The 227,450-nt window shown below is 41.4% G+C and carries 258 protein-coding genes, 1 tRNA gene, 2 pseudogenes, 2 riboswitches and 1 other annotated feature (2 of these 264 cut by a window edge); of the genes and pseudogenes, 48 read left to right on the forward strand and 213 right to left on the reverse strand.

Translation table 11 applies throughout. From position 1 onward, the window contains the following. From ccsB to MHH31_RS10650, 10 genes are all read right to left on the reverse strand, one after another. Positions 1-264, reverse strand: partial view of a c-type cytochrome biogenesis protein CcsB gene (gene ccsB, locus MHH31_RS10605; protein WP_216894639.1) — the start only. The gene continues 915 nt to the left of window position 1, outside the view; only the first 264 of its 1,179 coding nucleotides appear in the window; the start codon lies at positions 262-264; its stop codon lies beyond the left edge, outside the window. Further along, positions 248-1,927 (reverse strand): cytochrome c biogenesis protein ResB, encoded by a 1,680-nt coding sequence (locus MHH31_RS10610; RefSeq protein WP_045034330.1) that lies wholly within the window; start codon positions 1,925-1,927, stop codon positions 248-250. Before MHH31_RS10610 ends, ccsB begins: the two co-directional genes overlap by 17 nt. Before the next feature lies 1 nt (position 1,928). Beyond that, positions 1,929-2,459, reverse strand: a complete 531-nt coding sequence (locus tag MHH31_RS10615) for a thiol-disulfide oxidoreductase ResA (protein ID WP_017359780.1) — start codon at positions 2,457-2,459, stop codon at positions 1,929-1,931. A 90-nt stretch (positions 2,460-2,549) separates the two neighbouring features. Then, positions 2,550-3,284 carry a 23S rRNA pseudouridine(2605) synthase RluB gene (gene rluB / locus MHH31_RS10620; RefSeq protein ID WP_008344472.1) on the reverse strand — a complete coding sequence of 245 codons (735 nt, stop codon included), beginning with the start codon at positions 3,282-3,284 and terminating at the stop codon, positions 2,550-2,552. Between the two features lie 134 nt (positions 3,285-3,418). Then, a complete protein-coding gene (locus MHH31_RS10625) occupies positions 3,419-3,955 on the reverse strand; it encodes a spore maturation protein (protein WP_039165799.1) in 537 nt (178 codons plus the stop codon). A gap of 4 nt (positions 3,956-3,959) precedes the next feature. Further along, positions 3,960-4,547 (reverse strand): nucleoside recognition domain-containing protein, encoded by a 588-nt coding sequence (locus MHH31_RS10630; RefSeq protein ID WP_008344468.1) that lies wholly within the window; start codon positions 4,545-4,547, stop codon positions 3,960-3,962. Then, entirely contained in the window at positions 4,535-5,686 is a 1,152-nt protein-coding gene (locus tag MHH31_RS10635; RefSeq protein WP_017367523.1) for a D-alanyl-D-alanine carboxypeptidase family protein, read from the reverse strand. Before MHH31_RS10635 ends, MHH31_RS10630 begins: the two co-directional genes overlap by 13 nt. Before the next feature lie 111 nt (positions 5,687-5,797). Then, a complete protein-coding gene (locus MHH31_RS10640) occupies positions 5,798-6,277 on the reverse strand; it encodes a DUF3907 family protein (RefSeq protein ID WP_338335279.1) in 480 nt (159 codons plus the stop codon). Between the two features lie 113 nt (positions 6,278-6,390). Continuing rightward, a complete protein-coding gene (scpB, locus tag MHH31_RS10645) occupies positions 6,391-6,984 on the reverse strand; it encodes an SMC-Scp complex subunit ScpB (protein ID WP_008344462.1) in 594 nt (197 codons plus the stop codon). Continuing rightward, positions 6,974-7,732 carry a segregation/condensation protein A gene (locus MHH31_RS10650; RefSeq protein ID WP_007501021.1) on the reverse strand — a complete coding sequence of 253 codons (759 nt, stop codon included), beginning with the start codon at positions 7,730-7,732 and terminating at the stop codon, positions 6,974-6,976. Before MHH31_RS10650 ends, scpB begins: the two co-directional genes overlap by 11 nt. A gap of 210 nt (positions 7,733-7,942) precedes the next feature. Here MHH31_RS10650 and MHH31_RS10655 point away from each other — a divergent pair, with 210 nt between their 5' ends. Together MHH31_RS10655 and MHH31_RS10660 are read left to right on the forward strand one after the other, a co-directional pair. Continuing rightward, positions 7,943-8,035 carry a YjcZ family sporulation protein gene (locus MHH31_RS10655; RefSeq protein ID WP_008359694.1) on the forward strand — a complete coding sequence of 31 codons (93 nt, stop codon included), beginning with the start codon at positions 7,943-7,945 and terminating at the stop codon, positions 8,033-8,035. Positions 8,036-8,122: 87 nt separating this feature from the next. Further along, positions 8,123-8,647 (forward strand): DUF309 domain-containing protein, encoded by a 525-nt coding sequence (locus MHH31_RS10660; protein WP_039165804.1) that lies wholly within the window; start codon positions 8,123-8,125, stop codon positions 8,645-8,647. Positions 8,648-8,671: 24 nt separating this feature from the next. Here the strand turns inward: MHH31_RS10660 and MHH31_RS10665 are convergent, their stop codons facing one another. From MHH31_RS10665 to MHH31_RS10695, 7 genes are all read right to left on the reverse strand, one after another. Continuing rightward, positions 8,672-9,025 carry a GNAT family N-acetyltransferase gene (locus MHH31_RS10665; protein ID WP_017359785.1) on the reverse strand — a complete coding sequence of 118 codons (354 nt, stop codon included), beginning with the start codon at positions 9,023-9,025 and terminating at the stop codon, positions 8,672-8,674. 113 nt (positions 9,026-9,138) lie between these two features. Beyond that, positions 9,139-9,603: a 6,7-dimethyl-8-ribityllumazine synthase gene (ribE, locus tag MHH31_RS10670; RefSeq protein WP_007501031.1), complete on the reverse strand. Its 465-nt coding sequence runs from the start codon at positions 9,601-9,603 to the stop codon at positions 9,139-9,141. Positions 9,604-9,629: 26 nt separating this feature from the next. After that, a complete protein-coding gene (gene ribB, locus MHH31_RS10675; RefSeq protein ID WP_017359786.1) occupies positions 9,630-10,253 on the reverse strand; it encodes a 3,4-dihydroxy-2-butanone-4-phosphate synthase in 624 nt (207 codons plus the stop codon). Between the two features lie 11 nt (positions 10,254-10,264). Continuing rightward, the gene (ribE, locus tag MHH31_RS10680) at positions 10,265-10,915 is read right to left on the reverse strand and encodes a riboflavin synthase (protein ID WP_138278694.1); all 651 of its coding nucleotides are present in this window, start codon (positions 10,913-10,915) and stop codon (positions 10,265-10,267) included. Between the two features lie 252 nt (positions 10,916-11,167). Next, positions 11,168-11,309, reverse strand: a riboswitch (FMN riboswitch). 113 nt (positions 11,310-11,422) lie between these two features. Then, positions 11,423-11,767 carry a hypothetical protein gene (locus tag MHH31_RS10685; protein WP_008344451.1) on the reverse strand — a complete coding sequence of 115 codons (345 nt, stop codon included), beginning with the start codon at positions 11,765-11,767 and terminating at the stop codon, positions 11,423-11,425. Positions 11,768-12,001: 234 nt separating this feature from the next. After that, on the reverse strand, positions 12,002-12,238 hold the full coding sequence (locus MHH31_RS10690) for a DUF2164 domain-containing protein (RefSeq protein WP_342494797.1): 237 nt from the start codon (positions 12,236-12,238) through the stop codon (positions 12,002-12,004). A gap of 200 nt (positions 12,239-12,438) precedes the next feature. Beyond that, positions 12,439-13,020 carry a TetR/AcrR family transcriptional regulator gene (locus MHH31_RS10695; RefSeq protein ID WP_017359789.1) on the reverse strand — a complete coding sequence of 194 codons (582 nt, stop codon included), beginning with the start codon at positions 13,018-13,020 and terminating at the stop codon, positions 12,439-12,441. Positions 13,021-13,270: 250 nt separating this feature from the next. Here MHH31_RS10695 and MHH31_RS10700 point away from each other — a divergent pair. Next, positions 13,271-14,498, forward strand: a pseudogene (locus tag MHH31_RS10700) (MFS transporter). A gap of 30 nt (positions 14,499-14,528) precedes the next feature. Here the strand turns inward: MHH31_RS10700 and MHH31_RS10705 are convergent. Further along, on the reverse strand, positions 14,529-14,966 hold the full coding sequence (locus tag MHH31_RS10705) for a peptidylprolyl isomerase (RefSeq protein ID WP_007501040.1): 438 nt from the start codon (positions 14,964-14,966) through the stop codon (positions 14,529-14,531). A gap of 321 nt (positions 14,967-15,287) precedes the next feature. Here MHH31_RS10705 and MHH31_RS10710 point away from each other — a divergent pair, with 321 nt between their 5' ends. Further along, the gene (locus MHH31_RS10710) at positions 15,288-16,172 is read left to right on the forward strand and encodes a DUF1002 domain-containing protein (RefSeq protein WP_342494798.1); all 885 of its coding nucleotides are present in this window, start codon (positions 15,288-15,290) and stop codon (positions 16,170-16,172) included. A 40-nt stretch (positions 16,173-16,212) separates the two neighbouring features. Here the strand turns inward: MHH31_RS10710 and lysA are convergent, their stop codons facing one another. The 23 genes from lysA to MHH31_RS10825 all read right to left on the reverse strand — a co-directional run bounded on the left by lysA (position 16,213) and on the right by MHH31_RS10825 (position 34,174). After that, a complete protein-coding gene (gene lysA / locus MHH31_RS10715) occupies positions 16,213-17,538 on the reverse strand; it encodes a diaminopimelate decarboxylase (RefSeq protein WP_025207565.1) in 1,326 nt (441 codons plus the stop codon). Positions 17,539-17,653: 115 nt separating this feature from the next. Next, positions 17,654-19,126, reverse strand: a complete 1,473-nt coding sequence (locus MHH31_RS10720; RefSeq protein ID WP_007501043.1) for a spore germination protein — start codon at positions 19,124-19,126, stop codon at positions 17,654-17,656. After that, positions 19,080-19,688 carry a stage V sporulation protein AE gene (locus tag MHH31_RS10725; RefSeq protein WP_342494799.1) on the reverse strand — a complete coding sequence of 203 codons (609 nt, stop codon included), beginning with the start codon at positions 19,686-19,688 and terminating at the stop codon, positions 19,080-19,082. Before MHH31_RS10725 ends, MHH31_RS10720 begins: the two co-directional genes overlap by 47 nt. Positions 19,689-19,694: 6 nt before the next feature. Then, entirely contained in the window at positions 19,695-20,045 is a 351-nt protein-coding gene (spoVAE, locus tag MHH31_RS10730) for a stage V sporulation protein AE (protein WP_007501045.1), read from the reverse strand. Further along, positions 20,045-21,061 carry a stage V sporulation protein AD gene (gene spoVAD, locus MHH31_RS10735; protein ID WP_024718928.1) on the reverse strand — a complete coding sequence of 339 codons (1,017 nt, stop codon included), beginning with the start codon at positions 21,059-21,061 and terminating at the stop codon, positions 20,045-20,047. Before spoVAD ends, spoVAE begins: the two co-directional genes overlap by 1 nt. A gap of 12 nt (positions 21,062-21,073) precedes the next feature. Next, positions 21,074-21,526 (reverse strand): stage V sporulation protein AC, encoded by a 453-nt coding sequence (spoVAC, locus tag MHH31_RS10740; RefSeq protein ID WP_024718929.1) that lies wholly within the window; start codon positions 21,524-21,526, stop codon positions 21,074-21,076. 20 nt (positions 21,527-21,546) lie between these two features. Next, entirely contained in the window at positions 21,547-21,963 is a 417-nt protein-coding gene (locus MHH31_RS10745; RefSeq protein ID WP_024718930.1) for a stage V sporulation protein AB, read from the reverse strand. Continuing rightward, positions 21,953-22,573 carry a stage V sporulation protein AA gene (locus MHH31_RS10750; protein ID WP_024718931.1) on the reverse strand — a complete coding sequence of 207 codons (621 nt, stop codon included), beginning with the start codon at positions 22,571-22,573 and terminating at the stop codon, positions 21,953-21,955. Before MHH31_RS10750 ends, MHH31_RS10745 begins: the two co-directional genes overlap by 11 nt. Before the next feature lie 114 nt (positions 22,574-22,687). Further along, entirely contained in the window at positions 22,688-23,455 is a 768-nt protein-coding gene (sigF, locus tag MHH31_RS10755; RefSeq protein WP_342494800.1) for an RNA polymerase sporulation sigma factor SigF, read from the reverse strand. A gap of 12 nt (positions 23,456-23,467) precedes the next feature. Next, positions 23,468-23,908, reverse strand: coding sequence for an anti-sigma F factor (gene spoIIAB, locus MHH31_RS10760; RefSeq protein WP_007501052.1), 441 nt, complete (start codon positions 23,906-23,908; stop codon positions 23,468-23,470). Further along, positions 23,905-24,258, reverse strand: coding sequence for an anti-sigma F factor antagonist (gene spoIIAA / locus MHH31_RS10765; RefSeq protein ID WP_008344431.1), 354 nt, complete (start codon positions 24,256-24,258; stop codon positions 23,905-23,907). The genes spoIIAB and spoIIAA overlap by 4 nt, the downstream gene beginning before the upstream one ends. Before the next feature lie 157 nt (positions 24,259-24,415). Beyond that, positions 24,416-25,618: a D-alanyl-D-alanine carboxypeptidase family protein gene (locus MHH31_RS10770; protein WP_007501054.1), complete on the reverse strand. Its 1,203-nt coding sequence runs from the start codon at positions 25,616-25,618 to the stop codon at positions 24,416-24,418. Between the two features lie 111 nt (positions 25,619-25,729). Further along, positions 25,730-26,542 carry a purine-nucleoside phosphorylase gene (locus MHH31_RS10775; protein ID WP_008344425.1) on the reverse strand — a complete coding sequence of 271 codons (813 nt, stop codon included), beginning with the start codon at positions 26,540-26,542 and terminating at the stop codon, positions 25,730-25,732. Between the two features lie 11 nt (positions 26,543-26,553). Then, a complete protein-coding gene (gene deoB, locus MHH31_RS10780) occupies positions 26,554-27,738 on the reverse strand; it encodes a phosphopentomutase (RefSeq protein ID WP_342494801.1) in 1,185 nt (394 codons plus the stop codon). Between the two features lie 153 nt (positions 27,739-27,891). Continuing rightward, positions 27,892-28,782 (reverse strand): site-specific tyrosine recombinase XerD, encoded by an 891-nt coding sequence (gene xerD, locus MHH31_RS10785; protein ID WP_007501057.1) that lies wholly within the window; start codon positions 28,780-28,782, stop codon positions 27,892-27,894. Between the two features lie 6 nt (positions 28,783-28,788). Continuing rightward, complete coding sequence (locus MHH31_RS10790; RefSeq protein ID WP_008344420.1) at positions 28,789-29,016, reverse strand: YqzK family protein; 228 nt, start codon at positions 29,014-29,016, stop codon at positions 28,789-28,791. A 117-nt stretch (positions 29,017-29,133) separates the two neighbouring features. Further along, entirely contained in the window at positions 29,134-29,586 is a 453-nt protein-coding gene (gene fur / locus MHH31_RS10795) for a ferric iron uptake transcriptional regulator (RefSeq protein ID WP_003215577.1), read from the reverse strand. A 121-nt stretch (positions 29,587-29,707) separates the two neighbouring features. After that, positions 29,708-30,352: a stage II sporulation protein M gene (gene spoIIM, locus MHH31_RS10800; RefSeq protein WP_017367532.1), complete on the reverse strand. Its 645-nt coding sequence runs from the start codon at positions 30,350-30,352 to the stop codon at positions 29,708-29,710. Positions 30,353-30,467: 115 nt separating this feature from the next. Next, on the reverse strand, positions 30,468-31,598 hold the full coding sequence (locus MHH31_RS10805) for a S8 family peptidase (RefSeq protein ID WP_017367533.1): 1,131 nt from the start codon (positions 31,596-31,598) through the stop codon (positions 30,468-30,470). Between the two features lie 111 nt (positions 31,599-31,709). After that, positions 31,710-31,931 carry a hypothetical protein gene (locus tag MHH31_RS10810; RefSeq protein ID WP_008344413.1) on the reverse strand — a complete coding sequence of 74 codons (222 nt, stop codon included), beginning with the start codon at positions 31,929-31,931 and terminating at the stop codon, positions 31,710-31,712. A gap of 68 nt (positions 31,932-31,999) precedes the next feature. Next, positions 32,000-32,452, reverse strand: coding sequence for a GNAT family N-acetyltransferase (locus MHH31_RS10815; protein ID WP_272511678.1), 453 nt, complete (start codon positions 32,450-32,452; stop codon positions 32,000-32,002). Further along, a complete protein-coding gene (locus MHH31_RS10820) occupies positions 32,439-33,620 on the reverse strand; it encodes a TIGR00375 family protein (protein WP_050827375.1) in 1,182 nt (393 codons plus the stop codon). The genes MHH31_RS10815 and MHH31_RS10820 overlap by 14 nt, the downstream gene beginning before the upstream one ends. Continuing rightward, positions 33,617-34,174 (reverse strand): NUDIX hydrolase, encoded by a 558-nt coding sequence (locus MHH31_RS10825; protein WP_272511680.1) that lies wholly within the window; start codon positions 34,172-34,174, stop codon positions 33,617-33,619. The genes MHH31_RS10820 and MHH31_RS10825 overlap by 4 nt, the downstream gene beginning before the upstream one ends. A 168-nt stretch (positions 34,175-34,342) precedes the next feature. On the opposite strand from MHH31_RS10825, the gene MHH31_RS10830 reads away from it, so the two are divergent. Further along, on the forward strand, positions 34,343-35,269 hold the full coding sequence (locus MHH31_RS10830) for an aldo/keto reductase (protein ID WP_324657372.1): 927 nt from the start codon (positions 34,343-34,345) through the stop codon (positions 35,267-35,269). A gap of 175 nt (positions 35,270-35,444) precedes the next feature. Here the strand turns inward: MHH31_RS10830 and MHH31_RS10835 are convergent, their stop codons facing one another. Further along, positions 35,445-35,669 (reverse strand): YqkE family protein, encoded by a 225-nt coding sequence (locus MHH31_RS10835; RefSeq protein ID WP_008343840.1) that lies wholly within the window; start codon positions 35,667-35,669, stop codon positions 35,445-35,447. 119 nt (positions 35,670-35,788) lie between these two features. On the opposite strand from MHH31_RS10835, the gene MHH31_RS10840 reads away from it, so the two are divergent. After that, complete coding sequence (locus MHH31_RS10840; RefSeq protein ID WP_342494802.1) at positions 35,789-36,718, forward strand: alpha/beta fold hydrolase; 930 nt, start codon at positions 35,789-35,791, stop codon at positions 36,716-36,718. A gap of 24 nt (positions 36,719-36,742) precedes the next feature. On the opposite strand, the gene MHH31_RS10845 is transcribed toward MHH31_RS10840, so the two are convergent. The 3 genes from MHH31_RS10845 to MHH31_RS10855 form a co-directional block, all read right to left on the reverse strand. Continuing rightward, positions 36,743-38,005 (reverse strand): tetratricopeptide repeat protein, encoded by a 1,263-nt coding sequence (locus MHH31_RS10845; protein ID WP_277518703.1) that lies wholly within the window; start codon positions 38,003-38,005, stop codon positions 36,743-36,745. A gap of 300 nt (positions 38,006-38,305) precedes the next feature. After that, positions 38,306-38,545: a YqkC family protein gene (locus MHH31_RS10850; RefSeq protein WP_008343836.1), complete on the reverse strand. Its 240-nt coding sequence runs from the start codon at positions 38,543-38,545 to the stop codon at positions 38,306-38,308. 12 nt (positions 38,546-38,557) lie between these two features. After that, positions 38,558-38,884, reverse strand: coding sequence for an iron-sulfur cluster biosynthesis family protein (locus MHH31_RS10855; RefSeq protein WP_039165847.1), 327 nt, complete (start codon positions 38,882-38,884; stop codon positions 38,558-38,560). Positions 38,885-39,096: 212 nt separating this feature from the next. Here MHH31_RS10855 and MHH31_RS10860 point away from each other — a divergent pair, with 212 nt between their 5' ends. Further along, positions 39,097-39,804: an expansin EXLX1 family cellulose-binding protein gene (locus MHH31_RS10860; protein WP_342494803.1), complete on the forward strand. Its 708-nt coding sequence runs from the start codon at positions 39,097-39,099 to the stop codon at positions 39,802-39,804. A gap of 17 nt (positions 39,805-39,821) precedes the next feature. Here the strand turns inward: MHH31_RS10860 and MHH31_RS10865 are convergent, their stop codons facing one another. Continuing rightward, positions 39,822-40,796, reverse strand: coding sequence for a GNAT family N-acetyltransferase (locus MHH31_RS10865; protein ID WP_342494804.1), 975 nt, complete (start codon positions 40,794-40,796; stop codon positions 39,822-39,824). Continuing rightward, the gene (locus MHH31_RS10870; RefSeq protein WP_007501073.1) at positions 40,793-41,272 is read right to left on the reverse strand and encodes a GNAT family N-acetyltransferase; all 480 of its coding nucleotides are present in this window, start codon (positions 41,270-41,272) and stop codon (positions 40,793-40,795) included. The genes MHH31_RS10865 and MHH31_RS10870 overlap by 4 nt, the downstream gene beginning before the upstream one ends. A gap of 282 nt (positions 41,273-41,554) precedes the next feature. On the opposite strand from MHH31_RS10870, the gene MHH31_RS10875 reads away from it, so the two are divergent. From MHH31_RS10875 to MHH31_RS10890, 4 genes are all read left to right on the forward strand, one after another. After that, a complete protein-coding gene (locus MHH31_RS10875; RefSeq protein ID WP_024718948.1) occupies positions 41,555-42,004 on the forward strand; it encodes a YfmQ family protein in 450 nt (149 codons plus the stop codon). A gap of 141 nt (positions 42,005-42,145) precedes the next feature. Next, positions 42,146-43,378: a DNA polymerase IV gene (locus MHH31_RS10880; protein WP_073414018.1), complete on the forward strand. Its 1,233-nt coding sequence runs from the start codon at positions 42,146-42,148 to the stop codon at positions 43,376-43,378. A gap of 15 nt (positions 43,379-43,393) precedes the next feature. Beyond that, on the forward strand, positions 43,394-43,738 hold the full coding sequence (locus MHH31_RS10885) for a YolD-like family protein (protein ID WP_017367544.1): 345 nt from the start codon (positions 43,394-43,396) through the stop codon (positions 43,736-43,738). Positions 43,739-43,969: 231 nt separating this feature from the next. Continuing rightward, positions 43,970-45,205 (forward strand): MFS transporter, encoded by a 1,236-nt coding sequence (locus MHH31_RS10890; RefSeq protein ID WP_008343828.1) that lies wholly within the window; start codon positions 43,970-43,972, stop codon positions 45,203-45,205. Positions 45,206-45,235: 30 nt separating this feature from the next. Here the strand turns inward: MHH31_RS10890 and coaA are convergent, their stop codons facing one another. Then, on the reverse strand, positions 45,236-46,195 hold the full coding sequence (coaA, locus tag MHH31_RS10895) for a type I pantothenate kinase (protein WP_008342294.1): 960 nt from the start codon (positions 46,193-46,195) through the stop codon (positions 45,236-45,238). Between the two features lie 188 nt (positions 46,196-46,383). Here coaA and MHH31_RS10900 point away from each other — a divergent pair, with 188 nt between their 5' ends. Together MHH31_RS10900 and MHH31_RS10905 are read left to right on the forward strand one after the other, a co-directional pair. Beyond that, on the forward strand, positions 46,384-47,712 hold the full coding sequence (locus MHH31_RS10900) for a CoA-disulfide reductase (protein ID WP_342494805.1): 1,329 nt from the start codon (positions 46,384-46,386) through the stop codon (positions 47,710-47,712). An 8-nt stretch (positions 47,713-47,720) separates the two neighbouring features. After that, positions 47,721-48,143, forward strand: coding sequence for a VOC family protein (locus MHH31_RS10905; protein WP_231947209.1), 423 nt, complete (start codon positions 47,721-47,723; stop codon positions 48,141-48,143). A 17-nt stretch (positions 48,144-48,160) separates the two neighbouring features. On the opposite strand, the gene MHH31_RS10910 is transcribed toward MHH31_RS10905, so the two are convergent. Both MHH31_RS10910 and MHH31_RS10915 read right to left on the reverse strand, forming a co-directional pair. Then, complete coding sequence (locus tag MHH31_RS10910; protein ID WP_144665762.1) at positions 48,161-48,937, reverse strand: SDR family oxidoreductase; 777 nt, start codon at positions 48,935-48,937, stop codon at positions 48,161-48,163. Continuing rightward, a complete protein-coding gene (locus MHH31_RS10915) occupies positions 48,938-49,900 on the reverse strand; it encodes an MBL fold metallo-hydrolase (RefSeq protein WP_249855929.1) in 963 nt (320 codons plus the stop codon). 169 nt (positions 49,901-50,069) lie between these two features. Then, positions 50,070-50,281, forward strand: a binding site (T-box leader). Positions 50,282-50,322: 41 nt separating this feature from the next. On the opposite strand from MHH31_RS10915, the gene proC reads away from it, so the two are divergent. Further along, positions 50,323-51,150 (forward strand): pyrroline-5-carboxylate reductase, encoded by an 828-nt coding sequence (proC, locus tag MHH31_RS10920; protein WP_024718913.1) that lies wholly within the window; start codon positions 50,323-50,325, stop codon positions 51,148-51,150. A gap of 35 nt (positions 51,151-51,185) precedes the next feature. Here proC and MHH31_RS10925 read toward each other — a convergent pair whose 3' ends face one another. Together MHH31_RS10925 and MHH31_RS10930 are read right to left on the reverse strand one after the other, a co-directional pair. Then, positions 51,186-51,677, reverse strand: a complete 492-nt coding sequence (locus tag MHH31_RS10925; RefSeq protein WP_039165869.1) for a DinB family protein — start codon at positions 51,675-51,677, stop codon at positions 51,186-51,188. A gap of 117 nt (positions 51,678-51,794) precedes the next feature. Next, positions 51,795-53,408 carry a M20/M25/M40 family metallo-hydrolase gene (locus MHH31_RS10930; protein ID WP_144668114.1) on the reverse strand — a complete coding sequence of 538 codons (1,614 nt, stop codon included), beginning with the start codon at positions 53,406-53,408 and terminating at the stop codon, positions 51,795-51,797. A 140-nt stretch (positions 53,409-53,548) separates the two neighbouring features. On the opposite strand from MHH31_RS10930, the gene namA reads away from it, so the two are divergent. Then, positions 53,549-54,565, forward strand: coding sequence for an NADPH dehydrogenase NamA (gene namA, locus MHH31_RS10935; RefSeq protein ID WP_342461780.1), 1,017 nt, complete (start codon positions 53,549-53,551; stop codon positions 54,563-54,565). Between the two features lie 119 nt (positions 54,566-54,684). Further along, the gene (locus MHH31_RS10940) at positions 54,685-55,449 is read left to right on the forward strand and encodes an alpha/beta hydrolase (protein ID WP_342461781.1); all 765 of its coding nucleotides are present in this window, start codon (positions 54,685-54,687) and stop codon (positions 55,447-55,449) included. A gap of 44 nt (positions 55,450-55,493) precedes the next feature. Here the strand turns inward: MHH31_RS10940 and MHH31_RS10945 are convergent, their stop codons facing one another. Together MHH31_RS10945 and rnz are read right to left on the reverse strand one after the other, a co-directional pair. Further along, positions 55,494-56,801 carry an aminotransferase class I/II-fold pyridoxal phosphate-dependent enzyme gene (locus tag MHH31_RS10945; RefSeq protein WP_342461782.1) on the reverse strand — a complete coding sequence of 436 codons (1,308 nt, stop codon included), beginning with the start codon at positions 56,799-56,801 and terminating at the stop codon, positions 55,494-55,496. A gap of 139 nt (positions 56,802-56,940) precedes the next feature. Next, positions 56,941-57,870 (reverse strand): ribonuclease Z, encoded by a 930-nt coding sequence (gene rnz / locus MHH31_RS10950; protein ID WP_047945440.1) that lies wholly within the window; start codon positions 57,868-57,870, stop codon positions 56,941-56,943. Positions 57,871-58,092: 222 nt separating this feature from the next. Here rnz and zwf point away from each other — a divergent pair, with 222 nt between their 5' ends. Then, entirely contained in the window at positions 58,093-59,568 is a 1,476-nt protein-coding gene (gene zwf, locus MHH31_RS10955) for a glucose-6-phosphate dehydrogenase (protein WP_008342269.1), read from the forward strand. Positions 59,569-59,618: 50 nt separating this feature from the next. Here zwf and MHH31_RS10960 read toward each other — a convergent pair whose 3' ends face one another. The 9 genes from MHH31_RS10960 to MHH31_RS11000 form a co-directional block, all read right to left on the reverse strand. Then, positions 59,619-60,341: a GntR family transcriptional regulator gene (locus tag MHH31_RS10960; protein WP_008342268.1), complete on the reverse strand. Its 723-nt coding sequence runs from the start codon at positions 60,339-60,341 to the stop codon at positions 59,619-59,621. A gap of 175 nt (positions 60,342-60,516) precedes the next feature. Then, on the reverse strand, positions 60,517-61,923 hold the full coding sequence (locus MHH31_RS10965; protein ID WP_144668112.1) for a glycoside hydrolase family 1 protein: 1,407 nt from the start codon (positions 61,921-61,923) through the stop codon (positions 60,517-60,519). Next, a complete protein-coding gene (gene celB, locus MHH31_RS10970) occupies positions 61,907-63,253 on the reverse strand; it encodes a PTS cellobiose transporter subunit IIC (protein WP_007501108.1) in 1,347 nt (448 codons plus the stop codon). Before celB ends, MHH31_RS10965 begins: the two co-directional genes overlap by 17 nt. A 25-nt stretch (positions 63,254-63,278) precedes the next feature. Beyond that, positions 63,279-63,611: a PTS lactose/cellobiose transporter subunit IIA gene (locus MHH31_RS10975; protein WP_342461783.1), complete on the reverse strand. Its 333-nt coding sequence runs from the start codon at positions 63,609-63,611 to the stop codon at positions 63,279-63,281. A gap of 3 nt (positions 63,612-63,614) precedes the next feature. Beyond that, positions 63,615-63,926: a PTS sugar transporter subunit IIB gene (locus MHH31_RS10980; RefSeq protein ID WP_017367558.1), complete on the reverse strand. Its 312-nt coding sequence runs from the start codon at positions 63,924-63,926 to the stop codon at positions 63,615-63,617. 578 nt (positions 63,927-64,504) lie between these two features. Next, positions 64,505-65,290, reverse strand: coding sequence for an SDR family oxidoreductase (locus MHH31_RS10985; protein WP_008342255.1), 786 nt, complete (start codon positions 65,288-65,290; stop codon positions 64,505-64,507). A gap of 13 nt (positions 65,291-65,303) precedes the next feature. Beyond that, the gene (locus tag MHH31_RS10990; RefSeq protein WP_024718904.1) at positions 65,304-66,149 is read right to left on the reverse strand and encodes a GRP family sugar transporter; all 846 of its coding nucleotides are present in this window, start codon (positions 66,147-66,149) and stop codon (positions 65,304-65,306) included. 315 nt (positions 66,150-66,464) lie between these two features. Beyond that, positions 66,465-67,874 carry an NADP-dependent phosphogluconate dehydrogenase gene (gndA, locus tag MHH31_RS10995; RefSeq protein WP_099496597.1) on the reverse strand — a complete coding sequence of 470 codons (1,410 nt, stop codon included), beginning with the start codon at positions 67,872-67,874 and terminating at the stop codon, positions 66,465-66,467. 98 nt (positions 67,875-67,972) lie between these two features. Further along, positions 67,973-69,229: a DNA polymerase IV gene (locus tag MHH31_RS11000; RefSeq protein ID WP_007501120.1), complete on the reverse strand. Its 1,257-nt coding sequence runs from the start codon at positions 69,227-69,229 to the stop codon at positions 67,973-67,975. A 120-nt stretch (positions 69,230-69,349) separates the two neighbouring features. Between MHH31_RS11000 and MHH31_RS11005 the strand changes: the two genes are divergently transcribed. Next, entirely contained in the window at positions 69,350-69,631 is a 282-nt protein-coding gene (locus tag MHH31_RS11005) for a hypothetical protein (protein WP_008342247.1), read from the forward strand. A 25-nt stretch (positions 69,632-69,656) separates the two neighbouring features. After that, positions 69,657-70,475: a membrane protein insertase YidC gene (locus tag MHH31_RS11010; protein ID WP_007501121.1), complete on the forward strand. Its 819-nt coding sequence runs from the start codon at positions 69,657-69,659 to the stop codon at positions 70,473-70,475. Positions 70,476-70,601: 126 nt separating this feature from the next. On the opposite strand, the gene MHH31_RS11015 is transcribed toward MHH31_RS11010, so the two are convergent. From MHH31_RS11015 to mce, 4 genes are read right to left on the reverse strand one after another with little or no spacing between them, the layout of a single operon-like run. Then, positions 70,602-71,066 (reverse strand): chemotaxis protein CheW, encoded by a 465-nt coding sequence (locus tag MHH31_RS11015; protein WP_249855931.1) that lies wholly within the window; start codon positions 71,064-71,066, stop codon positions 70,602-70,604. A 14-nt stretch (positions 71,067-71,080) separates the two neighbouring features. Continuing rightward, positions 71,081-72,202, reverse strand: a complete 1,122-nt coding sequence (locus tag MHH31_RS11020) for a tripeptidase T (protein ID WP_035390776.1) — start codon at positions 72,200-72,202, stop codon at positions 71,081-71,083. Positions 72,203-72,218: 16 nt separating this feature from the next. Next, entirely contained in the window at positions 72,219-73,682 is a 1,464-nt protein-coding gene (locus MHH31_RS11025; RefSeq protein WP_342494806.1) for an acyl-CoA carboxylase subunit beta, read from the reverse strand. Beyond that, entirely contained in the window at positions 73,675-74,097 is a 423-nt protein-coding gene (gene mce, locus MHH31_RS11030) for a methylmalonyl-CoA epimerase (RefSeq protein WP_144679368.1), read from the reverse strand. Before mce ends, MHH31_RS11025 begins: the two co-directional genes overlap by 8 nt. Positions 74,098-74,198: 101 nt before the next feature. On the opposite strand from mce, the gene prli42 reads away from it, so the two are divergent. Then, on the forward strand, positions 74,199-74,291 hold the full coding sequence (gene prli42 / locus MHH31_RS11035; RefSeq protein WP_017357951.1) for a stressosome-associated protein Prli42: 93 nt from the start codon (positions 74,199-74,201) through the stop codon (positions 74,289-74,291). 39 nt (positions 74,292-74,330) lie between these two features. On the opposite strand, the gene MHH31_RS11040 is transcribed toward prli42, so the two are convergent. The 6 genes from MHH31_RS11040 to MHH31_RS11065 form a co-directional block, all read right to left on the reverse strand. Further along, positions 74,331-74,840: a L,D-transpeptidase gene (locus MHH31_RS11040; protein WP_008342241.1), complete on the reverse strand. Its 510-nt coding sequence runs from the start codon at positions 74,838-74,840 to the stop codon at positions 74,331-74,333. Positions 74,841-74,892: 52 nt separating this feature from the next. Then, a complete protein-coding gene (locus MHH31_RS11045) occupies positions 74,893-75,846 on the reverse strand; it encodes an aromatic acid exporter family protein (RefSeq protein ID WP_007501130.1) in 954 nt (317 codons plus the stop codon). A gap of 110 nt (positions 75,847-75,956) precedes the next feature. Continuing rightward, positions 75,957-76,679 carry an amino acid ABC transporter ATP-binding protein gene (locus MHH31_RS11050; protein WP_008342240.1) on the reverse strand — a complete coding sequence of 241 codons (723 nt, stop codon included), beginning with the start codon at positions 76,677-76,679 and terminating at the stop codon, positions 75,957-75,959. Continuing rightward, on the reverse strand, positions 76,672-77,331 hold the full coding sequence (locus MHH31_RS11055; protein WP_342495495.1) for an amino acid ABC transporter permease: 660 nt from the start codon (positions 77,329-77,331) through the stop codon (positions 76,672-76,674). The genes MHH31_RS11050 and MHH31_RS11055 overlap by 8 nt, the downstream gene beginning before the upstream one ends. A 119-nt stretch (positions 77,332-77,450) precedes the next feature. After that, a complete protein-coding gene (locus MHH31_RS11060) occupies positions 77,451-78,215 on the reverse strand; it encodes a transporter substrate-binding domain-containing protein (RefSeq protein ID WP_008342238.1) in 765 nt (254 codons plus the stop codon). 196 nt (positions 78,216-78,411) lie between these two features. Continuing rightward, on the reverse strand, positions 78,412-78,849 hold the full coding sequence (locus tag MHH31_RS11065; protein ID WP_007501138.1) for a BrxA/BrxB family bacilliredoxin: 438 nt from the start codon (positions 78,847-78,849) through the stop codon (positions 78,412-78,414). 167 nt (positions 78,850-79,016) lie between these two features. On the opposite strand from MHH31_RS11065, the gene MHH31_RS11070 reads away from it, so the two are divergent. Further along, the gene (locus tag MHH31_RS11070) at positions 79,017-79,910 is read left to right on the forward strand and encodes a YegS/Rv2252/BmrU family lipid kinase (protein ID WP_342494807.1); all 894 of its coding nucleotides are present in this window, start codon (positions 79,017-79,019) and stop codon (positions 79,908-79,910) included. Between the two features lie 13 nt (positions 79,911-79,923). Here the strand turns inward: MHH31_RS11070 and MHH31_RS11075 are convergent, their stop codons facing one another. From MHH31_RS11075 to MHH31_RS11115, 9 genes are all read right to left on the reverse strand, one after another. Then, positions 79,924-80,217 carry a YesK-like family protein gene (locus tag MHH31_RS11075; protein WP_008342236.1) on the reverse strand — a complete coding sequence of 98 codons (294 nt, stop codon included), beginning with the start codon at positions 80,215-80,217 and terminating at the stop codon, positions 79,924-79,926. A gap of 68 nt (positions 80,218-80,285) precedes the next feature. Then, positions 80,286-81,542, reverse strand: a complete 1,257-nt coding sequence (locus tag MHH31_RS11080) for a dihydrolipoamide acetyltransferase family protein (RefSeq protein ID WP_041506978.1) — start codon at positions 81,540-81,542, stop codon at positions 80,286-80,288. Positions 81,543-81,561: 19 nt separating this feature from the next. After that, positions 81,562-82,545 carry an alpha-ketoacid dehydrogenase subunit beta gene (locus tag MHH31_RS11085; protein WP_007501148.1) on the reverse strand — a complete coding sequence of 328 codons (984 nt, stop codon included), beginning with the start codon at positions 82,543-82,545 and terminating at the stop codon, positions 81,562-81,564. A gap of 12 nt (positions 82,546-82,557) precedes the next feature. After that, positions 82,558-83,550, reverse strand: coding sequence for a thiamine pyrophosphate-dependent dehydrogenase E1 component subunit alpha (locus MHH31_RS11090; RefSeq protein WP_342494808.1), 993 nt, complete (start codon positions 83,548-83,550; stop codon positions 82,558-82,560). A gap of 17 nt (positions 83,551-83,567) precedes the next feature. Beyond that, positions 83,568-84,992 (reverse strand): dihydrolipoyl dehydrogenase, encoded by a 1,425-nt coding sequence (gene lpdA, locus MHH31_RS11095; RefSeq protein ID WP_342494809.1) that lies wholly within the window; start codon positions 84,990-84,992, stop codon positions 83,568-83,570. Next, positions 84,982-86,109: a butyrate kinase gene (gene buk / locus MHH31_RS11100; protein ID WP_026050108.1), complete on the reverse strand. Its 1,128-nt coding sequence runs from the start codon at positions 86,107-86,109 to the stop codon at positions 84,982-84,984. Before buk ends, lpdA begins: the two co-directional genes overlap by 11 nt. 27 nt (positions 86,110-86,136) lie before the next feature. After that, entirely contained in the window at positions 86,137-87,231 is a 1,095-nt protein-coding gene (gene bcd / locus MHH31_RS11105) for a branched-chain amino acid dehydrogenase (RefSeq protein WP_024718888.1), read from the reverse strand. Positions 87,232-87,256: 25 nt separating this feature from the next. Then, positions 87,257-88,150 (reverse strand): phosphate butyryltransferase, encoded by an 894-nt coding sequence (gene yqiS, locus MHH31_RS11110; RefSeq protein ID WP_342494810.1) that lies wholly within the window; start codon positions 88,148-88,150, stop codon positions 87,257-87,259. Between the two features lie 125 nt (positions 88,151-88,275). After that, entirely contained in the window at positions 88,276-90,348 is a 2,073-nt protein-coding gene (locus tag MHH31_RS11115; protein ID WP_041506974.1) for a sigma-54-dependent Fis family transcriptional regulator, read from the reverse strand. 149 nt (positions 90,349-90,497) lie between these two features. Here MHH31_RS11115 and MHH31_RS11120 point away from each other — a divergent pair, with 149 nt between their 5' ends. Further along, on the forward strand, positions 90,498-90,734 hold the full coding sequence (locus MHH31_RS11120; protein WP_017357960.1) for a DUF2627 domain-containing protein: 237 nt from the start codon (positions 90,498-90,500) through the stop codon (positions 90,732-90,734). 33 nt (positions 90,735-90,767) lie between these two features. Here MHH31_RS11120 and MHH31_RS11125 read toward each other — a convergent pair whose 3' ends face one another. The 29 genes from MHH31_RS11125 to MHH31_RS11265 all read right to left on the reverse strand — a co-directional run bounded on the left by MHH31_RS11125 (position 90,768) and on the right by MHH31_RS11265 (position 116,286). Continuing rightward, the gene (locus MHH31_RS11125; protein ID WP_024718886.1) at positions 90,768-91,505 is read right to left on the reverse strand and encodes a glycerophosphodiester phosphodiesterase; all 738 of its coding nucleotides are present in this window, start codon (positions 91,503-91,505) and stop codon (positions 90,768-90,770) included. Between the two features lie 226 nt (positions 91,506-91,731). Next, the gene (locus MHH31_RS11130; protein WP_024718885.1) at positions 91,732-92,832 is read right to left on the reverse strand and encodes a Rap family tetratricopeptide repeat protein; all 1,101 of its coding nucleotides are present in this window, start codon (positions 92,830-92,832) and stop codon (positions 91,732-91,734) included. A 449-nt stretch (positions 92,833-93,281) separates the two neighbouring features. After that, entirely contained in the window at positions 93,282-94,085 is an 804-nt protein-coding gene (gene spo0A / locus MHH31_RS11135; protein ID WP_008342226.1) for a sporulation transcription factor Spo0A, read from the reverse strand. A gap of 282 nt (positions 94,086-94,367) precedes the next feature. Beyond that, positions 94,368-95,645: a SpoIVB peptidase gene (spoIVB, locus tag MHH31_RS11140; protein ID WP_342494811.1), complete on the reverse strand. Its 1,278-nt coding sequence runs from the start codon at positions 95,643-95,645 to the stop codon at positions 94,368-94,370. A gap of 198 nt (positions 95,646-95,843) precedes the next feature. Further along, positions 95,844-97,577, reverse strand: coding sequence for a DNA repair protein RecN (recN, locus tag MHH31_RS11145; RefSeq protein WP_008342224.1), 1,734 nt, complete (start codon positions 97,575-97,577; stop codon positions 95,844-95,846). A 34-nt stretch (positions 97,578-97,611) separates the two neighbouring features. Beyond that, positions 97,612-98,061 (reverse strand): transcriptional regulator ArgR, encoded by a 450-nt coding sequence (argR, locus tag MHH31_RS11150; RefSeq protein WP_007501163.1) that lies wholly within the window; start codon positions 98,059-98,061, stop codon positions 97,612-97,614. 161 nt (positions 98,062-98,222) lie between these two features. Next, a complete protein-coding gene (locus MHH31_RS11155) occupies positions 98,223-99,077 on the reverse strand; it encodes a TlyA family RNA methyltransferase (RefSeq protein WP_007501164.1) in 855 nt (284 codons plus the stop codon). After that, entirely contained in the window at positions 99,074-100,975 is a 1,902-nt protein-coding gene (gene dxs / locus MHH31_RS11160) for a 1-deoxy-D-xylulose-5-phosphate synthase (RefSeq protein WP_007501165.1), read from the reverse strand. Before dxs ends, MHH31_RS11155 begins: the two co-directional genes overlap by 4 nt. A gap of 151 nt (positions 100,976-101,126) precedes the next feature. Beyond that, on the reverse strand, positions 101,127-102,017 hold the full coding sequence (locus tag MHH31_RS11165) for a polyprenyl synthetase family protein (RefSeq protein ID WP_041091760.1): 891 nt from the start codon (positions 102,015-102,017) through the stop codon (positions 101,127-101,129). Further along, positions 102,007-102,267, reverse strand: a complete 261-nt coding sequence (locus MHH31_RS11170) for an exodeoxyribonuclease VII small subunit (protein WP_003215880.1) — start codon at positions 102,265-102,267, stop codon at positions 102,007-102,009. The genes MHH31_RS11165 and MHH31_RS11170 overlap by 11 nt, the downstream gene beginning before the upstream one ends. After that, positions 102,251-103,609, reverse strand: coding sequence for an exodeoxyribonuclease VII large subunit (gene xseA, locus MHH31_RS11175; RefSeq protein WP_024718864.1), 1,359 nt, complete (start codon positions 103,607-103,609; stop codon positions 102,251-102,253). Before xseA ends, MHH31_RS11170 begins: the two co-directional genes overlap by 17 nt. Before the next feature lie 70 nt (positions 103,610-103,679). After that, positions 103,680-104,531 (reverse strand): bifunctional methylenetetrahydrofolate dehydrogenase/methenyltetrahydrofolate cyclohydrolase FolD, encoded by an 852-nt coding sequence (gene folD / locus MHH31_RS11180; protein ID WP_335357754.1) that lies wholly within the window; start codon positions 104,529-104,531, stop codon positions 103,680-103,682. Positions 104,532-104,542: 11 nt separating this feature from the next. Beyond that, positions 104,543-104,938: a transcription antitermination factor NusB gene (gene nusB / locus MHH31_RS11185; RefSeq protein ID WP_012010530.1), complete on the reverse strand. Its 396-nt coding sequence runs from the start codon at positions 104,936-104,938 to the stop codon at positions 104,543-104,545. Positions 104,939-105,147: 209 nt separating this feature from the next. Next, positions 105,148-105,555, reverse strand: coding sequence for an Asp23/Gls24 family envelope stress response protein (locus MHH31_RS11190; RefSeq protein ID WP_017357965.1), 408 nt, complete (start codon positions 105,553-105,555; stop codon positions 105,148-105,150). Positions 105,556-105,580: 25 nt separating this feature from the next. Beyond that, the gene (accC, locus tag MHH31_RS11195) at positions 105,581-106,930 is read right to left on the reverse strand and encodes an acetyl-CoA carboxylase biotin carboxylase subunit (protein ID WP_286068076.1); all 1,350 of its coding nucleotides are present in this window, start codon (positions 106,928-106,930) and stop codon (positions 105,581-105,583) included. A gap of 11 nt (positions 106,931-106,941) precedes the next feature. Continuing rightward, complete coding sequence (gene accB, locus MHH31_RS11200) at positions 106,942-107,424, reverse strand: acetyl-CoA carboxylase biotin carboxyl carrier protein (protein WP_024718862.1); 483 nt, start codon at positions 107,422-107,424, stop codon at positions 106,942-106,944. Positions 107,425-107,618: 194 nt separating this feature from the next. Next, a complete protein-coding gene (locus tag MHH31_RS11205) occupies positions 107,619-108,251 on the reverse strand; it encodes a SpoIIIAH-like family protein (protein ID WP_024718861.1) in 633 nt (210 codons plus the stop codon). Next, positions 108,251-108,922 (reverse strand): stage III sporulation protein AG, encoded by a 672-nt coding sequence (spoIIIAG, locus tag MHH31_RS11210; RefSeq protein ID WP_035390787.1) that lies wholly within the window; start codon positions 108,920-108,922, stop codon positions 108,251-108,253. The genes MHH31_RS11205 and spoIIIAG overlap by 1 nt, the downstream gene beginning before the upstream one ends. Beyond that, complete coding sequence (gene spoIIIAF / locus MHH31_RS11215) at positions 108,915-109,544, reverse strand: stage III sporulation protein AF (RefSeq protein WP_342494812.1); 630 nt, start codon at positions 109,542-109,544, stop codon at positions 108,915-108,917. Before spoIIIAF ends, spoIIIAG begins: the two co-directional genes overlap by 8 nt. A 14-nt stretch (positions 109,545-109,558) precedes the next feature. Beyond that, positions 109,559-110,752 (reverse strand): stage III sporulation protein AE, encoded by a 1,194-nt coding sequence (spoIIIAE, locus tag MHH31_RS11220; RefSeq protein ID WP_017357967.1) that lies wholly within the window; start codon positions 110,750-110,752, stop codon positions 109,559-109,561. Between the two features lie 19 nt (positions 110,753-110,771). Further along, positions 110,772-111,185 carry a stage III sporulation protein AD gene (gene spoIIIAD, locus MHH31_RS11225; protein WP_087978339.1) on the reverse strand — a complete coding sequence of 138 codons (414 nt, stop codon included), beginning with the start codon at positions 111,183-111,185 and terminating at the stop codon, positions 110,772-110,774. Then, positions 111,182-111,388, reverse strand: a complete 207-nt coding sequence (spoIIIAC, locus tag MHH31_RS11230; protein ID WP_003153142.1) for a stage III sporulation protein AC — start codon at positions 111,386-111,388, stop codon at positions 111,182-111,184. Before spoIIIAC ends, spoIIIAD begins: the two co-directional genes overlap by 4 nt. A gap of 19 nt (positions 111,389-111,407) precedes the next feature. Further along, positions 111,408-111,923, reverse strand: a complete 516-nt coding sequence (spoIIIAB, locus tag MHH31_RS11235; RefSeq protein WP_007501189.1) for a stage III sporulation protein SpoIIIAB — start codon at positions 111,921-111,923, stop codon at positions 111,408-111,410. Then, positions 111,917-112,840 (reverse strand): stage III sporulation protein AA, encoded by a 924-nt coding sequence (gene spoIIIAA, locus MHH31_RS11240; protein ID WP_024718857.1) that lies wholly within the window; start codon positions 112,838-112,840, stop codon positions 111,917-111,919. Before spoIIIAA ends, spoIIIAB begins: the two co-directional genes overlap by 7 nt. A 66-nt stretch (positions 112,841-112,906) precedes the next feature. Next, positions 112,907-113,188 carry a YqhV family protein gene (locus MHH31_RS11245; RefSeq protein ID WP_039165991.1) on the reverse strand — a complete coding sequence of 94 codons (282 nt, stop codon included), beginning with the start codon at positions 113,186-113,188 and terminating at the stop codon, positions 112,907-112,909. A gap of 376 nt (positions 113,189-113,564) precedes the next feature. After that, positions 113,565-114,122 (reverse strand): elongation factor P, encoded by a 558-nt coding sequence (gene efp / locus MHH31_RS11250; RefSeq protein ID WP_007501192.1) that lies wholly within the window; start codon positions 114,120-114,122, stop codon positions 113,565-113,567. A 25-nt stretch (positions 114,123-114,147) separates the two neighbouring features. Beyond that, positions 114,148-115,209 (reverse strand): Xaa-Pro peptidase family protein, encoded by a 1,062-nt coding sequence (locus MHH31_RS11255; RefSeq protein WP_007501193.1) that lies wholly within the window; start codon positions 115,207-115,209, stop codon positions 114,148-114,150. After that, a complete protein-coding gene (gene aroQ / locus MHH31_RS11260) occupies positions 115,206-115,649 on the reverse strand; it encodes a type II 3-dehydroquinate dehydratase (protein WP_007501195.1) in 444 nt (147 codons plus the stop codon). The genes MHH31_RS11255 and aroQ overlap by 4 nt, the downstream gene beginning before the upstream one ends. Positions 115,650-115,758: 109 nt before the next feature. Beyond that, positions 115,759-116,286, reverse strand: coding sequence for a YqhR family membrane protein (locus MHH31_RS11265; RefSeq protein WP_017367582.1), 528 nt, complete (start codon positions 116,284-116,286; stop codon positions 115,759-115,761). 221 nt (positions 116,287-116,507) lie between these two features. Here MHH31_RS11265 and MHH31_RS11270 point away from each other — a divergent pair, with 221 nt between their 5' ends. Together MHH31_RS11270 and MHH31_RS11275 are read left to right on the forward strand one after the other, a co-directional pair. Beyond that, on the forward strand, positions 116,508-117,464 hold the full coding sequence (locus MHH31_RS11270) for a DUF1385 domain-containing protein (RefSeq protein WP_039165998.1): 957 nt from the start codon (positions 116,508-116,510) through the stop codon (positions 117,462-117,464). 38 nt (positions 117,465-117,502) lie between these two features. Further along, entirely contained in the window at positions 117,503-117,898 is a 396-nt protein-coding gene (locus tag MHH31_RS11275) for an SA1362 family protein (RefSeq protein ID WP_096881615.1), read from the forward strand. On the opposite strand, the gene MHH31_RS11280 is transcribed toward MHH31_RS11275, so the two are convergent. The 3 genes from MHH31_RS11280 to MHH31_RS11290 form a co-directional block, all read right to left on the reverse strand. Further along, positions 117,895-118,770 carry a patatin-like phospholipase family protein gene (locus tag MHH31_RS11280; protein WP_008342205.1) on the reverse strand — a complete coding sequence of 292 codons (876 nt, stop codon included), beginning with the start codon at positions 118,768-118,770 and terminating at the stop codon, positions 117,895-117,897. The two genes, MHH31_RS11275 and MHH31_RS11280, sit on opposite strands and share 4 nt — an antisense overlap. A 294-nt stretch (positions 118,771-119,064) precedes the next feature. Then, a complete protein-coding gene (gene mntR / locus MHH31_RS11285; RefSeq protein ID WP_003215946.1) occupies positions 119,065-119,499 on the reverse strand; it encodes a transcriptional regulator MntR in 435 nt (144 codons plus the stop codon). Between the two features lie 85 nt (positions 119,500-119,584). Next, positions 119,585-120,421: a biotin/lipoate A/B protein ligase family protein gene (locus MHH31_RS11290; protein WP_017357972.1), complete on the reverse strand. Its 837-nt coding sequence runs from the start codon at positions 120,419-120,421 to the stop codon at positions 119,585-119,587. A 219-nt stretch (positions 120,422-120,640) separates the two neighbouring features. On the opposite strand from MHH31_RS11290, the gene MHH31_RS11295 reads away from it, so the two are divergent. Continuing rightward, a complete protein-coding gene (locus MHH31_RS11295; protein WP_110487391.1) occupies positions 120,641-121,021 on the forward strand; it encodes a rhodanese-like domain-containing protein in 381 nt (126 codons plus the stop codon). Positions 121,022-121,060: 39 nt separating this feature from the next. Here MHH31_RS11295 and gcvPB read toward each other — a convergent pair whose 3' ends face one another. The 3 genes from gcvPB to gcvT are packed head-to-tail and all read right to left on the reverse strand — an operon-like array spanning position 121,061 to position 124,974. Continuing rightward, on the reverse strand, positions 121,061-122,521 hold the full coding sequence (gene gcvPB / locus MHH31_RS11300; protein WP_039166001.1) for an aminomethyl-transferring glycine dehydrogenase subunit GcvPB: 1,461 nt from the start codon (positions 122,519-122,521) through the stop codon (positions 121,061-121,063). Further along, positions 122,514-123,860 (reverse strand): aminomethyl-transferring glycine dehydrogenase subunit GcvPA, encoded by a 1,347-nt coding sequence (gene gcvPA / locus MHH31_RS11305; protein ID WP_251211214.1) that lies wholly within the window; start codon positions 123,858-123,860, stop codon positions 122,514-122,516. The genes gcvPB and gcvPA overlap by 8 nt, the downstream gene beginning before the upstream one ends. A gap of 16 nt (positions 123,861-123,876) precedes the next feature. Then, positions 123,877-124,974: a glycine cleavage system aminomethyltransferase GcvT gene (gene gcvT, locus MHH31_RS11310; RefSeq protein WP_342494813.1), complete on the reverse strand. Its 1,098-nt coding sequence runs from the start codon at positions 124,972-124,974 to the stop codon at positions 123,877-123,879. Between the two features lie 203 nt (positions 124,975-125,177). Continuing rightward, positions 125,178-125,285, reverse strand: a riboswitch (glycine riboswitch). Positions 125,286-125,535: 250 nt separating this feature from the next. Here gcvT and MHH31_RS11315 point away from each other — a divergent pair. The 4 genes from MHH31_RS11315 to MHH31_RS11330 all read left to right on the forward strand — a co-directional run bounded on the left by MHH31_RS11315 (position 125,536) and on the right by MHH31_RS11330 (position 128,735). Continuing rightward, positions 125,536-127,206: an SNF2-related protein gene (locus MHH31_RS11315; protein ID WP_342494814.1), complete on the forward strand. Its 1,671-nt coding sequence runs from the start codon at positions 125,536-125,538 to the stop codon at positions 127,204-127,206. 14 nt (positions 127,207-127,220) lie between these two features. Then, positions 127,221-128,018, forward strand: a complete 798-nt coding sequence (locus tag MHH31_RS11320) for a YqhG family protein (protein ID WP_342494815.1) — start codon at positions 127,221-127,223, stop codon at positions 128,016-128,018. A 183-nt stretch (positions 128,019-128,201) separates the two neighbouring features. Further along, entirely contained in the window at positions 128,202-128,366 is a 165-nt protein-coding gene (locus MHH31_RS11325) for an anti-repressor SinI family protein (protein WP_008342197.1), read from the forward strand. A gap of 33 nt (positions 128,367-128,399) precedes the next feature. Continuing rightward, positions 128,400-128,735 (forward strand): helix-turn-helix domain-containing protein, encoded by a 336-nt coding sequence (locus MHH31_RS11330; RefSeq protein ID WP_017357978.1) that lies wholly within the window; start codon positions 128,400-128,402, stop codon positions 128,733-128,735. A 67-nt stretch (positions 128,736-128,802) separates the two neighbouring features. Here the strand turns inward: MHH31_RS11330 and MHH31_RS11335 are convergent, their stop codons facing one another. Genes MHH31_RS11335 through tapA form a run of 3 tightly spaced genes read right to left on the reverse strand, consistent with a single transcriptional unit; the run spans position 128,803 to position 130,811 of the window. Further along, positions 128,803-129,603: a TasA family protein gene (locus MHH31_RS11335; protein WP_008342195.1), complete on the reverse strand. Its 801-nt coding sequence runs from the start codon at positions 129,601-129,603 to the stop codon at positions 128,803-128,805. Between the two features lie 58 nt (positions 129,604-129,661). Next, complete coding sequence (locus MHH31_RS11340) at positions 129,662-130,234, reverse strand: signal peptidase I (protein ID WP_017357979.1); 573 nt, start codon at positions 130,232-130,234, stop codon at positions 129,662-129,664. A gap of 49 nt (positions 130,235-130,283) precedes the next feature. Beyond that, positions 130,284-130,811, reverse strand: coding sequence for an amyloid fiber anchoring/assembly protein TapA (tapA, locus tag MHH31_RS11345; RefSeq protein WP_056705241.1), 528 nt, complete (start codon positions 130,809-130,811; stop codon positions 130,284-130,286). A 252-nt stretch (positions 130,812-131,063) separates the two neighbouring features. On the opposite strand from tapA, the gene MHH31_RS11350 reads away from it, so the two are divergent. Then, a complete protein-coding gene (locus MHH31_RS11350; RefSeq protein ID WP_058336653.1) occupies positions 131,064-131,390 on the forward strand; it encodes a DUF3889 domain-containing protein in 327 nt (108 codons plus the stop codon). Positions 131,391-131,424: 34 nt separating this feature from the next. On the opposite strand, the gene MHH31_RS11355 is transcribed toward MHH31_RS11350, so the two are convergent. The 9 genes from MHH31_RS11355 to MHH31_RS11395 form a co-directional block, all read right to left on the reverse strand. Beyond that, positions 131,425-131,619, reverse strand: coding sequence for a YqzE family protein (locus MHH31_RS11355; RefSeq protein WP_024718846.1), 195 nt, complete (start codon positions 131,617-131,619; stop codon positions 131,425-131,427). A gap of 60 nt (positions 131,620-131,679) precedes the next feature. Then, entirely contained in the window at positions 131,680-132,063 is a 384-nt protein-coding gene (gene comGG / locus MHH31_RS11360; protein WP_342494816.1) for a competence type IV pilus minor pilin ComGG, read from the reverse strand. Next, the gene (gene comGF, locus MHH31_RS11365; protein ID WP_216894677.1) at positions 132,060-132,557 is read right to left on the reverse strand and encodes a competence type IV pilus minor pilin ComGF; all 498 of its coding nucleotides are present in this window, start codon (positions 132,555-132,557) and stop codon (positions 132,060-132,062) included. Before comGF ends, comGG begins: the two co-directional genes overlap by 4 nt. Then, complete coding sequence (comGE, locus tag MHH31_RS11370) at positions 132,499-132,813, reverse strand: competence type IV pilus minor pilin ComGE (protein ID WP_039166034.1); 315 nt, start codon at positions 132,811-132,813, stop codon at positions 132,499-132,501. Before comGE ends, comGF begins: the two co-directional genes overlap by 59 nt. Beyond that, a complete protein-coding gene (gene comGD, locus MHH31_RS11375) occupies positions 132,797-133,243 on the reverse strand; it encodes a competence type IV pilus minor pilin ComGD (protein WP_096881621.1) in 447 nt (148 codons plus the stop codon). Before comGD ends, comGE begins: the two co-directional genes overlap by 17 nt. After that, complete coding sequence (gene comGC, locus MHH31_RS11380; protein WP_008342186.1) at positions 133,236-133,529, reverse strand: competence type IV pilus major pilin ComGC; 294 nt, start codon at positions 133,527-133,529, stop codon at positions 133,236-133,238. Before comGC ends, comGD begins: the two co-directional genes overlap by 8 nt. A 16-nt stretch (positions 133,530-133,545) precedes the next feature. Then, the gene (comGB, locus tag MHH31_RS11385; RefSeq protein ID WP_024718840.1) at positions 133,546-134,586 is read right to left on the reverse strand and encodes a competence type IV pilus assembly protein ComGB; all 1,041 of its coding nucleotides are present in this window, start codon (positions 134,584-134,586) and stop codon (positions 133,546-133,548) included. Further along, on the reverse strand, positions 134,567-135,637 hold the full coding sequence (gene comGA / locus MHH31_RS11390; RefSeq protein WP_024718839.1) for a competence type IV pilus ATPase ComGA: 1,071 nt from the start codon (positions 135,635-135,637) through the stop codon (positions 134,567-134,569). Before comGA ends, comGB begins: the two co-directional genes overlap by 20 nt. Before the next feature lie 457 nt (positions 135,638-136,094). After that, on the reverse strand, positions 136,095-136,967 hold the full coding sequence (locus tag MHH31_RS11395; protein WP_035390819.1) for an STAS domain-containing protein: 873 nt from the start codon (positions 136,965-136,967) through the stop codon (positions 136,095-136,097). A 99-nt stretch (positions 136,968-137,066) separates the two neighbouring features. On the opposite strand from MHH31_RS11395, the gene MHH31_RS11400 reads away from it, so the two are divergent. Continuing rightward, positions 137,067-137,137: transfer RNA gene (locus tag MHH31_RS11400), tRNA-Gln, on the forward strand. Between the two features lie 55 nt (positions 137,138-137,192). On the opposite strand, the gene MHH31_RS11405 is transcribed toward MHH31_RS11400, so the two are convergent. Next, positions 137,193-137,573, reverse strand: coding sequence for a Spx/MgsR family RNA polymerase-binding regulatory protein (locus MHH31_RS11405; protein WP_007501232.1), 381 nt, complete (start codon positions 137,571-137,573; stop codon positions 137,193-137,195). A gap of 212 nt (positions 137,574-137,785) precedes the next feature. On the opposite strand from MHH31_RS11405, the gene MHH31_RS11410 reads away from it, so the two are divergent. Further along, positions 137,786-138,028: a DUF2626 domain-containing protein gene (locus MHH31_RS11410; protein ID WP_003217440.1), complete on the forward strand. Its 243-nt coding sequence runs from the start codon at positions 137,786-137,788 to the stop codon at positions 138,026-138,028. 48 nt (positions 138,029-138,076) lie between these two features. Here MHH31_RS11410 and MHH31_RS11415 read toward each other — a convergent pair whose 3' ends face one another. Then, on the reverse strand, positions 138,077-138,715 hold the full coding sequence (locus tag MHH31_RS11415; protein WP_017357989.1) for an MBL fold metallo-hydrolase: 639 nt from the start codon (positions 138,713-138,715) through the stop codon (positions 138,077-138,079). A 160-nt stretch (positions 138,716-138,875) separates the two neighbouring features. On the opposite strand from MHH31_RS11415, the gene MHH31_RS11420 reads away from it, so the two are divergent. Beyond that, positions 138,876-139,049: a DUF2759 domain-containing protein gene (locus tag MHH31_RS11420; RefSeq protein WP_003217333.1), complete on the forward strand. Its 174-nt coding sequence runs from the start codon at positions 138,876-138,878 to the stop codon at positions 139,047-139,049. Between the two features lie 24 nt (positions 139,050-139,073). Here the strand turns inward: MHH31_RS11420 and MHH31_RS11425 are convergent, their stop codons facing one another. From MHH31_RS11425 to rpmG, 11 genes and pseudogenes are all read right to left on the reverse strand, one after another. Next, complete coding sequence (locus MHH31_RS11425; protein WP_056705254.1) at positions 139,074-139,388, reverse strand: MTH1187 family thiamine-binding protein; 315 nt, start codon at positions 139,386-139,388, stop codon at positions 139,074-139,076. 77 nt (positions 139,389-139,465) lie between these two features. Beyond that, positions 139,466-140,719 (reverse strand): MFS transporter, encoded by a 1,254-nt coding sequence (locus tag MHH31_RS11430; RefSeq protein ID WP_025207623.1) that lies wholly within the window; start codon positions 140,717-140,719, stop codon positions 139,466-139,468. Positions 140,720-141,048: 329 nt separating this feature from the next. Then, positions 141,049-142,170, reverse strand: a complete 1,122-nt coding sequence (locus MHH31_RS11435; protein WP_342494817.1) for a M14 family metallocarboxypeptidase — start codon at positions 142,168-142,170, stop codon at positions 141,049-141,051. An 84-nt stretch (positions 142,171-142,254) separates the two neighbouring features. Further along, positions 142,255-144,174, reverse strand: coding sequence for an LTA synthase family protein (locus MHH31_RS11440; RefSeq protein WP_342461799.1), 1,920 nt, complete (start codon positions 144,172-144,174; stop codon positions 142,255-142,257). A 212-nt stretch (positions 144,175-144,386) separates the two neighbouring features. After that, positions 144,387-145,340 (reverse strand): ROK family glucokinase, encoded by a 954-nt coding sequence (locus MHH31_RS11445; protein WP_008342319.1) that lies wholly within the window; start codon positions 145,338-145,340, stop codon positions 144,387-144,389. A gap of 13 nt (positions 145,341-145,353) precedes the next feature. Then, the gene (locus tag MHH31_RS11450) at positions 145,354-145,557 is read right to left on the reverse strand and encodes a YqgQ family protein (RefSeq protein ID WP_008342322.1); all 204 of its coding nucleotides are present in this window, start codon (positions 145,555-145,557) and stop codon (positions 145,354-145,356) included. Positions 145,558-145,627: 70 nt separating this feature from the next. After that, complete coding sequence (locus tag MHH31_RS11455; RefSeq protein WP_045034375.1) at positions 145,628-147,166, reverse strand: rhomboid family intramembrane serine protease; 1,539 nt, start codon at positions 147,164-147,166, stop codon at positions 145,628-145,630. An 87-nt stretch (positions 147,167-147,253) separates the two neighbouring features. Beyond that, positions 147,254-147,427, reverse strand: coding sequence for a hypothetical protein (locus MHH31_RS11460; protein ID WP_017367602.1), 174 nt, complete (start codon positions 147,425-147,427; stop codon positions 147,254-147,256). Positions 147,428-147,573: 146 nt separating this feature from the next. Then, positions 147,574-147,781 (reverse strand): annotated as a pseudogene (locus MHH31_RS11465) (hypothetical protein). Between the two features lie 84 nt (positions 147,782-147,865). Beyond that, on the reverse strand, positions 147,866-148,426 hold the full coding sequence (locus MHH31_RS11470) for a 5-formyltetrahydrofolate cyclo-ligase (protein WP_282833855.1): 561 nt from the start codon (positions 148,424-148,426) through the stop codon (positions 147,866-147,868). 49 nt (positions 148,427-148,475) lie between these two features. Further along, a complete protein-coding gene (gene rpmG, locus MHH31_RS11475) occupies positions 148,476-148,625 on the reverse strand; it encodes a 50S ribosomal protein L33 (RefSeq protein ID WP_008360061.1) in 150 nt (49 codons plus the stop codon). A gap of 451 nt (positions 148,626-149,076) precedes the next feature. Here rpmG and MHH31_RS11480 point away from each other — a divergent pair, with 451 nt between their 5' ends. Beyond that, on the forward strand, positions 149,077-149,424 hold the full coding sequence (locus MHH31_RS11480) for a hypothetical protein (protein ID WP_003217285.1): 348 nt from the start codon (positions 149,077-149,079) through the stop codon (positions 149,422-149,424). Continuing rightward, a complete protein-coding gene (locus MHH31_RS11485; RefSeq protein WP_008342335.1) occupies positions 149,421-149,921 on the forward strand; it encodes an endolytic transglycosylase MltG in 501 nt (166 codons plus the stop codon). Before MHH31_RS11480 ends, MHH31_RS11485 begins: the two co-directional genes overlap by 4 nt. A 44-nt stretch (positions 149,922-149,965) precedes the next feature. Here MHH31_RS11485 and pstB (MHH31_RS11490) read toward each other — a convergent pair whose 3' ends face one another. The 9 genes from pstB (MHH31_RS11490) to MHH31_RS11530 form a co-directional block, all read right to left on the reverse strand. Beyond that, positions 149,966-150,748 (reverse strand): phosphate ABC transporter ATP-binding protein PstB, encoded by a 783-nt coding sequence (pstB, locus tag MHH31_RS11490; protein ID WP_342494818.1) that lies wholly within the window; start codon positions 150,746-150,748, stop codon positions 149,966-149,968. Between the two features lie 15 nt (positions 150,749-150,763). Continuing rightward, on the reverse strand, positions 150,764-151,567 hold the full coding sequence (pstB, locus tag MHH31_RS11495) for a phosphate ABC transporter ATP-binding protein PstB (protein WP_186365908.1): 804 nt from the start codon (positions 151,565-151,567) through the stop codon (positions 150,764-150,766). A 32-nt stretch (positions 151,568-151,599) separates the two neighbouring features. Next, positions 151,600-152,484: a phosphate ABC transporter permease PstA gene (gene pstA, locus MHH31_RS11500; RefSeq protein ID WP_007501259.1), complete on the reverse strand. Its 885-nt coding sequence runs from the start codon at positions 152,482-152,484 to the stop codon at positions 151,600-151,602. Further along, a complete protein-coding gene (gene pstC, locus MHH31_RS11505; RefSeq protein WP_017357999.1) occupies positions 152,484-153,410 on the reverse strand; it encodes a phosphate ABC transporter permease subunit PstC in 927 nt (308 codons plus the stop codon). Before pstC ends, pstA begins: the two co-directional genes overlap by 1 nt. A 79-nt stretch (positions 153,411-153,489) precedes the next feature. Beyond that, entirely contained in the window at positions 153,490-154,407 is a 918-nt protein-coding gene (locus MHH31_RS11510) for a phosphate ABC transporter substrate-binding protein (protein ID WP_342494819.1), read from the reverse strand. A 214-nt stretch (positions 154,408-154,621) separates the two neighbouring features. Beyond that, the gene (locus tag MHH31_RS11515; protein ID WP_017358000.1) at positions 154,622-156,757 is read right to left on the reverse strand and encodes a penicillin-binding protein 2; all 2,136 of its coding nucleotides are present in this window, start codon (positions 156,755-156,757) and stop codon (positions 154,622-154,624) included. A gap of 122 nt (positions 156,758-156,879) precedes the next feature. After that, entirely contained in the window at positions 156,880-158,166 is a 1,287-nt protein-coding gene (locus MHH31_RS11520) for an MFS transporter (RefSeq protein ID WP_008342348.1), read from the reverse strand. Positions 158,167-158,289: 123 nt separating this feature from the next. Continuing rightward, entirely contained in the window at positions 158,290-158,898 is a 609-nt protein-coding gene (gene sodA / locus MHH31_RS11525; protein ID WP_007501264.1) for a superoxide dismutase SodA, read from the reverse strand. A gap of 183 nt (positions 158,899-159,081) precedes the next feature. Continuing rightward, the gene (locus MHH31_RS11530; RefSeq protein WP_342494820.1) at positions 159,082-159,567 is read right to left on the reverse strand and encodes a DUF456 domain-containing protein; all 486 of its coding nucleotides are present in this window, start codon (positions 159,565-159,567) and stop codon (positions 159,082-159,084) included. A 143-nt stretch (positions 159,568-159,710) separates the two neighbouring features. Here MHH31_RS11530 and MHH31_RS11535 point away from each other — a divergent pair, with 143 nt between their 5' ends. Beyond that, entirely contained in the window at positions 159,711-160,463 is a 753-nt protein-coding gene (locus MHH31_RS11535; protein ID WP_212359974.1) for a DUF1189 domain-containing protein, read from the forward strand. A gap of 39 nt (positions 160,464-160,502) precedes the next feature. On the opposite strand, the gene MHH31_RS11540 is transcribed toward MHH31_RS11535, so the two are convergent. Then, the gene (locus MHH31_RS11540; protein ID WP_342494821.1) at positions 160,503-161,048 is read right to left on the reverse strand and encodes a GNAT family protein; all 546 of its coding nucleotides are present in this window, start codon (positions 161,046-161,048) and stop codon (positions 160,503-160,505) included. A 190-nt stretch (positions 161,049-161,238) separates the two neighbouring features. Here MHH31_RS11540 and MHH31_RS11545 point away from each other — a divergent pair, with 190 nt between their 5' ends. Next, the gene (locus tag MHH31_RS11545) at positions 161,239-161,541 is read left to right on the forward strand and encodes a hypothetical protein (RefSeq protein WP_024718827.1); all 303 of its coding nucleotides are present in this window, start codon (positions 161,239-161,241) and stop codon (positions 161,539-161,541) included. A 106-nt stretch (positions 161,542-161,647) separates the two neighbouring features. Continuing rightward, positions 161,648-162,763 (forward strand): flavodoxin-dependent (E)-4-hydroxy-3-methylbut-2-enyl-diphosphate synthase, encoded by a 1,116-nt coding sequence (ispG, locus tag MHH31_RS11550; protein ID WP_008342357.1) that lies wholly within the window; start codon positions 161,648-161,650, stop codon positions 162,761-162,763. Between the two features lie 47 nt (positions 162,764-162,810). Here the strand turns inward: ispG and MHH31_RS11555 are convergent, their stop codons facing one another. After that, complete coding sequence (locus MHH31_RS11555; protein WP_008342359.1) at positions 162,811-163,173, reverse strand: DUF308 domain-containing protein; 363 nt, start codon at positions 163,171-163,173, stop codon at positions 162,811-162,813. 139 nt (positions 163,174-163,312) lie between these two features. On the opposite strand from MHH31_RS11555, the gene MHH31_RS11560 reads away from it, so the two are divergent. Continuing rightward, positions 163,313-163,891, forward strand: a complete 579-nt coding sequence (locus tag MHH31_RS11560; RefSeq protein WP_008342361.1) for a nucleotidase — start codon at positions 163,313-163,315, stop codon at positions 163,889-163,891. A 227-nt stretch (positions 163,892-164,118) separates the two neighbouring features. Here MHH31_RS11560 and MHH31_RS11565 read toward each other — a convergent pair whose 3' ends face one another. The 5 genes from MHH31_RS11565 to MHH31_RS11585 form a co-directional block, all read right to left on the reverse strand. After that, positions 164,119-165,036, reverse strand: a complete 918-nt coding sequence (locus MHH31_RS11565; protein WP_058336639.1) for an ROK family protein — start codon at positions 165,034-165,036, stop codon at positions 164,119-164,121. A 140-nt stretch (positions 165,037-165,176) separates the two neighbouring features. Then, entirely contained in the window at positions 165,177-165,605 is a 429-nt protein-coding gene (locus MHH31_RS11570; RefSeq protein WP_003217433.1) for a Fur family transcriptional regulator, read from the reverse strand. Then, positions 165,583-166,443 carry a metal ABC transporter permease gene (locus MHH31_RS11575; RefSeq protein ID WP_007501274.1) on the reverse strand — a complete coding sequence of 287 codons (861 nt, stop codon included), beginning with the start codon at positions 166,441-166,443 and terminating at the stop codon, positions 165,583-165,585. The genes MHH31_RS11570 and MHH31_RS11575 overlap by 23 nt, the downstream gene beginning before the upstream one ends. Beyond that, on the reverse strand, positions 166,443-167,219 hold the full coding sequence (locus MHH31_RS11580; RefSeq protein ID WP_008342368.1) for an ABC transporter ATP-binding protein: 777 nt from the start codon (positions 167,217-167,219) through the stop codon (positions 166,443-166,445). Before MHH31_RS11580 ends, MHH31_RS11575 begins: the two co-directional genes overlap by 1 nt. A gap of 135 nt (positions 167,220-167,354) precedes the next feature. After that, positions 167,355-168,236 (reverse strand): YitT family protein, encoded by an 882-nt coding sequence (locus MHH31_RS11585; RefSeq protein ID WP_007501276.1) that lies wholly within the window; start codon positions 168,234-168,236, stop codon positions 167,355-167,357. Positions 168,237-168,376: 140 nt separating this feature from the next. On the opposite strand from MHH31_RS11585, the gene MHH31_RS11590 reads away from it, so the two are divergent. After that, positions 168,377-168,631, forward strand: a complete 255-nt coding sequence (locus tag MHH31_RS11590; protein WP_008342377.1) for a DUF2624 domain-containing protein — start codon at positions 168,377-168,379, stop codon at positions 168,629-168,631. A gap of 49 nt (positions 168,632-168,680) precedes the next feature. Here the strand turns inward: MHH31_RS11590 and MHH31_RS11595 are convergent, their stop codons facing one another. Both MHH31_RS11595 and MHH31_RS11600 read right to left on the reverse strand, forming a co-directional pair. Further along, positions 168,681-169,574 carry a deoxyribonuclease IV gene (locus tag MHH31_RS11595; protein WP_342494822.1) on the reverse strand — a complete coding sequence of 298 codons (894 nt, stop codon included), beginning with the start codon at positions 169,572-169,574 and terminating at the stop codon, positions 168,681-168,683. A gap of 9 nt (positions 169,575-169,583) precedes the next feature. After that, positions 169,584-170,903 carry a DEAD/DEAH box helicase gene (locus tag MHH31_RS11600; protein WP_024718822.1) on the reverse strand — a complete coding sequence of 440 codons (1,320 nt, stop codon included), beginning with the start codon at positions 170,901-170,903 and terminating at the stop codon, positions 169,584-169,586. A gap of 155 nt (positions 170,904-171,058) precedes the next feature. On the opposite strand from MHH31_RS11600, the gene vrrA reads away from it, so the two are divergent. Beyond that, positions 171,059-171,781, forward strand: coding sequence for a VrrA/YqfQ family protein (gene vrrA / locus MHH31_RS11605; protein ID WP_342494823.1), 723 nt, complete (start codon positions 171,059-171,061; stop codon positions 171,779-171,781). Between the two features lie 156 nt (positions 171,782-171,937). Continuing rightward, a complete protein-coding gene (locus tag MHH31_RS11610; protein ID WP_007501283.1) occupies positions 171,938-172,882 on the forward strand; it encodes a 4-hydroxy-3-methylbut-2-enyl diphosphate reductase in 945 nt (314 codons plus the stop codon). A gap of 36 nt (positions 172,883-172,918) precedes the next feature. Here the strand turns inward: MHH31_RS11610 and MHH31_RS11615 are convergent, their stop codons facing one another. The 25 genes from MHH31_RS11615 to rpsU form a co-directional block, all read right to left on the reverse strand. Beyond that, on the reverse strand, positions 172,919-174,040 hold the full coding sequence (locus MHH31_RS11615; protein WP_017367619.1) for a Nif3-like dinuclear metal center hexameric protein: 1,122 nt from the start codon (positions 174,038-174,040) through the stop codon (positions 172,919-172,921). After that, positions 174,033-174,749 (reverse strand): tRNA (adenine(22)-N(1))-methyltransferase TrmK, encoded by a 717-nt coding sequence (locus MHH31_RS11620; protein WP_039169911.1) that lies wholly within the window; start codon positions 174,747-174,749, stop codon positions 174,033-174,035. The genes MHH31_RS11615 and MHH31_RS11620 overlap by 8 nt, the downstream gene beginning before the upstream one ends. A gap of 120 nt (positions 174,750-174,869) precedes the next feature. Next, positions 174,870-175,229, reverse strand: coding sequence for a cytochrome c550 (gene cccA, locus MHH31_RS11625; protein WP_008342390.1), 360 nt, complete (start codon positions 175,227-175,229; stop codon positions 174,870-174,872). Between the two features lie 301 nt (positions 175,230-175,530). Beyond that, positions 175,531-176,652, reverse strand: coding sequence for an RNA polymerase sigma factor RpoD (gene rpoD, locus MHH31_RS11630; protein WP_008342392.1), 1,122 nt, complete (start codon positions 176,650-176,652; stop codon positions 175,531-175,533). Positions 176,653-176,856: 204 nt separating this feature from the next. Then, positions 176,857-178,686, reverse strand: a complete 1,830-nt coding sequence (gene dnaG / locus MHH31_RS11635) for a DNA primase (RefSeq protein WP_008342393.1) — start codon at positions 178,684-178,686, stop codon at positions 176,857-176,859. Between the two features lie 33 nt (positions 178,687-178,719). Further along, positions 178,720-179,220 carry a YaiI/YqxD family protein gene (locus MHH31_RS11640; protein WP_039169913.1) on the reverse strand — a complete coding sequence of 167 codons (501 nt, stop codon included), beginning with the start codon at positions 179,218-179,220 and terminating at the stop codon, positions 178,720-178,722. 261 nt (positions 179,221-179,481) lie between these two features. Continuing rightward, a complete protein-coding gene (locus MHH31_RS11645) occupies positions 179,482-180,303 on the reverse strand; it encodes a pyruvate, water dikinase regulatory protein (RefSeq protein WP_008342399.1) in 822 nt (273 codons plus the stop codon). A gap of 25 nt (positions 180,304-180,328) precedes the next feature. Beyond that, entirely contained in the window at positions 180,329-180,967 is a 639-nt protein-coding gene (locus tag MHH31_RS11650) for a helix-turn-helix transcriptional regulator (RefSeq protein WP_024423017.1), read from the reverse strand. A 166-nt stretch (positions 180,968-181,133) separates the two neighbouring features. After that, positions 181,134-183,179, reverse strand: a complete 2,046-nt coding sequence (glyS, locus tag MHH31_RS11655; RefSeq protein ID WP_342494824.1) for a glycine--tRNA ligase subunit beta — start codon at positions 183,177-183,179, stop codon at positions 181,134-181,136. Continuing rightward, a complete protein-coding gene (gene glyQ, locus MHH31_RS11660; RefSeq protein WP_003217487.1) occupies positions 183,172-184,059 on the reverse strand; it encodes a glycine--tRNA ligase subunit alpha in 888 nt (295 codons plus the stop codon). Before glyQ ends, glyS begins: the two co-directional genes overlap by 8 nt. 329 nt (positions 184,060-184,388) lie before the next feature. Next, the gene (recO, locus tag MHH31_RS11665; RefSeq protein WP_342494825.1) at positions 184,389-185,159 is read right to left on the reverse strand and encodes a DNA repair protein RecO; all 771 of its coding nucleotides are present in this window, start codon (positions 185,157-185,159) and stop codon (positions 184,389-184,391) included. Positions 185,160-185,194: 35 nt separating this feature from the next. Beyond that, positions 185,195-185,338 carry a YqzL family protein gene (locus MHH31_RS11670; RefSeq protein WP_008342408.1) on the reverse strand — a complete coding sequence of 48 codons (144 nt, stop codon included), beginning with the start codon at positions 185,336-185,338 and terminating at the stop codon, positions 185,195-185,197. A gap of 147 nt (positions 185,339-185,485) precedes the next feature. Further along, the gene (gene era / locus MHH31_RS11675) at positions 185,486-186,391 is read right to left on the reverse strand and encodes a GTPase Era (protein WP_007501305.1); all 906 of its coding nucleotides are present in this window, start codon (positions 186,389-186,391) and stop codon (positions 185,486-185,488) included. Next, positions 186,384-186,782, reverse strand: a complete 399-nt coding sequence (locus MHH31_RS11680; RefSeq protein WP_008342410.1) for a cytidine deaminase — start codon at positions 186,780-186,782, stop codon at positions 186,384-186,386. Before MHH31_RS11680 ends, era begins: the two co-directional genes overlap by 8 nt. A gap of 112 nt (positions 186,783-186,894) precedes the next feature. After that, positions 186,895-187,281, reverse strand: a complete 387-nt coding sequence (locus tag MHH31_RS11685) for a diacylglycerol kinase family protein (protein WP_024718818.1) — start codon at positions 187,279-187,281, stop codon at positions 186,895-186,897. After that, positions 187,259-187,738, reverse strand: coding sequence for an rRNA maturation RNase YbeY (ybeY, locus tag MHH31_RS11690; RefSeq protein WP_007501310.1), 480 nt, complete (start codon positions 187,736-187,738; stop codon positions 187,259-187,261). Before ybeY ends, MHH31_RS11685 begins: the two co-directional genes overlap by 23 nt. Next, the gene (locus MHH31_RS11695; protein WP_205831371.1) at positions 187,739-189,826 is read right to left on the reverse strand and encodes an HD family phosphohydrolase; all 2,088 of its coding nucleotides are present in this window, start codon (positions 189,824-189,826) and stop codon (positions 187,739-187,741) included. It lies immediately after the preceding gene. A 138-nt stretch (positions 189,827-189,964) separates the two neighbouring features. Then, positions 189,965-190,924, reverse strand: a complete 960-nt coding sequence (locus MHH31_RS11700) for a PhoH family protein (protein ID WP_008342419.1) — start codon at positions 190,922-190,924, stop codon at positions 189,965-189,967. A 3-nt stretch (positions 190,925-190,927) separates the two neighbouring features. After that, the gene (gene yqfD, locus MHH31_RS11705) at positions 190,928-192,118 is read right to left on the reverse strand and encodes a sporulation protein YqfD (protein WP_041506935.1); all 1,191 of its coding nucleotides are present in this window, start codon (positions 192,116-192,118) and stop codon (positions 190,928-190,930) included. Between the two features lie 18 nt (positions 192,119-192,136). Beyond that, on the reverse strand, positions 192,137-192,418 hold the full coding sequence (yqfC, locus tag MHH31_RS11710; RefSeq protein ID WP_012010618.1) for a sporulation protein YqfC: 282 nt from the start codon (positions 192,416-192,418) through the stop codon (positions 192,137-192,139). Positions 192,419-192,624: 206 nt separating this feature from the next. After that, positions 192,625-193,122, reverse strand: a complete 498-nt coding sequence (locus tag MHH31_RS11715; protein ID WP_251185233.1) for a hypothetical protein — start codon at positions 193,120-193,122, stop codon at positions 192,625-192,627. Between the two features lie 31 nt (positions 193,123-193,153). Next, a complete protein-coding gene (floA, locus tag MHH31_RS11720; RefSeq protein ID WP_007501317.1) occupies positions 193,154-194,146 on the reverse strand; it encodes a flotillin-like protein FloA in 993 nt (330 codons plus the stop codon). A 27-nt stretch (positions 194,147-194,173) separates the two neighbouring features. Next, positions 194,174-195,487: a nodulation protein NfeD gene (locus MHH31_RS11725; RefSeq protein ID WP_058336632.1), complete on the reverse strand. Its 1,314-nt coding sequence runs from the start codon at positions 195,485-195,487 to the stop codon at positions 194,174-194,176. A 141-nt stretch (positions 195,488-195,628) separates the two neighbouring features. Beyond that, the gene (locus tag MHH31_RS11730; RefSeq protein WP_007501319.1) at positions 195,629-196,078 is read right to left on the reverse strand and encodes a GatB/YqeY domain-containing protein; all 450 of its coding nucleotides are present in this window, start codon (positions 196,076-196,078) and stop codon (positions 195,629-195,631) included. 14 nt (positions 196,079-196,092) lie between these two features. Continuing rightward, positions 196,093-196,266 (reverse strand): 30S ribosomal protein S21, encoded by a 174-nt coding sequence (gene rpsU / locus MHH31_RS11735; protein ID WP_003152957.1) that lies wholly within the window; start codon positions 196,264-196,266, stop codon positions 196,093-196,095. Positions 196,267-196,450: 184 nt separating this feature from the next. Between rpsU and MHH31_RS11740 the strand changes: the two genes are divergently transcribed. Next, positions 196,451-197,380 (forward strand): Na/Pi symporter, encoded by a 930-nt coding sequence (locus MHH31_RS11740; RefSeq protein WP_039167243.1) that lies wholly within the window; start codon positions 196,451-196,453, stop codon positions 197,378-197,380. Positions 197,381-197,420: 40 nt separating this feature from the next. Here the strand turns inward: MHH31_RS11740 and mtaB are convergent, their stop codons facing one another. The 12 genes from mtaB to gpr all read right to left on the reverse strand — a co-directional run bounded on the left by mtaB (position 197,421) and on the right by gpr (position 211,425). Continuing rightward, entirely contained in the window at positions 197,421-198,779 is a 1,359-nt protein-coding gene (gene mtaB / locus MHH31_RS11745; protein ID WP_017367626.1) for a tRNA (N(6)-L-threonylcarbamoyladenosine(37)-C(2))-methylthiotransferase MtaB, read from the reverse strand. Continuing rightward, positions 198,779-199,549 carry a 16S rRNA (uracil(1498)-N(3))-methyltransferase gene (locus MHH31_RS11750; protein ID WP_217966986.1) on the reverse strand — a complete coding sequence of 257 codons (771 nt, stop codon included), beginning with the start codon at positions 199,547-199,549 and terminating at the stop codon, positions 198,779-198,781. Before MHH31_RS11750 ends, mtaB begins: the two co-directional genes overlap by 1 nt. A gap of 23 nt (positions 199,550-199,572) precedes the next feature. Continuing rightward, positions 199,573-200,508, reverse strand: a complete 936-nt coding sequence (gene prmA, locus MHH31_RS11755) for a 50S ribosomal protein L11 methyltransferase (protein WP_017358022.1) — start codon at positions 200,506-200,508, stop codon at positions 199,573-199,575. A 22-nt stretch (positions 200,509-200,530) separates the two neighbouring features. Next, positions 200,531-201,664, reverse strand: a complete 1,134-nt coding sequence (gene dnaJ / locus MHH31_RS11760) for a molecular chaperone DnaJ (protein WP_008342467.1) — start codon at positions 201,662-201,664, stop codon at positions 200,531-200,533. Positions 201,665-201,829: 165 nt separating this feature from the next. Further along, on the reverse strand, positions 201,830-203,671 hold the full coding sequence (gene dnaK, locus MHH31_RS11765) for a molecular chaperone DnaK (protein ID WP_007501326.1): 1,842 nt from the start codon (positions 203,669-203,671) through the stop codon (positions 201,830-201,832). 24 nt (positions 203,672-203,695) lie between these two features. Next, on the reverse strand, positions 203,696-204,253 hold the full coding sequence (grpE, locus tag MHH31_RS11770; protein WP_008342471.1) for a nucleotide exchange factor GrpE: 558 nt from the start codon (positions 204,251-204,253) through the stop codon (positions 203,696-203,698). A gap of 64 nt (positions 204,254-204,317) precedes the next feature. After that, complete coding sequence (hrcA, locus tag MHH31_RS11775) at positions 204,318-205,349, reverse strand: heat-inducible transcriptional repressor HrcA (RefSeq protein WP_008342473.1); 1,032 nt, start codon at positions 205,347-205,349, stop codon at positions 204,318-204,320. An 81-nt stretch (positions 205,350-205,430) separates the two neighbouring features. Further along, on the reverse strand, positions 205,431-206,570 hold the full coding sequence (gene hemW / locus MHH31_RS11780; RefSeq protein WP_035702733.1) for a radical SAM family heme chaperone HemW: 1,140 nt from the start codon (positions 206,568-206,570) through the stop codon (positions 205,431-205,433). A gap of 114 nt (positions 206,571-206,684) precedes the next feature. Next, complete coding sequence (lepA, locus tag MHH31_RS11785) at positions 206,685-208,523, reverse strand: translation elongation factor 4 (RefSeq protein WP_008342476.1); 1,839 nt, start codon at positions 208,521-208,523, stop codon at positions 206,685-206,687. A gap of 165 nt (positions 208,524-208,688) precedes the next feature. Further along, positions 208,689-209,021 carry a YqxA family protein gene (locus MHH31_RS11790; protein WP_017358024.1) on the reverse strand — a complete coding sequence of 111 codons (333 nt, stop codon included), beginning with the start codon at positions 209,019-209,021 and terminating at the stop codon, positions 208,689-208,691. 13 nt (positions 209,022-209,034) lie between these two features. Then, positions 209,035-210,243, reverse strand: coding sequence for a stage II sporulation protein P (locus MHH31_RS11795; protein ID WP_007501337.1), 1,209 nt, complete (start codon positions 210,241-210,243; stop codon positions 209,035-209,037). Positions 210,244-210,309: 66 nt separating this feature from the next. After that, positions 210,310-211,425: a GPR endopeptidase gene (gene gpr, locus MHH31_RS11800; RefSeq protein ID WP_008342483.1), complete on the reverse strand. Its 1,116-nt coding sequence runs from the start codon at positions 211,423-211,425 to the stop codon at positions 210,310-210,312. Between the two features lie 198 nt (positions 211,426-211,623). Here gpr and rpsT point away from each other — a divergent pair, with 198 nt between their 5' ends. Continuing rightward, entirely contained in the window at positions 211,624-211,890 is a 267-nt protein-coding gene (gene rpsT / locus MHH31_RS11805) for a 30S ribosomal protein S20 (RefSeq protein ID WP_008342485.1), read from the forward strand. Between the two features lie 134 nt (positions 211,891-212,024). Here the strand turns inward: rpsT and holA are convergent, their stop codons facing one another. Further along, a complete protein-coding gene (gene holA, locus MHH31_RS11810) occupies positions 212,025-213,044 on the reverse strand; it encodes a DNA polymerase III subunit delta (protein ID WP_217966983.1) in 1,020 nt (339 codons plus the stop codon). Positions 213,045-213,282: 238 nt separating this feature from the next. Here holA and MHH31_RS11815 point away from each other — a divergent pair, with 238 nt between their 5' ends. Next, on the forward strand, positions 213,283-213,417 hold the full coding sequence (locus MHH31_RS11815; protein ID WP_008342491.1) for a YqzM family protein: 135 nt from the start codon (positions 213,283-213,285) through the stop codon (positions 213,415-213,417). 39 nt (positions 213,418-213,456) lie between these two features. Here the strand turns inward: MHH31_RS11815 and MHH31_RS11820 are convergent, their stop codons facing one another. The 3 genes from MHH31_RS11820 to MHH31_RS11830 form a co-directional block, all read right to left on the reverse strand. Further along, positions 213,457-215,784: a DNA internalization-related competence protein ComEC/Rec2 gene (locus MHH31_RS11820; RefSeq protein WP_342495496.1), complete on the reverse strand. Its 2,328-nt coding sequence runs from the start codon at positions 215,782-215,784 to the stop codon at positions 213,457-213,459. Continuing rightward, positions 215,777-216,346: a ComE operon protein 2 gene (locus MHH31_RS11825; protein WP_008342495.1), complete on the reverse strand. Its 570-nt coding sequence runs from the start codon at positions 216,344-216,346 to the stop codon at positions 215,777-215,779. Before MHH31_RS11825 ends, MHH31_RS11820 begins: the two co-directional genes overlap by 8 nt. A 65-nt stretch (positions 216,347-216,411) precedes the next feature. Next, on the reverse strand, positions 216,412-217,035 hold the full coding sequence (locus tag MHH31_RS11830) for a ComEA family DNA-binding protein (RefSeq protein WP_342494826.1): 624 nt from the start codon (positions 217,033-217,035) through the stop codon (positions 216,412-216,414). Between the two features lie 90 nt (positions 217,036-217,125). On the opposite strand from MHH31_RS11830, the gene comER reads away from it, so the two are divergent. Then, positions 217,126-217,974, forward strand: coding sequence for a late competence protein ComER (gene comER, locus MHH31_RS11835; protein ID WP_008342498.1), 849 nt, complete (start codon positions 217,126-217,128; stop codon positions 217,972-217,974). Positions 217,975-218,022: 48 nt separating this feature from the next. Here comER and MHH31_RS11840 read toward each other — a convergent pair whose 3' ends face one another. Genes MHH31_RS11840 through MHH31_RS11875 form a run of 8 tightly spaced genes read right to left on the reverse strand, consistent with a single transcriptional unit; the run spans position 218,023 to position 223,040 of the window. Then, positions 218,023-218,766 (reverse strand): class I SAM-dependent methyltransferase, encoded by a 744-nt coding sequence (locus MHH31_RS11840; RefSeq protein ID WP_342494827.1) that lies wholly within the window; start codon positions 218,764-218,766, stop codon positions 218,023-218,025. Continuing rightward, positions 218,763-219,119 (reverse strand): ribosome silencing factor, encoded by a 357-nt coding sequence (gene rsfS, locus MHH31_RS11845; protein WP_008342502.1) that lies wholly within the window; start codon positions 219,117-219,119, stop codon positions 218,763-218,765. Before rsfS ends, MHH31_RS11840 begins: the two co-directional genes overlap by 4 nt. A 12-nt stretch (positions 219,120-219,131) precedes the next feature. Beyond that, positions 219,132-219,695, reverse strand: coding sequence for a bis(5'-nucleosyl)-tetraphosphatase (symmetrical) YqeK (gene yqeK / locus MHH31_RS11850; protein WP_326242666.1), 564 nt, complete (start codon positions 219,693-219,695; stop codon positions 219,132-219,134). Continuing rightward, complete coding sequence (locus tag MHH31_RS11855; protein WP_024718805.1) at positions 219,685-220,254, reverse strand: nicotinate-nucleotide adenylyltransferase; 570 nt, start codon at positions 220,252-220,254, stop codon at positions 219,685-219,687. The genes yqeK and MHH31_RS11855 overlap by 11 nt, the downstream gene beginning before the upstream one ends. Positions 220,255-220,267: 13 nt before the next feature. Then, entirely contained in the window at positions 220,268-220,558 is a 291-nt protein-coding gene (gene yhbY / locus MHH31_RS11860; protein WP_008342507.1) for a ribosome assembly RNA-binding protein YhbY, read from the reverse strand. Next, positions 220,552-221,394 (reverse strand): shikimate dehydrogenase, encoded by an 843-nt coding sequence (aroE, locus tag MHH31_RS11865; RefSeq protein WP_342494828.1) that lies wholly within the window; start codon positions 221,392-221,394, stop codon positions 220,552-220,554. Before aroE ends, yhbY begins: the two co-directional genes overlap by 7 nt. Before the next feature lie 21 nt (positions 221,395-221,415). Continuing rightward, positions 221,416-222,516, reverse strand: coding sequence for a ribosome biogenesis GTPase YqeH (gene yqeH / locus MHH31_RS11870; RefSeq protein ID WP_007501357.1), 1,101 nt, complete (start codon positions 222,514-222,516; stop codon positions 221,416-221,418). A 2-nt stretch (positions 222,517-222,518) separates the two neighbouring features. Beyond that, positions 222,519-223,040 (reverse strand): YqeG family HAD IIIA-type phosphatase, encoded by a 522-nt coding sequence (locus tag MHH31_RS11875; protein WP_008356191.1) that lies wholly within the window; start codon positions 223,038-223,040, stop codon positions 222,519-222,521. 362 nt (positions 223,041-223,402) lie between these two features. Here MHH31_RS11875 and MHH31_RS11880 point away from each other — a divergent pair, with 362 nt between their 5' ends. Further along, positions 223,403-223,543, forward strand: a complete 141-nt coding sequence (locus tag MHH31_RS11880; protein WP_003217327.1) for a sporulation histidine kinase inhibitor Sda — start codon at positions 223,403-223,405, stop codon at positions 223,541-223,543. A gap of 136 nt (positions 223,544-223,679) precedes the next feature. Here the strand turns inward: MHH31_RS11880 and MHH31_RS11885 are convergent, their stop codons facing one another. The 4 genes from MHH31_RS11885 to MHH31_RS11900 form a co-directional block, all read right to left on the reverse strand. Beyond that, a complete protein-coding gene (locus tag MHH31_RS11885) occupies positions 223,680-223,829 on the reverse strand; it encodes a hypothetical protein (protein WP_003217499.1) in 150 nt (49 codons plus the stop codon). A 78-nt stretch (positions 223,830-223,907) separates the two neighbouring features. After that, positions 223,908-224,636, reverse strand: coding sequence for a GDSL-type esterase/lipase family protein (locus tag MHH31_RS11890; RefSeq protein WP_225310445.1), 729 nt, complete (start codon positions 224,634-224,636; stop codon positions 223,908-223,910). Between the two features lie 71 nt (positions 224,637-224,707). Beyond that, positions 224,708-225,448 carry a polysaccharide deacetylase family protein gene (locus MHH31_RS11895; protein WP_058336618.1) on the reverse strand — a complete coding sequence of 247 codons (741 nt, stop codon included), beginning with the start codon at positions 225,446-225,448 and terminating at the stop codon, positions 224,708-224,710. 166 nt (positions 225,449-225,614) lie between these two features. Further along, positions 225,615-226,736, reverse strand: coding sequence for a tetratricopeptide repeat protein (locus tag MHH31_RS11900; protein WP_024718801.1), 1,122 nt, complete (start codon positions 226,734-226,736; stop codon positions 225,615-225,617). Positions 226,737-226,967: 231 nt separating this feature from the next. Between MHH31_RS11900 and sigK the strand changes: the two genes are divergently transcribed. Continuing rightward, positions 226,968-227,450 carry the 5' portion of an RNA polymerase sporulation sigma factor SigK gene (sigK, locus tag MHH31_RS11905; protein ID WP_159145846.1) on the forward strand. 246 nt of this gene lie beyond the right edge of the window, so 483 of the gene's 729 nt are visible here — the first part of the coding sequence; its start codon is at positions 226,968-226,970; its stop codon lies beyond the right edge, outside the window.

A 227,450-nucleotide genomic window follows, 5' to 3' on the forward strand; every position in this document is an offset into this window, starting at 1 on the left:
GAGCACCAGCATCATGCCAAAGGCTGTGGTGAATTCAAACAGATTACTGACTGGTGCGTGACCAGACGCGATCCACCTTGAAATAAAATAGCCAAATTGACTCAAAAAACCGATGATGGTGAGCGTTATGCCGATAAGTGCCGCCTTGTTTTTGCGCGGACCATCTTCCTTCTTTTTTCCTTTAATGGCCCCTCCAAAAAAAGGAACTGCCGCTAAATACAATAGAAAAGCTGCAAATAACAGGTTTTCACTGACTGCCGCCATCTAATCCTTCCCCCTTGCTTTTGCTGATACTTGTTGTATCAGGCAGTTCTTTTTGATCCACTGGCTGTTTGATGCCACTGCCATGCAGTAACACCTTGAGATCAGACTTTAAGCCGAACCAGTTTTTGTTTGTATGTCCTGCCACAAACACTTTTCCATCCTTTGCCGACAGCCAGATTCTTCTATGCTGCCAGTACATCCCTTGTACGACACCAATCATAAAGATCATTCCGCCAACAATAAGTACCCAGAGTGTTAAGTCTTTTCGAACCGTTAAACCTGTCACGTTTTTTGTTTCAACCCGGTCAAATTTCATTTTATAAAGATTGTTATCAGAACCCTCTACTGTCTCTTGAATCGCGACAAAACTTTTTTCACCTTTTGGTTTTTCAGGAGAGATCATTTCAAATACGAACGCAGGATTATTCGGATTCCTCGTTTTCGTACTAGGTGTGCCATCTTCGTCAAAATAAAAATCAGGCAAATAACTCATCACCTTGACTTTGTAACCGCTACCAAGATCATATTCTGACTTAGGCTCCAGCAGATTAATCTTCACTGTTCCGAAAGATTTCTCAGTATCTTTTCGAATCAGCTGAAAGACCATTTGATCGAGTTCATTTTGTTTAAAATCCACTTGATATAATGAGAAATTGTCAAACTTAAGCGGTTCATTCACTTTAATATCGTGTTCTGTTACCTGCTTCAGCTTTGGCTTTTCACCAAAAACAACTTCCCCTTCACGTTTGTATAAAACGGCATCGGTTTTATAACTTTTGACGACTTGACCATCGCCAGCCTTTTCAATAGCATTTTCAAAGACTTCTTTTTCTTTTTCAGATTCATAGCGGTCAATTGAAAACGCATTATTCTTTAAGAAGTATTGGCCTCCCGTCCCTGGGATTGGTGCCGTTTCGCCTTCTCTTACCCATAATGTTTCATCCACGTACATTCCCGGGACAAACCGAAGCATGGATCCAATGAGAAATATAATCAATCCAATATGATTGACGTAAGGTCCCCAGCGGGAAAAGCGGCCTTTTTCAGCTAAAATATGTCCATCTTCTTCTCGTACGCGGTAACGCTTTTGTTTCATCTTACTAACGATGCCTTCATATGTATGTTGATCTAATGTTTGATTTGTTTCACTGAAAAGACGCTGCCTTCTCATAAAGCCTTCTTTTTTGACAACCCCTTGATTTTTGAGTGCACGATAAAGTGGAATCACTCGATCAAGGCTGCAAATCACAAGGGAAATTCCGATAGATGCGACAAGGGCTAAAAACCACCAAGAATTATAAAGATCATGGAATCCAAGGATGTAATATAACTTACCAAACGACCCATATTGCTCCTCATAATAAGTGGAAGCTGATGCACCTGGCGGAATAAACCGCTCCTGCGGAAAAATAGTTCCTAGCGAAGAAGCTAACAGTGTGATGACAATGAGCCACACACCCACTTTTACGGAAGAAAAAAAGTTCCATACTTTATCAACAATCGTTTTGTTGTATGTTTGCGAGCGTCTTGCACTGCCGTCATATCTCATATCAAGCAGTTTTGATGAATTTTTCTCTTTTACTGAAATGGGATTCCCGCATGATTCACATAGAACAGTACCGATTGGATTAATATGTCCACACTCGCACTTTACCTCTTTCATTCTATGACCCCTTTGGTTTAATCAAATTCATATATTCATAGACATTACGTTCTGTCATCGTCCCCTTTATGACTTTGATTACTTTGCCTTCAGGATTAATTAAAAATGTGGTTGGCAGCGGCGTAATATCATATGCCTCTGTCACTTGACGATCTTTGTCCATGGCAACAGGAAAATTCACGCCATAAGCATCCATAAAGTTCTTCACAGCAATATTGGATTCCCCCACATTTACGGCAACAATTTCGACACCGCGATCCTTGAACACTTCATACTGATTTGCCATATAAGGGAATTCCTGCTTACATGGACCGCACCATGTACCCCAAAAATTGAGAAAGACGCCTTTGCCTTTTAAGTCCTTTAATTCAATCCGTTCCCCATCTACCGATTGAAGGACAAAGTTCGGCGCAATAGATCCTTCTTTGATTTGATCCTGTTTGGCAAATACTGAGTTATACATCGTATAACACAGTGCAGCAAGCATCACGAGGAGAATGCCCGTCCGTATGAAAAATCGTCTTTTCTTCATCTGAAGTACCCCTTCCCCATAGACATTCAGGTAAATTATAGCATTCTCCTTCTTTTGATGCTTCTTCATTTTTTGAAGTTTATGTGAAAATTAAAAAGCGCTTTTCCCATGATCCGCAATCGCTCTCAGACGTTTCACTTCATGCGGCGTCAATTCTCTGCGATCTCCTGGTCTCATGCCTTCAATATGAAGGAAAGCATATTGCTCTCTTTTTAGTTTTAGAACGTCGTGGCCGATTGCTTCAAACATGCGACGAACCTGTCTATTTCTGCCTTCATGAATGGTTAATTGCACAATACATGTTTGCTTTCGTTTATCAATCGAGAGCATTTTGGCACGGGCAGGTGCTGTTTTTTTATGGTCTAACATGATTCCTTTTTCTAACTTTCTAAGCAATTCTTTTGAAGGGATGCCTTTTAGTTTCGCTGCATACGTTTTATCAATTTGATATTTCGGATGCATGAGCTTATGGGCAAATTCGCCATCATTTGTAATCAAAATTAAACCGCTCGTATCATAATCCAACCGGCCGATTGGATACAGACGCTGCGGAACATCATCAAAGAAGTCTGTCACGACTTTGCGTCCTTTATCATCCTCGGCAGCTGAAATGACGCCGCGCGGTTTATAAAGCATAAAGTAAACCGGTTCTTCTCTTTCAAGCTTTAAGCCATTGACTTCAATTTTATCTGAAGAGCCCACCTTTACTCCGAGCTCTGTCACTGTTTCACCATTAACGGTAACTCGTCCTTCTTTAATTAATTCTTCAGCCTTTCGTCTAGAAGCGACGCCGGCATGGGCAATTACTTTCTGTAAACGTTCCATTTGTCTTTCACCTCATGTACTATCTTACTTGCTTGGCTTGAAACAAACAAGCATTCGTGGAAAAATAAGCGTTTCATCTGTCTAATTTCAACAAAAAAGCTGTTTTCCATCCACGAAATAAAAAAAGCGCCTGATTAGGCGCCGCTAAATAACAAACTGACGATAATAATCGATGCAATGATCCCAATCAGGTCTGCAAGCAGCCCCACTTTCAGTGCATCTCCCATTTTTTTAATACCAACTGCTCCGAAATAGACGGTTAAAACATAAAGGGTCGTATCCGTTGACCCTTGCATAACGGCGGCAAGCTTGCCGATAAAAGAGTCTGGACCATAAGTCGCAATTAAGTCTGATGTCATACCAAGCGCCGCTGTTCCTGATATAGGACGAATAAGCGCAAGCGGCACCACTTCTGTAGGAACACCAATCGCTGTAAACACAGGTTTCAATAATTCCATGACAAAATCAAGGGCACCTGATGCTCGGAAAATCGTAATGGCGACAAGCATACCGACTAAATATGGAATGATTGAAAAGGCAATTTGAATGCCTTCTTTCCCGCCTTCTACAAATGTTTCGTACGTCGGTACTTTTTTAATCGTCCCTGCAATCAATATTCCTGCGATGATCAGTGGAATCAAAGCAAGTGACAGCCAGTTAATAAATGCCACAAGATCACCCCCGCCTGCTTCTGCGATAGTGGAAATAGCGATCAATCATAATCGCACCGATACCTGAAATAAGTGTCGCCAAAATGGTTGGGCCTACAATATCTGTTGGCTGATCTGCGCCATAGGTCATACGAATGGCAATGACAGTCGTTGGCACAAGTGTGATAGAAGATGTATTGACTGCTAAAAAAGTGATCATAGACCGGCTCGCCTCATTTTTTCCGCCATTTAATACTTTCATCTGCTCCATCGCCTTAATCCCAAGTGGAGTGGCGGCGTTCCCAAGGCCAAAGAAATTTGCCATGAGATTGGACAGAATATACCCCATCGCTGGATGATTCGCAGGAATCTCAGGAAATAGTTTTGAGATAAAGGGCCGGCATAATTTACTAAAGAAATGTAACAACCCCGCTTCTTCTGCGATCTTCATCAATCCTAGCCAGAATACAAGAACACTAATCAGCCCTATTGAAATGGTGACCGCTTCTTTTGATCCTTTAAAGACCGCTTCATTCACTTCATGCATCGTTCCGTTAAACATTGCATAGACAAGACCGATGACCGTGAGGAATACCCAAATCAGATTGACCATGAAGATCCGCCTATCGATGTCTGAAAGACAGACTTAAACATTTCTTGAAAGCTTTTTTGGGGCATTCGGTTGCGTTTGTTTTCATAAAAAATGGGGACTTGCTCAATTACCTGACCATCCAGTAAGAACGTCATTTTCCCTACTACATCTGGGATCGCTTCTTTGTTTTTCTCCCATTTCTTTTCAGGCGTCAGCATTTCCGTTTCGATTTCCACTAGTTTTTTCTCATCCTCATTTAGTAAATAGTCCACATCCCGCTTAATAAACGCTTTTTTTTCGTAAAAAGTCCCTTTTAACGAAGCGAGCCTGCCTTTTTCAGCAAGCACATACGTTTTATAGTGATCAAATGCATACTCAAACATTGAGATATGATCCTTCCAGTCATCCGGTGCATTAATCGTCACAGCAATGAGCGCAGCATCTCCTTTTGCAGCTGTGGAGACAAGTGTGCGTTTTGCAAGTTTTGTATATCCTGTCTTCCCTCCAGTCGAATATTGATACAAACCCGTGAGCAGCTTGTTTTTATTTTTCCAATAACCCTCGATTGTTTTTGCTTTATAAAAGGTGGTACCGGCAATTTTTTGATATTGCTGATGCTTCATGGCGTACTTCGTTAAGATCGCCATATCATAAGCTGATGAATAATGGTTTTTATGATCATCGAGTCCATGCGGATTTTGAAAATTCGTATTCTCCATGCCTAGTTCAGAGGCCTTTTGGTTCATCATAAAAATAAACCCTTCTAAGCTGCCGCCAACATGTTCTGCAATGGCAACAGCTGCATCATTTCCAGAGCGCAGCATGAGCCCGTATGTCAAGTCTTCTAAACTCACCTTCTGTCCTTCCTTTAAATAAATCGAAGAACCTTCCGCTTGAATCGCACGTTTTGACACTTTGACCATGTCGTTCATTTTTCCTGATTCAATGGCTAATACAGCCGTCATAATTTTTGTGATACTGGCGATTCTTCTTTTTTCGTGCTCGTCCTTTCCAAATAGGACCCTGCCTGACTGTCCATCTATTAAAATGGCGCTTCTCGCACTCACCGATAATGAGACGTCTGCTTGAGCGTGTGAGGAAAAAGGCAGTAAGAGTGTTAATAGAAGAAGGACTGCTGTTCCAATTTTTAAATAGGGCATGTTCATTCACGTCCTTGTCCGTTTTGTACAAGTGTATGCGCGGCTGAAAAAGTTATGATGCCTCGTCCATAAAAAAAAAGCAACTCTCATGTGAGAGTTGCTTTGTCTTCTTTATACCATTTTCATTTGCTGATGAGATGTTGTATATTCCAGCTCTTCTCTCATCGTTAAAAAATCTTTTTCTAATGAAGAAAACAAACGTTTGACCTCAGCCGATACTTCATAATGGAAAACAATGCAGCTTTTTCCTGTGTAGGCTGAACGGCTATTTTCATACCAAGTATCCTTTTTTGGTGTAAAAAATTCTTCAATACATTGATGATAAATACGATGAAGCGTCTGCTGTGCGGCTTGCAGCGGGAATGTCTGCTGCTGCCTGATTTTCCTACAAACCGCCGCGGCATCCTCGCTATAAACTGCAAGCTTCCGCAATGTACTTAATATGTCACAATAATAGGCTTCCGCTTCCGGGTTTAATCGTTTCAAGCTTGATAAGGTAGCTTCGTTCAGAAAATCATTCACTTCAACTGCAACCTTTGATAAAAAAACGCCTGCTTGATCAACTTGAGCCTTTACATTCATATGTGCCATTTGTTTCGTGTTTACCTTCCCCTCATGGCTTTGTCACCATTTTATCTTTCAAATAAAGATTTTAGACCTAAAATCTTTTTTATATTTTATCATACATTTTTCCTTATTTTGAACTATTTTATCTCTTCAAATGTTTGATTGAAGTTTTCAAAAAAGAGATCAGCCTCTTCTTGCACCCCATCTGCTTCCACATTCTCTGGAAGTGGCGGTAATTCATCTAAGGCTTTTAAACCAAATTGCTCTAAAAAGGTAGGTGTTGTCCCATAAAGGATCGCTCGTCCCGGTCCATCGGCACGTCCTACTTCACAGAGCAGTGCTTTGGCAACTAAACTATGCAGCACTCGTTCTGATTTAACGCCTCTGATCTCCTCGACTTCGCTGCGTGTAATCGGTTGTTTATACGAGACAATGGCGAGCACTTCTAGCGCTGCCTGTGACAAACCTTTCGATGGTGTCTCTACTAATTTTTTTAAATATACGCTGTATTCTTTTTTCGTCAGCAGCATGTATGAATCTGCATATTCAATGAGCTCAATTCCTCGTTCTTGTTTTTGATATTCTTCCTTTACGGCAGACATAATATCAAGCAACGCTGCCTCATCAACTTCAAGAACAGACATGAGCTGTTTTCTTGTTAAGCCTTCGTCACCTGCTGCATATAGCAGCGCTTCTAAGATGGCTTTCCAATTCACGATATCAAGCGTCATGAATCGTTTCACTCCCTATGATATAAATATCTTCAAAGTTTCCTTCCTGCTCCAGCATGATTTGATGGCTCTTCATCAATTCGAGAACAGCAAGAAACGTCACGACAAGGTGTTCCTTTTGATCATGTTGAAATAAAGTCATGAAATTGGTTCGCTTTTTTGTTTTTCTTAAATGGTTCATAATCTCATTCATTTTGTCTTCAATCGGGATTTCTTGTCTTGTAATCTTTGATGGTGCTGGTTTTGTTATTTTTTTGCGGTTCAATACCTTTTGGAACGCACCTAACATATCATACACCGTGACGTGTAAGTTTGTGTCCTTCGCTTCTGCTTCTTTTGCAAATTCACTTAAATCACTTGGTGGTTTTGTGAAGGCGTTTTGCCGCTCTTCTTCACGTTCCTTCAGTTCTTGCGCTGCATTTTTATACTTGCGGTATTCAATTAATTTGCCAATCAGCTCATCACGAGGGTCCTCTTCTTCTTCCATCAGGTCTTCATCAAACAGCTCTTCCTCTTGTTTTGGAAGAAGCATTCTGCTTTTAATGCTGAGGAGAGTTGCAGCCATCACCAAATACTCACTTGCAACATCCAGTTCAAGCTCCCTCATCGTGTGGACATATAATAAATACTGCTCCGTAATTTTAGCGACGGGAATATCATAAATATCAATTTCCAAACGGTTAATTAAATGTAAAAGCAAGTCCAAAGGACCCTCAAACGAATCTATTTTCACCTGATATTCCAGCATTCTTTTCTCACCATTTCTACTGTCTTCTAAGTACCGTTTTCATCGGCTAACCTTTAGTATAAGACACCATAAAGCTCTCGTCCAATATAATTTCGACCATGAGGCAGCAGGCAAAAAAAGAAAAACAGTGGATTCGCCCATACCAATGAGGGCATTTATACATAGAATACCATTGTAATCAGAACTGATGAAAAAGGAGGCCGTAACATTATGGGAGATGGTTATTACTTCGGCGGAGGATTTGCGCTCATTGTTGTGCTGTTCATCTTGCTGATCATCGTTGGCGCGGCTTGGGTTTATTAAAGAAACAGAGCGTCCTTTCATAAAGGGCGCTCTTTCTTCTTTTCTTTTCGGTATGTTAGACTGATAGTGGAAAAGGAGATGACCGCTGTGTATCCTAAAGCGTACGTGGCTTTTTTACATGAATTTCATACGACAAGAGATTATTTTGAGTGTCATGAAATTCTTGAAGAGTTTTGGAAAGAAGATCCTCCTCATCAGCGCAAAAAGTACTGGGTGGGTCTCATTCAGCTTGCTGTTGCTTTGTATCATCAAAGACGAGGAAATGGAAAAGGAGCAAAACGGCTGATTTCAAACAGCCTTCATATATTAGATTCGGACCGGAACGTACTAACAGAATTAGGTCTTGATGAAGAGGCATTTCTTTTACTGCTGAGAACACTGAAAAAGAAAATCGATGAAGACACGCCCTACGAAAGTGTGATGCTGCCAATCCGAGATGAAACGCTTCTTTCTTTATGCCAAGAGATGGCGGAAAAAGAAGGCTTAACCTTCGGACAGGAGAGCAACTTATCCCATACATTCTTAATTGAAAAGCATAGACTGCGTGATCGGACGGACGTATTGCTTGAACGTGAAAAACAGATGGAACGTAAAAAAAGCAGAGGCATATAACCTCTGCTTTTACATGTGTGATATTTAGTTTGTTTCATTGTGACACTTATGAAAGAAGCCTTGCGTTAATTCATTTGGAATGAGTGTTTTCGTTTTGAATACTTCTTCCACGGCTAATACCATTTCCTTGCCGATGCCTTGGTCACGATGGGACGGATTGACACTAATATGTTCGATTTGTACTTGGTCGTCTGTTTTCAGCACACCAATCGCACCGACGATATCCTCACCATCTTTCCAAAGGAACAGCTGCCGATCTTCATCCATTTCATACGACTTTATCGTCTGCTGAAGCTGTTTGACGTCTTTCTCACCCGGCATAAAGGACAGGAGTCCCATGGCAATTTTTTCAAAAGACCTCTTGTAACGAATTAACATATATACCCCTCAATATTAAAATTATCCTATTCTCCAGCAAATGTCTTATGAATCACTTGCTCATCACACATTATAAACACTTTTAGGTTGTTTTTAAACTCTTTTTCATCAAATTAACGAAACGTTCGATTTAGGTTGGCCATTTCAATAGCAGCTGCAGCCGATTCACTGCCTTTATTTCCAGCCTTTGTACCGGCTCTTTCAATGGCTTGTTCAATAGATTCTGTTGTCAGTACACCAAAGATAATCGGCACCCCTGTTGAGATGGCACTTTGTGCGATTCCTTTAGCCGCTTCATTACAAACATAATCGTAATGTGATGTTGCCCCGCGAATCACGGTTCCAAGTGTAATGACTGCATCATATTTTTTTGTTTCTGCTAGTTTTTTTGCCATATACGGAATTTCAAAAGCCCCCGGCACCCACACGACATCAATATCGTCACCGTTTGCTCCGTGTCTGAGCAATGTATCTTCTGCTCCATCTAGCAGTTTGCTTGTAATAAAATCATTAAATCTAGCGACGACGATTCCAAACTTTAATCCTTCTGCTACTACATTACCTTGTATTGTATTCATATGTTCATCATCCTTTTTTGTGATTTTTATTTTGTTTTCATTGTCGTTGTTTGCTTGTTTATATATGCCTGCAATGCTTCAATCGTCAGCATCTTTAAATCGTGTTCTTTTTGAATTTTTTGTAGTTCGGGTACGCGGGCCATGGTTCCATCTGCATTCATAATTTCACATATGACACCCGCTGGCACTGAACCCGCAAGTTTAGCAAGATCAACGGCCGCTTCTGTATGACCTGGTCTTTCTACTACGCCTCCCTCTTTTGCAATAAGAGGGAAAACATGACCTGGGCGGGCAAAATCTTCTGGTTTTGACTCTTTATTTAACATGGCCAATATGGTCGTTGAGCGCTCAAAAGCACTTATACCAGTTGTCGTTGACGTATGGTCGATGCTCACTGTAAATGCTGTATGATGTGCATCCGTATTTCGCTCGACCATGGGATGCAGATCCAAGTGTTTCGCAATCGAGGCATGAACTGGTGTGCAAATAAGGCCCCTTCCATGTAAAGCCATGAAGTTAATGACTTCTGGCGTTGCATGCTCAGCAAGTGCCACAAAGTCTCCTTCATTTTCTCTGTCTTCATCATCTACTACGATAATGATTTCTCCTCGTTTCAGGGCATTTACTGCCTCATCAACTGAATGATACATACAATCGCCTCCTAGAATCCGTGCTCTTTTAAAAATGATGGGGTTAATCGTGATGGCTGCTTTTCGTTTTGCTCTTTTGTTAAAAAGCGATAAATGTATTTACCGATCATGTCACATTCAATATTTACTACATCCCCCATAGTTTTAGTCGGGAAAATAGTTCCTTCAAGCGTATGTGGAATGATAGAAACTGTCACATGAGCATCTCGCAAATCGAAAATAGTCAAGCTGACGCCGTCTATTGCGATCGATCCCTTTTTTGTGAGCATATCTGTGAGGGTCTTGTCCATTTTCAAATCATAGTAAATGGCATTACTCTTCTTTTCTACACGGGTAATCACAGCCGTTCCATCAACATGGCCTGAAACAAAATGACCGCCGAATCGTCCATTTGATGACATCGCTCGCTCTAAATTCACTTGGCTACCTGGCGCAAGCTGATCAAGTGATGTCGCTTTGACCGTCTCAGGCATCACATCTGCCGCAAACTGTTCTTTTGTGAAGCTTGTGACAGTGAGACAAACGCCATTGATGGCGATACTATCGCCTAGGTGAACATCTTCTAGTACACGACTGCACTTGATGATAATTTCCATGGCATCTGCGGATCTTTTGCTCAATGACTGGACTGTACCCACTTCTTCAATAATCCCCGTAAACATGTGATCCTCCCTTTCTCTTTCTTTTGTATTTCTCACTTTATGAAAAAGCGATGTTCGGGACATGTGATCGATTGAACACCTTCGTCGCTTTTTATGGTCCATACAAGGTAAATGAGGGATCACCTAATAAACACTGCATGCGATGACTATATTGACATACAGAAAGCCCCGGAAAAATTCCGGGGCTGTGGTTTTTTTGCATTAGAAATAAAACTATGATCAACACATATTTTTTGTTCATACATAGCTCTCGTTATCCTTCTCCCATCCAGACTTTCACTGTCGGCTTCAGCTTCTCACTGAATCAACCGTTAATAAATTAACGGGTCACGGGCTGTAAAGCATTTGCTTTATTACCGTCGGTCGGGATTTTCACCCTGCCCCGAAGGATACAATCGATATTTAGCTGTCCTTAGGGGCTATTATAGCGATCCTTGTGGTCAAATGCAACAATCAAGATTTATCACCTGTTCATAAAAAAAGCCTCCCTATAGGAAAGGAGACTTGTTAATTGACGACTTTTACTACTTTTATAAGACCGTCTATTCTTTTTTCATTACTAAAGTATGCTTTAATACGATCGCCTTTTTTCAGATCGGCCACATCATCTTCAAATTTCTTCCCATTAAAAATGATTTTCGTGCCATTTTTGGCTTGACCGTAATACTCATCACCATCAATTTTTGTAATGGTATATTCATAGATGGTGTAATCTTTATCATTATTCGTTAAACTTTCGCCAATGGCTGTTGGCACATCTTCAATTTTCATGCCATTCATGTATAAATAACCTGCGCCTAAACAAAGCAGTAAAACAAATAAGATTGCGATTTTCAATTTAATTTTCCCCATATTTAGAACCTCCATCATCTGCACTTCGCCTATTTGTATGTTCTATTCCTTCTTTTGATGAAATAAAACCAAAAAAGCTGATTTTCATTAATGGTTACTTATATAACGATTCAAATGGACTTTTGGTTCCACCTTTTCATCATTACATATGATACGAATATGCGTTCTTTATTAAGGGGGTCTTTTTTCCTCTTTATCTGTTAGCAGGGTGAACAAGAAAGACGAGCTTTTTGATTATATTCTTTTCTCTAATGCGAATAGATCTTCCTCTAACAATTGAGATCTTTGAACAGCGATATTTCGGCTGTCACGAACCCCTTGATTATAATAGTAGCTTCCAAGATGCTTTGTGATAAATTCTAATATATTGATGGCTGCTAAATCACCAATCTCCTCTTCTCGTTCTTCAGCAAAGTAACGCTGAATGACAATCATCATCTGATTTTTTTCTTCTTTTGTTAATGGTTTCAAAGTATCTCCTGCTTTCTTACAGCATGATCACACGCTTTTTGGATTTGCACTTTCACTTATTTTTAGAGCTGCAAATGGTGACACTCACAAATACGAATGTTTGTTCTCTTATCATATCACAAAAACGTGTCCATAACACCCTAAAAGAAAAAGCGTGTTTTAATCAATTGATCAAAATACGCTTTCTTTATATAGACTATTTATTTCAATATGGATAGGATCGTCGCTACAGAATGATCTACAAATGAACGCTCTGGGCGAGATTTCATGAGGACTGTAAGTCCAATAAAAGAAACAACCAGCGCCTGTGCTAAGGCTTTGGCATTCAGACTGCTTTCGAGCTCACCCGAGCGAATACCTTGTACAATTTTTTCTTCAAAAATGACCGAAAGATACATCTGATGCTCTCTTGTGAGAATTTCAAATTTCTCTTCATGGGGGGCAAGCTCGACTATTGTATTGATGCAGAAGCACCCTTTACTCGGCCCATGTCCATATTCCTCTTCTACTAATTCAGCAAATAATGTATGAAATGCTTCCTTTACAGATAGATTGTTTTGAAGTTTTGTTCGAATGTGGGCAGCATGCTGAGTTGTATATTTGCGTAATGCCGCTTCAAACAATTCCTCTTTATCACCGAACGCTGAGTATAAGCTTGGCCGCTGTATTCCCATTTTTGCAGTTAAGTCGCTTAATGTAGTCGCTCTGTACCCCTTCTCCCAAAAAAGCAACAAGGCCTCATCTAACGCTTTTTCCTCATCAAATTCCCGTTGTCGAACCATTATCAACCCTCATTTCTATCATAAAAATCTCTTCACTAAATCAATCATCTATTTCTTATAAAGATTTTTTACTTATCGGTATATTATCATTTTATTTTATTGACATATCATTGTCAAACCGACTGCCTCTCTCAAGATCTTCACTACATCATCTTGACTTTAAAACGTTTCTCTGGTTATCCTTAACAGGAATCATTTTATACCAAACAGTATATTATACTATTTAGTACAAAAAGAGAGGATGACATACATGAAAAAAGAAAAAATGAATGCCGTTGAACATTCTGATCTGGAAACGACTCATTTACAAATAAACACCCGATCAACGATGACTCGCAATATGGCTCTACTGTTTTCGACAGCCTCAGGGATGGCAGTTGCAAACATATACTTTGCACAGCCATTATTAGACTCCCTCGCATCCGAGTTTGGTATCAGCTATTCATCCGTTGGTATGGTCATTACGATTACTCAGCTTTGTTATGCGCTAGGACTGCTACTGATCGTACCACTTGGTGATCTGTTCAACCAACGGCGGCTCATCGTAGCTCAAATGCTAGTATCCGTGTTATCTCTCATTCTAGTCGGTATCGCCCCTACCGCCACCGTCCTGTTCATAGGACTAGCTGCGGTGGGACTGCTCGCTGTAGTCACTCAGGTACTCGTAGCATTCGCAGCGACATGGGCCGCTCCTGAAGAACGTGGCCGCATAGTGGGCTTGGTTCAAAGTGGAATTGTGATTGGTATTCTTCTCGCACGAACGTTTGCTGGTGTACTAACCGATCTCGCCGGCTGGAGATCAGTCTATCTCGTTTCCGGCGTGATGATGCTGATCATAACTGGCGTGTTGTACCGGTATCTTCCGCGTGCTGACAGCAAGAGAGTCTCCATATCCTATGTGAACTTGCTCGCTTCAATGTTTATATTGTTCAGACAAGAACGAATTCTACGTATTCGTGGCGTACTGGGTTTTCTGATCTTTGTTGTGTTTGGCACGCTGTGGACTTCACTTGTGCTGCCTCTCAGCACTACGCCATACAATCTGTCACATACGGCAATTGGTGCATTTGGCCTTGCTGGAGTTGCCGGAGCATTAGGTGCCGCTCGAGCTGATCGAGGCTTAGGACAGTTAACAACATGCATCGCCCTTGTCCTATTACTCTTTTCATGGTGTTTTATTTTTTTCACTGAATATTCCCTCATTTTATTAATCGTTGGTATAGTCATTCTTGACCTATCTGTGCAGGCCGTTCATGTGACCAATCAAAGTATGATTTTCATGGTCCGGCCTGAGGCGAGAAGCCGGCTGACTGCTGCTTATATGATTTTTTATTCCCTCGGCAGTGCGCTCGGTTCTATTGTATCAACTAACATATACGCAAACGCTGGGAGCCTCTATCAGCGCCTTAGCCCTTTTATATTGGATGATCACCTACCGCTTCACGGCACAGATCACAGGAACATCAGATGTAAAATAAAAAAACACCGCAATTAAGCGGTGTTTTGGATTAAGCATCGATCACTTCGACTTTTTCCATGCCTTGTCCTTGTTCCATATCAAGAACAGCTTCGATACCAGATGTTACTTTACCAAAAACAGTGTGAACACCGTTTAAGTGCGGCTGTGGGTCATGTACGATAAAGAATTGGCTGCCGCCAGTGTCTTTACCAGCGTGTGCCATTGATAATGAACCTCTCTCGTGCTGATGAGGGTTTCCTTCTGTTTCACATTTAATTGTGTAACCAGGTCCTCCAGTTCCATTACCGTTTGGATCGCCGCCTTGGCTTACGAACCCTGGGATCACGCGGTGGAATTTCAATCCATCGTAGAAGCCTTCATTCGCTAATTTTTCAAAGTTTGCTACTGTACCTGGAGCAGCCTCTGGGTAAAGTTCAAACTCAATTTTCTTTCCATTCGTTAATTGTATGTATCCTTTTTTCGCCATTTTTCACATTCTCCTTTCAGGTTAAACAACGCTCATTATAGCACATTTTCGGTGATGTTAAACATCCCCTGCTTGTCGAATGTGATTTACCTCTTTTGCCATCATTGATAAAATAAAAGAGCTTGATCCTTTTCTCCTAAGGAAATGATCACAGACTGAGCAAATCACTTCATCATATTGGAGGTTTCAAACATCTTTAAAAGAAAATTGAAACGTCAGACTGATTTGTTACGTCTATATGATGGAGTACGATTCAAATCATGTACTCAAAAGATGAGTTTCTCACCATCGAGAAACGCTTTCGACTTGAAGGAGGTCAACATGTTTAAAAAAACAATGCTTAGTATGATGGCAGCGCTCCTTTTACTGATTGGTGCGCCAAAAGTCAGCTTAGCGGATGCAGCTGTCGGCGATGTCATCGTCACACTCGGGCAAGACTTAACACCGGCTGATCGCCAGAAGGTGCTTGACGAGTTGAATCCACCTGAAAATGCGACAAAAATTGAAGTAACCAATAAAGAAGAGCACGAATATTTAGGAAAGTATATCCCTCGTTCTTCTATCGGGACGAGAGCATTATCATCTTCATCCATCACCATTGAAAAATCAGGTACGGGTCTGACCGTGGATACACATAACATTAAGACCATTACAGATGAGATGTATTTAAATGCTTTAATGACCGCAGGCGTGAAAGATGCAAAGGTTGTCGTGACGGCGCCGTTTGAAGTATCTGGTACAGCAGCACTGACAGGTCTATTAAAAGCCTATGAAGTGTCAAGCGACAAAGCCATTCCTGAAGATGTGAAACAGGTAGCAAACGAAGAGCTTGTAACAACATCTAAACTGGGAGACTCTATTGGAAAAGACAATGCTTCTGCCCTAATTGCAAAAATCAAAGATGACATTGCCAAAAATGGAGTTCCTAAAACAACAAAAGAAGTGGAAGAAAAAGTAGATCAAGCCGCTTCTGATTTGAACTTAAATCTAACGCAAGACCAAAAAGATCAACTTGTCTCTCTCTTTGATAAGATGAAAAATATCAATATCGATTGGAAACAAGTCGGATCTCAAATTGATAAAGCAAAAGACAAGATTACAAAATTCATAGAATCAGATGAAGGGAAAAACCTTCTACAGAAGATTTGGGATTTCTTTGTCTCCATTTGGAACGCGATCGTCTCTGTATTTACTGGTGGAAAATAAATGTCATAGAAAAAGCTGCCTGAAGATCAGGCAGCTTTTTTTAAGTCGATGATTTCACTTTTGATTGATAAGGTAAATCCAATTTGACAATATCCTCATATGTCTCACGCTCAACGACAAGCTGCGCTTCCCCATCTTCTACAAATACTACAGCCGGGCGCGGGATGCGGTTATAGTTGTTTGACATGCTGTAGCCATAAGCTCCTGTACAAAAGACAGCTAACAAGTCTCCCTGTGATAACTCTGGCAGATCAATATCCCAAATGAGCATATCTCCACTTTCACAGCATTTTCCTGCAATGGACACAGTTTGATCATGCGTTTGACTCATTTTATTGGCGCTTGCTGCTTCATATTTTGCTTGATATAAAGCAGGTCGAATGTTATCACTCATTCCGCCGTCAATGGCTACATAATCGCGAATGCCAGGTACATGTTTGGATGAGCCGATCGTATAAAGAGTGGTTCCCGCATCTCCAACAAGTGAGCGGCCTGGCTCAATCCAAATTTCAGGCATCTCAAATTCATAGCGGGCTACATTTTCTTTCACCGCTTGAATAATTTTCTCCACGTATTCAGTTGCTGGAAGTGGTTCGTCCTCTTCTGTATAACGGATGCCAAAGCCTCCGCCTAAGTTCAGCACTGTGGAAATAAATCCAAACGATTCTCTCCATTCATCCAGCTTCAAGAAAATTTTATCTGCCGCAAGGACAAAACCAGCTGTATCAAAGATTTGAGAGCCGATATGGCAGTGGACACCTAAAAGCTCGATCACTTCTGATTCAAGTACTTGTTTGACCGCTTCGTCTGCTTGTCCATTATGAAGATCAAAACCGAATTTTGAATCTTCTTGACCTGTTGTAATATAGTCATGCGTATGTGCTTCAACGCCCGGCGTGATGCGGAGGAGTACTTTCACCTGTTTTGACAGCTCTTGCCCAAGCTGTTCAATGAGGTTGATTTCATAGAAATTATCAACAACAATACAGCCGATTCCATGCGCTAATGCCATCTTTAATTCTTCTCTGCTTTTGTTGTTACCATGGAAATGAATTTTTTCTACTGGAAACCCGGCACAAATGGCTGTGTGCAGCTCCCCGCCTGAAACGACATCAAGTGATAAGCCTTCTTCTTTTGCCAGCTGGAACATGGCAATAGAAGAAAACGCCTTACTCGCATATGCCACCTGAGCCTTTAGTTCTTCTTCAATAAATGCTTTCTGAAAGCTTTTTGCACGCTCCCGTATTAAAGCCACATCATATACATAAAGTGGTGTCCCATACGTTTCAGCTAAAGAAACGGCATCAACACCACCAATTTCTAAATGTCCGAGTTCATTTTGTCTGCAAGTGCCGTGTAAATACAATGTCATTCCCTCTTTCTCCGCCTCGGCTGAAAAAAGACAGCTGCACAAGCTGCCTTTTGCCGTTTCTCAAAGTTAAAAATACAATATCACAATCTTCAGCCACTTTCAACGAGCGTTAAGAATTTGGCGGAATTTTTGATCTGTTCTGAGGGTGAACGATGCTTGGCCTTACTTTTGAGCCAGGAACAGATGTCCGAATGAGCACTTGCCACAAAGCCTTTCCATTAAAAGGAATGAACGGCCACATATAAGGCGTCTGTAAGGAACGAATGGATGTTAAATAAATAAGTAACAGCGTAAAACCGATGATCAGTCCATTCAGCTTAAAGATCGCTACTAGTGCTAATATGATCAGTCGGATGATTTTATTAGCGACACTCAGTTCATAACTTGGAGTGGTGAATGTACCGATGGCTGCTAGCGAGACGTATAATATGACCTCTGGTGTAAATAAACCGACATCAATTGCAATTTGTCCAATTAAGACGGCTGCAATCAAACCCATAGCAGTCGACAAGGCGGTCGGCGTATGAATCGCCGCCATTCGTAAAAATTCCACCCCAAAATCAGCAAGGAATACTTGGAGAATGACAGGGATATGGGAGGGTTTGTTAAATCCAATATAGCTTAGATTGTCTGGCAGAAGATTCGGTTCTAGAATAAAAAGAAACCAGATCGGCAAAAGAAAAGTAGAACATAAGATGCCTAAAAAACGCACCCATCTTAAAAAAGTCCCAACCGCTGGCGCCTGGCGGTATTCTTCAGCATGTTGAACGTGATGAAAAATAGTGGTTGGTGTAATGATGACACTAGGGGATGTATCCGTAATGATGATGACATGCCCTTCTAATATATGGTTAGCGGCTACATCTGGGCGCTCGGTGTATCGCACAAGCGGGAAGGGATTATATCCTTGCTTAATGATAAATTCTTCTATTGTTTTATCAGACATCGTCAGTCCGTCAACTTTAATCCCAGACACTTCTTTTTCGATAATATCAACAAGATCAGGGTCAGCTATGTCTTCAATATAACAAACACAGACGTCTGCTTTAGAACGCTCGCCTACTTTAAGCATTTTGTATCGCAGTTTTTCATCCCGCACTCTTCTGCGAATGAGTGCTGTGTTCACAATGATGTTTTCAACAAAACCGTCTCTTGCACCTCTGACAACCTTTTCTGTATCCGGTTCCTCCGGCATTCTGCCAGGGTAGCTCCTGACGTCAATAATAAATGCGTAATTTTCACCTTCGACAACGACTGCCACAAGTCCAGACAACACTTGATCCACTGCTTCATCAAGCGTTTCAACTTTTGAGACTTGCTGATTGACAAGACGGTTTTCTACCACACGTGCAAGATCATCTGATTCAGGTTCGTTGTCATTGATTTCAATCAGTTCTTTTAATAAATAGATCACATATTGTGTATCACATAATCCATTTACATAGTAAAGCTGGATTTCCTGATCATGGACATAAATTTTCCGAACGCCAAGGTCAAAGCTGAGACCCATCCCGACATTGTCTTTGAAAAAATCTTCATTTTTCTTTGGATCCCGGTACACGTGCACCTTGTCTTTCTTCATGGAAACCGCTCCTTTCTAAAATTAATTCGACTGCCTTCATTGTGATGGGGGACCCTTTGCTTAGATCATCTTTCCGTCCCATCTTGCCAATATCTCCAATGCCGACAACAATCGGAAGCTGTAGTGAATCGAGACAATACACTGTATCTCCACTCATTTTGTGTGGTTCCATTTCTGGAAGTCCATGTTTGTCAACGCCGTATTCTGTCAGTTCACCTTCCCGGTCAATGGAGACATGTACCTTTGTCCATTCCGCTTGATGGGTTTTAGATGCCACTGCAATGGCGCCAATCACTTCAATTTCAGGGTGACGTGCTACGTGCTTCATAGCCGTCTCCCCTGTTCCTTCACCTGTTAGGCCAGAATCATCAAACATGACAAACACTGGGTCATACGGCGTTTTTAAAATCATCTGGACCAGTTCTGGTCCTGTTCGTTTGCTCGGATTCCCTTTTGAGCTGGAAATACATCTTCCGCCGACTTTCTTTGCGACAAGCTCAATCGTTTTGGCAGCATATATATCTCCGTCTGTCACTAAAATGACTTTGCGTCTTTGCCCCATATTAGGTTATCCTTTCGGTTTAAAGATAAGTGCAATGATAAATGAAAATAAAATTGCAGCTGATATTCCAGCAGAGGTTAACTCAAAAATCCCAATTCCGATTCCAATAAATCCGTGGACATCGGCCTGATGCATCGCCCCATGAAGCAAGCTATGACCAAAGCTTACGATAGGGACGGTAGCACCCGCTCCTGCAAATTCAATAAATTTGTCATAAATACCAAACCCGTCTAAAATCGTCCCCGCCACAACAAAGGTCGTCATGACATGTGCCGGTGTGAGTTTCAGTACATCAAGTAAAAGCTGGCCGATCACGCAAATCAGTCCGCCTGCAACAAAAGCAATCAAATAATCCATTAGCTTTCTCCTCCTGCACGCTCAAATACAACTCCGTGCGCAATGGTTGGAATGGTCTCTTTTTGCTGAACCATCATTGGGCTGAGAAGCGCCCCGGTTGCTACAACCAATACTCTTTGTAAATTCCCTGCTTTCATTTCTTGAAAGATGTGACTGAATGTCACGACAGCTGAGCAGGCACAGCCGCTGCCTCCAGCGAATACATTTTGATCAGGTGTGTATATGATTAATCCGCAATCATCATGCTTCCGTCCAAGCTGAATGCCATCTTCTTTCAGAAGATCCTTTAAAATAGGCGATCCAATTCCAGATAGATCTCCTGTTAGGATGAGATCATAATCATCTACTGTTCTTCCTAAGTCTTCTAAATGTTGTTTGATTGTGTCTGCCGCTGCAGGCGCCATAGCCGAACCCATATCGAATGGATCTGTAATCCCAAGATCCATCACCCGTCCGACGGTGGCACTTGTAATTTGAATTTGGGAAGGTTCTTGGCTGATGACGACAGCACCGCTCCCTGTCACTGTACTTGTGGCTGTATCTGGTTTTTGCCCGCCATATTCTGTTGGATTACGAAATTGCCGCTCTGCCGTCGCATTGTGACTGCTTGTCGCAGCAAGTGCTCTATTGGCAAACCCACCATCTATTAACGCTGAGGCAATGGCGACTGATTCCATAGATGTGGAGCAGGCACCAAATAAACAAAGAAACGGGATTTTGAGTTCTCTTGCCACATAGTTGGCTGTCACGTTTTGGTTTAGTAAATCTCCTGCCAGCAAAAGGTCAATATCACTTTTTTGCAAATTCGCTTTTGATAAGGCCATTGATATGGCATCATCCATGAGCTGCCTTTCAGCCATTTCCCAGTTCTTTTGATAACAGTGCATTTCATCATAGGTTTTATCAATGAGATGACCGATTGGGCCTTCTTTTTCTTTCGGTCCTGCAGCTGTTCCTTCCGCATTCACATAAAGCTTGTGTTCAAATACCCAAGATTGCTTACCTGTTAGTTTCACGTTTTATTCCTCCTACGAAAACATCTTTTCCAAGACGTATCGAATAATCCCTACGACATATGCCGAGACGACACCAAACACAATGACGTTCCCAGCCAGTTTAAACATGTTGGTCGCTACACCTAACACAAGCCCTTCACTTTTATGCTCAAGAGCCGCACTTGTCATGCTATTTGCAAATCCTGTCACCGGGACAGCTGATCCCGCTCCAGCAAACTGGCCGATTTTATCGTAAATACCAATACCAGTTAAAATAGAAGAAATTAAAATAAGGGTCGCCACCGTTGGATTCCCTGCTGTCTTCTCATTAAAATCAAAAAAAGTAATATAGAAATTTTGCAATCCCTCGCCTATCGCACAAATCAAACCGCCGACAAGAAAAGCCTTGATGCAGTTCAGTACATAAGGAGGTTTCGGCTGATACGTTTTCACTTTAGATGGATAGTTCTCTTTTAAACTTGACACGTGTTGTTCCCTCCACATTTTTAAATATAAATAAGCCAATGAAATAGCGAGCCAAACACCTTTCCTAAGACGATGGCCATGAGCAGCAGCACAATTTTCCCGTCCATTCCAATTCTTTTCGTTAAGATAGGAAGTACATTTAACACTTCAGTGAGTGCGGCAGCAAGCATGCCGACAAAAATGCCAGATAAAAGACCGATCGGTAGCGCCAGCCATTTGGATAAATGCAAATGGACTTGACTTAAAGTAGCCCAGCCGCCAACGATCGCTCCACTTATCACGGCAGCCTCATATCCTTGAATAAAACGCTGCGTTTTCGTTAATTGCATTAATCGAGGGATAATACCAAGCACTGTGAGAAACGCCACAAATCCTGCCCCTACCGTTAAACCGCCGCCGAGCCCAACAAGCACCACAAAAAGCCATTTACCGATCATGGATATCTTTCAATGTTTCTTTGTTTTCATTGAGTGCGACATAATGATCAAGATCGAGCTGATATTTAAACATTTCCACTTCAAGCGGGCTTGGCTCTTCGTTTAAACGCTTTTTAAACACATGATTGAAAAATAAAATCATGCCAAAACCGAGTCCAAAGCTATATGGAATTTGTAATAAATACGGATGCTCAACCGTGTTTCCAGTAATCATCTCGTAAAGGCGGATATGAACAAGTCGCATACTAACATCCTCATGGAAATTCATGATGGCAAGGGCCGCTCCGACAAATAAGAGGAGCCATACAAACACGAATAATACGGGGGACAGCTGGCGTTTGCCTGTGTCTATTTCAACAATGGCTTCTGAGCCTCCGACCGTTTGAATGTCAATGTCAGGCCATGTTTTTTTGATCGTTTTGACCACATGCATGATATCTAACACAACGATGTGACGATCCTTTTTGCTGACATGGTATATCGGCATTTTGCTCAGCTTTTGCACAGCACTGTCATCTCCAGTGATTTGGGCGATATCCTCTAAATAAATAAGCTGATCATTACCAGTCTTAATCCGATGACGCAGCCGAATAAAGATTTGTCCGTCCATCCAAGTCACTTCCTATACGATGGGTTAAAAATAGTATGTGGTGAAAAATGGTTCTCATACTGAAAGAACTTGATTTACCGGTAATTACCACACAAAAAAAGCCAGCCGAATTGGCTAGCTGTCTTTTTGATCCATTTGCATTTGGATTTGTTTTAAAATCTTCTTTTCAAGCCGTGAGACTTGCACTTGGGAAATTCCGAGTCTTTCTGCTACTTCTGATTGTGTTTGGTCTTTATAATACCTTAAATAGACAATCAGTTTCTCGCGCTCTTCTAATTCTTTAATCGCCTCTTTTAGCGCAATTTTATCAAACCATCTTTCTTCGGAATGATCGGCAATTTGATCGAGCAACGTAATCGGATCGCCGTCATTTTCATACACGGTTTCATGAATAGATGATGGTGAGCGGACCGCTTCTTGAGCAAGGACGACATCCTCAGGTGTGATGTCCAGATATTCAGCCATTTCCTGAACAGTCGGCATTCTTCCATGAGATTTAGACAATTCGTCCCTTGCCCGCCTGATTTTATTTCCAAGTTCCTTTAAAGACCTGCTGACTTTGACGGTTCCATCATCACGAATGAAACGCTGAATTTCACCAATGATCATTGGAACGGCATAGGTCGAAAACTTCACATCATAAGACAAATCAAATTTATCAACAGATTTCAGCAGGCCAATACAGCCTATTTGGAACAGATCATCTGGTTCATATCCTCTATTTAAAAAGCGCTGAACAACGGACCAAACAAGACGCATGTTTTTTTCTACGAGGAGGTCTCTTGCTTGTTGATCTCCGTCTTGGCTTTTTTTGATGAGCTGTTTCACTTCATCATTAGACAGCTGTGCTTTTTTTGCTTGCTTTTTTACCTCCACATCCATATGAGCAGCTCCTTAATTACAAAGCGCTTTGCTTTTTGATAGATGCTTTGTTAAGCGGATTGTTGTGCCCATTTCTGGAGATGAGTCCACCATGACATCATCCATAAAGTTCTCCATGATCGTAAAACCCATCCCGGAGCGCTCTAAGTCTGGTTTCGTCGTAAAAAGCGGCTGCCTTGCTTCCTCAAGATCTGAAATGCCCATACCTTCGTCTCGAATCGTCAGATACACAATATGGTCATCCAGCGTGACGCTAATGTGCACCTTGCCGTCTGGATTCCCGTCATACCCGTGAATGATCGAGTTCGTGACCGCCTCTGATACAACGGTTTTGATTTCTGTTAGCTCATCTAATGTTGGATCGAGCTGAGCGATGAATGCTGCCACCGTTACTCTCGCAAAGGATTCGTTTTGACTTAAAGCAGAAAAAGTCAGATTCATTTCATTTGTCATGATGCCACCCCCAATGTTTGCAGCGCAGTTTGCTCTGAAGGCTCCATACGAATAATTTTAAACAAGCCGGACATATCAAATAAACGGTTCACCGCTGGCGAGATCGCACAGACGACCATTTCACCGCCAAGTTGTTTAATTTCTTTGTATCTTCCTAAAATCACTCCGAGCCCAGAGCTGTCCATAAACGATAAATCAGCTAAATTCAGCACGATGTGGCGAATGTCCTCTGTTTCCAAATAATTCGTCACCTTTTGTCTCAATGTCTCTGCGGAGTGATGATCAAGCTCCCCTGTCAACCGAATGCAAAGTACGCTCTCTTTTATTTGAAAATCAATACCAAGGCTCATCTTTTCTTCCTCCTTGCTCTATTTTCGGATAAAGAATGTTTCTCTTTCTTCACATGCAAATCCTTCACCATGACAAAACTAGTGATCATTCGTCACATTTAGATGTTCTTTTCGTTCATAGCAAAAAAGACTGCCAGTTGCAGCAGTCTTTCACCTTTTACTTCCATTTAACAAATTCGGCCATAGCCCGTTTGAAGAACGTCCAAACACCGGCTTTTTCCATATCTTCTTTCGCTTCAACAGGACTTTCATGAAGCACTTTTCCATCTTTTTTCAAGATGATGGTGCCAAGTTTCGTTCCTTTTGAAAATGGGGCTGTGACATCTTGAGTTAATTTAATTTCTTTTTTGATCTGATCGACATTTTCGCCTTTTTTCGTTAGCAGAGAAATCGGTTCAGACGTGACAAGCTGAATTTTTTTCTTTTTCCCTTTGCTCACTTTGATCTCTGCTACATCTTGACCACGCTTGTACAGAGGATGCGTTGTATATTGACTAAAGGCGTAATCCAGCATTTTGACGACTTGAGCATTTCTGTCTTTTGGTGTACTTGCGCCGAATACAACAGCAATCACGCGCATGTTCCCTTTTTTAGCGGATGCAGTTAGACAGTATTTCGCCTCGCCTGTAAACCCTGTTTTCACCCCATCCACACCTGGATAAAATTTAATGAGACGGTTTGTATTCACAAGCCAGAATTTTTTATCCGTGTTCTGACGAAGATAGTCTTCGTATACACCTGTGAACTTGGTGATCTCTTCATATTTCAACAGCTCTTTCGCCATTTTTGCCATATCATGAGCCGTGCTGTAATGATCTTTTTCAGGAAGTCCTGTTGGATTTTGAAAGACCGTTGAGGTGAGTCCAAGCTCTTTTGCCTTTTTGTTCATTTGCTCAACAAACTGTTCTTCAGATCCAGCTATATGTTCTGCCATGGCAACTGAAGCATCGTTTCCTGACGCAATCGCAATGCCTTTTAGCATGTCTTTAACCGTCATTTCTTCTCCCGGTTCAAGGAAAATTTGTGAGCCTCCCATAGATGCTGCATGATCGCTCGTTCTTACTTTATCAGTCATTTTTAATTTTCCTTGATCCATCGCTTCCATGATGAGAAGCATCGTCATGATTTTGGTCATACTTGCAGGGGCAAGCTTTTCATCACTGTTTTTGTTGTAAAGCACTTTTCCCGTGTCACGTTCCATTAAAATCGCTGATTTGGCTTCATGCGCCAATTCTGATGTTTGTTTTTCTCCTGGCTTTTCAATCTTTTCTTTTGCCATCGCTGATGGTGAAACCATTGAGATAAGGATCATTAAAGTAAACAATGCACATATATGACGTTTCAAGTGGCAGACCTCCATTATCGTAATCCTTTCTATTTTTTCCTCATAAAGGCTGTTTTATTCAGAGATCGTTTGATTGCCATAAAAAAAAGCCCTCTGTTTCATGAACAGAAGGCTTTTTCACACGATCTATGAGAGCTGTTTGACAACATCTTTCACTAAATCAAGGAAACTTGCTTTCACTTTTTCCGTCACTTCGATCACTTCATCATGAGAAAGCGGCTGATCTAAAATACCTGAAGCCGCATTAGAGATGCATGAAATACCAAGTACTTTTATGCCTGCATGACGTGCTACAATCACTTCTGGCACAGTCGACATACCGACTGCATCAGCGCCAAGCGTTCTGAGGAAACGAACCTCTGCCGGTGTTTCATATGAAGGGCCTGTCATTCCTGCATAAACCCCTTGCTGCACAGATATACCTAAATGTTTAGCCGTTTTCTCTGCAAGTGCCAACAAATCTTTATCATACGGTGCAGACATATCAGGGAAACGAACCCCTTGACTGTCGTTTGGTCCAATTAACGGATTGGTTCCCATCATATTGATATGATCTGTAATCAACATGAGATCGCCAGGATGGAAGGATGTATTCACACCGCCCGCTGCATTTGTCACAATACATGTTTCAATGCCGATTTCTTTCATCACACGGACAGGAAATGTCACCTGCTTCATATCATACCCTTCATAGTAATGGAAACGTCCTTGCATGGCACAAACGACCGTGCCTTTCAGCGTTCCAATGACGAGCTGGCCTGCATGCCCTTCTACTGTTGAAACAGGGAATCCAGGAATATCTTCATATTTCAATTTGATTGGATTTTCAATCTCATCGGCTAAAATGCCAAGACCTGAACCTAAAATCAATCCAACTGTTGGTACATATGTCGATGCTTGTTTAATGTATGCCGCCGCTTCTGAAAACTGTGCTCCCACGTGATTTCCCCCTATTTGAGTTTAGATAAAAAGCTTGTTCCGTATTTTGGCAGCGTTGATTTAAAATTATCTGCTACCGTTGCCCCAAGATCAGCAAATGTTTTCGCTGTTGGTAGCTCATTCGCTTCTTGATGCTTTTTGCTGTAAGCAATAAGCGGAACGTATTCTCTTGTATGATCTGTTCCGTGATGAACCGGGTCATTTCCGTGATCTGCTGTGATCACAAGCAGATCATCCTCTTTTAATAGATCAAACACTTCAGGTAGACGTGCGTCAAATTCCTCTAGTGCCTTACCGTAGCCTTCTGGATCTCTTCTATGTCCATAAAGAGCGTCAAAATCGACCAGATTTAAGAAGCTAAGCCCAGTAAAGTCTGTTTTCAGCGTCTCCACTAGCTTGTCCATTCCATCCATGTTGGATTTCGTTCTGAGTGAAGAGGTGATTCCTTCACCATCATAAATATCAGAGATTTTTCCGATCGCAATGACATCAAGTCCATCATCTTTCAATTCATTCATGACGGTACGGTCGAATGGTTTTAATGCATAGTCATGACGATTTGGTGTTCTAACAAATGCCCCCGGCTCCCCGACAAATGGACGAGCGATGATGCGCCCTACCATATATTTTTCATCTAAAGTCAGTTCACGTGCAATTTCGCAAATGCGGTAAAGTTCGTCTAATGGCACAACTTCTTCGTGTGCAGCAATTTGCAGCACAGAATCTGCTGAAGTATAAACGATTAAATCGCCTGTTTTCATGTGCTCTTCGCCAAGCTCATCAAGAATTTCTGTACCAGACGCTGGTTTATTTCCAATGATGCCACGCCCTGTTTTTTCTTTTAATTCATTTAACAGTTCATCTGGAAAGCCGCCTGGAAAGACTTTAAATGGTGTGTCGATGTAAAGACCCATAATTTCCCAATGTCCTGTCATTGTGTCTTTCCCGTTGGATGCTTCTTGCATTTTCCCATAATACGCAAGCGGTTTTTCGTCCGCTGGAATTCCTTTAATTTCTTTAATATGACTTAGCCCAAGCTTCGCCATATTCGGCATATGAAGCCCGTTCATTTTTTCAGCAATATGTCCAAGTGTATCTGCACCTACATCATTAAAATCAGCAGCATCAGGTGCTTCCCCGATTCCTACTGAATCCATCACAATGAGGAAAATACGTTTATACTGATAATCAGGCATAAAAAAGCGCCTCCTTCAATATTCTTGTCCTTTCACCTTTCACAACTGGAGAGGTCAGACATCTCAAGTATAAACCGTTTTCAAGTCAATTGACAACCATAAACGGTCCAAACATAAAAAAGCATGATACACGTTCACCGTGCCATGCTTTACTTATGCCCTTGGATGGAATTTGTGATACACGTCTTTTAATCTTGTTTTTGTGACATGTGTGTAAATTTGTGTAGTAGAAATATCGGCATGTCCAAGCATTTCCTGTACGGCTCTAAGATCCGCACCGTTTTCAAGCAAATGTGTCGCAAATGAATGTCTGAGCGTATGAGGCGTCAATTCTTTTTGAATACCTGCTTCTATGGCTCGTTTCTTTAAGTTCTTCCAAAAGCCCTGCCGCGACATTTTTTTTCCGTGATGATTCAGAAATAAGGCATCGGCCGGCTGTTTTTTGAGCAGCTTGTTTCTTCCTTTTTCTATATACACTTCAATCGCACTTGCAGCAGCTTCACCAATAGGCACGATCCGCTCTTTTCTTCCTTTTCCAAAACAGCGGATAAACCCCATGGTCAGATGCACATCTGCAAGAGTCAGATCAAGCATTTCACTTACGCGAATACCTGTTGCATATAAAAGTTCGAGCATGGCTTTGTCACGGTAGTCAAATGGTGTTTGCTGCTTAGGTGTATCGAGCAGCTTTTCTACCTCATCTAATGATAGAACTTTCGGTAATTTCCGCTCTGTTTTTTGTGATTCAATGTTCCATGACGGGTCATCTGTTGTCACTTTTTCACGGAGCAAAAATTGATGAAAGGAGCGTATCGATGATAGATGACGGACGGACGTTTTACTCGATTTCCCCTCGTCTTTTAACTGTTTTAAATAATGAATAATATGAAGGCGTGTGACGTCTTTTACATCTGTCAATTGTTCATGCGTCATTAAAAAAGACAAATAGTTCTGTAAATCTCTTTTATAAGAGACAATGGTATTTTCAGAGAGTCCTCTCTCTACTGTCATAAAATGAATAAAGTCGGATAATTGATCCTTCAATGGTTTCTACTCCCCGTTTTGATAAAAATAAATCAATCGATCCTGCCAGCTGTCTTGTTTCGGCTGATCCATTTCCATCACTTTTATCGCTGCACCTTCTGGTTTATCATAACGATGATAGCTTTCATATTCTGAATTTATCCATATCATAGCATAATAGAACAGGACGGTAAAACCAGTGAACAAGATAAATACTTTCATTACTTCACCTGTTGTTTTGAGCCATTTTCGCATGTTCTTCATGTCCTTTCTCGTGTTCTCATTACTTCAGCATATGCCAGGTGGGACAAGGAATATACAGCGAACATGCAAAAAACCTTTTCATTTTGAATGAAAAGGTTCCAATTCGGATTATTTGCCGGATTCATCATCATGACACCGGTGGCAAATACCATGGAATGTCAATCTATGATCCTTAATTTTAAATTTCCAGTCGCGTTCAATAATCTCTTCAACATCTTCTAATAAATCATCTTCTATCTCATCGACTGTTCCGCATTCCATGCAGACAAGATGGTGATGGAAGTGAGCGGCTCCTTCTTTGCGAAGATCATATCGCGAAACGCCGTCTCCAAAGTTAATTTTATCAACAACTTTCAGTTCAGTAAGCAATTCTAACGTCCGATAAACAGTAGCAAGACCAATTTCAGGAGACTTCTCTTTTACGAGGAGGTATACATCTTCTGCACTTAAATGGTCTTCTTCATTCTCAAGCAGTACTCTTACTGTTGCTTCACGCTGTGGCGTGAGCTTATAGCTGGAAGAATGAAGCTGTTTCTTAATTCGATCAATCCGATTTTCCATTGACTTTCCCTCCTACGCCACATTACTTGATCATTATATCAAATGATGTGCAGAGAGCCAACTATAATCATTTTAAATTGATAAATAAATTGATTATTATTTAATAACGATTATAAAATCATCAAAACAGAACACCTGCCAGCTTTTTCATCAGCATGAATGATAAGTATGATTCAAAAAAGGACGAAAGAGCAGCGAGGGTTAAAATCATCAGTAGGACAGAAGCATACCGGCCAAACCAATGGATTGGCGCTTGACTGATGGTTTTTTTCATAAAAAGCTGACCAATTAAACGAATGGAGAACGCAATCGCACAAGTTCCGATCACTAAATACGCTGGAATGAGCAAGATATTTTGAGGAAGCACCGAGACAAAAGATAGAAAAAAACCGCTAAGCCCCATTTGATTGACCAAAAAACCGACAGTAAACCCAACTACAATCCCTTTTAAAAAAATCATAAGAAAAATAAGCGGCAGGCCAATGATGGAAATTCCGAGTATCCACATGAGGCCCAAATATTTCATATGATGCAAAAAGCTTTGCAAAAACATTTCTTTTGATTCTGCTGCTTTCTCATTCGTCAGTTGACCAAAAAATTGATTTAAATAATAGAATAAATCCTCTTTCTGACTCATTGTCATACTATTGACGATAATGGCTCCAAAAATGACGCCCATTAAAAATAGTACAGAAACAAACAAATAAATTGATAAATGATCTTTCACGTGCTGAAGAAGATGTTCTTTCCAAGACTTTTTTCGCATGCGCCTTCCTCCCAAATAGTAAAGGTTACTAGATTCTATGAGAGAGCAGACGAAACATGACAGTTTTATGAAAAGAAAAACGAGAAAGCAGCTGTACACTGCTTTCTCGTTTCCTTTATCGTGCAGCTTTTTGTACGTTCACAAGCCCAGCGCCATAATAAAAAGGTTCGCCAAGTTTTGTTGCCGTTTTTGTCAGCCTTTCACGCACTTCATCATTTGTCAGATTCGGATGTTTTGATAGAATGACTGCCGCAGCACCAGCTACATGAGGTGATGCCATAGACGTTCCACTCTTATATCCATATTCGTTATGAGGAATGGTACTTAATGTTGAAACGCCTGGTGCTGATACTTCCACTTCTTCCCCAACAGAGGAATCAAAGGCTCTTTGCTTTCGTTGATCCACAGATGCGACTGCCATGACAGAGCTGTATTTGGCCGGGTAATCTATCGTATTAAGTGACCCGTAGCTCCCAGCATTTCCTGCAGATGCGACAATGAGAATCCCGTTGTCATATGCTCGATCTACCGCTTCTTTCAGCGCCTCCGATTCACTTGCTCCCCCCATACTAATATTGATGACATCCATCTCATTCTCAATCGCCCATTCAATGCCTTTAATGATCCAGCTATAGTAGCCGTCACCATTTTCATCTGCCACTTTCACCGCATAGATTGAAGCTTTTGGTGCCACACCCACGACGCCTACCTTATTATCTAGTGCTGCGATCGTGCCCGCAACATGGGTTCCGTGTTCATGCGGGTCAACAAGCGGATCGGACTCTGTTGGAACAAAGCTGACACCACCAGTTACATGTAAATCTTCATGCTTGCCGTCGATTCCACTGTCAAGAACAGCTACTTTGACATTCTGTCCGGTATATCCTCGTTTATGTACCTTTTGTGCTTTGATGCTTTTAATGCCATAAGGGACGCTTTGACCGCTTGTTTTCGCTTTTTGGTCTTCCTCAATAAAAGTAACTTCTTTTGCTTGATGTAGTTTTTCTTTTGATGCTTCGTTCAACGAAACTTTCATCATATCTATTTTCTCTATTGATTCTTTCACATGACCGCCAGCTTTTTCAACAAGCTGTTTTTGTGTTTTATCTTGAACGGAAGAAGAAAAACCAATCATATACTCTTTTTTTGCTTGATCCTTTGCAGATACATCTGATGCGCCGAATGTCATCGATGCCAGTAGCATACTTGCCATACAAAGCCCTGCTCCAAATGATTTGACCTTCACGATACCCACTCTCCCTTTCATTTCTTTTTGTCATTTAACTACATTTTTAGACAAAAAGAAACGACCGTTTGTCCTATTTTTTAAAATTTTTCCAATTATTTGATCTACTTGTCACAAAAAAGCAAAATAAAAATGCTTATGATCCTGTTCATAGCGATCATAAGCATTCCTGCCTTTATGTTTTTTCATCATATGCTGCAAGGCTTCTTGTTTTGTTTTTGTCTTTCTTTCGTGTGTACTAAAATGCGGCATATTTCCTCTCGATTGTTCTGGATTTCGGCTGTGCTGCCTTTGAAGGTGTTCTCTCTTTTTCTTTGCTTTGCTTTTTCCCATTTCGCAAAACCCCTTTCGTTGTCGTTATGATACATGAACGCACCTAAAAAAGATAGACGTATTCACGCCTATCTTTCTTTTCTTACCATATCAAGATGCGGAATTCCATCCTCATCATAACAATCTGAGACAGCTACGAAGCCAAACGATTCGTAGAACGATTTCAAATAAGCCTGTGCTTGGATTTTAATCTTTGTTTCGCCTAATTCACTGAGCTTTTTTATCGCCTGATCGAGCAGGATCTTCCCGTAACCTTTTTTCCGGCCGGCCTTCGTCACAAGGACACGACCAATGGACGCCTCTTTGTACATGATCCCGCTTTGGAAAATGCGGCAATAAGCGACAATCGTGCCGTTCTCTTTGGCGATGACATGCAGCGCCTCTTGATCACGATGATCAATTTCAGGATAAGGACATGTTTGTTCTACAACAAACACATTCACTCTTTCCATTAAAATCAGGTAAAGGTCCTCTTTAGACAGTTGTTCAAATGTGTGACATGTCCATTTAAGTTGATTCATGATTGATATCCACCTTACCGTAGACTCCGCCTCCGCCAGCTATCAGTCCAACTTCACCTCTTCTTGCTTTGATGATGTAATCGGCTGTTTTCTCAGGCAGGACCGCTTTTAATTCTTGTTCTGTTGCTTGATGAAGAATATTCATCTCTGTATGAAAGACAGCTTTTAACTTTTCTAACGTTTTGGCTCCAACACCCGGAATAAAATGAAGGGGAAGCTGGTGAACATAAGGAGGCCTTATTCCTTTGTCACTTTCTTGGTCAGCAAGCTCCTTTAACCGCTCACTCACCCCTTTTGTCATTCGGGTATGGCCGCATGCTTGGCACTTTTCTTGATCCTGACTGTCAGGTCTTACCCCGCATTTCTCACAGGTCGTATGATAATACTTTCCGAGCCGCGGAGCGAGCCCATAATTTCCAGTGATATTTCTGCCATCTTTTCCTTGAAGCGCTAGCTCAAATTCAGCAAAGGAGGCATGATCCATTCGGATCTTAGTATATTCCCGCGCAATTTTCCCTAAAGAATGGGCATCTGAATTTGTTAAAAAAGGATAACGGTTTAGCTCACTTAGCTGGGAGGCCATAGACGTATCACAGCTAAGGCCAAGCTCAACAGCATCAATGAGTTCTGGATCGAATACTTCGGTTAAAGAAGTATTGACCCCTTTGCCGTATAAACTTTTATGCGGCGTAAAAATATGGGCAGGAATAAATAATCCCCCTAGTTCCTTCACCTTATGCTGAAGCGTTCTCCCATCCACATATAACCGCTGTGAACTCAAATGCACATTTTTCATATGAAGAGAAAGCCATGCGGAAAACTCAGACATTTTACGAAGCGTGGGCATAAAGGCAAGCACATGAATCGGACCTTTTGATTGGTCATCATTGATTTCTAGCTCACTGCCTAAAAGCAAAACGGTCTTTCCAAATGATAACCCGCCATCGCTTAGTTCCGTGTATATGCCTTCCTCTACACCTTCTATCAATTCTTCTAGTACTTCAGGAGATTGTGCATCAATCACACCAATCATCCCCATCCCTTTACTTTGAGACGCTTCAATGAGAATTTGGTCAATGGTCAGTGACCTTGCACCTGTAATTTTGACAGCCCTGCCTGTTCTTGTTCGACCAATATGAATATGGATATCTGCAAAGAATTCCCTCATTTTGTAGACTTAAGTACCTCTTGCAATTGTAAGTATTGAATGGCATAGGCTGTTTTCGCATCATAAATATGTTGTTTCTCAATGAGTTGCAGCGCTTCTTCTAGTGAAACTTCCATCACTTCAACAAATTCATCCTCATCCAACTCGCGTTTTTCTTCAAGCGGGACCAGCTGATCGGCAAGGTAGATATGAACAATTTCATCCGCAAACCCTGGTGATGTATAAAAGGCTGTCAGCTTTTGGAGCGCCTGAGTTGTATAACCTGTTTCTTCTTCTAATTCTCTCAGTGCTGTATGTGCCGGCTCTTCTCCTTTTTCTAATTTTCCAGCCGGAATTTCAACGATGGATCTCTCCAGTGCTTTACGGTATTGCTTGACCAAAATGATTTTATTCTCGTCTGTACGTGCAATGACTGCTACTGCACCTGGATGTTTAATGATTTCGCGTTTGCCTGGTTTTCCGTTCGGCAATGCTACATCTTCAAGAACCAAGTCAATGATTTTTCCGTTATATAATGTTTTTGACGATAATGTTTTTTCTTCAAAGTCCTTCAATTTTGTCAGCTCCTCGTTCTACTTTCACTTTTTACTTCATTCATTTTAACATAGATGTTTTAGGAGAAGCCAAAATGCGGATGCCCGCTTCAATGTGCCTTTTGAAATCACCTAGCTTGAATTCCAGAATTGTTTCACTTAATGTGAAAGGATAGGAGTGTGATTGAATTGAAAAAAAGACGAATTGGCACCTCTGATCTCTTGGTTAGTGAGGCGGCACTAGGATGTATGTCTCTCGGGACTGAAAAAGAAAAAGCGCTCTCTTTATTAGATGAAGCCATTGATCTTGGGATTAACTATTTGGATACAGCTGATTTATATGATTTTGGAACAAATGAGGAAATCGTCGGGGAAGCCATTAAGAACAGACGCCAAGATTTGATTTTGGCCACAAAAGGCGGAAACCGCTTTGAAAAAGGCAAACCTGGCTGGGACTGGGATCCTTCAAAAGCATATATAAAAGAGGCAGTGAAACAAAGTCTGAAACGACTTCAAACAGATTATATTGATTTATATCAATTGCATGGCGGCACAATTGACGATCCAATTGACGAAACCATCGAGGCATTTGAAGAATTGGTTGAAGAAGGTGTCATTCGCTATTACGGCATATCGTCGATCCGTCCAAATGTCATTAAAGAATACGCCAAAAAATCAAATATCGTGAGTGTGATGATGCAATATAGTTTACTCGATCGCCGCCCAGAAGAATGGTTTTCTCTTCTTAAAGAACAAAGCATTAGTGTCGTGGCAAGAGGTCCTTTAGCAAAAGGATTATTAACTGAAAAACCCCTTTCGCAAGCAAGTGCTGCGATTCAAAAGAACGGGTATCTTGAATATTCATTTGAAGAGCTCCAGCAAATCATTCCTTCGTTAAAGAAAGTCGCTTATGACCTATCACTGACAGAGCTGTCCATTCAATACTTGCTCAAGCATTCTGCAGTCAGCTCTGTTGTTTTTGGCGCAAGCTCGGTGAAACAGTTAAAAGAGAACGTGGCAGCGGCAAATGCGCGTTCATTAAGCGACCAAGAAGTTAAAGCTTTGTCATATTTCACAAAACAGTCTGTGTATGAGACGCATCGTTTGAATCAATAGAAGACAAATGGAAGAACAGCTTGCCACTTATGTTTTGTTTTAATGTACAACCCTATTGGTGCGATTCTGAAATGAAGTGATACGAGGGAGTTAGACGTGTTTTCTCTCAGGCTCATGTAGTATGTATTCATCTCAATGATATAACATAAAAAAGGGAGCATCATAGCTCCCTTTTTTAACTTTTATACTTTCTCCAGTCTAAATGACTTTCATCTAGCAGCTCTGAGAAGCTTTTATTTTTTTCTTTTTCTTTCTGTTGCCGAAGGAGGTCTTGTCGTTTTTGTTCTTCTCTTTTTTCTGTCTCGGCGGCCAGATTCTGCTTCATTTGAAGGAGCTGCTGTTTCACATCATCCTTTATGCCGTCCTTTAGCTTTGCTTGATCTTGATTGGTCTTTTTCACTTTGCCTCTCTCCTTTTGCTTTAGTGTATCATCCGTTTTATTTGCTCAGCAAGAGTCACGCCAAACTCCCAACATGTGGTATGATCTTCATAGAAACCCTTCGGAAAGGAAGAATCAGCTTGAAGAAGAAATGGCTCGCTATACTCGCCTTGGTATTATTTCCACTCGCTGCAATCGGCATTTTTTTTACCAATAAAATGATGTATATACGAAAATTAACGGATGAAGAGCTCATCAAACGAGAATCAGATGAAGGGCACTATCATCACGAGGAGTTTCAACAGCTGCAAAAAGAGAAAGTTTGTATTCCTTCAACATTTGGTTATGATCTTCATGGCTATTTTGTACCGACCCCTCATACAACACGCACCATCGTTCTTTGTCACGGGGTTACAGTCAGTTTGATCAATTCCGTGAAGTATATGAAATTATTCCAAAAGCTTGGATGGAATGTGCTGCTTTATGATCATAGAAGACATGGGATGAGCGGCGGAAAAACAACGAGCTATGGATATTATGAAAAAGAAGATTTGGCTCAAGTCGTCAAGTGGCTGAGAAAAAGGCTTGGGGAAAAAGCAATCATTGGGATACACGGAGAATCGATGGGCGCAGTCACAACTTTATTATATGCTGCAAAACCGGATGCAAACGCCAATTTTTACATCGCTGATTGTCCTTTTGCTTCCTTTGAGGATCAGCTTCTGTATCGATTAAAAACAGATTTTCGTCTTTCAGGACAGTGGATTCTTCCACTAAGTGATCAAGTGTTGAAATGGCGGGACGGTTACAGCATTCGGCAAGTTTCTCCACTTGATGTCATCGATCAGGTGAAAGAACCTATCCTTTTTATTCATAGCCTCCATGATGACTATATCCCTTGTGAGCAAAGCGAGCAGTTATACGCACGCAAAAAAGGTGATAAACGGCTATTTATTGCGCCACATGGTGCGCATGCGATGTCTTATAGTGACAATAAGGAAGTCTATGAACAAGAGGTCGAAGCATTTTTGGAAGCATTTCAATTCAATCAAAATGAAAGAGGAGAATGAACAGCCGTTCGTCTCCTCTTTTTGCTAACTTATACGATAGTCACCACTGTTGTATGGTGTCTGCCCGCAAGCTCCATATGGCTCTCTTCCGATTGCTGCTGACTCATGACCGATAACCCTGCAGTTGCTGCCAATAAAAGAACTATCAAACTCATTTTCATATAAATGACCTCCATTTTGAATTTTTGATATGGCTTGAATTTTCCTTTCGTAATACCGGGTAGAAACTTCAAATAATCCAAGCTCATTATAATAATGAGCCGCATCAAGTGCCAGTTCCTCAATATCTGGGTATAAACGCTTGTCCTCCAACAAATCTAATGTATCGTCTATGATTTTTATTTCTGCATCAACGTATAATGCTTTTAAAAACTGAAACTTGCAGATGTAAATTTCATCTTCTAATTCACAGGCTTTCATAATACCTTGTTGATAGAGGGTTAACGACTCTTCTATTTGTTTTTGTTTAAACAGGATTTGGGTCAGCATAAATAGTGGGTCTAGAGAGCGATTCAGATGGGTTAAATTCTCCTTTTCAAACACTTCAAGAGAGTCTTTGAGATAGCGACTTGCTGTAGCAAGATCGTTCATTTGGTAATAGCAGTTACCTAAGTTGAAAAGGGCCGAACCTATGACTCGAGGGTTTCCAATTGAGCGTGCTCGCTTTAGAGCATTTTTAAAGTAGGGCAATGCATGTTCATAGCATTTCAAATCATCATAGTTTGCACCTATGACAAATTCACAGTGGATGATTCTCAGCGTGTACGTTCTGTAGGCAGAGTACGTATCTAACGCTTGCAAAGCATAGTGCATCGAAAAGTGGGTTTGTTTCATGTGGTAGTATATTTCTGCTAATTTAAAATAAAATTCTGCTCTTTCTATATCATCTGATATGAGATTGAGCTTTTTTTCTGCGGAACGGTAATAAGCAATGGCGCTCAAATAGTTTCTCTGTTCAAATTCAAACATTCCTGTAAAAAAATGAACATAGTATTCAAGCATATCTGTTAATTTGGTCTGCGAATGTTCAATTGTTTCTAGAAGCTTCTTAATCTCCTCATCATTCGAGGCTTTTTTTGCCGGTTCAAAATATTCAAGCATGACCTTATGTCGAAAATCCATCAGCTGGTAAAAAAGCAGCAAGTTCTGATCTTGCTCCATCTCAAGGATTTCCTGCTCGATCTCGGCCTTTAGCTTCTCTGCTTTCATGACATGAAATCCGCAAATCTGCCTATACCATTCGTTTATTTTGATTCCAACCTGAGGCGATGACAGCTTGAGCTTCAATTCACCTTAGCACCTCCCTCCTCATGTACGATACATGTTGTATTCTATCATATTCCCTCGAATGGAAGAAATATGAAATGTCGTTTTTCGTAAAGTTTTCGGTATCCCGCAATAACCGCTTTCATTGCCGATTTTTCGGCATTTACAGTCTCTATTTTTCTCTTTCTATTTTTCTCATTTTGTCGAAATGTTTGTTAAAAATGACTTTTTATCGTTGAGAAATCTCATTTTTCAAATTAGACAGTTCTCCTGTTTGATGAGATGATGATGGCACAAAAAAAGCCCTCTTCAGCAAAGGGCTTATAACACATCTGTTACGTGTTCCATATTCTCTTTTATCCAACTGACTGCTAATTCAAGCGTTGGAAATTCTTCCGTTTCAAATGTGACTTCATCTTGGAGAAGCCAGACGTCCTTTTTTACTGAATCCATTCCACCGATTGACCAGTGCAAAAGGCTATATGGATGATTATTATTTAAAAACGACACCCACGTTTTATTTTGTGCCGTATTTTGTATCACTTTCAGCTTTTGATCCACTACGTTTCCACCTTACTTTACAAGTATACCCATTCTCGGGCTGAGTATTTGTTGAGGACTTTTCAACATAAGTGTATTGGCTTTTTCATTAAAATCAATCGTCATTTCCTCGTCAAAAAACACCTTTTGTGCTGTGTGTATATATAGTTTTAAATGTTGGCTATTTTTAAGTGGTTCCCATTCACCTGTTCTTTCACTTGTTAACCAAAGCATCGGTACGCCACTCACTGCACAGCCACAACCTTCTGAATCGTAGCGAAGCAGTAATTCCTTCGTTCCGTTTCCTGTTTGCTGTTTTTCTATATACGTTTTAGCCAGTTCTGTGATGTGAATATACATGGCGAACATCCTTTTTAAATTGATGCTTACATTGTAACACATAAAACACCATAAAACAGGACACACGACTAAATCCGAAAGTCATACTCTTTGAAATACACGCTCTTCTCACTAGGATTATATCTATCTATTGGCTCTTTCTGCATCCTGTTTTTTAGAATTATACTGATGACGCTATCAATTTTAAAAGAAGAAACAGGAGGTTTTAGATCGTGAAAAAAAGATTATCTCTCTGCTTTATCGGGGCGCTGATATTGATGTTGAGTTTCACTATGCCCAACATGAAAGCGGCATCTATCCTTGATGAAGTACGAGAAAGCTATGCGACTTATACGGGATCTGGTTACTCAGGGGGCGCCGCTTTATTAGATCCTATTCCCTCTGACATGAAAATTACGGCTTTAAATCCCCATGACTATAACTATAAAGGGGTAAATGCGGCACTTGCAGGGGCTTACCTTGAAGTAACGGGGCCAAAAGGAAAAACCGTTGTGTATGTAACCGATAAATATCCAGAAGGAGCAAAAGGAGCTCTTGATCTTTCTCCTAATGCCTTTGCCAAAATTGGCAATATGGCAGACGGAAAAATCCCAATTAGTTGGAAAATTATAAAAGCACCGATTAGCGGAAATGTAGCTTACAGAATAAAGGAAGGTAGCAGTGAGTGGTGGGCTGCGATTCAAGTGCGCAATCATAAATACCCGATTATGAAAATGGAATATTATAAAGATGGACAATGGGTGAACATGGAAAAGACCGACTACAACCATTTCCTTGGCTTTCAAATGGGGTCTACATCTCTTCCTGTTCGAATCACAGATATTCGCGGGGTCATAGTAAAGGATCAATTACCCGCTCTTCCATCTACTGCTGCTTCACAGGCCTATATTGTAAAAGGCAATGTTCAGCTTCCTAATTAACGAGGAGAAGAGGCAGCTTATTTAAGAGCTCCCTCTCTTCCTTCTTTATCCCAGCGATATGCCTCATTTTCTATTTCTTTTATGATTTCATTCTTTCCCGCCATATAGCTTTGTATATCTTCCGGATACTGTTTTGCTAATTGTTCCTTGACAGACGCATACGCTTCAGATCGTTCTGGGTGGAGTCTTAAGTAATCTCGAAACAATAAATGTCTTTTCACATCAGGATGATTCCTTTCATACACATGGACATGATGCGTACGATTCAAGCCACCCTTTTGAAAAAAACGTCTCCCTTTTATACCATTTTCACCGAGCGCTTCGTATCCAAGGTGTTCAAATCTCTCTTTTTTTCTATCAATCTCTTCTATATCGCTTACTTCTATTAATATATCTATAATTGGTTTGGCAACAAGTCCTGTAACTGACGTGCTGCCTATATGGTAGCCTTCTATCCAGCTTTTTTGAATGATTTGCTTGAGTCGCTGCTTTTCTTGACGGAATTCTTCATGCCATTCTTTTTTGAATTCGACAACCTCAACCTTGCGTCGCGGTGTCCATTTCATTTTTGATAGGGTGAGCTCTTTTGCCACATGAATGACATTTGTTTCAAAAAACCCTAATTTTTCATATAGCCTTTTTGCAGGGGTGTTTTCCTGCCCTGTGGTCAGTTCTATCGGAACATTCTTCTCTATGATTGTGGACATAAGTCTTGTTCCAATACCCTGCTTTAGCGCTTTTGGATGCACAGCCAATCGACTAATGATCAAACAATCTTTCAGCTCTTCATAAGAGACTACACCTAATAAGAGATCATGTTGCTGAAAACCAATAAATTGCTCTTTTGCTTTCATGACATCTTGAATGGTCTCTTTTAATGGCGGAAGATCAGCATAGCCAATTTGTTCAGCTTCTTGTTGGTATGCAGCTAGTTGAATATGTAAAATCTGCTTTGCTACATCACTTATTGTGTGATCTAAATAAACAATCATTTCATTGCCTCCAGCTTCTTCACAAATAACACACGGTCTTCATGAATGCCATCGTAATCTGAAAAGACTGAGATGCCATCTACTGTTTTATCTCCCTTTTCTATCTGAAACCCGAGTTTTGTATGGTAAGCAATGGAGACTTTATTGATAGGAGCTGTGACAGCTTTAATTGTTGTTCTTCCTTCCTTTTCAGCCGCTTCATAAAAAGCTTGATAGAGGATTTTACCTATCTTTAATTTACGGTGATCTGGGTGGACGCCAACAAAGTGAATATAGGCTTCATCCGAATGAGATTGCGATAAAAAACCAACCAAAAAGCCGATCAGCTCTCCCTTTTCAACGACAACGAAACTTGTTTGCTGGAAATGTTCAAAAAAGAGCTTTGGCAATTTTGCACGCAAATCTCTGCCTCCCCACCAGCTTTGAATGACGGATGTGACTGCGTAAAAATCTGACGGTTTCACTTGACGTATCATGATGGCCTCGCCCCTTTTTCCATTTTGGCTTTCCTTTGATTCGTTTTTTCTCAAAAATGCGATTGTTTCAATAGTCTACTGTCTGATCAAATGGTTGTAAAGACAGTATGCCCGTCTTTTTTCATGTTCACTTGTTGGTTCTTCGTCTTTCAGCCGTCATCTCCTTTTAAATCTTCACACTTATTTCAAAAAGTTCACTTTTTGTGCGAAAGTTTCATTCATTTGTTATGTTAAGATGGTTCATATAGGAAATGGTACAAATGTTTATTGGAGATGATGAGATTGGTTTGGGTTGTTATTTCGCTTGTTGTATTTAGTCTTTTAAAGCTGCTTGTCACCTCTTTGCCTTCTGGTGTTGTTGAGCGCCTTTTTAGCCGCTACGCCGTACATGCTAAAGTAACAAGTGAGCAAACAAATATTACTTTTCAAGGTCGTTCGCTTGATGAGCAGCGAGCATCTGAAATCATTCAACATTTTAATGATGCGATCTTTATTGAACGCTATTATATTTACCCTGGTGATGAAGAACGCTTTCTTCATCCGAATGAAGGGCCAGCGCCGCTTACTATGCAAACAAAGCATGGGAAACATGATGTCACCCTTTATCTGTTCCATTATGATGACCATGTGGATGTGGTTCGGCAGTTTACACATAAGCCAAAGAAAAAGCTGATGGCTTATCGTCTGCGTTCTGAACCGCTCCAAACATTCCACAACATGGCACATGCCTAACAATCGTTGCAGCAGACGAGACGAAGTGTTCACCACTTCGTCTTTTTTGTATGGACAGCTTTTGAATGATTTACCAGTATGAATTTCACCTCATGTTGTTTACAATAGATACAGAACATACGTTCTAAGAGGTGAAGTACAATGAATGAACGAGCCATTCTGCTTGTGGATATGCAGTCATTTTATGCATCAGTCGAGAAGGTGGAGGCGCCTCATTTGGAGAATGTACCGCTCATTGTCTCTGGAGATCCAGAACGAAGAAGCGGAGTCGTCCTGGCAGCCTGCCCTCTCGCGAAGAAACGTGGTGTACAAAATGCATCAAGGTTATGGGAAGCACAGGAGAAATGTCCTGAAGCAGTGGTTGTACGTCCACGTATGCAGCGCTATCTCGATGTCTCTGTCATGATTACAGAACTGCTTGAACAATACACAGACCTTGTCGAGCCATATTCCATTGATGAACAGTTTCTTGATATTACAGGCAGTCTTACACTATTCGGCTCTCCACATGAGATCGCTCAACATATACAAACAACGATTATGAATCAGACTGGCATTTACGCACGTGTGGGCATCGGCCCTAATAAAGTGCTCGCTAAAATGGCCTGTGACCATTTTGCCAAAAAAAACACATCCGGCATCTACGAACTGAGTGCCGACCGGGTTGCTGCTGATTTATGGCCGCTTCCAATTGGAAAATTATTTGGCGTCGGCAAACGAATGGAGCATCATTTGAAACGAATGGGCATCAGTACCATTGGCACACTTGCTACTTATCCGTTAGACCGATTAAAAAAACGCTGGGGAATCAATGGGGAGCTTCTGCAGCGAACAGCTTTAGGACACGATCCCTCCCCAGTCACTATTCACACACATGATCAACAAAAAGCCGTTGGGCATCATATGACCCTTCCCCGTGATTACGCATCTTTTGAGGAGATCAAAGTCGCTCTTCTTGAATTGAGTGAGGAAGTCGCTAGGCGGGCACGTTTTAAGCATTATCTCGGTCAAACGGTGTCTGTTGGTGTAAGAGGGGCTGATTTTTCACATCCAACAGGCTTTCATCGACAAATGAAGCTTCATTCACCGACACAGTATGGCTCAGATATTGCAGAGGCAGCGATTCAGCTATGCCAGCAGCACTGGGATGGCCAGCCCATTCGCAGTGTAGGCATTACCCTCTCACAGCTGCAGCCTGACAGCCACTATCAGCTGACTTTATTTGATCATCATTTGAAGAAAGATCAACTCAGCAAAGTATTTGATGAAATCCATCTGAAATATGGACCTGCGGCATTATTGCATGCTTCGTCACTGACAAGCGCAGGGCAGGTATATCACCGCGCCGAAAAAATTGGCGGGCATTACAAATAACGGAGGCGAACAAGCATGAATCCCAATAAATTAACACCTGGATACAACATCATGTGGGAATCAAGCCGAATGATGCTACCAGAGCACCGAGAGCAACTACTTGCTCAAAAACGAAAGAAAAAAGAATATACACCTCTACCGCTCAGCTCCGATCAACTAGAGGAAATGAATGTTTTGATCACACAGTCGATTACCGAGGATCAAGCGATTTGCGTGACATATGTCTCATCAGGCATGAAAGCACAGTTTTGGGGCTGGGTGAAAGCCATTCATTATGAAACACGCCAAATGAAAATCGTGAATGACGAAGATGTTCTAAACCTTTCCTTACATCAAATTATTGCCATCGATCTCAATTGATTTTCGCAAAACGAAAACATGATCATTGAAAAACCCGCTTCGTTTTTCCGAAAAAATTATGACCCATCAAGGCTTAAAACCTTGAAAACGAGGCATATGCTCTTCGAATGAACGGAACGGTTCAAGCTTCTCTGTCATTTGACGGATGACTCCTCCATCAAATTGTGTATTTAATTTGCACAATTTTTCATGTATGATTGGAACATCTTACAAACTCAGGGGAGACACAGCATGAAAAATAACTTACGCACTTTACATCCACTTAGTTGGACGATCATCATCGGCACGATATTTGGCCGAATGGCGACATCCATGAGCATTCCCTTTTTAGCCGTTTATTTGACACAAGTCAAAGGCGCCTCAGCCTCTTCAGCTGGATTGATCATTGCCGTCAGCTCTCTTATTGGGATTGTTGCGAGTTTTTACGGCGGCTATGTTTCCGACCGAATCGGCAGAAAAAAGGTCATGCTTTTATCCATCTTTGGCTGGACACTTGTCTTTGTTGGCTTCGCATTTGCAGATGCCATTTGGGTCTTCTTTTTTATGAATGCTTTAAATGGACTGTGCCGGGCGCTGTTTGAACCAACGTCTAAAGCACTCTTATCCGATGTCACCCCATCGAGCATTCGGTTGTTTGTCTTTAACTTACGGTATACGGCCATTAACATTGGTGTCATTTTCGGCCCGCTGCTTGGCTTATATCTCGGGTCATCAAAAACGACTTTTCCATTTCTCGTCGCTGCCCTCATTTACTTGTTGTACGGGTTAACGCTGGCATGGCAATTTCAAAAGCATCCAGTGGCTGCTCCAGAAAGCACCAAACAAATCGGCGTCAAAAAAGCTCTTTCCATTATTCAGAAAGATACGGTCTTTAGCATCATCCTCATTGGCGTTACTTTATGTTCATTTGGCTATTCACACCTAAGCTCAACACTGCCTCAATATTTATCGGCATCCCCTATGATTGAGGATGGCCCTAAACTGTTTGGGTATCTTTTATCCTTAAACGCAGTGGTTGTCATTGTCGTTCAGTACCCGCTGATTATGATCGCTAAGCGCTATTCAACGATTTTGTCATTAACGACTGGGAACGTGCTTCTAGCAGGCAGTTTATTTGCCATTGCTTTTTCACAAAGTCTCGGTACGCTTGCTTTCATCATTGTCGTGTTTACGATTGGTGAAGTGCTGCTCTTTGCGATGATGGATCTGTTTGTAGACAATATTGCAAAACCTGAAGTGAAAGGGTCATACTTCGGCGCAATGGGGTTTTCTCAGCTCGGCAGCGTCGTCGGACCGTTTGTCGGAGGATTGTGTATTGACTTATTTGGCGCAGCCCATCCCCTTTCTATTTTTTCAGTCTTGGCGATTGTCACCGCTGCAGGCGTTCCGTTTTTACTCATCGGATACTACCGCCTAAAAAAACGAACGGCGGCTGCCGTGGCTGTGAAAGTAAGTGGAGGTCATTAAAAAAAACCGCTCTCAATTGAGCGGTTTTCTTTATACCCTGCGGATGGCGATCTCTTCCACCTTATGCTGATCGCCTTTTTTTAAAATCAAATCGGCTCTATATTTTGTCGGCAAAATATTTTCATATAAATTAGGCCGGTTCACTGTATTCCAAATCGTGCTTGCCATCTGATCTGCTTCTTCATCCGTCAAATCTTTGTATTGATGAAAGAAGGATTCAGGATCTTGGAAGGCTGTTTCCCGCAGCAAACGGAACCGTTCTTTATACCAGCATTGAATTTGCGTCTCAGCGGCATCTACATAAATCGAAAAATCGAAGTAATCTGATACAAACACGCGCGGCTCATCCTTCAGATCATCCAGTGCCGGTGATTGCAACACGTTGATCCCTTCAATGATGACAATATCTGCATCTTCTACTGTTTCATACACCCCTTCAAGACGGTCATAGGTCAGATGTGAATATACAGGTGCATGCACAGTTTGTTTCCCTGATTTTAATTCATTTAAAAACGAAAGTAGCGCTTTAACATCATAGCTTTCCGGGAAGCCTTTCTTTTCCATCAGCCCCCGATCTTTTAACTCTTTTTGAGGATACAAAAAGCCGTCCGTTGTTACGAGACTCACCTTCAGCCCATCTCCAAGCCTTGATAAAAGTGTTTCAATAATACGTGCTGTCGTGCTTTTTCCGACGGCCACACTTCCTGCAATCCCAATTAAAAAAGGGATTTTCGCATGATGCGGATAGTTTAAAAAAGCATTGACATGCTGATTTTTTTGTTTTTCTGCAAAGACATGTAATGTCAGAAACCGAATAAGCGGTATGTAAATATCTCGAACTTCTTCTAGCGATAAGTAGTCGTTTAATCCTTGAAGTGCTCTCACTTCTTCTTCTGAAACAGATACCGGCATATATTCTCCAAGAGCGGCCCATGCCTCTCTCGTATGGCGTGTATATAGTGTATTAAAATCTAGTCGTTCGTCACCCAAAGTCTTTCCCACCAATCTAAACTAAACTCATAACCAAAAAGACGATAATCCGATTGTAGCTTAAAATGAAGGCGCTGTCTTTATTTTTCAACGAAAGTTTGCTTCTTTTGCGAAAAAAAAGCATTAAATAAAGGAAAATGAGGGTAAATAAGAGTATTCAGTTTGATAGATAGAAGGGAGCACACCAAATGAAATATGTGATGATTGGCGGAGATGCAGCAGGAATGAGCTGCGCTATGCAAATATATAGAGAGGATCCAGATGCGCAAATTGTAGCTTTTGAAAAAGGAGAGATTTTCTCATATGGACAGTGCGGACTCCCCTACTTGATCGGCGGTCTCATTGATCATCACAGAAAACTCATCGCACGTAGCGCTGACACTTTTCGTGACAAATACGGAATTGATGCCAGATGCTTACACGAAGTGACCTCAATTGACCCGGAGCAAAAAACAGTATCGGGTATTCATTCTAAAACAAAAGAGCCCTTTACAGAAACGTATGACCGCCTGTTAATTGCGACAGGAGCAAGCCCCGTCACACTTGATCTAGACAGTCATTCATTAGAAGGTGTCCACGTATTAAAAACAATCCCGCATGCGCTGTCTATTTTAGACAATCTAAAAAAAGACGTCACACATATCACGATCATCGGAGGAGGATATATCGGCTTAGAAATGGCAGAAAATTTAAAAGGGCTAGGCAAAGATGTTCATATCATTCAGCGGGGTGCAACACTTGGCCCAGGCTTTGATCCCGATATGGCAAAATATCTGAAAGAAGAAGCGGACAATCAAAGCATTCAAGTAGTACTTGGTGAAACAGTGCAAAAATTGAAGGGCAAGACACATGTAACAGCTGTTCAAACAGACAAACAGACAATTGAAACAGATATGGTCATCATTGCCGTTGGCGTCACTCCGCAAACATCCTTTTTAGACAGCACAGGAATTCAGCGTCTTCAAAATGGTGCAGTTGTTGTGAATGAATACATGCAGACGAATGTACAAGATATCTATGCGGCGGGTGACTGCGCAGCAACCTATCACCGTATCAAAAAGGAACTGGACTATATTCCGCTCGGCACGACAGCAAATAAACAAGGAAGAATCGCAGGCTTTCATATGACAGGAACAAACCGTGCGTTTCAAGGCGTAACCGGCACAGCGGTGATGAAATTTATGGACGTGACAGCAGGGCGAACGGGTTTATCAGAGAAAGAAGCAAAAGACGCGGGCCTTCCTTTCTCCACCATCACCATCGACAGCACTGACCACGCTGGATATTACCCAGATGCAGAGAAAATAAAAGTGAAACTGATTTACAGAAGCGATGATCACACCTTGCTTGGCGCACAAATCATCGGTAAAGAAGGTGTTGATAAACGAATTGATGTCATGGCAACTGCTCTTTATCAAGGGCTGACTGTGACAGACCTTGAAGATTTAGATATTAGCTATGCCCCTCCTTTTAACAGTGTATGGGATCCACTTCAGCAAGCGGCAAGACGAATATAGAAAAAGGAGTGAAGCCATTGACCATTCAACAAATTGCTACTATTGAAATTCCTGTGACTGATATCCCCCGGGCTGTCTCTTGGTATGAACAGATTTTAGAGATGATCGTTCTACATCAATCAGAAGAAGCAGCCATGCTCACTTTTACTCATGGCGAGGGACCTTCTTTTTATCTCGTCAAAACAAAACACGAGAAACGAATCTACTTTATGAACTCTTTTACAGGAGTTCGGCATAGTATGATTGATCTATTTGTGAAGGATTTAAAAAACTTTCACCAGTATTTAAGCGAGCATGAAGTGACTGTATCAGATATTCAAATATTAGCTGACCCAGACTTAGGCGGTTTTAGCTTCGAAGATGTTGATGGCAATGTCTTTGGCGTCACCAATATCAAGCCCCATCAAACAAAAAAAGAAACCAGCCTGTGACCGGTTTCTTTTTTTTGTTACTTTTTCATCATCGCTTTACGTGCTGCTTTTTCAAATAAAAACGGGAATAATTGATACAACTTACTGCCAGCATTCATCCATCCTGGTAAATTAATCTCTCTTTTTTTTGTCATCATGGCGGATACGACCTTCCCTGCTACCTTGTCAGCACTGAGCATCATAAAATCAACATTTTTCACATATTCACCACTGCGGTCTGCAATGGTAAAGAAGTCTGTGGCAATCGGTCCTGGATTGACGGTTGTGACATGAATTCCGCTGTCTGCCAGCTCCATTCTGAGGCTGTTTGAAAATCCGAGAACCGCATGTTTTGATGCGGAATAGATGGCGGATTTAGGGGTGGCAATTTTGCCTGCCTGTGACGCTATATTGATAATATGTCCCTTCCCTCTTTGTTTCATCTCAGGAAGGACCTTTTTTGTGCAGGCAATTAAACCAAAGACATTGACCTCAAACATCGACACCATTTCCTCAATGGATGCGTCCTCGACGAGATCGAACACACCAAAGCCGGCATTGTTCACCAAAATATCAACAGCACCCACTTGTTGATAGGCTTGATCAATGTCCTCAAGCTGACTGACATCAAGCTGAACGATGTGACATACGCCGCCAGCACTTATAATCTTTTCTTGTACACCTGCGAGCTTTTCAATTCGTCTTGCCGACACAATGATTTCTGCTCCTTCGGCTGCTGCCAAGTACGCCATCTTTTCACCAATACCGCCTGAAGCACCTGTAATCCATATTCTCTTTCCTGTTAGTCGCCCCATTTATTTCACTCCTTCATTTGCTCGATAGTAGAGGATTCCGTCTTTTTGCACTTCTTCAATATGTCCAGCCGCTAAAAGCACATCAAGCTGTCCGACTGTCTCAGACATTGTCAGAAATAATGCTTCTTCATACAGGCCCGGAAATAGGGTGCGACAAAGATGAAAGGCGGTCATTTCCTTTCGTTGAAGCAGCTGATACATCGTATTTGCCCGTTTTTCCTGTTTTTTAAATCTTTCTTCGATCAATTCGTGATGAGAGGTAATGAGCTGGCCATGCCCTGGATAAATCGCCTGAATGGGCAAATGCAATAAACGCTCGAGTGATGCTTTATATTGAAGCAGCGATTTTTGACGTTCTGTTCCTTTCATTGGCGCTTCCATTAACGGATTGGAAGAAATGGTCGTAAGCAGCAGATCACCGCCGATGAAATTCCCTGTTGTTTCATCTAAAAAAGAAAGATGAGATTGTGCATGTCCCGGGGTCTCTAGCACTTGGAAGTGCTCATGCCCCTTCAAACGATCGCCTTCTTTTATGACGTCATCGACATGTGCCGTACATGAATATGTATAGGACTGCCTCACAATTCTTTCACACTCACCTTGACGAAGCGGCACACCTAACTGCTGAAAAAAATCATTCATAAAATGGATTTGACGCTGTTTAAACGCTTCATCCTGACTAATATAGGGCTCATTCAACTCGTGTCCGATGACACGGACATGGGGTTTCATCAGATCTAAAAGACCGACATGATCTGCATGATGATGTGTCAAAACCACTTGATCAATATCATCTATTGTTAAATGATGTTCCTTTAATTGCGTGACAAAGGCATGCTGTGCCTCTTGTGTCATCGGTCCGCAATCGACTAAGGTCACGGCATCGCCTTTTAATACATATGCATGGACATCCCCCACCGCAAACGGTGTAGGGATGGATAATTGAATCATTTCTTCTTTCACTTTTATACGTCATCTCCTGATTTTTGACTCATAGATCATCTGAACTCACTCTTCTTTATTCATTGTATCTTGCAAAGGGCAGACTGTCATGCGGTTTAGATGGTCAATTTTTTTATCTCTCCCTATTGACACAAACTTGTCCATCGTTGCATAATGAACAACAAATATAAGATGCGCGATGACAAGGATTAGTAAGCAAAATAACGATGCAAGAGAGTGAGGTCCGCCGGCTGTAAGACTTCACCATCCTCTTATTTGCTGAACCTGCCCTTTGAGCTGTTAGGCAAACCTAAACGTTTCCCGCGTTAAGGGACTAGAGCTGAGTATGCAACATTGCATGCTAATTGAGGGTGGTACCGCGAAAAACCTTTCGTCCTTTGCAGACGAGAGGTTTTTTTATTTTCTACAAGGAGGAGCAGCTTATGAGTAAAATTGGATTTATTGGTGCAGGCTCAATGGCCGAGTCTATGATTAAAGGTCTTTTAAAGAGCGGCATTATGTCAAATGAAGATATCATTGTCACAAATAAAACAAATGAAAAACGATTAGAAGAATTAAATGCACGTTATGGAGTCAAAACAGATTTCGCTCGTTCCTTTATTTATGAAGAAGCCGATATGCTGGTGTTTGCTTTAAAACCAAAAGATGCGGAAAGTGGCATTTCTGAAGTAAGGCCCCATTTAAATGGACAGCTGATTATTTCTATTTTAGCGGGCATTTCTATTGAAACCATTCAGCATTATGCTGGCGCAAAAACGGCGGTGGTTCGTGCGATGCCAAATACATCAGCAGCCATACAACAATCAGCTACTGGCATTGCAGTCAGTGATGAAGTCACAGAGGCGCAAAAGGAAAAAGCAGTTCAGCTGTTTGAAACGATCGGTCATGTGACGGTTTTAGATGAATCACAGCTGAATGCGGTCACAGCCATTGCAGGCAGCGGTCCTGCCTTTATTTATCATTTGATTGAAGGAATGGAGCGAGGTGCATCGGAACTTGGGATGGACCAAGAGACAGCGAAATTGCTCATTTGTCAAATGATTGCAGGGGCTGCAAATATGCTGCAGGATAGCGGTAAGGAACCTGCTGAATTGCGCAAAGAAATTACGAGCGAAGGTGGAACGACAGAAGCAGGACTGAATACCCTTGCTTCCTATCAATTTGAAGAAGCGATTGTCGATTGTGTGAAAACAGCGACAAAACGCGCAGCAGAATTAAACGATATGTTTTCAGCGAGTACGTATAAGTAAGAGAGCAAAGCACCTGCCTTGATGACAGGTGCTTTTCATCTATCACTCGATGCTCTCATGGACATGATGGCTTTGATTTGATCGAGGTGATGAATTTCATGTAAAGCAATGGTTTCAGCTAATATTTGGACTGTCATCACCCCTTCTTCAGGATGGAGGCCAGAAAAATCCCATGTATCCTTTTCTAATAGTTGTAGTGTTTTGTTTCTGCTCTCTTTTAAGCGCTCGATCAATGCACTGACCTCTTGTGCGGTATACGTTTCATAAGCTCTTCCCTTCACATATATCTCTGGATCATATGATGCGAAAAGCGTGTGCTCATTTGATATTGCCTGCTCTATCCGCTCTGACCAGACTTCTTCTGTATCATACAAATGTCCAACAATTTGTTTAATCGACCACTTGCCTTCCCCAAAAGATTCATCTAATGTAGCCTCATCACATGTCCATAATAACTCCTCAAGCTTACGCAAACTCTCTTGAAGTGATGTCATGATCTCTGTTTTTGTTAGTACTCCTGTTTTCACTCTCACAATCCCCCTTCAAATATATGTAAGTATCATTCTATATCATACTCTATTTCTTTAGACAGAAGGTGATTAAAATCAAAAAGAAAAGCCCTATCATGACGATAGGGCTTTCACTTAATTCTTTTCTAATAAAGCATGAATTGTTGATTCTAAGAGCGACGGCAAAACGCCAAAAGAGAATGGGACATGCAGCCGTTCTGTCCATTTGTGCGCATCTTTTCCTAATGGACCAACGTTGATGACAGGAACGTTAAGAGCTTCTTTTTCTCCTTGTGGTAACGAGTAGCCTTTTTGGTATAGCGGCATGTTGGCTGTATAATCGTCTATATCTTGATTTTCAAGCTGTAAGTAGCTTAAATCAGATAAACCAGGAAAATATTTGACTTCTTCTACTTCGATTCCATAGATCTCTTTTGCTTCTCTTTGAATCTTCTTTAAGGTCGTTTGAATATGCAGATCGTTTGTTGAAGAAACAGATGGGTAAAATGGCGGACTATAAAACAACACAATCAGTGCTCCATCTTCCTTACAAAGGGTCGTCAGTTCTGATACAATTTTGGTTGAAAAATCACGATCCCCAAGCTCACCCCGGTTGGCAAAGGCGTAGTTGACAATTCGCTCGACCTCCTGCTTGCCGGATCGTTCAGCAGCTTTTTCGTACAGCTCATGATACGTTAACACCGTGATGTTTGTATCGATGGGTGTAAAATGTTTAAAGCGTTGAAATGCAGCGGTTTTCTGTTTGAGATTGGCTTCGATTTGGGCTGCTGCTTGTTTCGCAGTTTCATAGAGGAGCCCGTGAAGCTCTTCACTAGAGCGGTTCATCATCAGCACATTAAATAAAGAAACAGCCGTGTGAGGCGTTTGAACAGAGTAAGCTTCTTTCAAATCCTTTTGCATCAAATTGGTCGGAGGCGGTGTCACTTCACCATCTACTTCCTCACAATAATCACTATTCAGTTCTAACAGCCTGTTTAATTCAGATACCATAAAATTTGCATTTAATCCTGAGAAGGGCTCACCTACATGTGTTTCAATTCCTTTGCAGAAAAATCCCGCAAGTACCTTCCCTATACTACCTGTATAGATGTATTGGTGCGCATCCCCGGGATACTTTTCAAACATCGGCTCACTGTTTAAACACGCGGTATACTCAAGGTCATACGTCTCCTTGAGTTCCTTTAGTTTCGGAACAGCCTCCAGCATCCCCTGTGAATTCACTTCTTCATCTGGCACTGTGACGAGCAGAATATTTCCTTCAAACCTCCCCGCCATCGCTCTTTCCAGCATGGAAAGCTGGACAGTCAGGCCTGCTTTCATATCCATGGACCCTCGTCCAAACAGCCAGTCACCTGAAGCTAAATCCTCTCTTGCCCTTTTTGGAAGAAGTGCACTTTTTTGAGAAAAGGACGCCATTAACTCTTCGGGCTTACACGCCATATTTTGAAATTCTCCGTAATCCTCTGTATCGACGACATCAAAATGGCTGAGGAGTAAAACAGTACGTGGCAGCGTACTTCGTTTGACAAGTGCCGTTAAAAAATACCGGCCATCTTTCATTGGATGCAAAGCCAAGTGATCAGGATGCTGCTCAAAATATGGCCGCTCCCTCAGCAAGTAATATAAATATTCCGCTAATGCGACTTCTCCCGTTGTACCAGATATGCTTTCATACTGCATCAGAGCTGTGAGTAGCTCCTTTAGTTCACTTTCCGTTTGCCATTTCATCCGTTTATCCCCCTTTGATGTCCATATCTTTCATTATACAAAATCATGTTCAAAAGCTATATGGTTTGAGCACCTTTTATGACGAATGTTTGAATGACTGTTATAATCGGCTATACCATTCTATGAGGAGGCGAAGGTAATTGGAAACAAAGCTTTTTTCACCTTGGACATTAAAAGGTGTCACACTCAAAAACCGCATCGTCATGTCCCCGATGTGTATGTATTCATCCTATGACCGTGATGGAAAATTACAGCCTTTCCACTTTGCACATTATATTTCCCGTGCGCAAGGTCAAGCCGGATTAATTATGGTCGAGGCAAGTGCTGTTTCACCTGAGGGAAGAATTAGTGATCAGGACCTCGGAATTTGGGGTGATGAGCACATTGAAGGGTTTGCCTCATTAAACGAACAAATCAAAGCGTACGGAACAAAAACGGCCATCCAGCTAGCCCATGCAGGACGCAAGGCTGAGCTAGATGGTGACATTCTTGCTCCATCCAGCATTCCATTTGACGAGCAATCTAAAAGACCTCTTGAGATGTCTATCGATCAAATAAAAGACACAGTTCAGGCGTTTCAAGATGCCGCTGTCCGCGCCAAGAAAGCTGGATTTGACATCATTGAGATTCATGGTGCGCATGGCTATTTGATTAACGAATTTCTCTCACCGCTTGCCAATCACCGGACAGATGAATATGGCGGTTCACCAGAAAATCGTTATCGCTTCTTGAGAGAAGTTGTTGATGCAGTCAATGAAGTGTGGGATGGACCATTATTTGTCCGTGTATCCGCTTCTGATTACACAACAAAAGGACTAGATATTGCAGATTATATTGGCATTGCCGCATGGCTGAAAGAGCAAGGAGTCGATCTAATTGATGTGAGCTCAGGCGCTGTGGTGCAAGCCAGTATTAAAACATTCCCCGGCTACCAAGTCACCTTTGCTGAGAAAATAAGAGAAGGTGCCGGCATCCAAACAGCCGCTGTTGGTATGATCACATCTGGTGTACAGGCCGAAGAAATTTTACAAAATCAGCGTGCTGACTTGATCTTTATCGGCAGAGAATTTTTACGGGATCCGTATTTCCCAAAAACAGCCGCTAAAGAGCTTCGTACATCCATCGAAAGCCCGCGCCAATACGATCGCGCTTGGTAACATCTTTAAGCAAAAAGGTGTCTATTTTTTGAAATAGGCATCTTTTTTGTTTTTAAGAGAAACATCTTTGCCTTTTGTGCCGTCTTTTAGCTAAAGAACCACTTAGAGGAGATGGAAGAATGAACTCGGCATTGATTGAAAGAACGTATCATATAGATGGACATCACTTTTATACAAGGCATCGTCAAGGAAAAAAGCAAGCCACCATTATTTTTGAAGCAGGATATGGAATTTCAGGCGATACGTGGGCGAATATCGCTCGTGATATTGACCCAGAGCTTGGTGTTTTCTTATATGACCGTTTAGGTAATGGAAAAAGCAGTGAAAGCAAAGAAGGAAGAACTTTGCATAATCTTGCGGATGATTTAGATACACTCTTACATCAAGCCAATATTCAGCCGCCATTTCTCATTGTGGCGCACTCATTTGGCTCTCTTGTCAGCCGCTTATGGGCAAGCCGCAGAAAAGAAGATGTTATCGGTATGGTCCTTCTAGACCCAGCAAGTGAGGAGCAAGAGCAGGTCATTCTGCCGCTCTTATCAAAGGAAGAACGCACTTCATATATGGCGCAGTTCACAGCAGAATGTACACATGAGGACTTTGAGCAAATGCTGCGTACGATCAAAGAGGAGCAAACGCATTATGGGATGATGCCCCTTCTTGTCATTTCATCAGGCAAAAGCCGCTTGTTTCATCCAGCACATGAAGCTTGGCTCAGGCTTCATAAACGAATGCTCACATTGTCATCCCAAAGCGGATGGATTCAGGCGCAGAACAGCTCGCACTATATTCATCACGATGAACCACATATTGTGCAGCTTGCGATTTATGATGTGTGGTGTGCAGCAAAACAGCCTGTCTCTTATTATCAAACAGCTAACTAAAAACAAAAACTCCTTGACCGGACATCAGTCAAGGAGTTTTTTCATTATACCGTTGGTGCTGATTGACTTTTCTCAGACAGCAACTTTTCAATGCTGACAAGCTGAACGCATAACGTAAAGATGTCAATCGCCTGCTCTAGTTCTTCAAGTGTTGGGAACGTTGGCGCAATACGGATGTTACGATCAAGCGGATCGTTTCCATAAGGATATGTCGCCCCTGCACCTGTTAGTGTCACACCGGCTTCTTTCGCTTTTTGCACAACAGCTTTTGCACAATGATCGAGTGTATTTAAGCTGATAAAATATCCGCCATTTGGTTTGTGCCACTCAGCGATGCCTGTTCCACCAAGCTTTTCATCAAGGATCGAAAGAACGAGGTCAAATTTCGGCTTAATAATCGCTGCATGCTTTTTCATATGTTCCTTCAATCCTTCTGGATTCTTGAAGAAACGAAGGTGTCTTAATTGATTGATTTTATCTGGCCCAATGGTTTGAACTGATAGCTGTTTTTGAATAAAGCTGACGTTGTCCTGACTAGATGCCATCAGTGCAACACCCGAGCCTGGGAACGTAATTTTAGAAGTAGAGGCGAACATAAACACACGGTTTGCATGTCCTGCTTTGTCTACTGCTTGAAAAATATCTTTTAACGTATCAGGCGTATCTGTTAGATGGTGGACTGCATAGGCATCATCCCAAAAAATACGGAAGTCGTCTGCTTTTGTCTGCATAGAAGCAAGACGGTCAACAACCTCATCTGAATACGTAATGCCGTCAGGGTTACTATATTTCGGTACACACCAAATCCCTTTGATGGCTTCATCTTCTGCAACCAATTTTTCCACCTGATCCATGTCAGGTCCATCCGACTTCATATCTACCGTAATCATCTCTATGTTAAAATGCTCACAAATGGCAAAATGACGATCATATCCTGGGCTTGGTGCAAGGAATTTTACCTTTGGAAGCTCTCCCCAAGGTATTTTGCTGCCATATACGCCGTGAGTCATAGCACGTGCAATTGTGTCATGCATCATATTCAGACTAGAATTACCGCCAATGATGATTTGTTCTGGCTTCAGATTGAGCACACTTGCAAAAAATTTCTTTGTTTCAGGAAGGCCTGTCAAGCCGCCATAGTTTCGCACATCTGTACCATCCTCAGCTGTCATTGCATCCTTTGATGTCACGACATCGAGCATGCCCATAGATAAATCGAGCTGTTTTGGTGAAGGTTTCCCTCTAGACATGTCTAAGTGTAAGTTTTTACTTTTGTACGTTTCATATTCTTTTTGTCGTGCTGCATATAGGTCATTTAATTCTGCTTCACTTAACGCTGTAAAACCGCTCATCTTTGATTGTGCCTCCCGTATTCTTCATAGTGTAATTCGTCATTTGTTTTTTCTTCACCATTTTACCACTACCTGAAAAAGAGCGTCATCATAAATATCAAAAAAATCACACAACTTTTTTTGACGATTCATCCAATTTTTACAGGGTACGGTCAATAGGAAAAGAAAAGAAATCATGTGCAGCTTCAGTCAGCGGGAATATATCGCGGGCTTCTTTGAGTAATTGTTTCAGTGACTCTTCCCCTTGGTACCGTGCACTAATATGGGTCAAAATCAGTCTTTTTGCGCCTGCTTCCTGCGCTGTTTTTGCTGCCTGTTCTGTCGTACTGTGATAATAATTATAGGCTAGTTCTGCATCTTCTTTCCCAAATGTTGCTTCATGGACTAACACATCCGCATTCTTGGCAAGCCTTGTTATATTCTCGCACAAACGGGTATCTCCTGAAAATGCAACGATTCTCCCTTTTTTAGGGGGTTCCAAATAATCGGTTCCATCAATCATTCTTCCATCTTCGAGTGTAACGGTTTCCCCATTTTTCAACTTCTGATACAAAGGTCCAGGTTTTACACCGATTTTTTTTAGGTCTTCGGCTTTTAATGCGCCTGGTACATCTTTTTCCACGACCCGATAACCGAAAGCTGGGATCCCATGAGACACTCGTCTTGCTTCTACTTGAAAGGTCTCATCTTCAAAAACGATCCCTTCCTCTATTTCTATGATATGCAGCGGATAAGTCAAATGCGTTTGTGTCGCTGAAAGTGCCGCGTTTACAAAAGCTTTAATGCCGCTTGGACCATATATCGTCAATTCATCTTCTCCGCCTTGAAAGGACCTGCTGCCAAGCAGACCCGGGAGACCATATACATGATCACCGTGCATATGCGTGATAAAGATCTTCTCAATTTTTCTTGGTTTAATCGTTGTATGTAATATTTGATGCTGCGTCGCTTCTCCGCAATCAAAAAGCCACACGGCTTTTCTCTCTTCTAAAAGCTTCAGCGCAGTGCAAGTGACGTTTCTTGTTTTTGCAGGAATGCCTGCACCTGTTCCTAAAAAGAGCAGTTCCATTACGATTTCCTCCTACAGCCGGTATACAATCTCTTCATTCATATAGAATACATGAAGACAGGATAAATGTGAATTCAGCGGAATTTTTGAAAAAAGTCAAACTCGAGCAGAAAAAGTCGAATCAAATGTTTGCTTTACGAACAATGAACCTTTAAAATAAAGAAAATGTACATACATTCTCGGTTTTTACAACAATGCTACGAATAAAGTGAGGTACTTTTCGTGAATACAGAAACTAACTATCCAAAAGCAGTCATTGTCATTTTTGGCGCAACAGGAGACCTTGCAAAACGCAAGCTCTACCCTTCTATACATAGACTTTATCATAGCGGAAAGCTTGGAGATCAATTCGCCGTTGTAGGTGTTGGACGTCGTCCTTGGTCTCATGAAGACCTAAGAGCTGTGGTAAAAGAATCGGTCTCTTCTGATGATGCAGAAGCAAAAGCAGAGGAATTTATTTCTCATTTCTATTACCATGATTTTGATGTCTCAAGCCCTGCTTCCTATCAAGCACTGAACACACTTCTTTCTGGTCTTGAAGATACATACAGTATCCCGAATAACCGGATGTTCTATTTAGCGATGGCACCAGAATTCTTCGGAACGATTGCGAAGTTTTTAAAAAGTGAAGGCGTATCAGAAACGACTGGATGGTCTCGACTTGTTATTGAAAAACCGTTTGGTCATGACCTGCCTAGTGCCAAAACATTAAATGAAGAGATCCGAGATGCATTTACAGAGGATCAAATTTATCGTATTGACCACTACCTCGGTAAACAGATGGTGCAAAACATTGAGGTGATTCGTTTTGCGAATGCGATCTTTGAACCGCTTTGGACAAACCGCTATATTTCAAACATTCAAATCACATCGAGTGAATCATTAGGTGTCGAAGACCGTGCGAGATATTACGAGAGTTCTGGTGCACTGAGAGATATGGTACAAAACCATATGCTTCAAATGGTTGCACTACTAGCCATGGAGCCACCGATTAAGCTCAATACAGAGGAAATCCGTAGCGAAAAACGGAAAGCATTGCGTGCGCTTCGTCCATTCTCGAAAGATGAAGTGGATCAATTCTTTGTCCGCGGACAGTATGATGCAGGAACGATTGATGGCAATATGGTTCCTTCCTATCTTGAAGAGCAAAATGTGGACCCAAACTCCAACACAGAAACATTCGTTGCAGGAAAACTTCTCATCGATAACTTTAGATGGGCCGGGGTACCATTTTACATTCGTACAGGAAAACGTCTAGAAAAGAAATCCACTCAAATCGTGGTGCAATTTAAAGACATTCCGATGAACCTGTACTACGGAAACGGGAATTCCATGCATCCAAACTTACTGGTGATTCACATTCAGCCAGACGAAGGCATCACCCTTCACCTGAATGCTCGCAAGCTTGATGGCGGAACGTATGCTAAACCAATTAAGCTTGACTATCAAACAAATTACAACGACATCATGAATACACCAGAAGCGTATGAAAAGCTAATTCATGACTGTTTGCTAGGTGACGCAACAAACTTTGCCCACTGGGATGAAGTAGCACTGTCTTGGAACTTTGTTGATCCAATTTCAGAAAAATGGGCTGAAACCAAAACGTTAAAACCAAATTATCCTGCTGGTTCTATGGGACCAAAAGAAGCAGATCAGCTTCTTGAAAAAGATGGATATCACTGGTGGAATATATAAAATCAACAAAAAAAGAGCAGTCTCCCGATTGAGGGGGTTCTGCTCTTTTTTTAAAGTCGTGTTTTCGTAATTTCAACCGTTGAAAAATCAAATTTATCATAGCGATGATGGCTAAAGGAATATTCAAACGGACGGCCTGTGTTTAAATAAGCCACCTGCTCCACTTCTAGCACCGGATCCGTAGGGTCACAGCCTAAATATTGCTGATCAAGCTGATCTGATTTAGCCGCTCTAATTTTTTTGTGCGCTCCTGCTACTTTTAATTGCAGTGTGTTTGTAATGTAGCTATAGATGGAACCCAATAAAACCTCTTCATCTATTCCCTTAATGACATTGACAGGCATAAAGGTTTTTTCTAATACATATGGCTCTTCTTCTACCAAACGGAGCCGAATAATGTCATAGACAGGTGTGCTTGAGTCAATGGATAAATGAGCTGCCACCTCTTCACTTGGAAAATGCACATCAAAGCGAATGATTTGGCTCGTCACGTTTTTATCTGCCATCACTTTCGTGAACCCTTTATTTTCATGACCTGATACGTTGATCGCACCTTGATTTAGTGCTGCCTTCACAATAAATGTGCCATGACCTCTTTTTCTAAAGAGCAGACCTTCCGCCACTAAAAGATCGAGCGCACGCTTCATCGTCATTCTGCTGCATTTAAATTCAGCGGCAAGCGAGTTTTCATCTGGAATGGGTTGATCTTCTGGATAATATGCTGTTCCTATTCTTTTTCTAATTTCTTCTGAAATGAGTTCGTACTTTGTCATCTCACACCACCAACTGACTTGTTTTTTCATATCCTATTATAGCGCTTTCTAGCCTTCCTCTCATTCTACACTAAGCCTAGTGCGCTTAAAAGGTTCGAGCCACTTTCATTTCACCCCTTTCATCTTTACATAAGAAAAATACTTGCCCTTTTCAAGGAAAGAGCAAGTATCTTGATTAGAAACCATTATTCTCTGAAACCGATTGAAACCAATAGCCACTTTTTTTGATGGTACGTTTCCCGTCTTCCTCAAGGTCCACTGAGACAAATCCATAGCGATTTTTATAGGCATTCGACCATGACCAATTATCCATAAACGTCCACAGATGATAGCCTTTTACATGACTTCCTTCTTGAATGGCTTGATGCACCCATTTAAGATGCTCAGAAATAAAATCAATGCGGTAATCGTCATGAATCATTCCTTCTTCATCCTGAAACCGCTCTTCTCCTTCAACACCCATTCCATTTTCAGAAATAAAGCATTCAATATTCCCATAGTCTGTCTGGACTTTTTTCAATATATCGTAAATACCCTTTTCATAGATTTCCCAGCCGCGGTACACATTCATTTTTCTGCCCGGCATTTCAAAAGAATCAAAATAATGATCTGGCATAAATGGTGCATCAGGGTGAGGCATATGTTCCTTTGCTTTCACTCTTCTTGGCTGATAATAGTTGATGCCGAGAAGGTCGATCGTGTTCTCTTGAATGAGTTCAAGGTCTCCTTCCTCCATAGCCGGCATCAATCCTTCTTTCTTTAACACGTCCACTAGCTTCTCAGGGAAATGTCCTTTCACTGCTGGATCTAGGAAGGACCGGTTAAAGAAGGCGTCAGCCATCTCAGCTGCTTCGACATCCCGCGGATTCTGGCTTCGTGGATACGAAGGAGTAAGGTTCAGGATAATGCCTATTTTCCCATCCTGCTTCATCTCTTTATAAGCCGCAATGGCCTTAGCATTTGATAAAATCTCATGAAATCCAACTTGCACTGCCTTTTGGAAATCAACTTCGTTTGGATAATGGAAGCTATACATATATCCACCCTCTACAGGGACAATCGGCTCATTATGGGTAAACCATTTTTTCACTCGGTCGCCAAATAGCTGAAAACACAATGTCGCATAGCTGACATAATCGTCTACAACCTGCCTGTTTACCCATCCTCCCGTCTCCTGCAACGCCATTGGCATATCAAAATGATACAAGTTCACAAACGGTTCAATGTCACTCGCTATCAGTTCATTGATCACATCATTGTAAAAAGCCACAGCTTCTTCATTAATAGCCCCTTTTCCCTCAGGTAAAAGGCGTGACCATGAAATAGATAGACGAAACGAGTTGTGCCCAATCTCCTTCATGAGTCGGATATCCTCTTTGTATTTACGATAAAATTGTGAGGTTACACCTGGACCGACGCCCTGAAAAAAACGATTCGGCTCTTTTTCAAACCAGTGATCCCAAATGTTCGGTCCCTTTCCATCTCCTGGATAACTGCCTTCTGTTTGCGTAGCAGAGGCAGAAGATCCCCACCAGAAACCTTCTGGAAATGTATATGATTGACTGTTAGTTTCCATCGACATGTATTGAGTCTCCTTCACCTTTGATGTTTGTTTGTTTCGTTTTTTCTGTCGTGACTATTTTTTCATTTTTCACATTCATACGATCAATAAATTTTAGGAACGGGAACCAAATGACAAACACAATCATTAAATTAAACAGCTGAAGCAGACCGCCCGCTAATGAATTTGTTGCCATGACTCCGCTAATAAAGATCGGGACTGTCCAAGGAATATTCACGCCTGTCGGAGGCGGCACAATACCTGCGGCCATCGCAAAATAAGAAATACAAGTAATCACCATTGGCGCCAAAATCCACGGAATGAGAATAAGCGGGTTCATCACAATCGGTAAACCGAAGATAATGGGTTCATTGACGTTAAATAAACCTGGTCCTAAGCCGAGCTTTGCTACTTGTTTCAATTGCTTACTTTTAAGAAAAATTAAAATCGTAAACACAACAGCTAGCGTCATACCGGTTCCACCCATACCCACTGTATAGATTTCGATAAACTGCTTGCTGATGATGTTCGGAACCTCACCTGTTTTTGTGTAGCTTTCTAGATTTTGAATGGACAATGTATTCCAAATCGGGTCCATGACAGAGTTGATAATAATTTGGCCGTGGAGCCCAAAGAACCAAAGAATTTGTATAAAGAAAATAGCGATCAAGGTCGGAATGATACCGCTTCCAAGTCCGACAAGCGGCGCCTGAATCGCATTGTAAATCAAGTCATGCATGTTGGTTTTGAACCCTTGTGTAATGATGATATTGATCAGTAAAAAAGTTGTGAGTGTCAAAGTAGCCGGGATGAGTGCAGCAAAAGACTTAGAAACAGCTGGCGGAACCCCTTGCGGCATATTGATGACAAATTTCTTTTGGACAAAATAGCGATAAATTTCAGCCGACAAAAAGCCTGTGATCATTCCAAGGAACATTCCCTTTGCGCCTAAACGATCGACTGGGATGACGCCTGCAATGGATGCACCGCCCTCTTGTTCTAGTAAAAATGGCGTAAGGAGTAGAAAAGAGGCTAAAGCGATCACACCGCCAAAGACAGCTTCCACATCATAGCTTTTCGATAAATAGTAGCCAATCCCAAATACAACAAACACACTCATAATGCTGATGGTCGCACTCGGTGCGATATTCAGTGCAGACTGAACACCTTCCAGTGCTGTTTGACTCATGATCTTATCTAAAAATGGCAAATTCATTAATACGACCATGATGGAACCAAAAATTGTTAATGGGAACGCAAGCATAAAGGCATCCCTTAATACCCCTAGATAGCGATTGTTGTTCAATCTCCCAGCAATCGGAACCAAAATCGCACTTATTTTATCAAACATTGGTTTCCCCCCTTGTTTACACCCTTTATTGTTTCAGTGATTGCAATATCGGTAAGAGCTCTCCCACAAGCTCTTTTATTGTCAGCGTTGACATGAAATGATCTTCGGCATGCATGAGCAGCAAGGAGAATGAAATCGTTTCTCCGCTTGCCTCTTGCTGTACCATCTGAAAATGGATATCATGTGCATTCCGCAAGTCATCTTCCGCTTCTTTGAGAAGGTCAGATGCTACTGTTTCATGACCTTCTCTAAATTGTTTAAGAGATTGAAGCAATTTGCTTCGTGCATTTCCGCTGTGTAAGATCAATTGAAAACTGATTTGTTCTTCCGTGAGTCCTTCGAGTGTTTTCTTTTCCATCCTTTAAGATTCCCCCATCAATGAAACCGCTTGTTCATACGCTTTTTGTCCATCTGCTAGCCCATACGCCTGCATATCGATGACCTCTACTTCAATCCCATATTTTTGAGCTTCTTTTTGAAGATCCCCTTTTAAAAAGCTCATTTGCGGTCCAATTAATACAACATCGGCATGTGCCATTTCTTTTTTCGCTTGGTCTTGTCCGACTGCCCAAATCTCTGCTTCTTCCCCTATAGACTCAGCATGTGCCTTCATCTTTGTGACTAGTAAACTCGTAGACATACCTGAACTGCATGCTAATAAAATACGTTTCATTTCTCTCACCCCATTGTTGTAATAAAAGCGCTTCCAGTTAATATTATATATTTTTATTTTTAAATGTCTAGACATTTAATTTTATATGTATGTATTTTATTTTAAAAATGACCGTATCATTATTCATAACAAGCTTTCAGAACAAAAGAGATCTCATCCAGATATGAACGAGACCCCTTTTCTTTTAAAAAATACTCTCCGAATGAACCATAAAGTAGCTTCTTCTTCAGAAGACAGTCTTTGAGAACTTTGTTAAAATAAGTGCTAATGACTTAGCTCATTCAAAAATCCATAAATCATGAGAAGTAACTGCCCCGAGATGGAAACAGATGCTATTCCCACTCAATTTGATGGATAGGTAAACGTCTTTTGCTGCTACTTTTCGAATCTATTCATATCTTTGCAATCAAAATTTGTGTAAAGCCTGTAAAAGAAACGAGCATATTTGAATAGGGCGTATAAACGGATAAAAGCGTGTGAATGTTTATACACACGCTTTTCACTAGTCTTCACATGCACATACTAGATCATAATTTGATGTTGTGTTATCCTCTGGGCCCAGCCCGTGATCATCACGATTATCCTTTTCCTGCTTGGAATCCAGGGTACTTGGTCATACCGCCGTCTACATATAACGTCAATCCTGTCACATAGCTCGCCTCTTTTGATGCAAGCCAGACAGCACATGCTGCCACTTCTTCCGGTTTTCCGATATAACCAATCGGTATCAGCTCAATGACGCCCTTTTTCAATGCTGGATCATCAAATTTTTCGGCATTGATCGGGGTATCAATTGCGCCTGGTGCAATGCTGTTTACGCGAATTTTTTTAGGGGCATATTCTAGTGCCAGCGTTTCCGTCAAAAGCTTGGCGCCTCCTTTACTTGCTGCATAATGGACAAAATGAGGCCACGGAATTTGCTGATGGACCGACGACATGTTAATAATCGATCCTTCTATCCCGTGTTCCGTCATATACTTCAGTGCATCACGGCACCCTAAAAACATACCTGTTAAATTGGTGGACATCACTTTGTTCCAGTTATCTAGCGTCATTTCAGTTGAAGGAACTTCATTTTCAATTCCTGCATTATTGATCATGACATCAAGACTGCCATATGTATCGACAGCTTGATCAATCATCGCCTTCATATCCTCTTCTTTTGATACATCCCCTTGAATTTTGACAGCCTGTCCGCCACTTTTTTGAATCTCAGCAATCGTGTCGTCCGGGTTTTCTTTATCTGAGAAATAATTGATCACTACATTGGCTTTTTCTTGTCCAAACCGGCGTGCCATCGCCTGACCTATCCCTGTACCTGCTCCTGTGATGAGAACTGTTTTTCCTTCCAAATCTGGATACATTCGCTTAAACCTCCTATTTTGTAAAACCTAGCAACACACCGCCTGCGATAATCATCAAGCAGCCTGCAATGACAAAGCTTGTTTTTGATGCTTTCTCTTTTAATAAATAAATACCGCCTAAAGTCGAGATGACAATTCCTGTTTGAGACATGGAAAAACTTACTGCTACGCCAATGAGTGGAATCGCCAAAAGAAGTCCTAGATTTCCTGTCGACCACACAAGACCAGCAATGATATTTCTGAACGTATATTTGCTAAACGGGTCTTGCTTTAGACTAATCGCTAACGATGAAAGCAGCATGCCGACAGATTGCGGAACGAGCGCAGACCAGCCATCTATATGAAACCATCTTAAAATGACGACGTATCCGACGTAGCCTACGGTTGAGATGAGCAAAATGATGATTCCCTTTTTAAAATTGCCGCCTTCGTTCCCGCCACTCTTTTTTTGACCGAGGGATGTCATGACAACGCCAGCAATAATAAATAAAATGGCACAAGAACCAATAAGTATGACCGTCATGGTCTGCCATTCTTTGAAGACGATGACACCAAATAATGTCGTGCTCACAAGCTGCATACCCGTTGATAAAGGAACAGCCTTTGACACCCCTAGAAAGGCGACACTTGATAGCTGATTCATTTGCCCAATACTCCAAAAGATCCCAGAGATAACGGAAACCGCAAAAATAAGCGGTGTCAGTTCCGGCATTTTGATCAAATAGGCGCCGATTGAAAACAAAAAAGCGCCGAGGGTAATGCCGAGTGTTTGCTGATAGGCATTCCCGCCAAGTTTGACACTGATGAGAACAATACTTCCCCAAAATATCGCTGGGAGAAGTGCATATAAAATGCCCACTTCTATCCCTACTTTCTGTTCTTTTTTACTTAGCATCCCTCTTTTTCGGATTTTTAGCCGAATAGATATAAACACAAAAAAGACCTTACCAAAGGTAAGGTCACAGCGTGTAGACAAACCCTCGCATTCGTTGTCAGTCCTGCGTGCTGGTGCTCACGAATGTCAAATTCGCTTCGCTCCAGTACTCGGCCTTCCTAGCCCGCAAAGGTTTTCTATCACGCTAAAAAGAAGACAAAGGGCTAAAATCAAGTTCATTTTAGCCCTTTGTCAACAATCTAAGACCTTACCAAGGTAAGGTCTTTTGAGGTTTTATACTTATTTCATCCATTCAGTATGGAAGACGCCTTCTTTATCTGTACGCTCATACGTATGTGCGCCGAAGTAGTCACGCTGTGCTTGAATTAAGTTAGCTGGAAGGACAGCTGTACGATAGCTATCAAAGTAAGCAAGTGCACTTGAGAATGAAGGAACAGGAACACCTTGTTCTACTGCAAGTGAAATCACTTTACGAAGTGATGATTGATAGCTTTCTACGATATCCTTGAAGTAAGGATCAAGCAATAGGTTTTTCAATTCAGGGTTACGGTCATATGCTTCTTTGATTTGCTGCAGGAAGGCTGCACGAATGATACATCCACCACGGAAGATCATCGCAATTTCACCGTATTTCAAATCCCAGTTATACTCATCAGACGCTGCTTTCATTTGCGCAAAACCTTGTGCATATGAGCAGATTTTACTCATGAAGAGAGCTTTTCTAACAGCTTCGATTAATGCTTGTTTATCTTCAGCTGATTGAGTTGGCTCAGGCCCTTGAATTAATTGACTTGCTTCCACACGCTCATCTTTCATCGCAGAAATAAAACGAGCGAAAACAGACTCCGTAATGATTGGAAGCGGGACACCTAAATCAAGTGAGCTTTGGCTTGTCCATTTTCCAGTTCCTTTTTGGCCAGCTTTATCTAAGATGACATCTACTAGCGGCTGGTTCGTTTCCTCATCCACTTTTGTGAAAATGTCAGCTGTGATTTCGATTAAGTAGCTGTCAAGTTCGCCTTTATTCCACTCTGAGAATACTTCATGAAGCTCATCTGCTGATAAACCAGCGACATGCTTCAAGATAAAGTATGATTCAGAGATCAATTGCATATCTCCGTACTCGATACCGTTATGAACCATTTTGACATAATGTCCTGCTCCATCTGGACCGATATACGTTGTACAAGGCTCACCATCTACTTTCGCAGAGATGGCTTCTAAAATTGGTTTCACTAGCTCGTGCGCTTCTTTTTGACCGCCAGGCATGATAGAAGGACCTTTAAGTGCGCCTTCTTCACCGCCAGAAACACCTGTACCAATGAAGTGAATACCACTTTCCGCAAGCTCTTGGTTACGTCTTTGTGTATCCTTGTAATATGTATTTCCACCATCAATTAAAATGTCACCTTTCTCTAGGTGAGGAAGTAATGATTGAATGGTTGCATCTGTTGCTGCGCCTGCTTTTACCATTAAAAGAATTTTACGCGGCGTTTCAAGCGATTGAACAAATTCTTCAATGCTGTATGTGCCTACAACGTTTTTCCCTTGTGATTCTTGAAGAAACTCTTCTGTTTTGCTGCTAGATCTGTTATAAACGGACACGGAGAAACCGCGGCTTTCAATATTTAGGGCAAGGTTTTTCCCCATAACGGCTAGTCCAACGACACCGATTTGTTGTTTTGACATAATTCTGACGTCCCTTCTAACACACTATATTGATTACTGCTGAAATGATGTACCCTTTGAAATTACCACAACATCACCTCTTTTATCAAGTTTTCAGGCTAGTCATTTCCTCTTTCGTCCTGAAAAAAGTCTTTATTAAAACTTGTACCACTTGTTTTGCTCTCTTTTTCCTTAATGGTCACTCCTCTTTGAATGAGTGGTTTACCGTATTTTTCTTTCAGTCCGTCTAAAAGAGATTGGAGCGGTTCGTCTTTTGCATCTTCTGTATAAGAGAATAAATCAAGCTGCTTGACGGCTGATTTTCGTTCCACAAGATCGGTCCCCGTCACGCCTAAAAGTCTTACTGGCTGGTCATTCCAATGCTTTAGGAATAGCTGCTTTGCCGCCTCAAATAGATCTTCCTTTCGATCAGTAGGATTCGTGAGTGTGACGCTCCGTGTGATATTTTTCCAGCTTGCATACCGAATCATAATGAGCAGCCGGTTTGCCATCACTTCTTTTCTTCGTAATCTGGCACTCACCGATTGCGACAGTTTCTCTATTAATGAGACGAGTTCATCTGTATCATCAGAATCGTGAGGAAGAGTGGAAGAATTGCCGACAGATTTAAATTCGTATATTCTTTCTGGATCGACAATGCCGTCATGCTCTCCGTTTGCCTTTTGCTTTAACCTCGGTCCATTGATGCCTAATAACTCTTTCAGCGCATATTCATTCGCTTTCGCTAAATCTTCAATTGTATGAATTCCGATGGTTTTCAGCTTATCTGCCGTTTTCTGTCCAACCCCATGCATGTCACCTGCAGGGAGCGGCCAGAGCATTGTCGGGACATCTCGTTTACGCAAAATGGTAATGCCCATTGGCTTTTTCCAATTAGACGCCATCTTCGCTAGAAATTTATTTGGTGCAATGCCAATACTCGAAGGAAGCATGAGCTCTTCTACTAGCCTCGTTTGAATATCATGAGCGGTTTTCACGGCATGCTCAGCATAAGGTGTATCGGTTAAATCAATATAGCCTTCGTCAATTGAAACGGGTTCAACTAAGTCACTATATTCTCTTAATATGGTAAACATTTCTTGTGAGGAGCTGCGGTACCGGTCGAAGTTGGGTGTACGCACAATCAGTCCCGGACATAGCCGCTTCGCTTCCCAGAGTGGCATCGGCGGCTTCACCCCGAGTGCTCTTGCCTCGTAGCTGCAGGTCACAACAATCCCTTTGCGCTCTTTTGCATTTCCGCTAATGGCTAAAGGTTTCCCTCTCAAAGAAGGATCATACGCCATTTCTACCGATGCATAAAAACTATTCATATCAATATGAAAAATGATTCGCCCCTTCTTTTGAGAATCAGCCATTTGCTTGCCTCCTTAGGTGATCTACTTTCCTTCACTTCACCGTAATTTCACCTGTTTGTTCCATTAGACATTTCATATGGTGTATAGTACACTGTGAGTAATGAAATGGATGTGATAATCATGATTATTGATACATTCAATGAAGTCTTTTTCCTTGTTGAATTCTTTACGATTATTCTTCCAGCGCTGACCGCCATCGGTATTGCCTTCTTATTAAAAGACTGCCGAATGAACGAGCACCTCGGAGGACATCGTTTAGAAGAGTTGGATGCATCTTGTTTGAATCGAACAGACTTTCTGTTTATCATATATGATCGCATTACAACTTGGATTAGTAAAGTCATTCGAATGAAAAGATCATCAAATGATGATGAAGACCATTCGCTTCCTCTCTCTTATTAGATTTTATTATTGAGGAGGAAACGAATTGAAACGTTTATTGACTATTTGTACGACTTTATTTTTGATGATGGTAGCGTCACCGGCATTTGCTGCAAGTGCGCAAACAAATACAAGCTCTGATGGGTTTTTCCATCATTATTTTGTTCAGCCTTTTTCTGAGTTGATTATCTGGCTTGCGAACTTTTTCCATGATGACTACGGTTTATCTATTATGTTCGTGACATTGATTGTCCGGTTGCTTATTTTCCCGCTTTTTGCAAACCAATTTAAAAAGCAGAGAGTGATGCAAGAGAAAATGGCACTCGTTAAGCCTCAGATTGACCAAATACAAAGCAAATTGAAAAAAACGAAAGAACCTGAAAAACAAAAAGAACTGCAAATGGAAATGATGAAAGTATATAAAGACAACAATGTGAACCCGCTGGCAATGGGCTGTCTGCCGATGCTGATTCAAATCCCAATTGTTCTTGGCTTTTACTCGGCAATCCGCTCAACACCTGAGATTGCGACGCATTCGTTCTTATGGTTTAACTTAGGACAAACTGATCTTTTGGTGGCGATCTTTGCAGGGGCCATGTATTTCTTGCAATTTTACGTCACACAAAAATTCGCAAAGCAATCAGGTACCCAAACAGAAGCTGCACTGAAACAAGCAAAAATCATGGGCATGATTTTCCCAGTCATGATGCTGTTTCTATCAATTAATGCTCCCGCTGCACTTCCTTTATATTGGATGACAAGTGGACTTTTACTCACCATTCAAACGATTATTTTAAATGTGATGTACCAAAAATCAAAAACAAAAGCTGCGGCAAACGATTCAATTAACCCAGCAGCTGAATAAATGATAGCCCCCTTACCCGAACATGATAAGGGGGCTTTATTTATCTTCTGTAGAGCGCAACAAATAAAAGATGCGTGAGCTCCGGCACGCAAAATGGCCCCTTATCCATGGATAAGGGGCCTTTGTTTATGCCAATTCCTCTTTCAATCGCTCAGGCAATTGATCAAGATTCTCGATTTTCCCAAGAAACTTATTAGGGTCCACTTGTAAAATCATCTTGTTCTCTCTCTCAACGACGCCGAAGAAATATTCAGATGCTTTTGTGTTCATATGAAATGGCTTGATCTCACTTAGCTCGATATCAATGATATCTTTTGCATCAGAAACAAGGCAGCCAATCATTTGATCGTTTAATTCAAATAGTAGAACCTTAGACTGTTCGGTTACATCCAGAGGTTTTCCGTGCAGCATGACACCTGTGTCACTGACTGGAATGACCTCTCCTCTTAACGACATGAGTCCTTTAATCTCTTTTGGAAGGTTCGATACTTCTTGTAAATAAGGGACCTTCTCAATTGAGCGTATATGTTCTACGCTGATACCAAAATCCTCTTGTCCCACCTGGAAAATAATGATCTTTTGCGTGCTCACAGAGTCTCCTGCCTTTACGATGGATTTGTCGTTTCTTCGATAATGGCGAGAACCATTTCAGCTGTCTTGACTAATTCTTCAATCGGCATTTTCTCATTTTTCGTATGAATATCTTCATATCCAACAGCTAGGTTGACGGTCGGGATGCCGTTTCCAGCAATGACGTTTGCATCACTGCCTCCCCCGCTTGTCTGTAGTTCTGAAGGACGGCCAATTTTCGCAGCCGCTTTTTTCGCCACTTCAACGACTTGATCGCCGTGTGAGAATTTAAAGCCTGGATACATGATGTCAATTTGTACATCGGCACTTCCGCCCATTTCTTTAGCGGTTTTTTCAAAGGCTTCTTTCATTTTCGCTACTTGCGCTTCCATTTTTGCCGGTTCTAAAGAACGTGCCTCTGCCAAAATATCCACTTGATCACAGACAATATTCGTTTGTGTTCCGCCTTCAAAGCGGCCGATATTCGCCGTTGTTTCTTCATCAATGCGGCCAAGCGGCATGCTCGCGATCGCTTTTGATGCAATCGTAATCGCAGAGACGCCTTTTTCAGGTGCCACACCTGCGTGAGCTGTTTTTCCGTAAATGGTTGCACGTACTTTCGCCTGTGTTGGCGCAGCCACGATAATGGTACCGACCTTGCCATCTGAATCAAGGGCATAACCATATTTTGCTGTCATCAGTTTCGGATCTAACGCTTTTGCTCCTACAAGTCCTGATTCTTCACCAGCTGTAATGACAAATTCAATCTTGCCATGCGGTACATTTTTCTCTTTTAGGACACGGATCGCTTCAAACATCGCGGCAAGCCCTGTTTTATCGTCAGCACCAAGAATGGTTGTGCCATCTGTCTTGACATAGCCGTCTTCAATGACTGGCTTAACACCATTACCTGGTACAACTGTATCCATATGAGAAGTAAAATAAATCGTATCTGCCTCTTGATTCCCTTCAAGTGTGCAAATAAGATTGCCTGCTCCATGGCCGGTTGTCTCTTTTGAATCATCTTCAACTACATTAAGCCCTAAACCAGTAAATTTCTCTTTTAGGACTTCAACAATTTTTTCTTCATGTTTCGTTTCTGAATCGATTTGAACAAGTTCTAAAAATTCGTCTAATAAGCGTTTCTCATTGATCATGATGATGTTCCTCCTCTTATAGCGGCATGTTTCCATGCTTTTTTAACGGTCTATCTTCTACCTTACTGCGAAGCAGGTCAAATGAGCGAATGAGCCGCTCTCTCGTTTCATCTGGCATTAAAATATCGTCGATTAATCCTAATTGTGCTGCCTTCATGACACTAGGTTCATTGTCCACCTCACGCAAAGCAGGATGAACAATTTCGTCTGCAAACGATTTTCCCATGACATCAATTTCTGCCTCTGGCCATGCATACACAAAGTCAGCACCTAAGCCCTTACTATTCATCGCAACGTATGCACCGCCAAACGCCTTTCGCAAAATCACAGTGATCTTTGGAACGGTCGCCTCAGCGTACGCATACAGAAGCTTTGCGCCGTGGCGGATAATGCCTGCATGCTCAGCTTTCTCACCTGGCAAAAAACCAGGAACGTCCACAAGGGTTAAAATGGGAATATGAAATGCATCGCAAAATCGAATAAACCGAGCCGCTTTATCAGCAGCATCGAGGTCAAGGCTTCCTGCCAGCACCTTAGGCTGATTGGCTACAAGACCAATGGAAGACCCTTGTAATCTGGCAAAACCTGTGACGATATTTTTGGAGAAACAACGCTGCGTTTCAAAAAATGAGCCGTGGTCGGTGATCGCTGTCACCACTTGTTTGACATCATAAGTACGTGATGGCTCCTTCGGCAAGATGTTCCCAAGATCGCTCGCATCATGCTTTTGCACCTTACGATGAATGACAGGCCGTCGTTTCGTTGGTATGTACGTTAAAAGCGTTCGAACTGCTTTTAACACGTCTCTCTCATCTTTCCCTGTATAGTGCACATTCCCGCTTGTTTGATGCTGAACTGCTGCACCTCCAAGCCGGTCAGGACAGACCGTCTCTCCTGTTGCTTTTTCTATCACTTTCGGACCAGTTAAAAACATATGAGCTGTTTGCTCCGTCATGAATACAAAATCCGTCAATGCAGGTGAATATACTGCACCTCCCGCACAGGAGCCTAAAATAACGGATATTTGCGGAATTTGACCAGAGTACAGCACATTCCGTTTAAAAATCTGACCGTATCCCTCTAATGATACCACACCCTCTTGAATTCTCGCACCACCTGAGTCTTTTAGACCGATAACAGGCATTTGATTTTTAGCAGCCAAATCCATTAAAGCCGCTATTTTTTTCGCATGCATGTCCCCTAGCGAACCCCCGTACACGGTCGCATCTTGTGCATATACGCCTACTTGTCTCCCATGAATCAGTCCCGTCCCAGTGACAACGCCATCCCCTAAATGTTCTGAGCGGTAGCCTTTAGCAAATGACTGAATTTCCATAAAGCTGCCTTCATCAAGAAGTTCATGAAGCCGCTGCCGAACAGTCAGCTTTCCTTTGTTTCGGTGAGCCGCTGCTCGTTTTTCACCGCCGCCCCATAAAGCTTTCTGGCGCCATTCAGACAAGTCATTGAACGATTCATGCATCTTCCTGTTTCTCTCCTTTCAAAGGCTCACACAATTCAATTAGCACACCTGACGTTTCTTTTGGTGAAATAAACGCAATGCGCTTTCCGTTCGCACCATTTTGTGCGCCCTTTTGAATGAGCTGTACACCGAGCTCGTCAAGTTGACTGAGATCAGCCTGAATGTCACCTGACTTTAATGCAATATGATGAAGCCCCTCTCCTCTTTTTATTAAAAAGGTATGTAATGTGCTGTGATCCGACATCGGTTCAATCAACTCAATGTGCAGATCACCTAGGGAAGTAAAAGATACTTTGACCCCTTGATTCGGAAGTACTTCTATGTCTGAAAATTCCCAGTTAAACAGCTCGGAGAATGTACGTGCTGTTTTTTGAATAGAAAAAACGGCAATGGCTATATGATCGATTTGATTCATCCGTTCACTTCCTTTGTACATCACTTGTCGCCTGCGTAAAAACGAGCTAGAATAAAGAAAGGTGCGCTCGTCGCAAAAACATTTGATTATAGGGGTGCGATATGTCTCAGAAATTCATGAAATTTATGGTATTGCTCATGATTAGCTTACTGTTAATTTCTTCACTTTTAGCAGGAGCGGCAGCCTTTTTATAAAGTGTTGATAAAAAGCAGACAAGCAGGTGATTCGTTTATTTAACGAATGGCCTGTTTGTCTTTGGCCAGCTTTTCAAATGCATCGCTTGATGTCGTGATCCATACCTTTGTACCAACTGGAAGCTGATCAAATAGCCGTTCTACATCTTGATTATGAAGCCGTACACAGCCTGCCGTAATAAATTTCCCTATCGATGTCTCATCACTTGTTCCATGAATGCCATAGGTTCTCCCGTCGGTTCCTCGCGCATCAAATCCAATCCACCTTCGGCCGAGTGGGTTATTCTTCGCGCCGCCTTCAATATTTTTTCTTCTGTAATAAGGATCTTTCGCTTTGATCATAATCGTAAATTCACCTTCTGGCGTTAAATCAGCTGTTTTGCCAGTAGAAGCCGGGTAGACTTTTTGAATTTTCCCATGATCAATATACGCAAGCTCATTCGTTTGTTTATTAATAATGACATACGGGTCACCTGGAAGCGGGTTTTGCCCGAGCGGCCAGATGGGTGAAAGGGACATGGTCAGCACAGTATAAAATAAAAGACGCATAGGCTCCTCCTTTTTCATTAGATTGACCAATGAAGGAGGAACTCATGCGTCTTTATTCTTTCATCCCTTTAAAATAGCTTTTCAGTACCAAATATTGTTCCATTTCCCCGAGAAAATGAAAGAGTGCGGCTCTAGCCTCAAATTCTTCACGTGTTTGCGGAAGCGGCAGTGCATCGAACTCTTCTTTCATATCAATCAGGCGTCTTAAGAACTTATGCGCCGTGTTCCCTGGGTGAATATGTTCTCGTAAATCTCTAATATATTCTGCAATGATTTGCCCATGCTCCGTTGTAACAGAAATGGACGTAATTTTCGGAAGCACCCGCTCAATGATTTCAAATTGCTTTTGTCTCATGTTGAAATAATGATAATACAGATTTTCATGTCTTAAGACATGATTTTCAACATCACGGTATGCAAGAGCTTTCGCTTCTTTAATCAATTGATGCGTCTCCGGAATTTCTTTTCCTGTCCAGTCTTGTTTTCCGGTCATTAAATATTGCTCGATTTCTTCAAAGATTTTCGCAAAATTCGCTTCAATTTGTTCACTGTATTGTTTCAGCTTTTTATCAACGCTAGGCATATACAGGTTCATAATGAGTGCGACCCCTACACCAATGGTGATGAGTAAAAGCTCATTCCAGATGAGATGAAGCGTAATGCCTCCAGACATATACAAATGAAGGATAATCACTGAACTTGTGACAATCCCTTCTTTAATCCGAAGCAAGACCGTTGTTGGAATAAAGACGAGCAGCATCAGTCCAATGACGAAAGGATGATACCCAATTAGATCAAAAAACAAATAAGAAAATAAGATGGCAAGACTGCATGCGGCAAAGCGGGCCCCAGATGCGAGGAGTGACCTTTTTTTCGTCACCTGAATACAAAGGATCGTAATAATGCCGGCAGCTGAATAGTTTTGCAGACCGAGCATTTGTGCAATATAAATGGCTAGAGCTGTTCCTAATGCTGTTTTCAGCGTTCGGTAGCCGATTTTAAACATGATGTGATTCACTCTTTTCTGTCTACTTTTGTGAAATGATGAACTTTTTTTACTTTCCCCATTATAATCAAAAAAAGAAGGAGATGTTAAGTCTCCCCCTCGTTTTTTCATTATAATATTTTTTGCAAGAAATCTTGAGCACGCTGTGAAGACGGAGATTCAAAGAATTCTACAGGATTTGCATCCTCTACAATTTTCCCATCATCCATAAAGATCACACGGTCTGCTACTTCTTTTGCAAAGCCCATTTCATGTGTGACGATCATCAGCGTCATCCCAGATTGAGCGAGCTCTTTCATGACCTCTAATACTTCCTTTACCATTTCTGGATCAAGAGCAGACGTCGGCTCGTCAAAAAGCATGATGTCTGGTGTCATCGCAAGGGCACGTGCAATGGCGACACGCTGCTTTTGACCACCTGACAGCCGGTTCGGATAATCATCTTTTTTCTCTAAAAGTCCGACCTTTTTTAAAAGATCCTCTGCCTGCTTGATGCTGTCTTCCTTCGATTGGTTCTTCACATTCATTGGCGCATACGTAATATTTTCTAGCACTGTTTTGTGCGGGAATAAGTGAAAATGTTGAAACACCATACCAATATTTTCGCGCACTTTTAGTGCATTTGTTTTTGGATTGGTAATTTCCGTCCCCTGAATCGTAATCACTCCAGAAGTCGGTTTTTCAAGTAAGTTAATACAGCGAAGAAATGTTGATTTTCCTGAACCAGACGGCCCGATGACAGCTACCACTTCGCCTTCTTTAATCGTGGTATCAATCCCTTTCAACACTTCATTTTTACCGAAAGATTTTGTGAGTTTCTCTATTTTAATCATTTGATTTTAACTTCCTTTCCACCGATTTGCCGACGAAGGTAAGAATAAGCACGATGACATAATAGATGAGACCCGCAAAAATAAGCGGTTCAAGATAGTTATAGGTGACGGCACCTGCTTGATAGGCTCGTCTCATGACATCGCCCAGTCCAATGACTGTGACAATCGCGGATTCTTTTGTCAGTGTAATCGTTTCGTTCACTAGTGCTGGGGAAATATTTTTGAATGCTTGCGGAAGCAATAAGTCCTTCATCATTTTAGCATACGGGATACCTAAAGCAACGGCTGCTTCTTTTTGCCCTTTATCAATAGCATTGATTCCTGCACGAATGATCTCAGAAACGTACGCCGCCGAGTTTAGTGAAAAGGCGGCTACAGCAGCCCAGTATTGATCAATTTGAAAGCCGAGCAGCTGGGGAAGACCAAAATAAATAATCAAAAGCTGAAGCACAAGCGGTGTGCCTCGGAAGATTGACGTATAAAAATCGGCAAGCCAGATAAGCGGCTTAAATACACTAATTTTACAGAGCGTTAATAAGATCCCTAAAATAAAACCAAGGAACAGTGATACCACAACAATAGAAAGCGTTACTTTAAGACCTTCTAAAATAAAGGGCATCTGAGGTATTACATCTTTAAAATCCATCACGATATTCTCCTTTTTTCCTTCAGATAAAATCAAAGAATAAACAGGAAAAAAGTTCAACACATGTTGAACTTTTCAGCGCTTTCTACTTGATTTTCATGAATGACGCTGATCCTTTTCCTGACTTACTTTTCATCAGCAAACCATTTTTTAATGAGTTTATCAAGTTCGCCATTATCCTTCATTTCTTTTAATGATTTATTGAATTTCGCTGTTAAGTCGCTATTTTTTTTGAATGCAATGGCTGAACCTTCGTTTGAGCTATTCAATCCAAATGCTTGGAAATCTTTTTCCTTTTTCAAGTAGCCAGCCGCTACTTTATCTTCAATAATGGCTGCATCAAAACGGCCTGCTTTAATTTCTTGAATGATATCAGAGATTTTATTACGATCTTCAACCGTTAAGTTATATTTCTTTTGCAATCCGTTTGCTTCATCTTGCTGGATAGAACCTAATTGAACGCCAACCGTTTTGTCTTTTAAATCTTTCTCTGTTTTTATACCGCTAGATTTTTTTGATACAACCAAGTTTTCAGCATTGTAGTAAACATCTGAGAAATCAACTTGTTTTTTACGCTTTTCAGTAGGTGTCATGCCTGCAAGCACAATATCAGCTTTATTTGTTTTAAGAGCTGACACGAGGCTTGCAAAGTCCATATCTTGAATTTCTAGCTTGTAGCCGTTCTTTTTCGCTAGAGCTGTAGCAAGGTCGACATCAAAACCGATAATTTTATCACCGTCTTTTGATTCAAATGGTGGATAATCTGCTGAAGTCGCCATAATGAGTGTTTTGTCGTCTCCTGATGCGTTTGAATTATTAGAAGAAGTTCCGCATGCTGCTAGTGCAGCTGCAAGACCAGCTGTCATAAGTAATAATAACCACTTTTTCATATGATAATGCCTCCTAGTATTTAAAATCATGAGTAGATTTGAATATTTATTCACTATAATGTATTTTAAACACTTTCTTTTTGATATGCAATAGTATTTTGCTAAAATTATTTTGATTCGTATATCATATAAAACAAAAAAACAGACCGATCAAAAGACCGGACTGCCTCTAAATGATTCATTCAAAAGTAACATGTTACACTTCTTCGCAATACTCATCGAAAGCGGCTTGAAGTTTTGACACCACTTCCATCGGTTCATGTCCTTCGATTTCGTGACGTTCGACCATTTTAATGATTTTCCCGTCTTTTAATAGAGCAAATGATGGTGAAGATGGCGGGAAGCCTTCAAAGTATTCACGTGCTCTTGCGGTTGCTTCTTTGTCCTGTCCAGCAAACACTGTGAGCAATTGATCTGGACGCTTATCGTAATGAACAGAATAACCAGCCGCTGGTCTAGCAATACCGCCTGCACAGCCGCACACTGAATTCACCATGACAAGTGTCGTTCCTTTTTTCGTCAGTGCTTCATCGACTTCTTCAGCTGTAGTCAGTTCCGTATAACCTGCCTGTTTAATCTCTTCTCGTGCTTGTTTCACAATATCATTCATAAATAAATTAAAATCAATATTCATAACCGTCCACTCCTTCTACGTACCAAACCATTTTAACTACATCATATCAAGGAAAACGCCGGCGGGCAAATGTCTTGTTTCGCCCCCTTCACTTTTTTCAAACGTCGTTTATGACCTGTGGAATTGGGGAAAAGTGATAGTAAAGTGATGAAAGGGAGAACTGCGTGATGGCACAATTCAAAAAAGCGATACTCATTTATAACGGAAATGCTGGACAAAAAAACATGGAAAAAACACTAGGTCAAACAGTACCTCTTCTTTCTTTACATATTGATGAACTCATCCTTAAGCCTACAAAACAGCCGAATGATGCCTATCATTTCTGTCGTGAAATGGATGAGTCGGTTGAATTGCTGATTATACTTGGCGGAGACGGAACCGTCCATGAATGTATGAATGGAATTGGCGGTTTAGAAAAAAGGCCGACTGTAGCGATCTTACCTGGCGGGACGTGCAATGACTTTTCTAGAACGCTGGGCATCCCTCAGCAGATGCCAAAGGCCGCTCAAATGGTGATAGATGGCACTGAAAAAAAGGTCGATTTAATCAAAGCAGAGGATCGATACCTTTTAAATTTTTGGGGGATTGGTCTCATCGCAGATACCTCAAACAATATTAATGATAAAGAAAAAGCTGTCCTCGGAAAAATCAGCTACTTCACGAGCGCTCTTCGAACCCTTCAGCAGACAGAACCTTTCTACGTAAGCATTGAAACCGAAGAGGAAAACTGGGAAGAAGAAGCTGTGATTGTCCTTGTCATGAATGGGCACTTTATCGGTACAAATAAATTAGATCTGCCAAATGCTTCAATTGATGATGGAAAAGCCGAAATTTTAATTTGCAGAAATACGAGCTTCTCTGCTTTAAAAGAGATTTTTTCAATGAACCGTGAAGAGCTAGAGGATTTTAAAGGTGACCTGTCTCTTATTCAAGCATCCCGCATTCATATCCATACAAAAGAGGAAATGGATGCAGATACAGATGGTGAAGTATACATGACCGCTCCTTCTTCCCTTGAAGTATTAAAACAGCATTTGACCTTTATTGTTCCACCAGAATAAAAAAGCGCCTGCATCATTTCGATGCGGGCGTTTTTTTGATATAACGTCTGTATAAATATTCAAGTGCATACCCTAGCAGTGTACCTATCAGAAGGGAAATGCCTAATAAACTATTGGCGACTCCTTTAAATCCTCCTATCATCAACAAGCAATAGGCGATTTGAATGATTGAAACGATCGATATGATGAGCAGTAAGCGTTCAGGATGATTGCGTGATTTGGAAATATACCGAAGAAAAGCGAACGCAATGGCTGTGATAAACATCAGACCGATCGTAAGAAAAGCAAAAAAATCTAGTCCAGACATCTCATCGCTCCTTTCTGATTGATATGGAAATCCCCCTCTCATTGTGAGAAGGGGACATATAAATGAGCTTAATAGACGGACGTCTCTTCGTCAATGCCTTCAAGAATTTGTTTGATTCTTTGCAGGAATCTACCGCATACAAGACCATCGAGTACTCTATGATCTAATGAAAGACAAAGATTCACCATATCTCTTGCGGCAATCATTCCATTTACAATCATCGGGCGCTTTACAATAGATTCTACTTGTAAAATGGCTGCTTGCGGATAGTTAATAATCCCCATTGATTGAACCGAACCAAATGATCCTGTGTTGTTCACAGTGAAAGTGCCGCCTTCCATGTCACTTTGCTTCAGTTTGCCTTGTCTGACCTTGAAAGCAAGTTCATGTATTTCTTTAGCAATTCCCTTAATCGTTTTCTCATCCGCATCTTTGATCACTGGGACAAAAAGAGCATCATCTGTCGCAACAGCAATGGAGACATTGATCGCTTTCTTTTGAACAATTTTATCACCAGCCCACATGCTGTTCATTTCAGGGAATTCTTTTAAGGCCTGAGCCACTGCTTTGACAAAGAACGCAAAGAACGTCAAATTAAAGCCTTCTTTTGCTTTGAATTGATCTTTTAGCTGATTTCTTCTTGTCACAAGGTTTGTCACATCCACTTCCATCATCGTCCAGGCATGTGGAATTTCATGCTTGCTTCTTAGCATGTTTGCGGCAATCGCCTGTCTAATCGGAGTGACCGGCAGTTCAACATCTCCAGGCATTGAAGAGATGGAAGGAGCCGCTTTTGCTTGTGACGGCTTTGCAGGTTCTGTTTGACCCGTACCTTCACTCACAGGTGCTGCCGTTTCTTTTACGCCTCCACTTTCGATAAGCTTCAGCAAATCTTTTCTTGTGATTCTGCCGCCAGCTCCCGTTCCTTGAACAGCCGTTAAATCAATTCCGTGTTCATCTGCTAAACGCAGGACTGCCGGAGAGTATCGTTTCTTTTGACTCTGATCCACATTTGTTTGGTCAGGTTCTGGTGCTTCATCTTGCGCAGGCGCCTCTTCTATTTTCGCACTCTGCTGCGCACTGCCTTCTACTTCAATTTCACAAAACACTTCTCCTACTTGAAGTGTATCACCCTCTGCAGCCGCTAGTTTAGTGATTGTTCCTGTAAAGGATGACGGAACCTCTGCATTTACTTTATCTGTCATGACTTCCGCAATCGGATCGTATTTATTCACATGATCGCCAGGTGAAACGAGCCATTTGCTAATGGTTCCTTCTGTTACACTTTCACCAAGCTGAGGCATTTTCATTTGTTCAGTTGCCACTTTGAAACCCTCCTCTTTCTTAAAACGCCGCTAGTTCTCTCATTTCAGCTTCTACCTTATCCGGATTAACCATGAAGAATTTCTCCATTGTCGGTGCATAAGGCATTGCAGGGATATCAGGTCCTGCTAGACGTTTAATTGGCGCATCTAAATCAAACAAGCAGTGCTCTGAAATGATGGCAGCTACTTCACTCATGATGCTTCCTTCTTTTGTATCTTCTGTTAACAAGAGTACTTTCCCTGTTTTTGATGCCGCTTCAATAATCGCTTCTTGATCAAGCGGGTACACTGTACGTAAATCGAGAATATGAGCAGAAATTCCGTCCTTCGCAAGGCGCTCTGCTGCTTGGAGGGCAAAATGAACACAAAGGCCATATGTAATGACCGTAATGTCATCGCCTTCTCGTTTCACATCCGCTTTTCCAATAGGGAGCGTATAATCCTCTTCAGGCACTTCTCCTTTAATGAGACGGTATGCACGTTTGTGTTCAAAGAACAATACAGGATCTGGATCACGCACTGCGGCTTTTAACAACCCTTTGACATCATAAGGTGTAGAAGGCATCACAATCTTTAAGCCTGGCTGATTGGCAAAAATGGCTTCGACCGATTGTGAATGATAAAGCGCCCCGTGTACGCCGCCCCCGTAAGGAGCACGAATGACCATTGGGCAGCTCCAATCATTATTGGAACGATATCTAATTTTTGCAGCCTCTGAAATGATTTGGTTGATGGCTGGCATAATAAAATCCGCAAATTGCATCTCTGCGATCGGACGCATTCCATACATAGCAGCCCCAATACCTACACCTGCAATCGCTGATTCGGCAAGAGGTGTATCCATGACGCGCGCTTCTCCAAATTGCTCGTAAAGACCCGCTGTTGCTTTAAATACGCCGCCTTTTTTCCCGACATCCTCTCCGAGCACAAACACTTTCGGATCTCGCTCCATTTCTTCTTTCATCGCTAGTGTAATAGCGTCTATATATGACATAACAGGCATTTTTCTTCCCCCTTACTCCGCATACACGTAACGAAGTGCGCTTTCTGCATCGGCATAAGCTGCGTTTTCCGCTTCATCAGTGGCTTCGTTTACGATTTGCATGATTTCTTTTGTCATCTCTTCTTTCATTTCAGAAGTCATGACATTTCCTTCGATTAAGTACGTTTCATATTGAATGAGCGGATCTTTCTTTCTTGCTTCGAGCACTTCTTCTTTTTCTCTATAGCTAGAATCATCGTCATCACTTGAATGCGCAGTTAACCGGTAAGAAATGGTTTCGATCAATGTTGGGCCTTCGCCTCTTGCCGCACGGTCTCTCGCTTCTTTGACCGCTGCATACACTTCAAGCGGATCATTTCCATCAACCGTCACACCAGGCATTCCGTACCCTATTGCACGATCTGAAATACGCTCACATGCCACTTGTTTGTCATACGGGACAGAAATCGCATACTTATTGTTTTCACACATGAAAATAACAGGCAGCTTATGCACCGCAGCAAAGTTGGCGCCTTCGTGGAAGTCTCCTTGGTTTGAAGAGCCTTCACCGAACGTGACAAAGCTAACAAAATTCTTTTGCTCTAGACGCCCGGCAAGTGCGATACCAACCGCATGAGGAACCTGTGTTGTCACAGGTGATGATCCAGTCACAATTCGGTTTGATCTTTGCCCAAAATGACCTGGCATCTGTCTCCCGCCTGAGCTTGGATCGTCTTTTTTCGCAAAACCAGACATCATTATATCTTTCGCCGTCATCCCGAATGCAAGGACAACCCCCATATCACGGTAATAAGGTAAAACGTAATCCTCTTCCCTATTGAGGGCAAAAGCGGCACCGACTTGCTGCGCTTCCTGCCCTTGACAAGAAATGACGAATGGAATTTTACCTGAACGGTTTAAAAGCCACATCCGTTCATCAATTTTTCTTGCTAGAAGCATTGTTCTATATATATCAATTGCTTGTTCATCAGATAATCCTAATTCATGATGACGCATGTTACTCATCTTATTTCCCTCCTTGATTAAAAATGGATCGCTTTCCCGTCAACAGCAAGGGCAGCCTCGCCAATCGCCTCTGATAAGGTTGGGTGCGGGTGAATTGTTTGTCCGACTTCCCACGGCGTTGCATCAAGTACTTTGGCTAATCCAGCTTCAGATATCATATCTGTGACATGAGGACCAATCATATGAATCCCTAAAATATCATCTGTCTTTTGATCAGCAATGATTTTGACGAATCCGTCAGACTCTCCAAATACAAGCGCTTTTCCGATGGCCATGAAGGGAAACTTCCCAATCTTGACTTCGTAGCCTTGCTCTTTTGCCGCCTGTTCAGTCAGTCCAACACTAGCGGTTTCTGGGTGAGAGTAAACACATTTAGACACGAGCGTTTCATCAATTGGCTTTGGATCTTGACCAGCCATATGTTCCACTGCAATCATGCCTTCATGTGATGCGACATGCGCCAGCTGAAGACCGCCAATGACATCACCTATTGCGTAAATATGCGACTCTTTCGTTTGATAATGCTCATTCACGACAATGCCTTGCTTTTCTGTCTGGATGTCCGTGTTTTCAAGTCCTATGCCTTCCACGTTTGGCACTCGGCCAACTGAGAGAAGCAGTTTCTCTGCTTCAAACGACTGAGTGTCTCCACCTTGTTCCACTTGGATCTTGACGAGATTCTCGTGCTTTTCGGCAGTATCTGGCAGAACCTTCGCATTTGTCACTAAGGTGATGCCCTTTTTCGTTAAAAGCTTTTCCATTTCTTTAGAAATATCTTGATCCTCTGTTGGTAAAATGCGATCTGCAAATTCGATCACTGTGACTTTTACGCCAAAATCGTTAAGCATGGAAGCCCATTCGATCCCAATCACGCCTCCGCCGACAATCAGCATGGACTGAGGAAGTTCTTGCAGTTCAAGTGCTTCGTCTGATGTAAGGATGTGTGTTCCATCCGCTTCAAGCCCAGGCAGGACGCGCGGTCTTGACCCAGTCGCAATGATGACCTGCTTTGGAATCAGCATTTCATTTTCATCGCCATTCGCCATTTCTACCGAGATGGTGCCTGGCATTGGCGAAAAGATCGAAGGGCCTAGGATACGGCCTATTCCTTCGTATACATCAATTTTCCCTTGTTTCATTAAGTGTTTGACGCCGCCTGCTAATTTGTCGACAATCTCTGTTTTTCTTTTTTGTACGTTGGCAAATTGTAAGGCAATTCCATTTGCTTCAACACCAAAATCAGCGGCACGTTTGACCGTTTGATAGACTTCTGCACTTCTAAGAAGCGCTTTAGATGGGATACAGCCTTTATGAAGACATGTTCCACCGAGCTTTGATTTTTCTACGACTGCTGTTTTCAATCCAAGTTGAGAGGCACGAATGGCCGCTACATAGCCGCCTGTGCCTCCACCAAGAATGACGAGGTCATATTCAGTTGCCATGACTTGTCACTCCTTTCTCCGCCTTTTGATCATTTGGGTATTCTTTTGGTGATTCTTCTTCTTTTAAAATGCGAAGCGCCCCTTCTGCTAAGGATTGCAATTCATTTTCACCTGGGTACACAACAACATCTGAAATCCAGTCAATGTATCCTCTAATGCTTGACGTAATTTGTTTGCTGTACGCAAGGCCACCTGTTAACACAATGACGTCAACAGCTCCTTTTAAAACCGCACTAGCCGCACCGATTTCTTTGGCAATTTGATAGCACATCGCTTCATAAATAAGCGCCGCACGCTCATCGCCTGCTTCAATCATGCGCTCTACTTTTACTGCATCTGTCGTACCAAGATAGCCCGCAAGACCGCCTTCGCCAATAATGCGTTTGAGCATTTCCTCTTGCGAATATTCACCAGAAAAGCATAAATTAACAAGGTCACCTGTTGGAAGAGTACCTGCCCGCTCTGGGCTGAAAGGACCCTCGCCATGAAGACCGTTATTCACATCAATGACTTTTCCTTTTTGATGTACACCAATCGTAATTCCGCCGCCCATATGGGTAATGATCATGTTCAAATCTTCGTAACGCTTTCCAAACGAAGCAGCCGTTTTTCTTGCGACTGCTTTTTGATTTAACGCATGAAAAATGCTTTTCCGCTCAATTGTTGGCAGTCCTGAAATACGAGCAATTGGCTGTAGTTCATCTACGACTACGGGATCAACAATAAAAGCTGGAATGTTAAGGCCAAGTGCAATTTCTCGGGCAATAATTCCGCCTAGATTAGAGGCGTGCTGGCCAGCATACCCTTCTTTTAGATCTTCAACCATTTGCTCATTTACTTCATATGTGCCACCTTCAATCGGACGAAGAAGACCACCGCGTGCGCAAACTGCATCAAACTTTGAGATGTTCATCCCCTGTTCATGCAGTGTTTTCAAAATGGTTTCTTTGCGGAATGAAAATTGATCAATGATATGAGGAAACTGCTTGATTTCCTCATCTGTATGTCTTAATGTCGTTTCAAAAATAGATCGTTCATTATGAAACACACCGATTTTTGTTGAAGTAGAGCCAGGATTAATAGTGAGAATACGCCATTCTTTTGTCAGCAAAAACAAAACCTCCGTTTCAACTCATTCATCCATTTAGCGACGACTTAAAATATGTTGACCATTTTGCAGGAATTGGCTTCTTGATTTGCGCATTCTTTCAATTCGCTCTTCAGCCAATCGGTCTGCCGCTTTATAAGTTGGAATGGCATCACGGTTAGAGATTTCAATCACTCGCTCAATGTTTTGGTAAATGCCTTCTACTTTTTTCATTGCACGATCTGCATTATAGCCATAAAGCTCATCTGCAACGTTAATCACACCGCCTGCATTGATCACATAATCCGGTGCGTACACAATGCCCATTTCATGAATAAGATCTCCATGATGAGTTTCTCTCAGCTGGTTATTCGCTGCACCTGCGATGACTTTTGCCTTTAATTTAGGAATCGTCACATCGTTAATGGTTGCACCGAGTGCACATGGTGCGTAAATATCACATTCTTGATCATAAATATCATCAGGGTCTACCGCTTTTGCACCGAAGTCTTCTACAGCTCGCTGAACTGAGTCTTTGTTGATATCAGTGACGATGAGCTGTGCGCCTTCTTCATGCAGGTGTTTACATAGGTTGTAAGCCACGTTTCCAACACCTTGAACGGCAATTGTTTTTCCTTCTAATGAATCTGTACCGAATGCTGCTTTTGCAGCTGCTTTCATCCCTTTATATACACCGTAAGCAGTCACTGGAGATGGATTTCCTGAAGAACCAAATGCAGGAGAGATGCCTGTGACAAAGTCTGTTTCTTCATGGATAAGATCCATATCTTCTACCGTTGTACCGACATCTTCAGCGGTGATATAACGGCCATTTAATCCTTGAATGTAACGGCCAAAAGCACGGAACATTTCTTCATTTTTTTCTTTTCTCGGATCACCAATGATGACCGTTTTACCGCCGCCAAGGTTAAGCCCTGCCGCCGCATTTTTATAAGTCATACCTCTCGCAAGACGCAAGGCATCTTCGATAGCTGCTTCTTCATTTTCATATGTCCACATTCTTGTTCCGCCGAGTGCCGGCCCAAGTGTTGTATCATGAATGGCAATGATGGCTTTTAAACCAGACTGTTCATCCTGACAAAATACAAGCTGTTCATAATCGTATCGTTCCATATATTTAAAAAGTTCCATTTTCTATTCCTCCTAATACTTTCGCTTAATTAGATGTACAGATGGCAAGTGCAATTGAATAGAGCTTGCTTTCAGCTGAATCAGACCGGCTTGTTAAAGCAATCGGTGCTTTCGCTCCTGCCACCACAGCTCCCACTTTTGCATGAGCAAAGTAGATGAGAGATTTATAAAGAATGTTGCCTGCTTCAATGGTTGGCACAAGCAAAATATCTGCATGACCAGCCACATCACTCGTAATATTTTTATGAGAAGCTGCCGTTTGAGAAATGGCATTATCTAAAGCAAGCGGCCCATCAATCAGACAGCCAGAAATTTGACCTCTTCGATTCATTTGCGCAAGGCTTGCAGCTGTGAGCGTCGAATCCATCGCTGGGTTTACGACTTCTACCGCTGATAATACCGCCACTTTGGGCAGATGATTTCCGACAGCTTGTGCGACTTGAACGGAATTCACCGTAATTTCTTTCAGCATATTTAAATCAGGCGCAATGTTCATCGCAGAGTCCGTCACATAGATAAAACGGTCAAAGCCCGGTACTTCGAAGGCAGCAACATGTGAAAGGACACTCGCTGTCCGAAGTCCATATTCTTTATTTAGGACAGCTTTTAACAGTACGGCTGTCGGGACATGACCCTTCATGAGAATATCTGCATGATTTTCACTTACTGCCTGAACGGCAATTTTGGCAGATTCTTCGGGTGAATCTGAATGAATAATATCTATCCAGTCTTCGTTGATCTCATGCTGTTTGACTAGCTCCTTTAGGTTGCGTTTGTTTCCAACCAGCAGGAAGCGAGCGACTTTTCGTTCGATTGCCATTTTGATGGCATGAAGCACTTCTTCGTCTTCTGCATGAGCCACAGCCGCTGTTTTATTCTGCAGCTGCGAGGCTTTGATAATCAGATCGTCAAGCTTCATACTTGCCCACCTTTCCTTGTGCTCGGTTCCTCTTTTTATATGCAAGTTCCGTGCCAGCTTGAAATGTGTGAAAAATAAGCCTTTTTGCAAAGAAATTATGCAATTTCTTGCAGGTTACGTGCATGTTACTGCATGCTATCTTTTGCAAGCTGATACTTATCCATTTTATAGTAAAGATTTCGAATGCTGATCCCTAACGTTTTCGCTGTTTTTGTGCGATTGAATTGATGTTTTTCAAGGGTTTGTTTGATCAGCTGCGCTTCAAATGCTTCTACAGCATCCGAGAGCGTCTCCCCCTCAAATTGACTAACAGCCAGTTCCTGTTGCTCTTTTTCCTCATGCTCGTCTGACTCCATGAAGGCGATATGCGCTTCATCGATCCATTCTTCTTGCGGATTTAAAAAGATCATCGCTCGTCCAAGCACATTTTCAAGCTCTCTCACGTTGCCTGGCCAGCTATATGATCGAAGTCTATTAAGCGCACGATCTGTTAAGCCGCTGACGTTTCGCCCATAGTCTAAATTGATCTTCTGGATGAGGCGTTTACTTAATGATTCAATATCTTCAAGACGCTGTCTGAGCGGTGGAATCGATATCGGGTATCTGTTCATTCGATAATATAAATCCTCTCTGAACTTCCCTTCTGCCATCGCCTTTTCAATATTGACATTTGTCGCTGTGATCACACGCACATCGACCGGTATCGCTTTCGTTCCACCTACCCGAACAATTTCTTTTTCCTGCATGACACGCAGCAATTTCGCTTGTGTACTTGGCGTCATTTCACCGATTTCATCTAAAAAGATACTGCCGTGATTGGCTTCTTCAAACAGCCCTTTTTTCCCGCCACGCCTTGCACCAGAAAACGCTCCTTCCTCGTAGCCAAACAGTTCTGACTCTAAAAGAGTTTCTGATAAGGCAGCACAGTTGACACGGACAAAGCGATTGTACTTGCGATCACTTTCATTGTGAATGGCATGCGCAAACAGCTCTTTCCCAGTACCAGATTCTCCACGGAGTAAAATGGTTGCCGGCGTTTTTGCACCCAGCTTTGCCTGCTCAAGTGCGACAAGCATTTGTTCACTTTCTCCAATAATGTCTTCAAATGTGTACTTTGCTTCAAGTGTTCGGATGAGCTGTCTTGCTTTATTTAATTCATTCGTCAATGATTGAATTTCGGATACATCGTGAATGACCCCGACACTGCCTTTTAGAATGCCGTCAACAATAACAGGTGCTACATTGACGATGACATCTTTTTTGTTTGGACCGACCTTCATTCTGACGCCTCGAACAGGTCTTCTTGTTTCAAGCACCTTTAAGTGCATGCTTTCCCCTTCGGAAATATCAGCTCCTGCTGGTTTCCCCACGACCTCTTTATCCGTTAAACCGGTCATTTTCGTATAAGCACGGTTGATCAAAATACCTTTTCCCTGCTCATCGACAACCGATATGGCTTCATCTGATGATTGAATAATAGCCTCAAGCATCGTTCTCACTTCTTTGAGGTTCGTTACTTCCTCCGCTAGCTCCACCGCATCTGTTATGTCTTTAAAGATGGATAAAGCACCTAACATTCTCCCCGCGTCATCAATAATGGGCAGACGGGTGGTCACAATTTGAATTTGCTGATTCAAAAATTGCTTTTGGTTAAATTCCGGCTCCCTTGACCTTAATATATCGGGAAGTTTCGTGTTCGGAATCACTTCTCGAATGTGACGGCCAATCGCATCCTTTTGCGAACACCCCACCATTTTGGCAGCCGATCGATTAAACAGGACCACTTCTTCATCCATATTAATAAAAATCATGCCATCATTCGTTGCATTAAAAATGCGGTCATGTTTATAGGTTTGTTCCTTCAATATTTGAATAAGCTGTTGTTTCTCTGCCATTAATTCTGAAATGACGTATGCCATCGAGCTTGGCACAATCACAGCATGCTCTGGTTTTTGTTCAATTAATTCTTTCAGTACAGCAGAACTGCCTGTGGTTTCAATGATGATATCAATGTCATCTTTTATGTATTCTTTCCAATCCGTCGTCGTCTCAATTCCATTCTTTTTCGCTTCATCCATCCCCGGTGCCTCGAGATCAAGGTCGGCGATCGCAATGATTTGAACCGTATTTGTTTTCAGCAATGTTTCAAGCAGTGCTGATCCACCTTGTCCTGCACCGACAATCAAGACTCTCTGCATCCCGTTACCCCTTTATATGAAAAATTTTGCACACCATATTTTTCCGTTGCAAAAAATTGCACAACACCTATATTACCACGTTTTCCTTTCTTGACAAAATATTTTTTGAATTAGACAATGGAAGTAAATGACGTTTAAGGGGACATTTGATGGGGAGAATACTGGCATTAGTGATTATTTTAATACCTGGAGCCTTTGCAGCACTTGGCATTAAGCTGCTGCGTGACACTGTTTTCGGCATCATCATTGCACCATTTCCATATTTATGGCTGCAAGGAATTGCAGGGTTGTTATTTTTAGGGGGAGGTCTTTACGTTGTTGCAGGATTTATTTTATATAGGGACCGTAAACGAAATAAAGTAACAACTCGTTTTAAGCAAAGGTAATCATGAAAAAGACCCGCTGTTGATAGCGGGTCTTTATTTCATTTCTTCTCTTATTTTGACGGCTCGATCAGGAAAATCAGTAAAGATTCCATCAACACCCAATCTCAACATATTTTTTATTTGCTTCTCACTGTTTACAGTAAACGGTCTAATCACTTGTTGGTCCGCATGGAGAGCGGCTACTACTTCTTTTGTCACCCCAGCGCCCTTTATATTCGGATGGTAGCCCTTTGCCGGGATTGTTTTTAAATACATGTCCGGCTGATGAATCACATCCATTGTGAGGACCGCCAGTTCAATGTGCGGCATCAGCTTGTGAAAAAGAGCTAAGCTGCCGTGATGAAATGATGAGACAAGCACTCGATCCTCTATTTGAAAGTGCTCAATTTGCTCTTTTACTTTTTCTTCAATCCCTGGATATCGATAAATAGAGTTTTTTAATTCAATGTTGATCATAAAGGATGATCTCTGCGTCACTAGCTCTAATACTTCTTCTAAAAGAGGAATGGAGACCGCACCCGTTTCTTCATAGAAAGAATGACTGGCATCTCCTCTTTTTAACTCTTCATATGTATAGTCTTTCACTAACCCTTTCATATTGGTCGTTCGGTTCAGCTTTTCATCGTGAATGACAGCTAGTCTGCCGTCTTTGGTGAGCTGAACATCAAGCTCAATTCCATCCGCTCCAGAATGGAGTGCGTGCTCAAAGGCAATCATGGTGTTCTCTGGATAGTTTCCTTTAAACCCTCTATGTGCAAAAATTTTCGTCATATGCCACCTCTAAATATGATGATTACCTATATTATGACGTGTCTTTTTTTGTTTTGCCAGTTTGAGTACATAAAAAAACCTCTTCTGATAAGAGAGAAGAGGTTGACAGGTAAATTCGATCACGTAATCGCTCTGATGGCTTGCTCTGTCGTCTCTGCGTCAAGAGCAAAAAGGGAAGAAACAACTGCGACTGCTGTAACGATTGTTACACCTAACAACAACTTTTTCATAAGATAACCTCCACTTTCTTTTGAAGTATTTGTGCATCGAATTTCTTTTCAAGAAAACGAATGGCATTTTGATAATCATTTCGTTCCTTGAAGTATTTCGATATTTGTTCAGACAAATCCTCAAGCTCCACATATAATCTATTTTTTTCTATGTAGTCTAATTTTTCAGAGAATACGTCTGCTGCTCCACTATTTTCGCACATCAAATCCAAAATTTCAAATTTTACTATATATTCATTATTTTGGATATCACAGCTATATTGAATCCCCTCTTTAATATATTCTTTCGCCTCATGATCTCCTAAATGAACTAAGGCATTTGCGAGAACATATAAAGATTGGATGAAATAATGGCTATTGTCGCGATGAATTTGAATGCCCATCCCTTTTTTGGCGTATTGCGCGCTTTTTTCATAATCAGGTTTTGCGTAATAAAGAACCGCTAAATTGTGATAGCACTTCCCAATCAGCACTTCATTGTTAATGCGCTTACTTTTCTCAAGTGCCTCTTGGTACTTTTCCTCAGCTTCATCAAACTGTAGTAAATCAATACAGTTGCTCGCATGCAAAATCAAGCTGTCAATCGCCTGTGCGGTATATTCTTCATGCGCTTTAAACGTATCAATGGCTTTTTTAATATGATTAATGGAAATAAAATTTTGCTTCAGTTCGTAATAAATGGAAGCGACTTTATGATGAAAAGTTCCTACTTCAAGATCTTCATTCACACGTTTTAGCCGCTGCTCAGCAATCTTATAAAAACTAATCGCCTCATCATATTTTTTGACATAGGCAGCATATTGGCCTTTATAAAAGTAAAAATAAAAATTAATAATGTCATCTGCTTTTTCATCCAGCGTTCCGACACTTTTCATAATCTGATTGGCTTTTTCAATATTTCCAAGTAACATTTCATGTCTGCCGTCGACTAGCTGATAATAAAGAAGAACTTCTCGATCCTCATCTGTATTTTTTAGCAAATTCTGAATTTTCTCTTTATAGACAGCAGATTTTTCTAGGTCATTCTGAGAAATGACCCTCGTCCACTTGCTAATTTCGTTCGCAACCTCAGCAGAGTGGATTTTCAGCTTTCCCATAACCTCACCCTCTTCTTTTCATTATTATAGCATAGTAAAAGAATGTGAAAATTATTAAATTCGACAATGGGAATATTCAGTTCAAATGGCACAATCTCTAAGAAGCCAGTGACTTTAAAACGCCAACCAATCAGGTCAATAGAAATAGAACTTTCGATCTCATTTACTTTATTTACTAATTACATAAGACCTTTTCCTCTCATCCTTTTTCTTACGAATGAGCGTTTTCTTCTTCTATAAGCCAATTGATTAGCGTAGCTGATTACCACTATTTTATGTCCTATTCATTTTTTTCATGCTTTATTTTTCATTTTATTCTGAAAATAAAGCGACCCGTTTGTCCAATTTAAACATTAAAGATGATTTTATCAACATAACCATTTTTTAGCAATATTTTACAAAAATAAAAAAACGCCTCATTGAAGAAACGTTTTTTTATGGAAGGTGACTTAGCTTGCTCTATGCTCTAAACGCAGACGATCAGCCACCATGGCAATAAATTCGGAATTGGTCGGTTTGGCTTTTGACATGCTGACTGTGTAACCAAAGAGTGACGAAATGGAGTCAATATTCCCTCTGCTCCAAGCCACTTCAATAGCATGACGAATCGCTCGTTCTACCCTGCTGGCTGTCGTGTTAAATTTCTTTGCAATGTCTGGGTACAATACTTTTGTAATACTGCCGAGTAGTTCAATATCATTGTACACCATCGAAATGGCTTCTCTTAAGTATAAATAGCCTTTAATATGAGCTGGCACGCCAATCTCATGAATAATCGTCGTAATGCTCGCATCTAAGTTCTTACGTTTCGGTTCAGGTTTGCTGCGAAGGACACTGTTTTGGATAGATGAAGATCGATGGCTGACTTGTGTGCCGTTTCCACTGACTTGACGAATATGACCTACGAGGTTTTCCATATCGAATGGTTTCAAAATGAAATAGGATGCGCCCAAATCGACTGCTTTTTTCGTTACGTCTTCTTGTCCGAAAGCCGTCAGCATAATGACACTTGGCTGTTTGGTCATTTCATTGTTTTCACGGAGGCGTTCCAGTACAGCAAGACCGTCTAAATGAGGCATGATAATATCTAAGAGGAGAACGTCGGGCTCTTTATCTTTAAATAATGTCAGACATTCCTGACCATTATACGCCACGCCAAGTACTTCCATATCTTCCTGTCCCTCAATATACTCTGTCAAAAGGCCAACAAGTTCTCGATTGTCATCAGCTACACACACTTTAATTTTCTCCACGTTCTTTCCTCCCCAATGTCGATTCCTTAGTCTTTTGCATTTCTCTTCTGAGTGTTCAATTCGACAAAACCATGCTATCCCCTTTAAAAAAGTTTAATTTTCCGAATAATAGAGCATTATCTAGCTTTTTCTACGTTTTTCTTAATGAATCGACGATTATTGCAATTTGACAACACACTGTTTTTTATTTTGTCGAAAAATCTCTTTTTCCTTATTTTATAACATGATGGAAGAGAAAGAAAGGGTAGAAAAAAACTGCCGGAAGATTCGCGGCAGTTTTCATCAGCTTGCTTTTTTGTTTTTTTGATAAAGATCAATTCCTGCTTCTGACAGCATCCATTCAATGTGTACGCCGTATCCGCTTGTCGGGTCATTGACGAACACATGAGTGACCGCTCCAATGACTTTGCCATTTTGGATGATCGGACTTCCGCTCATTCCTTGAACGATTCCGCCCGTTTTGCTTAATAAGCGTTCATCTGTTACTTTAAGCACCATTCCTTTTGTTGCCGGGAATTTTTGCGGTGTTGTGCTGACGATTTTAATATCAAATTTCTCTACTTTATCATGGTCCACAACCGTTAATATTTCGGCTGGACCTTCTTTTACTTCATTTGATAATGCGACTGGAAGTGGTTTGTCTGCTACATGATTTTCAAGTTTTTCGGTTAACGTACCAAATATACCGAATGGACTGTTACGTGAAATATCACCTATCGTTTTTCTTTCGGAAGAAAACCTGGCCAATTTTTCTCCAGGGTTGCCTCCTGTCCCTTTTTCAATGGATGTGACAGTTGATCTGACAATTTCACCATTGTCGACCACGATTGGTTTTTTTGTATCCATGTCAGAAATCACATGCCCAAGGGCGCCATATTTTTTAGAAGATGGTTCAAAGAAGGTCATCGTCCCGATTCCTGCTGCGGAATCACGAATATAAAGACCGATTCGATAAGTACCTTCACTTGCATCTTTAGCGGGTGTTAATGTCGTTTGAAAGGTTTTATGGTCTCTTTTTATGAGTAAATGAAGGGTTTCCCCCGTTTTTCCTGCTTTCTGAATAAATGGGGTGAGGTCATTCATCTTCTCCATTTTCTGACCATTGATCTCAATGATCATATCCCCTGATTGAATGCCTGCAGCTTCACCTGGTGATTTTTTGCCGTCTGCTGTTGTGATTTGATGAAAACCGACAACGAGAACTCCGACAGAATGGAGTTTGACGCCAATGGATTGTCCTCCAGGAATGACTTTTAATTCGGGAAGAACATCGACTTTTGTTTTCTTAATAGGAAATCCTTTAAAATCATAAACAATTTCGGCTTTTCCCGCCTTTTGTCCCGTTACTTCAAGTTGATTCTTTTTCTCTGAAAGACTAAAGGCTGGTGAAGAAGCATTGGCTGACGCTTTAATGGATGTATCAATCGAATGCTTCTCGTGTTCAAATACTGCGACAGTTGTTGGAATGCTGATATATTCCTTCACTATGCTCATAAACCCTGTACTTATTAAAGAAACAAGGAGAATCACACCAATGGCTTTTCTCATCTTTTCGGGCATTCATTTTTCACTCTCCTCGCTCCTTACCCACACCAGAACATTAATGTTTTGGCTACATCTTTACTTTTGCCTTCTTAGCGAGGATTTATAACCGACACCTTTAGAAAATGATTGGATAAATTGATAAAAGAAAAAGACGATTTCATGCGTATATACGGCGAATATGAGACAATATAAAAAAGGCAGCTGTTGTTTCAGCTACCCTGTCGTTTTGACATCATTTGCTTGGTGCAGTAATTCTTTTGCATGCTGTTTTGTGAGCTCAGTGACTTCTACACCAGCAATCATTCGGCCAATTTCACTCACTTTTTCATCATCACTGAGTGGTTTGACGTTCGTCATTGTTCTACCAGCTTTAGCGCGTTTAGAAATAAAAAGATGTGTATCAGCCATTGCTGCGACTTGCGGCAGATGGGTAATACAGAGTACTTGTGAGCCTGCTGCTACTTTATAAATTTTTTCAGCAATGGCTTGTGCGACTCTGCCGCTAACGCCCGTATCCACTTCATCAAATATAATGGACGTCACTTCTTGTTTCGCTGAGAAAATACTTTTCACTGCCAGCATGACACGTGAAATTTCTCCTCCAGATGCTACTTTTGACAAAGATTTCATCGGTTCACCCGGATTTGTAGAAATGACAAATTGCGCTTGATCTATGCCATTTTTCCCGAGCTGTACGGGTTTTCCATCTAAAAGCGGGCAGTCCGTACTGCCAAAAGGTGCATATCGAATCGTAAAAGCGGTATCAAAAGAAGACTTCTCCATATATAAATCCTTCAATTCAGCTTGAATGTGCTTCGCCAGTTTTTTCGCCCATTTTTTACGGAGCTCTGACACGTTAAGCGCTTCAAGCAATGCATCCCGGCTTATCGCATCAAGTTTGTTTTTAAGTGTCTGCAAATGGCTGTCTCGATTTTGGATTTGGTCTATCTCCTCTTCAATCTTAGCCGCATATTCTAAAATTTCCTCAACGGTTGTGCCGTACTTTCGCTTCAGCTGCTTCATCTCATTTAGCCTAGACTCAATAAAATCAAGACGGGCTGGGTCAAATTCTAATTGATCAAGCATGCTGCGCATTTGAAAAGTAGAATCTTCTAATAAATAATAGGAGTTTGACACTTGCTCAGAGAGCTTTTTCAGATCGTCATTGATCTCAGAAACTTGCTCAAGCTCGCTTGAAGCCATCCCAACCCAATCAAGTCCTCCCTGCTCATTACGCAGAGCATTATACGCGTTTTGAAGCGAGGAAAAGATTTTTTCAAAATTGCTGATTTGATGACGTTCCTCTTGAAGTTTCTCATCTTCCCCAGGCTCTAATTGTGCCGCTTCAATCTCTTCCAGCTGAAATTGCAATAAGTCTAACCGGTGAACCATTTCTTGTTCATTTTCAGACAGCTGTTTGAGTTTTTGCGCCGTCTTCATATATTGATCATACGCTTCTTGATACTGCGAGAGAGCAGGTGCAATTTCTTCTGCTCCAAATTGATCAAGCAAATGCAAATGATTTTCATCCTCCATTAACAGCTGATTATCGTGCTGTCCATGTATATCAAGCAAAAGCCGGCCAACTTCTCTTAAAAGCGAGATGGTGACAAGCTTACCATTAATGCGGCAAATGCTTTTCCCGCTTTGATTGATATCACGGCGAAGAATCATCATTTCATCAGATGCATCAATTCCTTGCTCCTCGCAAAGGGCAAATACAGGATGATCTGCTGGTACAAGAAAAAGACCTTCCAGCTCTGCTTTTTTTTCGCCATAACGGACAAATTCGGATGATCCTCTTCCCCCTACGAGAAGTGAGACAGCGTCAATCATGATTGATTTTCCGGCACCTGTTTCCCCTGTTAGAACTGTGAGTCCTTTTTCAAACGAAACCGTTAACTCCTCAATGATTGCAAAGTTTTTAATGGTTAGTTCTGCTAACACTCATTTGACACCTCTTTTTGTAAACCTGATCTCTTTATAGAAGCTCTAAAATTTTGGACGAAACGGTATCCGTATCGTCTGGCGTGCGGCAAATGATTAAGATGGTATCATCCCCACAAATGGTTCCCATAATTTCTTCCCAATCTAAATTATCCATTAAAGCACCGATGGCTTGAGCGTTCCCAGGCATTGTTTTTAGAACGATTAAATGACTGGCAGCATCCATTTTAATAAATGCGTCCATTAAGGAACGCTTTAATTTTGATAACGGGTTAAACCGCTGATCTGCAGGAAGGCTGTATTTATATGTTCCGTTATTTGTTGGCACTTTGACTAAATGTAGTTCTTTGATATCTCTTGATACGGTCGCCTGTGTGATGTTATATCCATCCGCTTTCAAAATATCGACTAATTCGTCTTGTGTTTCGATTTCTTGGCTTGCGATAATTTCTCTAATCTTAATATGTCTTTGACCTTTGTTCATTTTGACCCCCCTAGGCGTTAGAATCTCAGTTTGTCTTTACGTTCTATGTTATATGATGCACACTTCAAAAAACAAGCATTACGTGAGAAACGGTCAATTCTGATCTTTTGACCATGTAAAAAGGAATAATAGCGAGCTATTATTCCTTTTGTTTCAATAATTCATGTGTCAGCCGGCTCAGGACTGTTTTTCTTTTCTTTCAATACGGCATGGGCTTCTTTGACGACTTTTTCAAGTTCAGATACTGGAAGTGCCGTATTCTCTTCTTGATCGGGATGCAGGACCAAGTGGAGGAGAAATTCGATATTTCCATCTCCGCCTGTAATCGGTGAAAACGAAACATCCTTTACATCATAGCCTTCTTTTGCAGCAAATTGATTCATTTCTTCTAGCACACCAAGATGTACAGAAGGTTCTCGCACAATGCCTTTTTTTCCAACAAGCTCTCTGCCCGCTTCAAACTGCGGCTTCACTAGCGCAATACAGTCGCCGCCTGGGATAAGAATATGCTTTAATGCGGGAAGAATAAGTTTGAGCGAGATAAATGATACATCAATAGATGCAACCTCTGGTAATCCTTCGGTGAAATCTGCCGGAACAGAATGGCGGAAGTTGGTGCGTTCCATGACGATCACCCGATCATCCTGTCGTAATTTCCACGCAAGCTGATTGTAGCCAACATCCACAGCATAGGATTTGACTGCTCCATTTTGGAGTGCGCAATCTGTAAATCCCCCTGTTGATGAGCCGATATCAATTAAAAGCTTTCCTTCAACGGTTAAATCAAATTCTTGAAGTGCCTTTTCGAGCTTTAGCCCACCTCGGCTGACATATTTCAGCGGATTCCCCTTCACAGTCAGCGGGGTATCACGAGCGATTTTTTCTCCTGGCTTATCCAAACGGTTTTCATTTGAGTAAACGATCCCTGCCATAATGGCGCGTTTTGCTTTCTCTCTCGTTTCCATTAGTCCTTGTTCGACTAATAAAACGTCAAGTCGTTCTTTCTTTGATGTCATGATCCAATTCCTTTTCTTGGTGCTGCGGGAAGCAGGTCACGTAATGTTTCAGCAACCTGTGTTTTCGTCAGTCCAATTTCCTCAAGTAGCGCATCGACACTTCCATGCTCAATAAATTCATCTGGAATGCCCATACGTTCTACTTTTATATGAGACGCTTTTTTGTCGTGAATATATTCTAATACGCTGCTGCCAAATCCACCCTGAAGCACCGCTTCTTCTATTGTTAAAATTGGCAAACCTTCAGACAGTATCTCATTTAACATACCTTCATCAAGAGGCTTAATGAAACGTGCATTGACAACACGGATTGATTTACCTTCTTTTTGCAGTTCTTCTGCTGCCTGCAGCGCCATTTTAATGGTTGTACCGAATGTTAAAATGACAGCATCTTTCCCGGGACGAAGAACTTCCCAAGAACCAATTGGGATGGTTTTCAGCTGTTCATCCATTTTGACGCCTAGTCCATTTCCACGCGGGAAGCGCATGGCGATTGGACCATCATCATATTGAATGGCTGTGTTGACCATATGCTGTCCTTCATTTTCATCCTTTGGCATCATGAGAACCATATTCGGCATATGACGCATGAAAGCAATGTCAAACACACCTTGATGTGTTTCTCCATCTGCACCGACAAGACCTGCACGGTCAATTCCAATGAACACATTGAGATTTTGACGGCAAATATCATGCAGCACTTGATCATAGGCTCTTTGAAGGAACGTTGAATAAATCGCTAAAAATGGCTTCATGTCCTGTGTAGCAAGTCCAGCTGCCATTGTTGCAGCGTGCTGCTCTGCAATTCCAACATCAAACATTCGCTCAGGGAATTCTTTTGCAAATCCTTCAAGCTTTGAGCCAACGGGCATTGCAGGTGTAATCGCGACAATCCGCTCATCTTCACGTGCAAGCTTTCTGACGGTTTCACTAACGAGACCACTCCACGACGGTGCAGCTGCTGTCGGTTTTACAAAGTCACCTGTGTCGATTTTGTATGGGCCTGTTCCGTGCCATGTGCCGATCTTATCAGATTCGGCCGGCTTATAGCCTTTTCCTTTTTTCGTGATGACATGAAGGAGAACCGGGCCTTTTGTTTTCTTTGCGTACTCAAGATTCTCGAACAAATCTTCATAGGAATGTCCGTCTACTGGTCCTAAGTAAGTAAAGCCCATTTCCTCAAAGAACATACCAGAGACAAGCAAATATTTCAGACTGTCCTTGATACGTTCTGCTGTTGCAGCAAGCTTCCCGCCTACTGCTGGGATACGCTTGAATAAGTATTCAAGCTCGTCCTTTACCCATTGGTATTTACCAGCTGTACGTAGTCTGCCAAGCATTGTATGGATCGCACCAACGTTTGGCGCAATACTCATTTCATTGTCGTTTAAGATCACAATCATGTCTTTTTTTTCATCCCCGATATGGTTCAGTGCTTCTAACGCCATACCGCCGGTTAGTGCACCATCGCCGATAATCGGGAGAATGTATTCATCTGTTCCTTTAATGTCACGCGCTGCCGCCATTCCCATTGCACCAGATAATGAGGTTGAACTGTGTCCAGTCTCCCAAACATCATGTTCACTTTCATTTCGTTTAGGGAAACCGCAGAGCCCTTTATATTGACGAAGCGTATCAAACTCGGCGCCTCTTCCAGTTAACAGCTTGTGAACGTAAGACTGATGTCCAACATCCCAAAGAAATTTGTCTTTCGGGCTGTCAAATACTTTGTGAAGTGCAACAGTAAGTTCAACGACACCAAGGTTTGGACCAATGTGCCCACCAGAGTTCGCTAACGACTCAATTAAAAACGTGCGAATGTCCGCACTCAGCTCCTCTAATTCTGCATTTGACATTCCTTTTAGAAACGTTGGATTTTTTATTGATAAAAGATCCAATCAGGATCAACTCGCTTTCAACAAAATTTCTATCTACATATATAATGCCTTATTCCTATGAAAACCAATTCAGGAATAAGAGTTGTCTCATCATGATAAACTGTTTACAGTTTACCACAATTGCTCGAGGACCCTCAAATCTAGGCTGTTTTTAGTGATCTCGTGAGGCAATCAGATCGCATAAATCATGCAGCAAGTTTTGCTCCAACTCAAGATTTGAGACAATTTCTTTCGCACGAGTGATATGTTCATCCAGCTTTTCTTTTGCTCCTGAAAGCGTTAATAAAGAAGGATATGTCGACTTTTCATTTGCTGTATCGGAGCCGATCCGCTTTCCTATTTTCTCTTCGCTGCCTTCAAGATCTAAAATATCGTCACGGATTTGAAAAGCAATGCCAATATGATAGCTGAATTCTCTCAGCTTTTCGATCTCATCATCAGATGCACCTGCCAGTATCGCACCTGCAACCACACTAAAGGTGAGTAGCTTTCCTGTTTTGCGGGCATGAATCGATTCTAATTCAGAAAGAGGGATTTGTTTCTGTTCTGCTTCCATATCATCAAATTGTCCGCCAACCATTCCGAGTGCACCTGCTGATGTAACAAGTTCATCGATGATTCGAAGCTTTTGATCAGCAGGTACATCGTCAGATAATTGCGATGTAATCAGACGGAAGCTTTCAGTGAGCAGCGCATCACCTGCAAGAACGGCTGTTGCCTCGCCGTATACTTTATGGTTGGTCGGCTTTCCTCGGCGCAGGTCATCATCATCCATACAAGGAAGATCATCATGTATCAAGGAATATGTATGAATCATTTCCACTGCACAGCCTACTGGTATACCCTCTTCTTCCCTTTTTCCATACGCATTTAAAAGAGCAAGAACAAGCACAGGACGCAGTCTTTTTCCGCCAGCTTTCAGAGAATAAAGCATAGAAGATTTCAGCTCTTCTGGAATAGACAATTCCTGCACATATGTAAATAAATAGTCTTCAATTGCTTGTTTTCGTGTTGTTAAAAATTCGTTTAAGTTACTTGTCACCAGCATCTGCCTCCTTCACAGAAAAAGGAGCCAGTTCACCGTCCTCTTTTAAAATGAAATCCATTTGCTTTTCAACATGCTGTAATTTTTCATGGCAAAGTTTTGAGAGCGTCATACCCTCTTGGAAATAGTGGATAGCTTGTTCTAGCGGTACATCGCCTTCTTCGAGCTTTCCCACAATCTCTTCAAGTCCTTTCATGGCCTCTTCAAATGTCATTTGTTCTTCTTTTTGTTTATTTGATTCTGTCATGATGATTGCCCTCCTTCTCAATAACCTCACAAATCAGACGTCCATCCTTCATTGTAATCGTTAGTTGATCCTTCGTTTCTACTTGATTCACACTTTTAATGAGCTCATCTTCTTTATAAGCTAAACTATAGCCTCTTTCCATGACTTGAAGCGGATTTAATGCATTTAGTTTACCAAGAACCGATTGGAACTGCGAATGAATTGTTTTCATTTGCACGTTCATGCTCCGAACGAGCTGTTCTGTTTCATTGGCATGGCGTTTTTTCGCCTGAAGAAGCTGCTCTTTTGGATGAAGCGGCTTCAGTCTATATGTTTGGCGGTCAAGTTGACTGCGTTTTTGTTCCATTTGTCTTGTCAGCTGTTTTTGAAAACGATCAAATACCATATCGAATTGCTGCTCTTTTTGCTCTTGTAATCGTTTTGGAAAACGGAAAGCATAAGAGGATTGAAGTGCCACAAGACGGTCTTTTGCTTGTGACGTTCGATTTTTTACTGCTCTTGTTAACCGAATGTCGATTGATTTGATTCGTTCAATTAAGTCAGCGGTGCTTGGAACAGCTAGTTCTGCTGCTCCTGTTGGTGTGGGTGCTCTCATGTCTGCAGTGAAATCACTAATGGTAAAGTCTGTTTCGTGCCCAACGGCAGAAATGATTGGAATGTCTGATGCGAAGATCGCTCTTGCGACTGCTTCTTCATTAAAGGCCCAAAGTTCTTCAATCGATCCTCCGCCTCTCCCGACAATCAAGACATCACAAAGCTGTTTTTCATTGGCTTCTTTAATCCGTTCCACAATCGAACGCGGGGCATTTTCTCCTTGGACTAATGCCGGAAGCACAATGATCTTGGCCTGCTGATAGCGCCGATTGATCGTGGTAATGACATCTCGAACAGCTGCTCCTGTTGGGGATGTAATGACACCAACAACCTCTGGATATTCAGGAATTGTTTTTTTATAGCGCTCATCAAATAAGCCTTCACTTGCTAGTTTCTTCTTCAGCTCTTCATAGGCAAGATGAAGAGCACCAACACCATCAGGCTGCATTTCTTTTGCATATAATTGATAGCTTCCGCTCGGTTCGTAGACTTGAATTCCGCCACGTACGAACACTTTCATTCCGCTCTTTGGTGAAAAAGGCAGCTTGGACGCGGAGCGCTGGAACATAACAGCTTGCATACGTGCATTTTCGTCCTTTAAGGTGAAATAAACATGACCTCTTGAATGAATCTTCACATTCGATAACTCACCTTTGATCCAAATATCTTCTAAATGAGGGTCAACATCAAATTTTCTTTTTATGTATTTTGTAAGGGCTGTGACCGTCACAAAGGCTTTTTCACTCATGACGTATTCCTCCTCTTCAAAAACGCACATTCATCCACCGGCAGCACGCAGGTGGATGAATGGATCAAGCTTATGATAATGTACGTTTTGCTGATTTAACCGTATTGTGTGCAAGCATCGTGATTGTCATTGGACCCACTCCGCCAGGGACTGGTGTGATGTAAGAAGCTTTTTCTTTTGCTGCTTCAAAGTCAACGTCGCCTACAAGTTTCCCTGTTTCTAGACGATTGACTCCTACATCAATGACAATAGCGCCTTCTTTAATTTGGTCAGCTTTAATAAAGTTTGCTCGACCGACGGCAACAACTAAAATGTCCGCTTTTAACGTATGTTCTGAAATGTTCGTCGTTCTTGAATGACAGTAGGTGACGGTTGCATTTTCGTTTAATAGCAATTGTCCAACTGGTTTGCCGACAATATTGCTTCGTCCTACAACGACCACTTCTTTGCCAGAGAGATCCACACCTGTTTTGTTCAATAATTCAACAATACCTGCTGGTGTGCAAGGGAGGAATGTGTCTTCCCCAAGTAGCATTTTCCCGATATTCAGCGGATGAAAACCATCTACGTCTTTCTCTGGTGAAATTCGTTCAATGACGGCTTTTTCAGAAATATGTTTTGGCAGTGGAAGCTGAACAAGAATTCCGTGGAATTGATCATTCGCATTGTACTGATCAATCATCTTTAGCAATTCCTCTTCTGTTAAAGAAGCATCTAAATGATCAAGCTGGAAATGCATGCCCATGGCTTCTGCTGCTTTTTTCTTCCCGCGTACGTAAGAAAGTGAAGCCGGATCATCACCGATTAGAATAACGGCAAGACCAGGTGTGACTCCTTTTTGTTTTAGCTCTTCTACTTCTTTTGCTAATTGTTCACGCTTTTCTTTTGCTGTTTCTTTCCCATCGATGATTGTTGCTGTCATGTCGAATCCTCCTATTGCTGCTTTAGGTCGTTTTTAATGTTTGAAAGTACACCATTTACAAATTTCGGCGCCTTATCGTCACCGAACAATTTAGCCAGTTCAATGGCTTCATTCATTGAAACACTCACCGGGATATCTTCTTGATATACCATTTCGTACACAGACAGCCTTAAAATGGCTCTGTCTACGTTCGCAATACGATCAAGTTTCCAATTCACAAGATGCTGTGAAATCATGTCATCGAGCTTGTCCTTTTGTTCGAGCACACCGAAAACCAGTTCCTCGAAAAAAGGATCTGATTCTTGTTCATCCAGCGCATGTGTAATGGCCTCTTTCGGATCAATATTGCTGACATCAATTTGAAATAATGTTTGTAGCGCCTTTTCTCTTGCAGTTCTTCTTTTCATTATTTACTCCTTTAACCACTTTATCCGCTTGTCGTTAAGCCATACAGAGATCATAACATATTTTGACCGCAGTCGCACCAAGATCCATGCGAGCTGTGACGAAAAACGAATCACTCCATGCGTGACGTAATCATCATGCGGAATTTTCCCAAAAATGGGCTTTAAAAAACCAAAGAGGCAATGCCTCCTTGGTTTCACTTCAACCCTTTTTACATTTCTTGATCAACTTCAGCTTCAGCTGTTTTTGTATCAAATTGAATGCCAACGACATGAATGTTAATTTCATTAATCGTTAAGGCCGTCATGTTTAAAAGGGTTTGACGGATATTTTCTTGAACAGCAGTGGATACCTTTGGAATGGATAGGCCAAATTCAACCACACAATACACATCAATTGTGATGCCTTCATCAGAGACATCTACTTTCACACCTTTACGGTGATTTTTCTTCCCAAAGCGTTCTGCCACATCAGCAGCGAAGTTGCCGCGCATTTCCGCAATTCCTTCGACCTCTGATGCAGCGATCCCAGCAATGACTTCAATCACTTCTGGCGCAATTTGCACTTTTCCCAATTGATCTTCATCAAGGTTCATTTCAAGCAAATTGTTTTCTGACACGATCATTCACCTCCGAAAGCTGTTATTATTTCATAATTTGATACGTTTCTAAAAACTTCGTATTAAAATTACCGCTCACAAATGTTTCGTGCTCTAGTAATCTGAGGTGGAATGGAATCGTTGTGTAGACTCCTTCAATGACGAATTCTTGCAGCGCACGTTTCATTCTTGCAATTGCTTCTTCTCTCGTTTTACCATATGTGATCACTTTCGCAATCATACTATCGTAATATGGCGGAATCACATAACCAGGATAAGCGGCAGAATCAACACGTACTCCTAAACCGCCTGGCGGAAGGTACATTTTAATTTCACCAGCAGAAGGCATGAAATTTTTCTCAGGGTTCTCTGCGTTAATACGACATTCAATCGCCCAGCCTTCGTATACGACATCCTCTTGCGTAAGGGAAAGCTTTTCACCTGAAGCTACTTTGATCTGTTCTTTGATCAAATCAACACCAGTGACCATTTCCGTTACAGGATGCTCTACTTGGATACGTGTATTCATTTCCATGAAGTAAAACTTCTCTTCATTATAATCGTAAATGAATTCAACCGTTCCAGCACCTGTGTATTCAACAGCTTCGGCTGCTTTTACGGCAGCTTCACCCATTTGCTCACGAATATCTGCATTTAGTGCAGGTGATGGCGTTTCTTCCAGTAGCTTTTGCATTCTTCTTTGGATAGAACAATCACGTTCACCTAAGTGAATGGTATTCCCATGCTGATCAGCAAGGACTTGAATTTCAACGTGTCTAAAGTCTTCAATGAATTTCTCCAAATAGACACCTGGGTTCCCGAAGTTTTGTGCTGCTTCCTGCTGCGTAATGGTGACACCGTTAATGAGCTCTTCTTCTGTGCGAGCCACACGGATACCTTTACCACCGCCGCCTGCAGTTGCTTTAATAATGACAGGATACCCAATATCAGCTGCTGTTGAAACAGCATCATCAAGATCTTTTACAATTCCTTGAGAACCAGGGACAATTGGAACACCAGCTTGCTTCATTGTTTCTCTTGCCACATCTTTCGTTCCCATTTTGGAAATTGCTGACGCAGTTGGTCCAACAAAGATGACATTACATTCCTCGCAAAGCTCTGCAAAGTCTGCATTTTCAGCAAGGAAACCATATCCTGGATGGATGGCATCTGTACCTGTTAGCTTTGCCACACTGACAATATTTGTCACATTTAAATAACTATCTTTTGAAGCAGTCGGTCCGATGCAATATGCTTCATCAGCCATTTGAACATGCAGCGCATCACGATCCGCTTCAGAAAATACCGCAACTGTTTCAATTCCAAGCTCTTTACAAGCACGGATGATTCTAACTGCGATTTCTCCTCTGTTTGCAATTAATAGCTTTTTAATCATGATCGTACTCCTTACTCTGCTTTCACTAGAAAGAGGGGTTGTCCGAATTCTACAAGCTGACCGTTTTCAGCTAATACTTCGACGATTTCGCCTTTTACTTCTGCTTCGATTTCATTAAACAGTTTCATCGCTTCAACGATACATACAACTGAGTTTTCCTTCACTTTAGAACCTGTTGTCACATATGGATCTGCTTCTGGTGAAGAAGAAGCGTAAAATGTGCCAACCATTGGGGATGTGATTTTATGCAGGTTTTCAGACGCGGCTCCCTCTTGTGCAGGGGCTTCGGTCTGAGCTGGAGCTTGTGCTTTAGGAGCTTGTTGAGCTGGAGCTGCTTGGACAGGAGCCACTGGTGCTTGTGCCGCAACTTGCTGAACGACTTCTTTATTTTTCTTTAACTTGATTTTTGCACCTTCATTTTCGTACGTAAATTCATCAATTGTTGATTCGTCAATTAATTTAATCAGTTCATGAATCTCTTCAATTTTTAACATGGATTTGCACCCCTATGTATGGATTTATCTTTTTTTATAGGCTAGTACTAAAAGTACATACTATAACCATCTTACAGGAGGATTTCGTTGAATTCAACTATTAATGTGATGAGACACCTCGCGCAAGCACCTGAAAAAGGGCGTCAACCCGCATGAAAAAACGCCCTTTTCAGAAAAGGGCGCTTGTGCATTTTTTATTGATTCGATGGCTCAAAAGTGACGGCTACGTTATCAAGCCCTCTCATTTCTTTTGTGACCAAATCAATAATATCTGCTGCTTGGGACTTTGATTTTTTATCAGAACGAACCGTGATGTTCACTTTATCTCCTTCTGCACTGACGAGCGCATCTTTATATCCTTTTGTTTTAATTAATGTCTCCAGCTGGCGCTCTGTTCCTTCTGCCTCACTAAGCGCTGTCATTTGATCATAAGCTTCACTTTTTTCTTGCGCTGTTGCATCATCGCTAGACACGATTTCGTTATACTCTTCACGCTGCTTGCTGCGCTTATCTTCCAGTTCAAGTCTGTAGGTTGTGAAAAGTTCATCGTCGGTCTGCTCTGAAACAGCCTTTCCTTCTTCTCCACTTGTTTCAACATCTTCTTGTTTCGCATTGGTTTCTTTGTCAGTTGATTTCTCTTCTGCATTCTTTTCGGTTCCTTTATCAGTCCCTTTTTCTGGCTCAGCCTTTTTCTCTTCCATTCCTTTTGATTTTGTATCTTCTACTGTCACAGCATTCTCACCTTGTGGGGACATGATATAGTACACACTTAATACGACAACTAAACTTAGCATCGTTAATAGCCAAACCGTTTGTTTTTTTAACATCATTCCGAATCCTCCTTGATTTTTTTAGGGGCAACAGCCACTCTATGGCTCGGTACATCAAGCACTCGTGTAACCGCTTCAATGATGGTTTTCTTTATTTGAACGTTGTCTACTCCTTGAGCAACAACGAGGACACCTCGAATGTCTGGCTTTTTCGTTTGGACAACAACAGGTGTTTCTTCATTGCCATTTTTAATAATGACAATCTCTTCTTCTTTTGTTTGATCCGTGACACTTCGCACGCCGCCTTCTTTGTCTGTTTCCTCGGTCGTAGTGCTTTTATTGGATTTGTTTTTTTCAAACACTTTTAAAGAAGTTGCGTCTACATTTACCACGATGGAAACATCCTCAACACCAATGATCGTTTCTAAAATCTCTTTCAGCTGATTTTCGTATTCTTGTTCAACATCCTCTATCGAGTTGTTTGACTTACCTGAAGAGGATGGTTTGAACACCGCCTGCTCTTCTGAGGATGTTTTTTTAGACGCAGGAACAGCAGCCTCTTGTTTGCTTGATGGCGGTGACAGAATTTGACTGACTAACATGAATGACACGCCGATGATGAAGACAAGCAGTAAGTAATGGTGCTTCGTTAATTTTGGTTTCCCTTCACCTTTTTCAGGTGCTTGGAACATTGATTTCAGCTTTTGTCTCCAGTCCTTGTTATTCATGATCTGCTACGTCACCTCCCTCAATGTTGAGCGCAATGTGTTCAGGCCGTGTATTCCAAACATCTGCAAGCGTCTCTTTCACCCTCATCTCTTTTGCTGACGTCTCGGCGCTTTCCTCCTTTTGCCTGGAGAGATCAATGTCGACCTTTGCCACCGTTTCTACAGCATCACCTGTGAGCGGGACAAGGACTGCTTTGATGCGAAATTGATCTGCCTCCATATTCTGATCAAGGTGCTCCTCATCTGCCAACACTTCTACGTGTTTCATTTCATAGCTCTCCTTCTCCAGTGGCTCCTTTGCGCTTTTTTCTAGTTGGACAGCCATTTGCTTTAAAATATATGCACGCTGTGAAGCTTGTATTTCTTTTTTTTCTAAATTCATCTGATTTTTTATTTCTTCTGATTGCGCTTGGTCCTTCCCTTTCATGATTTCTGAGAAAATTTGGTCCGGATCTGCCCGGAATAACGCAAAGATCGGATTGAGCATCACGACAATTAACAATAAGCTGACGACCATTTTTGCATACTTCTGCATGCTTGAATTGGGAAGCAAAAGATCAATCACAATCGCAAATAAAATAAATAGGATAATACTTGTGATCCATTCTGTGAGAAAACTCAAATGGTGTCCCCTCCTTACTTCATCATCATGGTGAGGTTGCCAGCTGTGATGATAACGGTAATGCTTAAAAAGAACATAAGCGATACAACAGCTAATGCAGCAAATATATAAAGAACACTTTTTGAAATGACATCAAGGCAGCTAATAATTGGCCCGCCCCCTAAAGGCTGAAGAATCGCAGCGGCCAGTTTATAAATCAGAGCGAGCGACAGCACTTTAATCGCTGGGAAAGCCGCAATTGAAATCAAAATGGCGACGCCTACAAGGCCAACCGTATTTTTCAGCAGCACAGAGGCGCTGATAACGGTATCTGTCGCATCAGTAAACATTCTGCCAAGGACAGGGATGAAATTTCCGGTAATAAACTTGGCTGTGCGAAGAGCGATTCCATCAGTGATAGCAGCAGATGCCCCCTGTACAGAAATGACGCCGAGGAATACAGTTAAAAAAACAGCGAGCCCGCCAATGGCGACATTTCTTAACAGCTGGGCAAGCTGGGTCACTTTGTATTGTTCCGTCAATGTACTGACTATGCTCAAGATCGCTGATAAAAAGATGAGCGGAAGAACGACATATTGAATAAAAACACCGCTCGTGTTCATTAAAAACAAAATCACAGGATGAAAGAATCCGGCTGAGACAAGCCCGCCTGATGAGGCAATAAGTGCTAATAAAAGAGGAATAAGAGCAAGAATAAAACTAGTCATCGTTTGAATGGCTTCTGTTGCATAAGAGATCGCAACATGAAAACTGTTTAATGCAATAATGATAAGCACCATATAAACAAGAGCGTATGCAACTTTACTAACAGTGCTTTGCTCAAACGCATTTTGCAAAAGCTGCAAAAGCGAACAAAAGATGGTAAGTAATATAAGTGTGCCTAAGAGCTTTCCATTGGCAATCAGCTCATGAAACAGATAATGAACAAAAGCTTTCAGCCACGTTTGGGGAGACAGCTCTTTATCGCCATCGATCATTTCCTTCACTGTACCTTTTTGGCTTTCAGGCAGAAAGCCACCATACTCGTCCAATATCGTTTCCCAAAAGTCACTGATAGAATGAAGCTCTAAGGCATCAGCCTGTCCACCCGCAACTTCTTCTGCGACCGGTTCTTCACTTGATAAAGGCACACTTTCTTCTGCACCTGCATACGGAACAATCATCCAAAAGAACATCATAAACCCCAGCACAGCTGTCACCCGTTTCATCATCATCACCTCTTTTCCATCAAGTCATGGACGGGATCATACCTAGGATCGTCTCAATGATGACCGTTAAAATCGGTACCGCCATGACCAAAATAAGAATCTTGCCGCCAAGCTCTATTTTTGAAGCGATGGCGCCTTGCCCCGCATCCTTTGTGAGCTGGGCACCAAATTCTGCAATATAGGCAATGCCAATGATTTTCAAAATGGTTTCCACGTATTTCATATTGACGCCTGCACTTGCTGCAATTTTTTCAATCATGGAGATAATGGCATAGATTTGATCGATTAAATAAAGGAAAATGACACACCCAGTAAACACAACAAGCATAAAGGCGAAGGTTGGCTTTTGTTCTTTGACGATTAATGCTAGAAAAGTAGCGATTAAACCAAGTCCAACAATTTGAATAATTTCGATTTGTAAGCCCTCCCCTATCCTTGAAATAGAAATACGGCTTTAATCTTCTTAAACAAATCATCCACAATGGTAGCAACCATAAATAAAATGTAGATAAATCCAAGCAGTGTCACCCACTGTGCGTACTCTTTTTTCCCCATTTGATCTAAAATCGTATGGAGAAAAGCCACGACGATACCCACTCCCGCAATTTGGAAAATGACGTTTACATCAACGCCCATGCTCTCGACTCCCTTCCTCTCACATCAATAACAGAATCAGTAGTAACCCACTTAGAAAACCAAGACTTCTCACCATTTTTTCATTTTTCGCTTGGGCAACTTCAGCTTCTTTCTCCTCTGATTCCAAATGGCCTAAAGCTAGCTTGATATATTTTTGCTGAGCCGTCACATCATGCTGACCAAGGGTTTCTCCAAAGTGCTTCAGCGCCTCATATTCGCCTTTTTTTAATACGGTTTTTTTCCATACATCCTCTAGACTTTCATTCCATGCATGCCTCGCAGAAAAGGTTCCGACGTTGAGTTTTTCTGCAAATTGTTCAAATAGCCGATTCACAGGCGGTCCTACTTGGGACGCAATTTGGTCAGCAGCTCTAGCTAAAGGTGTTTGACCATACATAATTTCAGCTTCAAGAGATTGGAGTGCAAACCGGAGCTGGCGGATTTGCTTTGGCCGATCACTGTACCGCTTCGCAAACTCGAATCCTCCCCATGTCGTAGCCGCAACAATGAAAATAGCACCAATAAGCTTTAACATACGTCCACTCCCCGCCTCCGCTTCAGCTCTTGTCCCTCTTGGTCAAATATCCGTCCGATCGTGCCAGGCCCTTTTTCTCTATTTAATTCCACATATCGATCAAACACACGAAGCTGCCATAACGGTTCAAATGATGGCCGTTTAGATAAGTCTTCAAGAGAATAACCATGAGCTGAGACGATAATGGTGACTCCAGCATGGATTGCTTCTAACAGTGCCTGTACATCTTCACTTTTTCCGATTTCATCGACAATGATGACTTCTGGGCTCATGGATCTGATCATCATCATTAATCCTTCAGCCTTTGGGCACGCATCAAGTACATCAATCCGGTGCCCAAAAGAATGCTGCGGCACTCCTCTTATACAACCTGCGATTTCAGAGCGTTCATCTACAATCCCTGTTTTTCTAGGAGAAATGGCTGTTGTTCCTGTACTGACAAGACGTGCTAGATCACGCAGCAATGTCGTTTTCCCGGTTTGCGGCGGACCTATAATCAGTGTGTTACACCAATGTTTTTCATATAAATAAGGGAGAAACGGCAGAGCAATTCCGATCTTCTCTTTTGCGATGCGAATATTAAATGAAGAAATATCTCTTAAGCCTTTGACGAATCCATTTTCGACGATGACCTTTCCAGCAAGCCCAACTCGATGTCCGCCAGATATGGTGATATAGCCCTGTTTTAACTCTTCCTCAAGTGTGTACATGCTGTAATTACTGAGCCTGCCTAATAGCTGAGCCGCATCTTCACCTGTTGTATAATAGGAAAGAAAGCGGGGTTTTCCTCCTTGCATCAGCTCAATTGGGCGATCGGTGCGAATGCGGATTTCTTCTATTTGCGCCCACTCTGCTTCTTTTAACATGCTGAGTTCTTGTCCAATTGAGTGCGGGAGAATATCCAACAAACTCCGCAACGAATTCCCCTCCTTTTTTTCTTCTCTAAAATGTATGATGCATGCCGTTAATTATGCCAAGCCATTTCACTTATAAATTCCAACAAGAATAAATACGACACCAATGAAAATAAACACAAGCTTCGCATAGGATAACTGCCCTGCAATTTGGTAGATTCCAATCGTCATCGTGATAATAAAAATGAGCGGCCCAATGATCGCTAATATACTATTGATGACAACCGCTTTACGCACATCATTTGTCACTAAAATGAGGATGGCGGCCGTCAGTTCAATCGTGGCAGATAAAAACCTCATCCCTGCCATGGCAGCAACTGATGGGTGTATACCCGGGAGAAATTGTTTCATATAGAACCTCCAGCTTTTTTTACACTATATGCTTCACTAGCTAGAAGTAGTCTTGTTTTTCAAAAGGAAGAGAGATGGATGAGAGAATAGAGTAAGGGGGTGTCATAACGAGGCGTCCTATTTTTCAAATAAAAAAAGACTGTAAACACGAAGTTTACAGTCTCAGATAGTTGACAAAGGGATAAAATGAACTTGATTTTATCCCTTTGTCTTCTTTTCAGCGTGATAGAAAACCTTTGCAGTCTAGGAAGAACGAGTACTGGCGCGGAGCGAATTTCACATTCGTGAGCACCAGCGCGCAGGACTGACAACGAATGCGAGGGTTTGCCTACACGCTGAGACTGTAAACACGAGGTTTACAGTCTCTCTCCGTTCATTACGCTCTTGAAACGTATGAACCGTCAGATGTATTGATCACTAGTTTATCACCTTGGTTCACAAAGAAAGGAACGTTCACGATTAAACCAGTTTCTGTTTTTGCAGGTTTTGATCCACCTGATGTCGTATCACCTTTAATACCAGGCTCTGTTTCTACTACTTCTAGTTCTACAGTGTTTGGAAGTTCTACTCCAAGTGTTTCATCACCGTACATGACGATTTGAACCGACATATTTTCAAGCAAATATTTCAGCTCATCTTTGATTTGCGCTTCGCTTAGTTCAAGTTGTTCGTATGAACTTGTATCCATGAATACATGCTGATCGCCATTTGCATATAAATATTGCATTGTTTTTGTTTCAATTTGAGCTTTCGCTACTTTTTCACCTGCACGGAATGTTTTCTCTTGAATCGCACCTGTACGCAGGTTACGCAGTTTCGAACGGACAAACGCTGCGCCTTTTCCTGGTTTTACGTGTTGGAAATCCACTACACGCCAAATACCGCCGTCCACTTCAATTGTCAGGCCTGTACGAAAATCGTTTACTGAAATCATTTTGTCATCCTCCTACATTTCACCATCATAATATGATAAGTTCTTTCGGTGAGTGGGTCAATCGTTTATTGCCGTCAGCTGTCAGGACAATATCATCCTCAATTCTCACGCCGCCGACATCCGGCAAGTAAATGCCTGGTTCAACTGTCACAACCATTCCCTCTTCTAACACGACATCTGAGCGTGAGGAAAGGCCAGGTGCTTCATGTACTTCCATACCAAGCCCATGTCCAGTCGAATGCCCGAAGTATTGACCGTAGCCATACTTTTCAATGATGTCTCGTGTGATGCGATCAGCTTCTTTTCCTGTTAAGCCTGGCTTGATTTTATCCACACCAGCGTTTTCTGCTTCTAATACGATATGATAAATTTCCTTTAATTTGTCGCTTGGTGTTCCTACAGCAATGGTTCTTGTCATGTCTGAACAATAGCCTTTATAATAGGCACCGAAATCCAGTGTCACCAAGTCGCCAGATTCAATCACCTTTTCGCTCGCTCTCCCGTGTGGCAGGCTTGAACGAACGCCAGAGGCAACAATCATATCGAATGAAGATCCTTCTGCCCCTTCTTTTCTCATGAAAAATTCAAGCTCGTTCATGACCGCAATTTCTGTCAGGCCCGGCTTGATGTACGTGAGAATATGATCAAAGGCATGATCTGCAATCTTCGCAGCTTCCTCTAATATCTTAATCTCTTCATTAGACTTAATCAAGCGCAACTTTTCAACTGATTCTGAGACTGGAACAAGCTCAATACCGCTTGCTTTTCCCGAGTACTGCTGGTAGGTGGCAAATGTCATATGGTTTTGTTCAAAACCAAGACGTTTCACCCCAAATTCGTTTGCCGTTTGGACAGCAGTTTCCACAATGTTTCCTTTATGTTCAATGATGTCATAGCCCTTTACTTGATCCTTGGCTTGCTCCGTGTAACGAAAATCCGTAATAAAGGCGGCTCGATCCTTTGAAACGATGGCAAGACCGGCTGATCCAGTAAAACTCGTCATATAATGTAAATTAAAGCTGCTCGTAATCACTAAACCATCTATGTCTAATTCGGCTAAAAGTTTTCTTAGTTTTTCAAGTTTCATGATACTGCTCCCCCTTCACTGACTAAATAACGAATCGCCAATTTATATCCTTCTAAACCAAGTCCAACGATTTGACCTTGGCATACTGGAGCAAGAACCGAATGATGGCGGAATTCCTCTCTCTTATGAACATTTGTGATATGTACTTCGATGACAGGTAACGTAATACTTGCAATGGCATCTCTCAGTGCATAGCTATAGTGGGTAAAAGCACCCGGGTTAAACACGACGCCATCGTACTGATCTTCTGCTTCATGGAGCGCATCGACCAGATCTCCCTCGTGATTCGATTGAAAAAACGTTAATTGAATATTTGCTCTTTCTGCAAACTGAAACAAATCCGTTTCTAAATCTGTTAGTGTTTTACTTCCATAAACTCCTGGCTCTCTCTTGCCGAGCCTATTTAAGTTGGGCCCATTCAGCACTAGAAAATGAGGCATATGACCACTCCTTCACCCTAATTCACTCTATATCGATGTCTGTTTCTTTTTCCTTAGAAACCTTTCGTTTCCAAAAATAATTTTATCATATGAATGGTGGATTTACACTTTATTCTGTCTTTTTCCCGAGTGCCCTTGCAAGCTTCTGACTCGTTAATTCATTGTATTCAAATGAAATACTGTATCCGACAAACATGCCATATAAAATATATAGGCAAAATGTCGTCACAATGGTGCTTTGCTGCAAATCTTGCACTTGCTTCACATCGGGGAATATAGGATTAAATACATAAAAAACAAGCAGCCACAAAATCCCTCCATAAATCAGTCCCATCCAAAAACCTTTAATCCGTTTGAGCAGTCCATAATAAATAAAGGCTGCCCCAATAGATAAAATCCCTAAAAGAACAATACTCATAAATGTACCAAGTCCGCCTTTTTTCCATTCACCAAGCACAAATGGCTGCAACAGCATATTTGGACTCACCTCTGAAAAATGAAACATATGGGTCAGAAATCCGATAAAGCCCCAAAAAACTCCGCCGACAAAACCTGTGGCTGCTGCCCTGGCCACCATTGAAGACGTTTGTACTGATTGGTTTTTTTCTTCTTGGTTTTTCTTTTCATCACGTTTCATATGAACACCTCCAGCAAGTAGTATGTCCAAAATGTCATGAAAAAAAAGGATTTCCGTGCGAGAGTGTAAAATTTTTATAACAGGGTATACTGGCTAAAAAGAGGTAGATAGAATTCTAGTAGATAATCGACCTGTGAGCTAGTGATTTCCCCTCTTTTCCTGTACAATAAAGGTATAAGGAAATGCATGTAAATTACAGGAAACAGGCAGGTTGATGAAATATGTCCAATCAAACAAAACCTCCAGCATATGGAGGGCAGGCAGTTGTGGAAGGTGTCATGTTCGGAGGTAAAAAGAACTATGTGACAGCGATTCGGCGTAAGGATGAGTCGATTGAGTTTTTAAAGCTTCCCCGGACCTCCAATAAACGAACCGCCTTTCTCAAGAAAATCCCTTTTGTCAGAGGTGTTGCTGCACTTGTTGAAGCAAGCGCAAACGGCAGTAAGCACTTAAACTTCTCCAGCGAGCGCTATGACTTAGATCCTTCTGAAGATCATTCTCTTGAAAAAGAACAAAAAAGCTCGAAATTATCAATGATCTTTGGCATTGCTGTGATCGGAGTTCTCTCTCTTCTTTTTAGTAAATTTGTCTTTACTTTAGTGCCTGTCTTTTTAGCCGAACTTGTGCGTCCGGTGTTTTCTGGAAACTTCGCACAAATTGCAGTGGAAACATTCTTTAAATTGATCCTGTTATTAGGCTATATTTACTTTATTTCCATGACCCCTTTAATTAAAAGGGTATTTCAATATCATGGGGCAGAACATAAAGTCATAAACTGCTATGAACAGAATCTTGACATCACAGTGGAAAATGTCCAAAGCCAATCTCGCCTGCATTATCGATGCGGCAGCAGCTTTATTTTATTCACTGTCATTGTCGGCATGTTCGTCTATTTACTCGTACCGACAGATCCTTTATGGGTGAGAGTTCTGAATCGCTTGGCGCTTATTCCGGTTGTTCTGGGCATTTCATTTGAGGTGCTTCAGCTCACAAACAAACTCCGTGACGTGCCAGTGCTTAAAGTGCTTGGCTATCCTGGCCTTTGGCTGCAATTGCTCACAACAAAAGAACCCTCTGACGATCAAGTCGAGGTAGCCATTGCAAGTTTTAATGAACTTCTTCGTTTAGAGGAAGCATCTGCGAAACAAGCATCAGATTCTGCTCATCAAGTGATCTAGTTTATAAATCCGGTAAATTCTTTCGGAGGTGGACAGTTATGAATCGCCGAGTACATCCTGCTTTTACCATTATTTTCGCTTTAGGTGTTTTGGGATTTGTGTATTTACTCACAACGAATCCAAGCAGACTCTTTACAATGCTGCTATCAGTTGTGATCATTGGAGCGGTTCTATTTTTCTTATTTAGATGGCTGATGAATCGAAGAACTGGAACAGAAGGAAATCTTTATCGTAAAGCAGTCAAACAATCAAAACGTCGCTACCAGCAGCCTAAACCAAAAACGAAAAGCCAGATGAAAAACCGGGTCACTCATTTGCGAAGCGTGCCGACTGACCACAAGTCTAAGCCCGTCCTTCTCAAAAAGAAAAGCCAAACACATTTGACAGTCATTGAAGGCAAGAAAAACAAAAAGAAAAATCGCGCCTTATTTTAAAATGTCCAGCTCTTTAAAAATTGCTCGGCCTTCTGTCTGCCTAGATCGACGAGCGCCTTTTTCTTTTCTGTCATCAGCTGAAAATCAGTGGCAATGACGTGTTCTACAGGAATAAAAATAATATGACGTTCGTGTTTTGTGGCAATATGTCTTTCGTCATGAGCACCACGCATCGTTTCAAATAGAGCGCCAAACAGTTCAAACGCATTGCGGATGGAATGTTGAGGGCGTTCTTTTTCGTTTGGGGTTAATGTGACACCGACAAACGGTCTTTTTTTCTCTTCAGCAAAAAGCCAAATCGGAAAGTTGCTGAGCACGCCGCCATCCACTATGGTACAAATTCCTTTTGAAGACCTCAGTTTGACAGGTTCGAAAAAATACGGCAGACTGCAGCTCATCCGAATGGCTCTGGCGACAGAAAACCGCTCTGGATTTAACCCATAGGAAGGAAGGTCATCTGGAAGGACGAGGATTTTGCCATTTGTTAAATCAGAAGCGACGATTTTGAGCGTATCTTTTTTCAGATCACCGAATACGGTGACGCCTTTTCGTTTTAACACGTCTGTCAGCCATTTTTCTAGACGGTCACCTTTGTAAAGGCCAAGACGCCAATAAATAGACACCCACCTGAGCATTTTAAACGGGATGAATTGACACCTTCGATCAAGCAATTGATGCTCATCCATTTCGTCTAACAGCTCCCGAATCTCCTGACTCGTAAAACCCGCTGCGATGAGTGAAGCAATGATCGCTCCCGCACTTGTTCCAGCGAGACGGACAAATTGAAATCCTCTTGCTTCAAGCGCTTCATAGGCGCCTGCAAGTGCTGCACCCTTAATGCCTCCACCTGAGAACACACCATCTATCTTCATCAAGGAGCCCCCTTTTCTGTCACACTATTAATAGTGTAGGAGCATTTGCCTTTCATTAGAACTATATTCAAAAAGGACACCCTTCGCCAGGTGTCCTTTCAGCGTGTAGACAAACCCTCGCATTCGGTGTCAGTCCTGCGCTCCGGTGCTCACGAATGTCAAATTCGCTCCGCTCCGATGCTCGTCCTTCCTAGACTGCAAAGGTTTTCTTTCACGCTGAAAAGAAGACAAAGAGCTAAAATAAAGTACATTTTAACAATTTAAAAGGACACCCTTTGCCAGGTGTCCTTTTTCTTAAGATTCTTGATTTGTTTGTTCGTTTTTCTTTTGAATCGCTTTCAGCTGAACGGATCGCTCATCGTTTTCTTCAAAGAATTGGACGAGGTCGCCGATGCGGTCAATGCTGTTCCAGCTGAGATGATGCTCAATACCTTCTACATCATCATAAATTTTCTCTTCATCTACACCAATGATTCTTAAAAATTGCTCTAGCAGTTCATGTCTGTATACGAGACGTTTTCCAATTTTTTTGCCTTTCGGGGTTAAAATTAGACCACGATATTTCTCATAAATGAGGTATTCATCTTTATCTAGCTTCTGAACCATTTTTGTTACAGAGGAGGGATGGACAGCGAGGGCTTCTGCAATATCAGATACTCTTGCATATCCTTTTTCTTCTATCAGCATATAAATTTGTTCAATATAATCTTCCATACTAGGTGTAGTCATAAAACCCCTCCAAAATGCACCTTTACTTAATAATCATAACAATTCTACACCATCGCCCATTAAAAAACAAGAAGAGTCCTTCGTCTTAACGCTTGTAATTCCAATCATCTGTGGCGTATTTCGTTTTGGCGAGGTGATGAACAAATGCCAACTCTTCATCTGTCAGCTCATAAGGCACAAGCTCGATATTTAATCCTTTTTCAAACCCTCGTTTAAATGCAACACGCGCATCGTCTATCGTACATGTACGATCTGAAATTTCATTGATCGCCACCGCTTTGTTTTTAAAGCTGCGCTGCATCCGCTCTCTCACCCGGTCGTTTGGATACAGAAATAAATCAAACAATTTGTCCTCATCAAGATCAATTAAAATCGAGCCATGCTGGAGGATTACACCTTTTTGTCTTGTTTGCGCACTGCCTGCTACTTTTCTGCCTTCTACAACAAGTTCGTACCATGAAGGCGCATCAAAACATACAGACGATCTTGGATTTTTTAAGCTTTCTTTTTCTTTTTCTGTACGAGGAATGGCAAAATACGCATCGAGTCCCAGTTCTTTAAAGCCCTCTAAAATCCCTTCTGAAATGACGCGGTATGCCTCTGTCACCGTCGCCGGCATCTCTGGGTGCTCTTCTGACACGATCACACTGTAAGTCAATTCCTGATCATGAAGAACGCCGCGGCCTCCTGTAGGCCTGCGAACAAATCCAAGACCATAGCGCTCAACCGCTTCCATGTTGATTTCTTTTTCAACATGTTGAAAATATCCAACAGATAATGTCGCTGGATTCCAACCATAAAAACGGATCACAGGCGGGATCAGCTTCTCGCTATGCCAATAAAGCAAGGCTTCGTCCATGGCCATGTTAAAGGCAGGGTCTTGGTTTCCTGTATCAATGAAACACCATTTCTCTTTTTGCATATAAAATCCCTTCTCTTTTACGTAGTCAATGTTAGATAATGGTGGTGACCACCGATTTTCTCTCTTCATCAGTCTATCAAATAGGGAAGGAATTGAAAATAATTCTTACCATTTATGATGACAAGTTTCTTTTGCTTTACTATAATAGTATTTGTCTAAAACGTACCATCAGACAGGTGACTGTGCTGATGCTCAAGAAGGAGTCGAGTCGTATTGCCAATATTCAACTATATCGTCCTCGCACTTTGTGGACTTTTCGTTCTTTATTCCATCGGCAGTTACATTTATCAGCAGCGCATAATGAAAACGCTGACGGAAGCAGAATTTATCAAAGGTTACCGCAAAGCCCAACTCATTGATGTGAGAGAACCAAATGAGTTTGAAGGTGGACATATTTTAGGCGCAAGAAACATTCCCCTTTCACAATTAAAGCAGCGCAAAAATGAAATACGCCCTGACAAGCCTGTTTATCTCTATTGCCAAAATAATTTGAGAAGCGGAAAGGCTGCTCAAACGTTACGTAAAAATGGCTGTCGTGAGATTTATAATTTAAAGGGCGGCTTTAAAAAATGGGGCGGCCGCATTAAAACAAAGAACTAACAAAAAAGACTCTGGGAGCTAATGCCCCCATGAGTCTTTTTATTTTCTTTCAAAAACCAGCACTGGATTCCGTGCAGCCTTTGTTTCATCCATTCGTTTCACAACGGTTGTATGTGGTGCTTCCTGTACGATTTCTGGGTTCTCTTCCGCTTCTTTTGCGATTTGAATCATCGCTTCAATAAATGCATCAAGGGTTTCTTTTGATTCTGTTTCAGTTGGTTCAATCATGATACATTCCTCTACATTTAGCGGGAAGTAAATCGTTGGCGGATGATAGCCAAAATCAAGTAATCGTTTGGCAATATCAAGTGTCCGCACACCTAGTTTCTTTTGACGTTTACCTGAAAGGACAAATTCATGCTTACAGTGGCGGTCAAATGGCAAATCATAATGAGCACATAAGCGGCGCATCATATAGTTTGCATTCAACACCGCATGATCAGTTACAGCCTTTAAACCGTCTGGTCCCATAGAGCGGATATACGCATACGCTCTGACATTGATACCAAAGTTCCCATAGAACGGTTTCACACGGCCAATGGATTCTGGACGATCGTAATCAAAGAAATAACGACCTTCTTTCTTCACAAGCACAGGCTTTGGCAAATATGGAATTAAATCCTTTTTCACACCAACTGGACCTGAACCAGGGCCTCCTCCTCCGTGTGGACCTGTAAAGGTTTTATGAAGATTTAAGTGAACCACATCAAATCCCATATCCCCCGGTCTTGCTCTGCTTAATACAGCATTTAAGTTCGCTCCATCATAATAAAGCTTCCCACCTGCTCCGTGGACGATTTCAGCCATTTCTAAAATATTTTCTTCAAAAAGGCCGAGTGTATTTGGATTTGTGAGCATGAGAGCCGCCGTTTCTTCATTGACAACACGGCGCAGGTCGTCTAAATCGACAAGCCCATGTTCATTAGATGCCACCGTAATCGTTTCAAACCCAGCTACTGTTGCAGATGCGGGATTTGTTCCATGAGCAGAATCAGGCACGATGACTTTTGTTCGTTTAAGATCTCCTCTTGCTTCATGGTATGCACGAATCATCATGAGCCCCGTCCATTCGCCATGTGCTCCTGCCGCAGGCTGTAATGTCACGGCGTCCATTCCTGTAATTTCTTCTAAATGGTCACCTAAATCATAAAGTAACTCTAATGCACCTTGCACAGTGTCTGCCTCTTGAAGTGGATGCACATGCGAGAAGCCTGCAAGACGTGCCACCTTTTCGTTAATCTTTGGATTATATTTCATCGTACAAGAGCCTAGAGGATAAAAGCCAGAATCGACCCCGTGATTACGCCTAGATAATGCTGTGTAGTGACGCATAATATCCAGTTCAGAAACCTCTGGCAGCTCCGCATCTTCATGGCGGATATACGCTTCATCAAATAAATCTGGGAGCTTCTCCTCAGGTACGTCTAAATCAGGCAGGCTGTAACCAATTCTTCCTTCTTTGGATAATTCAAAAATAAGCGGCTGATCTTGTTTATTCATGACGATCCCCCAATTCCTTGATGAACGTATCAATTTCTTCTTTTGTTCTTAGTTCTGTCACAGCGACGAGCATATGCTGCTGAAGCTCTGGATAATCCCGTCCCAAGTCATATCCGCCGATGATTCCTTTTTTAAGCAATCGCTCATTCGCTTCTTTCACAGGTTCATTCAGTTTCAACACAAATTCATTAAAATGAGCGCCCTCTATTTCAGCCTGTAACCCATGTTTTTCTGCCTGTGTCTTGGCATAATGGGCTTTTTGTACGTTTTGATAGGCAATGTCTTTGATACCTGTTTTCCCAAGCGCCGTCATCGCAACAGAAGCGGCTAACGCATTTAATGCTTGGTTTGAACAAATATTTGAAGTCGCTTTGTCTCTTCGGATATGCTGCTCTCGCGCTTGAAGGGTCAGCACAAATCCTCGCACACCGTTCTCGTCTTCTGTTTGCCCGACTAAACGCCCCGGCACTTTCCGCATTAATTTTTTCGTCACAGCGAAATATCCACAATGAGGTCCGCCAAATGCAGCTGGAATGCCAAATGGCTGCGCATCACCAACGACAATATCTGCCCCAAGCTTTCCTGGTGGTGTCAGTAAACCAAGTGCAAGCGGGTTACTTGAGACGATGAATAAACTTTTCCCTTTATGCGCAATCGGTTCAATGTCTTTTAATGGTTCAACAACACCGAAGAAGTTTGGGTATTGTACAAGGACCGCTGCTGTTTCGTCGCAGACGGCTTCTTCTAATGCGGCTAGATCGGTCTGACCTTTTCGCGCAGGTACCTCGACGACTTCAATATGCTGTCCTTTCGCATATGTTTTCAGCACCGCTCTTGATTCAGGATGAACCGTCTCAGAGACCACAATCTTTTTCTTTTTTGTATGTCCTGCTGCCAACATCGCCGCTTCAGCTAATGCCGTTCCGCCATCATACATCGAGGAGTTGGCAAGATCCATGCCAGTCAGCTCAGCAATCATTGTTTGGAATTCAAAAATTGCCTGCAATTCACCTTGAGAAATTTCAGGCTGATAAGGTGTGTACGCTGTATAAAATTCAGAACGTGAAATCACATGATCGACAATCACAGGCTGGTAATGATCATACACACCAGCACCTAAAAACGAGGCATAGGCCACTGTATCTTTATTTTTTGTAGCAAGACGAGACAATTCCCGCACTAGCTCTGTTTCAGATGCGGCTTCTTTGATGTTGTACGCACCTTTGAATCTGACTTTCTCTGGGATATCTGAGAAAAGCTCATCAATTGACTGAACACCAATGACATCCAGCATTTCTTTTTGATCTTGCTCTGTTTGCGGCAAATACCTGTGCTTCATCCTCTATTCCTCCTCGTTATTTGGCTCTTTTATAAAATGGTGTGGCGACGATTTTGGCTTTTAGACGTTTTTTACGAACTTGCACTTCCACTTCTGTCCCAAGCTGCGCCTCTGATGTTTCAATCAAGGCAAGCCCAATATTTTTCTTTAATGTTGGAGATTGTGTACCGGTTGTGACAACACCAATCTGCTTATCTCCTGAGAAGACCGGATAGTCTGTCCGCGGTATCCCCTTATCTATCATTTCAATCCCGACAAGCTTTCGCTTCGGTCCTTCTTCTTTTTGTTTTTTAAGTGCATCTTTTCCGATAAAATCTGCTTCTTTATCCGTTTTAACAGCAAAACCAATGCCGCCTTCTAAAGGAGAAATACCCTTCGTGAGCTCCTGGCCATAAAGCGGGAGTCTTGCTTCAAATCTTAAGGTGTCACGTGCACCGAGTCCACATGGGATCAGTCCTTTCGGCTGTCCAGCTTCTAATAAAGCGGTCCAAAGGTGAACAGCATCTTCTGACTGGCAGTAGATTTCAAAGCCATCTTCTCCTGTATAGCCAGTTCTTGATACAAGCACCTCTTTTTGCGCAATTATTGCTTTTGATAAAAACGTAAATGGCTTCAGTGATGTTACCTCTTCATCCGCAACATCTTTGATGATGTCAGCAGCAAGAGGTCCTTGAAGGGCTAACAAGGCGGTTTGATCAGAGACATTTTTAATGAAAACGTCTTCCTCACCTTGATGTTTCAGCAGCCAATCCACATCTTTTTCAATATTTGAAGCATTGATCACAAGCAAATAGTTGTTCTTTTCTTTTTGGTAGACAAGCAGATCATCCACCGTTCCGCCATCCTCATAACACATGGCTGTATATAGTGCCTTACCGTCTGTCAGCTTTGACAGATCATTGGTTAATAACCTTTGTAAAAAAGGAAGGGCTCCCTGACCTGTGACTTCCACCTCACCCATGTGAGACACGTCAAACAGCCCTGCTTTTGTTCGAACAGCTTCATGTTCTTCTTTAATGGAAGAAAATTGGACAGGTAATTCCCAGCCCCCGAAGTCAATGGTTTTTGCGCCAAACGTTTCATACGCATGAAAAAGCGGTGTTCGTTTCAACATCAATCGTTTCCCCCTTTTTTCTTACAGTGCACATCACAAGCTGAATTTTCAGAAAAAAATCACAGCAAAAAAGGACAGAGCGCTCCCTTTTATCAAAAAGAAGTCTCTGTCCTTGCACCTGAAAGTTTACAGCACAACATCATTGTGCGTTTTCCCCTTTGGTGGTTTGCTAAAAATCGCTGCGCAAACACTCTCCAGAGTTGCGTCCGGTAAGAGTACTTTTGCCTGAGAGATTCACTGAACCAATTCAGCTTGCTCCTTCGGCGCCTGTCAGTGCAAAATAACCGCTAGGTCTCTCCCCATACCATCATCCGCTCATATTCTTCACCTTTATTGGACATACTATCAAAATGGGTGACTTATTCTCTAGATCACTTACCAACATCCTACCATTAGAAATGGATGAAGAGCAACAGAAAAATCATTAACATTTTTAAAATAATCATTCATTATCGTTCGCTTTTATTGATATATAACATCTTTTAAATCGCTATGAAAAAATGAAGCGTTTAAAAACAGAACGATTTTATCATCACTCTACCAGAAAGGCAGGCGGTCACATTGAATATTCAAACGATATTTGATCAAAAATGGGCAAGTGATTTTCAAAAGCGGCTTACAGCAGACGGTCCCTGGGCGAATTGGGATATGTACCGTTTAGCAGCACAAGTACAAAAAGTGACAGCCATTGATTCATTTGAAGGACTGCAAGCACCTGCGCACCTGCCTGCATTTACTCCTTTAAAACACCAGCTCGAAGTCGCTAGAAGAGTCGTAGAAGAGATGAATGGGAAAGCCATTTTAGCAGATGAAGTGGGTCTTGGAAAAACCGTTGAAGCAGGACTGATTATCAAAGAATACATGATTCGCGGACTTGCCAAGAAGATTCTCATTCTCGTACCCGCATCCCTTGTGTCCCAATGGGTACAAGAACTGCGGACAAAATTTTACATAGATGCTGTCGAGCAAAAGAAGAGCTATGTGTGGGAGCAGTGCGATGTTGTGGTTTCCTCAATTGATACAGCCAAAAGACAGCCACATCGAGACACGATCTTATCCATCTCCTACGATATGGTCATTATTGATGAAGCACACAAACTGAAAAACAATAAAACGAAAAACTATGAGTTTGTGAGAAATTTGAATAAAAAGTTCTGCTTACTGCTCACAGCCACACCTATCCAAAATCGGATAGGAGAAATTTTTAATCTCGTTTCTCTGTTGAAGCCAGGCCATTTAGGTAATGAAACACAGTTTAAAGACCTCTTTGCCAAAAAAGACCTTCAACTTGAGGACCATGACCGGCTAAAACAGTTAGTCAATAAAGTGATGATTCGAAACCGGCGACAAGACACTGGCATCGAATGGTCAAAGCGTCATGTAAAGACGATTTCTATTGATTTCTCCCCGACAGAACAAGCACTATATGATGAAATTTGTAAGTTAAAAGAAAACCCTTCCTATACGAAGCACATGTTTTCAATTATGACCTTAGAACGAGAATGCTGTTCGAGTCGTGAGGCCGTCTATATGACCATTAAAAAAATGCAAGAAGAGGAAAAACACATTCTAGGTGCTTCTGCGATGATGCACATCATGGAGAAAATTAACCAGGTAGAACAAAATTCTAAAGCACTTGAAGTCGTTAAACTCATTCAACAATTAAATGAAAAAGTCATTATCTTCACTGAATACCGTGCGACACAAATTTATTTACAATGGTTTCTCCAGCAAAACGGCATCAGTTCGGTTCCTTTTCGAGGCGGGTTTAAACGGAGTAAAAAAGACTGGATGAAAGATTTATTTAGAGAGAGAGCGCAAGTGCTCATTGCGACAGAAGCAGGCGGCGAAGGGATCAACCTTCAGTTTTGCAACCAAATCATCAACTATGACCTTCCGTGGAACCCAATGCGCTTGGAACAAAGAATTGGACGTATTCACCGGCTCGGTCAAGAGCGGGATGTCCACATTTACAATATGGCAACTAGCGGGACAGTTGAAGAACATATTTTAAAACTTTTATATGAAAAAATTCAGCTGTTTGAAAACGTCATTGGCGATCTAGATGATATTTTAACCCGAATTGATATCCAAGATGCTGAAACAGAATTGCATCAAATTCTCTTCCAACACGAGTCTGACGTAGACATGAAAAAGAAATTAACCCAATTTGCTTCCTATTTAACAGAAGCACAAACACCGCTTTTAGAAGAAAGACAGCAAGGTTCATAAAGGAGAGTTGACCAATGGAGCAGCGCGAGATTCACACATTTCTTCTCCGTTTCTTTCAGGCAAATCAATGCGACATACTTGAAGAAAGTGCAGGGCACATGACCGTACAGCTGACAATCGAAATGGATAAATTGATCATGAACCGTCCTTTTTATTGGCATTGGCTCGAAAAAACGGGAGGCGTACCTGAGCCGCGGCAATTGACTTTGATCACCGATCAAAAAAAAGCTGATGACTCGGTCGAAGGAGAATTTGTCCACTTCGGCTCCCCTCGTTTATTCCAAATATTCGAGGTTGTGAAACAGCAAGGCCGTTTTATTCGGCTGTACGAAAAAGTCAGACCGCTCACAAACAGCCAGATCGCACTGGAGCCGTGGCTTGGTCTCAATGTCAAAATATCCTATCTGGCAGACCGTAAAAAAGATAAACTGCTGTCTCTTGGACTTCATCTAATACGCGGAGAAGTCATCGAACAATTTCAAGAGAAGCTGGAAGCGCGTGAACTATCGTCTCAAATTCCTGATTATTGCTTCACAATGAGTACGATGATTAAGCCAGAGAGCGGCGTCAAACGGCTTTACAGCCTGATGAAACGTTATGCCAATGAAGAGCCGGATGATTGGGCGGTAAGAGCTGTTCAAAAGTGGAAAGAAGACTCGGAACTTTTAAACCAATTTTATGAAGGGACTTCAGACACATCTGTAGAATATGAAATAGAAAGACAAGCACTTAAAACTTTATACGAACCAAAAATCAGTCTTACGATTGAAAATGGCGGACTTTTTTACTTACAGCAAAAAAGAGGAGGCTGACTTAGCGAGTCTCCCTCCCTTTCATGTGATATCAAATTTTCGATCAATCAAAAGCACGTTTGTCTGTTTGTATTGGGCGGAAACATGACGCAAGCAATCTATGAGGTCTTATCACCTGTGTTTTTCCATTTCATGCGTTAAGTGCCTGAAATACACGATTCAGTATTTTAGGAGGGTATTTGTATGGAAAAGAAAACGAAGTTATTAGACAGTGAATGGGTTCAATTATTACGCGAAGCGCGCAAAGCAGGACTAACAGTAGAAGAAGTCCGTCATTTTCTCAAATCACGCGAAAAGTCCTCTGAGTCTCCCCCTATGGCAAGAAGTCATTCTATCAAACCTTTCTGAATGTGCTATAATATCGAAAGGAAGGTGATGACATTGATTGGCCAGCGTATTAAACAATACCGCAATGAAAAAGGCTACTCACTATCAGAACTGGCCGAAAAGGCTGGGGTAGCGAAGTCTTATTTAAGTTCAATAGAAAGAAACTTGCAAACAAACCCCTCCATTCAATTTCTTGAAAAAGTCTCCGCTGTTCTGGACGTCTCGGTTCATACACTGTTAAACGAAAATGATGAAACCGAATACGATGGTCAATTAGATAGTGAATGGGAAAAACTAGTTCGAGATGCAATGACATCAGGGGTTTCGAAAAAGCAATTTCGTGAATTTTTAGATTATCAAATCTGGAAAAAAAAGCAAGAAGAGGAGTAATGCGCATATTTTAGCGCATACTCCTCCAATTGCTATGCAGATCTTGTTATCAGTCTAAAGACTGACTTTATTTTTTATCTTCGCTGTGTGCTTTTTCGTTTTCTTTCACGTAGCCTTTTTCATCCGTATGCTTTTTTGGATTGATCGTTAAACCATTCCACTGAGTCGCTTCGAAGGAAAGATCAACTTGAATCGCATCGCCTTGGTATTTATTTTGGATATAGTTACCCGCTTTATCCTTCGTCTGGTCATTGACAAATTCAATGATCATTTCCATTTTATCGTAATCAAACGGATTCTTTGGAATGCCGTCATACTCTGGAGCTGTTGATCCATCAACGGTGGCAACATTAATTTTACCACTTTCATGTAAAAACTTCTCATCGACGGCATGACGAAGCTTTTCAAATGCGGTCTGATCCTGCTTTGACGTTAATAGATGCAGGTCAAGCAGGTTTGCATGGTCTAAAATAATATTTTTCGGGTATCCATTCCCACCTTCGGCTCCAACCGTTAGAACACTCACCTGAAATTGGCTGAGGAATTCTTCAGCTGTATTCTTCCCGCCATTTTTCGCTGATGTTCCATCTTGAAACTGGCTATAATCAAGACTCATCAGCACTTGATTAATTGCAAGAGACCCTTTATTTTCAAAATTAAATTCCTTCTTTATACGGTCACCAGGTTTTATGTTCGCAAGGTTGATGGCGCCGGAATTCTCTTTTGCAGATAGATTCAGCTCTCCTGTAGAGTAGACCGCGTTTGCCGTCTCAACATCATTAAATGCAGCCCACGTTCCCCCGCCAATTAAAGCAAGACCTAACGCTCCCGATAAAACACCTAAACGAATTGATTTTTTCATTGCCATGATTGAACCCCCTAATAAATTGTTTTATTGAAACCTGATTTAGGTTACAAACGAAAATTTATGCTTGTTCCTCTGACATGTGTAACTCAGCCGTATGTCTTCGATGTTTGGCAGCACCAACAAAATGAATGGTTGAATAAACAAGCAGCATCACCCCTGGAATAATGAGCAAAAGAGCGGTCCCAGCAGAAGTTCCTGCATACGAAAGAAGCTTTCCTGCATAAGGAATGTTCACGCCCGTATACTGCGCAGTCACTTGATTCGCTTTGACGAGCGTGCCGTCTTGATACATATTGTGGTCTCCTTTTGTCTCAAAGGCTTTATTTACTCCTTTTCCTTTCACCCCAACAATGCGGTGAGTCACAAAGGATTGGTCTTGCTTCGTTTGAAACGTAATAATATCCCCTTTTTTGAGTGTTTCAGGTGAGGTGACATGTTTCACAACAATCAATGAACCAGTCGAAAATTCCGGTTCCATTGATCCAGATAATACTTGCTTGAACTCATAACCAAAAATCTGAGGATCTCCGCCTGTTGTCCTTGATGACAACACGACAATAATACACACAATCATCATCGTGAAGACCAGCGCGTAAAGAATACTCCCAGACATTTTCATCCACTTTTTCATACCTTTCTCCCCTTTGCATATCATGTTTCATTCAGCAGGCAACCCCTATTTAGGACGCCTTTTCTTGACAATTCGAAAGCTGCATATGTTGAGACGTAAAGAATGGCTTTTCAGAACCACCAAACCCTTTAGGATAATAGATTTTAAACAAATAGATTCCATTTGTTTTTGCTTTAACTGCCGTGACAGTCGTCGTTTCTTCTGATGAGAGGGACTGTATAGCACCTTTTTCAATAACATGGCCATCTTGTAATGGCACCTGAACACTCTCTACTTTATGTAGTTCCCACTTCCATTCAGAGTGCGCGATGGGTTGTCCAATATTTTTTAGTGACATGCTCAGCTTTTGAGGCGCACAGACTGTCCCCTCAATGATCGTTTGATCGATCAGTTTCAAATGACTTCTATCCCATTTCTTTGGCTGGCAATGCTGATCTGTCTCTTCGAAATTTTCACATGTTTTCATGACAAAGTTCGAATGCTCGACATCGTTAAAAGAAGCGTTAGTAGACGTAATAAAAAAAGAAGTGAAAATCAAACAAATAGCACAAAATAGTACAAAGAGCGGCTGTTTCATTGAATCTTTCAACTCCTTGAACAATTGTTCTTTAAAAAGAACGATTACACTCAGTATAAGGAATTACCTATAAAATCCAAAACGTCAAATTAGTCCATTTTGTTCTTAAACAAGAACATTACCGAGAAAATTCTTCCATTTTCTCATTCTTTCGCCATATTCAATATTTTTTTCTGTGACATTTGTACTTCTTAAAAATTTACATAAAAGTGCAGGATTTGGTCAGGATAATAATTGGTGAGGTGATGTTAGTTGAAATATGGAAGAATCATGATCATGCTCAGTTTACTGTTAAGCCCCTTGATACAAAGCGCCCATCTAGCTGATGCAAAAGGAATCACTGCTGCCGCAGATCAATGGGAAACAAGGGCAGTCAAAGAAGCAAAAAAACGGTATCCGTTAGCACATGTTTTATTCAAACAAAAAGTGTGGGATCGGCACCGGGAGAAAGAATCCGTGAAGCAATATCATATTATGTTGAAAGATCAGGCCAAAGAATTTGGGGTATATGTCACCATTTCCTATAACCCTTACTCGAACAAGGTCAATAAAGTCATTGTTGTGGAAGAATACAGCTAAAATGGCATGAAAAAAACCGCCTGCTGGCGGCTTTTTACTTTCGTCGATGACGTTGACGTTTTTTTAGCATCATTGAGAAGCCAAAAGGCAGAACACCGAATAAACGCTGAGAAAATGGTGGTTTTGTCTCCATTTTTTCCTGTTTATGTTCTTTCCGCTCGTCACGTGGTGTATTCATATATTTAATGATTTCCTGCGTCATATATTTTACATAATCATTTGTCTTCATCGAACACTCACCTCTTCTTCCTTAAAGTGTTACCAAGAAGAGTATCGTTTTATACACTCGCTAATAAGTGCTGATCCATTGATTGATTTCTCCTGTCTCCTTATTCATCTCTAGTTCCCGCTCATCAGTTACACCACCCTTTGTCTCGATGTTAACCAAGAGGCGGACTAGCTTTTTTCTGTCATCGCACCCAATTCGCTTCAACGTCACTCGGCCTTCTTCTGTGACAATTGGGCTCAATGGCTGATCACAAATAAGATTTAATTTGTTTGCAGCTTCATTTAGTCCCATTCGAAATAACTGCTGTTTTTGATAAAAAGAAATCGTGAGCTCTGCACTTTTCAACTCTTTTTGAAACCCAATGGTCATCGAGCCTAGAATCAATAAAAATAAAAGTATGACAGCAAGTACGTGGGGATAAATAAACCCGTCTTCTCTTTTCACGTTTTAGGAATCACTCCTTTGTAAGTGAAAAAAACAGCTTCATGTACTTGACCAAATACATCTGTGACTTGGAGAGTGGTGGTTTGCTCTTTTGTTCTTACATGGAATTGTTTCACCTTTTGTAATAAAGGGAGATGACCTGCCTGATCCGTTCGTTTACGAAGCATCTCTTGATACGGCTCAATCGTCACCACTCGCCCTTGATTTGAAATATACTCCAGTGCTGTTCCATTTTTCACCGCTCTTACAGCGACAGCACAATTTAGATCCTCCTCTAATTGCAGGACCGTTTGTTTCCACTCCATTTGCGAAAATTTGTTGATTTCTGCAAACGGATGAGCTTTTTCAGCAATTGATAAAAGCAGCATGCAGCCAAAAGAAAGCAGCAAAAATAGCTGCAATTGCCATATTGCTTGAGCAAGTGTAAAGCCTTGTTCATCGCTCCAAATGTCGAAAGCAAATCGTCTTCTTTTTTTGTACTTTGTATGAAACACATCCCTTCTCCTGACCCCAAATGAATTCATATGTGATCTCGCCTCGTTTCTTTGTACTTGATTCATTTTGACCTTCTATAAAAGCTGTATTCATATACTCATGTAAGATTTGATAAGCTTCCAGTTTAGCCCTTAATTCTTCTTTCCCAATTGTCAGTTTTTCAAAGGATGGCACGAGCACAAGAGCAGCAAATAGAAAGAGGTGGCAAGAAAAGAGCATCTCAAACGTACTAAATCCTTTATTGTTGCTGAACATGAATCCGCCCGCTCCCTAAGTAAATCGTGAGTTTATATATTTGACTGCCAAATTGAACAATGAGAGAACCGCCGCTATTTGGATGTCCGTTTTTATTAAAGTGAAGGCCTTTTTGAAATGTGGATTGCTTGATGGTGCCTTTTTTGTGTGGATTAGAAGCAATGATCTGCTCACTATTCTGCTCGATGACTTGATAAGATACATTGGGCGGGTGAAACTCAACAGTTACTCGTGTTTTTTTAATAAATGCAGTATAAGATGCCAATTGAAGATCTTGTTTTAGCAAGTTCACTTGCTTTTTTGCTTCAGCACTTTCTAATATATTGGGCACTTTTCCACCTATTATCGATAATAAGATAGAGAAAATCATGACGATCAAGAGCTGCTCAATGAGTGTAAATCCTTTCTCCTGGAAAAGCGATTTATTCATTTTTCACATCCCCGTTTTGAATGAAAATTGCCTTTCCATTTGGACAAGTTAATCCTTTTTTGACATAGCCTTCTTTTTCTAATTCAGCTAAAGATGGCGTCTTGCCGTCATGCTCTAATTCATATGCCATTACCTGTGTACTCACCATTGATTTCAGCCCTTCACAGCCCTTTGCTTGAATGCTTTGATGATGCCGAGTGATATTTGGAATGGTGATCAATAAAAGAATGGAGATCACGAGCATGACAATTAACATTTCTAACAGTGTAAATCCTTTATCATTCATGCCTTAGTCCTCCTTTTCACACTTGTTCCATTAGTTGATACATTGGTAAAAGAATAGATAAATACACAATGAGTATAAGAAATGCTGTTAAGCCATAGATGACAGGCTGCAGCCATGAAACCCATTTTTCAATTTTCAATTCTGCATTCTCTAAAAGAAATTGACTATATGTGTACATCTCTCTCGCTAGCATCCCACTTGCTTCCCCATGCTTAATGACAGCCGCAAAATGCCTTTCGAAAAAAGGAGACCGGCTTATTTGATGTTCCATACTCTCACCTTTTCTTAACTCTCCTATCATTTGTTCAGACATTTCTTGAAGGAAGGGTAAATAGGTCTGCTGTTTAAAAGCTTGCAAACTTTCGTAAATCGATAACCCAGCTTGAAGAAGTCCGCTTAGCTGAAGGGAAAAAAGATACGTATGCATCAGCTGCACCCCTTTAAATACCACCGGCAGCCTGCTGATGACTTTCAGTTTCTCAAGGGTCGATTTTTTCTTAAAAAAGAGCTCATAATATCCAAAAAGACAGATACATATACAACCGATCATGAGCAGCAAAGCGTGTAGGAATTGGAAGAGGCCAAACATTCCTTGAATGAGCCATGTCATGCTTGTATTCATAGATGAATATAATAAAGAAAATTGAGGGACGATCATTTGCTGAACAATGATGAGCACAACAAAAACCGTAAACATAAGAAAAATCGGATATCGTAACATACGCTTGAATGTGTCAACCTGCATAATTTTTTTCTCTAGAAAACGGGCGCTTTGTTCAAGAGCTCGCGCTAGGCTGCCATGTTTCTCTGAAAAACAAAGAATAGCGACGGCTTCCCGCTGAAAATGAAGTCGCTCAAGTACAACGTAAAAAGGCTCCCCTTCAAGCAGCCACTGAATGCCTGGCGTTAATCGCTGCTGCTGTTTTTTTGATAACTGAATATTCACCATCGTTAGTGCATCAACCAATGTATATCCAGCTTGAATCAACTGAGCCAGTTTCGATAAGAATTCAGCTTGTTCTTTTTTAGACCAGGGTTTAGAGGTTCGCTTCTTCATAAACCCAGCGATGATATGTGCTTTTTGATAAATAGCCGAGTGCCACTCCTTTCCGAATTAACCTTTGCAGTGTTTCGTATGACGAATGAGCGTATTCTCCTTTTGCCTCTTTGATACACTCACCAAGCTCCTTTCCGTAAAGCAATTCAAATACATTTGTTCGTCTGACTGGCCGATTTAGTTTGCAATAAAGCTCACACGTTTCGCCGCAAAATGGACATGCGAGTTCGATTAACCGCTGAGCAGCAATGGCAACCATTGTTTGTTCGAGTTCATTCATCGTCACACCAAATTCGAGCATTCGATAAAGAGCTCCTTTTGCATTCTTTGCGTGCAATGTGCTCATGACTAAATGACCTGTCAAAGCTGCTCTAATAGCTGTTCTGGCTGTTTCCGCATCTCTTATTTCTCCAAGCACAATCATATCTGGATCATGTCTTAAAATAGCGCGTAAACCTGCCGCATACGTGATGCCAGCTTTTTCATTTACTTGAACCTGCAGCACTTCTTCATTTCTTGTTTCCACAGGATCTTCAAGGGTAATAATATTCCGATTAAAATGTTTTTTGGCAAACTGAATCAATGAATAAAGTGTTGTCGTTTTCCCTGAATTTGTTGGTCCTGTAAATAAAATGAGCCCATGCGAATGATTCAGAAACGATAATAATCTCGCTGAAGCCTTCGGGAACAGTGACAAATACTTTGTTTTCGGCACATGATCCTGCGGTAAAATCCGAATCACTAGACTTTCATCATTTACAGTTGGTAGTGTAGAGAGCCGAACAAACACTTGACCGCGTCTTAACATCACAGCCAATGATCCATTTTGTGGTCTCCTTCTTTCACCAATATCCATAGAAGACAAAAATTTGAAATGAGCAATGAGCCGCTCTCCGCTCTTTTTGTCAATGATCCGCTGCTGAATGAGGTCAGCGTCTACACGAAAAGAGACTGAAGCTTCCTTTTCTCTCGGAACAATATGCACATCAGATGCTCTCATGCGGCACGCCTCTTCTAGCAGCTCTTGCCCCAAATATTCAATACCATACAAGTGGTTCACTCCTTTCAGTGACCATATTGTATGATGGCAGAACGTGCCTGACAAAAACGCATTTCATGATTTTCATGACTGAAAAGGTGTGAAAATGTTCAATTTGAGGTGTATTTCATCTATAAATAACAGAAGGACATATCAAAAAATTTGACTTTTACAACAACGGGTTCCGTTCAGAGGAGAAAATAAAAAAGAAGTGCTATTGGCACCTCTTTTTTGATGATCATTTCATTTGATTCTTTCACTATGGATGATCTGTTACAAGGAGGTGTCTCCAAATTTAATCCTCCTTAATAGATTACTGATTTGAAGATAAAGAATATCCTTCGTGTCTGATTTATGGATAAAAAAAGAGACCAAATCTGTATGCGAATTGGTCGTCTCATTCATATGCTCATTATATTGTTTCTCCTTGTCAACGGACCCGTTACTTTTACTAGTAACATTTTTTGGTTCACGTTGCTTCTTGCTGCTGCTCTTCAAAGATACGAAAGCCTCTTTTTTCTAAAGCTTTTGCAAGGCTGTGTTCAGTATTTACTTTTGAGAAATCAATGCCGAGTTTCACTACAGTTTGAGCGATTTCTGGTCGAATGCCTGATATAATCGTCTCAATTCCTAGCAACTTCGCACTATCAACCACTTTAAACAGCTGATATGCAACCATCGTATCAACAACGGGAACGCCAGATATATCAATAAATAAATGGGTTAGACGCAGTCTAGATGCCTGTTCTAGTACTGATTCCAAAATGATTTTCGCCCGGTACGTATCAATTTCACCAATCAGCGGCAAAATACCGATCTCTTTTGAAACTGGAATAACAGGCGCACTAAGCTCTTGAATCATTTCTCTTTGTGCATTAAGCTGATTGATCGTCACGCGGTCATACTCTTCTGATAAACGCGCAATCATGTCATCAAATGTGGCGTGAAAATGCTGATTCCAATCGCACACATCTTTGAGTGTCACTTCAAGCTCCGTTTGTTGTGTAAAGGTCTCAATTCTGGAACAAAAAATGTGGCGGAACACCTTAAATTGTCCGATGATTTCATATAAAGGTACTTCATGAACAGCTCGATCGCGGGCAATATCAACTGACCACTTTTTTAGATGGTCTTCTACTTTATCTGATAGCGTGACTAACGTTGCTGCAATCGTTTGGATAAATGCTGTGTTTTGTTCTTTCAGCTTCTTTTCTGTCTCCTCTGAAGCATGTTTGGAGTATAATGAGCCTTCTTCTGTTCTTGTTTTCAGCCATTCTTCGGTCATGACAGGGGCTTCTTTAAGAATAAATTCATATAATTGCTCGGATTTTTCATTTTTCATTTCTGTCGTTCGCTCCTTTTTCACTTACAACTAGTGACAACCAACTTTTTATGTATAAATGACCGCAGATGGTGAACAATAGCATTACACGTTTCATATTGGGCTATAGCCAAGTGGTAAGGCAATGGACTTTGACTCCGTGATCGTTGGTTCGAACCCAGCTAGCCCAGTTCAGCACAAAAACGAAGACGGCTGAAACATCATTCAGCTGATCTTCGTTTTTGATTAGGAAACCGATTGATGAATCGCTTTCTTTTTTGAAATTTTCATGAGTTCTCCTGGATTATAGCCGACCACTAATTTATTTCCATCAATGATAATAGGTCTCCGGAGCAGCTTTGGTTTTTCAATGAGAAGCTGAAGTACCTCATTTACTTTTAGATCATTAATATTTAAATTTAAGCTTTTAAAAGCTTGGCTTCGAGTAGCTAAAATTTCATCCATTCCTTCTGTTGTTAAGGAAAGGATTTTTTTCAATTCGTCTAGTGTTGGCGTTTCTCTGAAAAGGTGACGCTCTTTAAAATCAATTTGATTCGCCTTTAACCAATGTTTTGTTTTGCGGCAAGACGTGCAGCTTGGGTATGAATAAAAAGTAATGTCACTCATTAGTCTTCCTCCTTAGGTCGGTAACCTTTTCTCTTATGGACTAAGTACCCTCATGCATTTAGGCATAAACACTTTTTCATCACTTTTTCAAAAAAATTTTTTCTAACGAAAGAATGAATGTTCACACGTTGTCAAAAATGTAAATGTTTACATAACAAGTGATCATCAGCTATAATATGAATCAAAGGGGTTTTTTAAGGGGAGGGAAAGAAATGAATCGCATGTTCCGCGTTCTTGGGTTTTGGACGGGTATTTTTGCTGTCATGTTCTATTTAGGACATATGAAAGATGCATCCTTGCTGTTCTTCGGTCAAACCGTTCTTTTTGTATTTTTATCCTACTTGAATTTATCCGAAAGAATGTATATTTACATTTTCGGAGCGTACTTGACGATTTTCTTTGCCGGATTTACATATTATTCGATTTTCATCATGGTTCCCGGTACCGGACATTAATAGAAAAAAGCATCTCTTTTGAAAGAGATGCTTTTTTCGTGCGTGCTATTATAAAGAAAACCCATTGATAAACGGATTTTGCTCCTGTTCTGTAAGCACAGTTGTTTCCTCGCCATGTCCACTTAACACAAGAGTTGATTCTGGCAATGACAACAATTTGTCATGTATCGATTGAAGCAACACGTCTTGATTACCGCCCGTTAAATCAGTTCTCCCGATACCGCCTTGGAATAAAGTATCACCAGAAATGACAAATCCCTCTTCCGCTGAATAGTAAGACACACTGCCAGGTGAATGACCTGGTGTGTGGAACATTTCTAATGTAAACGATCCAATTTGAAGAGGTCCTTCTGACGTAATCAATTGTTCAGCTTCTTTGACCGTAATTCCGTTACCAATTAGTCGAGCTGAACCGTTTAGCTGAGCATTTGTCAGCCATTCTTTTTCCTTTTCATGGACATAAAGCGGAATTCCCCATTCTTGACGCACCTCATCTGCTGCACCAATATGATCAAAATGGGCATGTGTCAATAAGACAGCAAGTGGTTTCAGCTGTTTTTCTTTCACATAAGAAATTAGCTTTTGCGCTTCGCCGCCTGGATCAAAAATTAAACATTCTCCCTGTTCATTTTTCCAAATATATGCGTTCGCTTGCACATAGCCTAGCGGCATTCTTCTCCAATTCATTTTCATCACCTACTACTTTTTTCATTCTTTTTTATTATGAAGGCTATTCAATAAAAATTCAAACAATCGTCAACTTGAATGTACTCGACAAGCTTTATGAAAACGGTTAAAATGAAAAGAAAGGAAATCAAGGGGATTGATGACAAAGGGGGACTTTCATATGATGCTCGTCATTATTTTTGGTCTAGTCACGATTTTAGCCGCTCTCGGCATCTATCGCTCACTCAAAAAAGTGAACGTACTAGCCATTGCTTTCGCTGGCGCCACATTTTTGGTTTTTGGATGGTTTACCGTCATGACCATCATCTATAGCGGTTATCCAACTGCACATTAAAAGCCTGCAATTAGCAGGCTTTTTCTATTGATTCAAATGTTTATTCACGCTTTCTAATTTGCTTGAAAGGGTGGTCGTTTGATCTCTTCTGTCATCTATGCGGATATTGGTTGCTACTCGGTGTAAACCCTTTTCAAATGGAACTTCATGAATACGCTGAATGACCTCAAATAAAACGGATAGCTCCCCTTCAATTAATGTATTCATTGGTGTGAGCTGATATTTGATTTTCCCTTCTTGTTGAAAGCCCTCTAACAATCTTTGTACGTCTGCTACATATGCACTCACACTTGGTGTCTCAGTGCCTATTGGAATGATGGTGACATCTGCTATCGCCATGGTTCTTGCTCCTTTCAATGACATCCTATTTCTTTCTCGTTCTCATTGTAACCCATCGCGATTCAAAAATGCCATCATCATGTGGCGTGTAAGCTTGGTTTGTCCCGTTCTATCGTCAAATCTGCTCTCTCTACCTTCCCAATATTTGTGAAAAGGAGCAAGCATATACCTGAAATGGCTTCGATCAGTCCTCCTGCTGCAATGACATAACCTGAACCGAATAACGTCGCCATATAACCACCAATGAGAGCGCCTAACGGTATCATTAAATACGAGATCATGTTAATAATCGCATACACTTGCGGCTGATCCTCCGCTTTTACTGACAATTGAATCATTGTATGTTCAGGTACATTGACTGCACTGATGGCTGCACCTAAGGCAAATGCAGATATAAACACAAGTGGTAATAAGGCATTCATCCCTGTAATGAAAAATGCAATTCCATCAACGATCCCTGCCCCGATAAACAACAGACCGTATCGATTCACTTTCACCTTTGTTAAAACGAATCCCATCAAAAATGCACCTAATGCCGTGGTCACTTTGATGAATGAATATACTACTGGTCCACTATGTAAATCTTCTGTTAAATAAATAACCGACAATGCCTCCCACGGTGCCGCAGCAAAATTGGAGCAGACACAAAAAATGGCTAATGGAAACAAAATATGATGACTTTTCACAAGTGAAAATCCTCTTATTAATCGTTTTCCGTATGACAATCCTTTTTTTCCTTTATCCATGATCGCTTCCGTTTTATATGTAATCAGCAAAACCAGCAAAGCGGACATGAGGTAAAGAGGAATAATGACAAGCATTGTATATCCTACCCCTACAAATGCAATCATGACACCACAAATCGTCACAGTCACAAGCCTGACCACATGACTGGCTGATTGAATGGTTGCATTCGCCTTTTGTATCACATCTTCATGCACAAGCTTTGGAATAATGGACACCGAAGCTGGTTCATAGGAACCACCAGTCGCTGAATGCAGCAACATACCGCCAATGATGAGTGCCAAAGGAGAAAAATCATAAAAGTAACTCACCACAATCACAAGTATAATCGCCGCCCGAGTTAAATCAGCAAAGCACATCCAAAATTTCAATTGATGCGGCTTCATCATTGGGGTAATAAACGGCCCAATAATGGCTTGAGGGACAAAACTAACGGCAATAAAAAATGCTGTTCCAATTGCTCCTTTTCCCCCTAGCACTAAAAGCCACAAAATGGTGTTAAAAGATAAACTATCAGCAGTAATTTTACACATTTTAGAAACAAATAGATAAGTAAAATTCCGTTTCCACAGGCTTTGAGCATTCAATCATCGACATCTCCCTAATTCATATCCTTTTTTTTACATCCACTCTTTCACAATAGCTTACAGGAATGCTCTCGTCAATCACATCAGCACGGTTTTTATTGACCATAAGAAATTGAGGTTTGAACGTATTAAATGATTATTGACAAAGGGCGAAAATGAACTTGATTTTAGCCCTTTGTCTTCTTTTCAGCGTGATAGAAAACCTTTGCAGCCCCTAGGAAGGACGAGTACTGGCACGGAGTGAATTTCACATTCGTGAGCACCGGCACGCAGGACTGACAAAGAATGCGAGGGTTTGTCTACATGCTGAAAGCACCAATTAGGTGCTTTTAATACTTACATGCTTCCCACAATAACCGCTTTGTTTTTTCATAGATCGAATCAAATTGACTCATAGAAAGCGGGTTCTTTCCTCGCCCAAGTTCCACCGTATATCCCTCACTTTTACATTGATAAATAAACCAATCACGATAACCTGCATAGCTATCAAGATATTGAATCGCTTTGTAACCGCTCACCCGTTCTAACCGTTCGACCGTCTCTTTTGAAATGGCCGGTTCGTGGCCAAGAAAACCCCAGTATATCTCTTCTCCTTGTGTATGAAGGGCAATTAACCGGTCAAAGCGTTTTCGTAAGGCGAGATGTGCCATTGCTTTCGCTTCTGGTTCTGTTAACGGCTGATGCCCTGGGAAATCCCTATAAGACGGTGCCTTCGGCTTATTACGATAATATTCGATTTCCCAATAAGCAGGAAATTGATTGTTTAAATCAATTCCTCGAATATTCGCCTTCCATTCTCGATAATCGGAAAATCCACCATTTAGCGGTGCGAACTCCTCATGGCACAACCCTAAGGATTCTGGACCATTGCGAACCAAATCAACACCGTCTGGATTTACCATCGGGACAATAGACAAAGCAGTGGTCTGCAATATACGAACCGCTTCATGATGTCTTGCTTGCACTGGGTCCGAGGCCGCTAAACAAAGTGATTTAAGCCATTTTAATAAAACAGAGGTCGTGATCCATTCATTTGCATGAAAAGAGGCATTAACATGTATGGAATGTAAATGTTGTACAGGCTCCGTACGGATTTCATAAATGGGCGTATCAAGCACTGATTGACCAATCACACTCATCTGAAGAAAAGGAAAAACAGCTTTCAAATATTGAAGCTCTCGTTCTAAGTGAGCGCTATCATATTCAAATGTGCCGCTGATCCAATCATCTGATTGCTGGAGCCGGTAAGGCGCAATGAAGCTTTGCACCTCACCTACCGATTGAAATGAATGGATCCCTTCTGGAAGTCTATACCCCGGTAAAAGGAGGTGCTCCGTATTTGACTGATTGGACAAACGGAAAGCTTCTTTTCCTATACCAAGCTGCTTTGCCACATCCTCCTTCCTTGCCTCATCCAGATGCCATTCAATTGTGCCAAACGACTTTTTCATTTACATCCCTCCTCTTACACTATATGAACCAGTAAGTAAAAAAAGAAAACCTCTGCATGTAAATAGCAGAGGTTTTCTTTTAAATTAAGACGCCTTTTTTAGCTCAGTGTCATCTTCTTTTTTAGATGGTGAATGGTCCGAGTTGTTTCGGTCATAAAATCTAAGGAGATCTCCATAGATAATTTGATCAGAGAATTGAAGCTCTTGTTTTGCCTTTTCTTCATAAGACTGACAACCAGACTCATCTTCTCTCGGCTCACCCGTTTCTTTGTTGTAGCACACACCAGCTGTAAAAACACTGTCCTTCGTAATAAAACTTCCATCTCGAAGCACTGTGAAGTCATTTGTATCTTTTGATAATAGGTCATGACCAAATTGAATTTGCTTGCTTGTATCGATTCCTAGAAGGTTCATGACTGTTGGACGGATATCTACTTGCCCGCCAACTGTATCAATCTCTTTTGGATGTTTATCCGTGATACCAGGAATGTGTACAACAAATGGTACTTTTTGAAGCTGAACTTCTTCAAAAGGTGTAATGTCTTTGTTTAAGAATTGTCCCATTGCTTCGTTATGGTTTTCAGAAATCCCGTAGTGATCACCATATAACACAAAAATGGAATTATCGTATAACCCTGCTTCCTTCATTTTTTTAAAGAAAAGCTTTAGTGCCTCATCTTGATAACGCACTGTAGGGAAGTATTTGTTCAACGTTTTGCTCTTTGAGTCATATTCATCAATGAGCTTATCTTCTTCATCTAAGTCAAATGGAAAATGGTTCGTTAATGTAATCAATCTCGTATAGAACGGCTGCGGGATCGTTTTCATTAAATCTACTGACTGCTCAAAAAACGGACCATCTTTTAGTCCCCAGCCAACTGAATTTTCTTCATTTACATCGAATGATTTAATATCAAAAAATTTGTCGTAGCCAAAGCTGTCATAGATCAGGTCACGGTTCCAGAAACTTTTGTTATTCGCATGAATAACAGAAGAATGATAGCCTTCCTCTTTTAACAACTCAGGTGCGGCTTTGAACTCGTTGCTTGGATTTGTGAAAAATACAGCTCCTCTTCCAAGCGGATAGAGTGAATTATCAACAATAAACTCGGAGTCCGATGTTTTCCCTTGACCCGTTTGATGATAGAAATTACTGAAATTGTAGCTTTTCTTGATCAATTTGTTTAAGAACGGCGTGATCTCTTTCCCATTCAATTTTTCATTGATCACAAAGCTCTGAGTAGACTCAAGCGATACTAGAATGACATTTCGTCCTTTTGCTTGACCAAACGTCTTTTCATTACGGTCTGTTTGATTTGCGCTTACATAGTTTTCAATTTCAGTTAAGCTATTGCTGTCGGCAAGTGCTCGCTGAGCGGATTGCTTCGATTGCAGAACCCCATCATAAATATGGAAGTTATATAAGCTGATGTTTTTCACTAGCATCTCACGGTCAAATGAACGAGTTAACAGCTCTGGTCTTTCTGTTTCAGCCAAACCAAGGTTAAAAAAGAAAGTGGCTGCAACAAATAAATAATAAGCTGCACGTCCCTTACGTGAAATCGTTACATCTGTTCTAAAGGAAGGCTGTTTTTTATAGAGCCAAATTAAAATGATGATATCAACAAACATCAGAAAATCAACTGGTTCAATTAAAGAGGTAATACTTGACCCGAGGTCACCCATATTGTTTGTTTGAAATAGGACGGGGATGGTTAGAAAATCACTGTAGAATCGATAAAATACAATGTTAGCTAATAAAATAAATGTCAGAACAAAACTCATCACGATGATATATCGATTGCGATTTTTTTCTTTAAAGAATAAACCGATACCGAAGATAAACAAAAGAAAGCTAAGCGGATTAATAAACAGGATAAATTCCTGCATGAAATTTTCAATTTTGATATTAAAACTAGATTTATAGATAACATAGGTTTTCACCCACATTAACAAAGTCGCAATCAGTAAAAATGAAATCGCCTTTAATCTTTTCTTTCGCATTGTAACCTCCTTATGCTAAAAACGCACTCAGGTTAGGGACATCCCCAATTATTGGTGCTTCTTCAAAAATAACTAAAGTATATCTTATCCTGTCTATGCTGGAAAATCAATGTCTTTTTCCCCATGACAAACTTATGAATATGCTAAACATTCAATTTCATGCCTATCTATCGCTGATTTTAATAAAAATGACATCATTATGACATTTTTGTTCAAGACAGCCACTTGTTTTTTGCCATCCATGCACCGCCGATCACGCCTGCATCGTTTCCTAGTGAGGCAATCACCACTTCAACATCCTCAGCACATGGCGGGAAGGCATGATGTTTGACGACACGCTCTACTTTACTGCGAAGAAGCTCGCCCGCTTTAGATACACCGCCGCCAATGACGATTTTTGTTGGGTTTAAGGCACTGGCTAGATTCGCAAGGACAAGACCAAGATGGGTTGTTACTTCATCTACGACATGCATCCCAAGTTCGTCTCCGTTTTCTGCTGCCTCAAATACATCCTTTGCAGACAGCGAAGTAAGTGAGCCAAGTGATGATGTATGGCTCTTTGTTTGTAATGTATCTTTTGCGATTCGGACGATACCTGTGGCAGACGCAATGGTTTCAATACAGCCTGTTCTCCCGCAGTTACATGGTGCTCCTTGAAATGGAACGGCACAAATATGACCAATTTCTCCACCAGCACCTGTTTCGCCTTGAACCACTTCTCCATTGACAATAATACCGCCGCCAACCCCTGTGCCCAGTGTAACCATCAGGATGTTTTTGGCGCCATCACCTGCACCCTTCCACATTTCACCGAGTGCAGCAATGTTCGCATCATTTTCGATGACAGATGGAAGTCCTGTCTCTGCCTCTAAATGGTCTTTCAAGGGATAGTTTGTCCAGCCCAGATTCGTTGTTTTATAGACAATTCCGGATACTTTATCCACTGGTCCAGGTGCCCCCATACCGATCCCAATTAGGGCTGATTTCGGCATGCTGATCTCAACTAGTTTATGGTCAATTGACTTGGCAATGTCGACTGTAATTGTCTGCCCAGATTTATCCGTAGGAATCTCCCACTTATGCTGAATTTCACCATAAAGATTAATAAACGCAAGCTTAATTGTCGTACCGCCAAGATCAACTCCTACAAACCAATCCCCTGTCATATGTCCTCCACCTTCACATTGTTTTTCGATTTAATTTGGCTAGTTCCATTTGAAGGATGGTCATTGCGTTTGACCATTCAGTTCGATCGATGATGCCCGATGTGTACATTTCCTTCAATTCATCTGCCATAAATTCTAATTCCACTTCACGATCTCCGAAATACACGTAATTTCCAAATCTCATGAGCAGCTGCTGTACATCATATAACGTTTTCATTATTTTCACCATTTCTCTAAATCAACAGATAGGATAAGCGTATTCATAAATACGCTTTCAGTCAAGTCATTCAACGTGTTTGAGTGTTTTCAATATATTGTTTCAACTTTAAAAATTGGTCATTTTGCGGATCTTGTTTTAATGCTTTTTCGATGAAGTCGTCTGCTTCCGCTGTCTCGCCTTTTTCTACATACAACAACGATAAGTGATACAATTTATTCGGCTCATTTGGATCTTTTTCAAGCGACTTTTGCAAATACTCAATGGCCTTGTCAAGATGTCCAAGCTGCGCTTCGGAAAGCGCATATATATGAAGTGCTTCAGCTGAGGCATCCTTTTGCTTTACATATTCCTCTAGACGCTGACTTGCTTCGCTATAGTTCTTTTCATCAAATAAACTCGCTGCCTCGCTAGTTGCCGCCGCTTCTTTTTGATCGTCTGAATGAAACCCTGTATACAATCCAAAGCCGCCAATAAGGAGGAGAAGAAGACTAGCAAGAAGCATTTTGACAGGCTGAAACTGTTTAGGAAGACGGACCGCTAAAGCGGCTAAAAATCCCCCAGCGAGCCCCCCAAGATGCCCTGCATTATCAATCCCTGATACAGTGAAACCTATCCCTAAGTTGATGAGGATAATCACGATAATATTTGTCCCCATCGTACGAAAGAAGAGCTTCCGGTTAGAGATCGCTAAATATAACAATGCGCCTAAACAGCCAAAGATCGCACCTGATGCTCCTGCTGCGATGGCTGTATTAAACACAAAGCTCGCTATGGAGCCAAAGATGCCGGAAACTAAATAAATCAGCAAAAATCTTCCTGAACCATAAATTCTCTCAACAGCTGCTCCAACGGACCAAAGAGCAAATGTATTAAAGAGTAAATGCGTCAAACCAATGTGTAAAAACATAGGTGTCACAAAACGCCACCATTCACCCTCTAGTATCAGCACATTATTCTTCGCACCAAATGCTGTTAAAGTGGCTGTATTGGTACTTCCACCAGATAATTCGAGTAAAAGAAACATCACCACTTGAACTGCGATTAACAAGTAGGTAAAAATCGGTCTGCCATTTTGAAAAACGGCCCGTTCTCGTTCACGTTGCTTTTCCTGATCTTGAAATGCCTGAAGCACGTTCATTTTAAGCTGCATTACATCTTCGGCTGTATCTGCCTTCGCCTCTTCTACATCAATCGAGAGTGATGTATTCAGCCATTTTTGCAGCTCGTGTCCATCGTTTTGGAGGGTTTCTTCATTCAGTAAAACAGGTGTCACCGTCACCTTTTGTTGTTTTTGCGGTTGACCGTTTATGTCTTCCCAATCATCTACTGGATGGTCAGCTGTAAATTGTAGTTGCAGGAGATGAAGAGAACGTTTACGCATGGCTTCTCTCAACTGATTCATCCGAAAGGCCTGCTCTTCCATATCTCGAACGATCTCCTGTCTAAAATTCACATCTCTTCTATAGAGACGGATGAGATCATATCCTGAGTTTCGTGGTGCTTCAAAAAAGATTTCATCTTCTGGGTACGGACTTTGAATCATCTCGTATCCTTTTTGTCTGAGTTCATCAATCACTCGCCAAAATAGACTATCTATGACATTCATTCATTCGCGCTCCATTTTTTACATTATTATAGCAAAAATTACTCTTATACGCATTTCTCAACAAAAAAAATCCCGGCTTTTGCGGGATTAGAATGCTTGGCGAATAAATTTCGTCCGAAAATATGGGATTTTCATCAGCCATTTAATAAAAAAGTGACGCACTTGGTTTTGACCTAAGATCAAATTCATGAGCCGATAACGATTTTGTACAAGAACGAATGCAAACAGTGTGAACACAATGCTCCAAATCATTTTATTCATCATATTCCCTCCTATGTTCGTATCGTGGCTTAAATAGGATTTGTTTATGCATGAACCAACATTTTTATCTCTTACCATGCGATCTACTTTCACACTCTAATCCCTTGTTCTTTTGATTGAATATAATAGACCTCTTCACACTCAGATTAATCATAAGAAACGTCAAATTGATGAAGGGCGATTAAATCTTTGAACGCTTTGATATGCTCTCTTCTTATTTTTCCGACTACAAAAAAAATCAAGGTGCGTATGCCAAAAATAAACCCATGAATCATGATCAAGTTGTAAGTCAAAAGTATTCACTTCCTCCCACAAATTACGGAAGTATCTTTTCTTTCCTCGAAATTTTTTCATATATGACTCCTACTAGCTAAAATGCCCTGAGCTAATGAAACGAGCTCAACACAAAAAGCCCGTTTTTGGACAATGAGCGGGCTTTCACTTTTGATATAACGTACCTTTTTCACTGACAATCATAGATACCGGTATGTCGTGCGCTTCAGCCGGAATATGCCTCGTCTGCTGTAAAGACAAACAAAGGGCAATGGTTACGCCGTGGTAGTCCGCTAAGTAGCGATCATAATAGCCCCCACCAAACCCAATCCGGTAACCACGTTGATCGAAGCACACCCCAGGGACAATGATCAAATCAATGGCTTCTTTATGTACAGCTGTAGACTCAAGAGGGTCTGGCTCCAATAGCCCAAAGTAGCTGGATGTCATCTTTGTTTCAGGTGTATATTCATAAAACACCATCTCTTTTGTTTTCGGAAAACAGGTGGGAATACAAACTGTTTTTCCTTCTTCCCACGCTTTTTCAATCAGAGGCATTGTCGGTATTTCTTTTCCCCTAGACATAGTCAAAGCAATCGTTTTCGCCTGTTTCCATTCTGACAGCTGCAACACGTGTTCATGAAGTAGAGAAGCGTGGCGATTGAACTCATCAGCGCTTATCTGATCAAGCATGGCTAATGTTTGAAGGCGGAGCTCCTTTTTCATACAGGTTCATCTCCCATCATAAAAAAACAGCAGGAAAATTCCCTGCTGCTTACTTTGTTTCACGATGTAAAGTTTGTTTTTTATCACGTGAGCAATACTTTTTGAATTCAACGCGATCTGGATTGTTTCGCTTATTCTTTTTAGTAATATAGTTACGCTCACCGCATTCAGTGCAAGCTAGAGTAATATTTACGCGCATGTTTTTCCCTCCAAACTAAAATCAATTCACATTCAGACCTAACTATAATACCACTTCTAGCTAAGGAATGCTAGAATGTTTTTTCACCAATTTCATTTTTCAATGCATTCCACCCGCATCCTGATTCATATTGTCTGGTCATGTGATGAAAAATCGCCTTCTCCCCTATAAAAACACGTTCTTTGTCGTACTGTATACATGAGAACCCCCTCTTTGTTCCACAGCTTTTTTTCATCTGATCCGTCTTCTTTTATTTTAACAGCGGGCAAGGTTTTCATACTTGGTTTCCCTATAAAAAGAAAAATGATGAAAAAAAGGTGATTTTTTCAGCAATTCCTTTTGAAACTAGCTTTTTTATGGTATAAAAAAGAAGGGTCGAAAACTGTCTGAAACAATCATGAGAGCCTTTTTTGGCTTTCAGCATTAAAATATGAATAAAAGGTGATGAAACATGGAAATTGCAATTATCGGATTGCTTGTTGTCAGTATTGTACTGATCGCATTCTCATATTTTCAAAGAGAGCCGATTAAAGAAGTCGAACAGGAACTTGAAACACTTCAACTATCTGCAATGCAAGAAATCTATAAACTGAAAAAGAAAATGAAGGTTCTTGAAGAAGAATTGCTTGAAACAAACATCGTTGTCCGCAAGCATTCAGAAATTGATCCATCTATTGCAAGACAAATCATTTCAAAGCATCAAAATGGCATGTCTCCTGAGGCGATTGCGCGCGCTGAGCATGTCTCTGTAGAAGATGTGAACATGATCATTAAAGACAACGAGAGGGTGCTTGTATGACGAAAAAAAGCATCCAAACGTTTGCAGCAGGTATGATTCTTGCAACTGGTGTTCTGGCGATCGTCTTTTTCCTTACTGGAAAAGATGAAGCGGCGGCTGATTCTACAACAAAAGAAACCCTCGCAGCGAAAGTGACAGACACTGACGTGAAAAATTACTTAGACTCTAAAAAAGAAGTCTCCGTCAGCCGTGAAACATATCAACAACTTCTTGATTATAAAGAAAAAGCGCTGAAAGCAAATGAAGACGGTGATTCTCAGAACGATAAACAAACAACGGACAAGCCAAAAGGCAAAACGGTTAAATTCGTGATTAAAAACGGTATGAGCACAAGTGATGTTTCAGACATGCTTGAAAAGGACGGAATCATCAACTCGTCTAAAGATTTTAATGATTATGTGATAGACGCAGGCTACCATAAAGAAATTCGTGCCGGCAAATTCAATTTAAAAACAGGTATGACATTCAAACAAATCGTCAAAGCCTTAACAAAATAACATCAAAAACCCCCTGGCGGCATTGACCTCCAGGGGGTTTTTGATTATCCAAATCGTCCTGATATATAATCATTTGTTCTTTGATCATTTGGCTCTGAGAACATCACATTCGTATCATTGACCTCAACAAGCTCGCCCATCAAAAAGAACGCTGTTCGGTCTGATACCCTTGCCGCTTGCTGCATATTATGCGTCACAATGGCAATCGTATATTTCTCTTTCAGTTTCATGATTAATTCTTCAATCTTTAATGTTGAAACAGGATCAAGCGCAGATGTGGGTTCATCCATTAATAGAATATCCGGGCTTGTGGCAATGGCTCTTGCGATACAAAGACGCTGCTGCTGACCGCCGGAAAGACCTAATGCAGGCGCACTTAATCGATCTTTCACTTCATCCCAAAGGGCAACATCACGAAGCGCTTTTTCAGTGATTTCTTTCAATTGCTGCTTGCTCTTCACCCCGTGAATTCTTGGCCCGTAGACGACATTATCAAAGATAGATTGAGGGAATGGGTTTCCTTTTTGAAAGACCATCCCGACGTTTTTACGCAGTTCCACTAGATCGACACGGCCTTTTAAAATATTGTCACCGTTATACATCATATCCCCGGTGATTTTCACACCTGGCACTGTTTTGACCATGAGATTTAAGGTCTTTATAAATGTTGACTTTCCGCAGCCGGACGGACCGATAATCGCTGTGACCTCATGCTCTTTAATGTCTAAATCAATATGCTTCAGTGCGTGATGCTGTCCGTACCAAAGGTTCATATCATTCACACGAAACACTTCTTTTTTGGCTGTTTCAGTTGCTACTGCATTCATCAAAATCCACCCGCCTTATCCGAATCGACCATTAATATAGTCTTCTGTTTTTTGCTGCGCAGGACGTGTAAAGATACGTTCAGTCGCATCGTATTCCACTAGATCACCGTTCAGGAAAAAGGCTGTATGATCAGATACACGTAACGCTTGCTGCATATTGTGTGTGACAATGACAATCGAATAATCATGTTTTAATTCCGATAATAGTTCTTCAATTTTTGCATTTGAGATCGGGTCTAAGGCAGAAGCCGGTTCATCTAATAAAAGCACGCTAGGTTTCATCGCAAGGGTACGTGCAATACAGAGGCGCTGCTGCTGGCCTCCTGATAATGATAAGGCAGAGCGGTGCAAGCGATCTTTGACCTCATCCCATAGCGCTGCCTTTGTTAAACTTTCTTCTACCGCATCATCAAGCACTGATTTCCTTTTTTCACCCGCATATTTTAGCGCATGTGTAATGTTGTTGTAGATGGATTTAGGAAATGGATTTGGCTTTTGGAAGACCATCCCGATTTCTCTTCTTAAATTCACCACATTAATACGGTCATCCAAAATATTTAACCCTTCGTACATGATCGCCCCTTCACTTCGTGCACCTGGAATTAGGTCGTTCATGCGGTTAATGCTGCGTAAAAAAGTCGATTTTCCGCACCCTGATGGGCCGATTAATGCCGTAATTGCATTTTTTTCAATTTCAAATGAAATTTGATTGACTGCTTTTTTTTCACCATAATAAATACTTAAATCCTGCACCTGTAGAATCTGTTCCGCTTGAAGTGGAGCCTTTTTTGCTGCAATCTCTTTTTTTTCTGCTAGCATTTGAACCATATCCCCTTCACACCTCTCACTATTTATTTTGACGTAAGCTTCTTATGAATAAATGAACCAAGCCATCTAGCTGCTAAGTTGAATACTAATACAGAGAGCACAAGTACGGCTGATGCACCATTTGCAATGGCCTCTGCATCTGGAATAATTCCCTGTGTATTGACGTTCCATATATGAACGGCTAATGTTTCTGCCGGTCTAAAAATATTGAGTGGTGACGTATCGGAGAAAGGACTCCAGTTTGTAAAATCAAGACGCGGTGTTGAAAGACCTGCTGTGAAAAGAAGAGCAGCCGCCTCACCGAAAACTCTTCCCGATGCTAAAATCGCTCCGGTAATAATGGATGGAATCGCTCCTGGGATCAGAACCGTCTTCACTGTATGCCACTTTGTCACACCGAGCGCAAGCGATGCTTCCTTTTGATCCTTCGGTACAGATCGAAGGGCATCTTCTGTCACCCTGACCATCACTGGCAGATTAAAGACAGTCAGCGCAAGGGCTCCTCCGATAATCGTATAGCCCCATCCTGTTAAATTAACAAACATCAGCAAACCAAACATACCGATGACGATCGATGGCAGAGAGGATAAAACTTCAATACATGTACGAATAAAATCAGTCACTTTGTTTTGAGGTGCATATTCTGCCATGTACACCCCGCCACCCACGCCAAGAGGCACGGTAAACAGCATCGTAATAAATAGAATGTAAAACGAGTTAAACAGCTGATCCCTAATACCGCCGCCAGAACCAATCGCACTTGAGCGTGTAGTCAAAAAGTCAAAATTTAATTCTTTGGCACCGTTGAAGATGATATAAGAAAACAAGCCAACAAGTATCGCCGTAATAATGGCGGCACATAATCCAAAAACGATTGTGGCAAAACGATCGGTCATTTTGCTATTCATTAAATCTTCCTCCTAGATGACAAGTATCTGATAATGAGTATGAACATAAATGATACAACTAGAAGGACAAGTCCCATTGACCAAAGTGTATTGTTTTCAACACTTCCATACGTTGTATGTCCCATGTTTAACGTAATAATGGTTGTTAATGTACCAGCTGTGTCCATAATACTTTCTGGTAGATTACGCGTGTTTCCAATAACCATCTGAACGGCAAGGGCTTCTCCAAATGCTCTTGCCATTCCAAGCACGACTGCTGTCATTAATGTCGGAAGCGCTGCAGGTACAAGAACACGTCTGATCGTTTGCCATCTTGTTGCGCCTAATGCATACGATCCCTCACGTAAACTTTTTGGAAGTGAAGCCATTGCGTCAGTTGCAATGGATGTAACAGTTGGCAGAATCATAATAGAAAGGACAATCGTTCCTGCTAAAACACTGTGCCCTGAACCGCTTGACTTAAAGTGTCCAATAAACGGCACCAATACTGTAAGACCTATGAATCCGTAAACAACGGATGGAATCCCTACAAGCAGTTCAATCACTGGCTGGAGAATTTTCCGTCCCCATGCAGGTGCAATTTCTGTCATGAAGATCGCTCCTGCGATGCCTAGCGGTGCTGCTATGAGTGCTGATAGAAGCGTGACAGCGATTGATCCAAAGATAAATGGAAATGCGCCGTATTGCGGATTTTCCGCTGTAGGGTTCCAATTGATACTGGTTAAGAACTCAATTGGGCTTACACCATTTACGATGAAAGATTGTAAACCCTTAATGCCAAGGAAGATTGTGATGGCAATTGATACAGCAATCATTAAGAATGCGCAAAATTTCACCAAAATACTTCCTCTTACTTCATCCATTTGCCTATTTTTTTTCGAGCTGATCAGTCGATCGCTCGCTTCTGTATGTTCTATCTGTTTCATCTTTTTCTACACTCCTATGAATGTCATAAAAGGAAAAGTGAAAAGCTCCACTTTTCCTTCATCATCAATTCAAGACCTTTTACTTATCTTTTTGTTTGCCTGTTGCGTCTCTTTCTACTTTCATATTAGAGACTGAGATGTAGCCTTGGTCTTTAACGATTTCTTTTTGTACTTCGTCACTCATCAAGTAATCTAAAAATTGTTTTGCTAAACCTTCTGGCTCACCTTTTGTATAAGAGTGCTCATATGCCCAAATTGTATATTTACCGCTTTCTACATTGCTTTCTTCTGGTTTCACACCATCAATGCTAAGCGGTGTAATTTTGTCATCTGTTAAATAAGAGAATGCTAGGTACCCAATCGCACCTGGTGTTTCTGCAATCAATTTTTTCACTGTGTTTGAAGAATCCTCTGTGATTCCTTCTGCAGGTGTCGCGCCGTCAAGTGCATATTTCACAAATGTTGCACGAGTTCCTGATGAGTCTGGTCTGTTCACAAGTGTGATTTTTTGGTCTTTCCCGCCAAGCTCTTTCCAGTTTTTGATTTTACCAGTGAAGATTTTTTTCAATTCGTCCTTTGTGATGTCTTTGACACCAACTTCAGGGTTAACAGCTGCCGCCATTCCAACAACTGCTACTTTGTGGTCTTTTAAAGCTTTTGCGTCGATTCCGTCTTTCTCTTCTGCGAATACATCTGAGTTCCCAATTTGTACAGATCCTTCTGATACTTGAGAAAGTCCTGTTCCTGAACCGCCGGCTTGTACTTGAATATCGGCTTTTGGATGTTTATCCATGAATTTTTCTGCTGCCGCAAGAACTAAAGGCTGCATCGCAGATGATCCTGAGATGGTAATGGAACCTGATGCCTCATCTTTGTTTGAAGCATTTCCTTTACTGTCTTTTGAATCTCCGCTTGAGCTGCTGTTTCCGCATGCTGTGACGAATGCTAACAATGCGATAGTAAGGAAAGTAAGCAGCCATAATTTGTTCTTTTTCATTTCAAGAATACCCCCTGAATAATTTGTCCTACGAGTAATACATTAAAGGTTCTTTATTAATTTCGTTTAAATGGAATGTTAAGGTTTTGTAAATGTCGAAGATTTGTAGAGAAATTGCGGGGTTTTTTATGATTTTTGTCAATTTATATCGAAAAGTTTGAAGAAAATATAAAAAAACGCCCACAAAAAGTGAGCGTTTTTACCTAGAAAAGGTCTAGTTATTTGTTTCTGCTTCATTTTCAATTTTGTTTTTGTTCTTCGCTTGTGTATCATTGCTTTCCTGTTTTGATTTCAGTTCAAAGTACTTGTCTAATACTTGTTCACCAATATCATTTGTAATCGGATAGCGCTGGTTGTAATCTTGATACACCCAAGGCACGACAACTGAAATCGCTACTTCTGGATTATCAGCAGGCGCATACGCAACAAGTGTTGTGTTATACGTTGGTGTGCCGCGTTTGCTTTTAATCGGGCCGTCATAGAATGATTGAGCGGTCCCTGTTTTGCCAGCTGGATTGTATTTTTTGTTGCCAAAGTTCGAATATGCTGTCCCTCTTGGGTTCTGCATCACAAGCTTGAATCCTTGCTGTACGCGTTTGATCTCATCACTTGTCATATCGAGCTTATTCAGTACATCCGGCTTGACGGACTCCGTTACAGCCCCAATGCCTCTTTGCGGATCTGGCTCTCTCACTTCTTTTACGAGCTGAGGACGTAAACGATAGCCGCCATTGGCAATCGTTGAGACGTATTGCGCCATTTGCAGCGGTGTAAACGTGTCATATTGTCCAATCGCATAGTCAAGTAAGAGACCGGATTGTGTAGACGTTCCACGATAGCCAGTTGCTTCGTTTGGCAGGTCAATACCTGTCTCCACTCCAAGACCAAATTTACTAAAATTGTAACGGAACGTATCAAACGCCTTTGTATCAATTGGGAGCGGCTGATTCTTACGATATTCCCCTTTCCCAATTGCAATCGCTGTTTTAAACATATACACGTTTGATGAACGTTCTAGTGCGGTTAAATCATTAATGAGTCCCATATTTTGATAGGATTTTTTCGGCGGTGACTGAGCGATATAGAGCGGTTCATCGTATTGGGTGCTTCCAATATGAAGGACGCCTGTTTTATAACCTGTCAGCACAGTTGCCCCTTTTACTGCTGATCCCATCGCATATGATGATGTCATCGTTCCTAGTGCATAGTCATCAAATTTGTATGTCCCATTCTTATTGGTAATCTGTTTACCCGCAATCGAGAGCACTTCCCCATTTCTCGGGTCCATCATGACAACAAACGCACGATCAAGAAGTTCTGTGCCGCCTCTTTGCTTCGCACTTTTCAAGTTCTTTTCGATGATTTTTTCCACCGCTTTTTGCAGCTGAATATCAATCGTCAGCACAAGGTCTTTCCCGCTCTTTCCTTCTGTTAACACTTTAGAGCTTGTGACATTGCCTTCTTTATCTGTTGTACTTTGTTCTTTTTCTTTTTGACCTTGCAGGACATCTTCATATTGATATTCAAGATAGCTTTTTCCTACACGATCATTTCGGCTGTAGCCGAGTGATAGATAATGTTCAAGCAGTGACGACGGAAGACCTTCATCACTTGAAGACACACTGCCGAGCATACTGCGGAGCAGTCCTTTATAAGGATAGCTGCGTGACCAGTCTGTTGTGACATCTACACCTGGCAGTTCGTCCAAATGCTCAGATACGTAAGCAATTTCACTTGGTTTTACATCTTCATTTTTAATAAATTGAGGCGTAAGTGCATAGCCTGCATCCATTTGTCTTTTAATCGCAAGCACTTGCAAATCTTTTTTCGTCAGTTGATTTAATTCCTTGTCTGTGATGCGTTTCAGCTGGAGCTCGTATAGTTTATCATCAGAGACCTTATCGTCACCCTTTAAATCGGCTTCTTTTTGAACAAGCTTTTTCGCTTCATTCGGATGGGTTAAGATCCAGAAATCTTTTTTATCACGATCTGTGATTTTCTTCGTACTTACGTGAATCATATCTGCTAATTTTGTTGCCACTTTGAGCCGCTCTTCTTGTGAAGTCGTCGAGGTTCTCGTATATGTAATGGCATTTAGCGCTTTATTGCTGACAATCGTGTTATAGTTTCGATCATAAATTTTTCCGCGCGGAGCAGATGAGCTGACATTCACGTCTTCTTGTTTTTCTGCCTGCTTTTTATAATCTTCTCCATTCACAATCTGCACAAAACCGAGTCTGACCACAACACCGGTAAAAATAATGAACGCAGCTAAAAATAATAAATTCAGCCGGATCGGAAGTGTTTTGCGCCCTTCCTTCGCGTCTTTTTTGTTTTTCTTGTTTCTCATCACATCACCTTTTCTATCAAGAAAGAAATGGCACCCCTTTTTGTGTATAAAAGGTGCCATCATCATTTTAGCGGTTTTTCTATCATTTATCTAGAAATTTGATGTTCCATTGGTAAGAAATTTTACCTTTCTCCCTTCATAAGGTTCGTTTGAGAAACAGGCTTTTGACCGTCAGCCTCTTCTATATCAGCTGTTTTCTCTTTTAAATGAATGTCCTTTACAAAATAATAAATAAGGGTGTGCCCCGCTCCAAGTACGACAAGTGAAGCAGGAATCCCAAGCCGATCGCCCAGTAAGGTGACAGATAAAAGAAAAAAGACAATCGAACAAATACGCCCTGCATTTAAAAATAGTTCTCTGACGACAATATATTCAATTCGGGCTTTTCTTGCATATCTGGCATGACCGATGACATCGTAAGTTAAAGAGACATACGGAACAAGCAGAAGCGGGTAGCCGATCGCAATGGCTACAGCGTACATAAGCAGTGATACATAGGACAAGTGAAAGACGATTAAAAATAAAGCGCCGTATAAAATAAGCCCGCCAAACATAATCGCTTTTTTACGCCATTTTTTCTTAATCAAACGGGTAGCAAAAAAATAGGCGAAAAAGGCAACACCTGAATTGACTAGACCAAATGTGCCTAAAGCAAGCTCACTGTTTGTTGCAATAAACACAAAGACACTGATTAAAAAGACAAACACGCCTTCACGGAGCCCCTGAAAAAAGTGAGCAGTTGTGATCTTACGCCAATTCTCGTCCGCATGGCGCTCTTTCCAAATTTGCTTAATGATAAATTTTCCTTTAGATTGTCTCCTCTTGAGGAAAAAACTCATCACCACCGCTAGTGAAAACAAAAAAAGCGATAAAGTGAAAATCACTGTATAGCCTGTATCATCCGTTAATTGAGAAATCACAATTCCTGCAATGAGCGGCCCAATCATACCAGCTGTAGAGGTAAGCACTCCTAAAAATCCATTAAAGAAATCCCTTGTTTCAGGTTCAGTAATTTCAAAAGTAAGCACGTTAAAGGCAAGCCAGTAAAAACCATAGCCGATTCCAAGCACACTGCCTAATAACACGAGCCGAGCTGCCGCTTGCTCTCCTGCCATGAGAACAATTAAGTAAAAAGCGGCTAAGAAGATGACACCGAAACGAAGGACAAATGCACGATCTATTTTTTTAGCGAGCCGACCAGCAAATAAAAAGGTAATGGGCTGAAGGACAACTATCGCCAAGTTATAAATCGCAAGGTCTGTAAATCGCCCAGACTGTTTCCATAAATACACGTTCACAAACGTATTCGAAAGCGCAATCGCAAGTGCGTATAATCCGCCAATCGTGAGGAGGAGCAATAAATCTCTTGTGACATCCATATCCCCGAACATTTTCTTTAATCTGCTCATATCATTCATTCTCCTTTTCTACACAATAGTCTGTCTCATCAAAAGGCAGATATGTAAAAAAAGGAGGGAAAATATAAAAAGACCCGCTCTCAGAGAGAAGCAGGTCTTTTCAAATCAAATCATTTATTTAGCTTCGCTGTAAAGGCGAGCCACTTCATCCCAGTTCACAACATTCCAGAATGCTGAAATGTAATCAGGACGACGGTTTTGGTAGTTTAGGTAGTAAGCATGCTCCCAAACGTCTAGTCCTAGGATTGGTGTTTTTCCTTCAGTTAAAGGAGAATCTTGGTTTGGTGTGCTTGTGATTTCAAGTTTGCCATTGTTCACAACAAGCCATGCCCAACCAGAACCAAAGCGTCCTGCAGCTGCTGCAGCGAAATCAGATTTGAATTTTTCAAATCCGCCTAATTCTTTTTCGATCGCATCTGCAAGTTCACCAGTTGGTGCGCCGCCACCGTTTGGTGAAAGAAGCGTCCAGAATAATGAGTGGTTCGCATGTCCTCCGCCATTGTTACGTACAGCTGTACGAATGTTTTCAGGCACAGAGTTCAAGTTAGCCACTAGCTCTTCAATTGATTGATCTTCAAGAGCTGATACACCTTCGATTGCTTTGTTTAAGTTTGTTACATAAGTGTTATGGTGTTTTGTGTGGTGAATCGTCATTGTTTCCTTGTCAATATGTGGTTCTAATGCATCGTAAGCATATGGTAATTCTGGAAGTTTAAAAGCCATGGTTAAATTCCTCCTTAGAAATGTATGTACTGAAATGCTTCCTTAGTAAGCAAGCAATTCACCCTAATCAAAGAGTATCAAAAGAAACGGCTTGTTTCAACGTTATTGCTCATGATCTGAAACATTTCAGTGTTTATTTTGTATTTAACCCTTCAGAAAGAGTGTTAAACACCGATTTTCCATTTAGCGAAGCACATAAAACAAAAAGATTCCCAGCATCAGTGCTTGAATCAACCCTTTTGCAAATACGCCTGACACAAAACCAATTAATGAGCCAAGCCCAACTTTCACACTTGTCTTCAGATCTTTTTGATGAACGAGCAGCTCTGCGATGACACTGCCGATAAATGGACCAATGATAATTCCAGCAATCGGAATCACAAAAGGACCGGCTAAAAGCCCAATGGTACTTCCCCAAATGGCCGCCCGGCTGCCGCCAAAGCGTTTCACCCCAATCAGATTGGAGACATAATCCGCGGCAAATAACACAGCTGTAAACATGGCTTGAATGAGCCAAAAGGTGAGCATCAATTTCTCAAAGCTAAAAAAGAGCCCATATAAAATAAACCCAAGAACCATAAAAACCACACTAGGAATGATTGGATAGACAAGTCCCACAAACGCAATGATAAATGCACAGCCGATCAAAATCCAATACAGCACGTCCAATCCGCTGCCGCCTCCTTTTTATATGCTGTATACATTATGCCTCATTCCTTCTATCTTAACCAGTAATGAAGGCCGTACTTGTACTGGATGGATAGACATTGATACAATGTGAGAAATAGAAAAGAATGTAGGAAGTGAATCGGTTGAACGTATTTAGTTTATTGTTAAAAGGAATTTATTCACCAAAAGATATTGCCAGAGCTCGTTTTACTGGGATTGGAAAGGCCATTTTATTCATCTTTATCCTTTCGATCATCGCAGCTGTCCCCCAGGGCTATCATATGAGCCAAGAGATTTCAAATGCGATGTCAGGATTTCAACATGTGATTAAAAAAGATTTACCCGACTTTTCCATTGAAAAAGGAACGCTTCAAGCGGATCAAAGCACGCCGATCGAAAAAGAAGAAAATGGCATCACGATTATCTTTGATCCCAATGACAAAATAAAATCAAGTGAGCTTGAATCAAAACAAACAGCCATTGCGTTATTGAAAGAAAAAGCAGTGATTGCCATTGACGGACAAATGACAGATATTCCATACCAGCTGCTTGGCGGAACACTCACAAAAGATGAACTTGCCAGCGTCACAAACCAGAATCAAGCGATCATTATCCCTGTCATTTGTGTCCTGCTGTACCTATCTACTGCTGCTCTCATGTTCATCAGCGCAACATTCCTAGCCATGCTTGGCACATTTATTAAACGAATGCAGCAAAAAGAGCTGTCCTTTCAAATGCTTTGGAAGCTCTCTGCCTATTCACTCACATTAACAACCGTCTTTTTCGCCATCATGAGTGCATTAAACACGCCGGTTGCAAACTCATTTTTATTAAATTGGGTGATTAACTTTATTTTCTTATATCTTGTCGTTAAAGAAATACCTGCAAAAAAATAAGCTCCCTCATTTTGGGGAGCTTTTTTATTTGTTTTGACCCTATGACTCATCTGGATGGATGATCGCAAACAAATAGTGATCTTCCCACTTATCATTGATCTTTACTTTTTTACGATGAAGTCCCTCATTTTCAAACCCTGTCTTCTCAAGCACACGAATGGAACCAATGTTAGATGGTTTTACGCCAGCCTCAATACGGTGAAGGTACAGTTCATAAAAGGCATAATCGATAATCAAACGAATCGCCTCTGTCATATACCCCTTCCCGCCTTGCTTTTCATCAAGTACATATCCAAGCAAAGCCCCTTGAATGGGTCCTCTTTCAACAGAATTGAGTGAGATCGTTCCAATTAATGCATCTGTTTCATTTAAGAAAATACCGTGCATATAGGCTTCATCTTTTGCACGCCTTTGCATACTGCGGTTAATCCGTTCCTTTTGACGAGGTACAGTAAAAAAATCATCCTGAACCAAAGGAGTGAATTGCTGAAAATAAGTGCGGTTTTCTCGTTCAAGTGTTAATAGTGCTTCTGCATCACTTTCTGTTAGTGTTCCCACATATATATGCTGACTGATTTTCTTCATATACTCTCCCCCTGTTTTGATTTTATCATAATAAAGAAAGGGCTTAGGCTTGCTTTTTCCAAACTTTTTTCACTTACAAGTCATACTAGAACTCACTAGAACCACCCTTCCTAGCTTTTTCACTCTTTTTTGTTCTATCAACTCAGGGACATGCATAATCTGAAGTAAACTCTTAAAAGCGGTGAGTAAAATGCGGCGAATTATTTTTTTACTAGTCAGTTTGTTTGTCCTCTTTATTATCTTTTTTGATTTAAAAAATGGAACGATCCCCGTTCAGGATGGCCCTGCTGTTCCCGCCAGCGCCTTTCAAACAGCTGAAAAACAGGCATATAAAACTGTCACTGTTAAACAAGGTCAAACCGTCGTCTCTATCGTACATACAAGTAAGCCATTAGATGAAGTGATCGAAGACTTTGAAGCACTGAATCAAGGCGTCAAAGCGAACGAAATTCGGGCAGGCAGCACATACAAGTTTCCGGTCTATAAGAGATAAAACGTTAATTCCTTGTCATTCATACAAAGAGACTGTTACAATATGAGATGTAAAACACGTCGTACACTGCAAACGAATTGCATGTACACTAAGGAGCGATTGACAAGTGAGTGAAGTCACACATCGTACAAAAACGCGTCCCGTCAAAGTGGGACCTTTAACTATAGGTGGAAACAATGAAGTCGTCATTCAAAGTATGGCGACAACCAAAACACATGATGTCGAAGCGACAGTAGCTGAAATTAAACGTTTAGAAGAAGCTGGCTGTCAAATTGTGCGTGTCGCATGCCCAGATGAGCGTGCAGCAAATGCGATTGCGGACATTAAAAAACAAATCAACATCCCCCTTGTTGTCGACATTCATTTTGACTACAAGCTTGCACTGAAAGCGATTGAAGCAGGTGCAGACAAAATTCGTATCAACCCAGGAAACATCGGAAGACGAGAAAAAGTCGAAGCTGTTGTGAAAGCTGCAAAAGAAAAAGGCATTCCAATTCGTATTGGGGTAAACGCTGGTTCGCTCGAGAAAAAGATTCTTGATAAATACGGCTATCCAACAGCAGATGGTATGGTTGAAAGTGCACTGCATCACATTAAAATTTTAGAAGACCTAGACTTTCATGACATCATTGTCAGTATGAAAGCATCTGATGTAAACCTTGCGATTGAGGCATACGAAAAAGCAGCAAAGGCCTTTGATTATCCTCTTCATCTTGGGATTACAGAATCAGGTACGTTATTTGCAGGTACGGTCAAAAGTGCAGCTGGTCTTGGCGCAATCTTGAATATGGGGATTGGTAACACACTCCGTATTTCATTAAGTGCTGACCCGGTCGAAGAGGTCAAAGTGGCACGTGAATTATTAAAATCATTTGGCCTTGCATCAAATGCAGCAACACTCATCTCATGTCCAACTTGTGGACGAATTGAAATTGACCTCATTAGCATTGCAAATGAAGTCGAAGAATATATTTCTAAAATTAAAGCACCGATTAAAGTAGCTGTTCTCGGATGTGCTGTAAACGGTCCAGGTGAAGCGCGTGAAGCTGATATCGGCATCGCTGGCGCTAGAGGTGAAGGCCTCTTATTCCGCAAAGGTGAAATCGTTCGGAAAGTGCCAGAAGAAACAATGGTCGAAGAACTGAAAAAAGAAATCGATAAAATCGCTGAAGAACATTATGCAAAAATGGAAGCTGAAAAAGCAAAACAAGCGAACGCATAAAAAAGAACGCCTGACATCACTGTCAGGCGTTTTCTGTTCCTGTCCTGTTAAAAGAACGGGGTGATAAAGATGCCGAGGATGACGGAAACGATTCCGATCCCGATTGACCACGCGCCAAGCGCATGTGCTCCTTTTCTTCTTGCAATATAACCAACGACGATTGCCGCTACGCCTAATAGCACCGGCAAGACAAATAATGAGATAATCGCAATCGCGAGTGCTGTATAGCCTATCCCCTTACTGCCTGAATCGTCACCTACATGGTCACGTTCTCTTCTGTCTTCACGATCTCTTGATGCTTGATATGGCTCTGCTATTTCAGCAGCTGTTTCCTCTAAATAGCCATCATCATTACTAAAGTGTGTGTCGATTTCACGATCATTTCTTCTGAAATCTTCGTCTCTTTCCATGATCAATTCCCCCTTTTGGTTAATAGAAAGGAGCTTTTTTAGTATGAGCAAAAATGTCTGTTTCATGTTTGCTAAAACTTGCTGGAATTGTGAATTGATTATGTTACACTTTAAGAGGATAAATATGAGGAGTGTGGGCATGTTACGTTTAGGAATTGATATCGATGGCACAGTCACGGCGCAGGACACCTTTGTCCCCTACTTAAATGAGTCGTTTCAATGTGACATCACACTAGATGATATGACGGAATATGATTTGACGAAGCTTTTAAAGATTTCAAATGAAGAATTTTGGGGCTGGATGAATGAGTATGAGCCTCTTATTTATAAACAGGCAAAGCCTGCCGAGGGTGCAAAAGAAATCCTCAATCAAATGAAACATCATCATCAATTGATTTATATCACAGCCAGAAGGCAGCATCACTCAGACATCACCTACAAATGGTTTGAGGAGAATCATGTCCATTACGACGATATCGAGCTTGTTGGCGGACATCATAAGGTGGAAGCTGTTCAAAAACATAAGATCGATGTGTTTTTTGAAGATCACCATGGCAATGCCACAATGATTGCAAAAGAAGCTGACATTCCAGTGATTCTGTTTAACTCACCGTATAATCAAATGCCAATTGATGAACGGATCATTCGCGTTAATAACTGGCAAGAAGCATCCCAATGGATCAAACAATATGAAAAGCGTCTGCAAACTGCTTACTAAAACAGATCAAAAGCCGATACGTTTTTAATGTATCGGCTTCAGATTGTTGACAAAGGGCTAAAATGAACTTTATTTTAGCCCTTTGTCTTCGTTTCAGCGTGATAGAAAACCTTTGCAGCCCTAGGAAGGACGAGTACTGGCGCGGAGCGAATTTGACATTCGTGAGCACCAGCACGCAGGACTGACAAAGAATGCGACGGTTTGTCTACACGCTGAAGCCGATCCGTTTAATGTATCGACTTTTTGATTGTACGATGATGTCCTTCTTTTATTAAAAAATGATAAAGTGCACCCATCATACCTGCCTGATTGAAGTAATAGCACGTTTCCAGTGTCACCTGTATGTTTTTCCATGCATGCAAAGTATGTAAATGTTTCTCAATGTTTGGAATCAAATCGGGCCTTGCACTCACGCCCCCGCCAATGAGGATTTTCTCTGGATTGAGAACTGTTGCCACATTGTAAATACCAATTGCGATTCGTTTGTACCACTGATCGATCATCTTCTCAATGGCCGGATCTTGCTTGGCTTTTTCAAAGATTTCTTGACCGTCGATTTGCTGACTTTGTGGAATGCCCTGCTGCTCTTTGTAACTTCGTATCAATCCAGCTGTCGAAGCACTGCTGTTGAGTGTGGTAAACTGACCATTTTCTGTTTCTGTCAGCATCATACCAAATTCACCGCCGCGAAAAGAGGCACCGCGAACAAGCTCGCCACCAGCAAAAATACCGCCGCCGACACCAGTCCCAAGCGTCATACATATAAAGCTGTCACACTCTTTCGCATGACCACTAAATTTTTCAGCCAGCGCTGCACAGTTCGCATCATTTTCTACTTCTACACGAAGTGATGTTTTTTCTTCCAAAAGCGTTTTGACATTTTGGCCATTTAAAGCAATAATCGCTCCTGCAAATTCCGTATAACCCGTTTGACTGTCAACAAAACCCGGAAGACTCATCGCAATCCCTTTGATATCCCAAGTCCTTTGATACTCTTTCACCACGTTCTCCATGTCCTCTAAAAACGGCTCAAGTTGTCGGCAGTTTGTTTCGTAGTCGCCGCTCGTGATCAGCTCACCATTTCGATCCATGACCCCATGCTTTGTTTTTGTTCCGCCTACATCGAAAACAACATAATACGCCACCTTTGACCACTCCCCTATTTCAAAAGACTCATTTATGTTTCAATAGATGATCTATTGTTCTCATTTTAATGAAACAGCTATCCTTTGTAAAACGTTTTCAAGATCACAAAACAAAAAGCCAGCCCATCGGCTGGCTTCTTTCATGAATGAACTTCTTTCGGTTCGCAAGAAGGACACGTTCCGTAAATTTCAAATTTATGTCCGCTAATGTGATAATCCTCTAGATCAGCATCAAGCTTGTCCATAGGGCAAGCGTCAATTTCCTTTGTTTTACCACACGTCAAACAAATAAAGTGATGATGATGGTGGGAAAACGAACATTTAAAACGGAACAGTTTCTCCCCTGATAATTCCGTTGTCTCTAATATCCCAAGATCTTCATATAAAGACAGGTTTCGATAAATCGTATCAAAACTAAGCCCTGGGTAATCTTCACTTAAAGCTGTTAATACATTTTTAGCGGTCAAGTATTTATCAGAATCAGAAAACAATTGAAGCATATCTTCACGTTTGCTTGTATATTTATAGCCTTTTTCCTTTAATAAATCAAGCGCTTCTTGTACGTTCATGATGATTCCCCCTTCTGAATTTCCCAATACTAATACAGCCGATTAAAATCAAGATAGACAGCATCACAATGGTTCCACCCGGCGCTAAATCAAGATAATAACTTAAAATCAAGCCGACCATAACAGACAATTCCCCAAATAAGATGGAAAGGAAAATCGCCTGTTTAAACCCTTTGGCAATCCGAATACTTGCCGCAACTGGCAGTGTCATGAGTGCGGACACTAGGAGTGTACCGACAATACGCATCGATGCTGCGATGACAAGTGCAACGACTAAAATAAAAATAAAATGAATCCACTTAGCTGAAATACCAGAAGCCTTCGCATGTTCTTCATCAAAAGAAAGCAAAAACAATTCTTTATACAAGAGCACAACCACTAATACAACGACCAGTGAGATCCCAACAATAATCCAAAGATCGAGCCTTGAAACCGCACTGACACTTCCGAACAAATAACTGAACAAATCTGTATTAAAACCATTTGCAAGTGAAATGAAAATAACAGAGATCCCAATACCACCCGATAAAATAATGGGAATCGCCAGCTCCTGATAATGTTTATACACAGAGCGCAGACGTTCGATAAACAATGAGCCAGCCACAGAAAAAGCCATTCCTAAGTAAAGCGGGCTAACCCCTGTCAAAAGTCCAAACTTTTTATCAAGGAATAAACTTGCCGCTATCCCAGCAAGTGACACGTGACTAAGCGCATCTGCGATGAGAGAGAGCCTTCTCACGACAATAAATACACCAAGTAAGGGCGCAATAAAGCCGATCAGCATACCTGCGATAAACGCATTTTGTAAAAATTCATAATGAAAAAATGGAAATAGCATTATTCATGTCCCCCATGATGGTGATGATCGTGATGAATCACTTGAATGTCATGCCCGTAAAACTGAGAAAGCGCCTGATCATCCATCGAATCAAACGTTTCCGCATCTCCATGAAAATGAAGTGTCTGATTTAAACAAGCCACATGCGTGACTTTGTCAGAAACGGTTCCTACATCATGTGTAACGAGAATTAAAGACATTCCTTTTTCTTTGTTCAATGTTTCTAACAGCTGATAAAAGCCCTCTACTGTTCTTTGGTCTACACCCACAGTCGGTTCATCTAAAATAAGCAGCTTCGGCTGACTGACGAGTGCACGGGCAATAAATGTACGCTGCTGCTGACCGCCTGAAAGCTCACCAATGTTTTGATGTTTTAAGTCTTGTATACCAACTGAGCGGATCGCCTCATCTACTTGAAGCTTATCCTGCTTACTCATGCGTTTGAATAAACCAATCTTCGCCGTTAAACCACTTGCCACGACCTCGTATACAGAAGCAGGAAACCCTGTATTAAAGCTATTCGCCTTTTGAGAAACAAATCCAATTTGATCCCAGTCTTTAAATTTTTGAGCTGGTGTGCCAAAGAGCTTCAATTCTCCCTGCTGGGGTTTAATCAAGCCAAGCAGGCATTTTAATAAGGTTGTTTTACCAGATCCATTCGGTCCAACAAGTGCTAGAAAGTTTCCTTCCTCTACCGTTAAATGAATGTGATCAATGACATTTCGCTGTCCATATGAATACGAAATGTCCTTCATTTCAATAATTGGCTTTGCCATAAATCTTCCACCTTTAATCCAATATAAAAAGAATGATTACGATTTATACAACAAAAAGAAAATGGCAAAAGCCATTTTCTTTGTCCATACATACATTTCATTATATAAAAGAAAGATAAAAAAGTAAAATAAAAGCTAATGAATGGCTGTTTTGAATTTACCGCCTTTTGTTTCATGCGTATCCATAATCGTAATAAAGGCTTGACCATCAATTTCAAACACGATAGATTTCAGCTTCGTAATTTCAAGTCTTGTCACGACGGCGTAAATGACATCTTTTTCTTCATCGGTATAGCCGCCTTTTCCTCTAAGCTTGGTGGTTCCCCTGCCGAGACGATGAAGGATCGCATCTGAAATTTCATCATAATAATCCGAAACGATAATGACAGCTTTTGTTTCATCTAGTCCCTGAATGACAGCATCAATTGTTTTCATTGCCAAATAATATGTCATGACAGAATACATAGCTTGCTCCGGTCCGAAGACAAAGCCCGCCCAAATAAAAATGAACACATTGACGATCATGACAAACTCACCGACGGAGAAAGGAATTTTTTTCGTCAGAAGAATTCCTAAGATTTCCGTTCCGTCCATTGAGCCTCCATTCCGTATCACAAGCCCAACGCCAAACCCGAGTAACAGCCCTCCAAATACAGTAGCTAAAATCGGCTGCGTCGTAAATGCTTCTACATGATGGAGTGAAGATTCAATCACGGCCAAGCTGACAATTCCAATCACAGTGGAAATCAAGAAGGTTTTCCCAATATGTTTGTATCCTGATATCATAAATGGAATATTTAAAATGACAACAATCGTCGCAAAATTAATGAATGGGTTATCCGTAAAAAGATAATCCAAAATAAGCGAAATACCGATGATGCCTCCATCAATAATATTGTTTGGCACTAAAAATAATTCAATGCTGACTGCTGCACATGCAGCTCCTACTAGAATCAGAAAAATTCTCAAAATAAAATGAGGCACTGATTCCTTTTTATGCTGTTTACTATTTGCCATACGTTCTCCCTTCTACACATGTTTAGTTTTCAATGAACATTTTATTCACTTTACTATTTTATCATTTCACAGAGTAAAATAAAATTTTTTGCACATTTTCCGTTTTCGCCCATACATTGATACAGAGGGGAGGAATGGAATTGATTTTAATTCAAAAAATTGTGTTGCAGCGTCTGAATCAGATCACAGCAAATGACTTGTTAAGGTATGCAAAACAGTATGGGGTCAGCTTAACATCCAATCAGGCTGCAGAGGTCGCCAAACTCATGAATGGGAAAAACGTCAATATTTTTAATGATGCAGAGCGCAACCGGCTGCTTAAGCAAGTGGAAGCGATTACGTCTAAACAGACAGCACAGACCGTCAATGATCTGTTTAATCAATTCACAAATTAGGCAAAAAAGGGCCGCATTTAGCGGCACCTCATCACATTGCATGCACTTTTTATTGACCCGTAATCTTATCTAGTAAACCTTCATCAAATTGCTTTTCTTTCAGCATCGCAATTTCGAATTTATAAGGTGGTTTCTTGTTCTTTTTATCTTCACCTACATAAGGCGTTTCTAGAATCTTCGGCACATCTTGAAGCTGTGGATGTTGAACGATATAGCTCAGGGCATCAAAACCAATTTCTCCAAAACCGATATTTTCATGTCGGTCTTTTCTTGCGCCTTGTACATTTTTACTATCATTAATATGAAGAACTTTGATTCGGTCGATCCCGACAATTCGATCAAATTCTTCTAAAACTCCATCAAAATCACTCACAATGGGATAACCTGCATCGTGCGTGTGACACGTATCAAAGCAAACAGAAAGTGCTTCGTTATGTGTCACACCGTCAATAATTTGGGCAAGCTCTTCAAAGCTTCTTCCGCACTCTGATCCTTTTCCCGCCATTGTTTCCAGCGCAATTTGAACCTCCTGCCCCTTCACAATGACTTCATTGAGACCTTCAATGATTTTTTGAATTCCAGCATCTGCACCTGCTCCGACATGCGCACCTGGATGAAGAACAATTTGTCTTGCACCTAGCGCTTCTGTACGCTCTATCTCAGAGCGAAGGAAGTCCACTCCAAGCTCAAATGTCGCTGGATTCACTGTGTTCCCAATATTGATAATATACGGTGCATGAACGACGATATCTGTCATACCATGCTCTTTCATATGCGCATGTCCAGCTTCAATATTGAGATCTTCAATTTTTTTACGGCGCGTATTTTGCGGTGCACCTGTATAAATCATAAAAGTATTTGAACCATAAGAGGCAGCTTCCTCACTCGCTGCAAGTAGCATATGTTTTCCGCTCATGGATACATGTGATCCAATCTTCAACAATGTGTCCCCCTACTTTCCGTTACGCTTTGACTTTCTACGTTCTTGTCTTTTGATCTTATCCATCTCACGTGTCATTTTCTTTTTATATCCAGGTTTGACGGCTTTCGGTTTTCTGACAAGGCGTTTTGCTTTTTCTTCAATTTCATTTGGTGCTTTTTTACGTCTTTGACGCTTCAAACGATCATCTGCATCTCGCCATTCGCCATGAACAATCGTTTTGTTTTCAAATACAACACCCATTTTTTCAATTTGAACGAGTGCATCCTCATCAGCAAGATCATAAATGGTCATCGCAATGCCAGATGAACCAGCGCGAGCCGTTCTTCCCACACGATGAACATAGAAATCAAGATCGGATGGGAGCTCATAGTTAATCACGTGGCTGACGCCCTTAATATCAATCCCACGGGCAGCAAGATCAGATGCCACAATATAGGTGAACTCCAAATCTTCAATTTGTTTCATCACTTTTTTACGTTCACGAGGCGTTAAACCACCATGAAGTACCCCAATTTTCATTCCTTTTTCCTGTAGGAATGAGGCAATTTCATCAACAGTTGATTTCGTGTTGGCAAAGATGATCCCTAAATAAGGCTGTACATTCGTCACCATTTCATGAAGTAATTTTAATTTATCACGCTGTTTAGATGGAACTAAAATATGCTGAATGTTTTCAGCCGTAATGCGTTTCGGTTCAACATGTGCATATTTCGGATTATCCATATATTTTTTGAGGAAAGGTTTTAATTTTTCTGGAATAGTTGCTGAGAACACGAGCATTTGCAGCTGTTCTGGCATTTGTGAGCCAATACGATCCACATCTTCTAAAAAGCCCATATCCAGCATCAGGTCTGCTTCATCAATGACAAGAGATGTTGCTTTGTACACATTCAGCGCTTGCTCATGAATAAGATCAGCAATACGTCCAGGAGTGCCGACCACTAAGTGCGGCTGATTCTTTAGCTTTTGAATGGATTTCTGCTTGTCCGTTCCGCCAATGTAAAGCTTTGCCTTGATTTCTTCTTCTGGAGGCGTATTTTTTAAGATCGTTTGTGCTTCTTTAAAAATTTGATTCGCTAATTCTCGTGTTGGTGCAGTAATGACCACTTGTACTTGCTCTTTGCTTGGATCAATTGAATGAATAAGCGGCAATAAATACGCATGGGTTTTCCCTGTCCCTGTTTGAGACTGTCCAATCACGCTTTCACCTTTTAAAACAGCAGGGATGATTCTTTTTTGAATATCAGTCGGCTCATAAAAGCCCAGTTCATGAATAGCATCTATAATAAAAGACTTTAATTCATATGTCGTAAATTTCGTTTCTTTCATGTTTTCACTCCTTAAGGCAATGCCTTTTTGCTCATCTCCTCATTATAGCTGATTTTCCGCAAAAAAACCATGTCCGCTTTTCTCACAGGAAACCAAATGATACTTCCCTGCATAACCTATGAAGAGAAAGAGAATGCAGTAAGGGAGGTACAAGTATGTTAGGGCAAAGGCCTATGGGCGATTTTCAGCCGCATCGCCCCTCACGCCGGCACCTTGGAAATGGCGGACAGCCCGGGATTTTTCAACGGAGACAGCAGGCTCCGATCGAACAGCCTTTTCAAGGGCAAGGCAACCAATTTCAACAAATGATGCCTCGCTCTCCGTCTGTACAAGGCGGCGGTCTACGCGGGATGGGTGGCATTCCTGGAGGCGAAAGCCGTGCACTAGGCGGCGGAGCCGGAATTAAGGGCATGCTGGCAAAATTTCTTCCTGGAGCTGGAGGAGCAGGGATCTCTGGAGCTGGAGGTGGTGCGGGATTACAAGGAATCCAGAGCTTCGCAAACCCTGCGAACCTTTCAAGCATGTTAGGAAATGTTCAAAAAGTACTCGGAATGGCGCAGCAATTCACGCCTATGATTCAGCAATACGGTCCTTTAGTCAGAAATTTGCCTGCCATGATTAAACTCTATAGCCAGCTTGGCAGTGCGGATGATGATGAAACAAATACGAATGATGCAGACGAAGAACCAAAAGAAATCACTGCAGAAACAGACGTTCCGCACGAACAAACAGCACCGGTTGATGATGAAATAGAAGAAGGAAACGAAGAAGAACCAGAGGACATCCTTGTCAAAAAAGGGACTGTACACACATCAGCTGCTCCTGAAGCAAAACCGAAAAAAAGATCGGGTAGTTCCATTCCGAAACTATATGTCTAGTGATCTTTTAAAGGCGAAGTGTTTCCCATGTATAACAATCTTTGATATATGCGCTTACTTTGGCTATAATGAAGGAAGAGAATGATCAAAAGCCGTTTTTCACGGCTTTTTATATTGTTCTTCTCTAGCAGCACTTCCCTACAGGAGGACGAATAAATGAATGTAATTAAAATTTCGCCGCGTGGCTATTGCTATGGCGTTGTAGATGCAATGGTCATTGCTAAAAATGCCGCACTTGATAAAAACTTGCCACGCCCAATTTATATATTAGGTATGATTGTGCACAACAAACATGTCACAGATGCCTTCGAAGAAGATGGAATTTACACACTGGACGGACCAAACCGTCTGGATATTTTAAAACAGGTTGAAAGTGGCACAGTGATTTTCACCGCTCACGGCGTATCTCCTGAAGTCCGTCAAATTGCAGAAGAAAAGGGCCTTGTCGCCATTGATGCGACCTGTCCAGATGTCACGAAAACACATGAACTCATTTCAGAAAAAACAGCTGATGGATATGACATTATTTATATCGGAAAAAAGGGTCACCCTGAGCCAGAAGGAGCCGTCGGTGTTGCACCTGACAAAGTGCACCTTGTCGAAACAGAAGCTGATATTAAAGCGCTCGATTTAACGTCAGATAAACTGCTCATCACCAATCAGACGACAATGTCTCAGTGGGATGTTCATGATCTGATGGAGCTCATTAAAGAAAAATATCCTCACGTCGAGTACCATCAAGAAATCTGCCTTGCGACACAGGTACGTCAGGAAGCTGTGTCACAGCAAGCAGGCCAAGCCGATCTGACCATTGTGGTCGGCGATCCAAAAAGCAATAACTCAAATCGTCTGGCGCAAGTGTCAATGGAGATTGCAGGAACGCAGGCTTACCGAATTGGTGATCTCAGTGAGTTAAAGCTTGAATGGCTCCAAGGGGTAAAAACCGTTGCCGTTACTGCAGGTGCTTCCACACCTACACCTATTACAAAAGAAGTCATTCGTTTCTTAGAAAACTACGAACCTGATGATGAATCGACATGGAAAATTGAACGGACGGTTCCTCTTTCTAAGATATTACCTCGCGTGAAAACAAAGAAATAAAAAAACGTCAGAGCTGCTATGCTCTGACGTTTTTGCTTACACAAATTGAAACGGGTTTGTGTTTGATTCTGATACAAAGAACTGCACATCATATTTTTTATCTGTACATAGCGATTCTAGTTTTGTCTTCACGCCTTCTTTCATGATCTTTTCTGCGTAATGACCCGGGTCCACTACATTCAGTCCGAGCATCATGGCATCGTGAGCGACATGGAAATAAAGGTCGCCAGTCACGTACACATCTGCCCCCATTCTTTTCGCTTGATGGATATATTTATTTCCGTCTCCTCCAAGCACAGCTACTTTTTTCACGACCGCTTCCTGATCTCCTACAAAACGCGCTCCATTCACATCTAACTTCGTTTTCACAAATTGAGTGAAGTCTTTAAGTGTCATAGGTTCTTTTAATTCTCCAATACGGCCAAGGCCTTTTTGAATAGGAGGAAGATCTGTCGTGTGTACACTGTAAGCCACTTCTTCATAAGGGTGTGCTTTGATCATTTCACGAATCACTTGTTTTTCAATACTTGCTGGGAAAATGGTTTCGATTCGTACTTCTTTCACAAATTCCAATTTACCCGTCTCACCAATAAATGGCACAGCTTCTTCTGATGGCAGAAAACTGCCTGTCCCTTCATTTGAAAAAGCGCAATGACTGTAGTTTCCAATATGGCCAGCTCCCGCATTTCCTAAAGCCGTCCTGATGGCCTCTTCAAATTCCACTGGGACATACAAGGCTAGCTGCTTAATTGGATCTTCGTATGTTGGAACTAGCACTTTTGTTTCCCCGAGCTCTAAAGCGTCTGCAAGCAAGTCATTGACTCCTCCATCAGCCACATCCAGGTTTGTATGTGCTACATACACCGCAATATCATGTTTGATGCATTTCTCAATGATCCGTCCTGCCGGCTGATCTGTCGCCACATGTTTTAATGGACGGAAAATTGGCGGATGGTGGGCAATAATGAGATCCACCTTCCGCTCAATTGCCTCATCTACCACATTTTCTAATACATCTAAGGTGATCATGACATTGGTCACTTTTTTATTCAGCGTTCCAATCTGGAGCCCGATTTTATCACCTTCCACCGCATATGCCTTTGGTGAAAATTGCTCAAATAATTGGATGATTTCATGCCCGTTCACTGTTTTAGCCAACAGTCAAAACCTCCTTTAGAATTTTTATTTTCGCATTCAGCTCTTTCAGACGTTCTTTGTTCTCTTCCGTCGGCGCTGCTTGTTGAATCTGGCCTTCTATATGCTCCATGTGCTGAAGCTCATTCATCCATTTGCGCCGGAAGACATCATTTTGCTCTTTGGCAAGAAACGGACCAACGAGCATGCCTGTTTCAATCGACATGCCTTCATAGGCTTTATCTTTGTCGCCAGTTTCGGCAATGATGATTTCGTATATTTTGCCATCTTCTTCTAAAATCACTTCATCCATCAGTTCATACCCCTCTTGATAGAGCCATAAACGAATATGGTGGGCATGAATATTAGGCTGAAGAATAAGCCGCTCCTGCCCTGTGAGCTTGTGTTTACCTTCATTTAGAATGCTTGCAATGAGTGCTCCGCCCATTCCTGCAATTGTGACAGCATTCACCTCGCCTTTTTCAATCACTTCAAGGCCATTGCCTTTTCTGACTGAAATCTGCTCATCTAATTCAAGCCTATGTACTTGCTGCTTCGCAGATTGAAGCGGTCCATCAGTAATTTCACCAGCAATGGCTTTCAATGCTTTATGATGTAATATCGCATAACATGGCAAATAGGCATGATCTGAGCCAATATCAGCAAAGACCGCCTCTTTTGGTAAAAAGTCTGCGACTCTTTTTAATCGTTTTGACAAATTCATTTCATTCATCCATATCACTACTTTTCTTTAATGTTCATACTTGTCTATCTTATATAAATTATGGACTTTTTAAAAGTCGTTTTCAAATGAAAAAAGCTCTTCTGATGAAAAAGAGCTTTTTGCGCTTTATTATTTAATTTTGGATACCCATTCTGACATTTCATCGAGCTTTTCATTCGGAATTAGCCCGCCCGGCATCCCATTTCCGCCTTCTTGAATTTTCTTCTTGATGTCTGCTACTTCAAGCTTGTCGCCAACACCTTTTAATGCAGGACCAGCGCCACCTTCGTAGTTTTCCCCATGACAGCTAATACAGTTCTGCTTATACAATTCTTCCGGCGTCGCATTTGCGGTCTCTTCTTGCTTTTGCTCTTTGCCCCCAGAGGCAATTTTGTCTTCATCTTTCAGCCCCTTCATTGATAAGAAAAAAGTGAGTCCAATACCTAAAATGGCAATCAATAAGAATGGTATAAGTGGATTCCGTTTCATTTCTTTCATCCTCCCCTTTGTGAAAAACCCCTTTGAGACTATGCAAACAATTCTAATTCTACTTTAATTTTACAAAAAGTAAACGAATTATGATACAAAACTTTGGTCAAGTTCACAGATTAGACAAAAATGATTCAAAATGAGAAAAGAAGCCTTCAGCACATTTAGATGTATTTTTTATACATCTTTTCTCTAAGAACGTTGCAAATTCATTTGTTATTCAGTAAAATATAATCAGATCAAAAAAGCGTTTTCATTTTGATGAAGAAAGAACGGATCTCTCTCAAGATCCGTCCGGTTTCTATTCTAAGAAGTCTTTTAATCGTTTACTTCTGCTTGGGTGTCTTAATTTACGAAGAGCTTTCGCTTCAATTTGGCGAATACGCTCTCTTGTTACGCCAAACACCTTTCCTACCTCTTCTAATGTGCGTGTTCTTCCGTCATCTAGTCCGAAACGCAGTCTCAGCACATTTTCTTCACGGTCCGTTAGCGTATCTAATACATCTTCAAGCTGCTCTTTTAAGAGCTCATAGGCAGCATGGTCTGATGGAGAAGTCGCCTCTTGGTCTTCGATAAAATCACCAAGATGCGAGTCATCTTCCTCACCAATAGGTGTTTCTAAAGATACTGGCTCTTGCGCAATTTTAAGAATTTCTCTTACTTTCTCTGGTGTTAAATCCATGTCTTCCGCAATTTCTTCTGGCGTTGGTTCTCTACCTAGATCTTGTAGAAGCTGTCTTTGAACACGGATTAATTTATTAATGGTTTCCACCATATGAACCGGGATCCGGATTGTTCTCGCCTGATCGGCAATCGCACGTGTGATCGCCTGTCTAATCCACCAAGTCGCATATGTTGAGAATTTGTATCCTTTGCGGTAATCAAACTTCTCAACCGCCTTCATGAGCCCCATGTTTCCTTCTTGAATCAAGTCAAGAAACAGCATACCACGACCAACATAACGTTTCGCAATGCTGACAACGAGACGAAGGTTCGCTTCCGCTAATCTTCTTTTTGATTCCTCATCGCCTTCTTCAATCTTTTGAGCATACGTAATCTCTTCTTTAGCAGATAGCAAATTGACGCGCCCGATCTCTTTTAAGTACATACGAACAGGATCATTAATTTTGACACCTGGTGGTACGCTTAAATCATTCAGGTCAAATTCCTCTTCTGCCTTAGCCAGCTGCTGAACATTTGGGTCTTCAGTCTCTTCATTTTCACTGATGAGTTCTACACCCTGTTCGCCTAAGTATTCATAGTATTCATCCATCTGGTCTGATTCAATTTCAAAGCTAGACATACGCTCTGCAATTTCTTCGTATGTTAAAACGCCCCGTTTTTTACCCGTTTCAGTGAGCTTATCTCTCACCTGTTCAAAGGTTAATTCAGTTTCAGTTTCGTGGGCTTGTTTATCAGCCATTATGGATCCCTCCTTCCAAAGCTTGCAACGAATTCTAAAGTAACTTGCGATTTGCTTCTGCTCTGCCTTTCTCTCTCTATCAAACAGAATGAGCAAATAGGAATAAAAATAAATAATGATGAAGGCAAGATGCTTGCGGTCTTATGCTCCTCCCATTAAAGGATTCATTGCCAGCCGTAAGTCTTGTCATAAATAGTAGACGTATTACTTCAGCGAACGGTTCAACTGAATAATTTCTTTTGCAAGTGTTGCCGCTTTGAAGAAATCTTTTTGCCTCTCCGCCTCTGCACGTTCTAGTTCTTTTTCCTTTATCATTGACAAATTCCGATGATTCAACACTTTTTTTACATAATCACTTAATTCAGCTTCACTTAGTTCGTCTCCAACTTGAATCATGAATATATCCGTCAGGAGCTGATTGATCACATCATCTTCTATACGGTTCATCAGATGCTGCGGGGTCGGCTCCTTGCCTTCTTCATACAATGCATAAATGTATGTTGCCAGCGCTCTGTGCGAATCTATATTAAATTCAAACCCTATCCTATCAAGCACTTTTCGGATCACGTCATCATTTTTCAACATATGTGCAAGGAGCATTCGCTCTGCGTTTTCATATGCCGGCCTTAGACGTTTTCGTCTTACCTGTGTTGACAGATGTGCACGCCGCTTTTCAAGTCCATTTTCTTCTTGCGAGCTCTTGGCCTCTTGTCGCTGCTGCTTTTCAAAAAGCTCCAATTGCTCCTTTAATGAGTCAAGTGAAATGGAGAACTCCCCAGCCAGCTGCTTCATGTAAATCTCTTGTTCCAAGGAACCGTTTAATCGGCTAATTTCTCGGAGAACCTGCTTCATGTAAGTCAGGCGGTCTCCTTCGTCAGACAAATTCTTTCCTCTTCGGAAAAAGTTCATCTTAAATGTCATTAATGTCACACTTGCATCTATGATGTCATTCCTAAATTTCTCGCCGCCATATTTACGAATGTAATCATCTGGATCAAGTCCATCTGGTATCATGGCAACGCGAACTTTACATCCTCTTTTTCCAAGCAAATCTGATGCTTTCATGGTCGCTTCATACCCGGCCGTGTCCGAGTCATAACATAAAATGATCTCTTCAACGTTCCGCCTAAGAAGCTTTACGTGCTCTTCTGTTAAAGACGTACCCATTGTTGCAACACTTTCGCCAACACCACTTGTGACAGCCGAGATGACGTCAGCAAATCCTTCGAAAAGGACTGCACGTTCGCGTTTTCTAATATGCATACGCGCGTCATGAAAGTGATAAAGCAGCTTACTTTTATGAAAAAGTGGCGTTTCAGGACTATTCATATACTTTGGCTGCTGATCACCAAGTGATCTTCCAGAAAAAGCGACGACCGTCCCGTGATGATCATGAATTGGAAACATGACACGATCTCTAAAGCGGTCAAAAAAACCTGTGCCGTTTTCTCGTTGAATCAAAAGACCAGCCTTCTCCATCATCGCAGGATCAAACCCTCGTTTTTCTAAAAACTTGGTCACGAAATCCCACGAGTCGAGAGCATACCCGATCTCAAACTTGGCAATTGTTTCATCCGTAAAGCCCCTGGACCTTAAATAATCGAGTGCGTTTTGACCTTCCTTTGTATTTACCAGCAAATGGTGGTAAAATTTCTTAAGAAGCTCATGCGCCTCAATCATTTTATGATCTGCTGTATCCTCTTGCTGTGAGGAACTGATCTGCGCATTCGCTACATGATCCGGCAAATCAATATGGTACTTATCAGCAACATGTGAAACGGCTTCAATAAATGAGTAGCCTTCCATTTGTCTGAGGAACGAAAATACATTGCCTCCTGCACCACAGCCAAAACAATGGAAGATTTGCTTATCTGCTGAAACAGAGAATGAAGGAGTATTTTCACCATGGAATGGACAAAGACCGAAGTAATTCCGACCTTGTTTTCTAAGCTGTACGTATTCTCCAATCACTTCGACAATGTCTGCGTTTTTTTGGATTTGCTCCAAAAGTTCATCTGGTATACGTTTGCTCATCCTAATAACACTCCGTCGTACATTATTCGCCTTTTAATTCAAAAATCCTTCATGATTCGACAGGATTTTTTGTAGTTGGGCAATAAATCGCTTTTTATCCTCTTCTAAAAGCTTTTTGGGACCTTTTCCGTATACACCTTTTCTTCGCTGTTTACTGGAAACATGCCTGCGTTCCAAATCAAAATCAATTGTTTCGTTTGTGTACATTCGTCCTCTTTCAGACAGAACAATGACTTGTCTTGGAAGCAGTAAGGAGGCCAGACCAATATCCTGGGTGACAACAATATCGTGCTTGACAGCCAAGTTCGCAATGACTAAATCTGCTGCTTCCTTATGTGTATCAACAAACCGCCAATCTTCAAGTGATGATCGTTTGGTTTGAAAATGCTCATATGAAGCAATGAAAGTCACAGGTACTTCAAATTGAGATGCGACAGAAAGGATTTCGTCTTTTACAGGACAAGCATCTGCATCGACATAAATCGTCCTTTCTTTTTTACGTTCATTCAGGTGACTAATTCTCCATCCCTCCACCTTATTCCTGCTTTAGAGAAGCAAAAAGACCATACTTTTCCCCCATAAAGCAATCAACAGTAAAACTCATTTTGTCGAAAAGTTATGTTCAGAATCACTTGACTTCTGCCAATATTAGTTTATTCGTTCTTGACTTAACTTAAACCTAAAATCAATCATTTTATCACAATTTTTTATTATAATACAAATGCAGCAAATATGCCATTGTTTTTGTTTACCCGTTTCCCACCATAGGAAAAACCCAGGAGGAGCATCCTGAGTTTATTCGGAACCTCTTTTGGTCAGCATTTGATGAATGACATTTGCTGTCTCCTCAACTGCTTTATTCGATACATCAACAACTTGACAGTTAATGCGGTCAACCACTTTTTCAAAATATTCTAGTTCCTCTTTAATCCGCTCGATATTCGCATAAATGGCACGGTCATTTAAACCGAGTGATTTTAAACGTTCTTTACGGATATGATTTAGTTTGTCTGGACTAATTTTCAGACCGATGCATTTTTTTGGATCAACTGAGAATAACTCCTCTGGCGGATCAACTTCAGGAACAATCGGAACGTTTGCTACCTTCAAGCGTTTATGTGCTAAGTATTGAGAAAGTGGTGTCTTAGACGTACGCGATACACCAATCAGCACAATATCAGCCTTTAGAATACCTCTTGGGTCCCGGCCATCATCATATTTCACAGCGAACTCAATGGCTTCTACCTTTTTAAAATAGTCCTCATCTAATTGACGTACACGACCTGGCTCATGTTTCGCTTCATTTCCATATGCCGTCTCCATTTTATCAATAAGTGGACCGATAATGTCATAGTACACGACGCCATTCGCTTCTGCTTCTTCTATTAAGAATTGGCGCATTTCTGGCACAACAAGAGTAAAGCAAACGATCCCATTATCTGCTTTCGCCAATGAAATCACTTCTTTAATCGTACCGACATCCTCTACATATGGGATTCTTCTAATATTTGAATGGTCGGATGAGCCGCCATCAAATTGGCTAAGTGCCGCTTTGACCACGAGCTCTGCCGTTTCTCCTACTGAATCTGATACAACAAAAATTACGCGATTACTCATAACATCCCCTCGCAGTCTTCTGTAATTAGATAATTTCGTTCTCTGATAAGCTAACAAGTATTTTCGTCATGTTTGTTTTCGTAATTCTGCCGACCACTTCAAAGCCTTTATCCGTATCTTTTATAACAGGAAGTGCATCTATTTGCTTTTCAATCAAGTGCTTGGCCACATCCATAATAAAATCTTCTTTGCGGCAAACGGTAATGTTCGGCATTCTTGTCATAATAATATGGACAGGTATAGATGGAAGCTCTTGTTTCCCAATACTTGCTCGAAGGAGGTCTTTTCTTGATAACACGCCTGTTAAAATAGAGTGATCGTCCACAACGAATAATGTGCCCACATCCTCTAAAAACATCGTACAAATCGCATCATAAACCGAAACATTCTCGTGTATCACGACCGGAATGGACTGAAAATCTTTCACTTGAAGTTTTTTCAGCTTATCTGCCAGAAGCTGCGTGCCTGTTTTGCCTGTAAAAAAGTAGCCGACCCTTGGTCTTGCTTCTAAAAAGCCAGACATCGTTAAAATGGCTAAATCCGGTCTGAGGGTAGCCCTTGTTAAGTTCAGCCGATCGGCGATATGCTCTCCAGTGATCGGACCATTCTCTTTGACAATCTGTAAAATCTGCTCTTGCCGTTTATTTAACTCGATTGTACTCACCACCTTTAAATAGAGAGAGCGAATCCTTACTTTATGTATATCAATTTCATAACTCATCATATTATAGCGCATCTTCGTCCGAATGAAACAAAAATCCACTCAAAAACCGTGAATTAAATGAGTAAAAAACGATTGCCCTTCGAAAAAGGCAACCGTTCTTAGGTATTTATTTTACAATTAAATTGTTCATATTCGCAAATGATTGAATGACTTTTGCAAGTTTGACCATTTGTGCCAAACGATTTTGTTTCAGTTTTTCATCATCCGCATGAACCATGGTATGGTCGAAATAATGAACAATTGGTACTTTTAATGTATCTAGCGCTTCAAGTGCTGATTGGTACTGACCTTTTGCCATATACTCGTTGACGGCTTTTTCCGCTTGCTGATACGCTTCAAATAGCTTTTGTTCGTGTTCATTTTCAAACAGTTCAGGCTGAATCTGTGCGTCTTCCCCTTTTTTACTGATTGAAATGACGCGGCCTAGTGCCTCAGCCGTTTCTTTGAAACTCTCCTGTTTCACGCTCTCTTCAAGAACAGCCGCTTTTTTCACAACCGCATATGGTTCAATATTTTCAACATCAAGGACTGCTTCCGCCACGTCATGACGGATATGTTCTGCTTGAAGGACATATTTCAAACGGTGTGTTAAAAATTCAATGAGAGCCGCTTCATGTTTTTCATCTACTTGAGCTAGTGCTAAAAGCTCTTTAAATGAAAGATTCCATTGGCGGTCGAGCAGGATTTGAACGATACCGCTCGCTTGTCTTCTTAATCCATAAGGATCTTGAGAGCCCGTTGGAATGACATCAATTGAGAAGAATGAACAAATAGAATCTAGCTTATCCGCCACTGCAACAATCGCCCCAATAAGTGTTGACGGCGCATCGTCACCGGCAAAACGCGGCATATAGTGCTCGTTGATACTCTTTGCCACTTCTTCATGTTCGCCAAGTGCTCTAGCATATTTTTCACCCATGATTCCTTGCAGTTCTGGGAATTCATAGACCATCTGAGTCACAAGGTCAAATTTAGAAATACTGGCTGCTCTTGCAGCGCGTTTAGACGTTTCTTCATCTGCACCCACATGACTAGCAAGGCGGACGGCAATGTCTGTTACTCTTTTCAGCTTGTCGCCAATCGTGCCAAGTTTCTCATGGAATACGACTTTATCAAGCTTTTGAATGTTGTCTTCAATGACGAGTTTTTCGTCTTCTTTATAGAAAAATGCCGCATCTGATAAACGTGCACGAAGGACCTTTTCGTTCCCTCTTGCCACATTTTCAAGTGCCTCACTGTTCCCGTTTCTGACCGTAATAAAGTGCGGCAGTAATTCCCCTTGTTCATTTTTCACAGGGAAATAACGCTGATGCTCTTTCATTGTCGTGACAAGCACTTCTTCTGGCAGCGCAAGAAATTCTTCTTCAAAAGAACCAAATAGAACGGTTGGATATTCAACGAGATCGTTCACTTCTTCTAGAAGCTCAGGATCAACTGGAATGACCCAGCCTTTTTCGGAAGAAAGGGCATGTAATTGCTCAGTAATTAATTGTTTTCTTTTATCTGAATCTACAATGACAAATTGATCTCTTAATGTTTGCTCATAAGAAGCTGGTGTGTCAATGCTGGCTGTCGTCCCTAGGAAACGATGTCCTCTAGTCTCCCGTCCGCTTTTCACTCCTGCAATTTCGACAGGAATGATCTCTTGACCAAATAAACAAACAATCCATTTAATTGGACGGATATAGCGTAAATCCTCGCTTCCCCATCTCATGTTCTTTGGAAAACTCAATGAAGCGGCAATGTCCCCCAATGCTGGAAGAAGGTCTTTGACTTGTTTTCCTTCTTGAAACTTTTGGACATGGACATAATCCACACCTTTGATGTCTTTGAAATACAGATCATCAGTTGAAGCGCCTTGTCCGCGGGCAAAACCTTCGGCAGCTTTTGTCCAATTGCCTTCAGCATCTTGAGCAATCTTTTTAGCCGGTCCTTTTGCTTCTTCTTTGATGTCCTCTTGTTTTTCTGCAACACCTTTGACGAGTACAGCTAGACGTCTTGGTGAATTAAATAAAGCAACGTCTTCGAATGAAATATTTTGCGCTACGAACCAAGCTTTTACTTTGTCACCTAGCTGCTTTGTGCTTTCTGGCATGAAACGAGCCGGCATCTCTTCTAAGCCGATTTCAAGTAATACATCTTGTTTATTCATGAGAAGCCGCCTCCTCTTTTAGCATAGGGAATCCTAGTTTTTCTCGTTCTTCGTAATATGTTTTGGCTACTTTTCTCGCTAACTGACGTACTCTTCCGATATAACCTGTTCGCTCAGTCACAGAAATCGCGCCTTTGGCATCAAGCAGGTTAAATGTGTGAGAACATTTGAGTACATAATCATATGCCGGGTGAACAAGCCCTTTGTCCATTTGGCTATGTGCTTCTTTTTCATATGTTGTAAATAAATCGAACAGCATATCCGTATTAGATGTTTCAAACGTATACACAGAATGCTCGTATTCAGCCATTAAGAATAAATCTCTTACAGTAAAGCCATCTGTCCATTCAAGGTCAAATACATTTTCTTTGTCCTGGATGTAAGAAGCAAGACGCTCAATTCCGTATGTGATTTCAACAGAAACTGGCTTACATTCTAAACCGCCGACTTGCTGGAAATACGTAAATTGCGTAATTTCCATTCCATCAAGCCAAACTTCCCAGCCAAGTCCTGCGCAGCCAAGAGATGGGTTTTCCCAGTTGTCTTCAACAAAACGAATATCATGTTTCAGCGGGTCAATGCCAAGCGCCTTCAATGATTCTAGATACAGTTCTTGAATATTGTCAGGTGATGGCTTAATGATCACTTGAAATTGATGATGTTGATACAATCTGTTTGGGTTTTCTCCATATCTGCCGTCAGCCGGGCGTCTTGAAGGTTCTACATAAGCTACCTTCCATGGCTCTGGCCCAATGCTTCTGAGGAACGTGTATGGACTCATCGTTCCAGCACCTTTTTCTGTGTCATATGCCTGCATTAATACGCAGCCTTCATTTGACCAATGCTTTTGCAGTGTCAAAATCATGTCTTGAATATTCAATGATCGCACCTCCATCTTTTTTACACCATCCGCTATGTATGGCGGTGGGGCCTAGAACCTTTTTGCAAAACACAAAAACTCCCGTCTCTATGCTCACAAGGTTCCTTGCAAACATAGGGACGAGAGTTTTTCCCGCGGTTCCACCCTATTTGCTGGTGTCGTAGCACCCAGCCGCTTTGTTTTACGTTGCTCAAGAATGCCTTTCGTTACGTGTCCATCCTTAGCTCACACCGCCCTAAGGTCGCTTTTATGGCTGATACGTAAGTACTTCTTTCTGTCAATGCAACATATTTGATCTTAGATGATCTTACAAAAAGTCACGAGAGATGTCAACTTTTGTTTTCACCGTCCATTAGCTTTTTCATGGATTCCATTTGATTCATGAATTTTTTTGATTTTAAATATAGACCTGAATACTCTTCATAATAATGATCGAGCACTTGACGAATTTCTTGTTTCGTTTGTGGTTTCACGTCAACCTGACCAAGCCTTGATAAATCAAAATAATGAAACAAACGGAGCAGTCTTGCTGCTGCTGGGGATAAGGGCAGTTTATATGGATCTTTAGAAAAGCATTGCCTACAGATGAATCCGTTATCTCTAATTGAGAAATGGAACTGCCCTTCTTTTTGACCGCAGTGTACACATTGGTCCAGTTCAGGCTTCAACCCCATCACTGACAGCATTTTAACCTCTACGATAAATAAAATAATATCAGCATCTGTGCCTTCATTGAGATAGCGTAAAGATTGAAGAAGAAGTTCAAACAAGTAAGGGTTTGGCTTCTTTTCTTCTGTTCCTTTATCAAGTAATTCTGTCATATATGCGGCATATGCGGTCAGAAATAAATCTTCCCGAATGGTCCGCATGCTTTCCATCATTTCACCTTGCTGGAGCGTTCCAAGTCCTGTTGATGATTGGATCAGGAAGGTTCCGTATAAAAACGGCTGGCTTATGGCTGACAGGCGGCTGTTCGATTTCTTAGCGCCTCTTGCCATCACACCAATTTTCCCATGTTCTCTAGTGAGCAGCGTGACAATTTTGTTTGTTTCGCCATAATCTGTTGTTCTAAGGACGATTCCTTCACTTTTAATGAGCATTTGTCTACACTCCGAGCGTTGGAGGGGGTCAAGAATTATAAGATTGGAAAATCAAGTCGTGCTATTTCTTCTTCAAGTACATCGGGTCTTTCCAGGTTCTCCTTTTCTAACTCTTTGAAAAGCAGATACGTGTCAACGCTTCCTGTTTGTGAAAATACGTTCCATGTAAAATTCAACATAAAAACCCCACCTTTCTTTATTAGAAGCAGCAACGCTACATCCAACATATTAACTTTATCTTGACCAGGCTACCTCCATTTCATGATAAACAATTTTTACTAATCGAACCGCACCATTGTCAGATCTACTAACAACTGTATCGGTTTTTAATATTCGTCTTCTCTAAATCCGAAATCACGAAGGTGTGTGGATTTATTACGCCAGTCCTTCTGCACTTTTACCCAAAGCTCTAAATACACCTTTGAGCCTAAAAGTGCTTCAATGTCTCTGCGCGCTTTTTGTCCCACTTCTTTTAATAAGCTGCCGCGCTTACCAATCACAATCCCTTTTTGTGAATCACGTTCGACGACGATGGTCGCTGCAACATGAATCTTGCCGTTTTCATCTGGCTTGATCGATTCAATCGCAACCGCAATACTGTGAGGGATCTCTTCTCTCGTTAAATGCAGCACTTTTTCACGAATTAATTCAGAAATAATAAATCGCTCTGGGTGATCTGTTACTTGATCTGCCGGATAAAATTGAGGGCCTTCTGGAAGATAACCTTCAATTTGCTGAAGAAGCGTATCAATGTTGTTGCCTTCAAGTGCTGAAATTGGCACAATTTCCTTAAATGGGTAACGTGTGCGGTATTCATCAATTAAAAGGAACAATTCATCCGGATGAATTTGGTCAATTTTATTGACGACAAGGAACACCGGTGTCGATGTTTGCTTTAGTCGTTCAATGATGAATTCATCACCTTTTCCATAACCTTCCTGTGCGTTGATCATAAACAAGATCAGGTCGACTTCCTTGAGTGTATTTTGAGCCACCCTCATCATAAAATCGCCAAGTTTGTGCTTCGGTTTATGAATTCCTGGTGTATCGATAAAAATCGTTTGTGACGTGTTCGTTGTCAGAACACCTTGCACTTTGTTTCGAGTCGTTTGGGGCTTATCACTCATAATCGCAATCTTTTGCCCAATCACACGATTAAGAAAGGTCGATTTCCCTACATTTGGTCTTCCAATAATTGATACAAATCCTGATTTGAAGCTTTCGTTAGTCATTTAAATCCTCCGGTGAAAATGCGCCTGGCAATAGTTCGTTTACTGTCGTTTCGTATATATGTCCTTTTAAGTTCGTTAGAATCACTGGCATATCAGGTGCACATAGCTCTGAAATGACCTGTCTGCATGCGCCGCATGGTGAAACAGGTCGATCTGTATCAGCCACTACTGCAAGCATTTGAAAAGATGTGATGCCCTCTGAGTAAGCTTTAAAAAGTGCTGTTCTTTCCGCACAATTACACATACCATATGCTGCATTTTCAATATTGCAGCCGCCATACACTTTTCCGTCATGCGATAATAATGCTGCACCGACTTTGAATTTAGAATAGGGTACATATGCAAAATCTCTTGCTTTGACTGCTTCTGAAATCAACTCTTGTTTGTTCATTCTAGTTCCCACTTTCAGAAGAAATGGTACCACTGTCACATTTATATTTTACATAATTCACGTGACATTTTCACGCCCATTTCTAAAAATGTTAATAAATAGTAATATTGTTCTATTGCATGATCTTCGGTAAGAAGATCATCAACCCAATCATAACCGAAATGGCGGCGTAAACGCAAACAGCGCCTGCTGCCGCGTCCTTCGCTCTCTCAGCAAGAGGATGCTTCTCTTCTGTGAAAAGATCTACTGTATGTTCAATCGCTGTATTCACAAGTTCTAACGCAAACATCCCGCCGCATAAAAGCAGAATGATCATCCATTCAACCGGATGAATGTGAAACCAAAAGCCGCAAATCACCACGATGATGGCTGCGACTGTGTGAAACCGAAAATTCCGTTCATTCAAGAAAGTTCGCCATATTCCTCTAAATGCATAATAAAAACTCCGAAAAAAACGGACAAGCGGCGTTCGCTTCTTACGATGATCTCGAAAGGCCATAATCATCCAAGATTTTTGTCTGTTTGGCGAACATTTCTTTTTCATCTTCTTCTGTCATATGATCATAACCAAGCAAATGAAGAAAACCATGAATCGTTAAAAATCCTAGCTCTCTCATGAAGGAATGTCCATATTCCTCTGCTTGCTCTTTCGTACGATCAACACTAATGATAATGTCACCAAGTACAGGCGGAATGTCATCAGCTCCAATGATTTCAATTTCCCCTTCGCCTTCTTCCTCAAGGGCAAATGAAATTACATCTGTTGGTGCATCTTTTCCTCGGTATTCTTTATTAATTTGATGAATTTCTTCATTTGAAACGATCGATACTGATACTTCTGCTTGATCTTTTACTTCAAGAGCATCCGCAGCAAATTGAAGAAGCTTTTCCACTTCTTCAAGCTGCTCTTTCGATACTTGTCCTGTTTCATCTATTAAATCGATTAACAATGTCATTTACTTCACCTTCTGCTTCGGGGCATCTGGATATTCAATCCGAGAATGGAAAATCCCCTTTAATGTTGTACAAATTGTTTGGCTAATAATATTTAATTCTTTAAATGTAAGATCACATTCACTAAATTGCCCATCCTGCATCTTATCTGAAATAATGCCTTTCACAAGCTTTTCAATCCGCTCAGGGTTTGGATTATGCATCGAACGAACCGCCGCCTCCACGCTGTCAGCTACAGAAATAATGGCCGCTTCTTTCGATTGCGGTTTTGGACCAGGATAACGAAATTCTTCTTCTGTCACCTGATCATCCCGTTCTTTCGCCTTATAGTAAAAGAACTTCAGCAGGGACTTTCCGTGATGCTGTTCTGCAATGTCCACAAGTTCCTCTGGAAACTTCTTTTCTCTCAGCATTTCAGCACCATCTGTCGTATGGGCAATAATAATATTCTTGCTCAGCTGAGGAGAAAGCTTGTCGTGCGGATTATCAATGTTCATTTGGTTTTCAATAAAGTATTGTGGCCTTTTCGTTTTTCCAATGTCATGATAATAAGCTCCAACCCTTGCTAACAATCCATTTGCACCGACTGCTTCACATGCAGCATCCGCTAAATTCGCCACCATGACACTATGATGATATGTACCTGGCGTCTCTGTTAAGATCTTTTTCAGCAGCGGATGATTCGGGTTCGATAATTCAATAAGCTTCATGGTCGAAAGAATGCCAAACATGCTCTCAAAGACTGGCATTAACCCAATAACCAAAATAGCCGATGCAAACCCTGACACAATCGCCATGATGAGGTTCACACCTATTTCAAGCCCTGATGGAGAAGAATTTTGAATCAGCGTAATGGACAGCACGACAAGTACATTCACCAAAGCTACCCAAAGCCCCGCCTGCAAAATTTTCGATCTCGCATTGTGTTTTCTCAAAAATAAAATTCCTGCCATCCCGCTTATTAGATAATAAGCACAGATGACATAGTTAAAGACACCTGTTACTCCTTGATTAAACATCATACTGCCGCAAAGGGCAAATACAAGGCCGGAGAAGATTGCCAGCCGCTCATTGATCAGCAGCTTAATCAGCATCGTACCAAGTGCAACAGGCACGACATAGCCTATGGTCGTATACTTCGTTTCCTGGAAGAGACTGAATACTTCCATGATGATTAAAATAATGGTGAAAATGAGCGAGTACAGCAGTAACGATTTATTCTTATGGACGAGCGACTTTTTCCTCGATTCCAGTGAGTGGACAATCGCCGCTAAGAAGAGACCGATTAAGATGATAAGACCGCTTACAGGCTTAAACAAATTGGAACTGTTTAAAAGACCCGTCAGTTCTAATTTACGATACACTTCACGGTCAATGAGCTCGCCTTCTTCTACTAAAATTTGCCCTTGCTTGATTTGAACCGGCTGGATATTATCAGCTGCTTCTTGTCTTTTCTTCTCTGTTGCGACTGGGTCAAATACATAGTTTGGAATAATCGCAAATTCACCAATTTCTTTCGCTGCATTTAAATATTTTGACGGAATCGAATTGTTTTCAAGCTCTGCTTTCACTTGTTTCTTTTCATCTTGCAGCTTAGAAGCTGTGATTTCTTTACCCATGAGAGAATTGACCACTGTGATGATGGAATCCTTTGTAAAAGAAAGGTTTTCGTCACTTGCTTGGAGCAGTGCTTTAATCGATTGATCCGAAACAGCTTCCTGCATATCCGTTGTGAGTTTTTCTTTTACACGCTTCACCATCTCTTGATCTGTTGGCGGGTTCTCTTTGTCATCAGCTGCTTTCTTCTCTTCTTTAATGGCTTCAAAGAGGGATGAAATGAGGTCAACACGATTATCAGAATACGCTTTTTTGAGTGTATATTGGTCTTCCACTTGATCCGTTGCTTCTTGTTTCTTTTCTTCTGTTGCTTCTTGGTCATCAACGGTAGACGGAGAATAGATGGTCTGTTCGCTCACTGAAAACAAATCTAGGTCGAGCGATTCAGGCTTTACATGGAAGAAGAGCACCACAAACAGAATGGCTGCTAAACCAGCGTATAGCAGTACGTTTAAATAGCGTGAGCGCTCCATTTTTTGAGGTTCTTTTTTAGACAGCAGTCTTTTTCGCTTACTGCCTTTCTGATTCTTTCTCAAGGAAAGTACCTCCTTTTTTACTTTAAACCACGATCGAAACAAAATGACCCGATTAAGGCGATCGGGTCACTCAGTTCATTTTTGCTTTTCGTATGCTCCAATGATCTTCGCCACAAGCGGGTGTCTGACCACATCTGTCTGATCTAATTCAATGAATGAGATACCCTTGATCTCAGCAAGCATGTCCTTTGCAGCCGCAAGACCTGACTGCATACCTTTAGGCAGGTCAATTTGTGTAATATCTCCTGTAATGACCATTTTAGAACCAAAGCCTAGTCTCGTCAAAAACATTTTCATTTGAGCTGGCGTTGTATTCTGCGCTTCATCTAAAATCACAAATGCATCATCAAGCGTCCGCCCTCTCATATAGGCAAGAGGGGCAATTTCAATCACTCCGCGCTCAATTAAACGTTCCGTATGATCACTGCCAAGCACATCGTGCAGAGCATCATATAGCGGTCTTAAATAAGGATCGACTTTTTCTTTTAAATCTCCTGGCAAAAAGCCAAGACTTTCCCCTGCTTCAACAGCTGGCCTTGTCAGGATAATCCGTTTGACATGTCCATTTTTGAGGGCATGTACTGCGTTGACCACTGCCAAATACGTTTTACCTGTACCAGCAGGGCCAATCCCAAAGACCAGATCATCTTTTTTCATTGCCGCAGCATATTCACGCTGGCCGATCGTTTTGACTCTGATCGACTTTCCTTTGGCATTTTTCGTAATTTCATCTTCATACATATTTTCAAAATAATTGAGCTTGTCTTTTTGCGCCATTTTAATGGCATAGACGACATCCCGTTCAGAAATCTCAATTCCTTTACGAATGAGATGTAAGAGAGATGTAATCAAACGGCTCACAGTATCTCTCGATGCTTCCTGACCAGAAACATACACTTTCTCTCCACGTGTGATAATGGAGACATTCAGCTCGTTTTCCATCAGTTTCAGATAAGCATCTTGATTGCCAAATAAAGCAATGGCTTCGTTTGGGCTATCCAATTTTTGTTGAATCTCAAGTAAATGTTCTGTCATTCTCTAGTCTCCCTGAACAATAGGTGTTGGTTGAACAATATCTTCTATTACTTGGTAAAGGATGATTAACTTAACTTTACCATTCCCTGTTGTCTCGTGCAAAACTTTTTCACTTTTCACCTCACCTGTTTGACCTAGCTTTTCTTCTAATTCTTTTTTACCCATTTTAATCCCTGCTTGAACCGCTTCTTTATTTGTGTATTCTCGATTTATTTTTTCACTTTCTCGTGTGATTTCCTTTTCATAGGAGAACGGTAGCTGCATATTCAAAAAATGAAGCGGGTGAACTTCTTTTTCTGTTTTCGGCTGCTGAAAATCATCTTTTTTAAAGGAAAATCCCCAAAATGGGATGGAGCCTCCAAATAAGGAGAGCTTGTGCTTTGTCTTCATTTTACCCGTAAAGACATCAAAAGATGTTCGGAGAGGGACAGAAACTTCAGATCGGTACCATGTTTCACCATATATTTTCGCTTTGGCTCCGACCGTTTTTTTCTGATCTTCACTCCCAATTAAACCTGAGACGAGCATCTGCCCTTTTTTCACATGCTCATCGACCTGGGCAAGCGGTTCCCCCTTTTCTACATACATTCTCGTGATGACCGCCTTTTTCTTGGCAACGATGTGCTGAGGACTCGTATATTTCTCCTTTTCTGGTTCATTTTTTTCGACCACTTTCATTTGAAACGTCGTTCCGTTCAGTTCAACTCCGACCCATGTAATGCTCTGAATATTGGTCGTCAATGACTTTTGTATTTTTTCAGGTGTCCCCATAAGAAACTGAAAACGCCCTTTTTGTACCCCTATTTCGTCCAGATGCTTTCTCATTTGGTGTTCTGTTTCTGGATTCGCACCTTTAATCTCAATTTTCCACACCATATTTGAAAGTGCCAATATCGTCACTAGGAAAAAAGCCATCCCGAGGGTGAATCCAATATTTCTTCTCGACCATAGAAGAAGAAACGGGAACCCTTTCTTTTGATGAAATGAACATTTCACCTCATGATGTCTGCGCACTTTTCTAAAGGCATGTACATCTGAGAGGCGAATAAATAAGCGCACGCTGTCTTGACGGCGGCTCACTTGAAAAATTGTGATCCCCTGTCTCGTGCACTCATTGATCAGCCGCTCAATACCGCTTCCTCTTATCTCCACTTCCACTCTGCCAATAAAATAGGCAAACCATTTATTCTTCACGTTTCTCCCCTCCGTCAGTTAAGAATCAATATAACGGACCTCATCGATTTTCCCCTCTAATAAGATCTCTTCTGGCAAAATCGTTTTAATCACAAAGTCTTTTCCTGAAATAATGCACTGTCCTTGCTTGAGCATCAGCCTTACCTCTTGATCACTGAAAAGTAAAAGCCCTTTATGGTTCTCTATGTAAATATGGAGTCTGCCAACCATCGTAATACGGGGAAGATCCATCATCACGTCCGGAGGGATTTCAAGTGTTCTTGTCAGCCATGCTTTAAGTCGATTTTTTCTTTTTCCCATTCAATAAGAACCCCTTCCCACCTCATGTGTATGAGATCAAACTGAAAGATGGTGAGACTGATGAGAAAGCCTCTATATCATCCTATTCCTCAGCGGTTCATATCATGCTAATGAATCCCGTAAAACAGCCGTTTCATCATTTTGACTAAGAAAAGTCTCCATTACACAACAAAAAAGCCCCCTTAAGGATGAGGGGGCTTACTTCTTTATCTTTTATATGGTCGTTTCATCGTTCGATGCGGCTTTTTCGCACGAGGCTCTCCAAATACTTCACCAAGGATCATCCCTTGAACGACCGTATCTTGGTTGAGTTTCTCAATCATTTTCGGCTTCATTCCAGCAGATGCTGCCTTTGGCCTTGTAAGTTCTCTTTCAAGCGATTGAAACTCTTTATTCAGCTCGCTTTTTCTTTCTTCCATTTCGGCAAGTGTAGCGGTATAACGATCCTGTAAGGATTGTGAACCTTGTTTCTTCATCCCGCCATGATCATGTACATCGCCAAAATCGTCAAGTTGGTCCGTTACGACCGGATCTGGACTTGTTTGTTTTGTTTGCTTTTGCGGCACTGGTTTACGCTGAGGAGCCGGTTTGTTTTGCTGGTTCTTTTGTTCCTTCTCCTCTTGTTTACCGATTTTCCCAAAAACCGCAGAAATGATACCGATGATAATCGCGATTAATAGCGGATTTTCAAATAGAATGTCCAATGGGCTCCCTCCTTAAAGCGTGAGAGGATGCTTATTTGTTTTCATTATCAGATGGACCTTTTGTCATTTTGCCAAATGAATCTCTCATATCCGTATCAGCATCGATATTCTTAATGTTCATATAGTCCATAACTCCAATATTACCTTCACGTAGTGCTTCGGCCATTGCAAGTGGTACTTCCGCCTCTGCTTCTACTACTTTCGCGCGCATTTCTTCAACTCTCGCACGCATTTCTTGTTCTTGTGCAACAGCCATCGCACGGCGTTCTTCTGCTTTCGCCTGTGCAATGTTTTTGTCGGCTTCTGCTTGGTCTGTCTGCAGAATTGCCCCGATGTTCTTACCGATATCAACATCTGCGATATCAATCGAGAGAATTTCAAATGCTGTACCTGAATCTAATCCTTTACCAAGAACCGTTTGAGAAATCATATCAGGGTTTTCAAGAACCTTTTTATGATTATCTGATGAACCGATTGTCGAGACAATCCCTTCACCTACACGAGCAATGATGGTTTCTTCTCCTGCACCACCGACAAGTCGGTCAATGTTTGCACGAACTGTAATACGTGCTTTTGCTTTTACTTCAATCCCGTCCATCGCAACACCTGAGATAAATGGTGTTTCAATGACTTTAGGGTTTACACTCATTTGGACAGCTTCAAGTACGTCACGGCCTGCTAGGTCGATTGCCGCACAGCGAGCAAAGTTCAATTCGATATTCGCACGCTGAGCTGCGATCAGTGCGTTGACAACTCGGTCTACGTTACCACCTGCAAGATAGTGGCTTTCTAATTGGTTAATCGTCGCATCAAGACCTGCTTTATGCGCTTTGATGAGCGGGTTGACCACTCGGTTTGGAATCACTCGGCGAAGTCTCATTCCTACAAGTGTAAAAATGCTCACTCTTACGCCAGCCGCTAGGGCAGAAATCCACAGCATCACCGGTACAAAGGTGAAGAAGATCGATAGAACGATCAAACCTGCTGCGATAATCACGAATAATAGTAAAGTAGATGGATCCATTTTATTCCTCCTATAAAATCAGTATATCTATACTTTCCTCACGACAATGCGTGAGCCTTCCGCTTTCACAATTTTTACTTGTTCATCCTTATCGATAAAAGCACCTTCTGACACAACATCAATGCGCTCGTCTCCGAATACAATCGTACCAGATGGACGAAGTGCTGTTGCTGTCACTGCGATTTGTCCTACAAGATCATCTCTTGTTTCATTTGAGACATAACCACTTTCTTTATTGGTTGAATCGGTTAAAATGAACTTTTTAAAAAATTTCATACGTTTCCCCAACACCTTTGTCAATAAAATAACTGCTATGATTGAAACAGCAGTGGCAATCAAGATGGAAATCGCCATTTCTGTAAAGCTTCCAGCTGCTAAAAATAAGCTGACAACGACACAGATTAGTCCAATGACACCCACGATTCCCCCTGGCAAAAATAATTCCAGAATGATCAACACAATCCCTGCCAAAAACAGGAACAACGTCTCATATCCTGCAAAACCTGCCACGAGATGACCATAAAAGAATAGAAGAAGCGCTGTGACTCCCATGGTGCCTGGGACCCCAAAGCCCGGAGAATACAATTCAACAATTAACCCTAAGCTCGCGATGGATAAAAGGATAGGAATGACGATCGGATGCGTGAGAAAACGCGCAACCTTTTCAGCAAAGCTCACTTCATCGTATTGAACAGAGGCACCTGCTAAGTTCAGTTTCTGAAGCAAGTCATCCATATTTTTCGCTTCTCCTTCCGCATAACCGAACTGAAGCGCCCGATCTGTGTTAAAGGTCAGCAGTTCTCCTTTTGGTGCACCAGCTTCTTTTGCGTCTATATCTACATCTGCCATCGCAAGAGCATATTTTGGATCACGCCCCTGCTTTTCAGCAGCGTCACTCATTTCAGCAAGCCATAGAGATTCAGATTTTTGATCGGCAGCGTTGCCTTCACCGTCAATGATCGCAGCAGCCCCCATCTTTCCGTTTGGGGTCATATAAATTTGATCGGCATTTAGGGCAATGAATGCCCCGGCTGAAAGCGCTCTATGATTCACAAACGCTGTCACTGGGATGTCGGATGCACGAATGGTATCGGCTATTTCAAGCGCCGCATCGACTGCACCACCTGGTGTATTGATGTCGAGAATGATGTGCTTCGCCCGTTCCGACTTTGCCTGCTCAAATGATCGTTCAATGAATTTAGAAAGTCCTTTTTCTACTGTATCTTCAATTGGGATAACATGAACTTTCTGATCTGCTGATTTCGCGGTCAATTGAACCCCTAATAACAAGCATATTATAAAACAACTGAAGAGAGCAATAGAAATTTTCATTTTTTTCATCTATTTGGTGATCCCCCCTCTCTTTCTTTCATTTTACCGTTCCTTTACATACGTTACAAATGTATCATAGGTTTCATTTTTATATGACAAGTTTATGGAGGCATAAAAAAAGTACCCTTCTAACATGAGAAGGATACTTTTTTATTGAGACAGTTGCTCGCTGACAAGTCTGTTAATCACAGCCCCATCAGCTTTACCTTTTACTTTTGGCATAATAGCGCTCATCACTTTACCCATATCAGCTTTCGATGAAGCACCGGTTTCGGCGATTGTTTCTTTCACAACCGCCTGCAGTTCTTCTTCAGAAAGCTGTTCAGGTAAATAAACGTCTAAAATGTCAATCTCTTTTTGAACTTTATCTACTAAATCTAAGCGATTAGCTTTCGAAAATTCATGGAGGGAGTCTTTACGTTGCTTAATCTCGCGGGAAAGGACGGTTAGTTCCTCATCTCCGGTCAAACTGTCTTTCTTAAGCTTTATTGCTTCATTTTGCAGTGAAGCCTTTACCATACGAATGACAATAAGCTTGTCTTTCTCTCGGTTTTTCATAAAAAGCTTCATATCAGAATTTAATTGCTCAAGAAGACTCATAAAATCCACCCTCTTTAGAATTTACGTTTTCTAGCAGCTTCAGACTTTTTCTTACGCTTTACGCTAGGCTTTTCATAAAATTCACGCTTTCTTGCTTCTTGCAATGTTCCAGTTTTGGATACACTGCGTTTAAAGCGACGAAGAGCATCTTCAAGCGATTCGTTTTTTCTAACGACCGTTTTTGACATTCTCTTTCCCTCCCTCCGAATACACCAATCGACTGCATTAAAAAAAGATATACATATGCAAAACATGTACCTAGACATTATAATATAAGCCTAGGTTGAGGTCAACTAAGTGATTTGGAAATATATTTTCGTCATGAGCAGGTAGACAAGTCCATATATTCATTGGTAAGAGGAGGACTTTTCTATGATGGCGATCATTTATTTTTGTGCACTTATTTTCATTTTTTTATGGGCAATGGGTTTGCTTAGGAAAGGATTAATGGCACTCACGTCGTCTCGTATTGAGAAATCACTTCTTCTCTTTACAGATCATCCAGTCAAAGCATTCTTGGTCAGTATTGTGTTTACAGGGGTTCTTCAAAGCAGTTCGGCGTTTATGGTTATCGTTATCGGCTTTGTGAGTACAGGCATTCTCACGTTTAAAAAATCCATACCCATGATTCTTGGAACGAATATCGGCTCAACATTTACGACAGAATTTATTGCTATTAAGATGGACGTGTTTATGTGGGTTCTGATTGCAGCTGGTCTTTTATGTATCATTTTGGGCAGGAAGTCTTTTCGATATGCAGGAAAAAGTTTATTTGGGCTTGGCATGATCTTTTTTTGTATTCAAGGTTTTTCAAAAATTGCAGGTATGATGACTAGTCAGCCAGAGACACTGCGTTTCCTTGAAATGATGCAGCATTCCGATTGGACAGCTCTTCTCTCTGGTACAGTGTTCACGGCCATTGTTCATTCAAGTTCTGTATGTATCGGTATTTTGATGGGATTTATGAATGAAGGGACTGTCGCCCTAAAAGAAGGCATCAGCTTTGTTTTAGGGTCCAATATCGGAACATGTATTACTGCCGTGATGGCTGCTATCTCTGGCGGTTATGCAGCCCGCCAAACCGCGTATGCACACGTCGTGTTTAATGTTCTAGGTGTACTTTTATGTCTTCCTTTTCTCACCTTTATCACAGAGTTTGTTGCACTTTTAGCAAGCTCTCCTGCCCAGCAGATTGCGCACTTTAGTCTGCTGTTTAATGTTGCAAGTTCTCTCCTCTTTTTCCCGTTCATCCGCCCTTTTCACGCCTTGATTTTGTTCCTTCTTCCAAATCAGTCAACATAAAAGAAACCGGCTTGCCTAATGGCTGCCGGTTTTTCATTCATTATGAGGTCATTCTCACTTGATCCGTCTGCACGTCATCACTTATACGGACGAACTGTCCTTCGTTATAAGGATAACCTGCTTTTGTAATCTTCACTTTTACCAAACGGCCGATCATGTCCTCTGTTCCTTCAAATACGACCTTCATGTAGTTATCAGTATATCCTACATACAGATTGTGCGTTCCGTCTTGTTCTTTGAAGGATTCTTCTGGAATAATCTCTAAGACGTCGCCTTCATATGCCGATGCATATTCTTTTGCAAGCTGATCAGAAAGAGCAATGAGGCGGTGAACGCGTTCGTTTTTCACATTCTCATCTACTTGATCTTCCATTCTTGCAGCAGGCGTACCTGTCCGTTTGCTGTAAGGAAACACATGGAGCTCAGAGAATTGATGGTCTTTGACAAAATTGTATGTTTCCATAAATTCTTCTTCTGTTTCTCCTGGGAATCCAACGATCACATCTGAAGTGACAGCAAGACCTGGCAATGCTTTTTTGAGCTTCGTTAAACGCTCTGCAAAGAATTCCATTGTGTATTTACGGCGCATTCTTTTCAGTACAGTATTAGAGCCAGATTGAAGCGGAATGTGCAAGTGTCTCACAATTTTATCTGACTGATCGAGCACTTCAATCACTTCGTCTGTAATTTGACTTGCTTCAATGGATGAAATGCGGATTCGTTTTAATCCAGCCACACGTTCATCTAATTCTTTCAGAAGCTTAGCAAAGTTATAATCCTTTAAATCTTCACCGTATCCACCTGTATGAATACCTGTTAATACAATTTCTTTGTAGCCAGCATCGACAAGCTGCTGCGCTTGATTGATGACTTCTTCTGGATCGCGAGAACGCAGTAATCCACGAGCCCAAGGGATAATGCAGAATGTACAGAAATTGTTACAGCCTTCTTGGATTTTTAATGAAGCACGTGTTCTGTCAGTAAACGCAGGAACATCTAGTTCTTCAAAGACCCGTGCTTTCATGATATTGCCAACTCCGTTGATCGGCTGTCTTTCTCTTCTGTATTCTTCAATATAACCAAGCAGTTTATGTCTGTCTTGTGTGCCAACCACAATATCAACACCAGGAATCGCCATGATTTCTGCCGGAGACGTTTGTGCGTAACAGCCAGTTACACAAATGACACCATCCGGATTATGACGAATGGCTCTTCTAATGACTTGGCGGCTTTTTTTATCGCCTGTATTGGTGACGGTACATGTATTAATGACATATACGTCTGCTTTTGATTCATAATCTTTTCTTTCATAGCCAGCTTCTTTAAACAGCTGCCAGATGGCTTCTGTTTCGTAGTGATTGACCTTACAGCCAAGTGTATGGAACGCTACTGTTCCCATCATGCTTCACCTCTTAATAACTCTGTTTGATAAGATATAGCAGAAAGCGCGTAAAGAGGAGCTGTTTCTGTTCTTAAAATGCGTGGTCCAAGCCCGCAAATGACTGCACCATACGCTTCAAGTTCTTCAATCTCCTTTTCTGCTAAACCGCCTTCTGGACCAAAAACCACTAATAAGGTTTGTCCGCCCTTCATCTGTTGGAGCACCGTTTGAAACCGGCTTTGCTCGCCTTCTTTCGATGATTCTTCGTATGCAACGACACATTTATCGAATTCACCGGCCAATTGAATCAGCTCTTTAAATGTTGATACTGGATGAACGCGCGGAATGATATTCCGGTAAGACTGCTCGGCAGCTTCTTTCGCAATTTTTTCCCAGCGATCTCGTTTTTTCAATGACTTTTTTTGGTCAAGTTTTGTAATCGAACGAGTCGCTTGAAACGGAATAAAAGCACTTGCGCCAAGCTCGGTGCCTTTTTGGATAATCCATTCAAGCTTATCCCCTTTTGGCAGACCGCTTGCAATCGTCACCTTGATCGGAAGTTCTCGATTCTGATTCGTCCAGCCTTCCAAGTGACAAATCACTTCTTCCTTTGTTATTGTATCAATTTTACTGAGCGCTTCAAAGCCGTCTGTCGTTAAGCAAAGGATGTCTTCTCCTGCTTTCATCCGCATGACGTTTGCAAGGTGATGAACATCTTCACCCTTTATGACGATGTTTCCCTTTTCCGTCACTTCTTCTTTTGTGAGGTCGATAAAATATCGTTGCATACGTGTCCTGACACCTACTCGCTTTATTTTTTCGCTATTATGCTGACCCAATCTTCCATTGACAGCACTTCAACAATCTCAAAACCGGCTTCTTCTAAAGCCGTTTTGACTTGTAATTTCTTTTGTCCGATAATGCCTGATGTAATAAAGTAACCGTCTTTCTTCAATAGATCATACGCTTGATCTGTAAAGCGCATGATGACCTCTGCAAGGATGTTGGCCACAATCACATCGCGTTCACCTGAAATCCCATCAAGTAAATTATTTTGTTTTACCGTTACTTGCTCGCTCACACCATTTAATTCGATGTTCTGCTTTGCACTTTCCACTGCAACGGTGTCGAGATCAAATGCATGAATGTCTTTTGCACCGAGCATTGCAGCGGCAACACTTAAAATGCCAGATCCTGTTCCAACGTCAATCACCGTGTCGTTTTCCTTCACATAGCGCTCAAGCGCCTGAATGCAAAGAACCGTTGTTGGATGTGTACCGGTTCCAAATGCCATTCCAGGGTCCATTTCGATGATCAATTCATCAGAATGAACGGGTGTGTACTCTTCCCATGTTGGGACGATGGTAAATTTCTCAGAGATTTTCACAGGATGATAGTATTTCTTCCATGCAGTCGCCCATTCTTCTTCGTTTACTTCACAAATTGACAGTGTATTTCGTCCAAGGTCAATATCGTATAGAAGAAGATTATTGATGGCTTCTTTGATCTCATCTACCGTTTCCATCAAAAAGCTATTCATCGGAAGGTAGGCTTTGACGATAACCCCTTCCTCAGGATAATCATTCGGATCGAGCTGGTAGATCTCACCGTATACATTTTCACGTTCCTTGACTAAATCAAGCGGGTCCTCAATCACGACACCACTTGCACCTGCTTCATGCAAAATATTGGTGATCGGTTCCACCGCTTCATTTGTTGTATGGACGCTAATTTCTGACCACTTCAATACTACCAACTCCTTATCCGTCTTACTCGCCTTTAAATGCGCGTTTCACCTTATCGAAAAAGCTCATTTCTTGTTCGTCCGGTTTATTTCCGCTCACTTCAGCAAATTTTCTAATGATATCTTTTTGATTTTCAGTTAAATTCGTCGGTGTTACGACGCGTACAACGATATGCTGATCGCCTTGACCATAACCGCGTACATTTTTTACACCTTTTCCTTTGAGTCTAAACTTCGTGCCCGTTTGTGTGCCCGCAGGAACTTTTAATTTGACTTTCCCATGTAATGTCGGCACTTCAATTTCATCACCTAGTGCAGCCTGCGCAAAGGTAAGCGGCATTTCGCAGTAGATGTCATCTCCATCTCGTTCGAAGAATTCATGCGCCCTCACATGGAAAACAACAAATAGATCGCCTGGAGGTCCTCCATTTACACCTGGTTCACCTTGACCAGATACTCTAAGCTGCTGACCATCGTCCACACCTGCTGGGATCGTCACATTGATTTTCTTACGCTTACGCACTTTACCAGATCCACCACATGTTGAACACTTATGTTCAATTTGTTTACCAGTTCCGCTACAGTAGTTACATACTCTGCGGTTGACTACTTTACCAAATGGCGTGGATTGCTCGACATTTAGTTGACCTGATCCGCCGCAATGTGAGCATGTCTTCGCCTGTGTTCCAGGTTTTGCACCTGATCCATGACACGTTTCACATGATTCCTCGCGGGGAATCTCGATCGTTGCTTCTTTCCCAAATGCCGCTTCTTCAAATGAAAGGGTCATTGTATATTGAAGGTCCGCTCCTTGACGCGGTGCATTTGGATCTCTTCTTCTGGCTCCGCCGCCAAAAATACTAGAGAAGATGTCATCAAATCCGCCGAAGCCGCCAAAGTCTCCTCCACCGCCAAATCCGCCGCCACCAAATCCTTGGTTTGGATCGGTGTGACCGAACTGGTCATAATGTGAACGTTTTTGATCGTCAGAAAGGGTTTCATAGGCTTCTTTTACTTCTTTGAATTTATCATCTGAGCCAGCTTCTTTATTAATATCAGGGTGATACTTTTTTGAAAGCTTGCGGTATGCCTTTTTGATTTCGTCCTTTGAGGCGCTCTTACTCACGCCAAGCACTTCATAGTAATCACGCTTACTCATCTCTTCACACTCCCGATTTTCTCACATAAATACGATTGTATCATTTTAAATTGATCTTTTTCAATTCCTTTTCATCGTTGAAAAGAAAAAAGTCAAAGCCAAGAGATCCTGACTTTGACTTTCTGACGAGTACGTTTCAGCAGTCTTTTTCAAAAGTAAAGGTGATTATTTTTTCTCTTGATCGTCGTTTACTTCTTCGTATTCTGCATCCACTACATTGTCATCTGCTTTTTGAGCACCTTCAGCGCCGCCTTCTTGCTGAGCTTGTGCTTGTTTTGCAGCTTCTTCATAGAGCTTTGTCGTTAGTTCTTGAACGATTGTTTGCAGCTCATCTTTTTTCGCTTTGATGTCTTCAAGCTCGCCTTTTTCGATCGCAGCTTTTAGTGCATCTTTCGCGTCGTTTGCTTTTTTCACTTGCTCTTCATCGATTTTGCCTTCAAGATCTTTTAATGTTTTTTCTGTTGTAAACACTAATTGATCTGCTTCATTGCGCACTTCGATTTCTTCTTTTTTCTTCGCATCTGCTTCAGCATTTTCTTCTGCTTCTTTGACCATTTTTTCGATCTCATCATCAGAAAGACCTGAAGAAGATTTGATTGTGATGTTTTGTTCTTTTCCAGTACCCATATCTTTCGCACGTACGTTGACGATACCGTTTTTATCGATATCAAAAGATACTTCGATTTGTGGTACGCCGCGTGGTGCTGGTGGAATGTCAGTCAATTGGAAACGACCTAATGTTTTGTTGTCTGCTGCCATTGGACGCTCACCTTGTAAGACGTGAATGTCTACAGCAGTTTGGTTGTCAGCAGCCGTTGAGAATACTTGAGATTTACTTGTTGGAATGGTTGTATTACGTTCAATCAGCTTTGTGAATACGCCGCCCATTGTTTCAATTCCTAAAGAAAGTGGTGTGACGTCAAGAAGAACAACGTCTTTGACATCTCCTGTGATAACTCCACCTTGAATTGCCGCACCAAGCGCAACCACTTCATCAGGGTTTACGCCTTTATGAGGCTCTTTACCTGTTTCTTTTTTGATTGCTTCTTGTACTGCAGGAATACGAGTTGATCCACCAACAAGGATAACTTTATCAATCTCGCTAGCAGATAGACCAGCATCTTTCAGTGATTGACGTACAGGTGTCATTGTACGCTCTACAAGGTCTGCAGAAAGCTCTTCGAATTTAGCACGCGTTAGCGTTAATTCTAGGTGAAGAGGACCTGCATCTCCAGCTGTGATAAATGGCAGTGAGATTTGTGTAGAAGATACACCAGAAAGATCTTTTTTCGCTTTTTCAGCAGCATCTTTTAAACGCTGAAGCGCCATTTTATCTTTAGAAAGATCAATGCCGTTTTCTTTTTTGAACTCAGCCACTAGATGATCGATGATGACTTGGTCAAAATCGTCTCCACCTAGACGGTTGTCCCCAGCAGTTGAGCGTACTTCAAAGACGCCGTCTCCAAGCTCAAGGACTGATACGTCAAATGTACCGCCACCAAGGTCATATACAAGGATCGTTTGATCTTCATCTGTTTTATCTAAACCATAAGCAAGTGCAGCTGCTGTTGGTTCGTTGATGATACGTTCTACTTCAAGACCAGCAATTTTACCAGCATCTTTTGTTGCTTGGCGCTCTGCATCGTTGAAGTAAGCAGGAACTGTAATAACCGCTTTTGTTACTTCTTCGCCAAGATAAGCTTCAGCGTAAGATTTAAGATGTTGAAGGATGATTGCAGAGATTTCCTGCGGCGTGTAGTTCTTGCCCTCAACTTCTACTTTATAATCTGTACCCATATGTCTTTTAACAGACATGATAGTGTTTGGGTTTGTAATTGATTGACGTTTTGCTACTTCACCTACTTGGCGCTCTCCATTTTTAAAAGCGACAACAGATGGTGTTGTACGTGCTCCTTCAGCGTTTGCAATAACTTTTGGCTCGCCGCCTTCGAGTACTGCAACGCATGAGTTTGTTGTTCCTAAGTCAATACCAATGATTTTACTCATATTCGATGACCTCCCATTATGTAGTTATTGATTTACTTTTACCATTGATGGACGAATAACTCGGTCTTTGAGTTTATAGCCCTTTTGCAATTCTTCTACAACGATGTTTGAATCGTAGTTTTCATCTTCAACTTGCATGACGGCTTGATGAAGGTTTGGATCGAACTCTTTGCCGACAGCTTCAATTGGTTCAACGCCTTCATTTTTCAACGCTTCTACCAGCTGGCGGTAAACCATTTGCATACCTTCTAACAAACTTTTCGTCTGCTCATTGTCTGGATCGATTCCAAGCGCTCTTTCAAAGTTGTCGAGAGCTGGGAGAAGGTCGCTGACAACATGTTGAGAACGATATTTTTGCACGGTCTCCACTTCAGTTCGAGCACGGCGTTTATAGTTTTCAAAATCTGCTTGAACACGCAGAATTTTGTTTTCTTTTTCATCTAGAAGCTGCTGCAATTCATCAATCTTCTCTTGGAAGGCAGACTGTTCATCGTGCTTTACTTCCTCAGTTTCTGCTTGAACTGCTTCTTCTTGTGCTTCAACCTCTGCTGCTTGCTCAGGTGTCTGTTTTTCTTCTGACATTGTGTTCACCTCCCTCAAAAAGATTCAATTATACGAAGGGGCTGTGCCCCCACCTTTTATCACCCTACTCATCATACAAATTGGAAAGTGCGTTTGACAAGTCTTTTGATACATGATGCAAAAGACTAACGACTCGCCCGTAATCCATACGGGTTGGACCAATGACAGCGATGGAGCCGAGTGATTTTTGATCAATCGCATAAGTTGCTGTGATTAAACTGCAGTTCTCCATTGCTTCCAAATTGTTTTCTGAACCGATTTTAATGGTGATTCCTTGCTGATTTGGATGAAACAGCTGCATGACATCGTTCTTTTGTTCAATCAGCATCATGAGTGAACGAATGCGGTCAATGTCATGAAACTCTGGCTGGTTCAACATATTAATCTTCCCGCCAAAGAAAAGTTTTGATTCATTTTGTGTTGAAGTGAATGTGTTACCAAGCGCATCTAAAATATGATCATAGTCTTTTAAATGCGTGCGAAGGAGCATCACTACTTCTTTATACATCCTGTCCTTCAGCTGATCCATCGGGACTCCGGCTAAGCGGCTGTTTAAAATATTCATCAGCTTCTCAATATCGGAGACATCAAGATGCTCAGAGAAGGTGATGGTTTTATTTTCAACATGCCCGCTGTCTGTAATCATAATCGCTACTGCTTTATTAGGCTGGACAGGGACAAGCTGAATTTGCTTCAATCGATTTTCACTTAGCTTTGGACCAAGGACAATCGATGTGTAGTTTGTGAGATCTGATAAAATTTCCGCCGATTTTTGAACTGTTTTTTCCAGCTCAAAAATTTTCTCCTGAAATACTGACTGGATGAGCACAAGCTCTTTAGATGACAGTTTTCGCGGAGAGAGCAAATGATCTACATAATAACGATATCCTTTTTCGGAAGGAATTCTTCCTGATGAAGAATGGGTCTTTTCAATAAAACCGAGTTCCTCCAAATCAGCCATTTCGTTTCTAATCGTCGCAGAGCTGAATGTAATGTCTTCTTTTTTAGAAAGAGTCCTCGATCCAACTGGCTGCGCCGAACGAATAAAGTCATTAATAATGACTTGTAGAATCAAAAGCTGACGATTTGTTAACATCATCATCACCCCTGTTAGCACTCTCTTTCAACGAGTGCTAATTGTATAAACAAAATTACCAAACTCAAATTAAAATGTCAATTATAACTCACCGAGAAACGCTTGAAATACTTCATTCCCTAACAATTTTCCTTTTCTTGTTAAACGAATGCCAATCTCATCCTGTTCAATGAGACCTTTTTCTGCTAATTCTTCAAGAACGGCGGGAAAGAGTGCTTCTGGTGATGCTCCAAATTTCGCTTGAAAGTGAGCACTTTTCACGCCTTCAATTTTCCGCAAACCTAAGAACATTTCCTCTTCGATCTGTTCTGCTTTTGTCACCTGATGCGTTTCCTTATATGGAAACCCTGTTTGTTCAATGAGCTCTAAGTAATGCTTCACTGGTCCAGCGTTCACATTGCGGACGCCATCTACATACCCGTGCGCTCCTGCGCCAAAACCAAAGTAATCTTCGTTGCTCCAATAGGTGAGGTTATGCTGGCTTTCAAAACCTGGTTTGGCGTAATTGCTAATCTCATATTGTTTGAGTCCGTGCCGCTCCATTTCATCCATGACGAGCTCATACATTTCAGCCTCACGTTCTTGCGGTGGTAAATGCAGTTTCCCTTTTTGCATCAAATTGTAAAAGACCGTCTTTGGCTCGACAATCAGCGAATAAACCGAATAATGTTCTGCACCTAATGAAAAAGCGGTCTCTAGTGAATGCATGACATGATGCTTCTCTTGATGAGGCAAACCAAACATAAGATCAAGACTAATGTTGTCAAACCCAACTGCTCTTGCTCGCTCGAAAGATGTGAGAACATCTTTCTTTTGATGAACCCGTCCGATTTTTTTGAGCAGGTCATCTTCAAATGTTTGAACACCAAAGCTCAGCCGATTAACGCCTGCTGATTTTAAGACATTCAATTTCTCAAGCGATAGTTCGTCTGGGTTTGCTTCTACTGCAAACTCGATTAAGTTTTTGGTTGGTTTTAATACGCGGTGAATGCTGTCCATAAGCTGATCTAACTGGCTGGTTGTCAGTGATGTCGGGGTTCCTCCGCCAATAAAGATCGTCTTTAGTTCTTGCTCCCCTTTTTGATCGATCGTGTGCTGCATTTCTTTTTCAAGAGCGGCTAAGTATTCATCGACCGGCTGGGTTTTAATGAAAAATTTATTAAAATCACAATAGTGACAAATGTGCTCACAAAATGGAATGTGAATGTATGCTGCTTTCATTTGTTGACACCTTCTTTACAGGTAAAGAGCCGCAGTTTATCGCTGCGGCCTCTTCGTTTGTTTTCGACTATAAACGTCAAGGCGAGCATTGTAAAGCAGGTTGCCTTGAGGATGTTATTTTTTCGGTGTGCTGTCGTCCATTTTCAGCACGGCCATAAATGCTTCTTGTGGGACTTCTACAGAACCCACTTGCTTCATGCGCTTTTTCCCTTCTTTTTGCTTCTCAAGAAGCTTTCTTTTCCGGGAAATATCTCCACCATAACACTTCGCTAGTACGTTCTTGCGCATTGCTTTAATGGTAGACCGAGCAACAATCTTTTGACCGATCGCTGCCTGAACTGGTACTTCAAAGTGCTGGCGCGGAATCAGTTCTTTCAGCTTTTCTACAATGATCTTTCCGCGTTCATATGCATAATCGCGGTGAACAATAAAGGAAAGTGCGTCGATTTTTTCGCCATTAAGCATGATATCCATTTTCACTAGAGTGGATGGGCGATAGCCGATCAGCTCGTAATCAAAGGATGCATACCCTTTTGTATTGGACTTTAATTGATCAAAGAATTCGTATACGATCTCTGCCAGAGGAATTTCGTACACAATGCTCACGCGGTTTGCATCAAGATATTGCATATCAATGAAATTGCCGCGCTTTCCTTGGCAAAGCTCCATCACAGAACCAACATAATCATTTGGCACCATCATTGTTGCCTTCACGTATGGCTCTTCAATTCGCTCAATCTTTTGCGGATCAGGCAAATTGGACGGGTTATCTACGACGATTTTTTCTCCGTCTGTCATATACACATCGTAAATAACACTTGGCGCTGTCGTAATAAGGTCGATTTTAAATTCACGCTCAATCCGTTCTTGGATGATTTCCATATGAAGCATGCCAAGGAAGCCGCAGCGGAAACCGAAGCCCAGTGCTTGGGATGTCTCTGCCTCATATTGAAGTGAAGAATCATTTAATTCAAGCTTTTCTAACGCTTCACGCAAGTCGTTATATTTCGCTGTGTCAATTGGATAAAGGCCGCAGTACACCATTGGGTTCAGCTTTCTATATCCAGGTAGAGCTTCTTTCGCAGGGTTTACCGCACTTGTGATCGTATCCCCTACACGTGTATCGCCAACATTTTTAATAGCAGCTGTTAAATAGCCAACATCTCCAACAGTGAGTTCGTCTGTTGGCATTGCTTTCGGTGTAAATACGCCGACTTCAAGCACTTCAAATTCTTTGCCTGTCGCCATCATCTTGATTTTTTGACCTGGTTTGACGGTTCCTTCGACAATTCGTATGTAAGCAATGACGCCACGATACGCATCGTAGAGAGAATCAAAAATGAGGGCTTGAAGTGGTGCTTCTGGATCTCCAGCTGGTGCCGGCACCTTTTCGACGATTTGTTCTAAAATATCCTCGATCCCGATGCCCGCCTTAGCAGAGGTAAGAACAGCTTCAGATGCATCCAACCCGATGACATCTTCAATTTCTTGTCTTACACGTTCAGGTTCTGCACTCGGCAGATCAATTTTGTTAATGATCGGCAGGATTTCTAAGTTGTTATCAAGAGCTAAATAAACGTTCGCAAGTGTCTGTGCTTCAATGCCTTGTGCTGCATCCACCACAAGAATTGCACCTTCACAGGCAGCTAGGCTTCGAGATACCTCATAGGTGAAGTCGACATGCCCTGGTGTATCAATCAGGTGCATAATATATTCTTCTCCATCCTTCGCCTGATATTTCAGCTGGACAGAGTTTAATTTGATCGTAATGCCGCGTTCACGCTCTAAGTCCATGGAATCAAGTAATTGTTCTTTCATTTCTCGTTGCGTAATCGCCGCTGTTTTTTCCAAAATACGGTCAGCCAATGTGGATTTCCCATGGTCAATATGGGCGATAATGGAGAAATTTCGAATTCTTGATTGCCGTTCTAATCGTTTTTCTTTATCTGTCACAATCTATCACTCCTACTATAAAACGCGGGTTGCGCTAGGTTAGATTATATCAATAGGGCTGTAAAGATTCAATCGAAATCAAGAAAAGCCGCTCATCGGTTAGCGGCTTTTGCGAAAAGGTGTGATATCTTATGAAATAACATCCAACATGATGCTTACTACAGTTTATTTACCATTCACCCAATCATAAAGTGTACGGGCTGCATGCGTCATACCATCTGATAATGCTTTTCCAGCCTTAGAGAAGGCATTAAAGCTCTCCATTTCTTCTAGCTGCTTTTGTTTTTCTGCTAAGTCTTTTTGTGTGACAGCTGTTCCGAGGATAGAAGCTTCTTTTTCTTGATCATCATTCGTTTGGACAGTGAAGGCCCCTTTTAATTGCGGATCATGATACCCTTTCATTTGCAACATGCCATTATTGGCTTGCTGCATTCCTAAAAAGACACCGAATAGCAATACGAGCGATAAAATAATGGTTTTTCCGATAAATGAGCCCATGTCCTCCACCACCTTAAGACCGTTTTTTCTCATCCTTTGCTTTGCCGTCTACCTTTTCTGCGTCCCAGAAAATTTCACTGAACACATCAGCTGCTGCATTGGATGCATTTTTCAGTTCTTCCATATTATTATCCACACCGCCAAATTCTAATAGGAGGGCTTTGTCAGATAAATCTTGATTATAGATTCCATTATCACCAATTTCTCCTTTGGCAAACACACCGACACTAAGTCCTTTATATTTTTTCTCCATCAAATGGTGGAACTCTGTCGCCAGCTTTAAGTTTTTCTCATAACTTTGATTCTTCTTCCCTACAACAAACGCGATTCTCGCATATTTCTTGCCTTTGATTTCTACTGTCGTATCTTTCTTTCTTCTTGAATCCCGGTGAATATCGATTAAGTAATCTAAGTCATCATTTTTAGCGAGAGCTTCTTTTACAACCAATCTGGATTCATTATACGATTGTGGGTACTTCAACCCTTTTTTCAGCAGTCTTTTTTCGATTTCTGTTTTATCCACTGTGTTGCCGATTCCTTGCTGATCGAGCGCTTTACCAAACATCTCCCCGACAAGGGTGACGTTCACTTTTGAGTGGCGCGCATTGTTTGGGTTTGTTTCTCCTTTTAAAAATGGTAAATATGATTCCGTATTATGTGTGTGATAAATGTACACAGCCTTTCGTTTTCCTGTCGACTGGTCCGGCTCTTTTGCAGGCGTTTTCGGTTCATCTTCATCAAGCTTGTCCAGCTCAGCTAGATTTGCTTCTTTTTCATCTTTGATGACTTCACTTGGAGGCGGCGATTCCATTGGCATATTCGTATAGTCTGTACCTTCACCTGCTAGGATGATTTTTGTATCAAAATGTTCAAAGCCTGGCAGCTCTCTTCCTAGAAAACTGCGGGGGTCTTCTAAATTGATACTTGTGGCAAGTTTGAGTGACAGCCCGGAGAAATGAAATCCTTTTTGATCTTCAGGGACTGCTGAGGCAAAATATTGATTTTCCATCCCCATTAGAGTTGCAAAGAATGCCCCTGACAGCTCATCTGCCACACCATATAATGATGCTTGAGGCCTAAGCTCAGGTTTTAAAGACGTCAAAGCCCCTGACATGACAAACACAACCACCAGAGAGACAATAAACAAAAAAATACTCTTCACTACTTTTGTTCCATTAATCGCAACGACCAACTGTCGAGGACGGCGAGGTCTTTTTTTCATGATTTACTCCCTCCAGCACGCTTTCTAGTAATTACACTATGAGCGAGCTAGAGAAAGTAGAACTGATTAATGATTATAGGAACCCATGTTGTCTTGAGAGATTTTTTGATGAAGTGCTGTATTTAACCCATTGGCGAGTACGTTCGCCATGTCATCAATGAATGTATCCACTTCCTTCGGTGTGACCATTAGATTTTGTCCAAGCGGTGCAAGCACTTCATGGATCAACTGTCTTTTTTCTTCTTCAGGAAGCGTTCCGACGATTCCTAAAAAGGATTGACGCGTTTCATCATCTGGCAAATCTTCTTCATTCAGCACTTTTTTCTTCCCAAATGTCAGACCCGCTGGTACTAAAGATCGGGAAGGTCTATCATCTTTCAGTTCTCTACCAAAATGCTTTAACACGTAATCAATCGTGTCACTTGCGATCGTCACTGCATCGACCACTGTCGGTACACCAATGGCAATGACTGGAATACCCAAGGTCTCTTTGCTTAATTCTTTTCGTTTATTTCCGACACCCGATCCTGGATGTATACCTGTATCAGAAATTTGAATCGTTGTATTCACCCGTTCTACTGCACGTGCAGCTAGTGCATCGATGGCGATCACAAAATCTGGTTTAGATCTTTCAATGACACCTTGTATAATGTCACTTGTTTCTATACCAGTCAGCCCCATGACACCAGGCGATAATGAAGACACTGGGCGATAGCCTTCCTGCACATTCTCAGGCTGTAATTCAAATAAATGGCGTGTCACCAGCAAATTTTCAACTGTGAGCGGCCCTAAAGCATCCGGCGTGACATTCCAGTTTCCGAGTCCTACGACAAGACAGCTCGCATCTGCCTGAATGCCGTGATCTTTTAAAAACTGAGCAAAATGATGGGCAAAAACTTCGACCACTTTTTCTTGCATCTCAGAGTCTTTCTCCCGAATTCCTTGCGCCTCAAGCGTCAAGTATGTCCCTGCCTTTTTTCCGGTCAACTCTTCTCCTTCTGTCGTAATCTCCACAGTGCGGATGCGGATGCCGTGCTCTTCCTTCTCCTTCTCAACAATTCCTTGAATACCGTCCTTTTTGACCACATTCGGATCGTTCTCTTGTTCTAGTATCTCTTTTGTTTCAACGGCCAAATCGGTCCGGATTTGATAAGCGCTTAAATCGAGTTTCTGTTTCTTCATGAAAAGGCTCCTTCCATCAAGTAATTAACAGTAGTCTTTCCATCTCTTTCAAGAAACATTCGAGCGCTTCATCAATGAAAAATACTTTACATTTATATTGCATTCTAAAGGTGTGTTTGATAGAATACAATTTGTTCTATTGTGAAGATTTAACCTTAAGACAATTGTGTTTAGGTTGTATCTTAGGAGGTGAAACACATGCCAAATATTAAATCAGCGATCAAACGTACAAAAACGAATAACGAACGCCGTGCACACAACGCAACAATCAAGTCTGCGATGCGTACTGCGATTAAACAAGTTGAAGTTTCTGTAGCTAACAACGATGCTGAGCAAGCAAAAGCTGCTCTTTCTTCTGCTGCAAAACGCATTGACAAAGCCGTTAAAACTGGTCTTGTACACAAAAACGCAGCTGCGCGTTACAAATCAAGACTTGCGAAACAAGTAAACGGACTTTCTGCATAATGTTTGCAACGCCTCAGTGATGAGGCACCTGTTTAACTGTACGTCCGTCCTGAACGGCTCAGCCATAAGGACAGACTGGCAATTATACATCTAAACAAAAACGACCCTCTTTTGAGAAGGTCGTTTTTTTATGTTCAAGCCCCTAATAACCGAAGCAGGAACAATTCTAATAATAGCTGCTTGTCCTTTTTACCCGTTTTCATTTCATAATCAATCGTGGAGAGCTCTTTGACGATGTACTTTAGCTCTTCTTCTGAAAACAGTCTTGCCTGATCCATCGCGAGTTTGACCCGAAATGGGTGGACTTTCAGGTTTGACGCAATTTGTTTTTGCCCGTATCCCTGTTGAGCAAAGTACTTTGTCTGCAATATCAACCGAAATTGATTTGAAATGAGTGCCAATATTTTAATGGGTTCCTCATTTTGCTTTAGGAGGTCATAAAACATTTGCATCGCTTCAGACCGGCGCCTGTTCACGATTTGGTTAATCAGTTCGAAAATATTCTGCTCCAAACTTCGTGCAACGAGCTGATTGACATCCGCCAGCTCAATTTCCTCTCGCTGCCCAATATATGTACTTAGCTTTCGAACCTCTTGAAAAAGTGAGGACAGGCTCCCGCCACATAACATGACAAGCTGTTCTGCCGCTTCAGCCGAGATTGTTTTTCCTTCTGTTTTCACCAGCGTGATGGTGAAATCTGTTGTTTCTTTCGGATTTAACTCTTTCGCCTCAACCACAGCCGCTTTCTTTTTTAACAATTTGGTGATTTTCTTACGTTCGTCCAGTTTTTCATATGGTGCTAATAACACGAGAATCGTGTAGGGTGCTGGCTTTTCTAAATAAGCTTCTAACACAGAAAGCTGATGCTCGATCTTTTCTTTTCTCTTTTCTGCAGTGAGGAAATAAGGGTTTTTGATCACAACGAGACGCCGCTCTCCCATAAACGGAAATGTTTCTGCGTCCGTCACAGCCTGCTCAAGCGGCACCTCTTCCATATCGAAGACAGAGTAATTAAAATCCTTTGTTTCTTCATCGACGACAGCTTGTCTCAATTTAGCAGCTGTCTCTTGAAGTAAATACGTTTCTTTTCCATATAAGCAATAAACGGGATGAATATCCCCTTTTTTTAAATTGTTCCATACCTCAAAGACCATTCGCTTAAATCCCTCTCTTTCACTTCCTCCTCTATCCTAAAGTGTGTAGAGACATTAGTAAAGAGGAAGCTGAAAGTGCCGCCTCCTCATTTATAGTAAACGTCTCACGTAAGCTCCCGGGTCAGCTTACAGTCAGACGATATTCACAAAATGATCATGAAAATGGAAAACGGTTACTTTACCTTCTAGCAATTCCAAATGAGTTCAAGTATACTAAAAATAGCCAGGAGGGATGAAAATGAATGAATTTGAAAAGAATGTTCAAAGCAAGCGGAATGATGTGACCGACTCAGCTGTTGGTTTTATCGTCACATTCGGATTTTTCGCCTCAATGTTTATTTTGGCAACAGTGATACACCTCGTTGGATCTTAACTACATGAATGCAAGATGACTGCCGTTTTGGCAGTTTTTTTATTGATTTTGTAAGATATCATATGGAGGATGAGCGTAAAATGTTCCATCCTCTTCAAGAAATTCATAGGTCACACTTCCATCGATATCTGTACGATACACCTTTGTTTGATGATCATTTAATTTTTTCAAAACTTCTTGATGAGGATGGTGATACCGATTTCGTTCACCTGCTGAAATCAGTGCATATGACGGGTTCAAATGCTGAAGCCATTCTTCACTTGTTGACCCTTTACTCCCGTGATGTCCAACCTTCAAGACATCCGCTCGTAGCTTAGGGTAAGCTTGAATGATGTCTCGTTCCCCTTCTTGTTCAAGATCCCCAGTCAGCATAAAACGCTTGCCGCCAAGCGTAAAGGTGAGGACCAGTGAATCATTATTTTTACTCGTCACCTGGTCACGTGCGGGATGCAGAACGTCAAATTTTTGTCCTCCAATTCTCAGCTGATCCCCTCTTTCCAACTCATCTACAGGAATCCTTTGATCAACCGCTTCCTTTAAAAGCTGCGCATCCTCTGGATTTCGAGCAAAGCCTTTTGGGATTGCAAGGCGCTTGACTTTATTTCGCTTTATTAACCGCATCGCTTCTCCCATATGATCTTGATCTGCATGGGTAAGGATGAGGACATCAAGTTTTGCTATGCCTTTAGAATGCAGAAATGGAATAAGCGTTTGATCCCCAATTGTAGATACTTTACGTCTTTTTTTCCATGGCTCTTCTTCAAAAGAAAGTCTGCCTCCTGTATCGACTAATATATGCCCAGTTCGATAAGGTAGCTGAATAAACAAACTATCCCCTTGTCCTACATCTAACATTGTGACTTCTCCTCTTTGAAGAAAATTCGGCGTGAAATAGTGTACAGCCAGCACACAAACGAGAATCAAAATCGGCACAAGATAAGATTTGATAGAAGTTTTACATTCCATCACAATGAATAGAAAAACAATGGAGGAAACCTCTAGGAGCACATGCCACCATGTCGATTTCATAAAAATGAGAGTAAGACTATCGTAAGCAGCCATATGTGCAGACAATTGATGACTAAACTGGATCACCCAATCAAGCAGCTGAAACAGTGTTTGTCCAAGCGGAAGATAAATGATAGATAAAAGAAAAAAGAATAATGACAGAGGCAGGACAACCATTGTATAAAAAGGAACAAACATCATATTTAAAGGAACACTCAGCAAGGAAAATTGCTGAAAATAATATAAAAGAACAGGAAGCGAAGCAAGCTGTGCAATCAAGGAAATGAGGAATAACTGCATCACCGAACTTTTTGCTTTTGATAAAATACTAGTGGATAGCAAAATAAATAAGGTCACCACAAATGACAGTTGAAAACCGACATCAAATATATAAAGTGGTTGAATGGCTAATAAAAGCAAGAACGCTGCACTTAACACGACCGCAGAAGGCTGTTTCATTTCTTTTGGCAGGCTTGTGATGACTAAATAAATTCCAGCCATGAGACAGGCTCTTAACACAGATGGTGCAGCACCTGTTAAACAAGCATAAACCGGCAAAAAGGATAATAAAATAATACGCGCTGTCTCTCTTGTCACGCCAGCGCGGAGTAGACACCAAAATAGACAAGCGAGCAATGTTTGAACATGAAGTCCTGAAATGGCTAATAAATGAATGATGCCAAGCATTTGATAATCTCTTAATGTATCAGGGTCTATTAAATCACGATCGCCAAAAATAAGTGCCTGCACAATCCCAACAGAACTCTTCGGAACGTGATCTTCTAGAAATTTCAACCCCTTCTGCCTAATAGATGAAAGGTAATGTGAAGGGCTGTCATGTTTCGTGCAGCTTTTCATAGACTGCGTTAGGAAAATAGCATCAATGCCTTTTGTTTTTAGAAATTGATCATATTGAAAGCCATTCGGTATGGTTGCATGTTTGGGCAACCGCATCTCACCTGTCATATGACAGCTCATACCTGGCCCAACATCTTTTAGCGCTTCTTTTTCACGCTCCGTTTGAATCGTATAAAATGCCGCTAGTCGACGATTCTCTGATGAAACAGTCGCTGAAAAGCGATTGCCATCTATTTTCGGAATCGTTTCAATCACAACCGAATGAGAAAATGATTTTTCTTGTACGGGATGATCCGTTTCAAAAGACTGATGCACCATAAAAATGAGCATATAGATCGTTCCACACAAACTGACCATTAGAAAGAGCTGGGGTGTTTTTTTCAGCAAACTGAAAAGAAGACATACAAGAAGAAAAAGGAGAAAATACAAATGAAGATGATATGCGGCCAGAGCAATTCCAACAGCTGCTGAAATCGCCCCGAACGGCAAATACTTAAACATAGGAAGTAAATAATTGATTCGCCTTTTCATGCATTTGACGAATTTCTGTTTCGCTACGTCCTGATTCACTTAGTTTGCCTATTAAATCCGCAACAAAGGCTAATTTTTCTTGGTTTTTTAAGTCAATAATCATCTCATCTAGTTCAACCTGTTCTGTTTGAACTCCGGCCTGTTCAAATAAATCAACAGCATATGGATGATTTTTATAATCCTTCGCATAATACACTGTTCGAATACCTGCTTGAATAATCGCTTTACAGCACTGCAAGCAAGGAAAATGCGTCACATATATTTCAGCATCAGCCGTTGGTGCACCAAATTTGGCACATTGTAAAATAGCGTTCATCTCCGCATGGATTGTACGAACGCAGTGATGATCTATGACATAGCACCCTACATCTGCACAATGCACGTCGCCGGCAATGGATCCATTATATCCACCTGCGATGATGCGCTTGTCTCTTACGATCGTTGCCCCAACAGCTAGCCGCTCACAGGTGCTTCGCAAAGCAAGCAGATGGCTTTGAGCCATAAAATATTGATTCCATGAAATTCTCTCCACGAGCTGATCCCTCCAGAATGATGTATGGTATTAAGTGTACATGCCTTTCTTCTATACCGTCAATTCTACTTAACCGTCAGTTGATTTTTCAGCCGTTCAATGGTCTTCTCTCCAAAACCCGAAATATTCCGCAAATCTTCAATTTGCTGAAATTCTCCATGTTCTTCTCTATACGCAATGATGGCTTCCGCTTTGGCTGGGCCTATTCCGTTAATGGTCTGCAATTCCGCTGCATCAGCTTGATTGACATTCACCCCTTGACTCTGTTCATTTCCCGGCGGCGTATTAGCCGCTGCTGTTTGTCCCTGCTTGTCACCTTCCCCCTTCTTTTGTACATAAATCATCATACTGTCCTCTAATTTTGCTGCTTGATTGATGTCAACTGTATCTGCCTTGCTCGTAAAACCACCTGCTCTTTTAATCGCTTCTTCAACTCTGTCCTCAGCCATAAATGCATAAACGCCAGGCTTCCGTACAGCTCCTTTGACCTCTACTACGATGGATGTTGGCTCTTTTTCTGCACTCTCTTGTTTTTCTTCTAATGTGACCCGCGTTTCATGTTGTTCTTTCAATACACTTGGCTCGGCGCTGCCTTTCTCTTTTCCTACTAAAAAGCAGAAACAGATGAGGATGATGATGCCCGCTATCAGATAAAGTCTGTATTTTTTCAACGAAATGAGCTGCTTCACTTGTTCACGCTTCTTTCAATCATATTTTCACGCTGCTTCACATACTGTTTAGAAGATAACAGATCCTATGCGTCTAAGGAGGGAGAACGTTTGAATATAGGGTTAATCGGTACAGGAAACATGGGTACCATACTTACTGAGGCATTTATTGAATCAAAAGCAGTCAATCCCTCATCCATCACCATTACAAATCGGACCATCGAAAAAGCGTTCAATATAAAAAAGAATCACCCAGAGGTCGAAGTGACGAAACAGCTTTCAGGAGCTGTAACAGATAAAGATTTCATCTTTGTTTGTGTCAAACCACTTGATATTTATCCGCTTTTAAAAGAGCTGAGCCCACTTTTAAAAGAACAGCAAACCATTGTCATCATTACAAGTCCGGTTCATCCTGAACAGCTTCAAGACATTGTTCCTTGTCAAACAGCCAGACTGATCCCAAGCATCACCAACCGCGCATTATCAGGCGCATCACTTTTAACATTTGGTTCATCATGCAATGTCACGACAAAAGCAGCGCTCAGACAACTCGCTTCCCGCATTTCAACACCAATAGAAATTCATCATTCAATCACACGAGCAGCCTCAGATATTGTCAGCTGCGGTCCTGCCTTTATTAGCTTTCTTGTTCAGAAAATGATTGAAGCCGCTGTTGAAGAAACGGATATTTCAAAAGAAGAAGCCACCACCTTATCAGAAGATATGCTTGTAGGACTTGGCCGTTTGATTGAAAAAAGGGTGTATACCCTGCCTACACTGCAAGAGAAGGTGTGTGTAAAAGGCGGCGTCACCGGCGAGGGCATTAAAGCACTTGAAGCAGGTGTTCAAGATATGTTCCATCAGCTTTTCCAGAACACTCATGACAAGTTCGATGAGGATGTAGAAGCGGTTGCACATCAATACCCACCGAGTGTGTTTACTGATGATCTCAGAAATTAAACATGTTCGCAACAAGCGAAAAAAGGGTTTTAAAAAAACCATCGTCCATTAAACGATGGTTTTTGGTTTCTTCGCTGAAATAAAATATCTTTCTGCACATTCTTGAGGTGCTTCATTTGTAAAATCAGCGGTCACTTCAATCTGTTCAAAGCCAGCGGACTCAAGGAACGTTGCATATGTCTCAAAAGGAAATGTACGTTGTTCGTGCGTTTCATCATAACGCTCATACACGTCTCCGTCTTTTACAAAAAAGCTTAAATCATGAATAACCGAATATGGGTCATCCCCTTTATCACTCTGCCAAATGTAGCTGATTTCTTCATCTTGATCGGCATAAGTAGAGCCAGGAAATACCTCTTCCATTTTATAAGGGGTATGAACATCAAATAATAAAACCCCACCTGTCTCTAAAAGCTGAAACATGTTTTTAAAGGTTTTTTTGACGTCATTTTCGTTTTTTAGATAATTCAAAGAATCACAGCAAATAACCGCTGCTTGAAAAGTTTGTTCAAACCCCTCAAGCTCTCTCATATCTTGATGTAAAAATTGAATAGACTGCTTATGAGCCTGTGCTTTTTGCTGCGCAAATGCCAGCATCTCTTCACTTAGGTCAATTCCTGTGACCATGTGACCTTTTGCAGCTAACCGAAGAGAGATCTCTCCAGTTCCACAACCTACATCGATAATCGCACTATTCGGCCTGATATACCGCTGTATCCACTGAACCCATTCATCATAAGGGGCATGTGTCATGAGCTCATCATACACACCTGCAAACCCTTGATAGATCATGAGTTAATGCCAAGCGAAAGTGTTTCTCTCGGCGCATCTCCCCAAAGCTTCTCTAAGTTATAGTATCCTCTTTCCTCTTTGTGGAACACATGAGCAATGACATCTCCTAAATCAATCAAGACCCATCTTGCTTCGTCAAAGCCCTCCATCTTTTTAACTTCGATGCCGCCTTCTTCTGCAAGGTGTTTCACTTCTCTTGCAATGGCCTGTACTTGTTTGTCAGAATTCCCGTGACAAATGAGAAAATAATCTGCAACAAGTGAGATCCCTTGCATATTCAGGGCAATAATGTCCTCTGCCCGTTTATCATCGCACGCTCCTGCTGCGATGTTTAAAATTGATGATGCATCCATCAAAATTCCTCCTTAGTTGTTCTTTTGCACAAGTGAGTTATAAGTAGCAAGTGTATCTGGGAAAACTGGCTGATTCTTTTTCATTAAAAAGCTGACGGTGTTTTTTAAAGATTGAATCAAGGCAAGTTCCAAATCCTGCTCTGCTAACTCTCTTACTTCCTCTACACCAGGAAAATGGCGTCCTGGCTCTATATAGTCGGCGACATAAATCACTTTTTCAAGCAATGTCATGTTCGGTCTGCCGGATGTATGGAATTCAATGGCTGTTAAAATATCTTGGTCGTCAATTCCAACTTCTTTTTTGACCAAATAGGCACCAACTGGGGCATGCCAAAGCTCAGGTGAATATTTAAGCAATAGAGGGTTCATCTGTTCTTGCTGGATGATGCCCTTCATTTCTTCTTTCGGTCTAAATTTAGCATAATCGTGGAAAATAGCTGCGACCTCTGCTTTTTTCACATCTGCACCAAAACGTTCAGCTAATGAAATGGCCGTCTCCATTACCCCAATTGTATGTGTATATCTATGCTCTGTTAACTGCTGTTTGACACAGTTTAAAGCTTCTTCACGATTCATATAAATGATGCTCCTTTATATAACACTCAACCGCTTTCGGAATCAAATAATCAACAGGTTGCCCCTGCTTCATTCGCTGCCTAATCAATGTCGATGATACATCAAAAGCCGGAACATCTGCAAACAAAAGAGGATACGCCGTACTTCCTTCATAACCTGGTCTTTTCATCCCAATAAAGGTGATCATCTGAAGCAAATCATCGATTCTGTGCCATTTTGGCAAATACTCGACCATGTCCGCTCCAATCATAAAAAAGAACTCATCTTCAGGATGGCGCTTCTTTAACAGCTCAACCGTATCTACTGTATAAGATGGGCCCTCCCGCTCCATTTCAATAAGCTCAACTCGAAAATGAGGATTTGTCTGAATCGCTTTTTCCACCATTTTTACGCGGTGATGACTCTCTGCTCGTTTTCGGCCCGTTTTATGAGGGGGCTGGTGATTTGGGATAAACCAAATTTCATCAAGCCCTACTTGGAAACGCACCTCACTTGCCATCAGCAAATGCCCATTATGCGGGGGATCAAACGTACCACCGAACAATCCTATTTTTTTCATATCATATCCACCTTTACGGCAGCTTAATTTGTTTATTTTCCTTTGATTCCTTATAAAGGACAATCACATTTCCGATCGTTTGAACGAGTTCAGCTTTTGCACCTTTTACAAGTGCTTTTGCAACCTCTGTTTTGTCCTCGTCGCAGTTTTGCAATACGCTGACTTTCAAAAGTTCTCTTGCTTCAAGCGCCTCGGAAATTTGCTTGACCATATTGTCATTTACCCCGCCTTTTCCAACTTGAAAAATAGGTGATAAATGATGTGCTTGCGCACGTAAAAAACGTTTTTGCTTACCTTTTAACATGGTGTTCCTCCTAATTTCTCTATGACAATTGACTTCATTTTTTGGGCGTCAGGTGTAATGCCCGTCCACAGTTCAAAGGCTCTTACCGCCTGACCAACAAACATGCCGACGCCATCGACTGTTTTCAAACCTAACCCGGCTGCTTCGCTTAGCAGCTTTGTTTCTATTGGATTATACACAATATCACAAACGACCGCTGTTTTTTTTGCGTTCGCTAAAGAAATGGGGGTTTCTTCAACATTCGGATACATACCAATTGAGGTCGTATGGATGATGACATCATATTCCCCAAGCCGCTCTTCTGCTGTATTTAATGCAATGGCATGAGATGTGATTTTCCCATCGGCACTTTCAATTAAAGCCTCAGCTTTTTCAATGGTGCGGTTGGCGATATCAAATTGTTTCGGTGCATACTCAGCAATTGTCGTGTAAATCGCTCTTGCTGCTCCACCAGCACCAAGCAGGAGAAATGACAGCTCTGATAACGGCTGATCCAACGCTTCAAGCAATGAATGAAGAAAACCCTCTCCATCTGTATTGTACCCAACGAGTTGACCATTTTCGAGGCGAACCGTATTGACGGCACGCAGACGTTCAGCTGTCACATCAATTTTGTCAAGGTACTGCATGATGTCTACCTTGTGCGGAACAGTGACGTTAAAGCCGCTGATTCCTAAGGCTTTCATACCGCTAATGGCATCTTTCAGGTCGTTTTCTTCTACTTGAAAGCCATGATAATGTCCATCAATTCCAGCATCCTTTAATGCTGCATTATGAATATCTGGAGACATTGAATGGCCAACAGGGTTACCGATTACTCCGTATAAAGGTTTCAAGGTCTCTCCCCCTCTGAACATTTAAATTAACGAACGTCTCATAAACACGTGCACGCCTTTTGGCGCATACACTTTGATTTGTTTCCCAGCATCATTTGCCGTCACCCAGCCTAATCCTGAAAAGACAATGTCCATTTTTGGCTGATCGATGGTGAAAGTGTGCGGAACGAGCGGCGGGAAATCTTCCATTCCCTCTTTTGATGGCGGTGAAAGCAGCTCACCTGCATGCTTTTCATATAAGTCATCTGCATTCTCCATCTTCGTCCTATGAATGTTGAGTTCATTTGGCATGTAGCAAACAAAGGATGTTCTGCCGCCTTTTACATAATCAAATCGAGCCAGTCCGCCAAAGTAAAGCGTTTGAGCTTCATTTAACTGGAACGTTCTCGGTTTCAATTCTTTTTTCGGCGTTAAAATCTTTAAGTCATTTTTGCCGACATAGTGCGCCATTTGATGGCGGTTGATGATCCCCGGTGTATCGAATAAAGCAGACCCGTCATCAAGCGGGATTTCAATCGCATCAAGTGTTGTCCCTGGGTATTGGGATGTGGTGATCACATTCTCTTCTCCAGACACCTCTTTGATAATGCGGTTAATAAATGTTGATTTCCCAACATTTGTACAGCCGACAACATAGACATTTCTGCCCTCACGGTAATGATCAATGGCCTCCATAACCTCAGGCACACCTTGTCCTCTGCTCGCACTGATTAAAAACACATCAATCGGATTGAGCCCATTTTCTTTTGCTTCCCGCTTCATCCATTGAACAAGACGGTCTTTTTTCACGGATTTCGGTAAAATATCTACCTTGTTGCCGACAAGTAAAATGGGATTACCACCAACAATACGGCTCAGTCCATTAATCCAGCTTCCGTTAAAGTCAAAAATATCAACGACCTTGACGATCAGAGAATCAGTCTCGCCAATGCTGTGTAAAATATTTAAAAAGTCGTCTTCTGTTAAAGATACATCCTGAATTTCATTGTAGTTCTTTAACCTAAAACAGCGCTGACAGATCACATCTTCTTTCAATAGAGATGCTGCCGGCGCATATCCTAATTGATCTTTATCTTCCGTCTGAATGGCTACACCGCAGCCAATACAAACAACCTTTTCCATTATTACTCTTCCTCCCACTGAATGTGGCCCTTACGCTTTAAGGCTCCTAAAATTCTGCGTTCAATCTGCCTGTTAAACTTCGTGAAAAATCCGTCCGATGCCGCAACAGGTACAACCAAAATGGTATGGAAGCCATGCCTGTTTCCGCCAAGCACATCTGTCATAAGCTGATCGCCAATGACAACCACATCTTCTTTCTTCAATTGCATATCAGCGACGGCCTTATTAAAGGCTCTTCCCATCGGTTTTCTCGCTTTATAAATAAACGGGATATGAACCGGCTCAGAAAAAAGCTTGACCCTTTTTTCATTATTGTTCGATACAATCGTCACCTGTATCCCGTGATCTTTCATCTCTTGAAACCATTCAATTAAACGCGGGGTCGCACTTGGACGATCCCATTCTACTAGTGTGTTATCTAAATCCGTAATAATTCCTTTTACATTTCGTTCTTTTAGTTTTTGCGGCGAAATGTGGAAAATACTTTTCACAAATTCATCCGGTAAGAAATACTTCTTTAGCACAATTTGCACCCTTTCTTCCATTGGTTTTTCAGCGATTGTGTCGAATCAAATCACAATTTGTCTGTCTATCGAATACAATGAAAAAGTTTTCGACATATGATGAGGACCTTCAACAGGTGTGGATAATTTTACACACATTATCCACCTATATTTCATCACGCTTTCATTCAATTATAAACACTCTACCCACAAGTTATCCACTTAACCATGTGGATAACAGAACGATTGTTCTTGTTTCCCATTCATGGTAGATTAAAGGTACTTCAAAGACATTCGATCAACCTATGATGATATGTCTTTTCCTCAAGTTTTATGCCAACTTTTTCAGGGGAGGTGTTTTTCCCATCATATGGGTTTCTAGTATGAAAAAGCTGTCAGATGATTTACTTATAGAATCGTATTATAAAGCAAATGAAATGAACTTAAATCGCGACTTCATTGAATTAATTGAGACAGAAATGAAAAGACGTTCGCTCGGGCATATGCTCTCTGTTTCCTCTTAATTCCATATATCCAGGAACCATGCCTCCCGAGCACTCTCCTTTTTTAAACTCAGGTGACTGATATTATATCACTTGCGCTATAGGCTTACTACTATTTTCCGTAAAAAACACCCCTTCTGATCAAAGAAGAGGTGTCTTATTTGCAAGGCTGTTCATTCCAAAACCATAACCCTCCACCTACGACCAAAATGACGACAAGGAACACAACAAGAAAAGCGTAACCGATTCCTGCTCCTTGAGCTGGATAAGGCGAACACGCAGGGTAAGGATAAGGACATCCCCACATATCAGTTACCTCCTTCTAAGAAGATATACTGTTAGACTATGCTGGATGGATCGTCTTGTTTAGGCAGATGGCCTGCATTTAAAAATGTTTAATGACATCACGCTCTTTGATTTCGTTATAAATGATTCTTGCCCCTTTTGGTGTCATATGATTGCCAGAAGGGTCAATGAGGCCAGACTGAATCAAGGCGTTGTCACTATCTTCACCCGCTTCTCGGATGAACGCTTTCCAATTGTCGACAAGCGGCACTTGCTGTTTTTCAGCTACTTGTCTTGTGATGTCATTGTATGAGTTTTGCCAAGCTCTCGCCCCGCCTCTCTCAGCAAAATAAGATGACTTATATCTAGAATAATAATACAAGCCCTTTTTGCCTCCTTCCACCACAGGCACGCACGTCATGAGGATCGGAGTAATTCCCTCTTTCCTACTTTCAGAAATGAAGTAGGATAAATTTTCTTTAAATCGTTTTTTAGTCACACGGGGATGTTTCCCGTCTAGAATCGCCGCATCATTTGTACCGAACATGATGAGGACGTAAGTTGGTTTTTGTTTTAAAATATCCTGCTCAAAGCGCAGCTTCGCATCTTCTGTTGTCTGCCCGCCAATCCCGGCATTCTGTACCTTGATTTGGCCGCGCTCGACGTTTTTCATGAGATTCACCCATTTTTCAGATGTGGGATAATCTCGAAAATCCCAGTTCGATCCTCTTGTGTTACTGTCACCAAATGCAATCACACTTTCCTGCGCCTGCTTCGAGCACCCAGCAGCAACACATAACAGGATGAAAAGGAAAACAAATTTCTTCACAACATTCACCTCCAAAAGCCCTCTTCATATAGTAAACGACAAGACTTTTGGTTTCAATGAATGACTGTTTCTTATTGTAATTGAACCGGCAGATAATCTCTGTCATGGTGCAGTAGTTCGCTTACTTTCACAAACTCATAGCCCCTTTTCTTTAGTTCAGGTACGACTTGCTTCAGCGCTTCTACTGTCTGCTTACGATTTCCTCCGCCATCATGTAAAAGGATGATATCACCGCCCTGAATATTCTCAATAATACGGCTGGCAATTTTTTGTGTACCTGGCCTAGACCAGTCCTTCGGATCTTGCGTAAAGGACCACATCACGACATCGTATCCTTGCTTAGAAAGAATGCGGAATGACTTCATCGTCAAGCGCCCGCCCGGGGGACGAAATAATAAGGGTCCGCCAGGCTGGAGAGAAGCGATATGAGCCGCTGATTCTTTTAATTCTTGCTTGATTTCTTTCGATGACAAAAGGTCAAAATACGTATGGTTCATCGTGTGATTGCCAAGCTCATTTCCTTCGCTCACAATCCGCTCTGCGAGCAGGGGATATGCATGAATACGGCTTCCGATGACAAAAAAGCTGGCATTCACTTCATGCTCTCTCAGTACGTCTAGTATTTGATTTGTGTATACCGGATGAGGCCCATCATCAAAGGTTAACGCAATCTTTTTCCGTTCCTCTCTCATGTCCCAAAAGGCTCGTCCCGTTTTTTCTAGGTCGATTCTTTTTAATGTACGCGCCTCTATGTTACCAGGAACAAAAGCGCATATTACCAATATACATAACAAGATATGCAACCCTTTCATCAGACCGCCTCCACAGAACATCATTACACATTAAATTGCCCGCTTTCTGATGAATTCATTCAAGTTTCGTGATCGTCTACTCTTCTTTTTCACATAAAAAAAGCCGGCCCATCAGGCCCGCTTTTTGTCTCACGTTTGGTTTCTCTCTTCAACTGTCGAACGTTGCTTAGAATTCATACAGACACTCTCCTTCTTGGATTTGATTTTGAGCCCATAGCAATTTTTGATAATACTGGTTGGACTTCTGGTATTGTTGAGAGGCTTCTAAGGCTGTCGCAATTTCTAGTGAGATATCCTCTATATAAGAGTATAGGCTAAGTTTTTCCAAATAATCAATGGTTTTTTGCAGTTGTTCTTCATTGATTTCCTGAACATATAAAGCATCCAGATACTCAAACATATGACAGAACAGCTGGTCTTCATGCTTCTTTGCGGCCAATTTCCCATCCTCTAATATGCGCCTTGCTTCAATCTGCTCATTTTGTCTAAAAAGCAGCTTGGCCAGTGTATAAAGTGTATGAGGCAGCGTGGGAAGCAGTTCTTTTTTGGCGAGGTCAGCCGATTCGGTTAAATATCGTTCTGCTTCTTCTCGATAACCTAACTCCCCGTAACATTTCCCTAAATTATAGAGTGCTGAGCTATAGATGCGTGGGTGGTCAATTTCGGATGCGAGTTGTTTCGCCTTTTTCAAGTGAGGCAGTGCTCGATCTTTACGTTTTAAATCTTGATAATTTCCCGAGATGACAAAGAGGCACTGAATAATGCGAATGGAATATGCATCATGCTGATCGTATATTTCAAGCGCTTTTAAAATATGGTGCATGGAGACATGCGTTTGTTTCATTATATAGTAGGCTTCTGCTACTTTAAAATGAAACTCGGCCTGCTCAATATCATCAAATACCATAGACAGCTGTTTTTCTGCCATGCGATAATATTTGACGGCCTCCAAATATTCTTTTTGACTAAACTCATGCATGCCACGAAAAAATGCATGGTAATAATGCAGCATATCAGATAACTCATGATTGGAATTTTCGATTTTATCGACAAGGTTAGATACTGAGAAAGGTTGATATTTTGAAGGGTGTATATAGTCGAGCATAATTTGGTGCCGAAAACACATGAGCTGATAATAAATCAGTAAATGCTGGTCCTCTTCCATACGTTCAATTTCCGCTTCTACTTCCGCTTTCAAGATTTCCGCATCTGGAACACTGAACTGCCGTATCATTCGATACCATTCATTAATTTTCATACCGACATGTGAAGAAAGAACCTTCCCCATGTTCCGAAAAAACCCCTTCCTTTTCGGTCTAATATTACATATTTTAGCACGCTTCTAGACCGCCAAGCACCGCAAAGAAACCGCAAACATATGAGAAGGGCAGCAAAAACATACGCACAGAAGCACGTTTCTTTCAAATAAGATGATTTTTTCATCGTACAGACACAGACAATCCTTCCTTCACATACATTTGAGGATATAGGCAGCGGCCTAAACATGGTGGAGGTGAAAATCGTGACAGGAGTATTTACAGCGATGGGATTGATGGTCAAAGAATTGGTGTTTTTAGTGTCCTATGTCAAAAACAATGCCTTTCCACAACCCCTTTCGGGAGATGATGAGAAAAAATACTTAGCCCTTATGGCAGAGGGCGATGAACACGCAAGAAACATGCTGATTGAACATAACCTTCGGCTCGTCGCCCATATTGTCAAGAAATTTGAAAATACCGGGGAAGACGCTGAAGACCTCATCTCCATCGGGACGATCGGACTCATTAAAGCCATCGAAAGCTATTCCTCTGGAAAAGGAACAAAGCTGGCGACATATGCGGCGCGGTGTATTGAGAACGAAATTCTCATGCACTTACGCGCGCTCAAAAAAACGAAAAAAGACGTCTCCTTGCATGACCCCATTGGTCAGGATAAAGAAGGCAACGAAATTTCATTAATCGATGTCTTAAAATCCGAAAATGAAGATGTGATCGATACCATT

This window comes from Bacillus sp. FSL K6-1033 (assembly GCF_038630765.1).
In the GTDB taxonomy this organism is placed as follows: domain Bacteria; phylum Bacillota; class Bacilli; order Bacillales; family Bacillaceae; genus Bacillus; species Bacillus altitudinis.

Bases quoted from the DNA above. Each gene is read 5' to 3' on its own strand.
- MHH31_RS10610 (WP_045034330.1), bottom strand. From the start codon at position 1,927: ATGAAAGAGGTAAAGTGCGAGTGTGGACATATTAATCCAATCGGTACT.
- MHH31_RS10615 (WP_017359780.1), bottom strand. From the start codon at position 2,459: ATGAAGAAAAGACGATTTTTCATACGGACGGGCATTCTCCTCGTGATG.
- rluB (WP_008344472.1), bottom strand. From the start codon at position 3,284: ATGGAACGTTTACAGAAAGTAATTGCCCATGCCGGCGTCGCTTCTAGA.
- MHH31_RS10630 (WP_008344468.1), bottom strand. From the start codon at position 4,547: ATGGTCAATCTGATTTGGGTATTCCTCACGGTCATCGGTCTTGTCTAT.
- MHH31_RS10635 (WP_017367523.1), bottom strand. From the start codon at position 5,686: ATGCCCTATTTAAAAATTGGAACAGCAGTCCTTCTTCTATTAACACTC.
- MHH31_RS10640 (WP_338335279.1), bottom strand. From the start codon at position 6,277: ATGGCACATATGAATGTAAAGGCTCAAGTTGATCAAGCAGGCGTTTTT.
- scpB (WP_008344462.1), bottom strand. From the start codon at position 6,984: ATGACGCTTGATATCGTGAATTGGAAAGCCATCTTAGAAGCGCTGCTA.
- MHH31_RS10650 (WP_007501021.1), bottom strand. From the start codon at position 7,732: ATGCTGGAATATCAGGTGAAAATAGATTCGTTTGAGGGTCCTTTGGAC.
- MHH31_RS10655 (WP_008359694.1), top strand. From the start codon at position 7,943: ATGGGAGATGGTTATTACTTCGGCGGAGGATTTGCGCTCATTGTTGTG.
- MHH31_RS10665 (WP_017359785.1), bottom strand. From the start codon at position 9,025: ATGTTAATTCGTTACAAGAGGTCTTTTGAAAAAATTGCCATGGGACTC.
- ribE (WP_007501031.1), bottom strand. From the start codon at position 9,603: ATGAATACAATACAAGGTAATGTAGTAGCAGAAGGATTAAAGTTTGGA.
- ribB (WP_017359786.1), bottom strand. From the start codon at position 10,253: ATGTATCATTCAGTTGATGAGGCAGTAAATGCCCTGAAACGAGGAGAA.
- ribE (WP_138278694.1), bottom strand. From the start codon at position 10,915: ATGTTTACGGGGATTATTGAAGAAGTGGGTACAGTCCAGTCATTGAGC.
- MHH31_RS10685 (WP_008344451.1), bottom strand. From the start codon at position 11,767: ATGGGGAAAATTAAATTGAAAATCGCAATCTTATTTGTTTTACTGCTT.
- MHH31_RS10695 (WP_017359789.1), bottom strand. From the start codon at position 13,020: ATGGTTCGACAACGGGAATTTGATGAGGAAAAAGCGTTAGATGAGGCC.
- MHH31_RS10705 (WP_007501040.1), bottom strand. From the start codon at position 14,966: ATGGCGAAAAAAGGATACATACAATTAACGAATGGAAAGAAAATTGAG.
- MHH31_RS10710 (WP_342494798.1), top strand. From the start codon at position 15,288: ATGTTTAAAAAAACAATGCTTAGTATGATGGCAGCGCTCCTTTTACTG.
- MHH31_RS10720 (WP_007501043.1), bottom strand. From the start codon at position 19,126: ATGAAGAAAGACAAGGTGCACGTGTACCGGGATCCAAAGAAAAATGAA.
- MHH31_RS10725 (WP_342494799.1), bottom strand. From the start codon at position 19,688: ATGGGGCAAAGACGCAAAGTCATTTTAGTGACAGACGGAGATATATAT.
- spoVAE (WP_007501045.1), bottom strand. From the start codon at position 20,045: ATGGATTATTTGATTGCTTTTGTTGCAGGCGGACTGATTTGCGTGATC.
- MHH31_RS10745 (WP_024718930.1), bottom strand. From the start codon at position 21,963: ATGATCGGTAAATGGCTTTTTGTGGTGCTTGTTGGGCTCGGCGGCGGT.
- MHH31_RS10750 (WP_024718931.1), bottom strand. From the start codon at position 22,573: ATGGACGGACAAATCTTTATTCGGCTGCGTCATCGGATTAAGACTGGT.
- sigF (WP_342494800.1), bottom strand. From the start codon at position 23,455: ATGGATGTGGAGGTAAAAAAGCAAGCAAAAAAAGCACAGCTGTCTAAT.
- spoIIAB (WP_007501052.1), bottom strand. From the start codon at position 23,908: ATGACAAATGAAATGAATCTGACTTTTTCTGCTTTAAGTCAAAACGAA.
- spoIIAA (WP_008344431.1), bottom strand. From the start codon at position 24,258: ATGAGCCTTGGTATTGATTTTCAAATAAAAGAGAGCGTACTTTGCATT.
- MHH31_RS10770 (WP_007501054.1), bottom strand. From the start codon at position 25,618: ATGGAGGTCTGCCACTTGAAACGTCATATATGTGCATTGTTTACTTTA.
- deoB (WP_342494801.1), bottom strand. From the start codon at position 27,738: ATGCCTGATTATCAGTATAAACGTATTTTCCTCATTGTGATGGATTCA.
- MHH31_RS10790 (WP_008344420.1), bottom strand. From the start codon at position 29,016: ATGCGAAAATGGCTCAAAACAACAGGTGAAGTAATGAAAGTATTTATC.
- fur (WP_003215577.1), bottom strand. From the start codon at position 29,586: ATGGAAAATCGGATTGATCGAATTAAGAAACAGCTTCATTCTTCCAGC.
- spoIIM (WP_017367532.1), bottom strand. From the start codon at position 30,352: ATGCGAAAAAAGTCTTGGAAAGAACATCTTCTTCAGCACGTGAAAGAT.
- MHH31_RS10810 (WP_008344413.1), bottom strand. From the start codon at position 31,931: ATGGGAAAAAGCAAAGCAAAGAAAAAGAGAGAACACCTTCAAAGGCAG.
- MHH31_RS10815 (WP_272511678.1), bottom strand. From the start codon at position 32,452: ATGAATCAACTTAAATGGACATGTCACACATTTGAACAACTGTCTAAA.
- MHH31_RS10820 (WP_050827375.1), bottom strand. From the start codon at position 33,620: ATGAGGGAATTCTTTGCAGATATCCATATTCATATTGGTCGAACAAGA.
- MHH31_RS10855 (WP_039165847.1), bottom strand. From the start codon at position 38,884: ATGTATATTCACATCACAGAACTGGCTAAAACGTATATAGAAAAACAG.
- MHH31_RS10865 (WP_342494804.1), bottom strand. From the start codon at position 40,796: ATGATTGTTTATTTAGATCACACAATAAGTGATGTAGCAAAGCAGATT.
- MHH31_RS10870 (WP_007501073.1), bottom strand. From the start codon at position 41,272: ATGATACGTCAAGTGAAACCGTCAGATTTTTACGCAGTCACATCCGTC.
- MHH31_RS10880 (WP_073414018.1), top strand. From the start codon at position 42,146: ATGAATGAACGAGCCATTCTGCTTGTGGATATGCAGTCATTTTATGCA.
- MHH31_RS10885 (WP_017367544.1), top strand. From the start codon at position 43,394: ATGAATCCCAATAAATTAACACCTGGATACAACATCATGTGGGAATCA.
- MHH31_RS10890 (WP_008343828.1), top strand. From the start codon at position 43,970: ATGAAAAATAACTTACGCACTTTACATCCACTTAGTTGGACGATCATC.
- MHH31_RS10900 (WP_342494805.1), top strand. From the start codon at position 46,384: ATGAAATATGTGATGATTGGCGGAGATGCAGCAGGAATGAGCTGCGCT.
- MHH31_RS10910 (WP_144665762.1), bottom strand. From the start codon at position 48,937: ATGGGGCGACTAACAGGAAAGAGAATATGGATTACAGGTGCTTCAGGC.
- proC (WP_024718913.1), top strand. From the start codon at position 50,323: ATGAGTAAAATTGGATTTATTGGTGCAGGCTCAATGGCCGAGTCTATG.
- MHH31_RS10930 (WP_144668114.1), bottom strand. From the start codon at position 53,408: ATGAAATGGCAAACGGAAAGTGAACTAAAGGAGCTACTCACAGCTCTG.
- MHH31_RS10940 (WP_342461781.1), top strand. From the start codon at position 54,685: ATGAACTCGGCATTGATTGAAAGAACGTATCATATAGATGGACATCAC.
- MHH31_RS10945 (WP_342461782.1), bottom strand. From the start codon at position 56,801: ATGAGCGGTTTTACAGCGTTAAGTGAAGCAGAATTAAATGACCTATAT.
- rnz (WP_047945440.1), bottom strand. From the start codon at position 57,870: ATGGAACTGCTCTTTTTAGGAACAGGTGCAGGCATTCCTGCAAAAACA.
- MHH31_RS10960 (WP_008342268.1), bottom strand. From the start codon at position 60,341: ATGACAAAGTACGAACTCATTTCAGAAGAAATTAGAAAAAGAATAGGA.
- MHH31_RS10965 (WP_144668112.1), bottom strand. From the start codon at position 61,923: ATGTCGATGGAAACTAACAGTCAATCATATACATTTCCAGAAGGTTTC.
- celB (WP_007501108.1), bottom strand. From the start codon at position 63,253: ATGTTTGATAAAATAAGTGCGATTTTGGTTCCGATTGCTGGGAGATTG.
- MHH31_RS10975 (WP_342461783.1), bottom strand. From the start codon at position 63,611: ATGGAAAAGAAAACACTCGAAGGACTCACGGAAGAACAAATCAGTTTT.
- MHH31_RS10980 (WP_017367558.1), bottom strand. From the start codon at position 63,926: ATGAAACGTATTTTATTAGCATGCAGTTCAGGTATGTCTACGAGTTTA.
- MHH31_RS10985 (WP_008342255.1), bottom strand. From the start codon at position 65,290: ATGTATCCAGATTTGGAAGGAAAAACAGTTCTCATCACAGGAGCAGGT.
- gndA (WP_099496597.1), bottom strand. From the start codon at position 67,874: ATGTCAAAACAACAAATCGGTGTCGTTGGACTAGCCGTTATGGGGAAA.
- MHH31_RS11000 (WP_007501120.1), bottom strand. From the start codon at position 69,229: ATGGCTGATTCTCAAAAGAAGGGGCGAATCATTTTTCATATTGATATG.
- MHH31_RS11005 (WP_008342247.1), top strand. From the start codon at position 69,350: ATGATTATTGATACATTCAATGAAGTCTTTTTCCTTGTTGAATTCTTT.
- MHH31_RS11020 (WP_035390776.1), bottom strand. From the start codon at position 72,202: ATGATCAATGAGAAACGCTTATTAGACGAATTTTTAGAACTTGTTCAA.
- MHH31_RS11025 (WP_342494806.1), bottom strand. From the start codon at position 73,682: ATGCATGAATCGTTCAATGACTTGTCTGAATGGCGCCAGAAAGCTTTA.
- mce (WP_144679368.1), bottom strand. From the start codon at position 74,097: ATGAATCAAATCGATCATATAGCCATTGCCGTTTTTTCTATTCAAAAA.
- prli42 (WP_017357951.1), top strand. From the start codon at position 74,199: ATGTCTCAGAAATTCATGAAATTTATGGTATTGCTCATGATTAGCTTA.
- MHH31_RS11040 (WP_008342241.1), bottom strand. From the start codon at position 74,840: ATGCGTCTTTTATTTTATACTGTGCTGACCATGTCCCTTTCACCCATC.
- MHH31_RS11045 (WP_007501130.1), bottom strand. From the start codon at position 75,846: ATGTTTAAAATCGGCTACCGAACGCTGAAAACAGCATTAGGAACAGCT.
- MHH31_RS11050 (WP_008342240.1), bottom strand. From the start codon at position 76,679: ATGATTAAAATAGAGAAACTCACAAAATCTTTCGGTAAAAATGAAGTG.
- MHH31_RS11060 (WP_008342238.1), bottom strand. From the start codon at position 78,215: ATGAAAAAGTGGTTATTATTACTTATGACAGCTGGTCTTGCAGCTGCA.
- MHH31_RS11065 (WP_007501138.1), bottom strand. From the start codon at position 78,849: ATGAATATTGATTTTAATTTATTTATGAATGATATTGTGAAACAAGCA.
- MHH31_RS11070 (WP_342494807.1), top strand. From the start codon at position 79,017: ATGGCACAATTCAAAAAAGCGATACTCATTTATAACGGAAATGCTGGA.
- MHH31_RS11075 (WP_008342236.1), bottom strand. From the start codon at position 80,217: ATGTCTGGACTAGATTTTTTTGCTTTTCTTACGATCGGTCTGATGTTT.
- MHH31_RS11085 (WP_007501148.1), bottom strand. From the start codon at position 82,545: ATGCCTGTTATGTCATATATAGACGCTATTACACTAGCGATGAAAGAA.
- MHH31_RS11090 (WP_342494808.1), bottom strand. From the start codon at position 83,550: ATGAGTAACATGCGTCATCATGAATTAGGATTATCTGATGAACAAGCA.
- lpdA (WP_342494809.1), bottom strand. From the start codon at position 84,992: ATGGCAACTGAATATGACCTCGTCATTCTTGGTGGAGGCACAGGCGGC.
- bcd (WP_024718888.1), bottom strand. From the start codon at position 87,231: ATGGAACTTTTTAAATATATGGAACGATACGATTATGAACAGCTTGTA.
- yqiS (WP_342494810.1), bottom strand. From the start codon at position 88,150: ATGAAGCTTGACGATCTGATTATCAAAGCCTCGCAGCTGCAGAATAAA.
- MHH31_RS11115 (WP_041506974.1), bottom strand. From the start codon at position 90,348: ATGCAGAGAGTCTTGATTGTCGGTGCAGGACAAGGTGGATCAGCACTG.
- MHH31_RS11120 (WP_017357960.1), top strand. From the start codon at position 90,498: ATGGGGAGAATACTGGCATTAGTGATTATTTTAATACCTGGAGCCTTT.
- MHH31_RS11125 (WP_024718886.1), bottom strand. From the start codon at position 91,505: ATGACGAAAATTTTTGCACATAGAGGGTTTAAAGGAAACTATCCAGAG.
- MHH31_RS11130 (WP_024718885.1), bottom strand. From the start codon at position 92,832: ATGGGAAAGCTGAAAATCCACTCTGCTGAGGTTGCGAACGAAATTAGC.
- spoIVB (WP_342494811.1), bottom strand. From the start codon at position 95,645: ATGCCCGAAAAGATGAGAAAAGCCATTGGTGTGATTCTCCTTGTTTCT.
- argR (WP_007501163.1), bottom strand. From the start codon at position 98,061: ATGAACAAAGGTCAAAGACATATTAAGATTAGAGAAATTATCGCAAGC.
- MHH31_RS11155 (WP_007501164.1), bottom strand. From the start codon at position 99,077: ATGACATCAAAGAAAGAACGACTTGACGTTTTATTAGTCGAACAAGGA.
- MHH31_RS11170 (WP_003215880.1), bottom strand. From the start codon at position 102,267: ATGACAGAATCAAATAAACAAAAAGAAGAACAAATGACATTTGAAGAG.
- xseA (WP_024718864.1), bottom strand. From the start codon at position 103,609: ATGAGTGAAAAAGCCTTTGTGACGGTCACAGCCCTTACAAAATACATA.
- folD (WP_335357754.1), bottom strand. From the start codon at position 104,531: ATGACAGCAACAATCATCGATGGGAAAGAAACAGCAAAAGAAAAGCGT.
- nusB (WP_012010530.1), bottom strand. From the start codon at position 104,938: ATGAAAAGAAGAACTGCAAGAGAAAAGGCGCTACAAACATTATTTCAA.
- accC (WP_286068076.1), bottom strand. From the start codon at position 106,930: ATGATTAAAAAGCTATTAATTGCAAACAGAGGAGAAATCGCAGTTAGA.
- accB (WP_024718862.1), bottom strand. From the start codon at position 107,424: ATGTTAAAAATTGAAGAGATTCATGAACTGATTAAATTAATTGACGAA.
- MHH31_RS11205 (WP_024718861.1), bottom strand. From the start codon at position 108,251: ATGTTAAAAAAACAAACGGTTTGGCTATTAACGATGCTAAGTTTAGTT.
- spoIIIAG (WP_035390787.1), bottom strand. From the start codon at position 108,922: ATGAATAACAAGGACTGGAGACAAAAGCTGAAATCAATGTTCCAAGCA.
- spoIIIAE (WP_017357967.1), bottom strand. From the start codon at position 110,752: ATGAAACGGGTGACAGCTGTGCTGGGGTTTATGATGTTCTTTTGGATG.
- spoIIIAC (WP_003153142.1), bottom strand. From the start codon at position 111,388: ATGGGCGTTGATGTAAACGTCATTTTCCAAATTGCGGGAGTGGGTATC.
- spoIIIAB (WP_007501189.1), bottom strand. From the start codon at position 111,923: ATGTTAAAGCTTATTGGTGCTATTTTCATTGTTGCGGCTACGACATGG.
- MHH31_RS11245 (WP_039165991.1), bottom strand. From the start codon at position 113,188: ATGAAACAATTTCTCCCGGGTATACACCCATCAGTTGCTGCCATGGCA.
- efp (WP_007501192.1), bottom strand. From the start codon at position 114,122: ATGATTTCAGTAAACGATTTTCGTACAGGCCTGACAATTGAAGTGGAC.
- MHH31_RS11255 (WP_007501193.1), bottom strand. From the start codon at position 115,209: ATGAAACTTGAAAAACTAAGAAAACTTTTAGCCGAATTAGACATAGAT.
- aroQ (WP_007501195.1), bottom strand. From the start codon at position 115,649: ATGCCTCATTTTCTAGTGCTGAATGGGCCCAACTTAAATAGGCTCGGC.
- MHH31_RS11265 (WP_017367582.1), bottom strand. From the start codon at position 116,286: ATGAAACGTGATGAAAAGAAAAACCAAGAAGAAAAAAACCAATCAGTA.
- MHH31_RS11270 (WP_039165998.1), top strand. From the start codon at position 116,508: ATGTCCAATCAAACAAAACCTCCAGCATATGGAGGGCAGGCAGTTGTG.
- MHH31_RS11275 (WP_096881615.1), top strand. From the start codon at position 117,503: ATGAATCGCCGAGTACATCCTGCTTTTACCATTATTTTCGCTTTAGGT.
- MHH31_RS11280 (WP_008342205.1), bottom strand. From the start codon at position 118,770: ATGAAGATAGATGGTGTGTTCTCAGGTGGAGGCATTAAGGGTGCAGCA.
- mntR (WP_003215946.1), bottom strand. From the start codon at position 119,499: ATGACTACACCTAGTATGGAAGATTATATTGAACAAATTTATATGCTG.
- MHH31_RS11290 (WP_017357972.1), bottom strand. From the start codon at position 120,421: ATGCAAAAAGAGAAATGGTGTTTCATTGATACAGGAAACCAAGACCCT.
- gcvPB (WP_039166001.1), bottom strand. From the start codon at position 122,521: ATGAATAAACAAGATCAGCCGCTTATTTTTGAATTATCCAAAGAAGGA.
- gcvPA (WP_251211214.1), bottom strand. From the start codon at position 123,860: ATGAAGCACAGGTATTTGCCGCAAACAGAGCAAGATCAAAAAGAAATG.
- gcvT (WP_342494813.1), bottom strand. From the start codon at position 124,974: ATGTTGAAACGAACACCGCTTTTTCATGCGTATGAAACGTTTGGCGCA.
- MHH31_RS11320 (WP_342494815.1), top strand. From the start codon at position 127,221: ATGGAGCAGCGCGAGATTCACACATTTCTTCTCCGTTTCTTTCAGGCA.
- MHH31_RS11325 (WP_008342197.1), top strand. From the start codon at position 128,202: ATGGAAAAGAAAACGAAGTTATTAGACAGTGAATGGGTTCAATTATTA.
- MHH31_RS11335 (WP_008342195.1), bottom strand. From the start codon at position 129,603: ATGGCAATGAAAAAATCAATTCGTTTAGGTGTTTTATCGGGAGCGTTA.
- MHH31_RS11340 (WP_017357979.1), bottom strand. From the start codon at position 130,234: ATGAAAAAGTGGATGAAAATGTCTGGGAGTATTCTTTACGCGCTGGTC.
- tapA (WP_056705241.1), bottom strand. From the start codon at position 130,811: ATGAAACAGCCGCTCTTTGTACTATTTTGTGCTATTTGTTTGATTTTC.
- MHH31_RS11355 (WP_024718846.1), bottom strand. From the start codon at position 131,619: ATGAAGACAAATGATTATGTAAAATATATGACGCAGGAAATCATTAAA.
- comGE (WP_039166034.1), bottom strand. From the start codon at position 132,813: ATGTTCAGCAACAATAAAGGATTTAGTACGTTTGAGATGCTCTTTTCT.
- comGD (WP_096881621.1), bottom strand. From the start codon at position 133,243: ATGAATAAATCGCTTTTCCAGGAGAAAGGATTTACACTCATTGAGCAG.
- comGC (WP_008342186.1), bottom strand. From the start codon at position 133,529: ATGAATGATAAAGGATTTACACTGTTAGAAATGTTAATTGTCATGCTC.
- comGB (WP_024718840.1), bottom strand. From the start codon at position 134,586: ATGAAGAAGCGAACCTCTAAACCCTGGTCTAAAAAAGAACAAGCTGAA.
- MHH31_RS11395 (WP_035390819.1), bottom strand. From the start codon at position 136,967: ATGAAAAATGAAAAATCCGAGCAATTATATGAATTTATTCTTAAAGAA.
- MHH31_RS11405 (WP_007501232.1), bottom strand. From the start codon at position 137,573: ATGAGTGACATTACTTTTTATTCATACCCAAGCTGCACGTCTTGCCGC.
- MHH31_RS11410 (WP_003217440.1), top strand. From the start codon at position 137,786: ATGAATCGCATGTTCCGCGTTCTTGGGTTTTGGACGGGTATTTTTGCT.
- MHH31_RS11415 (WP_017357989.1), bottom strand. From the start codon at position 138,715: ATGAATTGGAGAAGAATGCCGCTAGGCTATGTGCAAGCGAACGCATAT.
- MHH31_RS11420 (WP_003217333.1), top strand. From the start codon at position 138,876: ATGATGCTCGTCATTATTTTTGGTCTAGTCACGATTTTAGCCGCTCTC.
- MHH31_RS11425 (WP_056705254.1), bottom strand. From the start codon at position 139,388: ATGGCGATAGCAGATGTCACCATCATTCCAATAGGCACTGAGACACCA.
- MHH31_RS11435 (WP_342494817.1), bottom strand. From the start codon at position 142,170: ATGAAAAAGTCGTTTGGCACAATTGAATGGCATCTGGATGAGGCAAGG.
- MHH31_RS11440 (WP_342461799.1), bottom strand. From the start codon at position 144,174: ATGCGAAAGAAAAGATTAAAGGCGATTTCATTTTTACTGATTGCGACT.
- MHH31_RS11445 (WP_008342319.1), bottom strand. From the start codon at position 145,340: ATGACAGGGGATTGGTTTGTAGGAGTTGATCTTGGCGGTACGACAATT.
- MHH31_RS11450 (WP_008342322.1), bottom strand. From the start codon at position 145,557: ATGAAAACGTTATATGATGTACAGCAGCTGCTCATGAGATTTGGAAAT.
- MHH31_RS11455 (WP_045034375.1), bottom strand. From the start codon at position 147,166: ATGAATGTCATAGATAGTCTATTTTGGCGAGTGATTGATGAACTCAGA.
- MHH31_RS11460 (WP_017367602.1), bottom strand. From the start codon at position 147,427: ATGAATAAAATGATTTGGAGCATTGTGTTCACACTGTTTGCATTCGTT.
- MHH31_RS11470 (WP_282833855.1), bottom strand. From the start codon at position 148,426: ATGAAAAAGGAGCTCCGCCTTCAAACATTAGCCATGCTTGATCAGATA.
- rpmG (WP_008360061.1), bottom strand. From the start codon at position 148,625: ATGCGCGTAAATATTACTCTAGCTTGCACTGAATGCGGTGAGCGTAAC.
- MHH31_RS11480 (WP_003217285.1), top strand. From the start codon at position 149,077: ATGGAAATTGCAATTATCGGATTGCTTGTTGTCAGTATTGTACTGATC.
- MHH31_RS11485 (WP_008342335.1), top strand. From the start codon at position 149,421: ATGACGAAAAAAAGCATCCAAACGTTTGCAGCAGGTATGATTCTTGCA.
- pstB (WP_342494818.1), bottom strand. From the start codon at position 150,748: ATGAATGCAGTAGCAACTGAAACAGCCAAAAAAGAAGTGTTTCGTGTG.
- pstB (WP_186365908.1), bottom strand. From the start codon at position 151,567: ATGCTAGCAGAAAAAAAAGAGATTGCAGCAAAAAAGGCTCCACTTCAA.
- pstA (WP_007501259.1), bottom strand. From the start codon at position 152,484: ATGAATAGCAAAATGACCGATCGTTTTGCCACAATCGTTTTTGGATTA.
- pstC (WP_017357999.1), bottom strand. From the start codon at position 153,410: ATGAAACAGATAGAACATACAGAAGCGAGCGATCGACTGATCAGCTCG.
- MHH31_RS11510 (WP_342494819.1), bottom strand. From the start codon at position 154,407: ATGAAAAAGAACAAATTATGGCTGCTTACTTTCCTTACTATCGCATTG.
- MHH31_RS11515 (WP_017358000.1), bottom strand. From the start codon at position 156,757: ATGAGAAACAAGAAAAACAAAAAAGACGCGAAGGAAGGGCGCAAAACA.
- MHH31_RS11520 (WP_008342348.1), bottom strand. From the start codon at position 158,166: ATGAGCAGATTAAAGAAAATGTTCGGGGATATGGATGTCACAAGAGAT.
- sodA (WP_007501264.1), bottom strand. From the start codon at position 158,898: ATGGCTTTTAAACTTCCAGAATTACCATATGCTTACGATGCATTAGAA.
- MHH31_RS11540 (WP_342494821.1), bottom strand. From the start codon at position 161,048: ATGAAGAAAATCAGTCAGCATATATATGTGGGAACACTAACAGAAAGT.
- MHH31_RS11545 (WP_024718827.1), top strand. From the start codon at position 161,239: ATGCGGCGAATTATTTTTTTACTAGTCAGTTTGTTTGTCCTCTTTATT.
- MHH31_RS11555 (WP_008342359.1), bottom strand. From the start codon at position 163,173: ATGGAAAGAGACGAAGATTTCAGAAGAAATGATCGTGAAATCGACACA.
- MHH31_RS11560 (WP_008342361.1), top strand. From the start codon at position 163,313: ATGTTACGTTTAGGAATTGATATCGATGGCACAGTCACGGCGCAGGAC.
- MHH31_RS11570 (WP_003217433.1), bottom strand. From the start codon at position 165,605: ATGAACGTACAAGAAGCGCTTGATTTATTAAAGGAAAAAGGCTATAAA.
- MHH31_RS11575 (WP_007501274.1), bottom strand. From the start codon at position 166,443: ATGCTATTTCCATTTTTTCATTATGAATTTTTACAAAATGCGTTTATC.
- MHH31_RS11580 (WP_008342368.1), bottom strand. From the start codon at position 167,219: ATGGCAAAGCCAATTATTGAAATGAAGGACATTTCGTATTCATATGGA.
- MHH31_RS11585 (WP_007501276.1), bottom strand. From the start codon at position 168,236: ATGGCAAATAGTAAACAGCATAAAAAGGAATCAGTGCCTCATTTTATT.
- MHH31_RS11600 (WP_024718822.1), bottom strand. From the start codon at position 170,903: ATGAAAGAAACGAAATTTACGACATATGAATTAAAGTCTTTTATTATA.
- vrrA (WP_342494823.1), top strand. From the start codon at position 171,059: ATGTTAGGGCAAAGGCCTATGGGCGATTTTCAGCCGCATCGCCCCTCA.
- MHH31_RS11610 (WP_007501283.1), top strand. From the start codon at position 171,938: ATGAATGTAATTAAAATTTCGCCGCGTGGCTATTGCTATGGCGTTGTA.
- MHH31_RS11620 (WP_039169911.1), bottom strand. From the start codon at position 174,749: ATGAATGAAATGAATTTGTCAAAACGATTAAAAAGAGTCGCAGACTTT.
- cccA (WP_008342390.1), bottom strand. From the start codon at position 175,229: ATGAAACGGAATCCACTTATACCATTCTTATTGATTGCCATTTTAGGT.
- rpoD (WP_008342392.1), bottom strand. From the start codon at position 176,652: ATGGCTGATAAACAAGCCCACGAAACTGAAACTGAATTAACCTTTGAA.
- dnaG (WP_008342393.1), bottom strand. From the start codon at position 178,686: ATGAGCAAACGTATACCAGATGAACTTTTGGAGCAAATCCAAAAAAAC.
- MHH31_RS11645 (WP_008342399.1), bottom strand. From the start codon at position 180,303: ATGAGTAATCGCGTAATTTTTGTTGTATCAGATTCAGTAGGAGAAACG.
- glyS (WP_342494824.1), bottom strand. From the start codon at position 183,179: ATGAATAAACAAGATGTATTACTTGAAATCGGCTTAGAAGAGATGCCG.
- recO (WP_342494825.1), bottom strand. From the start codon at position 185,159: ATGCTCATTAAAAGTGAAGGAATCGTCCTTAGAACAACAGATTATGGC.
- MHH31_RS11670 (WP_008342408.1), bottom strand. From the start codon at position 185,338: ATGTTGAATTTTACATGGAACGTATTTTCACAAACAGGAAGCGTTGAC.
- era (WP_007501305.1), bottom strand. From the start codon at position 186,391: ATGACTAACGAAAGCTTCAAATCAGGATTTGTATCAATTATTGGAAGA.
- MHH31_RS11680 (WP_008342410.1), bottom strand. From the start codon at position 186,782: ATGAACAAACAAGAGTTGATTTCAGAAGCAGTCAAAGCAAGAGATTTT.
- MHH31_RS11685 (WP_024718818.1), bottom strand. From the start codon at position 187,281: ATGGCCTTTCGAGATCATCGTAAGAAGCGAACGCCGCTTGTCCGTTTT.
- ybeY (WP_007501310.1), bottom strand. From the start codon at position 187,738: ATGACATTGTTAATCGATTTAATAGATGAAACAGGACAAGTATCGAAA.
- MHH31_RS11695 (WP_205831371.1), bottom strand. From the start codon at position 189,826: ATGGAGCGCTCACGCTATTTAAACGTACTGCTATACGCTGGTTTAGCA.
- MHH31_RS11700 (WP_008342419.1), bottom strand. From the start codon at position 190,924: ATGACAGAACATTTACTTGAGATTCAACAAAAATTGGATAGCCCAAAC.
- yqfC (WP_012010618.1), bottom strand. From the start codon at position 192,418: ATGGGAAAAAGAAAAAATCGACTTAAAGCATGGCTGACAAGAACACTT.
- floA (WP_007501317.1), bottom strand. From the start codon at position 194,146: ATGGATCCATCTACTTTACTATTATTCGTGATTATCGCAGCAGGTTTG.
- MHH31_RS11725 (WP_058336632.1), bottom strand. From the start codon at position 195,487: ATGAAAAAAATGAAAATTTCTATTGCTCTCTTCAGTTGTTTTATAATA.
- MHH31_RS11730 (WP_007501319.1), bottom strand. From the start codon at position 196,078: ATGAGTCTTCTTGAGCAATTAAATTCTGATATGAAGCTTTTTATGAAA.
- rpsU (WP_003152957.1), bottom strand. From the start codon at position 196,266: ATGTCAAAAACGGTCGTTAGAAAAAACGAATCGCTTGAAGATGCTCTT.
- MHH31_RS11740 (WP_039167243.1), top strand. From the start codon at position 196,451: ATGATGGCGATCATTTATTTTTGTGCACTTATTTTCATTTTTTTATGG.
- mtaB (WP_017367626.1), bottom strand. From the start codon at position 198,779: ATGGGAACAGTAGCGTTCCATACACTTGGCTGTAAGGTCAATCACTAC.
- MHH31_RS11750 (WP_217966986.1), bottom strand. From the start codon at position 199,549: ATGCAACGATATTTTATCGACCTCACAAAAGAAGAAGTGACGGAAAAG.
- dnaJ (WP_008342467.1), bottom strand. From the start codon at position 201,664: ATGAGTAAGCGTGATTACTATGAAGTGCTTGGCGTGAGTAAGAGCGCC.
- dnaK (WP_007501326.1), bottom strand. From the start codon at position 203,671: ATGAGTAAAATCATTGGTATTGACTTAGGAACAACAAACTCATGCGTT.
- grpE (WP_008342471.1), bottom strand. From the start codon at position 204,253: ATGTCAGAAGAAAAACAGACACCTGAGCAAGCAGCAGAGGTTGAAGCA.
- hrcA (WP_008342473.1), bottom strand. From the start codon at position 205,349: ATGTTAACAAATCGTCAGCTTTTGATTCTACAAGTCATTATTAATGAC.
- hemW (WP_035702733.1), bottom strand. From the start codon at position 206,570: ATGAAAGCAGCATACATTCACATTCCATTTTGTGAGCACATTTGTCAC.
- MHH31_RS11790 (WP_017358024.1), bottom strand. From the start codon at position 209,021: ATGGGCTCATTTATCGGAAAAACCATTATTTTATCGCTCGTATTGCTA.
- MHH31_RS11795 (WP_007501337.1), bottom strand. From the start codon at position 210,243: ATGAAAAAAAGACCTCGCCGTCCTCGACAGTTGGTCGTTGCGATTAAT.
- gpr (WP_008342483.1), bottom strand. From the start codon at position 211,425: ATGAAGAAACAGAAACTCGATTTAAGCGCTTATCAAATCCGGACCGAT.
- rpsT (WP_008342485.1), top strand. From the start codon at position 211,624: ATGCCAAATATTAAATCAGCGATCAAACGTACAAAAACGAATAACGAA.
- holA (WP_217966983.1), bottom strand. From the start codon at position 213,044: ATGGTCTTTGAGGTATGGAACAATTTAAAAAAAGGGGATATTCATCCC.
- MHH31_RS11815 (WP_008342491.1), top strand. From the start codon at position 213,283: ATGAATGAATTTGAAAAGAATGTTCAAAGCAAGCGGAATGATGTGACC.
- MHH31_RS11820 (WP_342495496.1), bottom strand. From the start codon at position 215,784: ATGTTTAAGTATTTGCCGTTCGGGGCGATTTCAGCAGCTGTTGGAATT.
- MHH31_RS11840 (WP_342494827.1), bottom strand. From the start codon at position 218,766: ATGATCTATCAAGGGTTTGCAGGTGTGTATGATGAGCTCATGACACAT.
- rsfS (WP_008342502.1), bottom strand. From the start codon at position 219,119: ATGGATGCATCATCAATTTTAAACATCGCAGCAGGAGCGTGCGATGAT.
- yqeK (WP_326242666.1), bottom strand. From the start codon at position 219,695: ATGAATCGTGAAGAAGCTTTAAACTGTGTCAAACAGCAGTTAACAGAG.
- MHH31_RS11855 (WP_024718805.1), bottom strand. From the start codon at position 220,254: ATGAAAAAAATAGGATTGTTCGGTGGTACGTTTGATCCCCCGCATAAT.
- yhbY (WP_008342507.1), bottom strand. From the start codon at position 220,558: ATGTTAAAAGGTAAGCAAAAACGTTTTTTACGTGCGCAAGCACATCAT.
- yqeH (WP_007501357.1), bottom strand. From the start codon at position 222,516: ATGGAAAAGGTTGTTTGTATTGGCTGCGGTGTAGCCATTCAGACGGAA.
- MHH31_RS11880 (WP_003217327.1), top strand. From the start codon at position 223,403: ATGAAAAAGCTGTCAGATGATTTACTTATAGAATCGTATTATAAAGCA.
- MHH31_RS11885 (WP_003217499.1), bottom strand. From the start codon at position 223,829: ATGTGGGGATGTCCTTATCCTTACCCTGCGTGTTCGCCTTATCCAGCT.
- MHH31_RS11895 (WP_058336618.1), bottom strand. From the start codon at position 225,448: ATGAAAGGGTTGCATATCTTGTTATGTATATTGGTAATATGCGCTTTT.
- MHH31_RS11900 (WP_024718801.1), bottom strand. From the start codon at position 226,736: ATGGGGAAGGTTCTTTCTTCACATGTCGGTATGAAAATTAATGAATGG.